The following is a 230,686-nucleotide window of genomic DNA, read 5'->3' as shown; positions in this document are numbered from 1 at the left end:
GGAGCGGTATTTATGACGAATGAAAAGAATGTACAGCCGTTAAGATCGGCAGAAGAAATCGCGGATATGCGTTGGGCTTTATCGAGATATGCAAAGGCTAGAGACGTATTTATGTTTAACTTCGGAATAAATACTGGCTTACGAGTAAGCGATATTGTACCGCTTCAAGTATCGGATATTAGAGGTAAGACGCATCTAACGATTAAGGAACAGAAAACAGCGAAGTCAAAGCGCTTTGCTATTCCGAAGGCTTTGCGCCAGGAGATAGAGGAGTATACACGCGGTATGGATAGCGGAGAATACCTGTTTGCTAGTCGTAAGGGAAACGGTTATATATCGACTACACAGGCTTATAGAGCGCTACAGAAGGCTGCTGACGCTTTAGGCCGTAATGATATTGGAACGCACACAATGCGGAAAACATTCGGTTATCATCATTACAAGCGGAATAAAGATGTGGCGATGTTACAGCAGTTATTTAACCACGCTGCTCCGTCTATTACGTTAAGGTATATCGGTATTACTAACGATGAAATAGACGCAACGTTAGAAGATTTCAGCTTATAACTAAACGAAGTAATGCGATCAGCTACCGGAGTTGGTCGCCTTTTTTGTGTTCAAATCCGCTGACTCCCAAGCGCCATATTCTGTACGGTCGCATCTGCTGTCCGAGAATCGTAAGCACCAAATTGAAAACACGCCGATTTTCTAACGTCTACCCAGGACGTACCTTAACGTAAAACTGACGCAGCATATATAAAATTTCCGCTACAATTTTTCGGAACTCGCCGGATAGCCTCCGCAGAATCGACCTGAGACGCATCGAGAATTAGATAGGCGGGTAGTATTCCGTCTCGAATCGTTTAAACTGCGTTAATTTTACGTTGGGACAATTGAGCGTTTTTTGCATAATAACGCGTTGAGTCACTGTAAAAAGTCGGATAGTATTATCGGAGTTGAGGCGTTATACTTTGTCCGTAGAGGAGTGTTATAACGATGACATATGCAGAAGTCGGTTTAAAATTAAGCTTAACGGGTGATGCGGTAGAAAGCGATGTAAGATACATACGGAAGTTTTTACCTGGTTTTGCGGAAGGTGGCGAATTAAAGGTGCGCGAATTAGCTTACTACGTTTGCTATCGCGGTGAGTTTACGGACGATAATGTGAAGAATAAACGTGAGCAAGGAATAAGAGCGATGCAACAGGCGATCAAGCAAGATATAATGGAGAATCTACCGTATGAAAATATGACGTTTTATATTTAACGGATAATTCGTCTTTACAACCGTTTCCATATAACGTATGATGGAGCGTAAGAAGGTCGACTATGCAATGTACGACTAATGAACGGAGCTTGTCCGGTAGTACGCTTATATCACCGTCTCAAATGACGCTACATAGAGCGATACAACCATACGATACAATAACGATTGTCTGGACGTGGGTTCGACTCCCACCGTCTCCATTCATGAATTTTCTAGAGTTGTCTAGAGTTGTCAAAACCCTTGTAAATCAAGGGTTTTTTCTTTTTTTGTTGTATTGAGTTTTCTGGGATTTTTATCGTAATCTGGCTAAAAATCTGGCTACTTTTTGGTCAAGATTCTGAGTTTAAGTACGCCACAAATTTATTAATTGTATCGTTTTTTGCACGTTTTGATAGGTGCGTATATATGTTGAGCGTTGTTTGCACATCTGTGTGACCTAATCGTTCTTGTACTTCTTTGACACTTGCACCCGCTTCGAAAAGTAAAGAGCAATGCACATGACGAAATGAGTGAACATGTGTATATGGCAAGCTGTAATTATCAATGATTTTCATGAGCCACTTTCTAGGAACTGTTTGCTGCAATAAACCATTTTGTTCGTTTGTAAAAATCAATTGGCTTTTGTCACTTACATTTGTAAATTTGCCTAGCTGAATCTTTTTCCATTCAGATAAGATGCCGCATGTTTCATCATCGATTAAAAGCTGGCGTGAAGTATCGGTTTTCGTTGATTTAATATAGAGCTTGTTATTTTTACCTCTCGAAAGAGCTTTTGTAATGAACAATTCCTTTGTATCGAAATTTAAATCCGCCCAGGTTAATGCAAGTGCCTCACCTTTACGGATACCTGAAAATGAAAGCAGATAGAAAAATGCGGTGATTTGAGCGTTACCATATTGCTTTAAACATTGTAGAAAGTAAATTAGCTGCTCCTTTGAATAGTAGTTAACCTCAGTATCTAATACAGTAGAAGCTTTGGTTTTTGGAAGATCCACTAGCTTGAAGGGATTAGAACTGATGTACTCACGCTTAATTGCAAAATCTATCACTTTAGATGCGTATGTTTTAACCATTCGAAACCTTTTTAGTTTCAAGGAACAGTCATCAACAAAGCTTTGGCAGATTGCTACACTCAGCTTCTCTATTCGGTAGTGACCTATTGCAGGTAAAATATGATGCTTGAAAATGCCAAGGGTTTTGACAAAGGTACTTTCTTCAACAGTTCTTTCGTAGTGCTGAATCCAGACATTATATATATCCTCGTATGTTTCAGTTTTAGGCTTCTTATATTCTCCATTGCTAACTTCAACTCTTAATTGTGCCAATGCTAGATTAGCTTCTTTTTTCGTTAGAAAACCACGTCTAGTAACGTGAATTTGTTTGCCTGTTTCGTTATCCATTCCTAAATAAAGTTTAAACATGTAGTAAGTTTTTCCATCTTTTTTAGTGTACGATTTAATATTGTCTTTCATTGAGATGCCTCCTAGAACCATACAGGGAAACTAGGGTACAGTTAATGCTGCGATTAACTATATTGTAAGTATAGCTTATAAAAAATGGTTTCCCAATAAATCAGCTACCTTTATTTTAGTAGCATTAAATGAAATAATTGTGATAGCAAAAAGGCTATATAAAGGATGTGATGATTTTGGAGACACAAAAGATAAATCTTTATGTGGATGATTTAAGAGATTGTCCGAATGGTTTTGTCGTGGCAAGAACTTTTCAAGAAGCAATTCACTTAATTGAAAATCACGAAGTAGAAATACTTTCTCTTGATCATGATTTAGGAGAAGACCTACATGGTAATCTATTGCCAACAGGTTATGACTTAGTAAAATATATTTGTGAAAAAGGGTTACGGGCAAATAAAATATATATTCATACGGACAACCCTGTTGGTAGAGAGAATATGTATCAAACGTTGCATGGGGCAAAGCGAAGAGGTTTTATTGATTCAGATATTGAAATTTATCACTATCCAATAACTGAAAATAAATATACAGAATGAGGTAATACTAAACAATTCGTAAATGTTATTGCGTGCTCAATAGCAATCAAATAAGGTATTACTTATTGAGACAACCTGTTAAAAATTGAGTAAGAAAGAGTGCCAAAATACAAATGTACTTTGGCACGGATTGAGATTCAATTAACAATCATTTATACAATTTGATTAATTTACTTTACTAGTATATTGCCTAATTCAGGGATGCAATGAATATACGTATCTATTGTAGTTGTTATGTCTGTGTGACCTAAGAAATGCTGAATGAATTTAACATCATTCGTTTGATAATAGATACGGGTAGCACAAGAGTGACGTAAGCCATGAATTGAAACAAGCCTTAGCCCATGCTGAGTTTGGAACTCTTTTAACCAGGTATTTAACTTGCTGTTAATATAAAAAGTATTTTTATTGTTTGGGAAGATAAACTGCTTTTCGCCTTGATGCTCAAGATTTTGCAACTTTAATTGCTCTGCTTGGAGCTCCTGCCATTTAAATAATGCTTTCAAAGTTTCATTATCAATATCAAGCGTTCTACCATAACAGTTCTTCGGAATTTTGATATAAGGCTTATTCAATTCGTCCGAACCAATGGTTTTATGAATACGGATTGTTTTGTTTTGAAAATCAATATCTTGCCATTGCAGTGCAAGAAGCTCACTCTTGCGTAAGCCTAAATTTATAAGCAAGAGAAAACTTGCGATTTTTGAGATGTCATCTGTTGCTATCAACTTTTGAATAAACTCGTCCGATTCATCTGGGGTATAAAATAATTTTTCAATTTGTTGATTACCTTTCATACGTCGATCCTTCTTTACCCATAAACGCAAAACCCAAAGATCAACAGGATTATTTGAAATGATGCCGTATTCTACCGCATGTTGTAAGCATTTATTTAGTTCGTTTGCTACCTTTAATGGTCTGATTAATTTTATTTTCCATACTTCAAATGACTGTAAAGTATCTTGAAAGGAAATATCTTTAACCTTTAAAGCTCCATAAAACGGAAGAATATGGTTTTTAAACATACCTTTAATTTCCCCTGAAGTACTTTTTTCGATGGTACAATTTTGAAGGTGTTTTTCATAAATAGCATGATAGAATTGCTCAAATGAAAGGTTTGGGTTGTCAGTATCATTTCGTTGTAACATTTCTGCTTGCTTTTGAGTATAAAAAGCTTTTTCTTCAGTTTTTGATTTAAAACCACGCTTTGTAATGTCGATTTGATTTTTTTTATCTTTAACAGTTTTGTTCATTGTTGTCATTAAAATGATCTCCTTTTATGTTTTCAATTTTTTATTCTTATACATTGATTAAAAAGTGATTGATTTTCGTTTTTGAGAATCGCTCGCTTCGACAAAGTTAACTATCGTTATGCCACTAATCAATAAGCATTTATCAAAGATTTGTTCAATGTTATTATCAAGGACAAATTCAAGCTCTGTTACAATGTTTTTTTCAAGATTTTGTGTAGTTAAGTTTTCCATTTGATTGTTCCTCCGTAATAGATAGTAAGTGTTCTTAAGCGATGAAGATTGCTAAAGTGTTAATACTCAACTCTACAAATTTGCAGAAGAGATTATTCAAAAAAAGGTGTCGGATACATCGGATCAGCGATTATGAAGTATGCAGCATGCTGAAGTATTAATACGACATGCTATGCATTTGTAGAAAAGGTAATTCAGAAAAAAGTGTCGGATACATCGAATCAGCTATTCATCAGCTTTCTAAGTCGAACAAACGCTAAAGTTAAAATAATTAAAATTGTTTACTTCTGAACATTTAAATTAGGTAGCTATGTTGTATAATTGGAAATTTTAGATTCGAAGAGAGGGGGACTATGGAAAATTGTTCGTTATGTAATTTAGTGTTCTAACAGACAAAAATATCATCTTAAATAATGGGGATTGTATATTTCTATAATTAGATTTTGCACGCATAAATTCTATAAAGGGTGTGTAGTTGGAAGGAGCATGCATCATAGTACCTAAAATACATAGTGAGAAAGCATTTGATTTATCGGCAGAAGAATATACACTTCTCTTGTTGACTTGGAATAAAGATTTATTAAAAGCAGCTATAAATGATGATTTTTAACGTTAAGGAATCGGCTGTATATGCAAGATTTTATTCAAAATATGTTCCGGTGCAATTTCTTTTGAATAGCATTGAAAGCTTTGTTGTATCTAAGTTCAAACGATAGTGCATAACTAGGTCTATATGAATGAAATACAGAAAAAGGGTAAAGAAAAATAACCTTCACCCTTTTGCCAAAATTAAATTTTCTTGATTATAAATTCATAATCATTTGAATCTAAAGAGCTTCTTCCAGACAGTTCAAGTACTTCTGCTCCTGTCATAAAATTATTGATTACTTCAGATAAAGCATCTTGAGCATCATCTTTACTGTGATATATTTCTTCATCAACTTCTTCAAGACTGCCGTCAAATTTATCTTTCATAAATATTTTATAAGTCATGCTACACTACACCTCCTTCAAAACTCATATTACATTTACGACTAAGAATTCTAAAAGTTCCAATAACTACTTATAAATGTTAAAAAATTCAATGAAGTGTGTAGAATGATAATAAGAACACATTATGAAGGGAGCGATTCTTTTGCAAGCACAGCAAATTAAGCACGATTTAGCAGTAGCACTACAAGACGAATTCAATACACATAAGCTGTACAAGCATGTGGCTCAGACGATACGAACGCTACTAGACGCTCAGCTAGATGAAAAACAATACGTAGAATGCCATTTTAATGACTACATGGTGAAGGCTGGGGTATTAGAGCGTTCCGAAAATAAAGAACTCTCTATTATTGTTCTTGTATTTCGAGAAAATATTAACGGTGAAATATTGATTCAATTAAATATCGTTGGAAATTGGTTAATCCTGTACAATCAGCTTTCAAATGCAATAATTGAGATTATTGATTGGCGTAAAATAGAGTAGATGCAGCATATTGCATCTCTTTTTTTGCTCAAAATGGCTAGGGGTGATTTACATTATGAATAAATACGAAGGGTGTATGCTGCTGTTTAAGCAATAGTATAAAGTTACTTTCTAAACAATTAAAAACATGTCTTATGGTGTAATAGAGAATATCGTGGTACATCATTTTTATAATATAATAGAAGAAACATTATATTATGGAGGCGACGGTATTATGAAAGAAGAAACAAGAGACGTATTATTATATATCGCATCAGGCTTTTATTCGAGTATGCAACAAACCGCCAGATGCCTAGCTTACTTTTTTATCGTTTTCTATGTTCCGTATGTGCTCGCTCATTGGGTGATGGTAATATATGCACAGGTTGATCCGCTACAATTCATGCACGTATATGCTTATACAGTGACGCTGGCATTTCCATTAATGATGATCGTAACGCATTACATTCCAATGGAGCTAAATTTTGAAACGATGCAATTTGAGGTCGTTGACTAAATGGCTCTCAGTTGAATCGAGAATTAACTTTAAAAACAAACTTATCCATCTGAATTCATCTCATGCTTATTGGTCTTATAAGATCGGTAAGCCTTTTTTTATGATTAAATACTTTCCCTCTTCAATTTACATGTGTATTACTCGTTCGGACATTAGTATTGTAGAATCGTGAGGTGTATAGCTGTTGGTAAGGGCGAAGCAATGATGATAGCTATACGTTTTTCAACACTTATCGTATTTGTAATGGCATTGTCATTTGCTTTTACAAAAAAAATAAACCGCCCTCTCCGCCAAAGTTGAGTAGTGGTTTACTTTTTTTACTTTTTGCTCGCTAATCGCCTTTGAATCGATTCTGCTTGTTGCTAAGATTGCTTAGTGTACCACCACTAAACAGTCTTATTTGTAATCTCTACACACTGAATTATAGCGTAATTTTCGAATATTCTCAATACAGTTTGAATTGAATTATTAATTTTGATGTTCTCAATCATGTATGATTTAGCCCTAGTAAAAGGTATGTTAAGTAACATTTTTACTATGCCTTTTAAAAGTGAATTATGCCCGCAAAGAATCCGTGTAAAGCCTACCAGTAAACTTGCTGTCTCGATAATCTTATCTACCAGAATGATCTAGTATTTCGGTTGCGATATGGTTCACATTTTAATTATGAAATAAATGTCTATAAAACCATCGTTTAATAGACAACTTGAAGACGGAGCATAAATTAACGTTTAGGTTCTCTTTTTTTATGGAATTCGTCTATAAACTCGTCTATTATTGATGGTATATAAAACGTATAAATTTATAGAAATGAGGGGTTAACTTTGACTAGAATTATTGGATATTGTCGTGTAAGTACTGAAGAACAGAATTTAGATATGCAGGAACGAGCAATTCAAAATTATGCAGACCAAAAAAGGTTAGAGCTTGTTTTATATGTAGAGAAAGTATCGAGTCGTAAGAATGAGCGAACAGAATTAATCAATGCAATGAAAGCAGCTACAAAAGGAGACTTGTTCGTTGTGTATAAGCTAGACCGCTTGGCACGAAGTACAAAAGAATTGTATGAGCTAACAGACCGATTAAAAGAAAAAGAAGTAGATTTCGTATCGGTACATGATTCATTTGATACTTCAACGCCTACTGGAAAAGCTATGTTTGGAATGCTAGCTGTATTTGCAGAGTTTGAGCGGGATATTATCCAACAAAGAACAAAAGCAGGTTTAGATGCTGCTCGAAAACGTGGTCGTGTTGGTGGCAGACCTGCAATTGATGATAAAGTTAAAAAGCATGTAAGAGCATTGTTTGAAGCGGGAGAAAGTGCTACAGATATTGCTAAAGAATATGGAATTGGAAGAGCGACGGTTTATAAGATTATTAATGAAGGGAGTGCATAATATAATTAAGCTTTTATAGATGTTTTTTTACAAATAGAGGGATTTAAGTGGTAAAATATACAGAAGTAAAATATTAGTAAATGTGAAAAATAGATAATATTGAAGTGTCTGGAATTCAGAAAAATGAAAAGATAACTTTAGAGTTATTAGGTAGCCCGGAGAGTGAATAATAGCTTATTAAATAGTCTTTTAAATAACACTAATGATGGTACGGTTGGTATTGATGTTACTGAAGCCGAGTTATTAAACGCGTTTACTTAGGGCAAGGTTGTAAACAAGTTGACTACCTGTAAATTAAAAGTACCTAAAATTGTATTTTTGAGTTAAAGTATTTTTTGATCCTAGAGGGATTTGCTAACTTTACTATAATTGTTAATATATTAACTTTTGGAGGCGTTATTATGGATTTATCAGATTTAAAAAGAGAACTGAATCTAGGTGATTTGGAATTTGAAAACTTGATTTCTAATTTAGGGTTAAAGGGATTAGAACAAATAGATGAATCTTTTGCTAAAGGTATAATAGAATCTTTTTTAAAAAAGAAACATTACCCTAATAAAAGTTCAGTAGAAGCTATCAAAATCTATGGTTTATTTAATAAATATGACTATCATTTAAACTTTGATTCAAGCATAAATATTTTTGTCGGTGAAAATGGGCATGGGAAAACAACGATAATTAAAATTATTGTAGCTGCTTTGAAAAACGATATTAATACATTGAATCAGCTACCATTTGAAAAAATAGATATATATTATTTTGATGAAGTTGTTACTATTGAAAATACCCGTAAGGAAAAAAACAAGAAAAAACATTTCGAATATTCGGATTACGACTTAGAGAAATATTCTAATTATTTTATAGACTTTACAAAGTTAGATGAAAGTCTACTTAGGTTAAAGGGTATTTATTTGGCTTCAAAAAGTTTTAATAGAAATGAGTTAGTAATGTTAAATGAGTTTTTTTATGAATTGAAACATTTATATGTAAATGAAAGAATTACAAAAATGCATTTTTATAGATGTATGGATAATTTATTAGAAAACCTAGAGAATGAGAAAGATAAGGAAATTAATGAAGAGGTAAAATATCTACCGACGTTTAGACGTGTAGAAGCTGAAATTAAGGAATTATATAATGAAGATTTTGAAGTTGAGAAACATATTAAAGGAGGTTCATTAAAATTTGGTTTAAGTGATGTTGAAGAGAAAATCCAAGAACTTGTATTCAAACTTAAAGAACAGGCACATGAATTAAATGGGGAGTTAGCAAAAGAAGTATTAACAGACTTATTAGAGAACAGACCATTAGAAATTTCAGATTCTGAAAGAGAGAAAATTACCTACAATAAGATAAGTATTGTTACTGGAAGAATTGGAAAAGAAAAAATGAAAAGTGTAGAAAAATTATATAATTATTTTAACGTTCAAAATTCGATAGATTTAGAAAACAAGGGTTTTCTTGAGTATTATTTATATAAATTAGTACGTATACACGAAAAACAAAGTGTGATTGATGAAAAAATAAAAAAATTTATTGGAATTTGTAATAAATATTTAATTAATAAAGAGATTATTTTTGAGGAAACTACCCCTAAAGTTATAGTAGTAGATAAAGAAGATTCCACGTTAATAAAATTTAATGAGTTATCTTCTGGGGAGAAACAAATTTTATCAATTTTTTCCGAATTGTATTTAGAAGATAATAAGCCAATGATTTATATTATTGATGAACCGGAATTATCATTATCAATTCCTTGGCAAAAATACATTCTTGAAGATATATATAATTCGGGAAGAGTAAATCTTTTAATAGCTACAACACATTCGCCATTTATTTTCAAAAATAAATTTAGTGAATTTGCCAAAGACTTAAGTAAATTTAGAGTAAGAAGAAAAGGAAATTAAAGGAGTGATTTAATGATTGTGGATAATTTTAGAGGAACTACAACTTTAAATCCTCCTGATACAAATGATTATGTATCAACGATGGAAAGCGAAGTTGATGATTCAGTTGCGGTAATTTTTCAAGAAGCAGTACAAGCAAAAAATATGCATGGTATAGATAATACTTTATTTTGTTTTTATGAAGGTAATGATGATTTTAAATTTTATCCTAATAAAATTGAATCAATTCTATATGAGAAGAATATAGATAAGGGAATATATTCTAAGGGTTGTGGTTGTAGAGATAATGTAATAGATATTTGCACTAAACTTGCATTAGATTCTGAAGGAATAATTAATTCTTCTATGTTTTTTGTTGATAGGGATTTTCATAAATCTTCATCATTAGGAGAACGTATTTATATAACACCTTGTTATTCTATTGAAAATTTATATGCAGAAACAAAAGTATTAGAATTATTTTTGCAGAATCATATTCGGATTGGTTCAAGGTCTATTGGAAAGGAGTTTGATGACTATCGAGTATTATTGCATCATTTTGAAACAAAGTTAAATAAAGTATTAAATGATTTGTTATTAGTTAATGCTTGGTATTCGTTTCAAATTAACAACAAAATTCCGAAAACAAGGGAACCTAAGTTATATAAACTGAAGGAATTAAAATCAATAAAGAATAAATTAGGTAAAGAATTTAAAGACATAACAATAGAGGATTTAAAATCTATAACACCAGGTTTTATTGAAGTTAATGAAGAAAAATTAGAGATAGAAAAAGAATATATTAAGCAAGATATTATAAAAAATTCTAGAGGTAAATATGTCGAAGAGATTCTTGTTGAGATATATAGTTACATATTAAATGAATCTAATGAACCGAGATATTTGAATATTTCTAAAAGGTCTATATCAATAAATATTGGAATGAAAAATTTTAAATCAACATTAATAGGGCAAATAATTACCCCACATTGTTTAAATAACTATATTATAGGGAGAATTATAGAAGTATAATTCATTTTGAGTATCGACGGTATGACTTCTGACTGGGCACATATCCCATACGATGTACTAGAAAATATATCTCAGTACGTATGGTCAACGAAGTAAACCGCGTACTGTAAGACATCACTTCTAAGCCACCAGCAAGTATTGAGTGGGGATAATTAATAAAAAAGCAAAAAGCCTGGTAGAGACTTGTCTGATAAGATTTCCACCAAGCTTTTTTATGATTAATGTATAAATAAAAGGGTTAGTTTTAAGTATTTCTACATTATTGCGAATACCTGTAAAAAAAAAGAGAAAGAAAAAGTGCCAAAATACAACTGTACTTTGGCACGAATTGAGATTCAACTAATAATCATTTATGCAGTACGATTAAAACGTTTTACTAATATACTGCCTATTTCGGGAATGCAATGAATATACGTATCTACCGTTGTTGCCATGTCTGTGTGACCTAAGAAATGTTGAACGAATTTTATATCTTTCGTTTGATAATAGATACGAGTAGCACAACTGTGACGTAAGCCGTGAATTGAAACAAGTTTTAGTCCGTGTTGGATTTGGAACTTTTTTAACCAGGTATTTAACTTGCTGTTAGTATAAAAAGTATTTTTATTGTTTGGGAAGATAAACTGCTTATCACCTTGATGCTCAAGACTTTGCCACTTTAATTGTTCTGCTTGGAGCTCCTGCCATTTTAATAGTGCTTGGAAAGTTTCCTCATCAATATCAAGTGTTCTTACTAAAAAGTTCTTCGTAGCTTTAATATAAGGCTTATTCAATTCGTCCATACCAACTGCTTGATGAATATGGATTGTTTTATTTTGAAAATCAATATCTTGCCATTGTAGTGCAAGAAGCTCTCCTTTGCGTAAGCCTAAATTTACAAGCAAGAGGAAACTTGCAATTTTTGAAATATCATCTGTTGTTTTTAGCTTTTGAATAAATAAATCAATTTCATCTAATGTATAGAACAATTTATCACCTTGTGCATTGACTCTCTTTCTTTCTTCTTTTTTTTCCCACGATCGTAAACCATCAAGTTTAACGGGATTTTTCGGAATGTAATCGTTATAGGCAGCCTGTTCTAAGCATTTATTTAGTTCGATTGCTACTTTTGATGGTTTTTGTAATTTTTCTTTCCATACTTCAAAAGATCGCAAAGTATCTTGGTAAGAAATATTTTTAAGCTTTAAATCTCCGTAAAAAGGTAGGATGTGGTTTTTGAAAATCCCTTTAATTTTCCCTAAAGTACTTTTTTCGAGGGAACAATTATGAAGGTATTCTTCATAGTGAGAATGATAGAATTGCTCAAAAGTAAGGTTTGGATTATCAGTATCATTTCGTTGTAGCATTTCCGCTTGCTTTTGAGCATAAAAAGCTTTTGCTTCAGTTTTTGTTTTAAAGCCACGTTTTGTAATGTCGATTTGCTTTTTCGTATAAGGATCGATACCCCCATACATTTTCACCATATAATGAGTAACGCCTCTTTTCATATATTCTTTAACTGCTTTGTCCATTGTTGTCATTAGAATGATCTCCTTTTGTGTTTTGTATTATTTTTTATGCTTGTATATTTTTTAAAAAGTGATTGATTTCCGTTCTGGAGAATCGCTTGCTGCGACCAATTGAAATACCTTTAAGACCTTGATCAATAAGTTTTTGTAAGCTTTTATAGGAAATATCAATATAGTCGCAAGTTTCCTGAACGTTCAGCCACTCTTTAGCTGTATGTTCATTTTGCTGTCCAATTGTTTCATCAAGTTTTTTTTTAAAGATTTGTTCAAGGTTTTTATCAAGAGTAAATCCAAGCTTTTTTCCAAGGTAAGAATCAAGCTTTGAATCGAGGATTAATTCAATATTTTTTTCAATGACTTTTTCAAGGCTTTGTGTAATTAAGCTTTCAATTTTTTCTTCGATTGATTTTTCAATAGTTTGTTCCATTTGTTTGTTCCTCCGTAATAGATAGTAAGTGTTATTAAGTCAGTAAAGAATTGCTATGACACTCTACAAACTTGCAGAAATGAATATTCATAAAAAAGTGTCGAATACATCTGAAAGTCGGTTATAAGATGTGAAGTCAGCTGAAGTATAGCTACGACACTCTACAAACTTGCAGAAATGAATATTCATAAAAAAGTGTCGAACACGTCTGAAAGTCGGTTATAAGATGTGAAGCCAGCTGAAGTATAGCTACGACACTCTATACACTTGCAGAAATGAATATTCATGAAAAAGTGTCGAACACATCTGAAAGTCGGTTATAAGATGTGAAGCCAGCTGAAGTATAGCTACGACACTCTACAAACTTGCAGAAATGAATATTCATAAAAAAGTGTCGAACACGTCTGAAAGTCGGTTATAAGATGTGAAGCCAGCTGAAGTATAGCTACGACACTCTACAAACTGGGAGAAACGAATATTCAAAAAAAAGTGTCGGATACATAGAATCAGCTATTTATAAGCCTTCTAAGTCGGACAAATACTAAAGTTAAGAGAAATAAAATTGTATACATCTGAACATTTGAATTAATTTCATCTTCCATACAAAAAGATGTTCGATACCATACATCGAAAAAAAGACTGCACTAGGAAATTAAAACTTTCCTAATACAGCCTTTAATCTACTTATTTATGTTGTTAGTTTGTAACGATACTATTGTAAAGGTCACGATAGTATTTTGTTACTTCAGGATATTTAGCTGGAATTTTCCGCATATCTGCCTCAAAGTTTATTTGAGCGACATATGATTACGGTCTTAAATGTCTGTCATTTATATTTCCGAACCAAATAAAAAAACTGAAATTGTAGCAAAAATATATTAACAATGGTAGTACGGACCATGGCATAGTCTGTACTACCATTTTTTATTATGGATGAGAAATATAAAATTTAGAACACATCCTACACCTACACTGGCTAGCTACTATAAACCAAAAAGCTATAAGTTAGGAAGGAATTGTGGTGAAACAGCAGGGCAACATACACCGTACCAACTTTGCACAGTAGTAACATTTACAGCACGCATACTACTTTTGCCGTTAAGTGCACTCAATTTAAAGACAATAATTTCAAATAATTAAGGGCAAAAGTGCATTCGGATCAGCAGATAGATTTGAGGTCTAAATGCCTTTTTCTTTTTAATTGACAGTGTTTTGGTTTTCCATGACACGTGCTATTAAACGAAATAGCATAAGTGTACTCGGAGCGAGAGTAATCCGTAAAGCTCGCTTGTAGTAATACGACAACAGGTAGGTTTACGCACGGACGTATGTACAGCAATACCTGCCTCTAGTTCGAAGGGGAAACGAGGGCGTGCACACATATAGGAATTTGTTGTACACAGTTGTCGCATTTTAGACACAAATTGGACATTCCAGTCATAAAGTCAACTAAATTAAAAACCAATGATTTCAAACAAATAGGGGTTATAAGAGCATTCAGATCAGTAGCTACATTTGAGGTTTAAATGCTTTTTTTATTAACAGTGTTTTGATATTTCATGGTACGTGCTAGTAAACGAAATGTTATATAAACAGGCATGGAGCGAGAGCAATCCGCCAACAAGTAGGCATACGTACGTACGAATGTAGATCAATACCTGCCTCTAGTTCGAAGGGGAAAACGAGTGCGTGCACACATATAGGAATTTGTTGTACACAGTTGTCACATTTTAGACACAAATAAGGCATTTCAGTCGTAAAGTCAACTACATTAAAAGCCAATAATTACAAATGAATTGAGGATATAAGAACGCTTGAACTAGCAGCTACATTTGAGATTTAAATACAAATTACCTTTTAATTAATAGTGTTTTGATTTTATACTGGCAAATAGTTATATAACATTTATACAACTTATATCGAAAAAGCATAGGGTGCTTCTCATATATTAATGCCACATTTATATGGAAAGTGATATAAGTTATACAACATTTATATAATTTTTATACAACATATATATAACTTATATCGAAAAGTCATAGGGTGCTTCTTGGATATTGGTGCCGCATTTATATGAAAAAGGACATAAGTTATACAACATTTATATAACTTATATACAACTGTTATATAAGTTTAAAGGAAATTTAAAAGGAAGAGAATGACCGAAAAAACTATAATTAGATTCTTCCAATGAAAAAGCTCATACAGAGCAAAATAATGCAAAAGTTATATAACATTTATATAACTTATATATAACTGTTATATAAGTTTAAAGAAATTTTATGAGGAAGAGAATGACTGAGAAAACTATAATTAGATTCTTCCAATGAAAAGCTTGTACAGAGCAAAATAATGCAAAAGTTATATAACATTTATACAACTTATATCGAAAAAGCCATAGAGGCTTCTTGAATATTCAAGCTATATTTATAAAAATAGAGGGATGATTGTTGGAAGGAAATGACTAGGAAAACTATTGAATAATTATTCCGGTAAAAATGGGTTAATTAGCGATGGAAGAATTCGACTAAAAAAACTATTATTTGATTCCTCCAAGGGTTTTAGTCTAATTAGAGCTTAAAATTCGAAAAAAAAGATAAAAAAATTTCGAAAAAAAGTTGAAAAAAATATTCCATTTTTTTATTAGGAATCCTTTAGTATCAAGGGTTGAATGGCATAATTGCTTCGGCAATATCCCCCTAACCAATCGCTTACACGGAGGGGGAATAGTGCTATTGAAGTCTGTTAATCTCAATAGTGATAGAAACGTTACAGTTTCAAATGATTTGGATAATTTATGGGTGAAGACTAATTCTCCGTAATCACAATTGATAAATGTAAAAGAGCTGGTAGCCACAAACTTTTGTAATAAAGCTAAACGAGCAGATGAAAGTAGAAAGGGCATCTATGACTATTTCAGAAGTTTTGTATCTGGTAGATATTCCTATTGCTGCTTTGTTATTATTAAAGTAGTAATTGGTTTCATAGTGACCTAATACACACTACATAGGAATCAATTTCTTGTAAAAGTTGAATACCTGTTTTACTGGGGAAAATTAGAAGTAGGTGAAAAAATGCCAGCAATCGAAATCCTATCTTTGCCGTTTAAACAAGATAGTATTAATCAAATAAGCAACACAGAACAATATTTAAATTACCCTGTCATTTATGTGTTGAACGGGAATAAAGAGGCTTATATTGGAGAAACTGTATATTTTAAAAATCGAATGAAAGCACATTTAAAATCTCGTAAAAATATTGTTCAAATCAATCTCATCAAGCATGATGAATTTAATCGATCCGCAACTTTCCATTTAGAAACGAAGCTTATAAATTACTTCCTTGGTGATGAAAAATATACATTGCAAAACAAAAGTAAAACGGCTAGTGATTTTACGCACAACTATTACAACAAACCGTACTACGATCAACAATTATTTAAAGAACTATGGCAGAAATTATATGAACAAAAGCTTGTTAATCATGAGCTTCATACGATTGAAAACAAAGACATTTTTAAATTATCTCCTTTCAAAGAATTGTCCATAGAACAACTTGAATTAAAAGAAAAAGTACTCGAATTTTGTGAGAAACAAGTACAAGCAACTACAACCGAATATGGCAGCCTGTTAGTGATAGAAGGTGAAGCTGGTGTAGGAAAAAGTGTAGTTTTAAGTTCGATTTTCAACACAATACAGGAACGAGCCGAAGAAGCATCTTCACCACTATATAAGACCGAAAACTATTTAGTTGTAAACCATGAGGAAATGTTTAAGACCTATAAAGGAATTGCGAAGCAGGTAAAGCATCTAAAGGGGAAAAATTTTGCCAAACCTACACCATTAATAAACACCCTTCAAAAAGAACAGAAAAAAGCAGACATTATTTTTGTTGATGAAGCTCACTTATTGCTAACAAAGCCAGATACTTATAATAATTTTCATGGAAATAATCATCTTGAGGAACTTTTAAAGCTGGCAAAAGTAGTCGTTATTATTTATGACCAAGATCAAGTACTTAAGTTGAAAAGCCTATGGGGGGCTGCTACATTAGAGCAACTAAAAAAGTTAAGCACATACCAGGAGGAATATCAGTTATCAAGCCAGTTCCGTATGCAGGCAAATGATGAGGTAATTAATTGGATTAATGCATTTAAACGTAAGCAAGTGCTCCCATTACCTCATGATGAGAACTATGAATTTAAAGTGTTTGAAACGATGAAAGCTATGCACGAAAAAATTAAGAATCAAAATCATCAATTTGGATTAAGCCGTGTCGTTTCAACATTTGATTATCTACATAAAAAAGATGGTGGCACATATTATGTGAACGAATCAAATGGAGAATACAAAATGCCTTGGAACACAACAAGTACGAAATACACCTGGGCTGAGAAACCTGAAACAGTGCATGAAGCTGGATCCATTTATACAATTCAAGGCTTTGATTTAAATTATGTTGGTGTCGTGCTTGGTCCCTCTGTTCAATACGATACTGCTAAAGATGAAATCGTAATTGATACGAGTAAGTATATGGACAAAGGTGCTTATACAGGCACAGAAGGCATTGCCAATGTAAATGAAGCAAAAGAAAAAATCGTCTTAAATTCCATCAATATTTTAATGAAGCGGGGTATTAAAGGGCTTTATATTTATGCGAGTGATGAAGCGTTGAGAGAGAAATTATTGTCTTATTAAAAAATAACGTTATTGATGATTGAGGACACTGAAAAAGTCGATGGCTATTTAAAAAACTGTTTATTTTAATAAATTGATAAATTTCATTTTCTATATAAATAATTGGAGGTAAGGTGTTATTAATGAACAGGAACATCAAAGATTTTACTATTGGAGTGCTAGCTTCTTTATCAGCTACATTTTTAACAACATATGCTGTTAACATTATATTATTTGATAAAGCTATTAATCTTACCGGACTTGTTAATTTAATTCTTGACTATAAGTTTTTATTCTATTGGATGCTATTTTTGATCTTTATAATAATAATTCGCTGGTTTATTAGAAAGCAAATATTTAATTTACAAACTCCATTTCCTATGGTTATAGGTTTTGGAGGACATTATGAATTAGAGTTTGAGGGAGAATCTTATGGATTTAAGTGGAGAGTCTATGCGAATCCAAAACGTAGAAGTAATTATACGGATGAGATATTGGATATCAATGTAGGTAAAGTGGAAGGTCCATATTGTAAAAATGATTACAGAAAGATGCAAAATACAAGAACCTATTTTGGAAGATATAAATATAAATGTCCAAAATGCGGTTATAAAAAAATTCTTTTAAAGGATTCATGGACATTAAAATGTGATATTGAAGATGATCTCGAAGCAGAGTATAGGGAGAAATTAAAGTTGAATAAACAAAACATTAGATATTAGCATACTAATGTGGATTTATAAAATAATTTTAAGGAGCTGTTCGAAATGGGGAGTTTTCTAACAGAAATTAAACAGAAAAGAACTATTGAAGAATTAGTAGAGTATATAAAAAGTGTCTACGAAAATGATACTTCATCATATTTGCCTGCTTTAATAAGTGAAGGTAGTTTCATTGGTACTGAAGAAAGTGATTTCTATTTAAAAGTAGTGTTAAAACATAAAGCATTAGATATTAATAAGACTTGGTTAAAAGGGAATCTGCAATTTTATTTAAATCAAGATGAAGATATTTATAATTCTTTAGATCTTTATAAAATATTTGTTCATAATTTAATTGTGTATAGAAACTTTAAGGAAACCAGCGTTTATGAAATTAATCCTAATTTGACTTCGAATGAAAATTATTCTGAATTGGGGGTTAAGGATTTAAAATATGTTGATGCTATTTATATATCAGGCATGCAACAAAATGAAGTACAAAATGTAATTCAGTATGAAAAAAAAGGTTCAGATGAATATCTTAAAGTTAGTAAAAAATTCCTTGCAGATTATGTAGTCCATGAAGATTCTGAATGGACTACGGTATATGAATTGGTTATTGAGTTTGAATATAGGAATAAAACTAACACTTTTGAACAGTTAGATTATCAGAATAACGAAAGTGCATTTATAGACGTATCTACATCTTCCGGGGATATAATGATATTAGGGAGTATAAAAGTACCGTTTATAAAAGAGAATAGGAAAGAAAGAGCTATTAAAGTAATAGATTTAAATAATCATATCTTACGAAATCATAATCCTAAAAATTACAATGGAGATACTGATGAAGGATTTGTAGTTTTTTCGAAAGAAGCATACGAAGCTTTAATGGAGAGTTACTATTTTTATGGGATAGAAATTATTGATAGACAGGATATTACTAAATCAATATTAGTAGATTATTTCCCAGATAAAATTGTCTTTTTTGAAGCAGAATATAATAAACTCCCTGATAAAATTAAAGATAAAATCGACATATATAATCAAAAAGTTTTGTATGACCTTAATGATATTATTAGTAAAGCTATGTTTGAAATGCAATTAAATGCATCTTGGGGTTGGGAAAAGTATTTGGAACCAGATAAATTATTAGCAAGCTTATTTAGAGAGCGGTACTTCAATATTTCAACTGATCGAAATTTAAGTTTTACGTATCCTAACGATTTGGTGGAATTTAGGGAATTTATTAATATGATTGAAGAAATTTCTAAGATTAGGTTAGATAGATTCAATCAACAATCAGCTGAAGTTATAGCGTTAACAAAAATTAGAGATAAAGCTTATATAGATGAACTTACAAATGCATCAATTATTAATTTATATTTAAAATATTGTTATGCAGTTAATAAGGAATTGAGGGAGGAATAATGGATATTAAAATATACGTTGGTCCTAATGGTTCTGGGAAAACTACAGCATTAAAAAAAATATTTAAAGATAATCCAGCTGCCTTATATATAAACGAAGAAGGTCAACCACAGTTTAACCAAAGTAAAATGAAGGTTAGACTCGATTTTGCTGCTTTAAAATACATTTACAATAACGAATTAGAACGAGGTAGTACTAATTCTAAAAATGCTGAAACCGAAGCAATTTCTCCTAAATTAAATGCATTTATTAAATTACTAAGTAACTTAGTTGAGAAAAACAAATACATGAATGAGAAGCCATCTAAAGGTCAAGAGAAATTTACTAATATTTTAACGATATTATCCGAGTACAATTTAAATAATTTGAATTATATATGTTTTGATGAACCAGAGAATTTTTTAGATGAGGATCATATTAAATTAGTTTGTCGTTTATTTAGAGAATTAGCGAATGCAGATATAAAAATTCGTATTGCTACACATAGTGTCCGTTTGCTTTCAGAAATTAATGTTAATATAAAAGACTTGTGTATTTTAAATCGAACAATAACAGGTGTAGAAACTATTAATTTAACATTAGAAAGATTGAGAAGTATTATGGAAGATACAGCTCGTAAGACTTTAAGTTTTGAAAACAGAAACTATACTATTAGAAATAATATAAAAACAAAATTAAATGCTTATGAAAATGAACTGTTTTTTCAAGCTTTAGTTACTCAAACACTGTATAACGATGAGTTTTATAGATGCTTATTTAATAAATTTATTATATTAGTTGAAGGGAAATCAGAAATTTTGGCTTTTAATTCAATTAAAAATAGATTTGAGAGTTCAACCGAGTTTTATACTCCACACGGAAAAGTATATATGCCTTTTTTTGTTGAAGTATTTAAAACATTAAAAAAAGATCTACTGGTTATTATTGATGGTGATGAGGGGAGCCAAGATGGATTAGTACTAGCTTTGACAGATTACTTTAAGGAGAAATCACTAAGTAGTGAAATTAAGTTAAAAGTACATAATCCAGATTTTGAAACTGTTTATAACATACCGAGTGATGAGATATTAACAGGAATTGGGATTTCCCGTAGTGCTAATGAATTTAAACCTATAGTCTCAATGATATATTTTAATGAAGTATCAAATCGTGATAATCTATACAATGAGATTTATGAAGTATTAAACCCTTTAAAAACCGTTTATGATTTTGAATAAATATAAATTTATTTATTAAAATGAATATTTTAAAAGTGTAGTAATAAAAAAGATTTCTGAACCAGTCAGCCAACGAGAGGGGAAATGGATTTAAATTCAATCTATTCAGCCTATGTAAATTCCAGCGAGAATAGCGGTCATAAAATCCTATTCTCAATCTACATTAATTTCCTATCCTACATCGTAAATGGTGTAGGATTTTTTGCTTATTTTCTCCCAAGTAATTTCCTTGATTCCACTAATCTATTAATCTTCTTCAATCCTTCCGTTTGCCCTCTCTTAAATTGTTAGCTAAGTAACATCGAAGATAGATTTGGTGTAAATGAATTTGACATTCAATTTAAATCTTAATTGGCAATGGTACATACTCAATTCTTTGTAATATTATTCATACGACTTATTGTTGGTTTATATTGGTAAATCTTATTGTAATGCTTATTTGGTAAGAGGTTTCCTTGAATCGAACCTCTTGCATAAAGCATAAATATCCGTATTTTTATGCATATCCGCATTATCGTTTATAGCATTTTTTAGTTGACAAGCATAGTGTGGAAAATGTTTTTTGAATAGTTTCTCTCGGAAATTTGTAGAATGAAAAGTCACTTGAAATATGAGCAGTTAAGAGACGTAAATAAGCGGGGAATATGGCGTAAGTAAGAAACGGAAATGCGTTGATATAACTACGTTAAATTGAAAATCTCCGCTTCAAAAGAGGAGAGAAAATATGATTCATACAGCAGAGTTTTCATTACAACTAGATTACGAACATATAAATTTTAGAAAGGATCACTATGGTAAAGAACCGATAAATGAAATTTTACACAGGCATATGATGAAAGGGATAAGTAGTGTGGAATACTCAAATAACTTTAATGCATCTTGTAAGATGGTAATAGATGTTCCTTTGATTTTAAATAAAGGGAATGTAGAAGAAAGTGATTATGAGCAAGTTGAGCGTTATATTAAAGGAGCATTGAGCATCGTTTATGGGGATGAGCAGCTATTCGAGCAACATAATCTTAGTAGAGTGGATTATCGATTTGATATTGAGGTTTCCGATGAAAATATTAGGAACATTTATTTTGAATTATTCAGGAAGTTAAAAATGAAAAAGGCTCACTTGGAAAAAAAGATTTATTTCACTTCACAATATCATCAATGTAAAAGCATTCATACTATCTTCTATGATAAGGAACAAGAGCGTAGAGATAAAAATGAACATGTTGAAATGTGGGAAAGAGGGATGATGAGGTTTGAGGTGTGTGTTAAAAAAGATCATTTGAAGTACAAAAAATATAAAAAAGGAGAGCCGCGGTTTTTAAAGGATTATTTTAAAAAAGAAAAATACGTCAACTATATGAGCAAGTACATTTTGAACATTTGCCCTACTGGTGATTTTTATTCTTATCCTAGTTTAGAGGCAATGATTGCTGCAATGGATTTATCAATTAGAGAAAAATCAGAAATGAAAAAATTTGCAAAATATGTTTCTAAAGGAAATTTAGATACACCTACTAAGCATTATTCAGATAGCACATATCGAAAATATCTGAAGCTGTTCAATGAGCATGGAATAAATCCGATTACGATTCCACCTAAGTACAAGCTGGATTATTTAGAGAGCTTAGTAAAGCAGGCAGCCTTGTAAATAGGAGAAATTTCTTCAGTGAAAAGCAAAATATCATTGCCTAGTTTGAACTAAGCAATGGTATTTTTGTTTTTGATTGTACGAACCTACTACTCACATAATTCAAACGTTTATAAATCTTGTTTTGATAGAGATATTTTAGAAAATAGTTAGAATTATATCTGTGCCCAATTCCATTTGACACCTATTTACTGATATTGAAAACAACCGCCTAAGCTGTTTCATTTGGAATGTGATCTAATATCGAATTTATCCTATTAATAATTCTATTTGGTTCATCAGATCTGAAAATGACAGTTTTAACATACCTCCTTTTTCCATAAGAACCTTTCATTAAAACTGGTTCTTTTAAAAAGAGTTCGTACTGTGGAGTGTCTATATTTAACAATGAATAGTACGTTTCTTTAGGTATTTTATCCCCAAATCCAACTTGTTTAGCATCTTTTATACTTTCTATATTACTAATATCCAATTCAATACTACTCTGATATCCAAGACGTATAGTGAGCTTATCTCGATTGATAACATGCGGCAAAAATCTTGAAGAATTATAAAGTCCCACCATATAAAACAAAGCATAGATATTTAATACTGTAAAGACCCATGCAGCAATGTCACTCCATAATTGAATAAGCAAATGAAATAACACTGATTCTATTGCAATAAGAAATGAAAATACGATTACTATTGTCTTTATCTGTGAAGTTTTATGATAAGTAAAAACTTCATTCTCCTTTATGTATGGTTTCTTGAACCAAACCAATATTCCGTAATAGAAAACTCCAATTTCTGTTAGGACTGCTTCCAATACGAAACCGCTTCCTAATTTAGGTTCAAGCGACATTTTTGTTACTTCAAGAAAGTTATAGCTTTCATTTGAATTAATTCTCTTATAACTGATAATGCTTTTAACTATACTATATATAACTAAAACAATGACAGAAATTTCTACGAACGGTATAAGCCATACTAATATTTTGTTTAAAAAATCTCTTTGGAAAGGAGGAATAATAAAATAGGTAGCCCCTAAGCATAAAATAAATGATAAATATATGAATAATTTTGGCAAAGTTCTAGGTCGTATCAACAACAAGTAAATACTCAACGGGCATAAAATAACTAAAACCAGCGTTATTACTATTACGACCAGATCACTAATATTATTCAAACGCAACATAAAATAGCTACCTATCATTGTTACAGTAAGTACAGCAAGTAACATTGATAATTTCAACCGTTTACTATTCATTAACTCCACTCCCTTTAATTGTCTGCTTTTGACATATTATTTTTCTCATTTAATATTTCCGCAGCTTCCCCAATATAATCTTGAAATCCTTTTGACATGAATGAAAAATAGTATAATGAACTTTCTTCTATCTCTAGCTTTTTTATGTATTCTTGATACTTTGGTTCTATAATTTTACGTAGAATCGCATTTAATTGTGTAATTAAATGCTGAACTTCTGAAGTGAATGGTGGATTTCCATTTTCATAAAATACTTGTAACTTATTTACAATGTTAAGTAGGTCACGTTCAGTTTTCAGTTTATCCTCTTTGGACATATGTCGCATGAATGCTTGTTCAATAATTGGATCAGAAAGTTGATTAGATAGCCAATTCTCTTGATTTTTCTCATTTTGAATCGAATGAATGATGACTAGAAGTAGATCGCTTTCAACCTCTTCGGTTTGAGTAATTTGTTCTACTCTAGAAATCGTACCAATAATAGAATCAATTTCGTCTCTCTTTTTCTTAAGTAATTCTTTCTGTTCATATAATGAGTCATGTAAACTAATTGTTGAGTTTTTAGATAGATATTCAATTATCTCCTTCAAAGAAAAACCTAAATATTTGAGTGTTAAGATTTTTTGCATTTTAAATATGTCTTCATTACTGTAGAGTCTATGCCCGTTTTTGGAATAGCTAGTTGGAATTAGTACTCCTTTTCGATCGTAGTAATGAAGGGTTCGTTCTGTGACACCAGTCAAGCTTGCAAATACTTTTACTGTATACAATTTTTCATTCAACTATATTCACGCTCCTCATTCATTACTAAATTTTACATCATGACGTTACGTCATAGGCAAGCTTATATATTAAAATTTCTTTTAAAAGGTACTCCTCATATTATATAGCAGCAGGTGTTGTAACTTTTTTGCAAAATATTTTATGAAATTAGTTTCTAAAGGAAACTTAGATACACCTGCTAAACATTGTTCAGATAGCACATATCGAAGTATCTGAAGCTGTTCAATGAGCATGGAATAAATCCGATTACGATTCCATCTAAGTACAAGCTAGATTATTTAGAAAACTTAGTGAAGCAGGCTGCCTTGTAAATTGGAGAAATTGCTTCAGTGAAAAGTAAAATACCATTGCCTAGTATTTACTAAGCAATGGTATTTTTTATTTGCCAATAGCTTGGTCCTTTGTAATGTTCAACAGATCGAGTGCCGTTGAAAGAATGATTTTTTTCATGTCTGTACTTATTAATTCACCATTATAAAAGACATCTTGCTCCAGCAAAAGCGATTGCAATTCCAATTTATCAGCTACTACTTTCATATTCACAAGTCCTTTCGAATTGTTATAAAGACACCATTTTTATTTGTTTGTTTACTGTAAGCAGGGGGTTATGGGAATATTCCTTAGAAATAAAGGAAAAAAGTATACTTGTCTAATACATATTTTATTAGGATAATTTTTGAGAGTTAAGAGAATGAGCACCATTCTAATTTTTATAAAGCAGATGAAAGATTGTTGAAATTCATTCTTCTGCATTTTGGAAAATTTGTAACTAAAATTCCTAATGATATGAGAAAATAGAGTTGTTGACAAAGCAAGAGCTAGTTCTAAGGGAATCTGTTTTCTTTTTTCTGTTCGATTTCTAACTTCTGAAGAACTAGAGGTAGTTGCTTTAAATAATTGGGACACAATAGGTAGGTTACAATGAATTCTTTATTGCATAAAAGGGCAAATAGCTGGTGTGACATTGAAAGGTGTAGAAAAGCTAATTAAATTTAATGGTTATAGAAAGCCATGGTAGTAAATCAATTAATTGAGGATTACACAATTCTATAATACATCCAGATTGATAAGGACTAAGATGGCATAATTATTTCTTTGGAGGTTGTTTCGTTGTATAAGAAAATAGGTAGTTTTAATTTTAGTACATATTCGTTTATACCTGAAATTGATGATTTAGTAAATAGTTTTGCATCTAAGGCTTTAGATGAATTAAAATATTCTATTTATGTGCAGTTTATATTACAAAATAATGAATTTGAATTTTCGCAAGTAGAGAAAAACTTAGTTAGAGATGTAGTTTGTGAAAACCTAGTTTTTGGATTAGATATTCCAAGTGAGATGGCATTAATGGTTTTATCTCAAATATTCAATATTGAAATTGAGGAGTTACTTAGAGTACCTTTTACCGAGTTGGAGAAAAGTCGTAGCAAGAAAGTCAAAATTTTATTTGAAGATTTTCAATTTAAGGATGCAGCTTATGAATCTATAAGTAGTATAAGTTTTCCTCAAAGTGAGGTTACCGAAACTTACCCGAAGTACTATAAGCTTTATAGAGCTAGAAACTGTATCCTAAAGAAATTTAATCAAAGGTATTATTCGCATAAAACTTTAACTAAATTAGTTCAAAATATATACGAAGAATTTAAACAGGGCTTATATACGATATGTTTGAGTAAAAATCATAAAAAGTTATCTTTAAATAGTTTAGATAATATACTTAACAAAGTAATAAGCGAGTATATTAATCAAATATTAAATAGTGCTAAATTAGGAAAAACAATGGAAGAAGGAGAGCAATCAGCATATAAAATTAATTCACTACTTAATACAGCAGATATTAAATCGAAAGTATTTAATGCGTATCACTTCCAATTCAAAACTAATTTTAGCGATACTTTAAAGTTTGAATCATATGTTAGTTTAGCTGAAGAATTAATTAAAATAATAGAAACTTATTTAAAAGATCTACCATTAAAAATTGAAAAAATCCACGTTGAAAGATTTAGTGACTATAGAATGATTGTTTTAGGCGAGATCTTCAGAAGTTCTAATAATGCCCCTGTATTGATAGGTGAATGTATAGATGGATACCATGAAAAGCTGAAATCAGAGACGGTAAAAAAAGTATTAGAGGAAAACTTATCAATAAGTGAATTTGAAATTGCATTAAGAGTTCAAAATATAGCAATTGATGAAAAAATTTATAAAGAATCATTTCTTGAAGATGTAGAAGCACTGTCTCATACGATGTTTTTAAGTTGGCAATCTGAAATTCACGATGCGTTAGGAGGGTTTCAAAAGCCAACGTTCGTTGATATTCCTAATAATGAAAAAGAAAACTCAGCTTGGTTTATTGTAAAAGGGGTTTCTTGCGGAAATAAAGATACAGATTTAGCTTACTCCATAGGTAAGGATAAATTAACAAGATATTTAGAGCTTTTATATTATTTTGTTTCTCCAGAAGATGAGTATGATTTTAAAATAGCGGACCCTTATGTAATCTATAATAAAACATCAGGTAATCTTTTATTTGGTAGGAAAGAATCGGGTTATAAAAGGGTAAAGAAAATAGATGATTTTTCAAATGAGCTATTATTGTTTTTAAATGAACTTTCAACGTCACAACAAAAGATAAGTAATAATGTTGAAAATTGTATTAAAATGTACTATGAGTTTATTAATACTGAAGATATTTTTGCTAAAGCAAAATTATTAGTTTCTATTTTAGAGGAAATTTTTGCTGAAAGAGAAAGTGAAAAAATTTCATTGTATAGTTCCATTATAATAGCTGGTACAAATTATTCTTCTGAGGCTGAAAAAATAACTTTCAAAAATATGAGAGAAATTTTATATTGGGATTTGATTGAGTTTATAGAGGCAGCGAGAAGTAAGTCACATCCGCTACTATTAGAAGAAACGATAGATAGATTTAAAGTGTTTACCAAAAATATTTTAGGGACGTATATTTACAATATCCCATGGAAAGATAAAAAAGAGTATGCTATAAAAGATATTTTACTTTGGATATTACACATCAATCCAGCAGATGAGTACATTTATCATGGAGGTGCTCAAAATGACTAATACATTAAGTATTTCTAATGTTGAGCCTCTAGAAGTGAGGGAATATTTCGATAATTTTATTGGGGAAACTATCAAAATTTATAATCAAAAAGATAAGTTAATCGGCAAAGGTAGATTATCAATAGACTTTCACGCATTTAATGTTGGATTGTATACGCAAAGTGGGAATCCTAAACTAAGTATAACTATTAAAGAACTAGATGTGAAAGCTTTGAATGATAACTATAAGCTTTTCTCTATAGTGAATTTAAATAGTAATTATTATAAATTAGAGATATCTAGAATTGATTTAGAAAATAGTGATGGCAAGTTAAAAGGAAAAGCTGAGTTAAATAAAATTAGAATTTCTTTAACCACACTAGATGATTATGAACACTTTAGAACATACACACAATCAATAAATTGGGGAAAAATCAAACTACCAGATGAGTTTGCTGGAAAAGATAAAGTCGATGAAGCTGGGGCATTTGAAGCACTATGTTTAGATATTATTAAGGAATGGGGCGGGAAAAACCTTGAGATTATAGGTAAAGGAGCTGATAGAGCTAGAGATGGATGTTTCTATGTAGACGCACATGCATGGATACCTATAATAACGGATTATTCCAATAGATGGGTACTTCAATGTAAGTACTCCAAAGACTATAATAACCTACTAATAAGTGAGATTTATGATGAAATAACAAAGGTTTTAATGCATAAACCAGATTATTTTCTGCTAATGACAAATAGAAAAATAACTAATGATTTTTTGGATTGGTTCAATGCTTTAAAAGATACTAAATATCATATTCCATTTAAATGTATTCTCATTAATAAAACACAAATTGAACAGGTATTAGCTGAACCTGGAATGTCACATTTAAAAAGAAAATATTTTGGATAAGATGAATTTTAAATCTATTTTATTGATCCAGAGTATTTATATGATTCTCAACCTTTTGTTGTTTGGAAGAATGTTAATTGTAAAAAGACCTATTAGAACATATGGACAATGCAACAAATTTTGAGCATAGATTGTTGAGTATATTCATTAAGCAATAAAAAGGAGCTAGCTTCCCTGTATGGTGATTTATAATACGGTGTTAACACGTCTGGCTATAATCTGGCTAATAATAATTAGAAGTGCTTGGAAACGTTGATGTGACTAGGTTTATAAGCAATCAGTTCAAATTCCCACCGTCTCCATATATAAAGTTTAGTAATTGTCAAAATCCTTTTAAAGGGATTTTGACTTTTTTTATTTTCAGAAACCGAAAAGGTACAGATACACCAACATCCTGGTAATGTTATTTCCAGAATAAAACTAATGAGTTGAGTCAAAACTATGAGCAAGTATGACTGTACCTGATGCAACAATCTTGTAATAACATGGAGGCTATAAAATGAGCTCAGATAAAGACGACTTTTTGGATTCAATTGACCCTATAGAGAGAAGTAACTTGATAAAGGTTTTGAACGGTATCTTTGAAAAGCTTGATCGACAATTCATGGATGAGTTAGTAGATATGGAAGGCTTTTTTTATGAGGAAGATGACGAGACTATAAATTTTGAAAGTCAAAAAAATACCATGACATTAGAATATATTAACAAGTGCGAGATACCTGAAGAAAGTGATCCTGAAGAGAATGTGTTTGATTTATCACGCAAAATAGTTCACTTTATCTTTAGAAATGGCATCATTGAAGATATGCATGCTGGTAAATATGGTTATGATGAGTATTCCAAGATACCTGAAAATACACCATTAGAAGTCATTAGCCAACTGTCTAATAAAGATATGATGGCTTTAAATAAGTACATGATGGACCGAGTAGGTTATATTCTTCAACTAATACAAAATGCGGAGTATACGAAGCTTCATTATATATTGGATCAAGAAAAATATAACGGAAGTGACTGGGATCGTCCGGATATAGAAAAAATAGAGAAGGATACGGAAGACTTAATGCTCATCGAGTTTTCTCGACATAAGGATATAGATAATTAAACCCGAGTATATCTTGATTTTATCAGGATGTACTTTTTTGCTTTAATTACAGTGGTGGCCTTTAATGGGAATGCTTACCCAATAGCATTATAATTATAAAAAAGATTATTCAGTCAGGTGGTGTATTACATGATCACAGTGTTTGAAATGGAAAATGAGTTAAAGAATGAAATTGATCATTTAATAGGTTTTCGGCAACAAACCGCTAAATATGCTTTAGAAGTACTACATTCTATGCAAGATTTATCGCTTCTAGAAAATCGAAGCCAGATTTATACACGAGCAGTGAGTGTATTAGAAAATGTTAGCATTCATCAAATAGAGGATGTAGCTAAGATGCTTAATGTTATTTTTTCGAATTTAAATCTTTATCATAACTTGCCTGATGAAATAAGAAGGGATTTAGATGAGCGTAAACATAAACGAACAAAAATCACTTTGACACGAGTAGAAGATTGAAAATGAAGCATCACTGAGATTTTGGTGATTTTTTATTAAGCTTCCTTTATTCGACCAATATAAAGAGCATTTAGGCGAAACACGCGGAAATGGTCGTGGGGATAAAAATCTATTTGAAACGCGATAATGTGCAGGGATTTGTAGCTGCTGTATCCATGTTTCGAATGAGCCTCTTATAATGTTCTATTGTTAGTTATTTCATTTGTTAGTTGAATAGCATTTTCCGTATATATTTGATTATTAAGAGCGTGCGCTATTTTCTCGCGAACCACAATGAATTGTGGGACGTTATATATTTCAGACAAAGCTTTAGCAATTTCGGAAATATATCTATAATGAAACTAAAAATGAAAGAATTAGGTGAATACAATATGATAAGACGACCGCTAATTATTGACACAGATCCAGGTATTGATGATGCAATGATGCTAACAGTAGCATTTGCTAATAAGGATATTTTTGATATTCGTTTAGTAACGACTGCATCTGGAAATATTCCGCAAAGTAAGGCGAATTACAATGCACATGCATTTTTAAATTATATTGGAGAAGACGTGACGATTGCACGAGGGCTTGAGCAGCCGATGTTCCGTAAGCTTGAAGTAGCAGAGGAGATTCATGGTGCATTTGGTTTTGGTAAAGTAGAGTTTCCGAAAGTGGAAGTACCGACTAATGTCCGTCCAGCAGTTGCAGCTATGCGTGAAACGATTTTAGCGAGTGAGGAGAAGGTAACGATTGTTGCGACAGGTCCCTTAACAAATGTCGGAGCATTGTTACTCGCTCACCCAGAAGTAAAGGATAACATTGAAACGATTTCATGGATGGGTGGCGCAGCTCAAGGTGGCAATAAAACAGCCGTTGCCGAATTTAACGCCTATGTAGATCCACATGCCGCTCAAATTGTGATGCAATCAGGTGTACCGATGAGCATGTGCGGGTTAGATGTGACGCACAAAGCATTCGTCACACAAACTGAAGCGAAGAAAATTCTAGACATCGGTACAGAGTTTGCGCAAAAGACTTATGATCTTGTGACGTACTATTTGGACGTAGCGAAACCAACACCTTTTAGTGAGCCACATTACGCCGATGTGCTCCGCTTCCATGACGTCTCTGCCATCATGTATTTACTGCATCCTGAGTTTTTCAAAGGAACAGACTACTATGTAGAAATGTCGACAGAGGGTATGACAACAGGTGCGACAGTCGTAGATTTACACAATTCAACAGGCAATAAACCAAACGTGCATGTATTGCATGATGTTGATCGCGAAGCATTTGTTAACGTATTTATGGATGCCGTCCGGACGATTTCAGATCGACTATCATAAGAGCCACTAATCTTTTCAACGGTATCGGATAAATTATATGCGAAAACGAAAAACGTTGTTAAAAGCAGTATTTTCATCTTAGGTCCAGTATTAGCGGTAAGTGGTATTTTCTATTTTGTTGGAACATTGATGTCATCAGATGTACTAGCTATTGCGTTTCTATCGCTAGTATTTAGTTTAGGATGTCTGACACTTGGTTTGGGTCCTGCCATTTTAGTGATTTTGAGACAAAAAAGACATCGGTAAAGTACAAGGATGGTTTCTAATCTTCAAAGATCATTATTCATTTTAGAGGCGGTATGAAGCATAAATCTATATACAAATATCGTTCCCAAGTTAAGTTGTGGACGCAGAAAATCAATCTTCAACAATCAGGCGCGATTCTTCAATAAGAAGATCGCGTTTTTCCGTTATAGGGCCATATTGTGGAGCAACATTTTTTTCTTGGGGAGTGTTAGAAAATATTTAGATTTATAACGATAAAAGAATGGCAATACAAGTTTTTATGCAAATTAAAGATTATACCCAACTAGTATAAAATCCTTTATATCAAGAGTTTCAGCTGACTGTATAAAATATCGTATAAATAATGTGATACAAAAAAAGTCGAGAACGCTGTTAAATTAACGTTTTCGACTTTTGTAAACTGCCCAAACTTTGATTTGGGACCGTTATTAGGTTTAGTTATGTGTACGTTATAAAAACTTGTTACTAAAATACTCATGAAAGAAAAGAAGATTTATTTAACTTCAATTACAAAGACATAACCCGAACTTCCCTTTTCCCAATTTGCAGAAACACTATAAATATAAACACCCTTTTCTTTTGGCACTACTAGTACATTGTCATTTAATGGGGCATTTTCCGTTTCCCCGTTACTAAGCCATAAAGATGCATTCAACGTATTTTCTAGAGGTTTACGATTAAATTCTATTTTTAATTTAGCTTCAGGTGATACAATAACAGGTTTAAGTTCGTGATGTTTAATAATATCTGGTGGCGAAATCATATCAACACATTGTGCATTAATAAGCCCACGCCAACAATAAGAACCTTGTGCCACTTTTACAGTATTATTTTCAATAGTTATGGTTGGTTTAGGTGGTTTAAGGTTAGATCCAAAATAAATACCACCTACTAGCACAACTACAGCTAATAAAGAAATTAATATCTTTTTCATACATTTCCCCCCTCGTAAACATAGACGTGTAGAATTCCCCTAATGTTACACATATCGCTTTGGGCTGTTATTGTAAGCTGATCATAACCTTATAATGGCATTCGTTATTCCACAAACGGGCGCGATTCTTCAATAAGAAGATCGCGTTTTTCTGTTATAGGGCCATATTGTGGAATAACAATCTTTTATAAAAGGTTACCAAAAGACGGTTTGGGAAGGTTATACTTCAATTAACGAACTAACTGAAACAAAAAATGGGGGAAATTCATTGCATCTAATAGAAATAATTGAATTAATGATAGTCGGTGGAATTTTACTTGTTATCCTATTAGTTTCTTTTATTTTAAAAGGGAAATGGAGAAAAATTATTCAGGGATTGGCTATTTTATTTTTGGTGTCTTTCGGCATCTTTTATTACGTACGTCCATATTGGATTGATATGCAAATCGAAAAAAAAGTTGGTTATATACAGATACATTTGGAAGAACAGTACCCTGGGGAAACGTGGAAATATCAGATAGCACCTCATCGTGAGGATGGCTATGAATCTTCGAATCCATATTATATAGGTGTAATATTTGATACTGAACCACATGTGGAATATAAATATTTCGCTCGTAATAATGGTGATGTTATCCAACAAGGGTGGTATTCATCTAGATCACAAAGTGATCTATTACATGAAGAATAATTACTGTTTATTTTGAAGCCCATTGCTTTAGTTTAACGAGACATACTAATTAAGATCTTCCACAATCGGGCCATTTAATTGAATAACACTTCTAAACTAAAAATGGTGTTTTATGTTAATGTTGTTGTGAGTTTGTGAAACAATGTATTTAAGCTAACGGGGCAGATTAGTTTAAAAGAGATAATTAGTATATGCCATAAGATAATAACCAAAACTCAATACTTTACTAATCATTCTAAATAGTGTAATGTGCTTTGTAGAACGTTCGGTCTAAAAAGGCTTTTAGAGATTTTTATTCGTTAGGGAGAAGGAATTAAATTGGCCAGAAATAAAGAATTTGATGAGCAGGTAGTTCTAAAAAAAGCGATGGAACTTTTTTGGAAGCAAGGATATGAAAAAACATCTATGCAAGATTTAGTTAACCACATGGGGATCCATCGAAGAAGTATCTATGATACATTTGGTGACAAGTACTCGTTATTCTTAGCTTCTTTAAAATTTTATGAAGTGTTTGTTGCAGAAGAATTAACTAAAATTATAAGCAATTCTTCAACAGTGAAGATAGCTATTAAAAATATTTTTGAGTATGTAGTCAATTTAGCTGAATTTGAAATCTATCCAGCAGGTTGTTTTGCAGTTAATACGGCTGTAGAGTTGGCTTTATTAGATAAAGATATACAACATTTAACTACTAAAATGTTTAACGATACAGAAGAGTTGCTCAATAAACTTTTAAAAGAGGGGCAAAACAAAGGCGAAATTAAAAATGATTTAAATACTCTAGTTACCGCTCAATTTCTGCATAATAACCTTATTGGTTTAAGAGTATTAGTTAAAACCAATTATACAAAAAAGGAATTAGAAAGCATTATTGATTTAATTTTGAAAGTGTTAGAATAGCTTTCTTTTTTCTTTCCCTATTCGAGAACGTTCATTCTAAAAAAGATTAAATAAAGGAGAATTTATATGACAACATTTAAAATTCCAACAGAATCAACGTTTATTGAGGCGAATGAAACACGTTTTGCATATAGAAAATTTGGTGCAGCATCAGGTATACCTGTCGTTTTCCTTGTTCATTTTAGAGGGACAATGGAGAATTGGGATCCTAACATGCTCGCTCCAATTGCACAAAAAAGACCAGTGATTCTTTTTGATAATAAAGGGGTTGGAGAGACTAACGGTCAAACACCAGAATCGATAACTGAAATGGCACAAGACGCTGCTTCATTTATTAAAGCACTGGGTCTTAACCAAGTAGACATTCTAGGTTTCTCAATTGGAGGAATGGTAGCGCAAGAATTAGCCTTACAGGAAGGGCATCTCATTCGCCGTATTATTATAGCTGGATCGTCTCCAGAAGCTGGAGTAAATCCAGATTCGGTAATATTTGAGAGAATGACTAATCACGGTGGCACTGAAAACGATAATTTAAATGATTTCATGTTCTTCTTCTATCGTTCAACTGAAACAAGTAAAGCTGCTGGAATGGAGTCTCTCCAACGAATTATGAACCAGAAACAGTTTGATAGCTCTGCTCAAGTACAAGCAGCACAACTAAAAGCCATAGTAAAATGGGCCCAACCTAAGACGGATCATAATTACGATTGGTTGAAAAACATTCCTCATCCTGTACTTGTGACCAACGGGATTGAAGATATAATGGTACCAACAAAAAATAGTTATATTCTAGCTGAACATTTACCAAATACTCAGTTGATTATTTATCCAGATTCTGGTCACGGTCACCTGTTTCAGTTCCCAGAATTATTTGCTGAGAATGTTAATTCATTTTTAGATAATACATCGTTATAAGGGTTATAACAAACAAAAAAGGAGATTGATTATGAGTAAACTATTTGAAGAAGTGCGTATTGGAAATATTAATATAAAGAATCGTATTGGTATGGCACCTATGACAAGAAGTCGTGCATTAGAAGATGGTACACCTAGTAATTTAGCAGTTGAATATTATGGTCAACGTGCGTCTGTTGGCTTAATTATAAGTGAAGGTACTCAACCTTCTGATGATGGACAAGGGTATACAAATACACCAGGCATTTATACGAAAGCACATATCGAAGGGTGGAAAAAAGTAACATCTAAAGTTCATAGCAAAGGTGGGAAAATATTCATTCAACTGATGCATGTAGGGCGTGTATCACATCCAGATAACACACCACATCATCGTCAGGCCGTTGCTCCTTCAGCCATTGCTCCTAATGTGGAAATTTTCACTGCACAAGGCATGAAGCAAATTCCTACTCCTAGAGAGTTAACAGAAGAAGAAATTAAAGATGTAATTAATGATTTTCGATTGGCAGCAAGAGCAGCCATTGAAGCTGGTGCCGATGGTGTCGAAATTCACGGGGCTAACGGTTACCTTATTCAACAATTCATAAGTGAAAACTCTAATCATCGCCAAGATGCGTATGGTGGTTCAATAGAAAATAGATCTCGATTTGCTATTGAAGTAGCTAAAGCGGTTGTTGAAGAAATCGGAGCCGAACGCGTGGGTATTCGTTTTTCACCTCAAGGTACATTAAACGGTATAGAAGAGGGAGAAACTAGTATCGAAATGTATCATTATCTAATCGCGGAGTTGAATAAGCTCAAGCTCGCCTATCTTCACATCATGCACTTTGGAAATGAACCATTGCTACAAGAAATTCGAAAGCTTTGGTCACAAGCACTTCTCATTAACCGAGCAGGACGCCCTTTAGATAAATTAACAGTAGACTTGGATAATGAAGTGGCTGACGTTGTTACTGTAGGGACTTGGTTAATCGCAAACCCAGATTTTGTGGAGCGTTTAAAAGTCAATGCGCAATTAAACGAACCTGACCGAAATACAATGTATGCAGGTGGTGAGCAAGGATATACAGATTACCCGTTTTTGATTGAAGAACATAATTAAAAATCAGCAATAATATTAAATTAAACTTCCCCTAAACATGTTTAGTGGAAGTTATTATTCCTTAAAAGATGAAAAGGAATGAGAGAATCGCTAAAACCTAAGGAATAAAGAAGTAAGTTAGCGTTAATTTTATTCAGCTGAAAAGGAGTTTTATGATGAGAGCATTTGTAATAGAAGCATACAAGAAAGAGCCAGCTTTTATTGATCGACCAGTACCTAATGTAGGCAGTAATGAAGTATTAGTTAGGATACATGCAGCGAGTATAAACCCACTTGATACAAAAATACGTAAGGGCGAATTGAAGCTACTGCTGCATTATGATATGCCATTGACATTAGGAAACGATTTTGCGGGGACGATTATTGAAGTGGGAAAAGATGTAACAAAATTCAATGTAGGCGATGAAGTTTATGGTCGTCCCCGTTCTAACAAAATTGGCACATTTGCAGAGTACCTATCAGTTCATGAACATGATATTGCTATAAAACCTAAAAATCTTAGCTTTGAAGAAGCTGCATCTATCCCTTTGGTTGGATTAACTGCTTACCAGGCGCTCTATGACATATTAAAGGTTAAAAATAATCAAAAAATCTTAATTCATGCTGGCTCTGGTGGTGTAGGAACTTTCGCTATACAACTTGCAAAAGAAATGGGAGCCTATGTTGCAACTACAGCTAGTGAGGGAAGCAATTTAGCAAAATCACTTGGTGCGGATGAAGTTATTAATTATAAAATAGAAAAGTTTGAAGAAGTTATAAAGAATTATGATGCAGTAATTGATAGTATTGGGGGAGCAACATTAGAGAAGTCATTTCTGACAGTAAAAAAAGGAGGGAAGATTGTTTCAATTGCAGGTACCCCAAATGGTCGTTTTGCAAAAAAAATGGGGCTGGGGTATTTTAAAAAAATGTTATTCTCATTAGCAAGTACTAAGTTAACTAGTTTAGAAAAAAAGCACGATGTGGAATACACTTTTCTTTTTATGAAACATAGCGGACAACAGTTACAAGTATTATCAGAACTTTTGGAGTCAGGGAAGATTAAACCAACAATTGATCGAATTTTTAGGTTTGAAGAAGCTACAAAAGCAATAAATTATGTGGAAACTGGAAAAGCGAAAGGGAAAGTAGTATTAACTATTGTAGAATAATAGTAAGGAAGAGATTACTTTGCTTTAAAGAAAGGCAATCTAAGAACCATAGCCAAACAAAATGATTAGATGTAAGTAAAATTATATAAGTTGTTTCGTAATATAATATTGTCTATTAAGCTTAAAGGTAGCTTTAGTTCGAAAACAATCTTCCACAATCGGGCGCGTTTATCGAGAAACGCGTCTTTTTGTATGTTACATTAATCGAATAAGAAGAATGTCAATATTATCAAAAAGAACGACAAAAAGAAGAACGTAAGTTTTATAATAGTACTAACTAACACTGGAGGTGTAATATTTGAGGCCTGAACTAAAAAGGAAATTGGATGTACAAGAATTTCAAAGTTTTTATTGGTTAAAAGAGGAATTACAAACTTTTTGTAGAAAGAACGGGATGAGTGCCTCTGGTTCTAAAATTGAAATTACGGATAGAATAGCAGCATTTCTTCAAACAGGAGAAATACAAAAGCCACTGAAAAAAAGAAAGTCTCCTACAAATGAAGCAATATTAACAGATTTAAATTTAGATACAGTAATAACGGAAAATCACCGTTGTAGTCAAACTGTAAGGGCCTTCTTCAAGTCAGAAATCCCCAAATTTCATTTTTCTACTTATATTCAAAATTATTTTAGAGAAAATGTAGGAAAGACATATCGTGATGTTGTAAATGCATGGTATGAAGAGCAGGAAAGAAAAAAAGACCCGTTGTTTAAGAAACAAATAGGCTCACAATTTGAATACAATCAGTTTATCCGAGACTATTTCGCAGATCCCAAAAACAAAGGGAATCATCGAGAAGATGCAATTAAAGCTTGGTATGAAATAAAAAAACTACCGGGTAGCAACAAATACAAAGGCTAAATTACATATGTTGTTATGATATAGCTATTAAACAATCTGGCGCGATTCTTCAATAAGAAAATCGCGTTTTTCCGTTATAGGGCCAGCTTTAAAGAGTCATTTGGGAACGTTGTTTTATATAGTCGTATATAAATTGAAAAGTATTAGTTGTACATTAGAACATTAAAAATTGTTCCAATGGTATAAAGTGAGACAACGCCTAAAAACAATACTGTATATTTCTTTTCCACATAAGTCCCAAAAGCAATTCTACAAACAGTAATACTCCCAATTAATAAAATTAGACTCGCCGAAATAGGTAAAACAATCGCGTCAAAACTTTTGCCGAATTCAATAGCTGCTATTAATAGAGATACTAGGATTAATAATAATAATTTTTTCATAACAGTTTCACACCAGACTTAAAATATTCTATATGAAAATATAACATAAGTAATAAAGTTACCAAAGCGATGTTTGGGAATGTTTTTTGAAATTTATGTAATGATAACCACATAAATGACTATTCCTAAAACCCCTAACAAAATAAATACAGCACTTTTCATAAGATTCAATTTCCCTATTTTCCAGCCTACGATAATTGACGTAAACCAGCCGATAAATACCATCGTTACACCGATATGCAACACCAATGCAATAGCTAAAAAAATCCCCGAAAAAGACAATAAATAACCTATAACTAGTAATCCTACACAAAAAAGTGCTAAAGGTTGTTTAAACACACTTTTAACTTTCTGTTGTTCTTCCTTATCCATTTTAAAGTATGCATTTCTAAGAAGGATAATCGGTAAAACCCATATTAAAATAACTAATAAAATCTGCATCATTTCTCATCCCCCAACTTATCAATTCTGCAAATCATTCGTTAATTAAAGTATAACCTTCTCAAAATCGTATTTGGGAACTTCTTTGTATGTAAGGTAGTAAACATTACGAATGACGATCCCTTATTCAACAATCGGGCGCTTTCCTTGAATAAGGAAGGGGGTCCTTTTCAGTTAAAGGTTACTTTTATCCAGTAAATTTTAACGTTATAATCGCTTGTATAAATATAAAGATCTTTGGAGGGCTGTATGGATAAAACAAGTTTATATGCATACATTAGTTTTACTGGTAAGGATGATGTTGATGATTTTCCTGTAGAAGTAGTAACAGCGATGTTAGGTGTAAAGCCAACAAGAATATTGCGAATGGGTGAAAGAATAAATGATGTACGTACACGTTCATTTACATCGTGGCAATATGAATCTGAAACATTAGAAACACTTGATGTAGATGATGTTTTACTTCCTATTTTAAATGTTTTCCAGGAAAAAACAGATTCAATTAACCGTATAAAAAAAGAATTGAAATTGAATGTAAAAGTTGCATTAGTGATAACAATGATAGATGGTTTTACACCTGGTTTAGTAATCTACCCTGAATTTAGTAAATTTGCTTCCGATATCAATGCATTTATTGATATTGATATGTATGTATACCCGTTTAGTGAATCTGAAGAATAACAACTCATTTTTATGAATACTATATAAATTTTATCTCAATAACGTTTCCAAATAAAAGTTTGGAGGATACACAATCAATCTTCAACAAACCAGCTAATAGTTGTCAATAATTTTCATTAAAAATAATAAAAATATCATGTTATACTAAATTTGTGCATGCCAAATAACCGTCCAAATTTTTGATTTGGAAAGTTTAGGTTTGCTTGGTTAAATTGTTAAATCAAGATATGTCTTGGAAAGAAGTTTTGTTTTTTAATAGTGCATAAATCCAATGTAAGAGTTTGTTTGCACAAGCTATTACAGCTACTCTAAATGGTTTTCCTTCTTCACGTTTTTTATCATAAAACGCCCGTAGTTTCTTATTACGAGGAAGGATTTCATCTGTAGTTTTCTGTTTTCGACAATCACGAATTGCACATTTAACAGCCATATACAAAGCTTGCCGTAGTCTGCTAGAGCCTCTTTTTGTTATTCGGTTGTAAGTGCCTTTGAATGTACCTGATTCAAAGATACTTGGATCAAGACCGGCAAATGCGACTAGTTTCTTAGGGTGATTAAACCTTTCAATTTCCCCAATTTCAGATATAATCGTGGCAGCGATTTTTTCTCCGATACCAGGAATAGATTGGATAATCTTCGATTCTTCAATACTTTTGGCCAAAGCATCTATCTCATTTTCAAGTAGGGATAGGTGTTTTTTGTATTCAAAGATCATGTTAATATACATATCTAAACTTAGGGCAAGGCTAGAATATAAAGCCTGTTGAAATGGATTTTGAGCTGCTGCAGTCATTAGCTTTTCAGCCTGTTGATTTGCCCATTGTAGAGAACGAGAATTACAGAATTCTTTTATTTTAGTTGTTAATACTTCGTTATTGGCGCTCAATATATCTTCTGAAGTAGGATAAGTCTGTAGTATTTTTAAAGAAACATTCGAATATAAGTCGCCAAAAACATTACTATATTCAGGGAATACTTGATCTAAGACTGCCTGGAATTGTAGTTTAGTTTGTACAAACATGCCTGTAATATTATCGTGCTGTCTCGTAAGATGACGTAAGTTCGCAAGTTGGATGCCACGCTTTTTATAAGGCTCTAAATCCTCTTTATAATACAGCTCGCAGAGATGATTGGCATCAACGATATCTGTTTTTACCTTTCGTAAACTAGAACTTTTCGTCTTATAAGAGATGAGTGGATTTACGATAATGATTAAATAACCTTTGTCTTCAAAATATTGAACAACTGGTGTGTGATAATGGCCTGTAGACTCCATAACTAGGGGAGGGCGCTCTCCTGAAATATCTTCTACTTCTTTAATAAAATCTAATAAACTAGCTAACCCATCAAGATCATGTTTTACTTTAAAGCTTTTCTTGTAGGGCTTCTTTCTTTCCAAATAAGCTTGAACCTGACTTTCACCTTTAGCTACATCCAGGCCAATGACTGGATTCATTATAATTCCTCCTTCAAAATGATAATTGCCGGTAACCCCTAAATCCTCTTTGTAGTGTCATAGCTTCGCTTGTTATACGAGATCACTGTCCCAACCAGCCTCAAACATGTTTCTACAAGTAGGGGGTGAACTGTTTTGCGGACGAGGTCTTAGCCCCACGGGCGCGAACGTTCTACCTCGGCTACCGTTATCATATATCGATATAAAAAATGGTCAACCAGAAATATTTTCTGGCTGACCTAATAATACGATCGGGCGCGATTCTTCAATAAGAAGATCGCATTTTTCCGCTAAAGGGTGCGTTCCTTGAATAAAGGAAATGCTCTTTTTCGTTAAAGGACCAATAGAATGTAACAAACAGTGCTTTTAAAAATTATCGGAATATGAAATCGGCATCCAATGCTGAATACAATGGATGCCTTTTTTTATGAAATGTTACCAAGCAAGGGTTTAGTCCTCTACGAAGACTGACTTCTTTATTTTTTATTTTTAAACCCATATTTATTTACATAAAAAAACAATATCAAATTTGAAATAGAGAAAAGAGAAGCTATAAAGATAGAAAGACCACCTAAACCCCTAACATAAAGCGCTATTGCTACTATAGCTAATAATGTTCCTAGTATAAGAAACATATACTTACTTTCTAAAAAGTTGTTTATAGATTTTAATAAACGCATACTCACACCTACCATTTTTTTAATAAATTTCAAAAAAATATAATATTTCTAAAAAATTGTAAAATTATATATATTTTTGTTATAAAACTAAGATACACTATTTTTATCAATCTAAAGTCTTTAATGATATTTTCCACTACTTAGTAAACTTAACTATATTATAATTTATAAAACAAAGGAAATGGAGGTTGCGTATGAATGCTAAAGTTAAGAGTAAAAAAATGATAGCAAGTATATTTGCTTTGTTTATTGTTGCCCTATTTGTGGCTTTCTTTATTTTTAACAGCAATACATTAGCCAGCGATGAAGTTTTTAATGATATAGACTTTGAATCAGAACACGTTACTGTTGACGGTTATAAATTGGATCGTGAGACAGAAGAGATTTTTGTAGAACTTAAGCTGTCGGAGGATGATAAAACAGCAATTCTAGAAGCTTTTAAGAATTCTAAGTTTGAAATATTATCTAGTTCAGATTCATATGTGGATGGAAATTATTTTATCAATATTGCATTGAATAAGCGTTATGAGTTAGAACTTAATCCAACTCAAAAAAATTTAATATTTGTCTATGAAGATGACAATGATAGCGATCATAAGTATTATAAAATCTCAAATGATAGTGGTTTATTTGAGCTTTTAGAAACAATAACAAAAGAATCTCTTAATCAATAATCGTTAAATTTTAGAAGCTAGGGCACAAATAAAAATTAGAGGATTAATTTAACAGCAATTAATTCTGATTTATAGCTAAAAAATTATAATGGCATTAAAGTGTTGACACTCTCTTCAACAATCGGGCGCTTTAGTTGAATAATGATTAGATGGTCTTCTTTATTTACACATTGTAACGGTGATCAATTAGTTTCTTTGATAAGAAACGTTTAGCAAATTACTAAAAAAATATAGAGGGATTTTAGTGACAAGAAGCAAACTCTTATAGTTAAAACAATTATATTGGAGTGATCACATTGTTAAATTTTTTTGAATATAACTGGCAGGTAAGAGACGAATGGTTTGATTGGTGTTACCAGCTATCGATTGAGGAATTGAAAAAGGAAAGAACTGGTGGAGTAGGGAGTATATTATATACTCTTTTTCACATTATTGATGTTGAATACAGTTGGCTTCGTGGTATTCAAGGCAAAGAAGACATAGTAGTTGAATTTGCTGATTATGATACGCCTGAAAAGGTTAAAGCTCTTTCTGATAGATTGCGAAATGAAATAGCAGAATTTCTAAGTAAAGATATAGATGAATTTAAAAATAAAGTTGTATATGTACCTTGGGATGAAAATAAATATACCGTTGAGGAAATATTACACCATATAATTGCCCATGAAATTCACCACATTGGTCAACTCTCTATTTGGTCAAGAGAATTAGAACTCAACCCCGTACCTGCTAACTTTATTGGAAGAAGGTTTAATTCTATTCATTCTTATTAACTAAAGGAGTCTTTTGTTGAAAAACGATATTCCACAATCGGTCGCAATTCTTGAAATAGGAATTGTGCGTTCTTTATGCTTTAATTTTTTCACCTCTTACCAAAAACAACCCCCGACACTCCACATGTCAAGGGCTGTTCCATTCATTCCTTATTCCTTCACCTGCACAAAAACAAATAACTCCGCATAGCGTTGATTGCGATGGGATTGAGCATATTGTACGATGATTTGCAGCTTCGCGCGGTCATTTTCTGCGATTAAAGTAGCTTCCTCTACAGATAATTCGCTGTAATTACTTGTAAAGAGGGTGTCTAGTTCCTCCAACGACCATGCTAAAAGCTCTTGCTCGTCTTTCATTAACACGAGCTGATCCTTCTGTAAACGGAGCTGCATATTGTTTGTTAACTCAAAGCGTCTGTGCGGTGGATTTTGTGAAGCGGATACTTGAACAAAATAATCGTAATGATCAATTGCAGTAATAATCGGTTCATCCCCATTTAAGTTAACCGTATAATAGACTTCATTCATGTAATCTTTATACTGTGGCGAGAAACCAAAGATTTTTTCGAAACGTTGATCCGGCAGCCACGCAATGTCATAATCCATGCGCTGTAAATAATCAAATTTCTCCGTAATGAATTGCTTATCCTCATTAGAAATTTCCGGATTCGGCTGAACTTCTCCATCGTACATATTGAGCGATTGTAAACGCTCCAGTAGCAGATTCTCCTGATTGTTTTTACTAATCGTAAAGGCATCAACAGGCGGGATGACAGAAAGTAAACTAAACCCGATAAAAATCGGTGCAACAAGCCATTGCTTTTTTGGAATAAATGTCAGGATCAGTGCGATGATGATGGCAAATAAACCGAATAAAATAACAAAATATCGGCCATGTGTAATGCCAGTCTCTCCGATTTTCATGATGGAGACAACGAGCTGATAAAGCACAATGATAAGTAATACTTTCGGGAAAATAAGTCGGAACCATTTCGTTAACCCATTATTAAGTCGGTAGCTTAAAAAGTAGACGACGAGTACAGTTGACGCGAAATACACTAATAATGGTTCGAGTAAATTTTCTGACCAATCGGTGAAATGCAGTGCGATATAAATTACTAAAATCACAGCATACACCATTGTCAGCGGTACAATTACGTACGAAAGCAACACCTCAAGAATATGGGCAGGTTCCTCTTTCTTCATTGTCAAGGACAGGAAGAATAATGGCGTAAACAAACCAAATACAATAGCCGCGATATACTCGATGATATTTGAATTAATCGAAAACAGTAAATAATTGATCGCTGCATAGATGAGCATTAATCCAACAAAGATGATAATGGAGAAGAAGGCTGTGATGAGTATGCTTTTGAAAATATGGAAAAAACGAGCACTGAAGTTTTCCTTTCCGCACCATATAAAGCCCATCATGAGCGCACTGACAACAACGCCTGTTTGAATCGCTAATACAAGATCATTGGAGCTGCTAATCCAGAAGAAAAGCCCTGTAAAAAAAATTGCGATGCTATACGTTATGACATGTTTGGCAAATAAGTCAGCTACAGATGCAGCAAATACAGCAACAACAAGCGTTGCCAGCCATTTTTCGTAATTTGCCACAGTACCGCTAATTTCTGCTACATTCACGAAGAATAAGACGACTAAGAGCACAGTAGCTAGTGGAAATGCTTTGATTGCCTCGGTTATTGCTGCAAATTGTTGAAAGATTCGATTAAACCTCATCAAAGATACCCCCTTTATGTCTTCATTATATGCTTTTATTTTAGATGCTCAAGCTAATCATTTTCATTGAATTGACAAATTAATAGATTTATTAGTGTGAACTTTCAGAAAACTCATTGCATTTTACCAATGAGTATGTTAAATTACTATTCAACGTTTGAAGTATAAACTTCAAAAAATGAATCGTGAAGGAGTGACTTCTTTTGGGTGTTAAAGCAAGCACGATTACCGAGCGGATTGAGGCGCATTTTGATCAGCTTTCGAAAGCGCAGAAAAAGGTAGCTCAATTTGTCTTGAAAAATCCAACGTATGTTGGGGTGCATTCGGCTAGTGAAGTAGGTATTAGTGCAGGAACAAGTGAAACAACGGTAATCCGATTTTGCTACGCGATTGGCTTGGCGGGTTATGCACAGCTCCAAAAGGAAGTCACGATGTTCGTTTTTGGAAAGAATACGAATAGTACGTTAGGCAATTATGTGGCATCAAAGGAAGCATTATTTCATGAACCACAGCTTGCAGAAAAGGTCATGGGACAGGTAAGTAATCAAATTATTAATATTGCCCAGCAAATCGACCCTGACCAATTCCGAGATGTTACAAGACGCATGCATCAAGCATCGACGATCTATTTAATCGGTGCGGGTGCTTCACAATTTGCAGGACAGTGGCTGAAGTTCACATTAAATATTTTACGTCCGAATGTACAAGTCGTTGAGTCACATACAGGTGCGCTGATTCGCACATTGCAGGAGATGGATGAGGATGCATTGGTCATCGTCGTATCGTTGCATCGTTATTATAAGGAATCGATTGCATTAGCGAAAATGTTTCATGAGCAGGGGGCCTATACGGTGGCGATGACGGATTCCAATGTGGCACCGATTATCCCTTATGCAGATACTACCTTTGTGTTACAGCAAACGGAGCTTTCGACGATTGATATGATGCCGGCACTGATTGCTTTTATGAATACACTCGTCGTGGGCATGGTGTCGCATGATCAGGCGTATTATGAGCAACAACGCGAAAAGTTTGATGATTTTCAAAATAGTTTTTTAGCAGATCGATGGAGTTGAGTGGTATGGAGAAAAGTTTAAACGAAATATTTGAGCATTTACATCATCATCCTGAAGTAAGCTGGCAGGAGGTCGAAACGACGCAATTTATTGCAGAGCAGCTCACACAAGCAGGACTGACACCCGTATTATTCGAAGGAATGACGGGCTTGTATGTAGATATTGGTCCAGGTATTCCGAAAGTCGGCTTCCGCACAGATATCGACGCCTTATGGCAGGAAGTGGATGGAGTCTTTAAGGCCAATCACTCCTGTGGGCATGATGGACATATGACGATGGCTCTCGGTGTAGCATTTGCCTTGCAAAAAATGAATCTATCGAGTGCGGTACGGATTATATTCCAACCAGCAGAAGAAAAAGCAGCTGGTGCGAAGGCGATTGCGGAGCGCGGCGTCGTCGATCCGTTGCAGTTTTTGTTTGGCACACATGTACGCCCGCTTGTGGAACTGGCAGAAGGTTATCATGCACCAGCGCTCTATCATGGGGCAGCAAAACTCATTAACGGCACCATTACTGGTATCGAAGCACATGGCGCAAGACCAGAGCAGGGAATAAACGTAATTGAAGTAGCAGCCGCACTAGTAGATGTGCTAAAACGAATATGGATCAAACCTGAGGAAAGCGCCTCAATAAAAATGACCCAAATTCAAGCGGGCGGTGTATCGACAAATATCATTCCAGGCACCGCGACATTTAGTTTAGATGTGCGTGCACAGACGAATGACACGATGGATGCACTCACAACTGGCTTACAAAAGGCCATTGATGCTGTCAGTACATTGTACGGAGCAGCTATTACGACAACGATTGGTGCTCATATTGCGGCAGCACAGGTCGATGAAGAAGCAAAAGCTATTATGCGACAGGCGATTATTGAAACGGTAGGAACCGCGTATTGCGCACCGGATATCGTGACACCGGGAGGCGAGGATTTTCATTTTTATGCGTATACGAAGCCGCATTTGAAAACGACGATGCTCGGCTTAGGCTGTGGCGTCACGCCGGGTTTACATCATCCGCAAATGACCTTTAATCAAAATCAGCTTGAGACAGGAGTAGAAATAATTAAACGGGCATTACTTGGCGCGTTACAGCATTTAGAAAGAAGCGATCAGATATGATTTTAATAAAAGAACTAACGACACTAGAGGAAATGCAACAGGTGCAAGTGCTGGAGCAGCAAATTTGGCAAACATCCCCTCTGCCGACACATCAAACATTAACAGCGGTCAAGCATGGTGGCATTATGGTAGGGGCCTATGAAGGCGAAAAACTAATCGGCTTTAGCTACGGCTTTGCGGCACTCAACAATGGCAAAACCTATTTATGCTCGCATATGCTTGGCATTGATGAAGCCTATCGTTCTCAAAAAGTTGGCGAAAAGTTGAAAGATGCGCAGCGAGAAATCGCCATTCAAAAAGGCTATGACCTGATGGTATGGACATTTGATCCACTGGAAACACGCAATGGGTACTTAAACTTAACGAAGCTGAACGGCATTTGTGATATGTACCTGGAAAACTGCTACGGCGAAATGCTGGATGGCTTTAATAAAGGGTTACCATCAGATCGTTTTGAAGTACATTGGCATTTAACGTCTGATTATGTAGCGCAGTCTATCCAACCTAATATCGAAAATCCGGAACCGCTTGGCGAAATGGTTTGGGAGCAGGACAATTTATGCAGGATCAAGTTACATAAAGTAGATTTCACGAAGCCTGTTTATGTGTTACCTGTTCCAAAAGATTTCCAACAATTAAAGGCGTCGAGTCAGCTGCATGCGATGCACTGGCGATTAGCTGTGCGAGAAACTTGCCAGGCATTATTTGCTGCCGGCTACGCAGCTGTTCGCTTGCAGCAGCAGGAAACGTGGAATGAATATATTTTTGTACGAAAAGACACATTAGCACTTGGAGGCAGCAAACATGAAAATTACCGAAATTACAATTAGACATTTACAAATGAAGCTAAAGGCACCTTTCACAACAAGCTTTGGTACCTTCACAAATAGAGATTTTTTATTACTTGAAGCAAAAGATGAACAAGGTACAATTGGCTGGGGTGAATCTGTAGCTTTCCACTCACCATGGTATAACGAAGAAACGTTAAAAACGAACTGGCATATGCTGGAGGATTATTTGATTCCGTTAATCTTAAATAAAGAGATCAGCCATCCAGATGAAGTAAGTGCTATTTTTGAGCCAATCCGTAAAAATAATATGGCCAAATCAACAATTGAAGGCGCAATTTGGGATATTTATGCCCAACAAACGAATCAAACACTAGCAGCTGCACTTGGCGGTACAAAGGATCAAATCGAAGTAGGAATTAGTATTGGAATCCAAAAATCGATCGATGATTTAGTCGCTTTAGTAGATGAATATGTGCGGGACGGTTATAAGCGGATCAAAGTAAAAATCAAGCCAGGCTGGGATGTGGAAGTGATGCGTACACTCCGTGAAAAATTCCCGGATGTGGCGATTATGGCAGATGCCAACTCTGCTTACCGTCTGGAAGATGCGGCTCTTTTAAAGCAACTTGATGAATTTAACTTAACAATGGTGGAACAGCCGTTAGCTTCGGATGATATTATCGATCATGCAACACTACAAAAACAAATGACAACACCAATTTGCTTGGATGAGAGCATTCACTCATTAGAGGACGCACGTAAAGCAATCGAAATCGGTGCGACAAAAATTATTAATATTAAAATCGGCCGTGTTGGCGGCTTAACAGAAGCGAAGAAAATTCATGACTATTGCGAATCAAAGGGCATTCCGGTATGGTGTGGCGGCATGCTGGAGTCGGGTGTGGGGCGTGCACATAATGTAGCACTGACAACTTTATCGAACTTTATTCTACCAGGGGATACAGCGAGCTCGAATCGCTACTGGGAAAAGGATATTATCGAGCCTGAGGTAGTGGCGGAAAATGGTTATATCCAGGTTCCGCAAACAGCTGGCATCGGCTATACGATCAATCGTGAAACAGTGGAATCTTATACGGTCGAAAAGAAAACATATAACTAATCCAAATAACTCCTTAAGCACGAATGTTTGTGCTTAAGGAAATTTATGGGCTATTTTATCAGAAAATTCAAACAATAAGAAGGTGCATTATGAAAAGAAGTTTACAAATAGGAGGTGCTTTCGTCGGTTTAATTGTCGGCGCGGGCTTTGCCTCTGGTCAGGAAATTATGCAGTATTTTACAAGTTTCGGTACACTGGGGCTAGTTGGGGGAATTCTCGCTTCTTTAGCGTTTGCCTTTTTAGGTATGACGTTAGCACAACTAGGATCGGAAATGCAGGTTGCTTCCCATAAAGGGGTTATTTATCAAATTAGTGGTCGTTATTTAGGCTTCATTTTAGACTTCCTGATTACGTTCTTCTTATTTGGGGTAGCGGTCGTGATGTTTGCAGGTTCTGGCTCTACATTCAATCAAATGTTTGGCATTGATCCTATGGTCGGCAGCATTATCATGGTTGGTTTAACGATTGCGACATTATTATTAAATGTGAAAAACATCATTAATATAATTGCGAGTGTAACTCCGTATTTAATGGGGGTTATCTTTGTTATATTAATCTATTCGATCTTTACGATGGATCTTTCATGGTCACAAGCAGATAACTTAGCGAAGGAGCAGCCGGCAGCGGCAGGGAATTGGTTTATTGGCGCATTATTGTATGTTTCTTATAATATCGCTGCGGGTGCTGCGCTGTTAATCGTCATGGGTGGTACAGAGAAAGATAGTAAAGTAGCAGGGCGCGGCGGTATTTTTGGCGGGATTATGCTAGGTCTATTAATTATTCTGATTAATGTCGCGATGTTCGTAAAAATCGACGTGGTAGCAGGGGTAGATATGCCAACATTAGAGCTGGCCAATCAAATTCATCCAGCGGTAGGTGTTCTCATGTCAATCGCACTCTTAGGAATGATGTACAATACGGCAGTCGGTATGTTCTATGCCTTTACCGTACGCTTCTTTGCACCGGAATCAAAGTCATTCAAGCCAGCTGTCATCGTCGTTGGTTTGGCAGGATTTGCTGCAAGCCTAGTTGGCTTCACAAGTTTAGTAGGGAAAGTTTACTCAACGATGGGCTATTTAGGGTTTGCTTTAATTCTTGTCGTGATTGTTGCATGGATTCGACGAAAAAAGTTGAAACAATCGGAAACTATACCTTTTAAACAACTTTCGAATAGGGAAGTGTCCTAGACTTTAGTTAGTTATAACGAAATGCTTTAGATTAATATATACACATTACAAAAAGCTCTAATTGCTGTGATATCAGCGTTTAGAGCTTTTCTGATTGAATAATATTTATGTAATATAAAAACATATAAAGCGCCATCTGAAATTTTTAAGTCTACTAGCCCTTATAGTATGTATCCAAATTAGTGTAGCAGATTGGGCGGAATCGGTCTTATTTGTATAAAATTTAATCTAAAAACCAACAAAAAATCCAAACAAAAAAGGAGTAGCAACTACTCCTTTTCTTAAACTATTTTACAGGAATATTAGTTTCTAGGATCTACATAATCCGGATAATCAGAAATGATTGCGTCAACGCCCATTTCGAATAGGAAGTCTGCAGCTTCTTGACTACGAACCGTCCACGAACCAATTTGCATTCCAAGAGAGTGAACTTGATTCACTAATTCTTCCGTCACAATTCCATAACTTGGGTTAAACCAATCCGCATAAGTTGAAAATTCCTGTAAAGCTTCTAATGTTGTATCTGCTCGGTTAGAAGTTAATACACCGATTGGAACTTTAGGAAGAAGCTGATCCATTTTTTTTATTGATTCAAAGTTAAAAGATTGAATAATGATTTTTTCATTTTGTGGTTTATGGAGATTTCGTTCTATTAATGCTGCTGCTACTTGTTCTTCAATACCAGGGTAAAGCTCTGGAGCCTTTAATTCTATTAAAATTCCAATTTTCCCATGGTAATGATCTAGAATTTCTTCAAATGTTGGGATTGGTTCTCCTGCAAATTGTTCCCCTTTCCAACTACCTGCATCAAGACTTCTAAGCTGTTCAAATGTTAAATCCCCAACTTTTCCCGTTCCATCTGTTGTACGATCTACCGTTGTATCATGAATCAATACTAATTCACCATCTTTACTTCGTTGAACATCGATTTCAATATAATCGGCTTTCATATCAACTGCTAGATCAAAAGCGGCAATCGTATTTTCAGGTGAATAAGCTGTTGCACCACGGTGTGCTACATTACTCACTTGTTTTCTTTCACCTACTGTTGGTTCTTCTGCAAATGATTGACTGAATGGGCTTAATAATAACGATAAGGCCATACCTGTTCCCACTAATAATTTTTTGCTCATTTCTCCATCTCCTATCTAAAATATGATTCAAATTTATTTTAGAAAAGGAATGTTAATAGAATATATAGATAGATGTATAGCTTAATAAAGATTATGTTAACGAAATTCGCTCTTTTTCCTTACGATTTTTTACAAAACTAGTAATAGAATAGTAATGGAATTGTATTCTCTACTGCTTTATTTTACCTACTATACGTACCTGTTTTATTTAAATGTATGGAGATCCAGCAAATAGTCGCTTAGACCCGTTCCCATAAGTAAATGAGGTTTTTATTTAATGTGCACCTACTATAGTTTCCGTTTTATCTTCTAATCTGGGTATAATACTTATATGAAGTCAGGAAGTGTATTCAATGGATTTTAATGAAGTAATCCATACGGGAGAGTCTAAGTATGTAAAAGTTGGATGGAAGCTAAAAAGAAGGAACTTATGAATACCTTAACGAGTGAAGCAGTAGGGTTCGCAAATACAAACGGTAGGAATATCTAAATGTAAAGTGGTGAATGGAAAGGAGCAGACTACAATCAATGAACAACAAAAATAAAACGGTTGTCCGTTCGATGGATATATTAAATTTATTTATAGAGAATACGGAATTAACCTTTCAAGAAATTATTAATCTATCGGGGATTCCGAAATCTTCGGTCTATCGAATGCTCAGGTCATTAGAGGAAATGGAGTTCCTGGAAAAGGGAAGCGATTCGAAATACCGACTTGGACTTTTGTTTCTCAAATTTGGTCAGCTGGTTTTAGGCAGGATTGATTTACGTAAGGTTGCTTATCCATTTATGCATGAATTACATAATGATGTGAAGGAAGCCATTAACTTAATTGTTAAAGATGGAGATGAAGCCATCTATATTGAGAAAATAGACACAAAACAAAAGGTGCGTTTGTATACGTCAATCGGAAGGAAAAGTCCGCTTTATGCCGGTGCCTGTTCACGTGCAATCTTGTCCTTTTTACCGGATTCAGAAGTGGAGACATATCTTGAATCAATCAATCCAAAATCGTTTGCAAACGGGACAATTACTGAAAAAGATAAAATTTATGAAACGATTAAACAAGCGAGAATCGATGGCTATACAATCAGTCATTCTGAATTGGAAAACCATACAGCGGCCATTGCTGCTCCGATTTTTAATCACAACGGAGAAGTTATTGCGGGAATCAGTATCGCAGGGATCGAAGCGAATTATCAGGATGAGAACATTGAGATCTATGCAAAGAAGGTAAAAAAAATTGCTGAGGATATTTCAATGCAATTAGGCTATAGCAAATAACATAAACGAGGCGGTCTCTGCATCAATTGGATGTGAGATCGCCTCGTTTTGCTTCTAAATACACTTATGTATCAATTTTCATATACTCTTATTGATGAAGTGCTTTAAACTGAATACCCATTGCTAATTTACGCAGCAACTCCTCTTGTTTGATTAATTCTAATTCTGCTTGTTCAAGGGAAAACTTCTTGAACTGAATGTTCGTGTTTGGCTGCATCTGTGCTAAACAAGGGAGGTCAACGGAAATGACTTGACCGATTTTTGGATAACCTCCTGTCGTTTGTCGATCAACCATCAGAATAATAGGCTGACCGTTTGAAGGCACTTGAATCGTACCGTACGTGACTCCTTCAGATAACAACTCAAATTCCTCTGATAGGCTGAGTGGTTCGCCATCCAATCGATAGCCCATTCGATCAGCTTGTGTCGTTAATTTATAGGGCTTCGAGAAAAAAGCTTGTTGGCTTTCAATATCGAAACGCTCGAACTCAGCACCATGTAAAACCCTGATTGTTTGTGTTTTATCGAATGATATAAACTCTGTATAGTCGACAGACCAATTAAAGTGAGTCGTCATTTTTTCGAGCTGATGAACAAATGCCTGACTGAGTGGATTGAAGTCTCCGCTGTCCAATACATCTCCTTTTTGTAATGCTCTGCCTTGAAGTCCTCCAATAGCTGCGCGCAAATAAGTGCTTTTACTTCCCATAACTTCAGGGACCACGATTCCGCCAGCGAATGCCACGTAGGCCCTGCATCCATTTATTGCTGACTTAAATTGTAAAACAGAACCTTTCCGAATCAGGACAGGTCTCCACATTGGAGCTTTTTCTCCGTCAATTGTAGGCTGCAGGTCTCCTCCTGTAATGGCAACTAACTCATCAGTGTCAAATTGGAGCGTTGTCCCTAAAAGTGTGATTTCAAGTGCTCCTTCACCTTCGTTATTTCCGACAAGTAAATTTGCAATCCTGAGAGAAATCGGATCCATTGCACCACTTACGATGACTCCAAATTTTTGTGAACCGAATCTCCCTAAATCTTGAATCGTAGTCAATAATCCAGGATGAAGTACTTTAATGCTCATTGTTTCATCTCCTTATAGACAGCATACTCTTCAAGCGTTATCGGTACATAGCGGATTCTATCTCCGGCCTGTAACAGAGTTGGCGGTGAAAGTTCCGGAAGAAACAAATCAAGTGGCGTCCTGCCGATAATTTGCCATCCTCCAGGAGTTTCTAACGGGTAGATGCCTGTTTGTTTGCCAGCAATTCCTACTGAACCCGGTGTGATGGCTAGACGTGGTGAATCCTTACGTGGTGTTGCGATTCTTTCATCCATCCCGCCCATAAACGGAAACCCAGGAGCAAAGCCAATCATATAAACTAAGTACTCGTTTGACGAATGAATTTCAATCACATCTTCAACAGAAAGTCCGTGATAACTTGCTACATATTCCAAATCCGGACCAAACTCTCCTCCGTACACGACTGGGATTGTGATTAGCCGTTGTTCGGAAGTTTCACTTGTTTCTAATTGATCCAGCAGCGATAAAATCATTGCACTTACTTTCTTATAGGGACTTGATGATTCTTTATGCGTGTTGGACAAAAAGACGGCAACAGGATTGTAATAAATTGTCAGGCTATTATAAGAAGGCACAGATTCAATCAATCCTGTAAACGGTTCTTTTTCTAATAGATTGGAAAGATTTTTAACTTTCTCATGGATGGCAAGGCTGATTCCGTCACCTAACTGAATGACGAGCGCAGAATCCCCTAAGGGCCTTATGTTTGCATTAATTTTCTGATAGGCCATTATAAACAGCTCCTCAAGGTTTCGAATTTCGGTATTTATGTTTTTCAAAACGGATATTTCTAACATTATAATTTGTTTTCAATTTTAAAATCAAGTATGTATGTTAAGAATATTGCGTTATTTACAATTTTCGAATAATTTTGCAAATAATATATTCAAGTGAAAATTTTTGTGCTAGAATTTGTTTTAGTTTTAAAACTACTGTTCCGAAATTCGGGAACTTCGAAAATACTTACTAATTATTAAACGATTATCAATGGAGGGGAGAAATATGTTTCAAGTAGATTTGAATTGTGATTTAGGGGAGAGTTTTGGTCGCTATAAACTTGGGGAGCAGGAAGAAATTTTGAAATACGTTACATCTGCAAATATTGCCTGCGGTTTTCATGGCGGAGATCCGAGTGTGATGAGAGAAACAGTGAAGATGGCCATTTCCAATGGTGTCAAAATTGGTGCGCATCCTGGTTTGCCGGATTTGAACGGATTCGGGCGAAGAGAAATGGCGATTACTCCTCAAGAAGGATATGACATGGTCGTCTATCAAATTGGTGCATTGCAAGGATTTTTAATGACATTTAATGAAAAAATGCAGCATGTAAAACCCCACGGTGCTCTGTACAATATGGCGGCAAAGGATCCAAAACTTGCCGAAGCCATTGCACAAGCAGTATATGATGTATCCCCATCATTGATATTATTTGGGCTTTCCGGCAGTGAATTGACGAAGGCGGGAGAAAAGATTGGTTTACGAACGGCACACGAAGTATTTGCAGACCGGACGTATCAAGCAGACGGGTCTTTAACTTCTCGATCACAAAAGAATGCGATGATTACAGATCAAGAGCAATCTGTAGCGCAAATAGTGAAAATGGTGACAAAAGGAGTCGTAGTTTCTGAGCAAAAAACAGAAGTTCCGCTGCGAGCAGATACTATTTGTATTCACGGTGATGGTGCACATGCATTCGCCTTTGCAAAATATATAAACGAAACATTGACTAAGAACAATATTACTGTAGATGCAATCTGTAATTTGGAGGTTTAATATGAAAAATCCTAAAACTGACGCGACACAAAAAGATGTCAACGTTACCGGGAAAAAGAAGGTAAGTAGAAGTGTTTTACTTGGAGCAGCCTTTTTAATGGCCACATCATCGATTGGACCGGGCTTTTTGACACAGACTACTGTATTTACACAGCAATTGGCTGCTAGCTTTGCCTTTGTTATTTTAATTTCATTATTACTAGACATCTTTTCTCAAATGAATATTTGGAGAATCATTGCCGTTTCCGGATTGCGTGGACAAGAAATTGCCAACAAGGTGTTACCTGGGCTGGGCGTTGTTTTGGCAATACTTATCGTAATTGGCGGTTTGGCATTTAATATCGGAAACGTAGCAGGTGCAGGCTTGGGTCTGAATGCCATGCTTGGCTGGGATCCGATTACAGGTGCTGTTGTCAGTGCGATTTTAGCAATTTTTATATTTGTTGTGAAAGAAGCAGGTAAAGCGATGGATAAATTCGCACAAATTGCAGGGGTTGTAATGATTCTCCTCATGCTGTACGTGGCATTTACTACATCGCCGCCGGTTGGAGAGGCGATTGTGAATACGTTTAAACCGGAGCAAATCAGTATATTCGCTATTGTTACGCTTGTTGGTGGAACGGTAGGGGGATATATTACATTTGCAGGCGGACACCGTCTATTAGATGCAGGTATTAAAGGTGTTGAATCATTGCCGGAAGTTACGAAAAGCTCTGTTACAGGAATTCTTGTTACCGGTGTTATGCGTGTAGCATTATTCTTGGCTGTACTTGGAGTAGTATCAAAAGGACTAGCGATCGATCCAGCGAATCCGCCAGCTTCTGTATTCCAGCTAGCTGCAGGTGACATTGGTTATCGTATGTTTGGTGTAATTATGTGGGCTGCGGCAGTAACATCTGTTGTAGGTGCTGCATATACGTCGGTTTCATTTATCCGAACGTTTCACCCTCTCATTGAGAAGTTTCAAAATTGGGTTATCATTGCGTTTATCGTTATTTCAACAGTAACGTTTGCTTTTGTTGGAAAGCCGGTAACAATCTTGCTTATTGTAGGAGCGTTGAATGCCTTTATTTTGCCAATCGGTTTAGGTACGTTATTAATTGCTGCACATAAGAAAAATATTGTTGGTACATATAAACATCCGATATGGTTGACGGTTACGGGCGCTTTTGTCGTGGTAATCATGGGTGTTTTAAGTGTCGTGACTTTGATTGAACAAGTACCATTGGTTTTTAAATAAAGGAATAAGAATACAAATTCGGGAGGGGTTTTATGGTGAACTATGGAATGTTAGAGCCGAAAGAAATAAGAGAGTTGATAAGAAATCAAGAGATTACTGGACCGACTGCAGGAATGTCAAAAGGTAATACACAAGCGAACTTGGTTATTTTAAAAAAGGAACATGCCTTTGACTTTTTGCTTTTCTGTCAGCGGAATCCGAAGTCATGCCCTTTACTGGACGTGACGGAGCCTGGTTCATATATTCCTGCTATGATTGCCGAAAATGCAGATATCCGTAAAGACATCCCGAAATATCGTATTTACCGAAATGGTGTATTTACAGAAGAAGTGGCAGATATTACGGAGTACTGGGAAGACGATATGGTTGGCTTCTTGATCGGTTGTAGCTTTACATTTGAAACCCCACTTCTTGAGAGCGGTATTCCGATTAGACATATCGAGGAAAACTGCAATGTTCCGATGTACAAAACGAACATTATGAGTAACAAAGCAGGTATGTTCGAGGGGCCGACAGTCGTTAGTATGCGACCAATGACGCCAGAGGATGCCATCCGTGCAGTCCAGATTACGTCACGTTTCCCGGCAGTACACGGTGCGCCAATACATATTGGGGATCCTAGCCAAATTGGCATCAAGGATATTACAAAACCTGATTTTGGAGATGCTGTCCCATTTAAACCAGGGGAGGTTCCGGTATTTTGGGCTTGTGGTGTGACACCTCAAGCTGTTGCGATGGAAAGTAAGCCTTCGATTATGATTACTCATGCACCAGGACATATGTTCATCAGTGATATAAAGGATGAAGCATTCAGTGTGTTATAGATGTATGTGGAATCATACTTTCATAGTAAGATAGATTGTAAAGGTAGGGTGTGGTAATACTCTTACTAATGTGAGGCGATGCAACCGTGCATCGTCTCTTTGAACTTTGTAGTGATTATTGGGACATGCTTTTTGTCGATGAAAGGGGATTTAGATAGTGTTTAAAAAATCGACTGCTGCACTTATTGCCCTCATCTTGATCTGGGGCGCGAGCTGGCCAATCAATAAATTAGCTGTACCCTACTCACCGCCATTACTTTATGCCGGACAACGTGCACTTTTAGGAGGCATCCTGCTGACAATTATCATTTGGAAGACTAGGAAAAGAGTCAATTGGCGGGAAAACTGGAAAAAGTATTGTATTGGGGCTTTTTTTAATACGATTCTTTTTTTCGGACTTCAGACGGCAGGATTGCTCTATTTACCGAGTGGCTTGTTTTCCGTTCTTGTCTATTTTCAACCGATCTTACTTGGCCTTTTCGCTTGGCTATTACTCGGTGAATATTTATCACCTGTCAAAATCCTCGGTTTATTTCTAGGATTTGTAGGGGTAGTGGTCGTTAGTGTGGATGGTCTGACAGTCCATGTTTCAGCAATCGGCGTTACGCTCGGGTTACTAACTGCTGTAAGCTGGGCGTTCGGAGTAATTTACGTAAAGAAAATAAGCAAAGAAGTAGATGCGTATTGGATGGTAGCACTTCAATGTATCATTGGCGGGGTTTTTCTTTTAGGTACCGGATCGGTGTTTGAAAGCTGGTCTGCCATCGAATGGAATCGGAATTATCTATCAGGGCTCGGCTTTGGTGCGACCATTGGCATACCGTTAGCTTACATCCTTTACTACAATTTAGTTAACGCTGGTGAGGCAAGCAAAGTTGGTTCCTATACGTTTCTCATTCCGATTGTCGCTGTTCTTCTCGGAGTACTATTCTTAGGAGAAACGGTGACCTATTCGCTGGTTATCGGGATGCTGTTAGTAGCCATAAGCATTTATTTTGTAAATTTCCAGCACAAAACGAAAAACAAAAGTATCAGTAATGATTAAAGAATTGTGCACTGATACCTCCTGGATCCTCATGATTCAAAGAGAGGGTATGGTTTAGCGTTTACAGCTAATGGAGTATATCTTGATTTTATCAGGATATACTTTTTTGCTTTAATTACAGTAGCTATGGCAATCTAAAGGAGAACGTAGAGAGGGGTGCTTTATGTATGATTTTAAAAAGAGGCGTAACAGGCTTTAGTGCAGATGATTTATCACTTGAGCGTGATTGGGTAGCACATACTGCTGAATTTAAAAAATATTGCTACGCATATGTTCAGCAATTAAATGGTAGCATTTTGGCTTTTTATGAACCTGATATTAATCTGGGGTATGCCCATGCTCATGTAAAAATCGATGGGGAAGAGTTATATATTTTTCATAATAATATGTATGATTATATAGCCTTCACTAGCAATTGTGATATTAGAGGCTTAAACTTTACTGATCATAAATTATTGGGCGCCTTGTTTGCTAATCGCTATATAGTATTAACTGCATCACAATTAGCAGAGCCCTTAGTATATCAAACAAAAGGCAGTGGTATTGTTCTGATGAATGAAAATGAACTTAATGATGTTGAGCTCCGTTTTATGAATCATTTCAGATCACAGACGGTAGGAGATTTAGTGTTTAATTATTGGGATTAGTAAAGTATAATCTCGGCGTTATAGATTTCGCTAACCAGTGGAAAACTGGTTAAAAACAAAAAATCCCCCAACACTTTCTAAAATGAAGGGGGACACTACGTTGACCCGGATTCTAAGGAAAACTGAGTTGTCATAAGGGACCTTTATTATGCTTTATATCCTTTATTGATAATCGTTTATGAATCCTCGATTAGTAAGAGGGAAAGGTCGAGAATTTTTTATACCTTAGTTCAAACAATTTTTATCTATTCAAAAAGCTTGAGAACATGGAGAACATGTCTCAAGCTTCTTTTTATTTTTTACATATCCCAAATCAGAATCAATAATGAACCGAATATAGTTATAGCTGCGAGAATGACACCGTACAGGATATTTGTATAAATGGCTGAGCCATCTTTTGATTCACCAGCATGCATGAAGACAACGAGCTGTAAGAATGCCTGAATGAAGGCAGTTATTAAAAGTATTGTCATGCCACCAGCGAATGTCATATCTGTAAAGTAAACTATCATTGCGACTACTGTTAGTGCCAATGAAAAGACGAAGCCCATCACCTGTTTTACAGGGAATAATTCCTTCATATTACATCATTCCTTTCAGATAGATGAAGCTGAAGATAAAGATCCAAACAACATCTAAGAAATGCCAGTAAAGTGAGAAGATAAATGATTTATTTGCTGTTTCAGGTGTTAACCCACGTTTTTTTACCTGTAGAATAATGAATAATCCCCAGAATAAACCTAACGTTACGTGAGCACCATGTGTACCTAATGTTGTTAACAGTGCAGCTGTAAAGGCACTAGTTTGATATGTTGCTTCAACATGGTAATAATGAATAAATTCATAAATCTCCACGCCCAGGAACACTAACCCAAGTAGTAGGGTAATTCCAAAGAAAGTTAGCATCGCATTTTTACGACCAAGTCTCATCGCATGAACACCGAGACCTATTGTGAAACTACTTGTTAGCAAAACAAATGTCTCAATTAATACGGGTGTAATTTCAAAAATTTCAGCAGGTGTTGGACCGCTACCAGTTCTACCTTCTAGTACGAAGTAAGCCGTGAATAGGGTAGCGAACAGCATAATTTCAGCACCAAGGAAAATCCAGAAGCCTAAAATATTTAACTGATTTTGATCAGTACTATACTCGAGCGGTTGTGCGTGATTAAGCTTCATTACCTTGCACCTCCTCATATTGTGCTTCTATTTCTTTAATTTCTTTTACATGAATATGGCGTCCATGATCTTTTTCGAATGAACGAAGAGCCATACAAACGAAAATTCCGATTAATGCAATCACAGCAGGGGCCCATAATGAAAAGATGAATGAGAATCCAGCAACGAAGAAAATGATTCCCATAATGAATGGAACGCCGCTGTTATTTGGCATATGAATATCTTTTAGTACACCTTTAAATAATTGATGCTCTTTTTTCTTTGCATCCCAGAATGCTTCACTTGATGTAACATAAGGTAATCTTGCAAAATTATATTCTGGAATCGGTGTATGAGTAGCCCATTCTAATGAGCGAGCATCCCATGGGTCACTACCGATGTTTCGCGGTGAGTTTTTGTAACTATAGTAAATTGTATAAACGAGTGTTAAGAACCCAATTGCCATCAATGCAGCACCAACGAAAGAAACCATGTTTAATGGTCCAAAGCCAGTTGCTTCTGAGTAAGTGTATATACGACGTGCTTGACCGTCTAATCCAGTGATATACATTGGGAAGAAAGAAAGTACAAAACCTACTGTAAGTAACCAGAAAGTTAACTTACCAATTTTCTCATTTAACATGTAACCGAAGAATTTCGGCCAATAATAAGTTAATCCGGCCAGCATAGCAAATACGACACCAGGAATAATAGTGTTGTGGAAGTGAGCTACCAAGAACATTGTATTATGATATTGATAGTCCGCGGCTGACATGGCAAGCATAACACCTGTAACCCCACCAACTGTAAATAATGGGATAAATCCTATAGAATACAGCATTGGTACAGTAAAACGAATTTTCCCTTTCCACATCGTAAATAACCAGTTAAAGATTTTAACACCAGTTGGAACAGCAATCGCCATTGTTGTAATAGAGAAGATACTGTTAGTGAAAGCACCTTGACCCATTGTAAAGAAGTGGTGAGTCCATACTAAGAATGATAGTAAGGAGATCAACACCATTGAACCAACCATCGATTTATAACCATACAGGTTTCTGCCCGAGAACGTTGAAATAATTTCACTGTAAAGACCGAAAGCAGGCAAGATTAAAATGTAAACCTCTGGGTGTCCCCAAACCCAGAAGAAGTTTGCCCAAAGCATATCCATACCACCATTTGTAGAGGTAAAGAAGTTTGTGTCGAATAAACGATCAGTTGTCCCCATTAACAAAGCAATTGTTAATACTGGGAATGCGAACACGATGATTACATTGGCAATAAAAACAGACCAAGTAAACATTGGCATTTTCATTAATGTCATACCGGGTGCTCTCATTTTTAAAATTGTCGTCATCATATTGATTCCTGTCATTAGGGAACCAATCCCGGAAATTTGAAGAGCTAACATGTAATAGTTAGTTCCCACTGATGAACTGAACTCATTTCCGGCAAGAGGGAAGTAGGAAGTCCAACCTGCATCTGGTGATCCACCGATAACGAATGAAATGTTAAATAACATTGCGCCTGCAAAGAATAACCAGAAGCTGAGTGCGTTTAAACGGGGGAATGCGACGTCGCGTGCACCAATTTGTAATGGTACGACTAAGTTCATAAAGGCAAAGATAAATGGCATTGCCATGAACATGATCATTACAATCCCGTGTGTTGAAAAGATTTCATTGTAATGTTGTGCATCTAAAATTTTCATCTCTGGTGAAGAGAGCTGAGCACGCATTAAAACCGCATCAGCACCACCACGGAAAAGCATAATCAGGGCAGAAAAAAGGTACAAAAGACCAATTTTTTTATGGTCAACCGTTGTCAACCATTCACGCCATAAATAACCCCATTTTCTAAAATAAGTGATTCCAATAACAATCCCAATCGATACTAAAGCAATTGCAACCATTGATGCATAAATCATTGGACTAGGATGAGGTATGGCGAAACGTTCAAAGAATTCCATCTTTATTCTCCTCTCTAGATTAAAAGAGTAATCTTTGAATCTAGTTTTTCTATTTTAACTAATGACCACTGTGGTCAGATTCTTCATTTGATTCATTGTGTGACTGTTCATCATGTTCAGCTTCATCTGTAACTGAATCGTGATTATGTTCAGGTGCAGGACTGAATTCTAGATGTGTACCTGTAAAGGTCATTTGTCCTAAATGACCAGGCTCTAATAATTTATTAAAAGTGCTTTCTGTTAAAGGTTTAGCAGTTTCATAAACTTCTTTAACCCATTCATCGAATTCCTGCTGAGACATTGCTGTGACATTGAATATATTTTCTGCGAAACCTTTACCACTAAAGTTAGCATTTCGTCCAATATATTCTCCCGGAACGTCAGCTGCTAAGTGTAAAGTTGTGACCATGTCGGCCATCGCATATTTTTGTCCGCCAAGCTGTGGAATCCAGAAACTTGTAATCGGACCATAAGAGTAAAGTCTAAACTCAAGAGGTCGATCCGTTGGAATATATAAGTAGTTTACTGTTTCAATTCCTTGCTCCGGATAGCTAAAGTGCCATTTCCAGTCTGAAGTAGAAGCATATACAACTAATGGTTCCTTATCTTCATAACCTGTTGGTGCAGATTCTACAATATAGTTACTTTGAACAGAAACAAATGATAGATAGGCTACAATTAGTATTGGAATCCCTATGCAAATCACTTCTACCCAAATATTTGCCTCGACATGAGGTGGTTCATAATCATATGGTTGTTTTGATGCGCGATACTTGACCAAGATATACACTAAAATAACAAGAACAACTATGACAACAACTGCCATGATTCCAATAGATAACATGATATCACTTGCTTGTCTTGCAGCCATTGGTCCTTTCGGATCCAGAACCGTTAATGGTTCACAACCAACAAGAAAAACAGTAAGCAAGATCATTGATACTAAAAATGGCCATTTAATTTTCATACAGAAAATCCTTCCCTTACTGTTAAGTAAAATTAATTGAAACGTTACAAATAAAAATTGAATAAGTGAGAATGAAATTCCCCAACCTTTTCCATAGGCAATATCCTTTCACGTAATCTTGGTATTTCATAGGCTAATAATTGGTTTATGCGTTACAAGATACACAACTCGTAATCATATTAGTTGCGCTAAATTTGAAAGGCAAGAAAATACAAAATCTATCACAAAATGTTCTAAAACGAGGAAATAAATTTTTTACTCATTTTTTAAATTCCATTGCATAATAATCAGCGCCACTAATGGTTTTGTTCGAGAATTGAGCTGTTGAAAGCAGCTTTGAAAAGAATGTGGTTGGCTAAAAATACTATGGAATGGATGGTTATTTTTGAGTGCAAATGAAATAGAATATAGTAATTTTATATAAATCACTAATTAGGGAAATACGGAAATAAGGAGTGTTACAGATGGATTGGAGACCGGACAGAACAGCGAAAAAAGCAATATATAAACAACTTGCAGAATATATTGAAAGTGGAATAGCAGATGGTACATTTCCACCCGATAAACCGTTGCCATCTGAAAGATATTTAGCAAAGGAACTGAATGTTAACAGGAGTACGGTAGTTGCCGCTTATGATGAATTGGAAGCAAATGGACTCATTGAAAGAAATAGAGGAAGCGGAACTACGATTAGTAAAGATATTTGGGGTCTAGCCAAGAAACGTATTCCTAGCTGGAATAGATATATCGAGGCAGGGTCTTTTTTGCCCAATCTACCAGTTACGCAACGAATAAGAAATGAAACGGTAGATCATAAATTAATTAATTTAGCTAGCGGAGAACTGTCACAGGACCTTTTTCCAATGAATTTTTTAAGAGAAATTACTTCAACAAGATCCTTCATTGGTAGCTTGGGATATGATCATCCTCAAGGGAGCGCTATTTTAAGGAATACTCTTACAGAACATGTAAATAAGTATCGGGGAATTGAAACAAATCCTTCTTCGATTCTGATTACATCCGGGGCACAACAAGCGTTACATTTAGTCGTACAGTGTTTGTTAAAGCCCGGAGACGCAGTTGCAATAGAAGATCCTTCTTATACGTATAATCTCCCAATTTTTAAATCTGCAGGTTTAAAAGTATATTATTTGCCTGTAGATCAGGACGGTATAAATCCCGAATATTTACTGTCGTTGTATAAAAAGCATCGAATTAGAATGATTTTTTTAAATCCTGATTATCATAATCCTACAGGATCTCAGCTAAATGAAACACAACGAAAAGCGATTTTGGAAATATCCTCTGAACATGGAATCCCTGTAGTAGAAGATGATCCTTATAGTTTAACATCATTTACTGGAAATAAGATTCCTACACTAAAGTCAATGGATGTTCACGGGAATGTCTTATATATTAGCTCTTTGTCAAAAATTGTTGCTTCGGGGTTAAGGATTGGCTGGATTATAGGGCCAAAATCAGTAATTGAGAGATTATCTGATGCCAAGCAACAAATAGACTTTGGCCATTCTAGCTTTACACAATGGATTGCAAACGATTTTATGGAATCCTCGAATTTTCAGTCTCATATTGAAAAATTGAGGAAAGAATTAGAAAAACGGAGAAATCAAATAGTTACAAGTCTTAATTTTTATTTAAAGGATCAGGTAGAATTCTCTATTCCAGAGGGCGGTATTCACATATGGGTTAAACTCAAAAAAGACTACAATGAAATGCAATTACTAGAGGAATCCATTAAAAGAGGTGTAATCTATGTTCCCGGTTCAACAATGGGTTCTAAAAAAGGATATGTACGCTTTACATTCGCTAGGGAAGATGAAAAATCGATTGCCGAGGGAATTAAACGGTTTGCTGAAGCATGTCAATTTCTTTAAACAACTATAATCATAATACTTCAAAAGAATCATGAATTGTTCATGATTCTTTTGTTATTAAATGGTAAATGGATGGCTGAAAAAACATCGGATTGGATGGTCATTAAAGGATGGGAACTCTTTAAGATGGTTGTAGGCTAATTTTATGGTTTTAAAAATGTATTACTTTTTCACAACTTTTAAGAGAAACAAATTTAGAAAAAGGGTTATAGGAAGAGGGATATACAACTACACATTCAAACATTAACAATTCTTCACAGGAATATAAGAAATCAGTTGGATATTTACAGATAACTCTGTCTTACAACCTGAAATCCCTTCATTGGCTCTAACTTCACGTGATGCATTATATGTGAGTAGATTTTGAAGAATCCGAGAAAAGAATCATTGCAGAATTTGTAAAAGTATATCCCCCTGATATTCCGATACTTATACCGTACGAAACAATTACGAAAGCTAATTTGAAGTATACACTTAAAATATCAAGCAGTGCTTCCTGTATAAGGAAAATAAGGCATTAAGTTTAAAAAAAAACGTGTAATTAAAGAAAGTTAGCAAAAAACTAAAATTGAAAAGGCTGATAAATAGATGGACTTTGCAAAATTAATCGATCATACGTTACTTTCACCTACTACTACAGAAGTAGAAATAGTGAATTTATGTAAAGAAGCCAAACAATATGGCTTTGCATCTGTATGTGTAAATCCTGTATGGGTAAGATTATCTTCAGAACTTTTGCGTGATTCAGATGTGAATGTTTGTACGGTTATAGGATTTCCCTTAGGCGGAAACACCCCGGAAACAAAGGCATTTGAGACTGTAAATGCAATTGAAAATGGGGCAACTGAAATAGATACAGTTATTAATATCGGTGCACTGAAAAATAAAAACGATTCACTTGTTGAACATGATATTCGCGCAGTTGTTAATGCAGCAAGTGGAAAAGCCTTAGTAAAAGTTATTATTGAGGCTTGTTTATTAACAAATGAAGAAAAAGAAAGAGCATGTAGATTGGCTGTAAGAGCTGGTGCAGACTATGTCAAAACTTCAACGGGATTTTCCTTGCATGGTGCTACTGTTAAAGATGTTGCGATAATGAGAAAAGCAGTTGGACCAAATGTTGGCATTAAAGCATCAGGAGGAGTAGGTAATAAAGAGGATATAAAATTAATGGTTGAAGCAGGTGCTTCTAGAATAGGGACGAGTTCTGCTGTGAAGATATTTGGAAGAAAGATGTGTACTTTTTAAAATACAAAATTATATATCGAGAAATATTCCAAGGAGTGAATAGATATGACATGGACGGCTGTTTTGATTCTAATTGTAGGAATACTTATTAAAATGTTAACAAGTCCACCAAGTGCGGTTGTAGCATGGGTTGTGAGTAAATATTCACTGCATCCAAAACTAGATTCAAAGGATATTACTGTAACCTTTAACGGAAAGAGCGTTGGAGAAGAAGAAAAAATAAGATTTACTAATTATTTTAATGAAGCAAATTTTTTAGAGAGACATCATATCTTCCCGGGAAGTGAAGATTTATTTCTAAATCCTGATAGTAATGTTGTTCCCTTTGTCATCAAAGCAAAGAGTAGAAACAAAGAAATAAATTTCTTTGTTTACACATACGATGAGCACATTGATGTAGTCAAGCAGTGGAAGAAGAAAATAGCTTCTTACAGTCTTAGCTCTGAAAATCTGCAAGAGTTTACTGTTTCAAGTAGTAAAAGCTGAGGATAACTTCAAATGACATTGCCTACTACTGATGGTTTTTTCAATAAAATTGTAGTGTCGGTACTCTTAATGTATTAAACGTCTTCGACTATAATCATTGTTTGGAACGGGTGTATTGGTACCAAAGAGGGTTGCCGGCAAACTACTTTTTTATTGTACCAATTAGGCAAGATCATTAGGGGAAAATACAAAGTATAGAATTAAAGGAGGATTTCTGATGCCAAATTGGTTGCATAATACGCTATTTGTTCTTTTATTAATAGTAAGTTTTGGATGTGTTTCTAGTGGAATTGAATGGAAAACTCACAAGAAGACTGTCGAGAAATAATTAGAGATCTTTTATAAAAATGTTTGATTTAATTCGCTCCCCGAAGGTTTTAACAACATTTGAAGATATTATTTCTAAATATTTCCTTGGAACGGTATTCTCGTTTTTTATTATTATATTAATCCAGTGCAGGAAAATATAAGAACAAGCAAAATCCTCATCATTAACAAAAGATGGGGATTTTTCTTTATATCATGTTTCGTTGTTTTGGACAGTTACAAGCTAAGGCGGTGGCTGAGACAAAAGAGTAATAGCGCCCCCTGATAAATCAGGCGGGCGCTATTTTACATCATCGAGGGTTATTAGCTTCCATCCCTGAAACAACATCGTTACAAGGTTTGTAATCTCTTCATTGTCTTAGATAACGCACTTGTATAAACCGTTCTTATATAAGGGGTTGTAATCTGTTTATAGAAAAAATCTGTCCAAAATAATTATAATTAATAAAGGAGGAGGGGGAGTAAGGTAAAGTTGTTCTCAATTTGCATACAATAATTTGCCTCTTAAATCATGAAGTTGTATATTTAACTTGTTAGTAACAAAAATTTATTAACGATACTGGGAACAATCACGTGAGGTTTGTGATTTTTCTGAGAAGGAGAAATTGTATTGAAATTAAAAGACAAGGTAGTGATCATTACAGGTGGTGCTGGCGGTATTGGCGCTGGTATAGGTCGTGCAATGGCGAAAGAGGGAGCAATTGTTGTGGCAGTTGATCTCAATCCGGAAGCCGGCGCAAACGTATTAGCGGATTTACAGCAACACTCACCGCAATCTAGCTTTATTGAATTTGATTTAACAAAGCATGATCAACTAAAAAATGTCGTGGAACAGGTTGTCGAGAAATATGGCCGTTTAGATGTGTTAGTGAATAATGCACATGCTTCCAAACAAGTACCATTCCTTGAAACAACTCCAGAACATTTAGCATTGTCAATGGATACAGGCTTCTATCCTACATGGTATTTAATGCAGGCTGCTATTCCACATTTAAAGAAAACGCGCGGGAATATTATTAACTTTGCTTCAGGTGCCGGGTTAAAAGGGCATAAAACACAAGCTGCCTATGCTGCAGCGAAAGAAGCGATTCGCGGTATTACGCGTGTCGTAGCAAATGAATTTGGTGCAGATGGTATTACAGCGAACCTGATTTCACCAATCGCCAATTCAGAAGGTGTACAAGCTTGGGCCAAAGCACAGCCGGAATATTATGAAGGTGTGCTTGCAGGTATTCCGATGGGTAAATTCGGTGATCCGGAACAAGATATCGGACGTGCTGCTGTCTTTTTAGCTTCAGAAGACTCTAAATATATAACAGGTCAAACATTGATGGTTGATGGCGGCTCGATTATGCTCCATTAACATCGTACATTAAATAAATACAGCGAAACGGGTATAGGGGTGGCCCCCTGATATCTCTATAAAACATGCAAAAGGCGCTTTCTTATTAAGAAGGCGTCTTTTTTGCTCGATATAGTAATACAGGTAAATGCAGTTTTATTTCTCAAATGGAATACTCAATAAATCTGGAACTGTGACAAATTCATAGCCTTGCTCTTGGAGTCTTGGAATAATTTGTTGAAGTGATATGATTGTATTCGTTCGATCCCCAGTCGATTCTGCACCATCATGCATGAGAATAATCGCACCTGGATGAATGTTGTCTACTACTCGCGAAGCAATAACTTCTGGCGGATCTTCTTGCCAATCCAACGAATCAATATCCCAGGCAATTACGTTATAGTTCATTTTCCCAAGCTTCTCGACTAATTCATTGTATAGGAAGCCATATGGTGGTCTAAATAATTTTGTCCGGTAACCAATAATTTCGTTAAGGGCATCTTCCGTTCTCGTTACTTCCCTCTCAAGCGTTCCGAGGTCAGCTTCTTCGACCAGGTTAGGGTGGGCGTAGGTATGATTTCCGATTACATGCCCCTCGTTTTGCATTCGCTTGACAATTTCAGGGTTAGCAACGGCTTTAGAACCTAAAACGAAAAATGTTGCTGGGACATTGTACTGTTTTAATACATCTAATACATCATTTGAAAACCGAGGATCAGGACCATCATCAAAAGTTAAAGCAATTCGTTTTTGATCTGTAGGACCTTGTAAGAAAAACATTTCTGGATACCGTTGTTGTAGAATTCTTAGGTCAACAGGCTGCTCAGGATTCCGCACGGAAATCTTAGTTACTCCTATATGGTCAGATAAATCTTGTTCCGCATTAACCTGTAAGTCAGCTTTCAACCATTGCCTTGCACCATCTGCCAAGTGTCCCTCGTTCGCATAAACGCTCATGATAATTGTTATAGGCAAACAAAATATAAACCCCGTAACCAACAACCATTTGACTATTCGTTCTTTCATCCATTCACCTCCTTTTTATATTGATGCCCCTTTTAGAGAGGGCTATCCTAACTTAAATGTGTTTATATTTCTCATAATTGTTTAAAAGTAATTTCGAATGTTAGATCCGTTTTCATTCCTAACCTTAGGAGTCCAGAGGAAAAAGCTTGTCCGATTATAAATGATTGTAATCGTCAAATAGCCTCAACACTAATGGAGGTGGGGGCTTGTTGTAGATTTCCTTCAACATTTAGGCTTCTTTCTATGAGAAGTTTCAGTTATTGTCACTTTAAATAAAAAGATGAACCATCAATGATTTCAACATCTTCACGAAGTTTTATTTCCTGCATCAAATGAAATAACGCGTTATCTTTCTTTTTTGCCTCAATCATACAATGTATTTCCGGTACTGTTCCTTTGATTTCATTTAAAAATCTGAAAAACATGTCTTCGTCCACATAATCAGAATGATGGCGGAATTCTCTCTCACTTTTAGGACTTGAAATATGCATTTTTATTGGCAACGGTGAATCCTTCCAAGTAGCGACAATTCGGTCCCACTTATTATCCCATTTTTCATCATAATGATGAGCGAGATGGTGATGATAATCAAATACAAGAGGTATTTCTAATTTTTCACACAAATATAGCGTATCATCCACTGTAAAAGAAGTATCGTCATTTTCAAGGATAATCATTTTTTGAATTGCTCTTGGAACATCCATCCAATTATCAACGAATTGCTCCAGAGAATTCTCGGTTTCTTTATAGTTGCCACCAACATGAAGAACACATCGGTGTGTCGGATCGATTTTCATTCCCTTTAACAAAAAATAATGCATTTTTAACGTTTTTAAAGAGTTTTTGACTACCTCTGTTTTAGGTGAATTCAAAACGACAAAATGATCAGGATGAAAATCAATTCGTATATTATGTTTTGCTGCGTACTCACCAATTTCAGTTAACTTCTCTAATAAGGGTTTTATATAATTCCAATCAGGCAGTTCTTCATGGTTAGCTAGAGGAATCAATCGAGAGGTTAACCGATAGAAATGAATGTCCTTAAAGACATTATGTTTTAATAGCCTAAATGTATTATCTAAATTTTTTAGTGCAATCCGCTCTAATTTTCGTACGGCAGCTTCACGATCCTTAATTTTTTGAAATTGAGTAAATGTCATCGTTTGAGACGGAGAAGCATTTTTTAGCTCCATACTCATCGCAACATATCCTAATCGTACAATCGTCATTAACCCACCTCAACTGTAGTATGTATGGTAGTAGACAAATTTATTATCCAATACTGTATTCCGATTAAAATCAATCGCATTTTTTCCTTTTTTTCTTTCTAATCAGATGAAGAGTGCCTTTTAATAAATTTAATAACTATTTTTGAGAATAAGAAGAAATAATTCAATTTCTAATGAAAAAACCGCCTTTCAGATATATGAAGGCCGTTTTTTCCTTTATGAGCAGTTCTTTAATATAAAGTTGGAGTTGGGGGAGAACAATGGTAGGAAACAATATCACTTAAAGCAATCGAATATTGATTCCATCTTCCACCGAAAAATCTAAAACCATAAACTCTTGATTCTCCGACAGCTGTTAAGTAAAACCAAAAGTTGTCATTGTTCCTAAGCCACATATACGTGAAGCGGTATAAACAATTTTGAATCCCTCTAGTATTTTGGCCATAATGCATTTGTTCCATATTTCGCATCAGTCAAGATACACTCCTTTGAAATTTAGACATATAACCAGTTTATGCTTAGGGAAAAAGCTACAGGGGATACTTGCCCTGAATAGTTATGTAAGATGTTAAGCAACACTGCTTAAGCAAGAAGTACATTTAATCATTACTACAAATTGATTGTTGATCTTTAACGCTATATTCGTTAAAAGTAGACGTTGCAGATTAAACGCTAGTGGGGAAGAATAAAAAAATCCGAAAATTGGAATCCGCTTAAAAGACCAAATCTTATGTGGATTTGGTCTTTTAAAAAGAACGATATAAAAACGGCCTATTACTAAAGACTGTCAGCAAGTATTTTAATTATTAGATGCCTCAACATAATACTTGTTGCCAAGATTATAAAGATCCATTAGCATCCCGGTTTATGCCCCCTGCAATAGTGCCACGCTTTCTTGAATAGGCATATTCCAAACCAAATAAAAGTTAGGAAGCCAATTAACGCAATTAGAATATTTAAAATATTTCCAAGAGCTCCACCTAGTCCGATTAATGTTAAAAAATCAGTAATGAACCCTAATAATGCTAGTAGCAGCCATATGACACCTGTGAGAAATCCAAGGAAAATTCCCACAATACTATTTTGATTATTCATAGAAACACCTCCTTCCATAGTTATTCATTATTACAGTATGTAAATGAAGGCAATATGGTTAGGTTACTAAATTAAGACTTAAGGCTTATTACAGTCATATTTTTCATTTTATTGCCATATTGTTGGGCAAAGGTATAGGGTTCTAAGAATAATTGAAACTGAAGAATTATACTTAAAGAGGACAGTTACTATAGCTATGTAAACAAGGTAGTAAATTATAGTTTTTCAAGGGGCGCAACAACCCAAAAAATAAGTACGGGGGATAAAAATATGAAACAATTAGGAACACTCTACTTCTTCTGTGGAAAAATGGGTGCAGGAAAATCAACTAAATCTAAACAATTGGCTATAGAAAAACAAGCGGTACTGTTATCTGAGGATGAATGGCTCTCATCTCTTTATCCCAATCAAATATCAACATTTGAGGACTATCTAAAATTCTCAGCCCAGTTCAAGCCAATGGTAAAAAAACTTGTCCAAAATCTATTAAGTGTTGGGACTAATGTAGTGATGGATTTTCCAGGTAACACTCAAAAACAGCGAAAGTGGTTTTTGGATATAGTATTGGAAATCAATGCAAACCACCAACTAATTTACCTGAATTTAAATAACGAGCAATGCTTACGGCAGATTGCACAACGACGTAAGGAACAACCCGAAAGAGCAGCTTTTGATACAGAAGAGACGTTTCTTTATGTTACTAAATTTTTTGAAGCACCAAAAGCTTCCGAAGGGTTAAATATTATAGAGGAATAACAGGAATTTCAATAAGCTTTAATAGTACTGAAACAGCCAATAAAAAACCATCCAATTCTCAACAGCTGTCGCTTGATTGGAATTAGGTTAATACATCAAAAAGGCTTAGAGATAAAAACTCTAGGCCTTTTTTTATTGAAGAATTGGCGTACTTAGGCGATCTTCAGCTTAAGGAGGATCATTTCCGAAGCGAAAGATGCATTGTGAGTCCGGTATTGTACCGGGCGCATTTTTAATTCATGCATTTGAACCCCATAAATTAATAAAAGCCCCTGACAAAATAAGGGGCGGTTGTGAAATCTAGAACATCATCGTTACCTGTCCTTCTTATCCTGATACATGTACGCATCCGCTTCCTGAATAAGTTTCTGAAAGCTTTTTCCGTGCTGAGGATAAATGGCATAGCCGACGGAAGCCTCAACATCCGGGAAGTTCTCCACGCTTTCCAGTGTAATCGCTCGTTGGAGTTCTGTTACGTAATCGTCGGCTGATTTTTCTTTCATATTGTCAACGAGAACAACGAATTCATCGCCACCCCATCTTGCAACTAAATCATGTTTCCCAACAAATTTGTTTAATGCTGCGGCAACTTGCACGAGCAGTTCATCGCCTTTATGATGACCGTATTCATCGTTTACTTCCTTAAATTTATTGAGGTCCAGCATGATGACCCCTAATGATTGTTTCTTTATATCGCATATCTTTGCAGCCTGGTAAAAGTATTGCTCTACGATTCGCCGGTTATATGTACCGGTTAACGGGTCTCTTTCTGACAGGTACTTGGCCTTATCAAATTGCTTACCACCCCACCAGGCAATACTCAAAAAAATAGCCGTTAATATAAAAAATGTCCAATTAAAAGGCAAGGCCAAATACTGATGATAGTAGAAATAACGGATGATGTTAAATAAGAGCACAATTCCAACTGCCAATAGTCTTCCCCTGTAAGGCATCTTATCACCTTTTTTATCTTTATTTTAAAAAGTAATTTTATACCAATAATAGGGTTTTGCAAAGTAAAAGGAGGGGAACTTTCTAACTAGATACAATATAGGAAATAACTGTATTTTTATAAAAGAATTCGCATATAGCTACTAGCCCATTTCAGTTTGCCTGGAATTTTTGAAGTTTCCAAGAAGTTGATTAAATATGAAACTAATTTCAAATATTTCCGTCAGTACAGCACACTACTGATTTAAAGGTTTTTTACGTTCGTAGTTGCAGTAATTTGTAGAGGCATGTGAAACCCCAAACTATTAAATGAAAAGAAAGGAAGCGAGGAAATGAAGAATAGACTAGTTGTACTGCTGAGTGTACTTTTACTGGTGGGTAGCCTGCCTTTATCTGGCACAGTTGCCGCAAGTACAAAGAAATTTACGGACGTTCCATCATCAAAGCATTTTGCCGAAGCAGTCTATGATTTGGCGGAGCGTAATATTATCGGAGGCTATCCGGATGGTACGTTCAAACCCGGTAACACCATTTCGAGAGGACAGGCAGCTGCGATTATTGCGAAAATGATCAAACTAGATATGTCCTCCGTGAAAAATCCGGGATTTAAAGATGTCACAACAGCGAACGGCTACTATAAAGCGATTGCAGCGCTGGCGGAAAAAGGCATTATCAGCGGCTATGGAGACGGTCGTTACGGGCCGAACGATCCTATTAAGCGGGGACAGATGGCTTCAATCCTTGTTAAAGCGTTCGATCTGCCGCGCTATAACGACACTAACAATTCTATCAACAATCCTTTTAAAGATGTAGAAGTTTATAGTTACCCACCATCTCATGGCGTTAATATTCTAATTCTCTACAAGCTTGGCATCGTGAGTGGAACATCTCCCGATAAATTCAGCCCGAATGCTTTTATCACAAGGGGACAAGCAGCCAAAATGTTGAAAGTAACTGAAGAAATGAAACCACCGATGATTACACTTAAGGCTAGTGACATTGGTTTGGATAATATTGGATATATAAAGACTGATCAGAAGGATACGAGAGTGTTTGACGGAATTTTAGTGAAAGGTAAAGAGCTACCGAAAGGCGATGGAGAAGGTAGTATTCAGTTCGTTCCATTAAAGGAGGGGATTGGCACACTAGTTGTAACTGGTTCTAAGTCAGACAGTACGGTCTTTAAAAAATATTATGTGCATATTCAAAAAGAAAATGGTGAGCTGAAACTGACACTGGAGGAAACAGATGATCATTTGCCGACAACAGTAAGCTTATTGCTTTTACTTGGTAAGGGGGAATTGCCTAGTGATGCGGTTCAAAACATATCTCTTTCCACGATGGATGGGGTGCAGTTGTCTGACAATATCGAGTTTGAATATTGCATGTATAATGATTCTGTTTGTTTTGATATCGATCAGCCTGGCCAGTATATCGCCACTGTTCTTTTTTCTGATGGGGAAGAAGTACGGTACGGAATCGAAGTGAAAGCACACGATTCTGATTTTTACTATGGCATCAGGACAGTGAGAGAAAACATTTCTGATGTATATGATATGGGGGCTGACTACAACATAGGCAAGCATATAATCCAGACGAAAGATGCAGAACAGATTGCCACAATTACGAGAGATCCAGGTACTAATCTGTTTCGTGCCCACGCTACAGGTCAGAAAGAAGGCGAAGTTTTTATTGGTTTCGAACATAAGGTAACCGAAAAATATTGTGATGAAACATGGTGTTACTTAAACGACTGGATAGGTATTCATGTAATAGTAGAGCGAATCGGTTCCATTTCGAGCGTTAGAATATACAGGACACCTCCTTACTGATCAGGCCAAAATAAAACTATAAAGAACACTACTCAAAATATGGAGAAAGAAAGTTTAAAAGGACTAGCAAATTCCTCATCTGCTAGTCTTTTTTAGTTAAATCAAGGCAAGTGCTATGTGAAATCATCACCTAATTCTATTTAAAATCCTCACTCGGTACGTCTTAAACATGATATATACCATGATGTAAATGAAAATCGAGGAGATAACTATATTGCACATGGCACCTGTTAGAAATATGAATCCACTGGAATGAGAACTCACAATACCTGTATATGTATGTTCAATTGCATCTATGTACTCTACTTCATCGAGTTCATCGACTTTTGTATTTCGATCGAGTAGTAAACTTCCGACCTTATAATTTAAAAAGAAAAGCAGCGGCCAAATAAACGTTCCCAGGACACCGCCGACAAGTGCGGAAACGGTATTCGCCTTTAGGAACTGTGCCATCCCGACGGAAAGAACGGGGCCGAGTCCGAATGTAGGAAGCCAGCTAGGGATAAACCCAATTGTTACCCCTGATGCAACTTGATGTGGACCAGATTTAAGCCGAAATAGACGGATTAAATTATATTTAATGACGCGTGTTATTTTCATAGATGTCTATCCTCTCCAAGTACTTCATCGCAAATGTAACAATCAATACCGATGCGTCTCCTATAGACAGATTATACCGAACATAAGAAAATTCTTATGCTATTGTATTAAATGAATAAAATGTTTTATGAGGAGTAGATTGTAAATTATACATTATCTGTCTAAGTCGAACATTACAAGCAAAAGTGCCCCCTGAAAAATCAGGAGGGCACTTTTGGCTAACATTTAATAAAACAGTTGCATAGAGGCATAAGCGGGTAGTGTACTGGATCTATGCTTTTTTCTAATTTTCGTTTCCGTCACAGTAAGAAGCGATAACAGCAGCCATTGCTTTGGCGCTTATAACGAGGCTTTCTTCATTAATATCAAATTTAGGATGATGATGCGGATATGCTTCCCCTGACGCTGGCATCGCACCGACATAGAAGAAACAGCCCGGTACTTTTTCAAGATAATAGGCAAAATCCTCTGAAGGCGGCAGTGGCGGTGTTTCTAAAACGGCCTCCACTTCAGGAATGGCTGCCAGCTCCAAAGCCTGACGTACATGTTCCGTTACTACAGGATGATTATTCAGAACAGGGTAGTCGTTGAGGTAATCTAGATGACATGTGACGCCAAATGATTTTTCCAATCCTTCTGTAAAGGCACGAACTTCAGATTCTACTATTTCCCGGGTTTGAGAGGTCATTGTACGAACATCGCCTTCGATTGTCACGGAATCCTTTATCACGTTAAAGGTACCTTTCCCATCCAAATTACCGATCGTAACGGATGCTGTATCAAATGGGTTAATGCGGCGGCTGACGATGGTTTGCAGATTCATGACGAATGAACTTGCGGCAATAATTGCATCATTTGCCAGATGTGGCGAGGAACCATGTCCACCTTTACCTTGAACGACGAGTTTAAAATAGGATCTGCCTGTTTGCGTGTTGCCGCTTCTATAATAAATATGACCTGTCTTCATGTTGCTCATAACATGGATTCCGATGATGGCATCAACGCCATCAAGAACACCAGCATTAATCATACCGATTGCGCCACCTGGGGGAGCTTCTTCTGCGGGTTGATGAATTACTTTAATCGTACCTTTTAATTCATTTTTAAACTCCGCCAACGTTTGCGCCAAAACGAGCATATAGGCTGTATGACCGTCATGCCCACATGCATGCATGACTCCTTCATTTTTTGAAGCGAAAGGCAGACCGGTTTCTTCCTGGATCGGCAACGCATCGAAATCAGCGCGAATGGCAATTGTTTTTCCCGGTTTTGCCCCTTGAATCGTTACAACGACACCACGTTCACCCCCAAAGTTTGTTTCAACTGAATCGACTGGAACGTCTTCATAAAAATCCTGAATATACTTGGCTGTCTGCTCTTCTTGAAAGGAAAGCTCCGGATGTTCATGGAGATACCGGCGGATTTCAATAATGCGCTCCTTTTTTTCATCTAATCTTTTCATTAAATTGTCTAATAACATTTGATAATCTCCCTATTTATAAAATGGATATGGCTGATCAATGCATGTCCATTCGGTATTTAAATCGTTTCTAAGTTTTGAGATTCCTGCTTTCTTCCGCCCGAAGCAGGACGATTCGGTTTTAGACCGGCTGCAGCGATGATTCCTAAAACGGCACAGGCAATGATGTACATAAATGCAGAGGCATAGATTCCATCAAATACTTCAATTAAATAGCCCATAACCATTGGTGCGAGGAATGCTCCGATCATTCCGCCAAGATTAATCATTCCAAAAGTAGACCCAATCACGTTTTTCGAGAATAATTTATGCGGAAGGCTGAAGATGATCGCTACAATTGGTCCGTGGAAAAGCATACAGATGGATTGGTAAATAATAACGAGAGTGACTGACGGCGCATTGAATAATAAATAAAGAGATCCGATCATGATGATAAAGCTTATAATCGCAAGGTATTTCTCTTTTCCCATTAATAAAGATTTAATCAGCTGCCCGCCGACGATAACTCCTATAGCCCCAGCCAGCGCCGGAATGGATGTCAGCATCCCCATCGACATCAAATCAAGGCCTCTAACATCTACAAGATATGGCGGCATCCATGAGATAAGCCCCCAAATGACCGTACTTACGCCAAACCACATAATGGCCAACTGCCAGCTTGTAGGAATTTTTAACACATCTTTGAATGATGCTTTTTGGACTGTTTCTTCCTCAACTAGTTCTACCTGCATATTTTGCGGACTTAAATAATACCAGAGTAGGGCTGCAACAAAGAGACCTAAAATTCCAATCGCGAAAAAGAGGTTTTGCCAGCCGATCCATACAAGTAACGGGGTGGCGATTAAAGGAGCAATCACACCTCCAAGTGAATTCGATGACATCATGATCGTTTGGGCACTTGTCCGTTCTTTCTTTGGAAAGACATCTGCTATCGCTTTTGAACTTGCAGCAGGATATCCGCCTTCACCAAGACCGAACATGAAACGAATAATGATCATCGACATTAAAGACCAGGCCATTCCGGTAAAAACGGTAAATAAAGACCATAAAACAATGGAGATCACAATGACCTTTCTGGAACCGAATTTATCGGCAAGCCACCCCCCAGGTAATTGCATTAATGCATAACCTGCAAAAAAACTACTCAGTACAACACCCATTACAGACGGACTAAGATTAAAGTCTTTTGCAATTTCCACAATTCCAACATTCATTGCCATTCTGTCAAGATAGGATAAACACCATCCTAAAAATAGCAGTGAAAGTATTATGTGCCTCTTTTTATTAGGAACTTGTTCATTTTTCATAAATAACCTCCCCCTGAAATTTACTCATCCAATGTGAATGTAGCTATATGAATATAAGAAAACGATTGGAATAAACAATTTTTCGAGTATAATAATTGTTTAATCAAGAAAAAGTAAGCGTTTTCTATATTCAATATTTATTGAATATTATATAATTTCAGAAATGTCATGCACATGTGCAGACAAACAAAGTTATGGAGAGAAAGTTGTTGAATTCAACAAGGGGGAGAATGAATGGAACAAAATGAGGCGTTGCTCAAACAATTAAGTAGGGAAAATCAAAAAGCCCAAAATCATGTGGTGAATCTAATGGAAAGCTTTCGCGCAATTAATTCGACACTTGAATTGGATGAAGTACTTAAAAAAATTATGCACTCTGCATTGAAGATTGTCGAAACAGCAGAGGCTGGTTATATACAAATGTATGATGCGATCTCGGATAAGCTGCTCGTAAAGACATATGTAGGTTTTAATGAAAACATTAAATTTTTTAAAGTTAACATAGGTGAGTCCATTACAGGAAAGGTGTTCAGGGATGGCGATATAAGGTTAATTACCTCAACGGAAGAAATTTATAATAGTATGGCAAATTTAAGTGAGGAGAATCTTGAGTTCATTACGAAGGCTCACCAAAATAGCCCTACTATTAAATCCATTTTGTCTGTTCCTGTAGCACTTGGAACAAAAACGATGGGGGTTATGACATTTCACTGTTTTGATGTAGAAGATGGCCTAAGTGAAACGGATTTGCTTCTTCTGCAAAGTTTCGCTTCCCAAGCAGCAACGGCGCTATATAATGCACAGCTTCACACAGAAGTTCAAAATAGCCTGGATGAAGTTACCCATTTATCAAAAAAGCTCAAAGAAACGAATGCGATGCTAGAGAAACGTACAGAAATTCATACGCACCTCACGAAGTTATCTGTTCAGAATAAAGGACTGGAAGCAATTATCCTGGAAATGAATAAGTTAATGGAGAGAAAGCTTGTCTATGCGGATTACCTTGAAGGAAATTACGTCCCGCAGCATATTCAACATATCGCTACCATTCTGGACGATATATTCTTACTCTTTGCTAATAAAACTGAGGCTAGTTATGTATCAACGTATGATTCAGTTCAAATTGATTGCTATATTTATCCGATTCGGTCAGGCTCTGTTTTTTTAGGGTGTCTGATTGTAGAAGGGAACACCCCTCTATCACAACCCGATCAGTTGATTATTGAGCAAGGAGCTCTGACTCTCTCGCTTGAAATTATGAAGCTTAGATCCCAGACTGAAATTTTGTACAAGAAAACCTATGAAACCTACCATCGTTTTTTGGAAATTAGAAATCTCCAGCAGGCTGAGCTTGTTGCGCAGGAGTTAGGAATTCATCATGATCATTTTCTCCAAATTGCTTTAATTGAGCTAGATGGAAATGCGGATTTGCTTTCACTTGAAAATGATGCACTGCTTCTTCTAGCACATCTAAAAGAGAAGTTACGTTTAGAGAACAGTCTTCTGTTTAGCTACAATAATAAAATTACCGTTCTATCCTTTACCCGAGATTCAGCTGGAGAAGGCATGATTACCAACATATTAAATAACGGTATGAATTGGTGGAATGAGCGGTTTACAGTAGTAGCCCGGGGAGGAATAAGCACGGGACAATACTCTCCCGGCCAAGCTAAAGATTATCATATGAAAGCGGAAAAGGCTCTTCTTCATTTGAAAAAACAAAAGGAAAAAGGCCTTCTGCATTACCGGGATATTGGCATTAGTACGCTTTTTTTACATCATCCTGCTGAAGAAATTAACTCATTTCTAAGTGAAACGTTTTCTGTATTGTGGAATAACAATGAAACAAACGATGAACTTCTCCATACGCTTTTCACGTATATACAAAACAACCGTTCCATGGCAACGACGGCAAAGGAACTCCATATTCATACAAATACGCTCTATCACCGTATAAAAAAAGTTGAAGACCTATTAAAAATTGACTTCAACCATTACGAAGATCATCTAAAAGTACTGTTGGCTGTGTATCTTTATAATACCTTTATGGCGGATTGACCACCATTCGAAAGAGGCTTAAAACTTATATTTTCTATAATTCAGATAAAAATTGGCGATTCATTTTGTGGAAAAAAGGGTAATGGTAAGAAGCCGATTAATTAAAAAGCTTATCAAAGGGTGACATCACGATACTAAACAGAAAAGGGGATAAGAACTATGTTACAATTATTTTTCAACGACGATCATTTAATTTCGATTACAGGGGATCAGGAAATTTTATCGAGAGTACCAGAAAACTATAAGCATTTCGATTTAATTAAAATTAGAAGTGAATTGGTCACTACAGAGCATCTAGTAGAGGCGTTCGAGTTTGCTTTACGTAAAACGGATGCAGGGGCAGTACATGCAGCAGCCTATTACGCTAAATTAAAAAATATGTACGTTCAAAAAAAGCGAGCTCTCACTAATAATTAACATGAAGATGTGAGCTTGTTAAAAGAATATTCTCTTCTACATATGAGCATCACCATAAAATACGAAATGGAAAGCATGGGAAACATGGCACAACTGACGTGCCATGCTATCGCCAGGCTTTTTTTGTGTGCAAATTTGTTTTGGGGGAAATACAATCCCCTAGGAAAAAGCTTATCACCCAAAATACCCCTTAAATATACAAAATTACTATATAAATATAAAGAAAAATCTAAAAATTTGCATAACTCATTGCTATCTCCTTTATATTTTGCTATTCTTTTAAACATTAAACTTCTAGGGGGTCGCATATGGAAAGTAAAGTTGGTAAGAAAAAATTGGTTGATAGGTTTTTAGACGGAATTGAACGAGCGGGAAATAAACTTCCGGACCCAGTTACGTTATTCGTTATTTTAGCATTTTTTGTTCTTGCCCTATCACTGATTCTATCAAAACTTGGGGTTTCTGCCGTTAAGCCAGGAACTGACGAGACGATCGAAGTGATCAATCTATTGAATCGTGAAGGACTCATTCAAATTGTTACAAACATGGTCAGTAACTTTACTGGATTCGCGCCACTTGGCATCGTAGTTGTGACAATGATCGGTATTGGGGTAGCTGAAAACAGTGGCTTAATATCAGCATTAATGAAAAAGACCGTTTTAAGTGCTCCTAAAAAAATCATCTTGCCTGTTATTTTATTTACAGGTCTTGTCGGGAATGTTGCCGCTGACGCAGCCTTCATTATTTTACCTCCAATTGCCGCCATGATTTTCATGAGTGTTGGACGAAATCCGCTAGTTGGGTTAATTGCTACCTATGCAGCCATTGCCGGAGGATTCAGTGCAAATATTATTATTTCGTCTTTAGACGTATTATTACTGGGCATTACCCAAACATCGGCCCAATTGGTTGATCCTACATATACCGGACTTGCAACAATGAACTACTACTTCCTGATCGTTTCGACATTTGTATTAGTTGTTGTCGCAACTTGGGTAACAGGTAAATTCGTAGAACCTCGCTTTGGTAAGTACGGCGGGAAAATAGAAGTGGCTGAACCACTGACAGCTTTAGAAAATAAAGGGCTTCGCTGGGCAGGGATTGTCACATTAGCATACGTCATTTTAATGGCAATTTTAGTTGTACCGGAATCAGGGCTACTAAGAAATCCTGAAAATAACGGCTTTTTAAATTCTCCGTTTATGACGGGCATTGTGCCGATTATGCTGTTCTTCTTCTTATTACCAGGCTTAGCATACGGTATCGTTACGAAAAAAGTAAAATCGGACCGCGATGTAGCGGAACAAATGTTTAAATCAATCGGTGACCTATCTTCATTCATCGTATTGGCATTCGTAGCAGCACAAATGATTGCCTACTTTGGCTGGAGTAACATTGGACCGATCTTGGCCATTAAAGGCGCGGAGTTTTTACAAAATATGAACTTTACCGGCGCACCGATGTTTATCGGCTTTATTATTATTTGTGCTTTCATCAACTTACTGATCGCAAGTGCCTCGGCAAAATGGGCTTTACTGGCGCCAATCTTCGTACCGATGTTCATGTACTTAAACTACTCACCAGCTGTTACACAAATGGCGTACCGTGTAGGGGATTCCATTACGAACCCGATTACACCGATGCTTGCATACTTTGCAATTTTACTGGCATTTGCTAGACGCTACGACAAAAATATCGGAATTGGTACGTTAATCTCAGCGTTATTGCCTTACTCAATATTCTTCGCGATTATGTGGATTATTTTATTTGCAATCTGGTTCTTGCTTGGCCTGCCATTAGGACCTGGCGATGGCATTTACTTAAAATAATAGTCAGGATACACGAATATCATTTGAAAAACAGACAACTTAGAAAATGGGGATGGAAAACATGACGAATATTTTTGACATACTGGAACAGCATTTTGATGAAATGGTAGCGATCCGTCGTTACTTGCACGAAAACCCGGAGCTTTCACATGAAGAGGTGGAGACGCCAAAATATATTGCGGCATACCATCGTGCCCTTGGACATGAAGTGCGTGAAGGGGTAGGCGGTCGTGGCGTAGTGGCAACATTACGTGGGGGGCAACCTGGTAAGACGGTGGCATTACGTGCAGATTTTGACGCACTGGCAATTCAGGAGCAAAATGATGTCCCTTATAAATCGAAGGTAGATGGCCGAATGCATGCATGCGGTCATGACGGGCATACGGCGTCACTCCTTGTATTGGCAAAGGCACTGAACAAAATTCAAGACGAGATTCAGGGGAATGTGGTGTTCATCCACCAATTCGGTGAAGAAATTGCGCCGGGTGGAGCGATTGCGATGATTGAAGATGGCTGCTTGGACGGAGTAGATGTCATTTTTGGCCAGCATTTATGGGCACCGGTAGAGCATGGGAAAATTGCTGTTTGTGAAGGTCCGTTAATGGCTGCAGCAGATGGATTTTACATTACGATTAAAGGTAAGGGCGGACACGGGGCAAAACCACAGGAAACGAAAGACTCGATTTACATCGGCTCACAATTTGTCGTGAACGCCCAACAGCTTTTAGGCAGACGTATTAGTCCTGTGAAACCGGCAGTTATTTCGGTTTGTCACTTTGAAGCGTTAAACCCATTTAACGTCATTGCCGATTCCGTAAAAATCAAAGGAACGGCACGTGTATTTGATGAAGAAACGCGTGAACTGATTGAACGTGAACTGGAAGATGTCCTGAAGGCGGCATGCTTGGTGATGAAGGCTGATTACGAATACGATTATGTGCGCGGATATTCAGCTGTCATTAATGATCGGGAAACAACAAGATTCTTCATCGAGCAGGCAAGACAAACGCCGGGTGTTGAGGAAGTGGTCATTTGCGAACCGGAAATGGGCGGAGAGGACTTTGCCTACTATTTAGAAAAGGTACCGGGAACATTTTATTTCACGGGTGCACGTGATCCTGAGAAAGAAGAAGCGTATCCGCACCACCATCCGAAGTTCGATATCGACGAGCGCGCACTTCTCGTTGCAGCAAACACACTTGCCAAGGCGACGTTGGAGTATTTGAAGCAGCATGCTGTGAGTAGTGTTATATAAGGATAGTTAAGGACATAACATATTTCTGTTGTTATGTCTTTTCTTTGGGTTTTAAAGGGGAAAAGAGGGATAACAGGATATTGTTAATATCAAATTCTAAAGTTTAACCAAGCATGGATAGGCGTTACACGTCATGAACGCAATATAAAGCCTCTTCATATAATGAAATCGTGTGCAACTTTTTACAGAATTGCGCGGCTAAATCAACGTTTCGGATTTTTACTTTCGAATGATACATTACATTTTTTTATAAAAATGTAAAAAGATGTTTACAAATAATCTGGGGATGGGTATACTTACACAATAATCAAAAAATTCTAAGGAGGTCGAAGAAAATGATCGTTATCAATAAATTAATGTCACTATTAGTTACAATTTCAGCGAAAACGAAAATCACACATTCGACCAGATTGGAATGGATTGCTTAAATTTTTTTATTAATTAAGTATGCCCATACCGTAGGGAGAAGTGTGCCCCTGCGGTATTTTTGTGCCTTTTTTTACCGCAGGGAGAGTCTCTCTGCGGTTTTTTCCATTTTCAGGGCATTTTAAGGAGGTGATAATCCATGATATTAAACTTTTTTACCCTTTCGATAGCTATTACAAAACGTGAGCGTGAGATCTCTCGTGAGAAAGCACTTCATGAAGAAAAAGTAAAAAAAATCTTTGAACAGAACCGAAGAAAAGTAGAAGATTACGTTCGTCAACGCCATTATTAATTTTGTTAATTTAAAACAATGAAAGGTGGGAATTGAAATGATTTATATGATTAAAAGAAGGTGTGCAGTTTTATGGTGGGAGAATGACTCCACTTAGCTAAAAAAGGACGTAATATAAAGTGTAGATTTTAATAACTACGTCTAGTGATGGGGCTGTGCGAAAAGTAAAATCATTTCATTCAGCCCATATCAAGGTGTTATTTAGCCGCGTTTATCGCGGGGCGGCCGGAGTATAGAAACGAATGCTAAAATCCATTTGGGACCAGTATCGTGCCGGCCTCCAGCATCCTTGATTTAGGAGATAATTTGATTGTTGCATCAACAGTGTGAAGGCATAAAATCGTACATATTCTTAATATGGTAAATCCTTCTGAAGATCCCCTTTAAACACAGCTTTTGATGCAATTTTTCCATTACTGTTATATAAATAGCGTTTTCCACAAAATCTTATGATATACATAAAAACTATATAATTAGAATCCCAATAAAAATGCGTAATTGTTAATTTGTGATATGCTCCCCATTAGGTAGACAGATAAAAAATAAAATCTGTTTGTCGAATGGGGGCATTTTTTTGTCTAATAAAACATTTTCAATAGATACTAAGATTTTGGCTCTTAAATATTTAGAGGAAGGTCGTTACTCGGTAAGAGAAATTTGTCGCATGTTTAATGTGAATGTAGCTAGATTATACGAATGGCGAGCTAAATATCAATTTGGGGGCACAAGCGCATTACTTCGTCCTGCGAAAAATAAAATTTACCCTCAAGAGTTGAAAAGAAATGCCATTGAAGATTACTTAACAGGTAAGTATTCAAAGCACGAGATTATGGCCAAATATGGAATCAGTGGTCAAAATGTATTCAACAGGTGGTTAAAAAAATATAATAGTCATAGTGATTTAAAAGACTCGAATAAAAGGGTGAGCCAAACTATGACTAAGGGAAGAAACACTACTCTAGAAGAACGAATTGAAATTGCGAAAACTTGTATAAAGAATCAAAAGGATTATAAAACAACGGCAACTCAACATAATGTGACTTACCAACAAGTTTACCAGTGGGTACGGAAGTTTGAAGTTGGTGGCGAAGAATCTCTTGAAGATCGCCGTGGGCGAATGAAATCAGCGGATGAACGTACACCAGAAGATAAATTACGGTTAAAAATCCAACAAATAGAACGTGAAAATGAAAGATTACGTGCTGAAAATTTACTTTTAAAAAAGTTAGAGGAAATCGAAAGGAGGCTTCGTTAAGTAAAATTCGTACGCAGAGTCATTATTTAGCTATTCAAGAATTAGCAGAAAAAGAAAAATTTCCGATTCTATTACTTTGTAAATTAGCTAACGTATCACGAGCAGCTTATTATAAATGGTTAAACCGCCAGCCAACATCGCAAGAATTGGAAAACAGACAGTTAGTAGCATCCATTAATCATTTATATAAACAAGTAAATGGTATTTACGGCTATCGTAGAATCACTATGACAATCAATCGTCAGCGCGAAAAAGAAGGCTTAAATAAAGTAAATAAAAAACGTATTTATCGACTGATGCAGATTTCCGATTTACAGGCAGTTATTCGATGTCGTCCAAAAAAGTACCGTAAGGTAACACCAGATTACACAGCTGAGAACGTATTAGCACGCGAATTTACGGCCAAAAAGCCAAATCAAAAATGGTGTACAGACGTAACTGAATTCCAGTATGGAAATGGTAAAAAGGCTTATTTAAGTGCGATTATTGATCTATATGACAAGTCTATTGTCAGTTACAAATTAGGACATTTAAATAATAATGATTTAGTTTTCAAGACCGTTAAACCAGCTATACGCCAGTTAAATCAAAAGGAGTTTCCTATCCTACATAGTGATCGAGGATATCAATATACATCAAAAGAATTCAAGCGAATCATAGAGAAAGCAAATCTGACACACAGTATGTCGAGAGTCGGCCGCTGTATTGATAATGGACCGATAGAAGCGTTTTGGGGGACTCTAAAAGTAGAGAAGTATTATTTACATAAGTTTGAGACGTACGAAGAGTTAAAACATGCGATTGATACATATATAAAATTCTATAACAACGAACGATATCAAGAAACATTAAACGGCTTGAGTCCTAAAGAGTTCAGGTCTCAAGCCGCTTAAAGCATTTTTATTATTTCCACTGTCTACTTGACAGGGAGCAGTTCATTTGACAATGTTTACGCATTTTTAATTTGCTTGCAAACTATTATTTGGAAAAATTTTTTCTAATTTTGGTTGGATAGGTTTAATAGTTAATTTTATTGTGTATTTACATAATATATGTATTTTGTAAATTATTGTATCAACTTTATATATAACAAATTATAAAAATGAGGAGTGCTTTCCAATGAAAAATATTTTCGAAAAAGTAAATATCCGCAAAAATGTCGAAACACTTAGAACTGCAATGATAAAGTCTGGTATGGAAAATGGGCTAAATCATCCTATTACAATAAAATTAAGTCAAAACTTAGATAAGTTACTGAATGAATATAGTTTAAATTTCAGCAATTAAATTAATGCCTAGCAATCGCTAGCGTACTTAACACCAGATGTTCACAAATAAGTTAAACAGACACGAATGCTGTGAAACCTACAACGTTCGTGTCTTTTTAGTGATGGAATAACTTAATTATCATAATTAAGTTCCTAACCTTCTTTATATAGAGAGAAATTTCATCAATAAAGAATCGCGCCCTTGAAGTTGCATAAGGGTGGGATTAGATTTATACATTTACAATGTTAAGCTAGATGTTTTCAGAAGACGCTTTGGGGGCGTTCTTATTCAACTTAAGGAAAATATTTTCTAACAATAAATGGTATTATAGAGGCACTAATAATTTATATGGGACAGCTATTAACTTCGAAATAGAGTAAGAGGGGGATACCGAAATGGAATATCGTATTGAGAATCTTGATTTTGATTTGAAAATTATAGGAAAAGGTAAAGTTGTCAAAACAAACAGAGCCTTTAAAACAATACCCACCCTTTGGAGTGGCTCTAAAAAAGATGGATTTATGCAACAATTAATTGAACTATCTTGGGAAGAACCCAAATGCACACTTGAAAGCTTATTGGGCGTTTGCGGAAAAGAGGCAGCTATAATGGACGATGAATTTACGTACTTTATGGGTGTCCGATATGATGGAGAGGTCCCAAATGATATGGAAACGTTCTTTATTACGCACAGTACGTGGGCTGTATTTCCAGGTATAGGGAACGCTTGGAAGCGATTATACACCGAATGGGTTCCGAATTCTGGATATGAACTTGCAGATATACCTTGTATCGAATGTTATTATCCACCAAAGCACAAACCTAGAAACGAACTTTGGGTTCCTATAATTCCTAAATAAATACTTATTATAAAATATACAAATATTAACCTAATAACGTTACCAAATGAAACTTTGATTACTTTATTAGAAAAAGACCTTAAATATCGCGCTTAGGAAAGGTGGCTTTTTATTGGAAATCAAAGAAATAATACTTAATATCTTAAATGAAATTAAAAATGGAACTACACCTATTCATACAGCTTACAATTTATATGGAAAAAGCACTTTCCTTATTAAAAGAAAGCATAGACACTTGCGTTCCTAACATTTTTTTGAAAATTCTAGCCCCCATGCAAGCAACCGCTGTTTAACTTTGCTTATTCACGGGAACTAAAAGCACAAGAGTATTGGGGGAATTACAATGAAAAAAGTTCCGAAGAAATGGAACAGCTGGAGTCGCAGAAAAAAAGTGATAAGCGTTCTTATACTTCTTTTGATTTTGCTGTATATAGGAGTAATGTTATGGCATACATATAAACCGTTGCCGGAAGGTATTTCCTATGAAGGAGACTTGCATAGAACAGACAATATTGAAATGCTGACGGATTTAACTTATGCGCAAGACCAGGAAGGGACCAATCGGATACATGAGAATCAGATATTTGATGAAGTTTATACATTGATTGATGAAGCCGAACAGTTTGTGGTGGTGGATTTCTTTTTGATGGACGGGTATTTCGATGAAAAAGAAGATTTCCCGCCAATTGCGGATACCCTCTCTGACAAGCTTGCCGAGAAAAAGAAAAACAATCCCGATATGCCGGTTGTTTTCATTACCGATCCGTTGAATAAGGGCTATGGCTCCTATGAAACGAAGTGGTTCAAGAAGATGCGTGAAGCCGGGGTAGAAATTATTTACACCGACTTAGAACCGTTGCGGGATTCCACGCCAATTTATTCAGGCTTATACCGATTATTTTTTCAATGGTTCGACCACGATGGTAAGGGATGGATTGCCAACGCCATGTCAAGCAAAGCTCCAAAAATGACCGCATCATCCTATTTGGAACTGCTCAACGTGAAAGCCAACCACCGTAAAGCGGCCGTTTCGGAAAAGGAAGCGATTATCACATCTTCAAACCCGCATGATGCAAGTGGCTTCCACGGAAATCTTGCTTTGAAAGTAACGGGGCCCATCATAAACGATATTCTGAAGGCAGAAGAAGCGGTGTCGCTCATGTCGGATGGTCCAAAATTGCCGAGGGCTGATATTCCCGAGCAAGATGACGGTCAGTATGGTGTACAATATTTGACCGAGAAGAAAATATTGGACGCCTTGCTTGAAGACCTAGAAGCAACAAAAGAAGGAGATAAAATTTGGATTGGCATGTTCTTTATTGCCCAGCGCGACATTGTCAACTCGTTAACAGATGCAGTAAACCGGGGCGTGGAGGTGAATATGATTCTAGACCCAAATGAAAACTCATTCGGCCAGGAAAAGTCAGGTCTGCCGAATCGACCGGTTGTGAACGAACTGCTTGAGGATACAAATGAAAAAATCAACATTCGCTGGTACAACACCGTAGTCGGCCAATACCATACAAAAGTCATCTGGATTCAAACAGCGGAACAAACAATCATTTCAAGCGGTTCTTCCAACTATACAGAACGAACATTGGAGAATTACAACCTGGAAAATAACGTACGTATCCTCTCTCCAAATGATAGCGCGCTCGTCTTGGATATGGAACGATATTTTGAACGGCTTTGGAACAATGAAGATGCCCTCTACACGCTTGATGTGGAAGAATTTCAGGATAACCTCTCCTGGTGGCAGCGCTGGATTTACACGGCTCAGAAAGTAGCCAAAGTAACCACTTATTAATCGAAAAAGGAGATGCCTCAATTTGAATGTGGCATTTCCTTTTTATTTTGGCTTTCTTACATTTCCAATGGATACTTTCTGAATGAATTGATTTACTTAAAGATAATCTACAGTGTAAAAAATTAGTATCAACCCAACTATGGACATTATCCATGATAAAGCTGAATTTGAACTACTTGATATTTTTTGCTGGAGATTAACTAATGCGGAATTTCCCCACCTTCCGAACAACTTATAACATAATAAGATAAGAATAGCAGGCAGAATCATAATGATATTATATGCAGCTATAATTGGCAGCCAATAATAATAAGGTAAGTTATTTGTCGTCAGCAAACCAATTGCGGCGAAGTATGGTAAAGCAGTCCCTGACTCAATTAGAAAAGTAATAAGACCAATAAATACAATTGACAATAAACTCTGAGTTTTAGGTTTTAGCATAGTGCCTTTTTTATTTTTATTAGTAGGTACAAAAAAGCTAGCCACAAATAAGATTATTCCTATTATAAGGAGCAACCAGCTAATTATTTTGTTTTGGAAAAGGTCTGAAAACATCTCCAAAATATAATTTAAGGATAACATCATTATTATTCCCAATGAGAAGTACAATATCGCTACAGTCAATAAATATGAAAATAATCTTGATGTTAACCTTTGATTATCTGTTAGAATAAGATACAGCGTAACACCAATGATAGTAGGGCTTAAAGTATCTAATAGAGCAAAACCACCTATATAAATGAATATATCTACTCCCATCTCGTCCTCCTCATTGAAATAATATGTTACTCCATATTGATATAATATTCATAAGCTTTTTCCAAAAAGTTAAGCACTTCTTGATCAATAGGATAAAGGTTGTATTCCTCTGATTTTTCTGGTGACATTCTAATAGCCCAAAGTTTATCTAAAAATGCACCCTCTTCATTGAAATCTTCATCTTTTTTTTCATTCATTCTTTTAATAATATTTTGCACACGTGAATTGCGATAACCAAGGTGCATATACTTTTTTAATTGACCTATTAGAGCAATCCATTCCAAAGAATCAGGGTCACTGCTTGCCATATTAGGAAGCCTTTTCAGCACTTCAGCATTTTCTATATTAAATTCATCTTGGTTATCCGTTAAAACACGCTTAGAATCCCTCGTATATAAACTCATGATTTTTTTTATCCTAAATTCTTCACCATCAACTGCTATACCATTTATTAGTTCTCTTAAACTAAGTTCTATCTCTGAGAGACGCTCCTTTTCACTCATTACATAAGAAAGTTGTTTCATCAGACTCTTAGACCAATCCCATTCTTCCGACTCTAGCATATTTTTAATCTCACTTAATTGAAATCCTATGTTTTTTAAAAATTGTATTTGTTGTAATTTCTTTAATTCAGTATGTGAGTATAACCTATGGCCTCCTTGTGTTTTTGACGAAGGTTTTAACAGATTTAATTTGTCATAATATCTTAAAGTTCTAACCGTTACACCGCTGATCTTCTTAAATTCGTTAATATGAAACAATTTAAACGCACTTCCTTACTCTCGCTTCGTATTATTAATGAATACAGTTTTAAATAAGTAGCCTATCCCTAAACCAATTAGAACTCCGGGAAAAGCATTATCAAAAAGTAAACCTACTCCTGCCCCAATAATAACGCAAGCATAGATAATAACATCCTCTTTTTTCAAAAGAAAAGTCCTCCTTCAAATTTATTGACAGTAAACGTTCTACTAACAGTATAAAAGATGACGCAGGGTCACTTTCAACCAATTTTTATTTTTCACTACATAAAGTTTGTAAGTGACCATACGTCATTTTATATAATTCTAGTCAGGAGGTTGTAATATGTTAAAATCAATAAGCTTAAAATTGTTATTCGTATTATTTATACTTACAGGCTGTTCAACAGGGGAGGAGGATATAGTTGTTAGTAAAGAATCTATAAACGATGTTGAGGAAATAATAATAAATTTTGCGAGTACTGATGTTAATTTCTTTCCAAGCGAATCGGATGAATTCGAAACATTTCTAACTGTTTACGATAATGGACCGGGCGTCATATTAGATAAGTCATCCAAACGATTATCAATTGATGTAGACAATGATATTACACGATTATTTAATCTTAGAAAAAAGCCGACTTTAGAAGTTAGGATCCCTTCCGAATTCAATGGAAAAGTAATTTTGGATGGCTCTTCTGGAAATATATACGGGGAGGATCTTGCTCAAAATGAAATTGATATACGAGCAAGCAGTGGTAATATTAAACTTCATTTTTTAAAATTTAGTAATGATGTAGAATTAGCTACCACAAGCGGTAATGTATCCGTAATAATTGATGAAAAACAACCCAACTTATATTTAGATATCCGTACCAATAGTGGAAGGCAATCAATAAATCTAACGCTAAATAAAACTTCACAAACTAAGAAGGGATTACAAGGTTCATTAGGAAACGGTAAGAATAAGATGGAGATTGAAACAAAATCAGGAAATATAAATTTAAATTAATTGAATCAATTTCATAAATCATCATTTCAAAATGTAGACTGTTCCCGTCCAATAAAGCTAGTATTTAAAGCAATTTCTTGTAGGGAAGCAGGAGCACTCAAGCTTAAAACTAAAAAGTAAAGTAATGTTATAAAATATAAATTTTGGAGGTATTTAAATGAGTTCTTGTTCATTTATCGCAACAAATTTTGAAATGCCTGAAATAGAATCCAAAGCAAAGTATATGACGGTCAAAGAAGCGATTGAATTGAAAATAAAACCGCATGAATTGGTGCCCTGGGAGAAGATGGACCCGAATAGTCAAATATTATTTGTTGAAAATGAAGAAGATTTAAATGAGTTGGTTATTAACGAAGGCAGTTACTATGATGTAAGTGAATATACGGGCTATCCATTCATTTATGAAGTGAATTTTGGCTATTCAGAATTAAGAGTAAAGCAATTATTGGATTACTTAAAAGATAATATTAGAGAAGGACAGGTCATCGAACTATGGCGAGTATGGATTGGTCATGAAGACAATGCACTTAATATACCGTATAGTAGGCTAAATTATAGCGAATTATCTCTCGATCATCTGTTACAAATGTATAATTGGAACCATGAAAACTATAAAGAGCAATATTGTATAGTATTAGAAAAATAAAATCTATTTATTCTATGTCTATACTAACCTATCCAAATAACCGTTCCCAAATGAAAATTAGGGGACTAACACCTTCCATTTAATTGAGTGGGGGGTGTTATAAAGGTTTGTGGTATAAATGAGTAAAAGCCGGGGAAATTCCCCGGCTTTTTTTATTATCAAAGTAAAAAGATTTATTAGCAGCAGCAATCGGATTTACTTGAATAAATTTAGTTATTTTTATACACCCATTGCTTTAATGAGGGTTGAAGTTTGTGAAGCAAAATACCCACCATTTTTCCAATACCATAGGCAGCAATGAACGTACCTATACCAATTGCGCCAAAGGATTGAATAAATAGTAAACAAATCACAAGTGAAAGAACGACGTTTAGCATGTCACTAGTAATTTTTGCTTTACTAAATGGTATCTTCCATGTGTTCGCAATGACATATGTAAGTGAATCATATGGCATCGTCGGTAAATTTGCTGTGAAATATAACAGTAAAGCTAAGGCAACAAGTATTAAGCTTATTGCTAAATACACAATAATAAGTACAATTGAAGTTGCTTCAGGTAAGCCATTTGTTAACCAAATCGTGAAATCCATAAAAAAACCGAATAAAAAGGAAATAATTAATTGTATGAAAAAGTTCTTCCACCGTATTTCTTTTAAAATGATTGCTTGTAAAATTATAAAAACAAAATTAGCTAATACGGTTGTAATACCAACTGACAAAGGTGTAGTTAAAGCAAGTGCATAAGGTAAAGAGGTTACAGGAGAAACACCGATACCTGCCAAAATTGAAAAGGTAGCACCAAGTGAAAGTAGAAATAAACCAATTATGTAAATGCTAATTCTTTTTGTAATTGTGATTGTATGATTCATATTTCCCCTCCTACAAGTAGTATACTCTTTGAAATTTTAAATTAAAAATATATAATTAATAATAAAGATATATATTTTATATATGAGGTGGTTAAGTGGATTTACGTCAATTACGCTATTTTAAAGAAATAGTTGATCAGGGAAGCATTTCAAAGGCTGCCGAAGTATTACATATGGCACAGCCACCATTAAGTATGTTATTAAAACAAATTGAAACACGCTATGGTACACCATTAATTAAGCGATATCGTCAAAAATGGGAGATTACTGAAGCTGGACAAATGCTATATAATCATGCAACTCATATGCTTCAGCAAATGGAAATGTTTGACGTGAAAATGGATTATATGATGCAAGGTGAAGTGGGGCAATTACGTTTAGGGGTTTCTTCAAGCTGTATACATTTAGTAGGAGATGTCATACGGCAATTTTCGCAAAGCTACCCTAAAGTAGAATTACAAATTTTCAAAGGGGATTCCGAGAAATTAGAACAAATGTTATTTAATAATGAAATAGATATAGCTGTTATTTTAGCACCGGAAAATAGTGAACAGTACGAAGAATTTCCCTTAACACCTAGTCCTTTTGCATTGGCTGTACCAAAGAATTGGTCGAATCAGATTGATCTAGATGTGGTATCGATCCAAAACTTAATGAAGTTCCCGTTTATTTCGTTAGAAGCGATGGAAGGGTATTCGATGTTAGAAAATATTATATATTATCTTAAAGAAAAGAACATTTCCTTAAATATTGTTGCTAAGTGTAAAGATATTACGATTGCCCAGTATTTAGTTGCTAAAGAAGTAGGAATCAGTATATTACCTAAAATTCAGCTAGGGTACGTGGATGGAATTCATTTTGTTGATTTACCTGAATTAGAAATTGCGATTCAGCCGAAATTATTTTACAAGCAAGAAGCCACATTCTCTCCTATTTGCAGGAACTTTATTGCTTTATTTAAATCAAATACATGAGATTAATTACCGTCTCAAAGTAGTTCAGTTATTGTTCATTTATATTGAAATAAAAGAAAGAGGTTGGGACATAACCCAGAAATGCCATTTTTCTGAGAGAAAAATGGCATTTTTTTGGTGAGCGTTAAAAATTGATTTCCATTCCGGGACGCTTTCCGCGGGCGTGAGGCCAACAGGATGTTGGTCACAAAAGCATTGCCACAGGACGTGGCGTTCTTAGCTTTTGTTCCTAGTCTCAGGCGTCACGCTATTCCCACAGGAAGCTTGCTTGTAGCGAAAGGCATAGCCGTCAGCTAATGTTTTCACAGTGCGAAAGGTGAAACCGTCAGCACGAACACTCGCCCTCCATTCCAATCAATTTTATAAAATATCCGTTTCTTAATAAGGTTTTTCTCCTTAGTTAATGAAATTTCTACTTCTGTCTCAACCTCTTTTTTATTTTGTTCTTATGATCGGTCGTTTAACAATATACAATTTAATAAATGATAATGGCTGCAACAATTACCGCTATTAGAGCAAATATATTTGCAAATGTCATTGTAATGAATTGGTACTTAAAATTGTTTTTATGTGTTAATCCTGTAAGTGCTAATAGTGATAAAACTACACCAGTGTGCGGCATAATCGTTAATGCAGAAGATGCAATTGCTCCAACACGGTGCATTGCTTCCGGACTCACACCCATAGCTAAATAAGTTTCCGCAAACACTTCCATTACAATACCTAATGCTCCGGATGATGATCCTGTTATTCCTGATAGTGCACCGGCTGCAACCGATAAGCTAACAAGCGGGTCACCAGGTATACCTAATATTAAATCGGAAATAAATTTGAAGCCTGGTGCTGTAGTTACAACAATCCCAAATGCTACTGCTGAAGAAGTAAGGAAAATTGGATTAATTGAACTTTGCCCCCCCGCATTCAATACTGCCTTTTGAGAAGGAATATACTTGTGGTAACAAATAACACATGAAATTACTGCTACTCCTAAGCCGATTAAAATTGTGTTTGGAATTTCCAATGCACTCCCTGTCAAATTCACTACCATAAGGAGCAAAATCGGGATAATACTCAGAATAAATGAAGGAGTCTTCTCTTTTAGCTCATGTTTGGATTGATCATCAGCGTTAAATTGGGCATATGTTTCCCCATTTGCAAGACTCTTATTTAATGTATAGTTCATATACCATAATCCGAACGTTATGGCTACTACTGAACCGATAATCCCTAAAAGAGGTGCTGCAGTCAAAGTTGTCCCCAAATATGGGATGGGTACAACATTTTGAATCGAAGGCGTTCCCGGTAACATTGTCATTGTGAAAGTACCAATTCCAATGTAAACAGGGATGACAATTAGATTCCAAGCAATATTTAATTGTTTAAATAAAGGTCTTGCTAGTGGGATAATCACGAATAACACTACAAATAAACTTATTCCACCGAATGTGAGAATCGAACTAATTAAGAAAATTGCAACTAATACAGAAAACGGCTTTTCTGTTCCTGTAATCGATAATACTTTTTGTGCAATGGATTGAGCAGCTCCACTCTGTTCCATATACTTGGCCAAAATGGAACCAAGTAAAAACACCGCAAAAAAGTTCACAACAAATCCGGTCAGACCTGTCATATATGAAGTTTCTTTACCAATTAGAGAAGAGAAGAAGTCCATTTGGTTCGTTAAAATTACGATAATTGATGCTAACGGGGCAATATAAATAATGTTATATCCTTTCATTGCCATCAATATGATAAAGATAATCGCTATGACTATGCCTAAAGGTCCGATCATTTCCATAATATTTACTCCTTTTATTAGAAAACATTTCACTTGAAAATTTTAAAATGTCATCATATTAATTAAATAATTCCTAAGAGATTATGTCATAATTAGGACTCTTTTACTCATACTAATTCCATTATTCGCTCTATAACTAATTGGTTATCGCCCAATTTCAAAAAAAAAAAGAGAACGGTTCCCACATGGGAAATTCGTTCTCTTTTTGCTGGCGCTAACTAAATTACTTCATAATATTTTAAAATTGAAGATATCTTTTCTTCGCAAACTTTAAAAAAGCAGATGCTGCGGGAGACAAAACAACATCTTTTTTATAACTAATGACAACGCTATTTTTATAAACTGGATTACCTAACGTATATAAGTTGGATTCAATCTTTAGTTGATCTCTTGTAATAATACATTCGGGAATAATTGTCATTCCTATTCCTTTATTTGCAAGACGAAATGCATTCTCAATATTATTCGTTTCTAGAGTTATTGTTGGGCTTATGGCATAGTGATCAAAAATATTATCCGTTAAACGACGTAATCCTAACCCTGGTTTTAATAAGATAAACTTTTGATGATTTAGTTTTGAAGGAGGAAATGGTATATGTTTTATTTCTTTATTATTTTCTTCATAGAATATATGGCCCTTTGGAATAACTAGGTAAATGTTTTCTTCATATAACTTCTCGTAAACAAGCCCCGTATTTTTGATTGGCAACATACTAATACAAATATCAATTTTATTTTGTAAGGTTAGCGCTTCCATTTCATTGGCAGTACCTTCCTCTAATTGAATTTCTATTCCTGGATATTTTTCCATAAACTCTGGGAGAAAATCATAAAGCATATGTGAAGCCAATATTGGATTAATACCAAGAACTATCCTACCTTTTTTTAATTCATTTAAGGCTTCGATATCACGCATCATCACTTCATGCATTTCATGAATCTCCTGCATATACGAAATATAAAGCTCTCCTGCATACGTAAGAACAAGCGGTGTTACTTGCCGATTTAAAAGTTCTACACCTAGTTTACTTTCTAAATTTTTTATATAAGTACTTAAATAAGGCTGAGATACAAACAAAGCATTCGCCGCGTGCGATATATTGCCATATTCTTGGATTGCCAGTAAATACTCTAAAGATAAATCTTCCTTCATACGTTATCCCCTCCCGAAAGATTGAAGAGTAATTATAGCACGATTTTTTAGTTGAACAGAAATCGTCCATTTGTAATATGCTCAGTATTTTCCTATAACTGTTTAGTTATAGGGGAAATAGCCTTAATAGTATTTTAAAAACGGACATATTTCATACATAATTTAAGTTGTGTTAAATACTTGACATACAGAAAATCAAATAGGAGGCAAACAACATGGGTACCTTAGGTATTATTGTTGCAATCATATTCATTATTTTTTTAGCTATGAAAGGTTACAGCATTGTATTTATTGCACCAATAGCGTCAATTATCGTCATTGTTACAAATGGCATGGATTTCTTTCCGTCGCTTATTGGTTCTGAAGTTTCATTTATGACAGGGCTTACAGGATTTATCGTTAACTTCTTTGCTATCTTTTTACTTGGGTCAATTCTAGCCCAATATATTGAAAAGAGTGGGGCAGCCCAAGCAATTGCACAAAAAGTACTATCTATTACGGGGACAGATAAACCATTCCCTGTGTTAATCGCTATTTTCTTAATCAGCTCCATTTTAACTTTTGGAGGCATTAGTTTATTCGTTGTATTATTCGTTGTCATTCCATTAGCCAAACCTTTATTTAAACAATTAAATATCGCATGGAACTTAATTGTTATTCCTGTATTTTTAGGGATCGGTACATTTACGATGACAATGTTGCCGGGAACACCTTCGATTCAAAACGTTGTACCAACAAATTACTTAGGAACAACTGTTACAGCGGCACCTTTAATGGGAATCGTCGCTACTATAATCGCAATCATTGCAGGTATCTTCTATATGCGTTATGCATTGAACAAAAGTTTAGCTAAGAATGAAAAGTTTGAAGCAGAAGAAGATGCTCAAGAACTGACACTTAAAGAAAACATTCCTTCTTTCTTCTTAAGTATTTTACCAATTTTAATTTTAATCGTTATTATTTTTGCTGGTAGTGCCATGAAAGTACAGAATATCGTACTAATCGGTTTAGCGGTTGGCGTAATTGTGTCAGCAATCGTATTCCACCGCTTTATGCCATCACATAAACAAGCAGTTAGCTTAGGAGCAATTGGTGCGATTACACCAATCTTCTTTACTGCTGCATCAGTTGGTTTTGGTGTTGTAATAACATTAGCACCAGGTTTCGGAGCAATTTCAGATTTCATCTTAAATATTCCCGGAAATCCGTTAATTAGTTTAACAATTGCATCATCTGCTTTAGGAGCAATCACTGGTTCAGCTAGCGGGGGGTTAGGGATTACAATGGAAGCGTTCGCAAATCCTTATTTAGAAATGGGTGTAAACCCGGATGCAATGCACCGTATGTCTGCAATCAGTTCAGCTGTATTTACTGGTTTACCACATGCTGGAGCAGTTTTATCAACATTTGCTTTAACGAAATTAACACATGAAAAAGCATTCAAATACTCATTCATTACAATGACAATTCCAAACCTTTTAGCATTAATTGCCGCATTACTAATTGGTATTTTCTTGTACTAATCAAACCATTGGAGAAGGTGAGAGTACCTCTCCAATACTACTTAAACTACAATTATCACTTTTGGAGGTATATAGATTATGAAAACAACAAATCGTACAGTACTTGTTACAGGTGCCGCTCAAGGGATCGGATATGCAATTGCACAAGAATTTATCGCAAACGGTGACTATGTGGCAATTTTCGATTTAAATGAAGAAGCTGCAGTTGCTGCTGCTGAAAAATTAGGAAACGCAAAAGGTTACAAAGTGAACGTTGCTGACGAAACTTCAGTTAAAACTGCTATCGACGCTGTAATTGCTGAGCGCGGATCAGTAGACGTAGTGGTAAACAACGCTGGTTTACAATTTATCAGTAAAACAGAAGATTTCCCGGTAGAAAAATGGGATCTATTAAATGATGTTATCTTAAAAGGTACATTCTTAATGACAAAACACTCTTTAAAATCAATGCAAGCTCAAAACTACGGTCGTATCATCAACATCGTATCTGCTCACGGTCGTATTCCGGATGCTTACAAATCAGCTTACTGTGCTGCTAAAGCAGGACAAACTGGTTTCTCTAAAGTAGTCGCATTAGAAAACGCTACAAACGGAATTACTGTTAACTGTATCGAGCCAGGTCCAGTACGTACAGAATTAATCGAAAGACAATTACCTGTTTTAGCAGAAAAGGATGGAACTTCTGTAGAAGAAGCATTAGGCCATCACATCTTGGGTAAACAATGGATCAAGCGTTTACTTGAACCATCTGAAATCGGGAAAACTGCTGTATTCTTAGCTTCTGAAGGTGCTGGAGCCATTACAGGTGAATCAATTCCTGTCACTGGTGGTATGTAATTCCTTTTAGTTGATCATTTAAATATCATATAGGTATTAAAAAACAGACGATGTAGAAAATTCTATATCGTCTGTTTTGATTTATGCAATTAAAATTAAATTAAGCATCAGCTTAACAGTGTGCATGAACTTTTTATCTCTGCCTATGACTTTTTGTATTTATTTATTTGGAATCTGCATTTTTGTAGGCTTCTTTCAGTAACGGTAAAACAGTTCTGAAATTCAGGAGTAAATCATCCATTGTTTTTATCGGTTTGATAAAGTCTATTTCATAAACGCCCCATCTATCTACTTCTGGCTCTATACAAACGGATATCGAAGGTTCTTTTGCTAGTCCCCATATTATGCCTGCTCTACTGCCATCTGGAGCTTGAACAAATCCATCTCCAGAAATGCAAGCCTCTCCATTTTCATAATAAAAATGGTTAGTAATTTCACCATAAATAAAACCATCTGTTTCGGTTTCTTTAACAAGTTTAAAATCATTATAACAACGGTATTTCATATAACTTCACCCCTCTAGAAGAAATCTTATCTCATCTGGTGATTGGAATCAAAATATGCAATACTTCACAGCGTCGTTTGAAACCATACGGATGGCATCTGAATTATAAATTTACAGCGTTAAAGATGTTCCCAACTATGATTTTGGGACTATAATTGGTTTGGATAGAAATTACCAAATTGAATCTACTTTATTCAACATTCGAACATTGTTAATTAAAGTAATAAATTGAGGGGGAGTTTTGTGAAATTATTTTTAGCAATTTTATTCGCTGGATTTTTAGGTATATTAGTTTTTCTAGGTCCATTAGGAATTTACATCTTATGTGCAATTATTATCGGTGTTATTTTTAGGTCATTTATTTTAATTAATGAAATTCATAAACAAGTAGTTCCAGCCAATAACAATGACAAAGTAAAACAAGCGGTCGAGAGGTATATAAAAGAAAGAGATCAATTGGATTAGAATTAATATTCCTAAACACTGCATTAGTAACTTTATTTAAGCAAGTTCAGTTATACTTTTCTAAACAGAGGTGGTTAAGTTGAAAAAATGGAAGTTTGTGATTATAGGGGTTATCGGAATTAGCATAATTGTATTTATGTACAAGCAACATCAAACAATTCTTGAATATCGACAGATTCCTTACTATTCTTTAGAATTATTGGCTTCTCCAATTGGAAAAGTAATCGAACTTCATGAGAACGATGACAATTATGAAGATGACGAACGAAAGGAAATGCTCGAGGATTTAAATGTTATGTTTTCTACGATTTTTAATCGAGCAGGTGTTGGACTCACAACGGAACAAAAGATATTTGATAAGTATTACGGTGAATACAATGATGCAAGAGCAGATTTTGCTGTTATTTTAGAAAAATATATGGCAGCAGAAACACCTGAACAGCATGAACAAGCATATAAAGCGCTAAAAGAAGTGTATGATGAATATCAACTATTTCTAGAGCAAGCAGCAGAGGATTTAATGCTACCTGACCCTACACTTCAGTAAATGTGATGATTTCTTTATGCACCTTTCATTGTTTCTGAGTACATTAAAAAGCTACAAACCTTGTTATATTTATCAAAACCTAAATTTAAAAAGATAGAGAAATTAGAGGGCTCTACATATTAGATATATTTCATATGTAGACCCCTTTCTTCTACTAAAGCACCAGTTAGTATAATAAGAATAGAGACGTTTATGCAACAATCGGCACGATTGCTGAATATTAGTAGCTTAAGCTTATTATTAGAAATAAAACACTCGCTATCATTGAGATAATAAAAGCTATTGTCTTATATTTTAATTCCTTAAATGCTGGATCTATATAAAAATAAAAAATAATTCCTAAGCCAAATAGTATCACCATAAAAAACACTCTACTTAGTGTAGTGGGTTGTATTGTAATTGCTTCTGGAATTGAGGCTAATGTGAATATTAATATTAACGGAGTAGTAAGAAAAAAGTACGCCGCTAACATTTTGATATAAGACCATTTCTTGTTCACTAAATTCTTTCTCCTTTTAAATATTTCTTCATACGAATTCCATTAATATTCTACATTAATAATTTCTAATGTTCTTTAACAATATAAATCAATGAAGGACAACGTGAAAGTATCCAGAGAGGTATTTGGTAACATGGCATAAAAGACTTTTATTCCACAATCTGGCCCTTTAATTAAAAGTGACGCGATCCTTATTAAAGAATCGCGCCGATTTTGGAAATTCGTTTTAAGTAAGTCCCCTAAAGGAAAATCCAGACTTTTATTTTGTTTAAAAACTTATTATGCAATGAATTTTGCAAACCAAGCAACATAATGTGCTCCTGGAATAAATAGAATTTGAGCAAATAATGTCCCCAAAAGCCTTGAACTCATCATCATAACAGAGGCTCTTTTCAATTCAGAATAATTTCCTTTTTTATTTATTACATCATCAGCTAATATAGAGATTTTAGGATCAATAAATATAATTAATAGCATTGTAGCTATACCATTTATTAAACCGGATGCCATGATTGCAGTTGTTTTGTATTCAGGTACTAACAAACTCGCATACAAAGCTGACAAAACTCCAATTGTATAAACAGCAGTAATGATAATATTAATTATAAATAATTTTAGAGGAATATCTCTTATACCTATTCCTCGTAAATAGGAAAGGCTTGGTTTGCGTATATGCTTGAATCCACGACGTATATACTCAATTGTAAAACCTTTTTTCAATAAAGCGGGGATTGAACCTCTTTCATTAGCTAAATGAATAATGGCTCTAGAAAAAATGGCTACAAAAGTCGGCAAACATATAATGCCTAGTAATGTACCTAGTGAAGCTGAACCTATAAGGAATCGGAATTGATTCTCGACAAATTGTAAAGCATTATCGGCAGGAGCCTTATCTATCAGGCTCCCTGTAAATGGTTGCTGCATCATATTAGAGAGTCTTGAAACCATAACCATTACATTAAAAAGTGACAATGCTGACGCTAATAAACGAACACGAGCTCCAGAAAGTCGCACTGCATACGCTAATGTTTCAATTGAGTGAATGATTAATATAAATAAGGCAATCATTATGAGTTTACCTGTTATAAGTTCTATTGCTCACACCTACCAAATGCTTATTTTTACATTTCGACGTTTAAATTGTAAACTAGTTTCATCGAATTCATACAAATCTATACAAAATAACATTCCCAAACAACGCTTTTGGGGACATTTTTAACTCAATTTATGGTAAAATAATACAAATTAATAATGAGGTATTAACGTTTAAAGAAGGGGGAGGAGTAGATTATAAAGAAAAAGGAAAAATTAAAAATATGGTCAATAATTTTAGTGATATTACTACTACTTGCTGGATTAATTTTATTTTTTTTAGGACATTATAGTATAGCTTTTATATTACTTGGGATTTTTGCATTAATTTTAACTGCTATTAGTAATTGGTTACAAACGGAAAATGAAGTTTACGCTCATGAAAAAACTATAAGAATCATAATAAGTAAAGCTGATGAAAAGTTTATAGTCAGCAATGAATTATAATTATACAAAATAAAATTAAATAACGTTTCCCAATAAAAGTATAGGGACACATTAAAAGGCACGAACGTAGTTAAAACAACGTTTCGCGCCTTTTTGTATGAACATTAGGTTAGATTATGCAATATTTTATACAGTTGATGCAAACCCTGGATGGAACGGTGTTTATACTTGCTGGGCGTGTCTTTAATTTGCATAAAAACTTGTATAGTATATTTCTTATCGTTTTAAATCTGCAGCTTTTCTGACGCTACCCCATGGAAAATGTTATTCAATAATATGGCCTTTAACTGAAGAAGACGCCATTCCTTCTTAATTGGCCCTTTAGCTTAAGAAGGCGCAATTCCTTTTTCAAGAAGGTATTGCACCCGTTTGTTGAAGATCGTGTCCTTTGGAAGTTTATTGTTAAGGTATGTATAATTTTTCAATAAAAATTGTTGACCTTAACTTAATAATATTGAGTCCCCAATGGCAAATAATATACATACAAATGAAAAAGAGATGTATGCAACACTAATACTAATTAAAACAGTATGCTTTTTTACAGATTGTTCAGGATGATGTATTACAATTTTTAACAAGTTAATAATGTTGATACAAAGCACTACGGAGAAAAGTGGAATTCCCATTATTGATAAAGCTACAAACAAATCTAACAAAACTAAGCTCCTTCTCATCTTTTAAAACAATTTTACCAAATTATGAAATTTAATAAAACGGTAAAGATCCCAAAGTGTCGTTTGGTAATTTTCATAAAGGAAGTTATTCAACAATCTGGCCCTATAACGGAAAAACGCGATCTTCTTATTGAAGAATCACGCCAGTTTGTTGAAGTTTGGTTTTCTGTGTCCCAAAACTTTTATTTTGGAATGTAGTGAAACACTTCTAAATAATAGAGCAGCGACAAGACTATTGTGAGAGATAATCTGATTTATTCTACTACAATAGCTGATATAATAGGGACTCCCATGGAACCTAGTCCCTCATATGTACCGTAAACTGTTATCTCAGCACCATATTTTGTGTCAGCTAATGCGTAATCATCAATTCCATACATACCTGGATTTTCACCTTCTGTTGTAAGTACAAATTCAAATTCGAGACTTTCTTCTGTAACTATTCTAGATACAATACCTTTAGAGAAAACCTTAGTACCTACTTCGACTTTATTTTCGTTAACATCAACAATATCTAATTCGATTGCTTCATTTTTTAATTCTGCCTGTGGTGATTCAACTTCAATTAGTTCTGTGGCTGGTTTTGCTTCTTCGCAAGCTGTAAGTAGTATTACTGATAATGCCCCTAAATATAATAACTTTTTCATATGTAAACCCTGCCTTTCTAATTCTATTTTAGGGTAATATTTTCTAGTTGTATACAAATGAACCGTTTTTTGTAACTGACTTTCTATACACTACTGCACTTGCGCCTTCTAAACAAATCAATGCGATATTTTCACTCCTATTTAAATGGCCCTATAATTGAATAAAGACTTTTCTTATTCAAGGATTTTACCCCTGACGTAATACTTTCTGGAACATCTTTGGTTGATGTTTTTCAAAACCTGTTATTAGCCCTTCTCCAAAAATAGTTATGGTTTTTTCCCAAGGGTGTCCTAAATATCCCCATTCAAAATCCTTATGAATAAAGAAATAATAATCTCCATTTGGGAAGACTGGTACCTTCAATTCATCGAATTCATCTTTTTCAAATTCCAAACTTGGATTTATCCAATAACATTCATGTTGCCAATCCAAAGCATAAAGATAATCATCTCGTGATGTATTTTCTTTAAATACAAGTAGTGCTTTTTCTTCCAAGTCATCATAAGCTCCTAAATCATGAGAATCTTCTAAATAAATGGAAATATCGTAGGTGATGAAAGGAGTAGGTACTTCAAAAGATGGGAAATTGGAGGTACTTGGTTTAAAGTTCAAAACTTCACACATTTTATTCCACACTTTTTCATACTCTGCTTCGGATAATTCAAGCCAAATTTCCATTTAAATACTCTCCTTAACATTCCTTTTTGTAGTCTCCATTATAACATTTCTTGTTAACCTTACTCGCTTACTATGTTATTCAACAATATGGCACTATAACGAAAAAGCGCAATTTTCTTATTGAAGAATCGCGCCCAATTTGACTTATCAAAATAAATTCAAAAAATGTTGAAACTATTTCTCGTTTTTTCCGTCCGTACAGGGCATTACAAAATAAAGGAGATTTAACGATGAAGAAAATAATTATGTTCATTAGTGAGCTTACACTGGCATGTAGCATGACTTTAGGTGTTGCAGCAAACACAAAGCACTGATAGTGAAGCAGATGAATAAATTCGCAGGAAATAAACCGCCATATGGATGAATTGATCGGTTAGTTTTTCATTGTATTTTATTTATTATCCCGTGTGAAAAACGATCAGTGTAAAGATTTTAAGCCCGCTCCTTAATTAGGAAGTAAGTATTTGTCGATTGGAACGAATGCAACATATGAAAACAAGAATCAAGAGGAATAGGTTATGAATACGATAAGAAAAGCAAATGTCGAGGACGCAGCGACACTGACAGATATAGCTTTTAAAGCAAAAGGCTATTGGGGTTATTCAGATGATTTTATGAATGCATGGAAAGATGCTTTAATAATTACAGTAGAAGATATTCAGTCAAAAGTTATTTATCTGCTTGAAGAAGATAAGGCTATTAAAGGGTTCTATTGTTTGTGCATAGAAACGCAAGAATTAGAAAGCTTATTTGTAGCCCCTACATACATTGGACAAGGCTTAGGGAAAGTTTTATGGGGAAATATTTTACTGAAGGCAACAGAAAATGGATTAAGTAGCTTCCATTTTAATAGTGATCCAAACGCGTATGAATTTTATTTGAAAATGGGTGCAAAAAGAATAATTTATGTTGAATCAACAGTTATTCCAGGGAGAATATATCCTCTTATGGAATATACGCTTACACATCTTCAAACAAAATAATGTTTCCAAATCAAAGTATGGGAACACCTTAAAAAGGCGCGAACGTTGTTAAATCAACGTTTCGCGCCTATTTGTAACATTGGGTATGCAGCATTTTTTACATTTTCTGACGCTACCCCATGGAAAATGGTATTCAATAATAGCGTCCTTTAATGGAATAACAAGTTAAACTAACACTTATATTTTAATAGCTTTTTAGATAAATGGAAATATAATGCTAAGTATCAAATAAACAATTATAATAATAAGCGCAAAGGGGAACTTTTTTTGAAAGGCTTCAATTTGTAAAGGTGTTAATGCATCTTTTTTTAATAGTTTATGGTAATTCCTTAGATTAATTAATATTACAAAAACCAGAATACTAATAATAAAGTAAATAATTGTAAATAGAACAATAAATATTTTGATTCCTCCTAAACTACCCCTTAACCAATTAAAAATAAAATGGTTGCTAATTATTTTAACGTTTTTAATCAGTTTGATTCCAGATAATGGCCCTATAACGGAAAAACGCGATCTTCAAATTGAAGAATCTCGTCCGTTAGTTGAACAAAACAAAGTCTGTGTTGACCTAAATCCACCCAATATTAACAGTATCATCATGAAAGAATTCTATAACATATTTCTGCGTAGGACAATAAAGATATAAATCATTTCCTAACCAGACAATATCTTCAATATTACTTAATAATTCTTCAGTCAATTTAGTTTTTACACATGGATGATTATCGTATCCCCAAAAGATATATATAGGAATTGAAGTATCAAATCCTTTAGAAATTAGAAGGGAAGGAATGCTTTTAATTCCTTGGTCATTTAATTCAACTCGGTTAACAATAGCATTTTCCCAGTCAATTCTGTTCCAAAAAGCAATCGGGAAATTTTCAGAGAAATCTTCTACAATTGAATTGGTGGTATTAGAATCCAGAATTTCAAATAATTCCATTTCGCCGAACACTTCTTGAAGCAGAATCTTTACTTCATTCTCTTTTTGGATCGCTTGTTGAATTATTTCTTTTTGTTTACGTTCCTCTACAATTTCATTTAATCTCTTCTGTCTTTCTTCTTTGTTCACTCTAATTTTCAACTCCTTCCCTATATATTATTTATCGAACTAAACTGTCCTGATATTTTAAGGATATTTATTCATAATCTCAATTAAATACTAACATAAATATTCAATTTTCTTATTGAGTGTTATTCAACAATCTGGCCCTTTAGCTGAAGAAAACTCACTTCCTATTCAAGAAATGCGTCCGATTGTGGAATAAGGGATCGTCATATTTGTGTGGTTTCCTACCTTTATACAAAGAAGTTTCCAAATACAATTTGGGTACGGGGGACTTTATTTCTTTCATCGATTAGTTTCAAAAATGAAAATGGATTATAATTCAAATAAATCTTATTTGGAGTTAGAAAATGAAAAATAAAAAAACAAAGAAAGACAGGACAACTTTTTTAAAGAGTTATTAGGGCAGCTTACCAGTTCAATATTATTTGAAGTGGCTTGGAACATTTTAATGTTTATTCCTAGAATGATTATTCGTTTAATAAAAAACATTTTATGAGTGAGTGAGTTAGGGACTTTAAGCTAATAAACTGTTATAAACATTCCTTAAACACCCCTTTATGGAGATTTTGGATATAATGTGAAGTGTTACATCTAACGGACAGTTTAGTAGAAGAACATGTTTATTTGAAACGGACTATTAGTAATTTCGTCTATACAGTTAAGGAGGGGTAATTTGAAGAGTTATCATTTTAGTATTCTTCTTGTCCTATCACTATTGCTTTCTGCTTGTAATACTGGAATTGAGCCAAGTGAGCATCTAGGAGAAATATATAGTGTTGCATTGGACTCTATAATGGAACAGGATGAAGCATTAAGTAGTGATATGGAATATATAGCTATCGATATGAGTAATTTCGAGGACGCGGCTGAAAGGGATAAAGAAGAAATTTTAAGCTACTTTAAGGAAAAGTATAAAGTTGAAGTAATGGACGCTACTCTTGAACAACTGAAAGAAAAGGGATTATACAATTCAGATACGATGGGTTTGGATGGTGTACTTCTTAGAATAGAAAAAGTTGATTTTAAGTTCAACAATGAAATCTTTTTTGAGGGTTCCAAGTATCGTTCAGGTTTAGGGGCAGTTGGAGTAGAAGTAAAAGTTCATTATAAAGATAATAAATGGGAATCCAAAGAAGTGAAAATGACTTGGATTAGTTAATTATTATGGTGTTAACAGGTACTTCATAAACGATGGCTAGAGTACTCATAGACAAAGGGTATCTGTTAATCCTTGATTTACTTATGTTCGGAATGTCTGATTTTTAAATATTAGACATTTAAAACGATAATAGAAATAAAGTTCTTAAACACCGCTTTGATAACGTTTCTTTCGAAATTAATCTATGTTAATATTAGTTTTAAAATTTTTCTATTAAGGAGCATTTTGTGGAGTCTTTAACTTTATTAATTTATGGAATAAATATCCCACCTCATAAGCATTTACACAAATTAGCAAACAAATTTATTAATCGATTTATGAAAGTAAGACAAACAATAGATTTTACTGACGAGCATTATTACGAGGTTATAGTGGAAGAGCAATCTCTTATTTCGGCTCAAAGAAACTATATAACTGCTCCAATTATTCCTGTTCATAAAACCTACTTACAAAACCTTTTAAAAGTTTATAGCGATTTAAATGCTACTGTGACTTTATGTACGGAAGAACACGAACATCCATTAGTTTGTTTTAAGGATATTGAGTATGAAGGATATTGCTACTATGAATTAAACTCTGATAAAAAAATCTTATTTTTTGGAGTACTTGATACAAAATACGTTATTTCACTTCCTAAACAATCTAATTCAGAGAAACTGATGTTAGAATATATAAAAACTTATTTCGAAACATTACATAACTAATACATCTCAATACAAAGTAGTACGTTTTCAAAGAAAGTTTGGGAAACTAAAAAAATCCACAATCGCTTTTAAATCAGTGTTTGTGGATTTTTTGGTGGAACTTTGTTTATGCGGTTTTTTATGTAAGTCGCATAAAACATTGATATTTAGTAGTAGGAATTTGATAATCCCTTCTATGAAAGTCCGTAATGTTCTAAAAGTTCTTCATAGATGCTCCCAAGATGCTCCCAAATACGATTTTGGAATCAGGTTTGAAAGGTTACAAAAAGACGGAATATAATTTGTTATAATTTATAATAAATACAAAATAAGGGGGTAGTAGCTATGGAGACATTAGTTCCTTTATCATTAATAGGTATTCCACTTTTCTCGATAATCCTTTGCATCAGCATTATTAACTTGCTAAAAATTATAATCCATACTCCAGAACAATCTGTGAAAAAACATACTTTTTTAATTAGTATCAGCGTTGCGTACATATTATTTTCATTTTTGTGTATATTAATCGCCATTGCCGATTCAATTGTGTGGGCATCTCAATAAACGTCCCTAAATGCCGATTTGGGAACTATCTGTACATAAGCATCAGTTTATTAAAAAAAAAGGAAATGTACATTTTGAATAGAATAGATAGGAAAGTAGTTATTTCTATTAGCATTATAAATCAATTATTCAACGTTGAATGGAGGAAGTATAATGGAATCTAGTATAATTCAAAGAATTGGACAAATAGCAGTCCCAATAAAAAATGTGGAAAGAGCAATTGAATTTTATAAAGAAGTACTTGAGTTACCACTTCTTTTCAATACAGAAAATATGGCATTTTTTGATTGTAACGGGCAACGACTTCTTCTTTCACTACCTGAAAAAAATGAATTTGCAAATTCAAGTTCAGTTATCTATTTTCAGGTAGAAGATATAAAAAAGTCAGTTGAAAAATTCATTGAAAAGGGGGTTTCCTTTATTGACCAACCTCATGTCGTTGCAAAAATGGGAAATACAGAAACATGGATGACATTCTTTAAAGATACTGAAGGAAATACACATGCTCTAATGTGTGAAGTACAAATTTAATTTGTAATAAATTCAGAGCCAATTTGCAGGATTAGATGTTAACCTGCTTTTTATATAATATTTACAAATTATAACATTTCAACCTTTTCAAAAATCTCTTTATAAAGAATATCTAACTCTTTTTTTTCGTTTAAATAGAAATACCAAGCATCCTCTCTGTTAGCATTTATATCGGAAAGATATATTGTCGTATGAGAGCCGTTTTTTAAAGATTCCCATCGAGCTGATTCGTATGTAAGCCCACCATTTGTAAATGGAAGATTCCTCTTTTCAGAATCAAAAAAGATAAAGGGGGTTTTTGTGCTAGTATACACTTCGACAAAGCAATCATTTGAAGCTTCTTCAAACATCAATGGTGTAATCATAATTGCATCATAATTTGTTGAAATCTGTACTGTATCTTCGCTAAGTTCTTTTAATGAAATTGATTCAAAATGAATTTTTTCATTATTTAGTTCTGGCAGATCCCCAATTACAGCGATTTTTAAAGGTTCCCCATCATATTTAACTTCCTCTTTTGAACATGCGCTTAGATTTAGTATGAATAGAATTGATATAATACTTAAAATCATATGTAATTTCATCATAACGCCCCCAATAATTTATGTAATAATATTACCATTTAAGGGTGATTTTATGTAGTGAGGATGGAGATGATAAATGAAAAAGGGGATTGTTGTATTCATTTTACTATTTATTATTGGGATCCCTATTTATATCATCTATGATTTTATCGAGGTGGAGTTAGATGAATTACCGAAAGGAGAACTTTTATCCGAGCATTCATCTCCAAATCATGATTACATAGCTAAAGCGTATTTGATTGATGAGGGGGGAGCAACGGTAAGAGCTGCGATAAGAGTAGAAATTGATTTTGGAAATGACTTAAAAACGATTTATTGGAATTATGATGAAAGTACAGTAAATATTAAATGGTTGGATCACGAAACAATCGAAATAAATAACCATAAATTAAACATCTTTAACGATAATTATCATTGGAAAAAAGACCCTGACTGGGAAGCAAACAGGGGTAAGTATTAGAAATTTGTTTAAGTAAAGAAGGCTTTTGTGTAACCAACCTTATTGAAATGTCTCCAACACCGCTTACGGAACTTTTATATGTATCCAATCTTTTCTAAAATCTTTTGGGTAGTATAATTTAATTCTGGTAAAGAATCTAATGGGAAGTAAGCCAGCTCCAAACTTTCTTCGTCTTTTTTTATATTTCCGGTTACCTTGCTAGCCTTAAAGATTACAGTGGCATTGTAAATCTCATCCCCATGAGGAAATTTATAATAAAACTCCTTACCAGAAGCTACTCCTAAAATTTCTAAATGATTGGTAATAAGCCCTGTTTCTTCATACAATTCTTTTTTAGCTGTCTCTTCAAAACTATCGCCCAACTCCATCCCGCCCCCGGGAATTCCCCAATCTTTTGTGTCTGAACGTAATTGTAGTAGTAATTCATTCTCCTTACTCATCACAATGATTGCTGATCCAGGAGCTATAATTGGCCTTGTTCCAATCATACTTCTAAGTGATTTAATATAGTTCATCATTTTCTCCTTTTGAATAGAATCTACTCTTCCTTCTATTTAAAATCTCATTAGTTCATTATCTTATACGACTTATTGGTCCTATACGAATATAGATACATTTCTTGATAAAGATATGCGCACAATTGTTGGAGATTTTTTTAAGATGATAATAGTTGTTCAATAACTTCTTGATCTTCAGGGTATGTATAAATTAACTTTGAAATTTCATTACTATTCATCCATGAAATTTCTTCGATTTCTTCGTCTGGATCTTTATATTGAATATCACCACCAGTAATTTCACATAAAAAATATTGTGTTGTTACCTTATATTCTTTGATAATTGTCTTTTTTGTATGTAACGCTTTAACAATCTTAACTTCATAACCAGTTTCTTCTGCAACTTCGCGTATGCAGGCTTCCTCTACAGTTTCGCCATCTTCTACTCCCCCTGAAGGTATGCTCCAACTATTTGAATCTATTGTACGTATCATTAATACACGATTGTCTCTAATTATAATAGCTGAGGCACCATTCCAAAGCTTGTATTGCATAATCTCAACCTCCTATATTTTGTTATTTATTGTTGATTATAACACTATTTTTTTAACATCAGATATATTATGAAATGGTACCAATCGATTCTTTGATAATGAATTTAATGTTATAATATTTACCTTAAATGCCAAATTGGAGGGTATATATGAAAAGTTTTGGGAAGCGTAATTATGATTTGAATTATTCGAAAAGAACTGGAGCATATGCTGTTATTCAAAATGACCATCGACAATTTTTATGTGTAGAAGATATGGACGGAAATTTATTTTTGGTTGGGGGAGGCATAGAAGAAAAAGAATCTCCTGACCTTGCATTATTAAGAGAAAGTATTGAAGAAACAGGTCATGAAATCCAAATCGGTGAAGTTATAGGTAAAGCCGAAAGACATTGGGTTTCTGAAAAATATCCCAAAGATTCTCAACATAATATTGGAATACTTTACGTTTGTGAGCTACTAGAAAAGGTAGCAGAACCGGTTGAAAAAGAAAAAATGCGTTGGGTGGAGTTCAATTATCTAGAAAAGCATCTTTTTCATGAACATCATTTATACTTAATAAAACAGTATTTAAATATTGCCTACTTAATATAAAACTTTCGTAAAACGTTTCCCAATGCCCTTGAATCACATTGTACTTCTAAGCTTTTATTACTTGTTTTCGAATACCGTTATTTCTTTAGCTTTGAATGTTAGCCTTTCAGAAACAGCGCTTAATGTTATGGGCTCTTCCATATATACTGAAACCTCATTATTTTTAGCTAATTCCTCAAATGTTAATGCATCGCCAGCTTGAGTTTTAATCATCGTTTCGTCGGTTATTTTAATAGCACAAGAATAACCGATATCATCTTTGCTCTTATCTAATTTTCTAACTAAATCTGAACATCCAATATTGATGTGATCTGCTTCAATAGATTTTATTTCACCGTAAATTGAATGTGTTTCATTTGAACAAGCAGTTAACAAAATGAGACTTATTATTAAAATGAATTGCTTCATACCTAAGCACCTCCATATATTTAATACTTCGGAATACGTATTGTTATTATCCTTCATTTTGATTGCTGTTTTGATAAATGCTACATGATGTATTTAGTACGGGGAACGATAGGGGAGATAATAGGAAAATAAAAAAAACAGTGGGAAGCCTCTCTCACTGTTTATTCATCATAACTCAACCAATATAAAACATTGGTCATCATTATTATAGTTACTATAGATCGTTTCCTTGTTTTCGAGTGCGCTCTGTATGATCTCTTTTGTCTGTGCTAATGGACTGGAGATGGATTCGTTCAATAAATGATTTAAAGTGTTTAACTCAAATGCTTCCGAAACCCCATCAGTATACAAAAGAATTCTTGTCCCGCGTTCATAGTGCAATGTTCTCGATTTAAAAAGTATATTTTTAAATGTTCCTAATGGCGGATTGGTTGCACCTAGCTCATGCTGTGCACCATTTTCTTCCTGAAGGATGGCAGGAGGGTGGCCTCCATTAATATATTCAATCGTCTGTGTGCTAATATCGATATTTAAATAGATTGCTGTACAGTAATGCCATGCATCCTGGTTGTTTTGAAATAAATCGTGCAAGTATTGGTCCAGCTCCTGCAATACGCTTTCAGGCGCTGCTTCCCGTGATATTAACTTCTGGAACATCGATTGAAGCGACATCGTAATTAAGGCCGATGAAATCCCATGCCCCATAACATCCAATAAAATAATCGCGTATTTTTGTGGTGTTACTTGATAAAATCCAAAAATATCGCCTGATAATGCTTTGGAAGCACGGTAATAAGAGAGAATCTCAATATTGTCATTGGTGATGTCTTTCGTTAATGCGGTTTCCTGAATTTTTTTGGCAATCTGTAAATCGCGTTCAGTTTCGCGCATGATTTTCGTGTTGATTTGATTAGCCTGCAGGAGATCCTGTTGCTTTCTTTCCAATTTTAAAAGGGCATTCTCTTTTTCTAAAAATGCATCTTCCGTCATTTTCCGGGCATTTATAAGCGCATCTTCCAATGCACTGCGATTACGAATCGGAAAGATGACACAGGTTAACTGATGATTATCCTGGAAAAATGCATTTAATAATATAGGAATTTCCTCTTTCATTACGGTATGTAATGTCAGGAACATTTCCTCTACAGCATGCTTCACTTTAATCAGTGGGACTAAATAAAGCTGGCAAAAAATCTGAGAGGAAGGTGACAATAGCATATTAAAATGCTTTCCCATAAAGTGCTCAGATGATGGATAGTCCAGCCAACTTAGCAATGTCTTATTTATCGTAAGAATTTCACCTTCTGAAGATAAAGTGATAAAACCGCACGGAGCGTTTTCTATAAGTTCATTCATTTAAATTTTCCCACGCCCTCACCGATAAGGGGCATAGAATGCTCCAATAAGTAATTTTTAATCATTTGAATTGTTTCCTCTGGGTCGCTCATATGTGGACAGTGACCGATTGCATCCATATAGGCAATCGTACTGTTAGGCATATTCGCATGTAAGTACTCGCCAACTACCCTTGGCGCAATGACGTCTTCCGAGCATTGCAAAATAAGGGAAGGTACCGTAGCTTTCGTAATATCTTGACGATTATCAGTAAAAAAACAAGCTTTTGCAAAAGTATTGGCAAATAAAGGATCGGTTGAACAGAAGCGATCTTCCAAATCTTTTGCCACATCTGCATTTGCTGTGTTGTTCAATAATGTAATCGAGAAAGCATTGGCCCAACCGATATAATTTTTTTCCATCAAGTCCATTAAGCTGAGCAAGTCTTTCATTTCAAAACCCCCGTAATACTCAGGGGGGTCATTTATATAACTTGGTGATGGAGCGATCATGATCAGTTGTGAGAAATACTCCGGTTTCGCTAACGAAGCCAATAAACCGATCATGCTGCTTACCGAGTGGCCGACAAAAATAGCTTCCTTTAAATCGAGCGTCTCACAAATATCTAAAAGATCTTGCACATAACCTGCCAGTTCACCATATTTAATAAGGTCAAAAGCGGTAATATCTGAATTTCCAAACCCGACATAATCAAATAAAATCACTTGATAATCTTCTTCAAAAGCAGGAAAAACATCATTCCATACCGTTTGGTCGCAACCAAATCCCGCAGCGAATATTAAAGGTTTTTTACCGTTACCTCGAATATGTACGTTATTACGTTTAAACGTATTTTGAATCATGAAATAGCCCTCCCTTCAAATGGTCACTTATAACATATTGATTTATATATGTTTAAACATTTTTAAACATCATGTTAACATCCTATTTAACAATCATTCTGTATGAAATTAGGATATAAGTAAAGGAATATGACTATTTTATAGTAGTAATCTATGAATTTATATTTTGTGAACTTCATTTGAAAATAGAAGTAGTGAGAGATATTTAACGAAAATAAACAATGTGTTCAATCTTGTACATTGCTTCATCCACCCATCCATCTTACAATTTAATCATAGAAATGAACAATGTGTTCAATTTTGAGGAGGAAGCAAACAATGAGTAAATTATCAAAACTATTAATGGCAATTGCTAGTATTATATTAATCGGATTTTTAGGGAAAGCACTTATTTTAGATGAAGCGGTGAAAGGATATTTAGTAACATTCTTTTTTGTTGGATCAGGGTTGGCGTTATTACGTTTAATGATTAATGCGATGATTGGTAAAATGAAAGGAAAGCATATTTTGGTAAAAATCGGATTCTTCGCTGTACTTTTAGGTCTTGGTATACCGTTCCAAAGCTGGTTCCGTACAGAAGTCATTTTCTCCATGAGTAAAGCGTTTATTGTTCCTAGTATTTCAGTGATGGTCGCTAGTGTTGTGTTGATGACAATTGTATATGGCATCATTGGCAAACGTATTCAAGCAGCGCGTATTGAAAAAATGCAATTAAATTAACGCGCATAAAGCTGGGTGCAAATTCAAGTCGTTAAAGGACAGGAAGAAATTTCCGTATCTTGGTACGAAAGCCCCTAATTCTACAATTATTATATCAATAAAATATCCATTTATTTTTTATAATGTGCTACATTATAAGGAAAAAGTGTTAAGTAAGAGAGGGTAAACCAATAATGGGTTCGCAATTGACCATGTATATTACGCTTGTTTGTACGTCAGGCGTATTGAATTTGTACTTATGTCTTTATGCCTTTAGCAAACGTCATAAATATACGAATATCGCAAATTATTTTATTTTCTATACAGCTGCCATTAGCATTTACTGTTTTGCTTCGGCTATGACTTTAATATCAACGACGCTTGAACAAATCAGTTTTTGGAACACCATTCTCTACATCGGGATGCCTACGTCAGCAACATTAGGCTTATTGTATGTCATGAGCTATTTAGGATTTAAGCTGTCGTTTAGAAGAAGCATGCTCATACTTCTTATTCCGTTTATTACAATTATTATGGTAGCGACAAATCACTGGCATCATCTTCATTATCGCGTATTTGAGTTGGACCCGAATTTAGGAGCACCTTTCGTTTACCAGGAAATTGGCATATGGTATATGGTGCACGGTGTTTACACATTTGCCAGCATGTTTGTCGCCTTTTTACTGTTGCTCTCTCATTGGAAGGAAACGGGGAAGGCATACCGTCCACAATTGATCGCGTTAATGTTTGGTCAGCTAGTTCCGACGCTGACGGCTTTTCTTTATTTGAACGGACTCACACCGGCAGGAGTTGATCCGGTACCGATGATTTTATGGCTTTCTTCATTATTATATTTATGGGCGATTAACTCATCTCGGCTGTTTCGGATTATGCCGATTGCGAAAGATACGATCTATAATAGTATCAATGATGGAGCCATCGTACTGGATGAATCGAACCGTCTCATCGAGTTCAATCAAGCATCAAAAGCGATGATGCCGAATTTGAACAAATCGATGTTCGGCAATAACTTTGTGAAGTTTTGGAAGGAGCAGACTGGGGAGGCTCTGCCATTCAAATTAGTTACCGATGGAATCGCCACCCAAGAAATAAAGTTATGTTCTGAAGGGATGGAACGGATTTATCAAGTCAGGATTACTTCATTAGATCAAGCAAGAAATAGAAAAGGGTTGTTGTTAGTTTTTACGGATATTACCGAGATCAAAAGGCTGCAGGAAAAATTGGAGCAGCAGGCATATAATGATGAGCTGACTAAGATTTATAACCGGCGCGCATTTATACAGCAATGTGAACAGGATTTTGAGGCAGCTAGAGAAACAGGTTTGCCATTTACGGTTCTCTTGATGGATATCGATTATTTTAAACGAGTGAATGATACGTATGGGCATCATGTTGGGGACCAACTGCTCGTACATGTCGTGAAGGTTTGCCAAACACAATTGCAGGAAGGGCATTTCTTTGCTCGTTATGGCGGGGAAGAATTCGTCATTGCACTGAAGGGATATAAAGAAGCTGAGGGTATAACAATAGCCGACCGACTTCGGGGTGCCGTTGAAAAGGCACCACTCATGACGGAAGCGGGTAATCTTTCGGCTACGTTAAGTATCGGTGTTGCGGAAGTGAAAGACTGGACAGAAGAGACACTGTATAAGCTGTTGCATAAAGCAGATACCGCTTTATATGCGGCGAAGGAAGAAGGACGTAACCGTGTGAAAGTGTATGGAACGAGTAAGGAAATACTTAATTGATTTGAGTGAAACCGGCATGGAGAAATTCATGCTGGTTTTTTTATTTGTTGAAAGGCGCGGCGAGTTTTATGAGCCGGATTCCATACTACCTGGTGTTAGGAGAATATGTTAGCATAGTAAAATAATAACTAAATTGGAGAGCGGTTATGGCACAAGAGAATTCAAAGGCGATTACTATATGTTTTAGCTTAATCATAGCTCAAATTATTTGTGCAGGTTTTTTGTTAAAAAATATCCAGCTTACTATTAATGCGACTTCAATCGTTGCTAAGTGGTTAGCGGTGATTTCTTTTATTCTGATTTCGTTTTTGTTTATCGTCTCGTTATGCGCAACAATCAAACATTTTAAAAGAACAGACTCGCTGGATCGTCATACATAAACAATTTAAATCAGGGGGATTGTGATGATTGGTTATATTCTATCAGGGTTTTTGTTAATCTTTGCGATTAGGAAATTTTATAAATATAGGGCGACTTTTAAACAGCTGTCAAAAAAGGAATGGCTACAATTTGGTTCAGGTTTTTTATTGGCATGGGCTGGAGCTGTTTTCATCATTATAGGTGGATCAAACATAACGGATATGATTGAAATCACATGGTTAAAAAACCTTTTGGAAATTGGAGTGATTTTGATTGGCTTGGCTTTGGCAGGAATCATTATGAATAAAATCTTGCCGAATAAAATAAAGGAATTTTATTCGGGAGATCAGTGAAACGGGGATAATTAAAATGGATGAAATGATCGGATTTGCAGTAGTTGGAATCATTATTGCATGTTTAATTTATGCTTTAATTAAACAAATTAAAGAGACAAAGCATAGTGGAAACGGCGTTGGCAGTGCGCTGTTCCGTAAACAAATGGCAAGAAAAAATAAAGTGATGACAGCTTCGTTATTTGGAATTCTAGTATTTTACACATTAAATATTGTGAGCATTTTAAATATCGCTTCAACGATTCCAGTTTCAAACAACTTTACTGGCCTCGGGACATGGGTGAGTTTTTTGGTTTACCTTTATGCAAGGATATTAATGAAACCAAAGCAGGTTGATCATAGTAGAAATTTATATAATTAAGCTTTTAAGAAGTAGGAGAGTGCTGCGATGAGAAAACGCTTTTCCAATTTAGATCAAAATGATCGGCTCGGGACATTTAAAGATGTGCTGAAGTGGCAGCGGTCAAAGCAAAAGAAAGTCGTCGATTATGAAGTACCGCAGTGTGAAGAAAAGCAGATTGCGTTTCTAAAAAATAACCGTACGGAGCAGTCTGTTACGTGGATTGGCCACTCAACCTTTTTAGTCCAAAAAGAAGGGCTCAATATCTTAACAGACCCGGTTTGGGCATTTTGGATGGGTGTGGCGAAACGGTTAACCGAGCCGGGATTACGGTTAGATGAGCTGCCAGAAATTGATATCGTACTTATATCGCACGCACATTATGATCACCTGAACATACCGACGCTAAAAAAGCTGAAAAAACGAAATCCCAATCTCCTATTGATCATTCCAGAAGGGCTCGGTTATTTAATGAAGCGTCACAAGCTGCACCATTTTATCGAACTTTCATGGTACGAAAAGCATGAGGCAGGACCGCTTGAAATTCATTTCGTTCCCGCTCAGCATTGGACAAGACGCATGCTTTGGGATACGAATACATCGCATTGGGGCGGATTTGTACTGCAAACGGCGTCAGATGCGCAAAGCATTTATTACGCTGGAGACAGCGGGTATTTTCCGGGATTCAAAGATATTGGCGAACGCTTCAACATACATACAGCGCTAATGCCAATCGGTGCATATGATCCGGAATGGTTTATGCATGCATCCCACGTGACACCGGAAGAAGCAATCCAGGCGTTTTGTGATGTCGGAGCAAAAGTATTCATCCCGATGCATTACGGTGCGTATATGCTGGCAGATGAGACGCCAAAGGAAGCGATAGACCGGCTGCATTTTCATTGGCAAGATGCGAATTTAGAAAATGAACAATTAAAATCGTTAGCGATCGGGGAGACCTTTCGAATGTAATTGGTGGTTTGTTAAACGCTTTGAAAGATTATCATCAGCGCAGAACAGCAGAATTCAAATTTGTGATTTTCATATTCGGAAAAAGGATTATTGCCGTGTTTTGTATGTTGAGGCAGGCAAAACGAAATTGAAAAGGAAGAAATGGCCCTCAATGAAAAGATTGATCCAGCATTTCCAGAAGGAGATGGCACGACAAAATTCACCCTCTAAACTATCTTTACTTGTTAAAGTTAAAAAACCTTGCCTTAACAAAATAATTAAGGCAAGGTTTTTATGGAATCTCTTATTTCTTATGACACTTTTTATTTACTAATAATATAAAACATTTACTTTATTACACTTGATACATTTTTCATGATATTGATTTCCTTTAAAATGATGATCACAATTTTGCTGGATTTCTTTTAAACTTTTCTCCAAAACAGCAAGGTGAGTTTTGAGCTGATTAATTTCCTCTTCAATTTTTCCGACCTTCATCCTAATGCCCCCTTAAGAAAGTTACTGATATATGTTACCACCAGATTGCTTAAACTGTTCAGCTTTTTCTTTCATACCTATTTCAATAGCTTCCTTCGTATCAAGTTCTTTTTCTTTTGCAAAATTACGAATATCTTGAGAGATTCTCATACTGCAAAATTTAGGTCCACACATAGAACAGAAATGTGCTGTCTTTGCACCTTCAGCAGGTAAAGTTTCATCATGATATTCGATTGCACGTTCAGGATCTAAAGATAAATTAAACTGATCTCTCCAACGGAATTCAAAACGAGCTTTTGATAAGGCATCATCTCTTTTATGTGCTCCTGGATGCCCTTTTGCCAAATCAGCAGCATGTGCAGCAATTTTATAAGTGACAACCCCTACACGAACATCATCTCTATTCGGTAAACCTAAATGTTCTTTTGGCGTTACATAACAAAGCATCGCTGTCCCATACCAACCAATCATTGCAGCTCCAATAGCAGATGTAATGTGATCATAGCCAGGAGCTATATCAGTTGTAAGAGGGCCTAAAGTATAGAAAGGAGCTTCCTTACAAACTTCCAGTTGTTTGTCCATGTTTTCTTTTATAAGGTGCATTGGCACGTGTCCCGGTCCTTCAACCATAACCTGTACATCATGCTCCCAAGCAATTTTTGTTAGTTCTCCAAGAGTTTCTAATTCCGCAAATTGAGCTTCATCATTGGCATCTGCAATGGAACCAGGACGTAAGCCATCCCCTAAAGAGAATGAAACATCATAAGTTTTCATGATTTCACAGATTTCTTCAAAGTGAGTATATAAAAAATTTTCTTTATGGTGGTGAAGACACCATTGCGCCATAATAGATCCACCTCGGGATACAATACCTGTTAAACGTTTTGCTGTTAACGGAACATACCGTAAAAGAACACCAGCATGAATGGTGAAGTAATCCACCCCTTGTTCGGCTTGTTCAATCAATGTATCACGGTAAACCTCCCATGTTAGGTCTTCAGCAACACCATTTACTTTTTCTAGTGCTTGATAAATAGGTACGGTACCGACAGGAACAGCCGAATTTCGAATAATCCATTCCCGTGTTGTGTGAATGTTTTTACCTGTTGATAGGTCCATAATATTATCAGCACCCCAACGTGTTGCCCATGTCATTTTTTCAACCTCTTCTTCGATGGAAGATGAAACAGCAGAATTGCCAATATTCGCGTTAATTTTTACATGAAAGTTACGACCTATTATCATGGGCTCTGATTCTGGATGGTTGATATTAGAAGGAATAATCGCTCGACCCTTTGCAACTTCATCCCGTACGAATTCAGGTTTCATATTTTCTCTAATTGCGATAAATTCCATTTCAGGCGTGATAATTCCTTTTCGTGCATAATGAAGTTGTGTAATATTTTTCCCTTTTTTAGCCCGTAACGGTTTCCGCTTTAAACCAGGAAACACGTTATGATTAGTACGAGGATCGTTTTTATCTTTATAACCATTATCCTCAGGCTTAATTTCACGACCATCATATTCCTCCACATCGCCACGTTCTTGAATCCATGTACTGCGAAGGGCAGGGAGACCTTTTGTAATATCGACAGAATAATCAGGGTCTGTATAAGGTCCGCTGGTGTCATACACACGTACTGGAGGATTTTCCTCTTCTCCAAACGTACCAGTTGTCGGGCTTAACACGATTTCACGCATTGGAACCTTAATGTCAGGTCTAGAGCCTGTTACATATACTTTATTGCTACCTGAAAAGTTAGACATAATGGAAATACTTTGTTCGTTTAATGAAGATGGTGACATTGACATAATAAATCTCTCCTTTTTTGAATATAAGGACAAGAGATAGAGCACAACAGTGAGGAGCTTAAAAAAGCTTATGAAGTACATAAAAAAGCCGGTGTCCAATAAATGGTCGGACCCGGCTAATATGTATACAGAAGTAGTATTACTATAATACGATGCTAACTTCCCCACGCTGGTATGATCCAGATCAGGTCCCAAGAGTCAAGAAACTTCAACGTGTTTCATTCTCAGCCCAACTTATTGGACTCCCCTAGTTATTTCTATTCAATTTTATATTAGTATACATGAAACTTCATTGAGATAAAAGGGAAAATTCAGAAAAGTATTTATTAGATGAATTACCTTACCGGATATTGATATCGTACTCATTTCGCATGCACATTACCAACCTCTGCATTTCTCGACGTTAAGAATATTAAAGAAACAAAACCCGAACGTATTATTATTTCTGATGAGTCAACATTTTCAGGAGGTGGACTTTTTTTATATTTAAGGAATTCTGAATCAGAAAGCGTTTTAATTCCTGCTTATTGAAAATCATCCTTGACGAAAAAAGCCATTCGTCATAAAGTAATGTTAAATTCATCAAGCATTAGGTGCCCGTTAAGGGAGAATAGGGAATAAAGTGAAAAGCTTTAGCGTAATCCCAACACTGTATAGAGGAGTTGCATAGCAAAACCCACTGGATTTACATTCTGGGAAGGGGCTATGAAATTGTGAATCTGAGCCAGGAGACCTGCCTAAGTATGCTTACTATTTATAGACACTGGATATGTCTGTAGTTTATTTGTTATCGAATAAACTGCAGGCTATTTTTATTGTCAAAAATACATTTAGATAGGGGAAACGAAACATGCAATTATTACAGCAAACAATTGATCAGATTCAAGGAATCGACCGAAAAATGGAAGAAAAAGCACGTACGTACATAGACTCTTTAGCCAAACCACCACAAAGCCTAGGGAAGCTCGAATCACTAGCTCTGCAAATCGCCACAATTACGGGTGACCTTGCGCCTAGAATCGATAATAAAGCGGTGATCGTCATGGCTGCGGATCACGGGGTGTATGAGGAGGGCGTAACGCCAAATCCGCAAAGTACAACGGTTTTCCAAACATTATCATTTCCGAAAGGGACGACAGGGATGTGTACGATTGCGAAAATTTCGAATGCACAAGTCATTCCGGTAGATATCGGTGTAAAAGAAGATTTACCTCAAGATGCTGGGGTAATCATTAAAAAGGTCAAATACGGGACAGACAATATGGCGAAAGGTCCAGCAATGACCCGAGAAGAAGCGATTCAAGCGATTGAAGTAGGAATTGAAGTCGCAACAGAAGCGATCCAAAATGGTATCAATCTCATTGGTACCGGGGAAATGGGTATCGGGAATACGACACCGAGTGCTGCGGTGCTTTCAGTGCTTCACGGCTGTGATCCGCTGGCAGTAACGGGCTTTGGAGCTGGTGTCGGAGCTGGCGGTATCGAATATAAAGCCGAAGTCATTCGAAAAGCGATTACCTTGAACGAGCCAAACGCCGAAGATCCGATTGATGTTGTAGCAAAAGTAGGCGGACTGGAAATTTGCGGGATGGCCGGAATCTTCCTTGCAGCTGCAGCAAATCGTGTACCGGTCGTTGTTGACGGGTACATTTCAACGGTTTCCGCATTAATCGCCTCTAAGTTAAATCCGAATGTGAAAGCGTATTTGATTCCGTCACATTTATCGGAAGAGCCGGGTGCAAAAATTGCAGCTGAGCTTCTAGGATTAGAGCCAATGCTGCATATGAATATGAGACTTGGAGAAGGTTCGGGTGCTGCACTAGCATTCCCGATTCTAGATGCAGCATGTTCGATGATTACAAATATGGTGACGTTGGAGGAAGCGGCAGCGCTTTTAGTAGCCAAGTAGAAAAATCTTCAAGACATGAAATTCGTAAAATAAAATTACGTAAACGGGCTACATTTAAAGTGACAGGAACTTTTAATGTCGCCTTTTTTATGAATTCGGTATTCCATAGAAATAAATGGAGTTTTTCAGTCTATTCCATTTGTTTTACCAGTAAAGTACCAAATAAGCGGAACTATTTTGTTTTATTGAGTAAGTAAAGAAATCATAAAGAAAAGCCCTATCCAATCCGCTGAAAATGTTATGTGCGACCAAAACATTCGGGGAATGAATAGAACTTGATTTAATTTTACAGAAAATTCAGTGAAATGCAAGCAATTGTCCTGTCATTTGCATTCCCTCCGTAATATCCTATATTAACTAAATGTAAAAACGTATTCGAATTGTTAATAATAACTAAAAAAGTGCTTTTTGAATGAAACTTGGAATAAAGTAACCGGTAAATAGGGTAAGGAAAAGTAAGGCCAATAAAAAGGAGAGGCGGGAGGGGCATTAAGAGAAACGGGGTGATCACTATTTCTCCGTATGTGAAAGGTCGTTTTTGAATATATTCGAAAAGGATGAGGATAATATGAATCAAATTTTCAAAAAAGATGAGTTTATTATTATTCCTTTTTATAAAGGGCGCAAGCAGGAATTTATGGTCGTCAATACGAAGAAGGAATTTAAAAATGGACATACGCACTTAAAGTCATTTAAGATGGCCAAGTATTTGATCAATCTTGCGCGTTGCCAAAAAATCAATTCCGGATTAAGACCATATTTATTAACAAGCCTTACAAGAATATCGGCAGACCGTGAATATATTCAAAAATTAGAAGAGCTTCTAGCCGTGAAAAGAAGTAAAGGGTCAAAAGCTTCCTATTATAATAAAGCAATCTAATTGTACGTAATCACGTCAATAAAAATAGATAGACCGCTTTTTCAAGAAATTGAAAGAGCGGTTTTTTGCATGGAACTTTTTTTGGGGTGGAACTCATCACCTGAGAGCTTACAATGTAACTAAATCATTTTTAATAATGCTTCTTCGCCAATCATACCTTCTTCAATACCGTACGCTCTTGCTTCGTATGTCACGGATTCTAGTGGCGCTTTAAGTAAGTCATCGATCGTTCGAACACCTACTGCACGACCCGCAATGATTTTGCGATCGGACAACTTTTCATTTAACAGACCAACATCGAGTGCACCGCACATAATGTAGCCATGCTCATTCGAAATTGTCAGCAATGTTGTTTTAGGTAATTGAACCGTTACCGCAGTAAATAAATGACCCTGAAGATCAATCGTTTCCGTATAGACGATAACCTTCTCCCCCTTTCATATAAATCATATGAAACAATTAGAAATTGGTACTTGTTTTTGGGGAAATTATGCAGCTTACTTCAAAAGAGCGACTGCTTTGTTACGCTTTTCTCAATTTACTTTCTACAATAAGGTACTAAGTTCTACTTTCGGAGCGAACTGTTCAACTTTCAAGCTTGTATCTTCTACTTATCCCGAAGCCTTCTACTTTAGAGCCGTTTTGTTCCACTTTCACCAGTCCTCGTTCTATATTCATGACGCAGAGTTCTACTTTTGCGTCAGTCCTTTCTACTTTTAAGCCGGAACTTTCTACTTTCCCGGCCTTTAATTACATGCGGTGATAATAATACTTACAATCTCTTACAATTAATTCATATGAACTTAATATTCCACCCTTACACTAAGAAAAAATGTAAAGGTGGAATGTTGTCTATGTCTAAGAAATTACTAGCTGCGGCTCTTCTTGGAGCGGCGGTCACTACGCCTGCTATTGTCGCAGAAGCTACGTTAAGTTTAGATGCACGTTATGATTCCGGTGTTCAAAATGAAGACGGTGGTACCACCGAAATTGTTGTGTATAACCCGCACACCCATGCAACGTATATCGTAAATGGCGAAACGAAGAAAATCGAAGCAATCTCACTCAACTATACAAAAGATGAGGCCATGACGTTAAAGCCTTTCCTTTCGATCGATATCGCCAAAACAATTGCCAGATTCGACCAAACATTTGAATACGGTGATTTAACAAGCATTACGGTACACCCGAAAGAAAATGTAATTGCGGTGTCGGTACAGGCAAAAGGCTACAATACTGCCGGTTATGCTGTTGTACTAACGGGGGATGGCAAGCTTCTTGGCGCGACAAAAGTAGGCATTCAGCCGGACAATATTACATTCACAACGGACGGGACGAAGCTTTTAACAGCAAATGAGGGGGAGCCGCGTGAAGGCTATGGTTCGGAAATTGTTGACCCGAAAGGCAGCATTTCTGTTATTAATACAGCAAACGGCTTTGACGCATTAACAGCAGAAACGCTTTTCTTTGAAGCATTCGATACAGCAGAAAAACGTGCTGAGCTCGTTGCGGACAATGTCATTTTAAAGAAAAATACAAAGCCTTCTAAAGATCTGGAGCCGGAATACATAGCAGTTAATGAAGCGAGCACAATGGCGTATGTCGCGTTACAGGAAAACAATGCCGTTGCCACAATTGACTTAACATCAAATGAAGTGGTGTCTGTGAAAGGGCTTGGCTTCAAAGACCACAGCAAGCCCGGCAATGAAATCGACTTAATGAAAGACGGCAAAATTGAGATTAAAAATGAAAACTACTTCGGTATCTATATGCCCGATGGAATGGCAACAGTGACGATTAACGGCAAAGATTATCTCGTCACGGCCAATGAAGGCGATGGACGCGAATGGGGTGAGGAAGACAGCGAAAACTTCCATTTGAATGAAATCGAAACAGACGAAGAAATTGTGACATATGATACGTCTGGCTACGACGGTTTTGTAGAAGGGCAGGACTATATTTTCGGTGCACGTTCATTTACTATCTTTGATGCTGAGACAATGGATGTCGTGTTCGATAGCGGCAGTGATTTTGAAACGATGACAGCACAGCACCATCCCGAACATTTCAACGCAAGTAATACGAACGTGAAACTTGATAATCGCAGCGGTAAAAAAGGACCCGAGCCGGAAGATGTAAAGATCGGCAAAGTAGGTGATGAAATCTTTGCCTACATCGGACTCGAGCGCATCGGTGGTGTCATGATGTACAACATCACAAATCCAGCAAGCGCAAAATTTGTAGACTATTTGAACTTACGGGATTTTTCGGATGACATCGCAGGAGATGTTTCCCCAGAAGGAATGGCCGTCATTACGAAGGAAGACAAGCCGCAGCTAATCGTCGGCCATGAAGTGAGTGGAACGGTAACGGTGTTGAATGTATTGGACAATCCGATCGCATTTAAAGACGTTGAAAATCATCCGGATAAAGATGCTATTGCAAACGTAACAAAGCGCGGTTTATTTAAAGGGGTAAATGAGACAACATTCGTGCCAAACAAGCCGTTTAGCCGTTCACATGCCGCATTGGTGCTGCACCGTTTGGCGGGTACACCGGCAAGTAACATTACGAATTTCAATGATGTAAAAGCATCTGCAACAGAAGATGCTGTTTCATGGGCAGTGGCAAATCAGTTCATCAGTCCATTAAACAACAAAGTATTCGGCGCAGCAAAACCTATTACGCGTGAAGAATTCGCCGTAGCGGTCTACAAAGCGTTGAAGGCGGCTGGACAGATCACAGCAGCTGAAGCGCCTGTCTATACGGACGAAGTGGATATTTCCGCTTATGCGAAGGAAGCCGTTGCCTCACTGAAAGCAGCCGGCATTATGACAGGAACGAACAATGGGTTTCACCCGAAGCAATCGTTGACACGTGCACAGGCGGCTGTTGTTTTGGATAAATTGCTGAAATAAGATTAAGTTTTATTCTATCTATCAAGCTCGCTGCGACGAAAACGCAGCGAGCTTACTTTTTTAACGTTGCATGAGATCCAGAGTTCACAGAATTCTTGAAATATACTTTCTTCTGACAAGTGCAATGATTTATACTAAAAATAACAACTACGAATGAACATGGGGAATGTAAATGAAAAAAATAATCGCTGCTTTTATGATGTTAGGAGTCATTTTTATAATGAACGATGCACAGGCACAGCAAAATAATACAAAATCAACTTGGCTTTGGCATACCCATACGATTACAGATGAGCAAACAATCCAGTTTCTAATAGAAAAAGAAGTAACGACCGTTTATTTGCAGATTGATCCAGCAATACCGAATGATATGTACGCAGCCTTTATTAACAGGATGCGCGAAGCAAATATTGAAGTGCAGGCACTGGATGGCGGTTCTTATTGGAATACAGCAAATTTTGATGCGTTCTGGGCGTGGATCAGTCAATACCATCAGGAATATCCTGCATCGAAATTTACAGCAGTCCATTTAGATGTAGAGCCTTATTTATCTGCATTATGGGAACAGAATCGAAACCTTGCAGTCAGTCAGTATCAAGAATTAATACAACACGCCCTCTATAAAGTACGCTGTACAGAACTAAGGTTAGAGGCGGATATCCCATTCTGGTATGATGAAGTGCTATATTATAACCAATTTGGTGAAGGGAACTTGGCAGAGTGGATGATTGCGAATACAGACGGCGTCTCCATCATGGCCTATCGCAATACAGTTGCCGCACTAAAGAGCATTACAAAAAATGAAATGAGTTATGCAAAGAAGTATCAAACTCCGGTTGTTATTGGTGTTGAAACAATGCCTTTCCCATACGAGCCATATATAACATTTGCCGCTGAAGGTGAAATCAAGATGAATCAAGTACTCGATCAAGTGGCAAGCCATTATGCTAAAAACCGTTATTATAGCGGGGTAGGTATACACTATGTGCAAAGCTGGCAAGGGTTGAGAGAGTAGTATTTGAGATAGAGTGCCATACAACAAATAACAAAGGACAATCCAAGGAGTTTGGGTTGTCCTTTGTTTATTTTTAAATCTTTACGAAAAGCCATTTAAATAATGCTGTAATGCACTCGCACCACTTTCTTGGAGAGACTGATCTTCTGGGAAGGTACACCAATGATAAATGACGCCCATTGCGAGTTGGGTAAAGGCGAGTTTTAATTGTTTAAGTGATAACGCAGGTTTTGATGGGCTTGCTTCAATAACCTCGGTAATTAATGCTTCAAATAACATAAATAATTTACGGTTAGGATTCCTGAAATATAAATGAGCTTCAGATTCTAAAGAAGTAGAGTAAACTACGGATAAAAACTCACGCCCAAACGTTTCTTCTAAATAAATAAATACGTTCTCTAAAAAGAGCTGTAATCGCCTTTTTGGTGATAATTGTATTGGTAGATCATTATACAATTGTTCATAATACTTATCTGCCAAGGCAAAGTGCTCATTTAAAATTTCAGCCTTTGACTTAAAGTGATGGTAAAACGAACCTTTGGATGAATTACAGGCTTGTACAATTTCATCGACACTGACATTTTTATATCCTTTTTCTTTAAACAACTGCATGGCAATCCTTATGATGAATTCCCTTTTATTTTCTGTTTTATGTATTTTATTTTCTCTTTTAATCAATTAAATCACCCTTTATACATTTACTTCTCTTTTATTCTATTGTAAAATTAGACTGCAGTCTAGTTAATAAGATGAGGGGGGTTAAAATTGAAAAACAAAGTCATCCAAAATCTTTCAGAACTAAGTGGGTTATTCAAGGACAATCAGGTTATTTTAGCAGGGGGATTCGGATTGTCAGGCGCACCATTAACAATTATTGATCAAATGGCTGAAACCGATGTGAAGGGATTGCATGTAGTTAGCAATAATTTAGGGGATCATGGGATCGGTTTACACAAACTGTTTTTACAAGGGAAGATTGAAAAGGCAATTGGTTCATTTTTTACAATGAACAGAGAGGCAGTTATTGCTTGGTCGGAAGGTAAGCTAGATATTGAACTTTTACCACAGGGTACATTAGCGGAGGCCATTCGTTGTGGAGGCGCGGGAATTGGTGGCTTCTATACGAAAACGGCTGTAGGCACCGAGTTGGCAATCAATAAAGAAGAGCGAGTTATAGATGGAGAAACGTATATTTTTGAAAAAGCAATCAAGGGCGATGTGGCAATAATTCGTGCAAAAGCAGCCGATCGATTAGGAAATCTAATTTATCATACAACTGCCAGAAACTTTAATCCTATGATGGCAACTGCTGCTGAAACGGTCATCGTGGAGGTTGATGAAATTTTAGAGGTAGGCGAATTAGATCCTGAAGCAATTGTTACACCACATGTTTATGTAGATTATATTGTGCAGTCTAACTATGTGAAAGAGGGGGATCGCTATGTCAGCGTTTGATCCACGTACAGTTATCGCTAAACGTATTGCGCAGGAGTTGCAAGATGGTCAAATCGTGAATTTGGGCATCGGAATTCCTACGTTAGTGACTTCTTACATTGAAGGAAAAGATGTCTATCTACAATCAGAGAATGGTTTATTAGGAATGGGACCACCACCATCAGAAAATCAGATTGATGCAGATTTAATATCTGCAGGAAAAGAACCTGTTACGATTACAAAAGATGCATCGTTTTTCAGTAGTGCCGATTCTTTTGCGATGATCCGAGGGGGCCATATCGATGTAGCTGTATTAGGAATTTTACAGGTGAATCGTTTTGGTGAAATTGCCAATTGGTCTGTACCGGGGCAACCGATTTTAGGTGTAGGTGGAGCAATGGATTTAGTAGTAGGTGCCAAAAAGGTAATTGCAGCCGCAACTTTGTTTACAAAAGATGGCGAGCCAAAAATTGTAGAAAGCTTAACTTATCCGAGAAGCGGTATACGCAGGATAGAGATGCTTGTAACTGAATACGCGGTATTTGAATTTGAGGACGAAAAAGTAATTGTAAAGGAATTGTTAGGTGACCTTACGATTGAACAATTGCAAGACCGGTTAAAAATTCAATTAGATATGGGGGTAAAGCTATGAATGAAAGCGCTTTAGCGAAACAGACGACGAAAAAAACGATGACTCGTATTTTACCGTTTATTTTAATCCTGTATATCATTGCCTACTTAGATCGTGTAAATTTAGGGTTTGCTGCGTTAGAAATGAACGCTGATTTAGCATTAACTGCTGAAGTCTTTGGGTTATTATCGGGTATCTTCTTTATCGGTTACTTCTTCTTTGAAGTTCCTAGTAATATGATTATGCATAAAGTAGGGGCAAGAATTTGGATTGCGCGTATAATGCTTTCTTGGGGAATCATTGTTATTCTGACTGGATTTGCGCAATCAGCTACACATCTTTACATTTTACGCTTTTTACTAGGTGTTGCGGAAGCCGGATTCTTTCCTGGTATTATTTTATATTTAACCTATTGGTTCCGCGAACGCGAGCGTGGTAAAGCAACAGCAGTTTTATTATTAGCCTTGCCGATTGGAGGATTAATCGGTGCTCCATTATCAGCCTGGATTATTGATAACGTTGCTTGGGCAAGTTTAGAAGGCTGGCGCTGGATGTTTATTTTGGAAGGGATTCCAGCATTAGTTTTAGGTGTGATTACATTAGTTTATTTAACAGATCGTCCAAGTAAAGCGAAATGGCTGACACAGGAAGAAATAAATTGGTTGGAAGGCGAATTAAATGTAGAGCGACAAAAGGCATTAAGGCTCAATAAGCCGTCTAAACTAGCAATGTTAAAGGATGCAACGGTTTGGAAATTAGCACTTTTCTATTTTGCCGGCTATACAGGTGTATATGGTCTATCGTTCTGGGTACCAACAATCATTAAATCACTCTCTGCAGTCACGACAACGAATATGGAAATTGGTTGGATGGCTATGTTACCATCGTTAGTCGGTATTCCTGCCATTATCTTTACCGGGCTTAACGCTGACCGGACAGGAAAGCATAAACAGCATCTAGTAGTATGTTTGCTTATTGCTACAGTTGGTTTCGTAGGTTGTGCACTCGCTACGACTCTATGGCCAATGGTTGCCATGTTGTCACTAGCTTCAGCAGGACTATACGGCTTCACGGGCAGTTTCTTTGCTTATTTAACATTCTTCTTCACCGAGTCAACAGCACCAGTAGGAATTGCACTTGTTAACTCATTTGCAGCACTTGGTGGATTCGTAGGTCCAACAATTTTAGGTATGTTTGTTTTAGAAACAGGTATGTTTGCATTAGCAATTATTTTAGTTGTCGGTATCCTAATTTTATTAACAATGCCGAAAGCGAATATCGAAATTGAAGCAGAAGGTAATAAAGAAGTACGTGTAACAACATCGGGGAAACGATTAACTTAGTATAATTTCTAAAGACTGATTATTCTGTCTTCTAAGCGCGAAATGCTGCTCAGTAAATTATTTCTGGGCAGCATTACTTTTTGTTTGGCTGTTTTCGTAAAGATTGTTGCTCTTCAATTGTTAATATGTTTTATTTTCTAACCTTACATTTCCTCAAAATAATCCAAATCAATTCGTTTAATAGTAAAAGTTTGTTCGTTAGATACACCAACGTTAAATTCAAATAATAAATCTGTTAATCGCTGGCCATCAATTAAGATTAGCGATTTGTCGATACCTTCTGCGTAATCAAAGGCTTCTTTTGTAAAGCGAGAAGTTGTAATGAAGATTCCTTTATTCGCTTTAAACCCAACAAGGCTGCCAACAAATGCTTGGATGTCAGGGCGTGATACCGGGTTGCTCCAGCGTTTGCCTTGTAAATAAATTTTATCCAAACCGAGAATGTCTTCTTTAATAACCCCGTCAATTCCGCCATCACCGGATTTTCCGACAGCTTTACCTGCATCTGCAACGGAACCGCCATAACCCATTGCGACAACTAAATCGACAATTAACTGCTCGAAGAATTGGGGAGAGTTGTTCATAATTTTTTCGAGTATATCCTCTTGGACGGCCTGTTTAATGAGGGAGTAATTTTCAGTTAGAAGTTCTAGAGGTGTTTTTGATGTATCGGTATTTGCTGCTTCATTTTGATTATCAGCACTTGAAGAAGACCCTTTTTTGAAAGCTAGATATTCAGGAAACTGTTTTAATACTGAATCATTAATATATGTAATGGTAGGATCGTTAATAATAGATAAGCCTCTATCCGTTATTCTAAACACTGTTCTTCGTGGACTTTCTATTAGTCCGGCATTCTTCAAGTAAGTTCTAGCCCAACCAAAACGGTTGCCAAATAAACTTTTCTTACCACTAGGAATCATTTCTTCCAAATCTTCTTTTGTTAAATTGAAATGTTGAATAAGTGATTCATTTAGTTCGCTTAATGTATGTTCTTGTCTGTCTTTTAAACAGCCAAGAAGAGGATACATAAATTTTTCATATGTAGGGATGGCCATTGTTACACTCCTTAATATTAGTTGATAAGATTTTTGACTTTCATGAGCTAATGATTCACCGCTCGTTGGTCCGAATATAGCTTCCTGTTCTTCTGATTCGCTCCATTTCTTACTCAAAGGAACAGTCTAATTTGCATGCTTATAGACAGCCCTATAAGTTCATAGTGTTTCTTTATTCAAGGGAATGGTTGAATTGAATTGGAATAGTTTTATAAATTCATCAAGGTTAGATGTAATGAGTCTTAAATTACTCATCATCAACCTCTACCAAATAAATCCCTTGCTCAAATCCACCACGCTTTTCTTTCTTAGCAACCCGAATTTTTTCAAGATCTTCAAAAGTGGCTTCATGAATAGGGAGGGCAGCATGGATTAGTTCCAAAATGTCAGCTAGTTCCTCTAAGGCTTCTTGATTATTAGTAGTCTTTTGATATTCATGCACCTCCTCTTCAAGTTTCTTCTTAATTTCTGTCAAATATTCAGAAGATTGTAGGATACGTGTAGTGAATTTACTACCAGATTTTTCAATGATTTGTGGTATTAAGTCGCGTACTAGTTTGTTGTAAACAGGCATTGGAGATCCCCCTTTTTACTTTTGGCATTGTCATAGCCATTCTATTTATTATAATGTCCCTTTAAAAAATCCAAAAATAATTTAACATGTCTTAATTTCTCCACATACGGGTTATAAAATAAACTCGTCTCTCTATAATAAATATCTTCTCCAAAATCGTTCAATGAAATTTTAAAGAATTCTTCTCCTTCTATACTGATTTCGGGCAATACGGCAATTCCGAGATTATATTTCACCATCTCTTTACATGTCGCAGCCTGGTCGGTTTCAATACTGGGACGGATAGGTTGCTGAAAATAAGTACGCCACCATTTATCAATCATAAGACTTAACGAAATATCCGTTTTATAAGTGATAAACGGTAAGTTTGGAATATCCTCTTTTATAAATGGTGTTTTCGATACGACAAATAATTCTTCTGTAAAAAGTGTATGCTTTTTGGCATTCAATGCATAATCACCGCGAATAATTGCTAAATGTATCTCCTCCGCATTCAGTGACTCTTTGATTTCACTGCTCCATCCAGTTTTTAGTTGGATATAAATATTCGGATAAAGTTGTTTAAATTCATCCAATATTTTGGGTAGGTGATATAAGGAGAATAAACCGGAAGCACCAATAGAAATGGTACCTCTTGTATCTACAGTTAGGTTGGCTAACTGATCTACTAATAATCTTTCATTATATATGACCTGTTTCGCATATTCATATAAAATTTGACCTTCTTCAGTGAAATCGATCCCTTTTGAACCCCGCACAATTAATTCAATCTTATATTTCTTTTCGAGTTGTTTAATACGGTAAGTGAGGGCGGGTTGAGATGTATAAAGGTTACTAGCAGTATGGGTAATATTTTTAGTTTTGTATAAATCAATTAATAATTGTGCGTCGTTTATGTTCATCGGTAATCCTCCTACTTCGTTGAAATAAAAAAATTTTATCGGTATCGCTTAAAACTCTCTATTTTATTTATTTGAATATATCATATATTCTGAAAATGGGGATAGTAAAACGCTTTCAAACTAATAAGAACGGGGGAGGTATATGATAGCTAGCTTAGGCTTTATAATGATAATCCTATTTACGTATCTCATTATGAGCAATCGTTTATCACCAATCGTAGCATTAATAACAGTTCCGATTCTATTTGCCATATTTGCGGGATTTGCTTCAACTCTTGGCGACATGATGCTTGATGGGATGAAACAAGTATCGTCAACGGCAGCGTTATTATTATTCGCTATTTTGTATTTTGGGGTAATGATTGATGCTGGATTATTTGATCCTTTTATTCATCGTCTTTTAACGGTTGTCAAAGGGGATCCGGTAAAAATTGCAATGGGAACGGCTGTATTGGCACTGGCTGTTGCATTGGATGGAGATGGTACTACAACGTACATGATTACCGTTTCAGCATTACTGTCTCTCTACTTAAAGATAGGAATGAATCCTTTAATTTTGGCAACTATCGCAATGCTTTCTTTAAGTGTGATGAGTGGGATGACGCCTTGGGGAGGACCGGCAACTAGAGCAATTGTTGCAACTGGTGTAGATCCGTCTGAATTTTTTGTGCCTTTAATTCCTTTAATGGTAATAGGGGCGATATGGGTACTGCTCGTAGCTTATTTGTTAGGGAAAAAGGAACGCAAGCGTGTGGGAGTTCATGAGCTTTCAATCGACCATGTTATGCAAACAGGTGTAGAAAGTGCAGGCAAGCCTTCACCGATTCGCTGGTGGACAAACCTGTTGCTAACGGTTGCTGTGATGGTCATCCTCGTAAAAGGAATTTGGCCGCCATCTGCTATTTTTATCTTTGGCTTTGCCATTGCGTTAATGATCAATTTCCCTAAAAATACCGTACAAAAAGAGATTATTATGAAGCATGCAGGGAATGCACTGATCGTAACAGCACTTGTATTTGCCGCAGGAATTTTTACGGGTATCTTATCAGGAACAGGCATGGTAACAGCGATGTCCAATGCGCTAATCTCCTTGATTCCGGATTCTTTAGGCTCACAATTACCATTGATTGTCGGGATTACGAGCATGGCCTTTACGTTTGTCATGTCAAATGATGCTTATTATTTTGGTGTTCTACCGGTCTTAGCAGAAACAGCTACATCATTCGGGGTTGATCCAATTGAGATAGCACGTGCCTCTGTACTCGGTCAACCAGTGCATCTATTAAGTCCATTAGTGGCTTCGACCTTTTTGTTAGTCGGGATGATTTCAAAAGAGTTAGGGGAATATCAAAAATATGCGTTTCTATGGTGCTTTTTAACATCTATTGTCCTTATTATTGCTGCGGTCATTACAGGAGCAATTAGTGTTTAAACTGAAGGAAAAGAATTTTATACGCACAATTTCCCCTATTGTTACAGTAATAATGGTCGCAATTGTTGGTGTCACCATTTTTCAATTAATCAACTTCCCGATGCCTTGGATGTTAGGCTCTTTATTTGGTGTATTGTTCACACAACTGCTTTGGAAACTTCCGATGAAGTGGCCGGTCGTCATGCGAAATATCGGATTACTTATAGTAGGAACTGCGATTGGCCAACTTTTCACTTTTGATATTTTAGTAGCCATGCAAGATACACTGCTTTTTATGTTGCTCCTTAACATCGTGTTAAGTGCATTTTGCCTTGCATTAGCATATGCATTGCAAAAGTGGGCGCATATACCACTTGCAACAGCTTTAACAGCTAGTATTCCAGGTGGTTTGTCTCAATTAGTTGTATTTGCAGAAGAGCAGGAAGATATTGACGTCGCAGTTGTAACGTTCTTTCATGTCATTCGGGTACTTTTCGTAGTCGGGTTAATACCGATTATAGTTTCCTTAACAGGGAAAGTTCCGGAGACAATCGAAACAGGCTCAACTAATTTATTGCATAACGGCCTCTTAATTTTACTTGGCTTTATATTGTTACCGGTTGGGAAGAAATTAAAATTGCCCGTACCGCATTTTTTAACACCTGTCATTATTGGGTTACTATTAAGTCTATTGAAGGTAGAAATAGCGCCGATAGACAGTAATTTATTGCATATCGCACAGCTTTGTATCGGTGCGTATATCGGGTTACTATTACATCCCAAATCTTTACGTTTACCAAAACGTGTATTAATCGGTGGAATCAGCAGTGCAGTATTACTATTAATCATTACTTTTTTTATTGCGGAAGGAATGGTGCTGCTTTTTGAAATGGATTTTGCGACAAGCTACTTAAGTACTGCTCCGGGCGGTATGGATCAAATGGGACTAATCGCAACTGCTTTACAGGCCGATGCAACCCAGGTGACCCTATTTCAGTTATTTCGAATGTTGTTTATTTATATAATCATTTTACCGATATTAAAATGGAGATTACTAAAGGGATAAAAAAATTTTATGGTTATTTCTAAAAAATGAATATTTCATTTATTTCAATATATTTTTTATAGTAAAGCTAACAAATAGAAAAGGGGATATGTCAGATGTCACAATATGATGTAGTAATTGTAGGTGCAGGAAATGCAGCGTTATGTGCAGCGATTTCTGCAAAAGAACAAGGAAGTTCAGTACTTGTACTGGAAAAAGGACCGTTCGAGAAACGCGGAGGGAATTCATTCTTTACAGACGGTGCCATTCGCGTAGCCTATCAAAATTTAGAAGCTGTTACAAAAATAGTTGATTTAGATCAGGAAACGATTAATAAAATCGATATGCCCGTTTATTCGGCGCAAGACTTTTATGATGACATTATGCGTGTTTCAAAAAATCAAAGTAAACCGGAACTGATTCGTCAGCTAGTGGATCAGTCATTACCAACGATTGAATGGATGAAAAAACAAGGCGTAGAATTTGAATTGAACTATGCGAATCAGTCTTTTGAAAAAGAAGGGAAGATACAATTCTGGGGCGGTCTGCCAGTTAAAACGGTGGAAAAAGGGATCGGCTTAATGCGAAGCTTATTCAATCGCTGTGAAGAATTAGGGATTGATGTATGGTATGAAAGTGCAGCGAAGAAGATTGTAACGGAGAACAGTACAGTTGCGGGAATCGAAGTTCAAACAAAAGATGGACTTAAAACGGTTAAATGTGAAAGCGTTGTGCTGGCATGTGGCAGTATTGAAGCGAACAAGAAGAAACGTGCGGAAGCATTAGGGGAAGAGTGGAACGAGGCGTTAGTTCGAGGTACTGAATTTAACACTGGCGATGGAATCGATATGGCGGTATCAATCGGTGCGCAAACATTCGGTCAAGTAAATGGCTGTCATGCGATTGGGACAGATGCCAATGCACCACGAGTTGGAGATTTCCAAAAACCAGGTGATATTTTCAAGAAACACTCGTATCCGTATAGTGTGATGGTGAACGTGGAAGGGAACCGTTTTGTAGATGAAGGGGCGGATTTCCGTAACTACACATATGCAAAATACGGTAAAGAAATATTGAAGCAACCAAATAATATTGCTTATCAAATTTATGATGCAAAGGTTCGTCCAATATTACGCGCGGAGTATAATTTAGAAGAGGCGACAGTCGTTGAAGCATCTTCACTAGAAGCGCTTGCAGACCAGCTGGATATTAATAAGGAGCAATTCTTACAAACAATTAATGAGTTTAATGCAGCTGTTCAAGAAGGGGAATTTAATCCTTCTGACAAAGACGGAAAATGTACAAAAGGGATTACGCCTCCGAAGTCTAACTGGGCACAAACAATAAGTGAAGGGCCTTTCTATGCTTATCCGGTTACTTGTGGTATTACATTCTCATTCTGGGGATTAGCGACAACTCCAGAAGGTGAAGTATTAAATACGAAAAATGAACCAATTGAAGGTTTATATGCTGCCGGTGAAATGATTGGTGGAATTTTCTATGAAAATTACCCGGGTGGATCCGGGTTAATGTCTGGTTCAGTATTTGGTAAACTGGCTGGTGCAGCAGCTTCACACCATGCCCAAAAAGTTAAATAAAATATATGCGTATTTTTAACACAAGGTAATCGCTACCTTGTGTTTTTTTTTCAATAAAAAAGAGCTCCCACCTCTAATAGTGGGAGCATGACAGACGCTTCGTTAGAAAATATTGTTTATGGGTAGAGCAAAGTTTTTACAGCAGAGTTAGCAAGGTTATTATGAGATGATTGTTCTAGTTTTTCCAATACATAAAATGTAGAAGGCATGTATGGTTCGGCTTGTTGTTTTAGTAAGATCGATTTCATGGATAAAATAAAACTGATTTTCTCTTGTTCAGTAAGCTGATTCCATAGCTCTGTGTTCATCTGTTGATGGTCATTATAGGGCATTGAATACAGATTCCAGTCACTATATTGGCTTTGCGCATTGTCGGTTTCATATAGTGTCGATAAATAAGCATCTACGTAAAAATCGGCATTTTCTAGTTCGTTTTTATAAATTGCGCTACTTAATTGTACAAGCATGGTTTGAGCTTGTTGATGCAGTTTGCTATCCAAATCCGCATATGCTAAATCACTTTGTAACAGTTGAACCTTTAACAATTCATTTTCAAGATTATATTCACTGTCATTATCATACATGGATACATAATTAGTTTGTAAGTATTGATTTATGGATTGAATGACATCATTGTCTTCCTTTTCATAACTTGCTTGTGGCGTAGTTATAAAACCGAATAAAATTATTGCTAATCCAAAGAAACTGAAGAGACCGTACTTTGAAATTTGAGCAATCTTCACCACTTTCAACTCCTTGTTTTATTGTAGGGCAATCTAAACATCCTTTAAAATACTTGTTGGTATTATTTTATTCTTTTAGTTGGGCAAATACAAATTTTATTAGTTCCTTTACTTATTATAAACAAGTTAATTATTTGGATAATCTAAAAGTTCTCTCACGTTTATTATTATACTGTTTGCAAATGCATACTTTTACATAAATTATTCCATGGACTCATACCATTTAATGTTGAGGAGGGATATTAAAATGGATGAGCATAATGACCGAAAGAACAGTAAAGACGAACAATTAGACATATTTCGAACAGATGATAAAGGAAAAGAACTTACAACGAATCAAGGGTTAAAAGTGTCAGAGGATGAATTCTCATTAAAAGCGGGCGTGAGAGGGCCAACTTTACTCGAGGATTTTCATTTTCGTGAAAAATTAACCCATTTTGACCATGAGCGAATCCCAGAACGTGTTGTCCATGCACGCGGTTTCGGTGTTCACGGTGAATTTCAGTTATACAAAAGCATGGAAAAGTATACGCGGGCGAAATTCCTTCAGGATACTTCTAGAAAGACGCCTGTATTTGTTCGATTTTCTACTGTCAATGGTTCCCGTGGTTCTGCCGATACCGTTCGCGATGCGAGAGGATTTGCAACCAAATTCTATACCGAGGAAGGGAATTATGATTTAGTTGGCAACAATATTCCGGTATTTTTCATTCAAGATGCCATCAAATTCCCGGATCTTGTACATGCATTTAAGCCGGAGCCTGATAATGACATACCGCAAGCTTCTACTGCACATGATACGTTTTGGGATTTTGTCGCGAATAACCAGGAATCTGCCCATATGATCATGTGGATCATGTCAGACCGCGCCATCCCACGCAGTTTCCGCATGATGGAAGGGTTTGGTGTGCATACATTTCGTCTCGTCAATGAGGAAGGAAAAGCACATTTCGTAAAATTCCATTGGAAGCCTTTATTGGGAACACATTCTTTAGTATGGGATGAAGCCCGTAAATTGGCGGGCATCGATCCAGATTTTCACCGGAATGACTTATGGGGTGCGATTGAAAACGGCTTTTTCCCTGAATTCGAACTAGGTGTTCAGATTCTCGCTGAAGAGGACGAATTCAGCCTCGGGTTCGACATCCTGGACGCCACAAAGATTTGGCCAGAAGAAGACATTCCAGTAAATATTATTGGAAAGATGACGTTAAATCGGAATGTAGATAATTTCTTTGCGGAAACAGAACAGGTTGCTTTCCATTTAGGGAATGTCGTACCGGGAATCGATTTTACAAATGATCCATTATTACAAGGTCGGCTATTTTCATATTTAGATACACAATTACTCCGTCTGGGCGGACCTAACTTCCATGAGATTCCGATTAACAGACCGGTTGTCCCCTTCCATAACAATCAGCGGGAAGGCTTCCATCGCCAGACGATTAATTTAGGGAAAGTAAGTTATCACCGAAACTCCTTGGCCGGTAACACTCCGTCACCTGTAAGTCCGGACAAAGGCGGATATGCCACTTATCAGGAAAGAGTGGACGGTGTGAAAATCCGAGCTCGAAGCGAAAGTTTTGCCGATCATTTTTCACAAGCGACACTTTTCTGGAACAGTATGAGCCCACCTGAAAAAATGCATATCATTGAAGCGTTCAGTTTTGAACTAAGTAAAGTGAAAAGTGAGTCAGTGAAACAACAGGTAGTGGATATGTTCGCCAATGTAGATATGGAATTGGCAACCGCCTTTGCAATAAATATCGGAGCACATCCTCCTGCACGGGGCGGTTCAGCTGTAACAAAGTCCTCCCCGGCACTCAGCCAGGAAAATACAGTGAAATCAGTACAAACAAGAAAAGTCGCAATCATTTTGACAGAGGGATTCAATGGTCCGGAAGTTAATTACGTGCTCTACCGATTGATTAACGAAGGCATTATTCCGGAAATTATTAGCGAACATATTGGGATGGTACACGGAACAGAAGGAGTGGTCGTAAAAGCTGAACACACCTTCCTAACTGCAAAATCTGTGCTGTTTGATGCTGTTTATATGGTTAGAGGAAGTAACACAAACGTCATGTTTAACAAGGATGCAGCCTACTTCATAGATGAAGCCTATTCACATTACAAGCCAATTGGTGCGACGGGCGCGGGAATTGAATGGCTGCGCGTCAATCAGATTTTAGGGCAGCCGGGTGTAATAACAGGAACAGATATGCAAGATTTCGTAACTCAATTCATTGAAGCGGTAGCAGCCCAACGGTTCTGGTATCGGGAATTAGCATAAGTATTAAAAACACGTAAAACCTTACTCACAAAAGGTTTTACGTGTTTTTTTGAGGTAATCTCATCCTAATAATTGTTAAACAAGATCATTCTACATGGTAAACTAGTAAAAATGATGACTTGAAAGGGGGGACTTTCATGATCAATCGCTTAAAACAATCACTAACAGCCCATCTTATCATGACAATCAGCGGAATCATTTTTACGATTTGTGTGCTGTTTTTACTGCTGATCAATCATTACTTGGATGAATCGATACTGGATGAGATGGGGGAAAAGGCATTGACGAGTGCGTACTTGATTGCTGATCGGCCGGATGTCGTCGCCGCATTTTCTAAGGAAGATCCGTCTTCCATTCTTCAGCCGATTGCAGAGGATATACGGAAGCAGACCGGGGCGAGTTTCGTCGTGATAGGGAATAAGCAGGGTATTCGCTATACGCATCCTAACACCGAAAAGATTGGGAAGTCGATGGTCGGCGGGGATAATGATTCAGCGCTGATTAACAAAGAGTCCATTGTTTCCGTAACGACGGGTTCAATGGGGGAATCGGTTCGCGGGAAAGTACCGGTTCTGGTTGACGGCAATGTTGTCGGGGTTGTTTCAGTTGGATTTTTGACAAAAGATCTTCAGGGAACAATCGATACTGCATTTTTCGGTTGGCTTCAAATCACGCTCCTTCTGGCGGTTTTCGGCATTGTCTGTGCGGTGCTAATCTCGCTTTATGTTAAGGAACAGCTGCTCGGTATGCAGCCGGCACAAATTGCGAAGCTTTATTCGGCCTATCATACAATACTAGAGGAAACAACGGATGGTGTGATCTTAACGACATTGAACAATGAAGTGGTGATTGCCAATTCACGTGCGAAGGAACTCATCTCATCCCTGACAGAAGGGATATCATTACATACACTGCTTCCGGAACGGCTATTTAAAGAAGAGGTCATCAAGGCCCTGGAAATTCCGTTGCAGCAGCAGGAAATGATTTTTTCGAAAACGCTTTTGAAACATGAAAAGCAGCTCGGCTATTTATATATTTTGCGTGCCAAGCTTGAGTATGAAACAGTGATTAATGAGCTGACATTGGTGAAGCAGCAGGCGCGTATGCAGCGGGCAAAAACACATGAATTTGCGAATAAGCTGCACGTTATCCTTGGCTTGTTGAAGCAATCCCATATTGAAGAAGCGATTGCATTTATCAGGCAGGAACAGCAGGATACAACGAAACAGCAGCAGGCACTTGCAACACAGCCTTCAATATTGCTGCAGGCATTACTTGAAGGGAAAATATCAGAAGCGAAAGAGCGCGGTATTACCATTTCGATTGAAACCGAGGATGTATTAATCGATTATAATGATGAAGAAGTGGACGCATTATTAACATCGCTAGGGAATGTCCTTCAAAATGCGATAGATGAATTGGATCAAACAACTATACCGGATAAGCAAATTAAGCTGTTTATACAGCAGTATCGTCATGAGCTCATAATAGAGGTGCATGATAATGGCCCGGGCATCGATGAAGAAACGGCAAATAAGATTTTCACTCTCGGATTTACGACAAAGGATGGCTATGATCGCGGTTATGGACTGGCAATCAGTGAACAGGCACTTGAAAAAGTGGGCGGCTCACTGCTGATCGAAGAAAGTGACTTAGGCGGGGCCTGCTTTTTAATCATTTTACAAAGGAAGTGATTCAATGGATATTTGGCTACTGGAAGACGATTTTCGGATTGCGGCGATTCATGCCGATTATATAAAAACAATTCAGCGGGATGCACAAGTACAGCAATTTTTAACGGGGGCCTCATTAAAAGAAGCACTCTTACATAAAACACCGCCAGCTGTTCTGTTGATGGATTTATATATTCCGGATGTCACAGGCTATGAACTTGTTGCGTATGTACGCATGCATTTTCCGGAAATCCGCATCATCATGGTAACGGCTGCAACCGAGCGTGCGCATGTGGAAGCTTTATATGCATACGGAGTATTCGATTATATTGTGAAGCCGTTTGATGAAGAGCGATTGCAAAAAGCATTTCAGCAGCTTCATCTGACACAGTCGGCATTACAAAAGAAAACACATTTTACACAGCAAGACCTGGATACGCTGTTTTACCGGAAAAATCATTCGACGACGACTGAAAAGGCACTGCCGAAAGGAATCGATACCTTTACACTCGAACAGGTCATTCACTTATTTAAGGAGCAAAAGTACACAACATTAACGGCGACACAGTTGAGTGAAGTAATCGGCACGAGTCGCTCTACAGCACGCCGCTATTTGGAGTACTTAGTGGAAATGAATATTCTGGAGACGAAGCTGCTTTACGGAACAGTCGGGCGTCCGGAACGTAATTATGTCCTCCGTGAAACTTATGAACAAAATTAGCTTTATTGTTTTTATTAAATAAATGAGCACATTCTTCCTCCTAACATAGAATTGTCATAAAATTATAAGAATTCTAAGCAATGGGGGTTGTTGAATGTTAAGTATCATTGGTATTATTACAATTTTAGTTATCGTCGCGCTGTTAATTAGCGGACGTGTATCACCAATTGTCGCGATGGTTATTCCGCCTATAGTGGCGATGTTTGTTGCGGGCTATTCGTTTGATGATTTAGGGGTATTTTTCGATGAAGGAATTAGTTCTGTAATCAGTGTTGCCATCATGTTTATTTTCGCGATTATTTTCTTCGGGATTATGCAGGATGTCGGGTTATTCGAACCCATTATCAATAAAATGGTAGCGCTGTCAAAAGGGAATGTCGTGCTTGTTGCGATCGTAACGGTAGTTATTGCAGTTATCGCGCAGCTGGACGGTTCCGGTGCTTCCACGTTCTTAATTTCAATCACGGCATTATTGCCGCTTTATGTTCGACTTGGCATGAACCCGTACTTACTTTTACTATTAGTCGGCGGTTCTGCGGCGATTATCAATATGATTCCATGGGGTGGTCCATTAGGGCGTGTTGCTTCCGTTCTTGAAACAGATGTAACAGAGCTATGGCATCCGTTAATTAAAATTCAGGTCATCGGCGTTGTGCTCATGCTGCTACTAGCTGTCTTTATGGGCTTCCGTGAAAAACGTCTGATTGCGAAACGAGCGCAAACAGGACAAACATTAAAGTTTGATTTGAGCAACAGTATTTTAAATGCTGAAACGGATGAAACATTGAAACGTCCAAAGCTCATTTGGGCAAACGCAATTTTAGCAATTGTTGTTCTTGCTGTGTTAATGTCAGGCCTTTTACCAGCGGGCTTAGCGTTCCTGATCGGTGTCGCAATCGCTTTACCATTAAACTACCGTACACCGAAAGAACAGATGGGACGAATTCAGGCACATGCATCAAACGCACTGACGATGGCTTCGATCATCATTGCAGCCGGACTGTTTTTAGGAATTTTAAACGGGACAGGCATGTTGACAGCCATTGCAAATAATGCCGTAAATATTTTGCCAAGCTTTTTAGCTCAGTATTTACATATTATTATCGGGGTGCTTGGTGTACCGTTTGACTTGCTGTTAAGTACGGACGCCTACTACTTCGCGTTGTTCCCGGTAGTTGATCAGATCGGTTTAACATATGGCATCGATTCATTATCGACAGCATATGCGATGATCATCGGTAACATCGTCGGCACATTCGTTTCACCACTTGCACCAGCAGTATGGTTGGCACTAGGTCTATCAGGCCTGGAGATGGGCAAACACTTAAAGTTCTCATTCTTCTGGATGTGGGGATTGAGTATTACCCTACTGATCATTGCGGTTTTAATTGGTGTGGTACAAGTATAGATTGATAGATTTAATGAAGCTTCTTTTATTAGGAGCTTCATTTTTTTATTGGTTATAAAAAAAGGAGAGAACAGCATATATGGCTAATTACATAGAATAGGACTTTTTAAGGGGGAAGAATATGTTAGTTCTCGGTTTATTGACATACATAATGATTTTAGTAATTTTAGTAAATGTGAATTTGTACGTAGCACTTGGCTTTATCTTTGTAACATCCGTTGTTGCTAAAGCCTATTTACCACAGCTGAAAGGATATGTAGGTGAGCAGCGTATCCGTAAATTGCTGGAAAGTCTAGGGGAGGAAGTGAAGATTTACAATGATCTGTATGTCCCGAAAAAGAATGGGGAAATGACGCAGGTCGATCATGTTTTACTTTCGCCGAAAGGTATTTTTGTAATCGAAACGAAAAATTATACGGGCTGGATTTTTGGTAGTGAAAGTCAAAAAAATTGGACGCAAACAATTTATAAGAACAAATCGCGTTTCTATAATCCAATCATGCAAAATAACACACATGTTAAAGCATTGCAGCACTATTTAAATATGGACGTTCCGTTGCATTCAATTATCGTTTTTTCGAACGCGGCAACATTTAAATTTAAAGAACCTTTTCAACAAGCGCATGTTATTCAAACAAAACATTTAAAAAGAACAATTAACCAATTTACCTCGCAGGAAATCTCAAGCGAACAACTTAGCAGAATTTCGCAGATGCTGCATGCACTTATTCCTAAAACTAAACAGCAAAAGAAGGAGGTTAAAAAGCAGCATCTGGAACATGTGAAAGAGATGGCCAAACCAGCAAAGAAAAGAGTAAGTAAAGTGAAAGTCGAGCCCGTTACTGCAGGGATGGTTATTGTTGAGCCTATTAGTATTGCTTCAGATCATACTTGCCCGAAATGCGGCAGTAACTTGGTAATGCGCAATGGTAAGCGCGGAGCATTTTATGGCTGTCAGGGCTTTCCGAAGTGTCGATTTACGAGGGATTTATAAAATATTAGAAGATTTTTCGTTATTTTAGAACATCCGTGTGCTTTATTAGAACTTCCACTACACATATTTGAACATCGGACAGACTTATTAGAAGATCGTACATATATATTAGAAAATCATACTTTTATTAGAACAAATTTTAATATATTAGAACATTGAGCAGTGATATTAGAACTTCTTCATGCGCTCTAACGAAAGCGAGAAATCCTGAAAATATGAAGGATGAAGATTTGAAACTGACTGTCGATGAAGAGAATATGGCGCGGCTGACAGTAAGGTAAATCGGTACCCGGTATACAAATCATATTGTGTACCGGGCATTTAATATTTATAGCGCTTAAATTAATCGTATATAACATTTTTCCCTTCTTCACTTAATTTCTTTAAAGATGCCAGCATATGATTGATGACTTCATCGGAATGGCGCTCCCAACAACCTAATTCGGCGACTATTTTCAAAGGAGATTTCGAACGATATGAGCGTGTTGGGTTTCCTGGGAATCTTTTGTCCGTAACGTTCGGGTCATTTTCGAATTCACCTAATGGTTCAACAATATAAATTCGCTCTTTTGCAGTGGATCTTGCCAATTCGGCACCCCATTTTGCAGCTTCTAATGTTGCGGTAAAGTAAATATAGTTCGATTTCTTATCCTGATAATTGGATAAGTTAAGAGGCTCCAATAAATCCCCGATATTTAGTTCTGCTTTCGTACCATGAAAAAAAGGACCCCGATCGAGGACATCTGTTTGATCTTTCATAGGACACACCCCTTTCTTTTTGTATATATCAGTATATTACGGAAATAGAAAAAGAGTAGTCTAAAAATATTTTGCCTGAAATGGTATACTAATAGTAGAGAGAATGAAGATCGACATACATATAGTACAAAGGACTAGTTTACATAGGGGAGTGACCGAGATGGAAACTGTATATTTTGCAGGCGGCTGTTTATGGGGTGTACAGGCATTTATGAAAACATTGCCTGGTGTAACACATACTGAAGCGGGAAGAGCAAACGGAGCTACAACCACTCTGGACGGCGATTATGATGGGTATGCCGAGTGTATCAAAACCGAATTTGATCCGAATGTTGTGTCAATGCGCGAATTAATGGGGTACTTTTTTGAAATTATCGATCCGTACAGTGTGAACAAACAAGGCGAGGATGTTGGCGAGAAATACCGAACAGGTGTGTACAGCGAAAACGAAGCACACTTGATTGAAGCAAAAGCATTTATTACTGCAAGACCGGATGCTGACCGGATTGTTGTGGAAGTGCTGCCGCTCACTAACTATGTGAGAAGTGCGGAAGAGCATCAGGACCGGTTAACAAGATGTCCGGATGATTACTGCCATATTCCTGAAGCGTTATTAACGAAATACAAATGAAAAAGTGAACCTTCCAGTCAAGTTTGAGATGGAAGGTTCATTTTTATTATTCGTATCACCATTTTAGCGATTGAATCTTTTTTGCTCATTTAATCGTAAAGGTATTAACTAGAGGAGGTATTTAGAATGAAACAGCTCTTTATTAAACAAAAGGTTTTCAGTCTTAGCGGCAAATTTACGGTGAAGGATCAGCATGAAAATGATGTATATTTTGTAGAAGGAAGTTTTATGCAAATACCGAAAACGTACTCGATTATGGATACAGCAAGAAATGAAGTGGCGCTAATTACAAAAAAGGTGCTCAGCTTGCTGCCTAAGTTTTATGTGGAAGTCGATGGACGAGAGGTATTGACAATCCAGAAGGAGCTCTCGCTTTTCAAGGCACGCTATTCGGTGGATGCAGTAGGGGTGGAAATCGAGGGGAATTGGTGGGATATGCAATTTGCAGTAAAACAGCATGGGGAAACCATCGGCCAAGTAAGCAAGGAATGGTTTACTTGGGGGGATAGCTACAAGGTAGAAGTACTGAAGGAAGACATGGAAAAAATCATCATTGCTATTGTAATTGCAATCGATTGTGTGAAAGCCGATCAGGATGCAGCGGCGTCTGTTTAAAGCAAGAAAAAGAGAGACAAAATCCGAGTGATCTAAGATTTTGTCTCTCTATTTAATCTATCAGCTACATGAAAATTAGTATGCAGTCCAACCAGCATCAGCAGCAATGACTTGTCCGTTGATGAAGCTTGAATCATCAGAACCTAGGAATAATGCTAGCTTAGCGATTTCCTCCGGTTGACCAGCGCGCGGCATTGTGCCAAGACCTGTTTGCTGACGAGCAGCACCAAACTCGGAAATGCCTGTCATCGAAGCTTGAATATTTGTCATTACGCCACCTGGTGCAATTCCGTTGCAACGGATACCAGAATTAGCGTACATATAACCTGTGTTTTTCGTTAAACCAGCTACTGCGTGCTTAGAAGCAGTATAAGCTGCACCAGCGCGAGCACCGCGTAAGCCGCCAGCTGAAATGTTGTTCACGATAACACCATGACCTTGTTCAAGGAAGATGTTTGTTGCGATACGCATTGCACGCATCACACCCATAGTATTGACTGAGAAAAGACGATCCCACTTCTCATCTGAAATTTCACCGACTGGCTCCATGCCGTCCATGATTCCAGCGTTGTTTACTAAAATATCTAATTGACCGTATGCTGCTTTTGTTTCTTCAAACATACGCTCGATGTCAGTTAATTCTGCTACGTTAGCCTGATTGGCGATTGCTTGTCCGCCAGCTGCCACGATTGCATCCGCTACCGTTTTCGCACCTTCACCGTTATAATCTGAAACGACAACTTTTGCACCTTCTTTTGCATAAAGTTCAGCGATTGCTTTCCCCATACCAGAAGCTGCACCAGTTACGATTGCTACTTTGCCTTGTAATTTCATTTGAATTCATCCTCCTGAAATATCATATTGCACATTTGTACAATAAAAGTATATTACACAAAATAAAGCGTTTTCAATCAGCAAAAAACCTTCATGTTGTACGATATCCAACATATTTGATAGAATTGTACAGTAAAGGAGGTCATCATGAATAAAAACGATCTTCGTGTTATCAAAACGAAAAAAACAATACATAAAGCATTACTGTTATTATTGAAGAAAAAGTCATTGCCTCAAATTAAAATTACTGAGCTTTGTAAAGAAGCAACGATTAACCGGGGTACATTTTATTTTCATTATCAAAGTGTTGACGATGTGTTACAGGAATTATTCGAGGAAATTATGAGGGATTTACATATTTCTTATGATGAGCCATTTAAAGAAGGACTGGAATTAACCGTCAACGGTCTCAACTTAAACCCAAATTCAGTAAAGATTTTCGACCACGTAAAAAAATACGAGGACTTTTACAAAATTGTATTATCTGAAGATGTATCGATGAAATATTATTACATGCTTTTTGATGAAATCTGCAAGCTGATGAATGAGACCGATTATTTAAAGCATGAACATCAGTTAAATAAATATCTGCATGCCTATAATGCAAATGCCATCATCGGATTACTCATTCAATGGTATTTGAACAACTTTGAAGACTCTGTAGATATGATGAACAACCGCCTCGTGGAAATTGTGAAGTTTCGGCAGTCGCTAAAGTGAAAATTTCTAATCGCTGGAAAGTGGAGTAGTTGACTATTACATTTTCTAGTTTTTTTATGCTTTATTGACGTGCCTAAACTAGTTCCATCACATTCTTAACAAGTAATTAAATAATTTAACGATTTTGCTTCAAAAATTAACGGAATATTAATAATTTTATGATAATATAAAGGGGAGTTGGTTGGCGTTTGCTGATTGAACTTAAATTGCATAACTAGGAGGAGAAAAATGGTTAAAAATCGAAATGTATGTCTACTATTTTCTTGGATACTTATTGTTTTCATTTTAATTCAGCCTCTTCAATCTACTGTTACAAATGCAGCAGCTGGGGACGGGTCGTGGTCGACACCTTACTCCGTATCTCAGGCAATCAGCAATCAAAACAACTCCACAAAAACAGTTCAAGGTTATGTGGTGGGACAACCTACATCAACAACGACCGTCCTTACAGGCAGTTTTCCAAATGACTATGCATTGGCTATAGCGGACAATGCGAACGAAACGAATACCGCTAACATGATCTATGTACAAATTCCAACTTCTTTCCGCTCTTCTTACGGATTAAAATCAAATCCTTCATTAATGGGGGAAAGCGTGAAAATCACGGGCGCCTTGTCAGCATACTTTTCTCACCCTGGATTAAAAAATAGTACAGCTTTTGAAGTAATGGGGGGAAGTCCTGCCGATCCTGAGCCGACTCCGACACCAAATCCTTCAACGGGTGCCTATTATGATGCAGCTATAGGGAAAACTGGTGCAGCTTTAAAATCGGCTTTGCATAATATTATAGATGACCATACCGAAATTTCGTATTCCAATGTATGGACAGCTCTTCGCGAAACAGATGAAGATCCGAACAATTCGAATAACGTCATTCTTCTTTATACAGGCCGCTCCCAAAGCAAATTTACAAACGGCGGGAACGTGAATGACTGGAACCGTGAGCATGTTTGGGCAAAATCGCACGGTGGTTTTGGCACATCGATGGGTGCAGGAACAGACTTGCATCATTTGCGTCCAACCGATGTCAGTGTCAACGGTACGCGAAGCAATCTTGACTTTGACAATGGCGGGAACGAGCATTCAGAAGCATCCGGCAACTACTATGATTCTGATTCATGGGAGCCAAGAGACAGCGTAAAAGGTGATGTTGCCCGTATGCTGTTTTATATGGCGGTTCGCTATGAAGGAGACAGCGGGGAACTTGATTTGGAATTAAATAATCAGGTCAACAACGGCACAGCTCCTTATCACGGGAAGCTTTCGGTACTGCTCCAATGGCATAAACAAGACCCGGTCGACAATTTTGAACGTACAAGAAATGAAATTATTTATACCGATTACCAGCATAACCGTAATCCATTTATCGATCATCCTGAGTGGGCATCCGCTATTTGGGAATAAAATATGAAAAAATACTCTCCTTTAAGCAAAGGGGAGTATTTTTGTGCTTCCTGTTATATAATTTATGGAAGGGAGTGTTATAAATGGGCGAAATAGACATAAGCAAAGAGGCGATCGAAAAGGATTTGGCACTGATTAAAACATGTTTAAGACTCATAAATCAAGCAGTAGTTTTAAGGAAACGCAGCGGCGAAACATTTACCCCTTCGGAAAATGAAGAGTTACATAGAGTAATATCCAAAATTGATAAAGATTTAAACGAACTTAAAATGAACATAAATTATGATACAAGCAAATAAAGGGACAGGTAACTATATTCTATAATAGGCGTTTTTAAAACAGTCGCATATGATAATACGATGATTCTGTGAAGGGAATGAAATAAATGTATTATCAATCTTATGGGTATCCATATCAAGCGCCATATTATGTGAATTCTTCGCCGTATAATTATGTTGGAACCCCGACTTACTGGACATACCCATATGGGGCTGTTTCTATAAATCAATTAAATCCCTCTCCTGTTTCCGGTGGTAATAATGGAATGATGTTAAAGGATTATGGAGCGACCCCATTTGTCATCAATATTAACGAGGCATCGAAGCAAAACAATACGTATCGTACGGCTTTATGGACTGGCAAACATTTGCAGCTCACATTAATGAGTCTGGAGCCGGGAGAAGATGTTGGACTGGAGATGCATCCGAATGTCGATCAATTTTTACGGATAGAGCAAGGGCAAGGGGTAACTCAAATGGGCAAAAATAAAGATCAATTAGACTTTAGAAGAAATGTCCAGGATGACTTTGCCATTTTTATCCCTGCCGGAACATGGCATAACTTAACGAATACCGGCAATGTCCCACTAAAACTATATTCTATCTACGCTCCGCCGAACCATCCATTCGGAACGGTTCACCCTACGAAAGCTGCAGCAATGGCTATGAAAGAAGGCGGAGGTCACAGCAATGAATTCCCTGTTATTTCTGGGAAGACGCCGGATGAATGGATACGGCATACCGAATATTTAGTGAAAGAAGGATTAGAAGATTTTCAAAGAGGGATAAACACTACTCATATTCTTCAGGAATTTATTCTTATGGGCGTTCTAGTAGGAAAAGGATACTCCCCGGAAGAAGCATATGAGACAGTGGAGGAGTGGGAACGATCCGGGAAGTCTAAACTTCTGCAGCAAAGCAAAAATATGTAGTGAAGCGTTAAGGAACCTGAATGATCTCTTTTGCCTTAACTAACATAACCAACTATAATGAAACGATAGATGGTTATTAAAGGAGATTTTTAATGAATACACGAATGAATCCACGATATAAAATTACACGTCATGATCAGGAAGGGAATCCTACGCTCAGCTTACAGGAATGCCAAAACTTCTTTGCGACAAAATCGGATTTCGTATACCGAGATTTCTATAGTGTCACACAAGACGGTGTCAATATGAAAATTAACGGCCACTTCTTCATGTGGCAATATGAAGGCCAGGAAATACCATTCCGTTTTTACGAAAGCGAGTTATATGTTGCGGCGGCACATCGGGCAGTTATGGATAAAACGAAGGAAGTAGCGCGCGGCTTGGAAGCGAATTATATTGAAGGATAATTATTAGGGGATGGGAGATTATTTCTCTCATCTCCTATTTTTTTGGGGCGATTACACTGGATGAGTGAAAGAAGGATTTACTCTCATTAAAGAGAATTAGTTTCTAATAGGAATTTTAATACCGATTAGGAGGATGAGTGGGAATGAATCAACATCAGTTTAGTAGCGAAAACATGTTCATAACGGATTATTTGAAAGCACAAGTGGAACAAACACCTGAAGCAATTGCGGTGGCATTTAATAACGATGAAATCTCATATGAGGCTTTTTACAAAAAGGTTGAACTTGTTTCAGCATTCTTACAAAGTAAAGGCATGAAAAAAGGAGATATCGTTGCCTCTATGTTGCTAAACTCCGATTTGTTTATGGCGGTGTATTATGGTGTTCAGCTTGCAGGATGTACATTACTTCCAATCAATACGAAGTTGGCACCAGATGAACTGACGTATATTTTCAATCATTCAGAAGCAAAAGGATTAATCTATGATGAGCGTCTTGAAGGATCGTTGCAGCAGGTGGAATATGAATTTGAATGGACACAAACACGGACTGAAATGCAAGCAGAGGCTAGTGATAGGGAGCTTCAACCAGTTGAAAACAAAGCAAACGACACGGCATTGGTACTTTATACGTCTGGTACAACAGGGCGTCCCAAAGGTGTCATGCTAACCCACCGTAATGTCATCAGTGCTGTGCAACAATGGTCGGAACGTATCGCCTATCAAAAGTCAGACCGTGTCTACATTTCGATTCCATTATTCCATTGTGCAGGCTTACATGTAATCGCCGTATCAACGATTTATTGTGGCGCGACATTAGTAATCGATGAAATGTTCATACCGGATCGTACTATTCCTACTATCCTTGAGAAAAAGATTACCGTGTTTTCAGGTGTTCCGACAATGTATGCATTATTACTAAGTAAATGTGATTTTGCGAATCAGGCATTTCCTAATGTAAGGAAAATGGTGTACGGTTCAGCACCAATGCCGCATGAAATTATTAAAAATCTTAAAGAAGCCTTTCCCAAAGTGGAGTTCCATAATTTATACGGTCAAACTGAAAGTAGCCCTGGTGCAACGGAATTGCCAGATGAAGCAGTGCTCACTAAAGCAGGGTCAGTCGGTAAAGCCCTACCGAATACACAGCTGAAAATTGTGGATGCAAACGGTGTAGACCTGCCTGTTGGAGAAATCGGCGAGATTTGCATTAAAGGTGAGCAAATTATGAAGGGTTATTTAAAAAATGATGAGGAAACGATGCAAGTAATTAAAAATGGCTGGCTTTATTCAGGTGATTTAGGCCGGCTCGATGAAGATGGTTACTTATATATTGTAGATCGTAAGAAAGATTTAATAATCCGGGGCGGGGAAAACATTTATCCGATTGAGGTCGAGAATGTATTGTATCAAATTCCGCAAGTAATCGATGCGGCTGTTATTGGCATACCAGATCCGATTTATGGTGAAATTCCTAAAGCCATTGTTGTCCTAGCAGAAGAAGGCGCGATTACAGAGCAGGAAATTATTGACCATGCACGGAGTAAATTAGCGAAATATAAAGTTCCGCACATAGTGGAAATTGTAAAAGAAATGCCTCGTAATCCATCAGGGAAAATTTTGAAACATGTGCTAAGAGCAAAAGAAAAGGAGCACATTATTTAAGACGTTAATATAATTTCGATATGGGGAAACAGAAATGAGAAACTAGGCAATCATTGAGTTTCTCTTTTTTTTATGCAGACCATTATAATAAAGTAAGTTTAAGGACGTATCTTGATAAGAAAGAAAGAAGGTTTTACAAATGAATTTATTAATTTTAGGCGGAACAGGTCGAGTTGGAAGTCATTTAGTTATGAATGCGCTTCAGGATGGCCATCATGTGACAGCTCTCGTTCGGACACCGGACAAAATTGAAAATCATCATGAAAATTTAACAGTTATTCAAGGAAATGTGCTGAAGAAAGAAGATGTTGAGCGGGCGATGCATGGAGTGGATGTAGTGTTAAGTGCACTGAATACAGATGGGGGAACGACTTTAACCGAAAGTATGCCGCTAGTTATTGATGCAATGAAAAAGGAAGGCATCAAACGTATTATTACAATCGGTACTGCCGGCATCCTGCAAAGTCGGGTCAGCCCGGAACTGCTGCGCTATCAGTCAAGCGAATCAAAAAGAAAGTTAACCCGAGCTGCAGAAGAACACCATAAAGTGTATGACATGCTGCAACAGTCCGGCCTTGATTGGACAGTTGTCTGCCCTACCTATTTGCCGGACGGGGAAAAGCTCGGGAAATACCGTACAGAACACAATTTTCTACCGGAAGACGGCAGCCAAATTTCAGTTCCGGATACAGCTGATTTTGCCTACAGCTTACTGCAAAGCAGCGATTATATAAAAGCGCGTGTGGGGATCGCTTATTAATTGCTCCCTAACTTTGCCGAAATTATTTTGAAAATCCCGATGCCTGTAAGCTTTAGAGTCATTTTTTCATTATGTGATAGATGCTTCTCAACGAAAATGGACAGGTTATCGATTTTGATTTCGTTATAATTATGCGCATCTTTCGGCTTACCTAAGTGGGTCATTAATTCCTGGACAGGCGGGGCGCAGCAGGCGTTCACCGAAATGGTTTTTACGGAAACCGGCTTGCCTTTTGACTGCATCCATTTTTTCGTATTTGTATCGAGTTCGATTTGCATGAAAGGTTCCTCGCTTTCGTAGAGCGTGTGGTTGGAAGAAGTTCTAATATCACCGCTCAATGTTCTAATAAGCTAAAAAATGTGCTAATAAAAGTATGATTTTCTAATATATATGTACAAACTTCTAATAAGTGTGCCCAATGTTCAAATATGTGCTGCGAAAGTTCTAATAAGGCACGAAAATGTTCTAATATAACGGAAAATCTTCTAATATCCTTCTTGCTTCTACCATATCATAAATCACAAATGATAAAAGAAACAAAAAAAACGAACGATTCTGATTCTCCACGAAAGGAGCCTACAAAATCGTTCGTTTTCGTCTTTCCCAATAATCAAGACGACAAAATATTTTCTGCTAAAACCCGTTGTACGCATAAATATTTGTAGCTTTGTTAAACTTCTTTTGAATAGGGACGCTATTGCCGGAAATCCAGATTTTCAATTCTGCATCCAAATCGAACGTTCCGGCCGTTTCAATCGAGAAATTTGTAATGCTTTTGTAGGGAATAGACAAATATTCAGTTTTCTTACCAGTCATCCCCTGCTTATCAACGAGAATCAAGCGTTTGTTTGTAAAGATAAACGTATCTCTTATGACTTTATAAGCATGTTTGACCACTTCATTACTCGTGATGATTTCTTCCATTTCCTTTTGAACGTCTTCTGCCTTCAACTCACTGGCATTCCCCATCAAACCGTCAAAAATACCCAATATGTTTCACCCCAACCATTTAGTTTTCTAATCTCTGCTATTTTTTACATTGTTTCTAAAGATATACTTGCCACCGAATAAAATCATTCCAAAACAGTAAAACTTTTTGACTGGTGAAAGAAGAGCCGCTACTTTTCTATTAAAAAAATATAGTAATTTTCCATCTAAATGCGTAAAAATATTAGAATTGGGTATTAAAGCTTTATAACAAAGTTAAGGAGGGATTCTAAATGAATCATGTTAAGGCCTTGGTTATTAAATTTGTGATGATTGCGGCGGTTTTAGGTATTATTCTTGCAGGGATTTTTAATTTCGCATTTAGCGACACGTTAGTAATCAGTTTAGTGTTAACACTTTTAGCTTATGTTGTAGGGGACTTAGGAATTTTCCGAAATACGGGTGCTCGTACAGAGCAGGATAAAAGAAATATTATCGCCACATTGTCGGATGTCCTGTTAGCAGCTATTGTTATTTACTTTATGGGACTAAGCTTTGCTGAAAATAGTGAAAGTATTGTAGCAGCTGCCGTTGTTTCAGCAGTAGTCATCGGTTTAGGGGAATGGTTCTTCCATAAATACATTGATAAACAAGTATTTGAAGCGGCAGATGCCCCAAGAAATACGCAAAGAGACTATTAATATAGTTTTTAATATACGAAAAGAAGAAATTAGGCGCATTCTTTTAATAGGAGCGCCTTTTTTGCGTTGGAAAGATTGTTTTTATCGCAGTTGCATTATATGGTAAACCTTATAACATACGAGACATTTTAAGAGAAAGAAGAGGTTAAAAACATGACATTGCAACAATTAAAATATGTAATCGAAGTAGCAAGGAGTCAATCGATCAATAAAGCGGCACAAAGTCTGTTTATTAGTCAACCAAGTCTGTCCAATGCACTAAAAGAGCTGGAGGAAGAACTCGGAATCACGATTTTTCTGCGTTCGAACAAGGGGATTATCATTACAGCTGAAGGCTCGGAGTTTTTAGGATATGCCCGGCAAGTTGTTGAGCAGGCGGAACTTTTAGAAAGTCTCTATACGAATACAACGTCTCCACAAAAGTTTTTTGGTGTATCTGCCCAGCATTATGCATTTGCGGTAAGTGCATTTGTCCGATTATTAAAAGACTATGATATCGAAAAATACGAGTTCAGTTTACGAGAAACCAAAACCTATGAAATTATTGAGGATGTCAAAAACTTACGGAGCGAAATCGGCATTTTATATGTCAATGAATTCAATAAAAAAGTAATCAGCAAGTTTTTAGGAGAAGGCAATTTACAGTTTCATGAGCTATTTACAGCAAAGCCGCACATATTTATTAGCTCGACAAACCCGCTATCCAAAAAGGAGTATGTCACTTTATCGGACCTGGATCCTTACCCGTACCTTTCATATGAGCAGGGGGATTATAATTCGTTCTATTTCTCGGAGGAGATTTTAAGCACGCTTTCCAGACCGAAAAATATTAAGGTTACCGATCGTGCCACATTATTTAACTTACTGATCGGGTTAAATGGCTATACGATTTCCACAGGGGTGATCAGTCATAAATTAAACAGTAAAGACATTATAGCCGTTCCTTTAAAGGTGGACGAACAAATTCATGTAGGGTATATAACTCATAAAAATGTTACAAATAGTACAATGGCGAATACGTATATACAGTATTTAAAAGAATCTGTTGAACAAGAAATCGTTCACTTATAGTTTAAGACTATAACAAGGAATAGGATTTAGGTGTTACGTAATAACAATTTTCCCATGCTACACTAGCTTTACGTTAAGAAAACCAAAGGGAAAGTGGGAGATTGTATATGACGAAAACACTAATAAAAGCACCATTTAGAGCGGATCATGTTGGGAGTTTATTAAGACCGGAGCGAATCCACAAAGCAAGAAAGGATTTCAACGGAGGCAATATTTCGGAACAGGAATTACATGCCATCGAGACAGAGGAAATTAAGAAAATTGTTGATAAGCAAATTGAAGTAGGCCTTCAAGCAGTAACGGACGGAGAATTCCGCCGCAGATTTTGGCATACAGATTTCCTTGAACATTTAAATGGAGTCGAGGGGTATGTTCCGGATTCAGGGTTCTCATTCAAAGGCGAAGAAACCGAAAGATATGATGTGCGGGTAATCGGTAAAATTTCGTTTAACCCGGATCATCCACATATTAAAGATTTTATCGAATTTAAAGAAATAGTCGGAGACCGAGCTGTTGCCAAACAAACGATTCCAAGCCCAAACCAGCTATTTAATGCGGGTATTCGCAATTTGGATATTTACCCGGATCTTGAAGAATACTCAAAGGATATTATCAGCACATACCGTGATGCCATCAAAGCCTTTTATGATGCAGGCTGCCGTTATTTGCAGCTCGATGATGTATACATTGCCGGACTGAATGCTCCTGAAATTCCATTCAATGATAGCGGGTATTCCCGTGAAGAGTTAATAGATTTAGCTCTTCGTGTTGCAAATGGAGTGTTAGAGGATAAGCCGGAAGATTTAATCATCACGACGCATCTTTGCCGTGGCAACTATCGCTCAAAGTGGGCGTTCGAGGGAAGCTATGCTAAAATTGCGCCAACATTGTTTGCAAAAGAAAAAGTAAACGGATTTTTCCTGGAATATGATGATGATCGTTCGGGTGATTTCGGACCGTTGAATTACATTCCGAATGGTGGACCACAAGTAGTACTAGGCGTATTCACTTCCAAACATGGTGAATTAGAAGTGAAGGAAAATATTAAAGCTCGTATTGAAGAAGCAACAAAATATGTGCCGTTGGAGCAATTATGTATTAGTCCACAATGTGGATTCGCTTCAACTCATCATGGAAATATCCTGACTGAGGATGAGCAATGGGCGAAACTGAAGTATATTGTCGATATTTCAAAAGAGATTTGGGGATAATTTGAATACAGTTGGCGCCGTGAGAAGGGGCCGGCTGTTTCTACAAAAAAAAGAACACGAAAATCATTTCGTGTTCTCTTTTGCTAATTATTTTCTTGTTTCAGTAGTTTCCCACATATCCTTCAGCCAAGCGTCAAATTGTGCGCCTTTTTCGCCTTCGTATGTGTTGTAAATATCGATACGCATTTTTTCAAGTTTTACTTTGAAATCTTCATACGTGTGATCTGCTGGTAAGCTTTTCTTAATACGTTTGAAAATTTTGCGAAGGTCTTTGAACAATTCGCCTTTAGGTGCTTCCGATGGTTCCACTTGCTGACCCATTTTCTTTAATTGTTTCGCTGCCGCATCGCGCACTTTCGTTACTAGATCGGCTTTCGCTACATATTGCAAAATTGTGATCGATTCATCGGCTTTAATTTTCGCTAATTCCTGTACCGCATCTAAACGTGCTTCCCAATCTGCTGTACGGTTTACAGCTTTCTTTAATTCACTGAAATTTTCAGGTAATTGTTGTGTTGATTCTTGATTTTGTTGACTCATTATTTTGTCTCCTTTGTCATTGCCTTACTAGCAATGATCCGCTCCATCAATTATAGCATGAAAGTGAAGCAATTACTCGTCGCAATAGAAGTACAGATTCGATTGCCGTGAGGATGTTCTAATAAAGCTCTACATTGTTCTAATATCCCGAAAAATCTTCTAATAAAAGTGAGATGTTCTAATATAAATCATATTTTTGCTAATAAGTGCTCCAACTATTCAAATAAACCTAACCGATGTTCTAATATCCCGCGTAACTCTTCTAATATATCCCCAAACCTTTCTAATAAAATCCCGCACCGTTTCCAAGCAACCTGAAAAACAACGCTCCCACCCAAAAAAGCGCACACCTATCCTAGATTTTCTAATAAATCCCGCCGATGTCTAATATCCTGCGCAACTCTTCTAATATCCGCCCCAAACGTTCTAATAGATCCCGCACCAAATCCGAGCAACCTGAAAAACTCCACACCAACTCCAAAAAGGACAACCCCAAGCACGAAATTCCAAGCGATTTCAGTTACACTTTTACTAAGCAATTTATAAAGGAGGAAATCAGATGTTCCAAAACAAAACAGTCGTCATTACAGGTGCGGCGCAAGGTATCGGTCGTTCAGTCGCAACCCATTTCGCAAAGGCCGGTGCCAATGTGGTCATCGCGGATATTGAGCACGACTTAGGTGTCCAGCTGGCAGGGGAGCTTCAAACAGAAGGGTATTCCGCCATTTTTATAGAGACAGATGTGCGCAGTGAAGAGAATGTTCGCCAAACAATGGAGATGGCAGCAAGCCGTTTTGGCGGGCTTCATATTTTGATCAATAATGCGGGGAAAGCGAAATGGATTTCACCGCTGGAATTATCGCTCGAAGACTGGGATGACATCATCCAGACGAATTTGCGCAGCGTCTTTTTATGTTCACGTGAAGCGGCAAAACTTATGAAAAGCGGCGGGGCGATCATCAATCTTGCTTCAACCCGTGCAGTCATGTCCGAACCAAATTCTGAAGGCTATGCGGCATCAAAAGGCGGTATCCTTGCACTGACACATGCGTTGGCAAGTTCTTTCAGTGAGCTGAATATTACGGTAAACAGCATTTCGCCAGGATGGATTGAAACAGGAGATTACGATGCACTCAGACCTACCGACCACGCCCAGCATTTTTCAAACCGTGTCGGCAAACCGGATGATATTGCCCGTGCCTGTCTGTATTTAGCTAACCCGGAAAATGATTTTATTACAGGGACGGATCTGACAATCGATGGCGGGATGACGAAGAAAATGATTTATGAAGAATAATAGTAAGACAGTAAAATTACATGAAAGTGTCAATTTTCCATTTAGGAAAATTGGCACTTTTTTATGTATTTAACCCATTTTCCCGTCCGTATTAATTAAAAGTTCTAAATTTAATTATTGTTCAGAAAATAAAGATTGTTTTTGCTGTTACTCTGTTATAATATAAAGCTTATAAAAAAACTAGGAATTAATAATGGAGGCAATTTGAATGAAGAAATTAATATCAATCGTTACATTATCGGCGCTCGTTTTAGCAGCATGTGGTGGCGACAAATCAGATGAAAACGGAAGCGAGGCAAAGAATAAATTAGAGGAAATCCAGGCAGATGGAAAAATTCAAATCGGTCTTGAAGGAACATTCCCTCCGTTCAGCTTCCATGATGAATCAGGTGCATTAACAGGCTTTGAATATGAGATTGCCGATCAAATCGCAAAAGACCTAGGTGTTGAAGCAGAATATGTTGAAACAAAATGGGATTCATTGATCGCAGGATTGGATACAGATAAATACGATTTTGTTATTAACAACGTATCGATTACAGATGAGCGTAAAGAAAAGTACGATTTCTCCATTCCATATATGAAATCGGAAGCGGTAGTAGCCGTGCACACAGATAATACAGAAATTAAAGAGCCGGCAGACATGAAAGGCAAAAAATCTTCACAAACAATTACAAGTAACTTTGCCCGCGATGCAGAAGCGCTTGGTGCAGAAGTTGTTGCTACAAATGATTTAATGAGTTCAATTGAGCTAGTAGTACAGGGACGTGCAGATGGAACAATCCATGACCGCGTGACATTCCTGACATACTTGCAGGAGCAGCCTGACACGAAGTTGAAAGTGCTGGACGGTGCGATCAATTCAACTGATATCGCATTAATCTTAAATAAAGAAAACGATGAGTTCCGTGAGAAGTTAAATGAAATTATTAAAGAGCGTACAGAAGACGGTACATTCGAAGCAATTTCAGAAAAATATTTTGGTGAAAATGTTATTTCAAACAACTAATGGGAAGGTCGTTTCGACGGCCTCCTTTTTTACATAGCTTACACTACAGAAAGGAGTGCTAGTGGATGAGTAGAGAAATGGATATTTTACTTAGCTCGATCTGGCCGATTTTAAAAGCAGGACTTCTTGTTACCATTCCGCTATCGCTCATTGCTTTTGCCATTGCATTAGTCATTGCAGTTGTGACGGCATTAGCGAGAATCTCGAATTACCGGGTTTTACGATGGATATTCGGTGCTTACGTATGGGTGTTTCGCGGAACACCATTATTAGTGCAATTATTTATAGTGTTCTTCGGTCTACCGAAACTGGGGATTACCCTTGATGCGTGGACAGCGGCAATTATTACATTCTCTCTGAATACGGGTGCATATGCTTCTGAATCGATCCGAGCTTCAATTTTGGCCATTCCAAAAGGGCAATGGGAGGCAGCAGAATCACTCGGTATGACGTATTGGCAGATGATGCGACGTGTCATTGCACCGCAAACGGTTCGTATTTCATTGCCGCCAGTAGCCAATGATTTTATCGATATGGTAAAAGGGACATCTTTAGTAGCCAGTATCACACTTGCGGATCTATTCATGGTCGGACAGCAAATTACAGCAAGGACGTATGAGCCACTTATGATTTATTCGCTTTGTGCAGTTATATATTTAATCTTTATTAGTGTGTTGATGGTCATTCAAGGCCGACTGGAAAAATACGCCTCAAAATATATATAAGTCGGGTAACGTGAAGCGCTAGAAGGGAGGGCTTATTATCGTACAATTTCAGCAGATGTCGAAGTTCTTTGGCGAGAATGAGGCATTGAAAAATATTAATTTAACATTTCATGAAGGCGAAACAACGGTTATTTTAGGTCCATCCGGTTCAGGAAAATCAACGCTGCTGCGCTGTATCAATCTGCTGGAGCGACCTGAAAAAGGCGTTCTGACTGTCGGGAACCAGACAGTTGAACTGAACAAGCCGATCTCTCAGAAAAACTTGCTTTCGATTCGTCAAAATACGGCGATGGTATTCCAAAGCTTCAATCTTTTCCCGCATATGAAAGTGCTTGAAAATGTGATGGAAGGGCCAGTTACCGTTTTGAAGCAGGACAAAGAAATTGCAAGACAAAAGGCACAGCAATTATTGGAGAAGGTTGGCCTGAGTCATAAAACAGACCAGTATCCTTCGCAATTATCCGGCGGGCAACAACAGCGTGTTGCCATCGCAAGAGCATTGGCAATGGAGCCGCAGTTTTTACTGTTCGATGAGCCGACAAGTGCACTGGACCCAGAACTAGAAGGAGAAGTGCTGAAGGTGCTGAAGGATTTGGCGGAGGAAGGCAAGTCGATGATTATCGTGACGCATAACCTGAATTTCGCGCGCGAAGTGGCAGACCGGATTCTATTTCTGGAAAACGGTGAAATCAGCTATGACGGCGTAACCGAAAACTTCTTTACAACAAACAATAATGAACGGATTCAACAATTTATAAAATCGATGCAGTTTATCTAATCTAGGGGGATTTAACATGACAACAGAGAAAACAAATGTAGAGAGCTTTGATTTAGACCATACGAAAGTAGTAGCACCATACGTACGACTTGCCGGTACGAAAACAGGAGCAAAAGGCGACGTCGTAACAAAGTACGATATCCGATTCAAGCAGCCGAACAAAGCGCATATGGAAATGCCGTCACTACACTCATTAGAGCATTTAATGGCTGACCGTATCCGTAATCATAGTGAAGACGTCGTAGATTTATCGCCAATGGGCTGTCAAACAGGCTTTTACTTGGCATTACTGAACTACAATGACTATGACGGCGTATTAACGATTATTGAAAATACGCTGAAGGATGTATTGAAGGCGGAATCGGTACCCGCATGTAATGAAGTACAATGCGGCTGGGCAGCAAGTCACAGCCTGGAAGGTGCAAAAGCATTGGCTGAGGAATTTTTAGCTGGCCGCGCTGAGTGGCATATTGTTTTTGGGGAATAATTGATGAATCACCGGATGGAGATTATGACCACCCGGTGTTTTGTTTTTCGGCAAGGAATTTCTAATAAAGTGCTGTGATGTTCTAATAGATCTGTCATCATCAGCAATAGTTTAAACGGAGTTGGCACAGAGAATTACAGCTAATTATTGCGGAATTTAAATATTAAACAGGCATCTACGAGTTGGAGATGCCTTTTAAACTGTAGGGAGAAAAGTTCGCGTAAAAGGATAAAATAAGCTACATTGAAGTGGTGCAAATGAACTTAATTTTAGTGGGAAAGAGGAAGATAACGATGAAAAGCGCAAAACCATTTTTAATGTTTCAAGGCGGCGTTGCAGAAGAAGCGATGAACTTCTATACATCACTTATCGATGATGCGGAAATTACAAGCATTGTCCGCTACGGGGCAAATGAAGGCGGAGACGAAGGAAAAGTCATGCAAGCCACTTTTTCGATAAAAGGTCAGGAATTTATGTGCATTGACAGTAATATTAAGCATGAATTTGACTTCACACCGTCATTCTCTATTTTTATAACGTGTGATACGGAAGAAGAAACCGACCATCTTTATGAAAAATTGCTTGAAGGCGGGCATCCGCTAATGCCAATCGGTAATTACGGTTTCAGTAAGAAGTTCGGCTGGGTAAATGACCGTTACGGAGTATCTTGGCAGATTAATTTACCTTAATAAAATGTGCCGGGTGTCTGAATGGATACCCGGCGTTTCATTTTCTAATAAAGGTCTGAGTTGTTCTAATATATTTTAAAATCTTCTAATAAAAGTGAGATTTTCTAATATAATTGTACATTGTGCTAATAAGTCTTTAATATGTTCAAATATCGTTCACAGAAGTTCTAATAACCCCCTGCAATCTTCTAATATCCATCATAAATCTTCTAATAAAAACGGCAGGCTAGCGCAAAATGGACGCGCACATTATTTAGGAATAAGCCCGTTTTACCAAAATCCCAAACTGTTCTTATATCATGCGCAGAAGTTCTAATATCCCGCCAAGAAGTTCTAATATCGACACAAAAATTTCTAATAAAAACCTTCCATTCACCCGGCATTCTGATAAAGCATCCCGCCAAACGCCCGGTTTCTCACCATAATCTTCAGCAAGCCATAGCCTAAAAGCGCACCCGCAAACGAACTCATCATAAATGCCGGGACAAAACCGAACAGCGCCGCTTCGTGACCTAAAAATAAAATGGCGATCGGGTAAGTAGCCATCGCACCGAGCAACCCGGTCCCGATTACTTCACCTACTGCCGCAAACGCTAACTTCTTCGTTTTCGCAAATAGAAACGCAGCCAAAAAGGCACCGATCATACTCCCCGGATAAGCAAATATACTGCCTGTCCCCATTAAGTTTCTCAATGTCGATGTAAGGAATGCCTGTAATACCGCATACCATGGACCGAGCAACACCGCCGATACAACATTGGCAAAATGCTGAATTGGAAAAATTTTGGCAAAACCTAAAGGGATGTACACAAAACTGCTGAGAATCGTTGTAAGTGCAGCGATAATCGCTGAATACGTAAGCTTCCTCGTTTTATTCATTTCTACCATCCTTTACAATAAATTTTTGCAACAAAAAAACCACTTTCAACTAAAGAAAGTGGTATCGCAGCCTAAAACAAATAAAAAGGGATCGACACTACTTTCCTACGCTAGTATTACCTAGATCAGGTGCAAAGGGTTCTTCTCAGCCAAACAGGCGCCCCTAGTAGTTTTCATATTCAATTATAAGCAGATTACCTGCTTCCAATATTAGGTTAATTTCACAGTTATCATAACACGGCCGTTTCATTATGCAAATGTATTTTTGAAATTTGATTCCTTTGACCGAGAAAAACTACTGCTCATACCCGCCGCCGTAGTTGCCAGGCTGGACTTGCTGCCATGGGTTTGGTGGACCGATGAAGGTATTCGGCCGTACCGGTGCAACTGCCTGCGTCCACAAATTTTCGTTCATCCCATATGTGTGGGCCATAATATTTGCTGGTGTCAGCTTGAGGAGGTCGGAACCTAAAATGACTTCAGGTGTCGGTGCGTTGAAAATGGCGAGCAGATGCGTGTTGTTTTGCGTGGCGACTTCGTAATGCCACCACCCATGAGGGACGTTTGCGACCTGGCCGGGGGTAATCGGAAAATGCATCAGCTGTTTCGTAAACGGATTCAAAATCGAAACAACCGCACTTCCCGCAATACAATAAACAAGTTCCGCCGCATTTTGGTGGTAGTGCGGTTCAATGACATTATTGGCACTCAAATAAATATCAAGCAGCGATATATTATCCAGTGTATTTAACTGGTTGACGCCCATTACATTAATAAAATTTTGCTGGTCTTTTACGAACATGATATTATCCCCTTTAAGTAGACAATGTTAAAAAACCTACAGTACGCTGTAGGTAAACATTTTACTTAAAGGGGATTTTTTTGTGTCGAGAAAAAATAATATTTATTCAAACGAGTTGAAGTTAGAGATTGTACAAGCTTATTTAACAGGCAATGAAAGTATGCAAAAAATTGCGGATCGATATGAGATTCGTAATGTTTCTCAAGTAAAAGCTTGGGTGAAGAAATATAAAGAAGTCGGATCCATCGAAGCTTTTAATCGTATCGCATCTACAGGTTCTGGTGCGAAAGGTGAGAAGAATCCTTTAAAAGGAAAACGGGTCCACTTTAAAAATGTAGAAGAAGAACGTGATTACTATAAGGCACAGGTCGAATACTTAAAAAAGCAGTATCCAAATCTGTAAATGGAGGAATGCCTACTTATTCAGATCGTTATCAAATTATTGAAGAAATGAAAGATCGCTATCCCATTACATGGCTTACTAAAATGGCAAAATTGGAACGTTCAGGCTACTATAAGTGGCTTAAAAATGGCAAAGTATCGTTACGCAAACATAATGATATTGTTTTAAAGGAGCAAATTTTAGCGATTCATCAAACGCACAAAATGTATGGATATCCACGCATGAAAATCGCTCTACGGGACAAAGGCTTTCTTGTGAATCATAAGAAAGTCTATCGACTAATGAGTGAGTTGGGTATTCAATCGATTATCCGTAAAAAGCGTCGCGTATGGGGCAACCGTCTCTCACGTGTATTTGATAATGTGTTGGAGCGTCAATTTAAAGAACGTGTAGAAAATGAGGTGCTCGTAACAGATATTACGTATCTGCCAACGAAAAATGGATTTCTCTACTTGTCAGCTGTACAGGATTTATATAACAACGAAATTGTCGCTTGGCGTATTAGCAAGCGTAATGATTTAGAATTAGTCATGGATACCCTCCAGGAATTGACCGCAAAAAGAAATGTGTATCGAAGCATCATTCACTCAGATCAAGGCTACCAATACACATCCATAAAGTATCATCAAACAGTAGAGCAGCTTGGCATGATTGGCAGTCATTCTCGCAAAGGAAACTGCCATGACAACGCTTGTATTGAGTCCTTTTTCTCGCACTTTAAAAGCGAGTGCTTGTATCTGTTACATGATTATTCAGAGGAAACGGTAAGACAAGCTGTTGAGCAATATATCTACTTTTATAATTACCAGCGCTTCCAAAAACGACTCAACCATCTGGCACCGATAGAATATCGTCACCAGATGGCTGCTTAGTCTTTTTATAGGCTGTCTACTTGACAGGGGTAAGTCCAACAACGGGTTTTTATTAAGGTCGAATGTAAACTGGGGTTGCACTGATGTATAATCTTGATTCGGATTCAATAGTTCACCTCTTTTTTATTGTAGTTACAGTATGCAATAATTTACCGGTGTGTGCCTATTGTCGATAGTAGCCATCCATCTAAAAATACACATACAACGCATTGATTAATGTGAAAATTAAAATAAACAGGGTGGCACCACATACAATAATTTCTGCAAAGTGGACGAACATGACTCTTTCATAACTTAACTCGGCTTTACGAAAACCAAAGAAATCTCCATGACTGATAATATAAATAAACGTACTCACGACCATTAAGGAAGACATTAAAAATGAAATTGTTGGCAAAGAAGTAACGTAGCGCGAGTTGCCTCCTGTTTCCATATAGAGCGGAATATCCAATCTCTTACTTAACACAAAACTTCCAATGACCAGGATGTAGATAATAAGCGAAATATTAAACGGATGTTTGCGGTAATCGATCAGATCAAGCATCTTTTTTGTCTTCCCTTTATACTCCCAGCCTGTATTTTCTTCTACTCTGTCACCTTTCAGCATGTAAATAATACCGGCTATTACAAGCCCTGAAAATAAATACCATTCCAGCATCGTAAAAAACAGCGTCCAGCTATAAAACGGTGCGATCACAAGTGGGAGAATAACGAGTCCAAACAACCATTTATTAACTGGCTGATTAGCAGTAAGCCATTCGTTTAGAGCATGCCGTTTATCTTTTGTATGTGTTTTTTCCTGTTCCCGGTAACTGAAGATTTGATTCATTACAAAAGTGCATCCTACCAGTACTAACCCGATTCCGAAAGTAAGATAAGAAGCTTTCGGATAAATCACGACCCCATCATAATTAAGGATGATCCAGTTCCCGCATATCGCAGTGATCAATATCCCGGTAAGCATCATATATGAAGATAAGTTACTCATCCGTACACCTCCAATTCTTCTATTCTACGTCGATTGGCTGGAAATAGTTTCAAATAAAACAGGAGGCATGTATTTAGTTCTAATAACGACCGGCAATGGTCTAATAAACCTAAAAATGTTCTAATATAATTGCGATTTTCTAATATATCACTCAGTTGTTCTAAAAACCATCTGACATCTTCAAATAAAGCACTCCGATGTTCTAATATACCGCTGACATTTTCTAATAACCCCTCCAACTATTCTAATAAAATCCAAAACAAAAAAGCGATTGCACAATATAACCGTCTACTACTGTGCAGTCGCTTTTTTCATAATAAGCTGCAGTATTTCATTGGCACAAATCGCATCGGCATCGGCTGTATGATGCTTTAGTAGCGGAATGTTATACGTTTCGGCGATGACATTTAAATTATTCCTCGGGCTGTCCAAATATTTCCGCGCAAGCAATACAGTGCAGGCAGCCGGATTTGTTGGGCGAATGCCATTTCGGAAAAACTCCAGTGCGAGAAAGCTGTACCAGTCAAACCCGATATGATGACTGACGATCGGCAAATCACCTAAAAAAGCTTTAAACTTATGAATGACAGGGGAGATCGTTTGCTCATTTTTCACACGTTCATTAGTAATCCCATGAATATGCGAATTTTTGATTGGTTTTTCCGGATTCACAAACCGGTGAAAGAGGTCCACCGTTTCACCATGGCGAACTTTTAACGCAGCAATTTCTACGATTTTATCGCCCCTAGCAGCAGAGCCTCCCGTCGTTTCAATATCGACGACGACATATTCGGGTGCGTGATCCAGCAGTTCTACCATCTCCACAACCTTTAAGCGCGGACTGTACGTTGTCATAAACTTTCTCAAATACTGCGCGGCAAGCTTCGTATTGTAATAGTCGCCATAACGCGTCTGGGCAATATAGCCGTGCTGTTCCAGTTCATCAATTGCCTCTAACGGATAGCTTGCGGCCAATGCTTCCCGTTTCGCAAAGCTGACAATCGAGCACGTAATCATGATTCGGATGTGCAGCCGTTCAATGTTCATAAACTTCACCTCTTAATTGGAACGTTTGTTCTGTAATTGAACCATATATGAAGTAAATAATAAATAATAAATAAAAAGCTGACCACTACACTTATACTGCACGTTTTATGTAGAGCTTTTTTTCTGTAAATATCACAAACAAGCGGTTGTTAAACAAAAATTTTCTGATTTATGCCATTTTTATGGAATTAGACGTTAGGAAAGTTTTAGTAGCAGGTTTATAACGGTGTTCCGTATGAACAGAAAATAATTTAATATTCGCAGGAAAATCGAACAAATTTCATAATCTTTTGTACAGTAATTCAATATTCCTATCGATTCCATTTCCAAGAGTGTATTTCTTACAAAATATTTGCACAATGAAGCCTTCTCTACTGGTCAGTAATGAATTGATAAGACTACATGATAGAGTAGAGCAAGTTCACCTTCCTTCCTTTATTTGGATTTTAATGCCGTAGTTTTCCTTATAAAATTTTGAGAAATACCTAATTTCACCTCTTTAAATCAGCACTAAACCGAAACTTAGGTCTTTCTATGGGAAAGTTTGAATGTCTCTTGACGTTGTAAAATGTTAGGCCTATCATTGCTAATAGAATCAATTGATAATGATTATCATTATTGATTGTTGATTCTAATAAGAAATCAAGCTGTTTTTACATAACTGTAAACGAGAAAGGAAGTGTTGAAGTGAACTTTCAGGAGTTAAGAGGGAAAGTGGCACTTGTGACAGGTGGAGCCCAGGGAATTGGCGCAAGCCTTGTCAAAAGCTTGGCTACATTAGGAGTAAAAGTTGCTGTAATCGATTATAACGAGGAAAAATTGAGAAGCCATGTGAATGGTTTAATAGAGCAGGACCACGAAGTTTTCGCCTTTCCTGCAGATGTCGGAGATAGTAACGCCATTGATGCAGTTGTAGAGAAAGTGGAAAACGAAATTGGACCAATCGAAATGCTCGTCAATGTAGCAGGTGCATTGGCTACAGGACCGGTCGAATCATGTACTGACCGTGACTGGGCAAGGATTTTTTCAATTAATACGACAGGTGTGTTTTATGTTTCAAGAGCGGTAAGCCGTTATATGGTTCAAAGAAAAGCAGGTTCAATTGTAACAGTAGGATCCAATGCCGCTAGTGTACCAAGAATTTTTATGGCGGCCTATGCAGCATCAAAGGCGGCAACGGTCATGTTTACAAAATGTCTCGGTTTAGAGCTGGCAGAGCATAATATACGCTGCAATATCGTTTCACCAGGGTCGACGGATACGGACATGCAACGTTCGATGTGGTCCGATGATCATGGCGCTGAAGTAATGATTAAAGGAATGACTGAAACGTATAAAGTAGGGATTCCGCTGAAAAAGATTGCACAACCGGACAATATTGTCGACGCTATTCTGTTTTTCCTGTCCAATCAGTCAAGTCATATTACGATGAGCAATCTTGTCGTGGATGGCGGCGCGACATTGGGAGCCAACTAAGTCTGTCTTTTGAATTCAGAATAGTGAAACGAAAAGGAGCGGTAATATGGTAAGCAAACAAAAAGTAGTAATCGAACATGAACTTTTAGATGAGTATGAAGTTGGTGACTTTTTCATTGAAACACCAAAAAGAACGATATTAGGCAAAGGTGTATACATGCATGTGCCAACGGGTGAACCACATCAAAACCAGATGGAAGGATTGTCCGATAGGGTGGCGAGCGTGCTGAAGAAGGCTAAAGAACAAGGACATCTACGATCAGTCGTAACGGGCGCGGTACCATTTGATTACTATAAAAAAGCATGTTTACTTGTTCCGGAATCTATCCAAATCGCACCATCATTGCAGCAGGAGGAAAGGGCAGTGTCCGGTTCAGCATCAGTTACTGTCAATCGGCTCGTATCCAATCCATCACCAGAGCACTATAAGCTAGGTGTCATGCAAGGCATTGAAAGAATAAGAAGCGGCGAACTCGATAAAATTGTGCTGTCACGTTCACTGGAAGTAAGTCTCAATGAGCCGATCGACCTCCCGCAACTGTTACGTAATCTTGCGTATCAAAACAAACATGGATATACGTTTGCAGCACCGATTGAATACGGAAATCAAAAGGCTTCGCTCATCGGGGCTAGTCCGGAGCTGCTTGTTTCAAGACAAGGGATGTACGCCATCGCGAATCCATTGGCAGGTTCAAGACCTAGAAGTGAAGATCCGGTAGAGAACCAAAGACGTGAAGAGGAACTGCTTTCTTCTCCAAAGGATTTACATGAGCATGCGGTCGTAGTGGAAGCAGTCGTTAAGGGATTGCGTCCATTACTAAAAACGATCGAAGTCCCGGAAAAACCGTCAGTCGTGTATACGGAAACGATGATGCATCTTTCGACTGTCATTAAAGGAGAGCTCCTGAAAGCGGATATCTCATCGTTGGATTTAGCCATTGCCCTGCAGCCTACACCAGCTGTTTGTGGCGCACCAACGGAAAAGGCAAGACAGGCAATCACAGAAATTGAACCGTTTGACCGAGGCTTCTTTACAGGCACAATCGGTTGGTGTGATGCTGAAGGCGACGGGGAATGGGTTGTGACGATTCGCTGCGCAGAGGCAAAAGGCGATTCATTACGATTATTTGCGGGAGCAGGCGTTGTGAGTGAATCGAAGCCTGAAGAAGAATTGGCTGAGACGGGTGCGAAATTCCAGACAATGCTTCGCGCAATGGGCATCGATACAGAGCAGCTGAAGGATATTTAACGACTATTTATATGAAATACAACAGGGTTCACCAACAAAGAAAAAGGAGTGATTTAGATGGCTATTCCAGCGATCTCATCATATAAAATGCCGAAAGAAAGCAATCTTCCAAAAAATAAAGTAGGTTGGAAAGTCGATCCGAACAAGTCTGTCCTACTCATTCATGATATGCAGCAATATTTTATCGATTATTATGAGAAGGATTCGTCATTAGTTCGTGAAATGATCGCCAATATAAAAGTAATTAGAAAACAATGCGATGAACTTGGCATTCCGGTTGTCTATACGGCACAATCAGGCAATCAAAACCCAGAAGAACGCGCATTACTGACTGATTTTTGGGGGACGGGACTAAAAGACGATCCGAACATTACAAAAGTAATCGATGAATTGGCGCCAGGCAAGGCCGATATCGTATTGAAAAAATGGCGCTACAGTGCATTTAAGAAATCGAATTTACTGGAAATGATGAACGAACAAGGCCGAGATCAGTTAATCATTTGTGGGGTTTACGCCCATATCGGTTGCCTCATGACTGCTGGAGAAGCTTTCATGTCGGACATTAAGCCGTTTTTCATTGCCGATGCAGTAGCTGATTTTACACAACCTGAGCATGAAATGGCGATCAACTATGTAGCAGGTCGCTGTGGGGCAGTTTATTCTACAGCACAAATTATGGACCAGCTAAAGCGTGAGGCATCTGCAGAAGCAGAGCTCGTATAAGAATGAACAGGTGGTGAAAATTTTCACCGCCTGTTTTTTGCGTTTAAATGGAAGCAAGTTTTTTTGAAGAATAAACAGGGAATTGGTTACCGACAATGTTTTTAGACAAAAGGAGATGAAGTAGATGACAAATTCGGTGCCAAAGGAAGAAGGAATTGACCACAGCCTGAATCTTCTGAGAGAAGGCTATTTGTATATTTTAAATAGAAGACAAAGCTTTCATTCCGATCTGTTCGAAACACGATTGCTTGGAAAAAAGGCGGTCTGTATGGGCGGAAAGGAAGCGGCCGACCTTTTTTACGATAACAGTAAGTTTAAAAGGGCAGGTGTTGCACCAAACCGTGTTGCCGAAACATTATTCGGCAAAAAGGGTGTACAGACACTGGATGGAGATGCCCATAAGCACCGGAAAAAGATGTTTATGTCCATTATGTCCCAGGATCGACTTAAAAAAATGAATGAAATTGCCGCGAAGCAGTGGGATACAGCTTTAACTAAATGGCAGCAGATGGACGACGTTGTTCTTTACGAGGAAGCGCTGGAAATTATGTGCCGTACTGCCTGTGAGTGGGCGGGGGTACCGGTGGAAGAAAAGGACATGAAAAAGCTCGCAGACGATTTAAGAGCGATGTTTGAATCGGCAACTGCAATTGGACCATCGCACTGGGCTGGCAGACATGCACGAAACCGGGTGGAAAAGTGGATAGGGAACCTCATCGACCAAGTGCGCGACGGGAAACTGAATCCCGAAGAAGGCACAGCACTGTATACATTTTCATGGCATCGTGATTTGGAAGGGAAACTTCTTGATCAGGAGGTCGCTTCTGTAGAAGTAATCAATATATTAAGGCCGATTGTAGCGATTGCGGTCTATATTACTTTTTCAGCATTGGCTGCCCATCATTATCCGGAAGAGCGGAAGAAACTTCAATCCGGCAACGAGAAAAATGCACAGATGTTTGTGCAGGAAGTGCGCCGTTTTTATCCATTCTTCCCTTTTGCCGCTGCGGAAGTAAAAGCAGATTTTACATGGAAGGATTATACGTTTGAAAAGGGTACATTAACTTTATTGGATTTATACGGAACGAATCATGATACGAATATTTGGGGGAATCCCGAAGTATTTCAGCCGAGCCGTTTTGAAAACTGGGATGGCAGTCCGTTCAGCTTTATTCCGCAAGGTGGGGGCGATTACTATTTAGGGCATCGCTGTGCAGGGGAATGGGTGACGATTGAGATGATGAAAGTGAGTCTAGATTTTCTGGTTAATCAAATGACGTACGATGTCCCGGAACAGGATTTAAGCTACAGCAAAGTTAGCATCCCAAGTTTGCCTAAAAGCAAAGTGATGATTAATAATGTTCAGCGAGTATTAAGATGAATTGATTAAGCCTGTAACCTTTTACTTGGTTACAGGCTTTTAAATGCTAATTCGTTAACTCAATTTTTCGCATATGTCGCAATCTTTTTCGTGAAAAATGTTTCAATTTGTGCCCACTGAGCGTGCGTTACGGTCTCCAAGGAATCCTCCAAACAGACAGCTGCACTGTAACCAGGTGCAAGGAAAAAAGGAATGGTACGGGCTGTTACACGTGAGGCGGGATGATGAATCGTTCCATCTTGCCGAATCGTTGCCTCCATTAAAGAATCGTGTAAACCAAACCCTTTATATTTCCCGTAACTTTCCTTAGCAGTCCAGAGGGCATAGAAAGCTTCCTGTTCAAGAAGCTTATACAGATGATTCTCCTCTTCACTCCACAATGTTTGAAAGAGGGAGAAGTCCCTTGTTACCTGCTGTTCCACATCAATTCCAACCGGAAAATCACTAATGGCACATGCCACATAATTTCCGGAATGGGAGAGATTGAAGTGAAGGTCTTGTCCTAATTGGTATTTACCGTTTGAATCTTTGGTAAAGCGAACTTCCGATAATTCCTTTTTGTAAGTCGTCACCAACATCATCTTCGTTAGTAAATGAGCACAAACCGTTCGCAACTGATCTTCCGTTTTCCGCATGCGTCCAACCCGCTCCACCACGTCGCTTTCCAAAAAGGGAAGATAACGTTGCCAATCAGTAGGCATCTCGTTGATTTTGCAATAGGCAATGGTTGTCATGCTTTTTCTTCCTTTAGAATAGTTTCCTGTTCTTTCGCAAATAAAGAACAGCAGAGTCCTGCCAGAAGCAGAACAACCGTAGCAACGAGGGCGTACTGATAAGAGAGGTTCTCTGAAAAGTAACGACCAGACACGGTAATTGTCGTCGCTACAAGTGCAATTCCTACTGCAGCTCCAACGCGGTTAAGCATATTATATAGCGTTGTCGCCTTGCTCATCTGACTTTTCGCTACATGATGAAAGGCGGAAAGTTGCGAACCGATTACACTATGGCCTAAACATATCCCAATAGCAAACATCAATCCGCGTAACAGCCAAGGATTTGCTGAAGGACCAAGGATGGCGATACTGCAGAAAATTATTACTGTACCGATCAAACCGAGACGTACTGTATACAGCATGCCGAAATGCTTGGATGTTCGAGGCAGTAATTTGGATGCGACCATCAGTCCAAGTGCCTCGGTAAACGTAATGAGTGAGCTTTCCAGAGCAGAAGCTGAGTACGCGTACTGATACATGAGGGGGAACAGATACAGCATCCCCATCAAGGCGCCCATGGAACACATCGCGACAAGACTTGATGAAAGGAAAAGCGGTTGTTCATACAGACGCACATCCAGCAGAGGCTCTTTTATTTTTCGTTCATATACATAAAAACGGCTTAATAAAAATACGCCGACAATCGCACAAAAGACGACCGTAATGGAAACACCGTCTGATGCAATAAGGCTCAGTGTCAGCATTAACAGCGGCAACCCGAGTGCAATGAGCATATAGCCTCTCGTATCAAACGGTGCTTTAAAAATCTCAAATTCCGTTAATGCAAAAAGTCCGATCAGGACGATGATGATACCAAACGGAATATTAATGAAGAACGCCCAGTTCCATGATAAATACTCCGAAAACAGTCCGCCCACTAAGGGGCCAATCGCCGGTGCAAAGGCGATTGGCAATACTAATGAACGCGACAGATTTTGTCTTTCCGGTGGAGAAAATGTCCGAAACAGCAGTGTCATGCTGACCGGTGTAATGATTCCTCCTGCCAGTCCCTGCAGCACGCGCGCTAAAATAAGGGCCTGCAAGCTTCCCGCCAATCCGCAAAGAAGAGAGGCGAGTGTAAATAGACTGACAGAGAGTACATACATTCTTTTTACGCCGAACCGATTGCTTAAATAGCCGGCAGCAGGCAATGCAACAGCAATGCTGACAAGGTAGCCGATATTAATTCCGTTCGTTGCCCCCGGCGTTACACCGAATTCAACGGCAATCGTAGGAAGTAGCACATTGACAATCGTTCCGTCGATTGAAACCATGAACATCGCCACTACATAGAGGGCGAGGATGACTGCTCGCTGTGCATTCATCCTAAAACACTACGCAGACTTTTAGGTCTCATATCCAGCCAATTTTCTTCTATATAGAGTTGGCATAATGGTTTTAACGCAGAGCCATATACGACCTCCCATCCGGCAGGGACAGGGATGACTGCTGGCCATACTGAGTGCTGTTCTTCCGCATTTCGCAAAACATAGTATTCACGATCATCTTGTTCAAAAGGGTTAGACATACATTTTTTTCTCCTTTACTAAGTACTTGATTAATGTTTGGCCGATTTCATTCAATGGTATGGACTGACACATATCTTTATGGCGACAGGCAATATCAATCTGTGTAAGCTCTCCTTTGATATATGGTTTCCACGAAGTAACATCAACGTCCGGGATCCAATCTGGCACAAGTGTAGATTTATAAAATAAAGCATCGCCATCATACGTTTGGGGCTGATGATTTTTCAGTAACTGAATCGAGTTTTTATACACTTCTTTTAAGCGCAGAAAGGTCGACTCATCTAATGTTGCAATCGCGCTGCCCTCTGCTTTTAGAGCATTCATTACATATTCCTGTGTCACTTCATCTTCTATGTCAGGTTCATACCCGGCTAGGGCAAGAAGTGCGACAAGTGCCTCCTGTTCTTCCGTCAGCTCCACTGGCGGGGTGAATGTGAACGGGTAGGCATCCATAATGCATAGAAGCGACAGTTCTTCTCCTTGGCGTTCCAGCTGGACAGCCATTTCCTGTACGACATTTCCGCCAAGTGACCATCCGAGTAGACGATAAGGTCCTTTTGGCTGAATTTCTTTGATGGCTTCAATATAGCCGAGCACCATTTCAGTTAAAGAACCCGGAAGTTCACAGTCTTCGGCAATCCCTTTTGCTTGAATGCCGTATAGGGCAAATTCCGGCGGCAGATTTTTTAGCAGTCCTGCATAGCACCAACTTAATCCCCCTGCAGGATGGACAGCAAAAATTGGTTGCTCTCCGCTGCGTAACGGCAGTACGGTGTTCAATGCTTGAGATTCTTTCCCTTTTTGCAGAATATGTGCGAGTCCGGATACAGTAGGTGCTTCAAATAAATGCCCGATTGCCAGCTCTTTACCGAATGCCTCGCGAATGCGTCCGATCAGCTGTACGGCTAATAACGAGTGGCCGCCAAGTTCGAAAAAGCTGTCCTCTGTGCCGACCTGTGGCAGATTCAGTACTTCGCAGAACAGTTCACAAAGCAATGTTTCCTGCGGTGTTTTCGGCAATACAAGTTCCTGCAATGTAATGACAGGAGCAGGGAGCTGCTTCGTATCCAGTTTTCCGTTGGCGGTAAGCGGCATCTGCTCCAGGCAAGTGCAGCTTGAAGGGACCATATAGGCCGGCAGCGAACGGGAAACAAATTCTTTCAACATTTGCTCTGTTACGTCCGTGCTTTGCTCCGGAACATAGTAGGCAGCCAAGCGGACATCTTCTTTTCGATCCTCTCTCGCAATGACAGCTGCCTGTGCGATTTGCGGATGTTTCAGAATCACTTGTTCAATCTCGCCAAGCTCAATGCGGAAACCGCGTATTTTCACTTGGTGGTCAATGCGTCCGATATAGTCCAGTTCGCCGTTTTTCGTCCAGCGAGCCAGATCGCCTGTACGGTACATCCGGTTTCCCGGAGCTCCATACGGGTTGGCGATAAAACGTTCTGCCGTTAAGGTAGCGCGGTTTAAATAGCCTTGTGCCAAGCCTTCTCCAGAAACATATATTTCGCCGACAACACCGGGAGGAACAGGTTTTAACTGCCCATCAAGGACATAAATATTTAAATCAGGAATCGCCGTGCCGATCAGACTATTCGCCTGTGACTGGCTCAGTTCTTCATTTAAACTTAAGTAGCTGACATGGACAGTTGTTTCGGTAATGCCGTACATATTCACAAGGGTAGGTGCATCTGACGGATGTCGGTCATACCATTCCTGTAAACGCGTCAGGTTAAGTGCCTCCCCACCAAACACAATGTAGCGAAGTGCCAGTTGTTCGGACAGTTCGGCATGCTCTTTATCAACGGTCATGAGCTGATAGAAGGCAGATGGTGTCTGGTTCAGCACCGTAATTTTCTTGTCTGCAAGCAATGCTAAAAAGTCGATTGGCGAGCGGCTGACATTGTACGGGATAATTACGAGCTCCCCACCGTATAACAGGGCTCCCCAAATTTCCCATACGGAAAAATCAAAGGCATAGGAATGGAACAGCGACCAGCGATCTTTTTCGTTAAAATGAAACCATTCATCTGTTGCATCAAGTAAGCGGATAACGTTCTGGTTCGGAATAACTACACCCTTTGGTCGGCCTGTTGAACCGGAAGTATAGATAACATAAGCCGGATTAAATGGATGATTGTTATGATTCGTATTTTTAACAGGGAATGAAGTAAGTGAAACCTCCTCCATTACAAGCACTTCCATAGCTTCCATCGCTTCTACAGACGGCTTCAAGTCTTCTGTAGTGATTAAACAGCTCGGGTTTGAATCGTTTAAAATGTAGTCAATTCGGTCTTGCGGATAAACCGGATCAATCGGCACATAGGCAGCGCCGGTTTTTAAAACGGCTAAAATACTGACAATCATATCGGTTGAACGCCGCATTAACAGTGCGACAAATGTTTCGGATGTAACGCCTTTTTCCAGTAAAAGATGTGCTAACTGGTTCGCTTTACGGTTCAAATCGGTATAAGTAACCTCTTCGTTTTCGTCACTGACAGCAATTCGTTCGGGATGCATTTCCACAATCGCTTCAAATTGTTCGGCAATCGTTTTTTGATCGCTTACATGGCCTTTCGGATTCCAGTCAAGCAGGATTTTTTCCTGTTCCTGTTCCAACAGCACATCCAATTCTGAAATGGCAGGATTGTTTAGCGCCTGCTGCAGGACAATTACATAGCGTTCCATAAGAGCGACAACTGTTTTTGCTTCATATAAATCCGTTCGGTATTCCACCTGCACTTCGATGCCATTAGGCTGCTCGGCTAAATATTCCTCACGCATCTCAATATTCAAATCGAATTTTGGCTGCCCAACCGTATGCAGCTGAATGTCGGCATTTTGGCCTTCCATTACAAGTGATGGCTGAGGCGTATTCTGTAAGGTAAACATAATCTGGAAAATCGGGTGCTGTGAAGGGACACGAGTCGGTTTTAATGCTTCGACAATATGGTCAAAAGGAACATATTGGTGCTCCATTGCCTCAATCGATGTTTGTTTTACGCGTTCCATTAATTTTGTGAAACGAGGGTCCCCGGAAGTATCCGTCCGTATCGCCACCGTATTGATGAACATACCGACATTTGCCAGCAGTTCTTCCTGATCACGGCCCGCCATTGGACTACCGAGAATCAGATCTTCCCCTGCACCGAGCTTTGTCATGAGGGCTAAGAATCCGCTTTGTAGCACCATGTAAAGAGTTGCCTGTTCATCTTTGGCAAGCTGCTGCAATTGTCCGTGAAGCGCGGAATCGATTGTAAACGTCAATGTTTCGCTAGTTGGTTTCACCTGCAATTGACGCTTTCCATCCCGGACAAGCTCAATTTCATCCGGAACATGCTTCAGTTTTTCCTTCCAATAAGTAATGTTGTCGTCTGTATAAACACCGTGCGTTTGCTGCCAAACCGCAAAGTCATGGTATTGAATCGTTAACGGCTCTAACTCATGACCTTCATAGGCAAGCTGCAGATCTTCAGTGAATGTTGCAAGTGACCAGCCATCAGCACTAATATGGTGGAATACAACGACCAATGTGTTCGTATTAATGAGCGTTACACGAAAGCCGGGTTCATGTTTCAAATCAAACGCATAGCGAGTGCACGCATTAATTTGAGCCGGCACCTCTTCAGGGCTCACTTCCTCAATCAGCACTTTCGGTGTATCCTCAACGATTTTCTGATAGGGCACTCCATCCACTGCAGGATAAACCGTACGTAAAATGGCATGTTTTTCTACCACTTTACCAATGGCTTTAATCAGTTTTAATACATCTATCGGCTGATCAAATGTATAAACAAGCGGAATATTATAAGAAGCACTTGATTCCTCCAGCTGCTGGATAAACCATAAACTGCGCTGTGCATGCGATAAAGGAATTTTTTTAACTTGCTGTCTGTCGATTACAACGAGCGTTTTTTTCTTTGCTTTGTCCACTGCTTGTGCCAGCTCTTTTACAGTAGGCTGATTGAAAATGACGGAGATCGATAAATCGATAGCAAATGTTTTCCGTAATGCCAATAGCAGCTCGGTTGCGAGCAGGGAATGCCCTCCTAGCTGGAAGAAGTTTTCATCAATTCCCACTGAATTGAGATTCAAAATATTTTCAAAGAACGTACAAATCGTTTCTTCGGTACGCGTTGTCGGTTTCGCTTTTGCAATAATCGAAACATGAGGCTGCGGCAGCTCTTTCCGGTCGACTTTTCCATTATTCGTTAATGGGAAGGCCTCCATGAAAACAAAATGAGCAGGTACCATATAATCCGGCAAACGTTCTCCTAGCTGCAGTCTGCATTGTTCCTCTGTTTCATTTCCAACAACATAGGCAACGATTCGTTTATGACCCGGCTGATCTTCACGGATCATCACAACGGCTTGTTCAATTGAAGTGATTTCTTCAAGGGCATTTTCGATTTCGCCTAATTCAATACGGAAGCCACGAATTTTGACTTGGTGGTCGGCCCGGCTAACATAATGAAGGCTGCCATCCTCCTGCCACACAACTAAATCTCCTGTCCGGTACATGCGTTTTCCGGATGCAAATGGATGTGCAACAAAACGCTCTGCCGTTAAGGTTGGACGATTATGATAACAGCGCGCCAGTCCGTCACCAGCAATATACAATTCTCCAACGACACCTATCGGAACGGGCTGCAGCATGGTATCGAGCACATAAATGTCTGTCCGGTCGATTGCATTACCTAATGAAGGAGTATCTTGTGGACGAATTTCCGTGCAAGTTGACCAGATTGTTGTTTCGGTAGGTCCATACATATTGTGAACGGTTGCTCCTGCTTCCAGTAGTGCCTGCGCAAGGCTTTTTGAAAGGGCTTCACCACCGACAAGTACAGTAAGTCCTTTCAGCGCGTCTTTTGCGTACTGTACAATCATCTGCCAAACAGTCGGTGTAGCCTGCATGATGGAAACGTTTTGCTGCTGGATCAGCGACTGCATCACAACCGGATCTTGTACTTGTTCTTTTGTCGCCAGATGAATAGATGCCCCGTACAGCAACGGTAAATAAAGCTCCAATGCCGAAATATCGAAAGAAATCGTTGTAATCGCCAGTAAATTGTCCTTTTCAGATAATGTAAATTGATGCTGCATTGCTTGTAAAAAGTTAACCAAGCTTGGCATTTCAACAACAACACCTTTTGGATTTCCGGTAGATCCAGACGTATAAATCATATAAGCTGTTTGTCCAATACAAGTGGCAATCGGTTCATAAATTTGCTTCGAAGGGTGTAATGTCACAATCGGTGTTCCTTTTGCAATAAATGAAACCTCACCATTTACGAGCACAATTTTAGGACGAGCATCTTCAATCATATAAAGTAGCCGTTCTGCCGGATAAGTAGGATCCATCGGAATATAGGCAGCACCAACCTTGAAGCAGGCAAGCATCGCTGCGACCATTTCAATCGAACGGTCCATGCAAATTCCGACAAAGTCTTCGAGCCCAATGTCATGCGCTTTCAGCTGATGCGCAATTCGACCGACAAGCAGATCCAGTTCTGCATAGGAAATAGATGTATCATTCATCTGAACAGCGGTCGCACCAGGCATATGCTCCATCTGTTTTTTGAATAATTCATACACCGTAGCATTTTTCAGCTCAATGGCAGGACCTTGTTTTGCCTCAAATATTGCCGCTTCTTCTTGCAATAGCATTGGCAAGTTGAACAGCGGTGTGTCAGCTTGATCTACCAATAACTCAAGCAATTGTAGGAAACGTGCGGCATGACGTTCCACTTCTGTCTGTTCATAAAGATCCGAATTGGCTACAAGATCAAACTGCATTCCATTTGGCGTGCTGTAGAAATTAAATGAAATATCTTCAACAGGCCCTGTCACAACTTTCTTGTTCTCTACCTCGACATTTCCGAACAGATAGTTTTCATAGAACGGCATGAAATTAATTTCCGGACCATACAGCTGGTCATCGGATGTCAGCCGCAAATCACGGCGCAGCTGTTCTTGACGGTACAACTGATGCTGCTTCATCTCCGTCATGAAGCTTTTTACGTTTATACAAAGCTGTTCAAAAGTTTCCTCAGTCGTGAACGTTGCACGCAAAGGCAAAACATTTACTCGTGTACTTGGTACGGACAATGACTTATGACCAAAACGGTTCATCAACGGAATGCCGACAATCACATCCTCTGCCTGTGACATCCGTTTTGTGTAGGCAATAACTGCTGCAGTAACGACTTCCTGTATGTTGACATGCAGCTGCTTACTGTATGTTTCTAATTTCGCCCATGTAGCGGCAGAAAGGGAAGAGGGGTACAAAATAATCTGTCCCATACGACCACTCTTTTTTTTGCTGAGCGAAATGACTTCGGTTCCTTGCATTTTGGATAACCAGTAGGCAGCGTCCGCCTTTGCCTTATCGGAAGTTCTGTACTGTACTTCCTGCTCGACCATCTGAATATAGTCACCAAACTGCTTTGTAAATGATTCATGATGAAGCATAGCCGAATAGCGCTCGGAAATTTGCTGGAACAGTAACCGGAAACTATACGCATCACTGACAAGATGGTGAATGCGCAAATAAAGGAAATGTTCTTCGGCAGACACAGAAAATAAAATGGCGCGTACAAAGTTATCCTTTGCTAAATGAAGCAATGTTCCGACATCTTCCTGCATATGTTGAAACGCTTCAGCCATTGAACAACTAATATGTTGAGAATGAAATTGAACCGAAGAAGGGATCGTCTGGAAAATTGAGCCTTCTTCCTCCGAACATTGGATATGTAGTCCAACCGCGCTCTCGATTGTGGCATCAACTGCCTGTAACAGCAGGGTGGAGTCGATCGGAGCCTGAATATGTAAGTACTCCGCTGTATTGTATAAAGGGCTTTCCGTTAAATGGTGGGCATACCAAATCCCTGCGGCAGCTTCAGTTAAAGGGAAACGTAATTCAGTCATTCGACTCAACCTCCGTAATCTGCCATCGATTGTTTGATCAGACGATGCCACCCGTAGATTGTTGGCTCATCGGCAAGCTGTATGAATGTAAGTGCAAAGCCTTTTTGACGGAGTTCTTCAACAATTGTCATCATTGTGATAGAATCGATCCCGACATCCAGTAAATAATCTTCATCCGAAATCGTATCAATCGGTTCTGTCACATATTGAGCAACAAGTTCGCGCAGCTGTTCCATTGTAAAATCAGTTTGAATTGCCATATTATCAACCTTCTTTTCTTAATATTCAGTATTTTAATGTTGCAGTTGCTGTTCAAGTAAAAGGCGTAAATCCTTTTTCGAAACTTTACCTAGATGGGTCAATGGAAATTGCTCTACAAATAAGATTTCATCCGGAATTTTATAAGTAGCCAGCCCACGTTCACGCAAAAATGACTTTAGCTGGCGTTTCGTTACATCCGCATTTCTTAGAATAATGAAGGCACAGCTTTTTTCACCCATAAAATAATCAGGCATCCCGACAATTGCCGCATCATGGACAGCAGGGTGGGCAAGCAGCATATTTTCCACTTCTTCCGCCGCGATTTTTTCCCCGCCGCGGTTTATTTGATCTTTTGCTCGGCCTTCTACGATTAAATAACCATCTTTCGTGCATCGGACAATATCACCAGTCCGGTAAAAACCATCTTTTGTGAACGCTTTTTCATTATGTTCAGGCGCTTTATAGTACCCTTGGATCGTATATGGCCCACGCGTCAACAGATGTCCTGTCTCGCCAATTGGCAATTCCTGGTCTTCGTTATCCACGATTTTCACCTCGTCATAAGGGGACATGGGGCGACCTTGTGTATAGATGACAATTTCATCAGGATCATCCAATCGTGTGTAATTGACCAAACCTTCCGCCATTCCAAATACTTGCTGCAGTTGACAATCAAATACAGGACGCACACGTTTCGCTGCTTCAGCACTGAATTTCGAGCCGCCAACAAGCATGACTTCCAAGCTCGATAAATCATCCTTATGATTCGGCTTCACATCCAGCCAATGCAGGGCAAGGGACGGAACAAGCGGTACCATTGTCACACGGTGCTTTTCAATAAGCGGGAATGCAACATCCGGACTAGGCGAAGAACTTAAAACGATTTTACCGCCAGCATAAAGGGCTCCCAATATACCTGGGGAACTCATCGGATAATTATGAGAAACCGGTAGAACAACCAAAAATACTGTATCTTCTGTCACCTGGCATTGTTCAACACTCAGCCTGATCGTGTACATATATTCATCATGCGTTCTCGGAATCAGCTTGGAAATTCCTGTACTCCCGCCAGATAGCTGCAAGAATGCTACTTCGCTCCCTCTAACCTCAGGAAACTCAGTAGATTGTGTACTGAATAGTGAATCAAATGACACAAACTCCTGCGCCTCGCCAAGAACGATGACATGCTCCAGCGAATGAACTGCGTGCTGAACTTCTCGCGCAAGACCACGGTAGTCAAAGCCCCCAAAATGATCCATTACGATATAAGCCTTCGCTTCCGCAAATTCGCAGAAGTAGCGAATCTCATTGGAACGGTGAGAGGGAAGTGAAAAGACAGGCAGTGCACCTATCTTAAATAGGGCAAATACAATTTCAACATAACCCACCACATTCGGAAGCTGTACAACGACACGATCTTCTTTCTGAATCCCAAGCAGTAAAAGACCGGTTGCCAACTGGTCCACACGCTCATTAAGCTGTGCATATGTAAGTGATCGTTTATCATCTATAACTGCCACATTGTCAGCAAATTGACGAGCACGGTCTTCGAGCATCTGGCCGAAAGTTAAACCTACCCAACAACCAGTCTCTCGATAAAATTCAGCTCGATCAGCAGGCCACGGTGTAAAACCTTTCAACATGGGTTGAAACCTCCTTTAATAAACATTCAATTATCAACAAATCAACTAATGATATTGATAATCATTATCAGTATGTTGTAACGGTTATGCTACGCCTTAAACCATTACTCGTCAACAATTGATGGACAATTTGATTCAATTAGACCAATTGCTCTGGTTCTTTCGACTTTTTTTATATTAATTAACATGGACTTAAAGAGGGATCTGTAAAATACAGGAGGATAGTTACCTAATAATTAGGAAAGTGTGTCATTAGCAAAATGAACTGTAACCTTTTTGTAACTCTTTCCATAGAAGTTGGCTATATAATAAACTTATTCTAATTGATAGTGTGTTGAGAAAGTAAGGGGTGCGTATGCACATGAGAAAAAGCATTGGGTGGTTAATAATTTTAATGATCACATTGCTTGCTGGATGCGATCTTGTAAAATCCCCAAATGATTTAATTATTTCACCAGAGCAGCAAGACGAACAGAAAAGGAAACTGGAACAACAGCTAAAGATATTGTTGCCACCCTCCAGTGAACTCGTCACACCGGTGCAAAGCGACAAAAATCAGTCCATTTTTATCGAGGATCTGGATGGTGACGGACAGCAAGAAGCCATTGTTTTATACAGAAATCCACAACAGAAATCGCAAGTTCATGTTGTTGTTTTACAAGAAGAAGATAATGAATGGCGGGAAGCGACGAAGGTTGAATCAAATGGGCAGGCAATCGATTATTTTGGACTTCATGACTTAGATAAAGACGGTGTAATGGAAGTAGTACTCGGTTTAGGAGAAAGTGAGTTTGAAACGAAAAAACAGATGATTATTTATGTATGGCAGGACAGAAGCTTGAAAAAGACGGTCGAACGCAGTTATGAAGGGCTTGATATTTCAAATTATAATACTGATGAAAGATTGGAACTTCTTCTTGTGGATGGTGAAAGAAGAGCGTCGTATACCGCCGAATTATTTCACTATGAATTAGGGGATTTAGTATCCCTATCTGCAGTTACTTTAAACAGCTATGCATTTCATCAGCGAATGAAGAGCGGAAAATTAAATGATGGGAATCACGCATTATTTATTGATAGTGCAATTGGTGTGAACTCCATGATCACTGAAATTATTGCTTTTGACGGTTCAGCCCTGATAAAGGTAGGCGGTGAACAAGGGGATCTCCCATTTAAATCGCTGTCTCTATATAGTACAGATCTTAATGAAGACGGCATAATTGAAGTCGGTGAAACGTATTTGCCGGAAGGATGGGTAGAAGCAGATTCAACTGAAACCCCATATCTCGTGCGCTATGTCACCTATTCAATCAACGGTACTTCTAAAAAAGTAACAGAACGGGCTACCAACCTTGAACATACTTTTTATATAGATATTCCGGAAAAATGGCACGGGAAAGTGACCATTAAGTCGATAGAAAACGGAATCCAACTTGTATCACTTGCAAACAATGATCTGCTGTATGAAGTGAAATGGACGAATAACGAAGCACATGATTCTGCTCATACAATATTAGAAGAAACGAAAGACACGATTTATTATTCTACGATAGAAGAACACCCGGATTTTCCTGTTGAAGTATTTCATTTGGAACAATACGAGTTTTAAGCGAGGGCAAATATGACAAACATCCTAGTTGTTGAAGATGAACTATCCATTCGCAGTTTTGTCTCATTAAGTTTGAGAAAGAAAGGCTATGAAGTGATGGAAGCCGAATCAGGCGAACAGGCATTAGAATTATTTCGAAATAAGAATTTTGATGTGGTTTTGCTCGATTTAATGTTGCCGGGAATCGATGGATTTACGGTCTGCCAGGAGATTAGGAAAGTGAATCAAAAGGTAGGCATCATCATGATTACGGCCAAAACACAAGTGAAGGATAAAATAGAGGGCCTTGTGATAGGGGCAGATGATTATTTATGTAAACCATTTAGTCTGCAGGAATTGGAAGTGAGAATTTTTTCGCTTTTGCGGAGGATGAATGTCGCTGACGAAGCAGCATCCCAAATGACTGATATGCTGATTTCCGGGGACTTCAAGATGGATTTAAAAAATAACAAGTTTTACAGTTTTGATGAAGTAGTGAAGTTGACACCGACTGAATTTTCTCTGCTGCATTTTCTAATGGGACATCCAAACAAATTGTTTACAAGAGATGAGTTATTGGATGCTGTATGGGGCGAAAATTATGTAGGCGAATTAAAAGTAGTGGATGTCAATATTAGACGAATTCGTCAGAAAATCGAAAAAGATCCTTCCTCCCCAATGTATTTATGTACTGAATGGGGACGCGGATACCTATGGAAGGTTAACGAATGAAACGTAAAGTCATTCTTTATTTCATGATTATCATTATTTTGACGTTAACCCTTGTGATGACAGTGTTTTGGGGTGCATTGACAAAGTATTATTACCAAGGAATCGCCAATACGTTTCAACAACATGTTGAAGCGATCCATCCTAGGTGGGCAAATGAAATCGAGCTTACTTCCGACAGGATAAAAGATTTCGGTGACTTCGTTATAAAAAGCTATGAGTATGACGGTGCGGAATTGCAGCTGTTGAATCGTGACGGTGAAATGATCCAGTCATCTACAGGGTTTTATGAAGACATCAGCTATACAGTGGATCCGAATCTCTTTTCTTCCTATAGCCCTTATTATGAAAAGGAGGAGCTTGAACGGACAGAAGAGAAAGTTTTGGCTATGTATATCCCGTTGCTGTTGGACGACAAAGTGATAGGCGTACTTCGTTATACTACGTCATTAACAGAGACCAATCTTCTCATACAAAGCCTGTTAGGATACGGAATCTTGCTATGTTTTGGAGTTGCGGCAATTGTCTTTCTCGTAGCCCTTCAGCTTGCCCAGTCTATTGTAAAGCCCTTTAATAAAATCATTCAATTTACAGAGACAATGGCGAAAGGACAATTCGAAAAAAGAATCAAGGAAGATTATCCGGCTGAATTAGGCGAAATGTCAAAAACACTGAATTATATGGCGGATGAGATTGTCAAAACGGACCAGTTAAAAAATGATTTTATCTCCTCGATTTCTCATGAGCTTCGGACACCGTTGACAGGAATAAAAGGGTGGGCTGAAATGCTGGAGTCACCGGAAGGGTTAACGGAAAAAGAAATCAACTTTGGTTTACGGATGATTAACAGTGAATCCGATCGCCTTATAAAATTGGTGGAGGATCTTCTGAATTTCTCAAGATATGAGTCAAACCGCATTGAGCTACACCCGACAAAGTTTGCCTATGCGACACTGATTGAAGAAGTGACATTACAGTTGCAAAGTAAAGCAAATGAAAAGAATATCCGCATGAATCTGAACAGTACCCCAGTTTCTATTTACGCCGATGAAGATAAAATCCGGCAAGTTTTATTGAATACACTCGAAAATGCGATTAAATTTTCGCCTCATAACAGCGTAATAGTTATTAAGCAATACGAATCGAACGGGAAGGCAATTTGTATAATTCGGGATGAAGGAATTGGAATAAAGGAAGAACAGCTACAGCATATTATGAATTCTTTTTATAAAGCTGATGTGAAATCCGTTGGTGCCGGACTTGGATTAGCGATTTCCCGTACGATTATTTTAAAGCACGGCGGGACAATCGAGGTGAATAGTGTATACGGAAAAGGTACAGAAGTTTTTATTGAATTGCCCTTAAATAGTAGCCTGTAATAGAGAGAGGGGAAACAACATGAAGAAATTATTAGGAATGTTTACCGTTTGCTTATTGTTAGTTGGCTGCGGTACCGAAAGCGAGGAACAACTAAAAGACAAAGTCATTGTAGCGTTGGAAAATGAAGAATATGATAAAGCGTTAATATTAATAGAGCAAAATTCAGGGGATAGCCAAATCGACGAAGAAACAAAAAATTTATACGCACAGCTTCTGGAATTTAAAGAAGTAGAGGAAGCAAGAAGCCATGCTGATTGGGATGGCGTTTTAGAAAAAGCTCATACTCTACTGGAAAATCCTGAATTGGAAACCAATTTAAAAACCAAGCTGGAGAACATGATTGAAGAAGCCGAACTGGAAATTAATAAAAGCATTAGAGAGAACTTTGAACAAAATTCCGCAAATGGTGACGAAGAAGGAAATCCTCCACCTGGAGAACCCGAAGATACACCTGTCAGCTTGAAGGAAAAGTACCTCGCTAAATTAGCGGAGGTAGAAAAAAGTGTGAAAGAGTTTGATGAAATTTTCGATCAAGGAATACAAGTAGAAATGACAGCAGCAGAAGGAGAAATATTCTCGAAATGGGATATGCTATTAAATGAAATCTACGCAGATCTAAAGAAAACCTTGCCACCTAATGACATGAGCAAACTAAGAGAAGAGCAGCATGACTGGCTGGAATATCGCGACGAAAAGGCAAAAGAGGCCGCCTTACAATATAAAGGCGGATCGATGGAAACTTTACAGTATGTAAGCACACAAGCCCAGTTAACAAAAGAAAGATGCTATGAATTAGTCGAATTGTATATGAAATAGATAAGGAACAAGAGGCTGTAGGGTTAATTCCTTACAGTCTTTTTTATAGAGGGTGCCAGGTTCCTCCTAGATGTTCTAATAAATCTTAAATTGTTCTAATATCACAAAAAAGGTTCTAATAAAAACCGGAAGTTCTAATATAATAGCCAAATGTTCGAATAACCCCGTCAGAAGTGCAAATAAACCACTCCAATCTTCTAATAAGCAGCCGCCATTTTCTAATATCCGTACCAACTGTTCTAATAAAACATCCTCGCCAACATGAGACATCTGTTGGAAAAAAATATATAGTAAAAACAAAAGGGGGGAGAAGAGAAATGAGAATTTTTGATGCGCATTTTCATATTATCGATTATCAATTTCCGATTATCGAAAGTCAGGGCTATATGCCGCCAAGATATGACGTTGCAGCATATAGCGAAGAAACAAAAGATTTATCGGTTCAAAGCGGGGCAATTGTTTCAGGGTCATTTCAAGGATTTGATCAAACGTATTTACTTGATTCGCTAAAGCAGCTTGGTCCGGCATTTTGCGGCGTGACACAATTGCCGTATACAGTGTCAGACGAAGAAATCGAAGCATTGCATAAAAATGGTGTGAGGGCATTGCGTTTTAACATTAAACGCGGTGGCTCGGAAGATTTATCGAAGCTCGATTATTTTGCGAGACGTGTGCATGAACTAGTCGGCTGGCATAGCGAGCTGTATATCGATGCGAAAGAATTGCCTGAAATTGCTGCAACGATTGAGAAATTACCGGCTATTTCGATCGATCATCTAGGGTTATCGGAAGAAGGGCTGCCGCATTTACTGAAGCTGGTCGATAAAGGGGTACGTGTGAAAGCGACCGGTTTTGGCCGAGTAGAATTAGATGTAAAAAAAGCACTGCCGGAAATTTACAGCATTAACCCGGATGCACTTATGTTCGGGACGGACTTGCCGTCCACCCGGGCAAAACGACCATTTGAAATTGCGGACATTACGCTGATCCAGCAACTTTTTGATGAACAAGCCAGCGATAAAATCTTCTATACGAATGCGTCGGCTTGGTATTTTGGTAAATAATAAAATTTAGCGAAGAATCCAATGAGCAAAGCCGAAATAATTATATAAAAATAGTAACAGCCTTTGTAATGATGTTTAAAAATAGCATAATATGGGTAATTTCTCTTCAATGTATTTAAAGAGGTGAACATATGAAAGGGAAATATTTTTCGAATACTGTATTTACAGTTTCAGCAGTATTTATATTAATCTGTGTTATTTTTGGAAGCATCGCACCAGAAGCCTTCAGTAATGTTGCTACATATTTATTTGGTTTAACAACCGACTATTTTGGCTGGTTTTACTTGCTCTCCGTTTTTATTATTATTGTATTTCTTTTCGTGCTGGCTATTTCCAAGTACGGGAAAATCCGTTTAGGAGGAAAAGATGCACAACCGGAATTTAAATTCCATACATGGATTGCGCTATTATTTGCAGGGGGCCTTGGAATTGGGTTAGTTTTCTGGGGTGTGGCCGAGCCGATGAGTCATTACTTTAAAACGCCATTTAATGATGTCCAGGCGCAAACAACGGATGCGGCCCGTCTTGCAATGGGCTATGCCTTTTTCCACTGGGGGATTAGCCAATGGTCCGTATTTGCGATCATTGGGTTAGTTATGGCCTATATGCAATTCAACAAAAAAAGAGATTTGTTAATATCTACGGCGTTAGAGCCTGTCACAGGAACAAATCAGGGCATTAAAAATACAGTTGATATATTGGCTGTTATTGCTACAGTAATGGGTGTTGCTACGTCAATCGGATTAGGTGTTCTGCAAACGAATGGTGGTTTAAATGCCGTCTTTAATACACCGATTTCCATTTGGGTCCAGTTAGCAATTATAGGGGTAGTTTTCATTGGATATATGGCATCTTCTATAAGCGGTCTACAAAAGGGGATTCGTATATTGAGTAATGTAAACATGTACTTGGCCTTGATTTTACTAGTATTTGTTTTTGTTACAGGCCCTACAGTTTTCATATTGGAAAGTTTCGTTTTAGCAATCAGTGATTATATTACGAATTTCGTACAGTATAGCCTACGTTTGCAGCCGTATGCAGGGGGAACGTGGGTGAAGGATTGGACAATTTTCTATTGGGCGTGGGCGATTGCCTGGTCACCTTTTGTCGGATCGTTCGTAGCACGTGTATCGAAAGGGCGTACAATCCGTGAATTTATCGTCGGCGTTTTAATCATTCCGCCGGTTATCTCTTGTTTCTGGATTGCGGTATTTGGCGGTTCAGCACTTTACTTTGATTTGAACAAAGGCACAACAATCGCCGAAGCAGTTGATACTGATCTGACTGTCGCCTTGTTCCTTATGCTGGAACAGCTTCCGTTAACAACGATTGCCTCGATTTTAGGGATTGTTTTAATTGTTATTTTCCTTATTACATCAGGAGATACAGCTACATTTATTATGGCAAGTATGACGGATAAAGGGACAATGAACCCTCATAATCGATTAAAAGTAATATGGGGTGTATTAATCGCTGCGATTGCAAGTGTACTATTGTTTTCAGGCGGGCTCGAAGCATTGCAAACAGCTTCCCTCATATCAGCCCTTCCTTTTACTGTCGTCATGCTCTTACTCATTGTATCCTTCTTTAAAATGATCCGACATGAAGTCATTCCTATTACGAAGCGGGATGTCCGTCGTCATAAACGAATTATGGAACATATCGAAAAAACCGAAAATAATACAAACAAATAGATAAAGACCGGACAATCACCGTTATGTAGTTCAAAATAATAGCTTTTATTAAAATAAAGTTTAATTACAAATAAGGCGGGTAATTGTTAGGGGAACGCCAAAACACAATCTAGGAGGAATTACAAAATGAGTGAAATGAATAACATTAACAAAAAACTTGAAGAATTATCTCCTGAAAAAAAAGATCAGATTTTAGAAAGTTTTTCAACGTTCAAAAGTTATTTGAACGACCAGCTTGCTAAAGGTGAACGATTAGGTTTGAGCGATGATATGTTGGCAAAAGGTGCCAAGTTTGTAGCGGATCATTTAGCTAAAAACGAAGAACCTCGAAACAGTGAAGAAAAAGTGCTGCAAGAATTATGGAAAGTAGCAGATGAAAATGAAAAGAAAGCATTGGCAAGTGTGCTAGTTAAAATGGTACAAGCAGATTAACACGTTGGATTAAGTTAGTAGAATCCAATCATACTAAGAAACGCAAAAGCTGATTTGCAGCTTTTGCGTTTTTTATGTTTACTACACTTTAAATAGATTGATTTGTTCTTGAACTCCGACAGCGCCTTCACTCAATGATTGGGCGACCTCGTTAATCTCCTGCATTGTAGCAGTTTGTTCTTCAACTGCTGATAGGACAATGCCAATCTCACCGGCAGCGCTGTTAGCTGCATGAGCCATTTCAGCAATAGACGCTGCAACTTCCTCGGTACTTGCGGAAATTTGTTCGGACGATGCAGAAACTTCCTGAATTTGAGCAGTCATCTCTGTAATCGACCCGACAATATGATTAAATGAAACTTGCGCATTTTGTAAGTAGACAACACCTTGATCGACATTTTGAGCTGTTGTATTGACGCTTTCTTCAACTTCTCTCGTATCTTTTTGAATTGTCGATGTAAGGCCGGCAATTTGTGATGCCGAGCTCTTCGATTGCTCTGCCAGTTTGCGCACTTCGTCAGCGACAACGGCAAACCCTTTCCCATGTTCTCCTGCACGGGCTGCTTCAATTGCTGCATTTAGAGCAAGCAAGTTTGTCTGATCTGTAATATCCGTAATCACTTTTGTAATGTTCTCGATTTCGGCAGATTGTCTGCTCAGCTGTTTAATTTTTTCTTTTGTTTCATAAGAAGATTGCTGAATAACCGACATTTGCTGTTCGGCTGTCTGTAATGTATGACCACCTTCTCCTGCAATTGTCTGCATATCCATCGCATGAGAGTTCAATACTTGCGCGGCTTCAGCGATTCGGCTTACACCTTGAGCTGTCTCATCCATAGCAACAGCACAATCATTACCGATTGCTGCAGAATTACTACCGCTTTCTGAAACGGTTTCCACACGTTTTGCAATGTCAGCAGAAGCAGCCGACACTTCATCGGTACTGCTCGCCAGCTGTTCTGAAGCAGCTGTTGTACTTGAAACGTTCAACGATACATTACTGATTAAGCTGGAAAGACTGGCTTTCATTGCATTAAAGGCAGCCGCAAGTTCGCCAATCTCATCTTTTGTTTTCACATGAACATCTTCTTCTCGTAAATCACCGTTCGCAATCACATGTGCCGCATTTGTTAATCTGTGTAAAGGGCGAGTAATGTTGAGTGTAATAAAGATGGCTAAGCATGATGCAAGTAAAATACCAATAACGGAAATGGTAATCATGAGTGTTTTACTGATTTTTGCACTTGCTGTTGTTTCGTCGCTTGTTGTATGCATTTGTTCCTTTTGAACATCAACAATGCTGTTGATTGTTTGCTGAATCGAGCGGTTAGCAGGTACCGCGAATTCAAATAGCATATTATTAGCTTTTTCAAATTCATCGTTATCTATATAGTCAATAACTTGAGAAACATAGTCATTATATAAAGCTTGATTTTCTTTTAAAGTATTAATTTGTTCCTGCATATCAGCAGTTCTAAATAATCCTTCGATTTCACCGATTTTTTCTGCAATTGTTTCTCTTTGAGTAGTAAGGTTTTCTAAATCAGCTGAATCCTGACGTAAAACATAAGAGCGGATATACAGCCCTTGTAATGATGTCGCATTTTGGATTTCCGATAGTTCCGTTACTTTATATACTCGATCTTCAATGAGGAACGAATAATCCTCATCGATTTCAGTCATTTTAATGACAGAAAAAATTGAAAGAAAAATAAGAATTACAATAACGATACCAAAACTACCGAACAGTTTCTTTCCAATATTCATATTTATTTTCCTCCGAATGTCATAGTTAAAATATATCTATAACTTCGGTTTAAATTCAAAGTACTTAAGACTTACTTTTAAAAAGAGGGAATACTTATTTAGTCTTAAATTAAAGTTTTGGCATTAAGTAATATTTCTATTGTTTTAAGTAGGATATTTCGTCATATTCCAGTTTAATGTATGGAATTAAGTTTCTGGGGTGCATTTTCTAATATATTGCCGGGTTGTTCTAATATAGCGAAAAATGTTCTAATAAAAGCTGGATTTTCTAATATAAGTGCCCGTTGTTCTAATAAGTATCCGAGATGTTCAAATAAAGTCAGTGAATGTTCTGATATCACGGTGCAATCTTCTAATATCGGATGCAACTCTTCTAATAAAACACCAAACCGTAAACCACATACCGTAAAACAAGGAAAACTACCTCAGCCAAAAGCCCATCTATTGAAAACTTCTAATAAACTTTGTCGATGTTCTAATAACCCATCGCAATCTTCTAATATCATGCGCAACTCTTCTAATAAAATAGCAAACCATATCCCGCAAACCGGTACATAAGCAAACATCTCGCACCAGAAGTCCATTAAAAGAAAACTTCTAATAAATTTAACCAGAATCCCAATAATAAAACCACCTAACCCCATAAGAAAAACCGAAACCCTATAAAAGGATTTCGGCATACAATTAAGTTCTAAACTTCGCCACAATACCTTGCAGCTCTTCGGCAAGATGGGCAAGGGAACCTGCTGCGGTATTTACTTCTGACATCGAGGCAAGCTGCTCTTCTGAAGCGGATGCGACCGACACGGCATTATCGGCCGTAGTTTCGGAGACTGCCGCCATTTGCAGTGATTGCTCTGATACAGCTGCCATTTTCGAATGAATACTATCAGACACAGCTGTAATCTCGGTTACCTGGTTTTGTACTTGACCGATAATAGCCATAATTTCATCAAATGTTGCCTTCGTATCATACGAAATTGTGATCCCCGCATTGACGCGATCCTTCACTTGCTGAATAGATGCAACGGTTGTCGTCGTATCATTTTCAATCTCAACGGCAATTCGCGAAATATCGGATACCGACTGCTTCGTCTGCTCGGACAGTTTTTTCACTTCATCCGCGACAACAGCAAAGCCTTTACCAGCTTCACCCGCACGCGCTGCTTCGATTGCAGCATTCAAGGCAAGCAGGTTCGTCTGATCGGAAATATCCTGTACAAGCTTTAGTATATTGACGATCTCAGTCGTACGGCTAGCAAGAAGTGTTAAAGAATCAGCTGTTTCATCGACTGTTGATTGAATGAGATTCATTTGAGATACAGTGTTTTCAACATATACCGAACCTTTTTCAATTTTTTCATTTGTTGAATTAGACAATGTTGTTGCCTGATTCGCCTGATTCGCAATTTCCTCAGCTTCTTCTAATACTTTTTGTGCAAAGGAGGCAGAGGCGTTCGACATTTCTTTTTGCTTGTCCGCTGCATCCGATACATTTTGAATGGAAGTGGAAATCAGTTCTGTGCCAAGCATTGTTTCATCGGCACTGGCCATCAGTTCCTCGGCAGATGCTGCAACCTGATCTGAACTGTCCGAAACATGTGTAATGATTTCCTTTAAGTTGCCGGTCATTTGGCGGAATGAAACCTGCAGTTCGCCAACTTCATCGTCAGACTCTTTATCCTCAAACTGCACATTTAAATTCCCTGCAGCAATTTCTTTTGCACCTGCAGTTAATCGACTGATGCGGCCAACAATTCTGTTTGTAAAATACAGGGCCGATACAACGCTTACAATAATCAGTGCGATCGCTGAAATAATGGAAATCCATGTAATGGCATTAATTTTATTGCCAAGCTCTTGCTGCATTGCGGTATAGTTTGCACTGACATCACGTTTCAACTCGATGACATCATTGACAATTCCTCGTGTACGCTGGGATTGGCGCTTAATTTCCGCCACATTTGTTTCCTGTAGGGAAGCTGTAGTCGCTTCAGCAATTTTAGTGAATTTTTCTTCAAATTGTGCACTAATCTGACGTTGGCGATCTGTTGAAAAACTGCTTTGCAGACTATTGTAAATTTCTTCTGTTCGTGCTAAATCTGTTTCAATATTATACTTGTTGTTTTCAGACACATTGATCGAATAGACGCTCAATGATTTCTGCAGGCTTTGTACCGAGCTGTTTAATTCCTCAACAGCAACCAAGGAATCCACCACTTCTTCCGTTGATGCATTCAGGCTCATAAGCTGACTAATATTATAAGCGATAATACAGACAGCTAATATTAGCGGTAACAATGCCAATATTAATATTTTTTGTTTTAATTTCACTGTTGTACGACCCTTTCTTCTACTTAATCGTCAGTTGCCCGTCCGCAAGCTCCTGCTGTAGGTTTTCAATTTGCTTTTGTTCCTGTGCAGTTAAATTCACGACACGGATTGGTGCTAGACTTACACCATTTTCTTTAATGCCAAGCACTTTATCTTTTTCCGAAAGGGTCCCCGTTTCCGAAACTTCTTTAATTGCCTGATAAACAGCTGTATCTACCCGTTTCAGCATGGAAGAAACAATCGTATCTTCTGCAAGGAAAAACTGATCGCTGTCCACACCGAATGCATATACACCGGCTTTCTGTGCCGCTAAAATGGAGCCAACACCTGTAAAGCCTGCAGCGGGATAAATAAAGTCCGCGCCTTGTTCAATCATATCCTGTGCAATGGAGGCACCAAGCTGATCATCACCGAAATTCCCCGCATAAACGGATAGCATTTCTGTATCAGGATTTACTTGTTTGGCACCTGCTTTAAAACCGGTTTCAAAACGTTCGATTACCTCATTTTCAACACCACCGATAAATCCGATTGTATTGCTGTCTGATTTCATCGCAGCGAGTGCACCGAGTAAGTAGGAACCTTCATCTTCTTTAAATGTTATGTTATGAACATTCGGCAAGTCCGACACAGCATCGATCAATAAAAACTGCTCGTCCGGATTGGCAGCGGCAACGGCCTCCATATCCTCCTGGACCGTAAACCCGATTCCAATGATCAGATCCTGACCTTCCTCAACGAGCTCTTCCAGCCCTTGCTTATATGTACCGGTAAATTCAAGTTCACGGTAATCAAATGTTATATTTAATTCATCGCGTGCTTTTTCGAGACCTTCAAAAGCAATATCTGAAAACGACTGATCACCAAGTCCTGCATCTGACAGCATGACCCCAATTTTCACCCGCTCCTTTTTCTCTTCCTCTGACTTCTGTGAGCAGGCAGAGAGCACGACTACAACGAGAAGACTCATCAAAAACAACCATCTTCTTTTCATTTCATCAGTCCTTTACTTTAAATACATTATGTAGAGGTTCGACCTCCAACATTTTCAATTTTAACGTATACTTGTCATTTAATAAATGAAATAAAAAAAATATGCAGAAAATTAATAATTTTTGGGAGATTATGGGTAATCGAAATTTTATTAGAAGATAACTTGGGGATATTAGAAAAAATCCAAGCGTTATTAGAAAATCGTAAAGTCATATTAGAACACCTCAAATTAGATGAGTACTTCTCCAACTATAAAAAGAAAATTCTGAAACTTTAGTTGACACAATCTGGAAGCATGCAGTATAGTGTAGTAATTAAAAAGGGGGAAACTTTATGAAAGGGTTCATTTATACTCAACAGCAGTTTGCACAATTACATCTTCATACTAAGTAGTCTTGCTATCTTTATTAAATTTTTAATAATGAATAGGAAGACTTTTTCGCATTGAATCGTATAATAAAGCCGTTTTGGAGCTTTATCATTATACGATTTTTTTATTTCTCAAAAACAGGAGGATTCGTATGAAAAAAATGGACTATCAAAATGTAAAAGGAACACAGGATTACTTGCCGGCTCAGGAAGTTGTAAGACGCAACATTCGGCGCACTTTAGAAGATACGTTTATGTTGTACGGTTGTAAGCCATTGGAGACGCCGATATTAAACTATACAGAGTTAATGGCTTCCAAATATGCAGGCGGGGCTGAAATATTAAAGGAAATGTACACATTAACCGATCGAGGAGAACGCGATTTAGCGCTTCGTTATGATTTGACGATACCTTTTGCGAAAGTAATTGCGATGAATCCACAGCTTTCAATGCCATTTAAGCGCTATGAAATCGGAAAAGTCTTTCGGGATGGACCGATTAAAGCAGGGAGATTTAGAGAATTTACTCAATGCGATGTGGATGTAGTCGGTATCGAGTCACAGTCTGCAGAAGCTGAACTGATGGTGATGACAATCGATGCTTTTAACAAGCTAAATATTGAGATGTTGATTCAATTCAATAATCGCAAGCTATTGGCAGGGTTATTGCAATACTTTAAAGTTCCTCAACTAAAAATAAATAGCGTCATTCTCATACTGGACAAAATGGAGAAAATAGACCAAGTTACTTTACTGAAAGAACTGGAAGAACAGAACCTTTCACCTTCAACGATTAAGTTAATTAAGCAATTTTTAAATGCCAATCCGACAATTGCCTATTTTGAGAAGTACCGAGAGGAAAATGAATTAATTAAACAAGGCTATGAAGAATTAATCGAGCTGCAGGATTATTTACAAGTTTTAAATGTTGGTGAAAGTTGTGTGTTTAACCCATTTCTAGCTCGAGGTCTGGAGATATATACAGGTTCCATTTATGAGCTATTTCTAAAAGATGGTGCAATTAAATCAAGTATTGGAGGCGGTGGCCGTTACGATAATGCAATTGGAGGATTGATCGGTTCAGAGGAAGAGTTTTCGACTGTAGGTATCTCATTTGGTTTGGATGTTATTTATACAGCGATGGAGCAAAGAGAAAATAGTGCAGATCAGGCGTTGGTGGATATTTTTATTATTCCATTAAATACGGAAAAGGAAGCACTGCGTTTAGCATGGCAATTACGTCAGCAGGGAAATCGTGTAGAAGTTGAACTGAGTGGTAAGAAATTGCGGAAAGCAATGGAAAAGGCAAACCGTGAAAATATCCGGAAAGTAATCATTTTAGGAGAAAATGAAATTCACACAAAACGATATGAGATGAAAGATATGCAAACAGGAGAAGTGGAGCAATTTGAAATACTGTAATATAGAAGGGAAGAGATGGGATGAATATTCGAAAAGCAAATAGAGACGATGCACCGGGGATTGCAAAAGTGCATGTTGATAGTTGGAGAACTACATATAAAGGCATTATTCCCCAAAGCTTTTTAGATGAATTAAGCTATGAACAACGTACAAAACTGTGGGAAAATAATATTTCAGATCAAACAAATACGATTTTTGTAGCAGAAAATGAAAATATAATTATAGGCTTTGTTACCGGGGGCACACGTAGTACAAATAAAGAAGTTGGAGCAAGTGATTTAACTTCGATTTATTTACTTGAAGAATGGCATGGCCAAAGCGTTGGGAAAAAGCTATTAAATCAAATCATGACTTCCTTATTAGAACAAGGCTATCAAAAAGTATATGTGGATGTATTAGCAGACAATAAAACAAAACAGTTTTACCAATATTATGGGGCTGAGTATGTCAAAACTGTACAATTAAGTATAGCAGGTAAGACATTAGAGGAAGAGATTTATATATGGAACAGTGTAGAAAAAGTAATCCAACAATCAAAATAAAACAATTTACATTTTTTGTCTAAATTCAAATAATTTTATTGAATAATCGTAATATTATGTTATTATTTTACAGTATGCTATAGCTAAAAACCTAGCAATTCTCTAAATATTAGGATAATAGAAATAAAAAATTAGGAAGTAAAACATGCTACATTCCTTAATAGACATGATATAATAATTGTTATCAGACATTTCAGTTAAAAGGGAGGGGGCAAGTATGGAATTTAATCAAAGAACGAAAAAGAACGTATTATTGCTTTGGTTAGCTACTGGGCTACCCCTCATGTACGGCTTATATTTTCTGTTTCCAAATCAGCCGATCGACTGGGAAATTTTTGTGTATTTATCGATATTCGCGCTCATCACAACAGCAATTCCATTTCAAATAGGAAATACGACGATTATTCTTTCACAATGGGTCACATTGGCAGCCTTTTTGCTGTACGGCGTAGGGGCGGAAATGCTGATTGTCCAATTAAGTATTTTACCGATTATTTACCAGATGAGAAACCATAAAGATGCGTTTTACCGAATCATCTTTACTTCTTGGATGTTTGCCTATACGTCGTTTTTCGCTGCAGGCATTGTTCATTTAGCGGGGTTTGAAGTAGGGAATTCGAATTTAACGCATTTACTGCTTTACGGAACGGTATTTGTCGGGTTCCATTTGTTTATCAACCATACGATTTTATATGTACGCGATCGCTTTACAGGTGAAAACGAAAAGTTTTTCAGTGAACATATATTATGGGATTACGGCAGCGCAACCATTACGATCCCGTTTGCCATTACATTAGTCATCCTGATTAATGATATAGGTGCACCAGCAATTTTCCTGCTCGGTATTCCTTTTTTTGCGATAACATTTGTTGCAAAAATGTACAATATTTCGGAACGGGTCAACTATTCACTCAGTAAAGCAAGCGAGTTTGGTCATGAGTTGGCAGACAGGTTAAGTGCACAGCAAATTATTGAACTGTTTATGCACCGGGTGAGTCAGCTCTTTGCACATGATGCAATGTATCTTGTCGATAATATTCAAGGAAAATATGTGATTTTGCGTGCAAGAGTAGATGGAAAAGATATCGAAATTCAGGCTGATTCAGATTCAATCCGCGATTCATTTATTCATATTTGCTTCCAAACAGAAGACAAAAAGGTATTCTCTAGTGCAAAAGAGTGGGAAGAAGATGCGCCGGATTTCCTCCCGCTTGATATGAATAGTGTCATGATTGTTCCAATACACCGTAACCAAAAAACGGAAGGAACATTAATTTTAACGGCACGCAAAAAGAATGCATTTGAAAAGTATCAGATGGATATCGTTCACTTACTGTCGACGTATTTTGCCGTGTCTCTGGAAAAAGCGAAATACTTAAGCGCGGCAGTTGAGAAAAGTGAGACATGTGCATTAACAGGTCTATATAATTATCATTATTTAGATAAGATGCTATTAGTAGAGCAAGAGCGGATTAAGGCGAATCCTCATCTTCAGTTTTCATTATTAATGATGGATATTGATTATTTTAAACGGATTAATGATACGTATGGCCATCATGCGGGAAATATCATCCTTCAAAATTTTGCTAAGCTACTAGAAAACTTTGTTCCGGAAGAAGCGGTTTTAGCTAGGTATGGTGGAGAGGAATTTGTCATGCTTTTACCGCATAGGACGAAGGATGAGGCAGTCCAATTAGGTGAAGAAATTCGTCAATGTGTAGAAGTAACACCATTTTTAATTGAATCCGATTTAGCCGAAGCCGGTCAGAAAGAGCTGGTGTTTATTACAGTGAGTATCGGTGTTTCAAATGTCCCGGATGACACGGATGAAACGAAAGGGCTTTTACGCAATGCCGACCGTGCACTGTATATCGGAGCAAAACAGGCAGGGCGCAATAAAGTAGCAGAGTATTCACGTTAAGAGAACTCCTTAGTTAACGCTATGGAGTTCTTTTATTGTTATGGAGCAGAGAAAACCACCAGTTCAACTGGTGGTTTTTATTTATTTTCAGCCTAAAATTTATTAATTACACGATTACAAATCATACTAATTTCATATGAATTAATGTATGATGGGAGTATAGTTTTTAAAGTTGAAAAATTCTGTGTAAAAGCATAAGCATGAATATTGGAGGAATGGCAGATGGCAAAAATCTATGTAATCCATGAAAATGATGATTGGACGCGTCACTTAGTAAATCGTTTAGAAGAATTAAACTTACCATATGAATCATGGCATTTGGACGAGGGGATTGTTAACTTAACAGAGGCTCCTCCAGAAGGTGTATTTTATAATCGAATGAGTGCCTCTTCACATACCCGTAATCACCGTTACGCACCTGAACTGACAGGAGCAGTGCTGGACTGGCTGGAATTCCACGGAAGAAAAGTGTTGAATGGCAGTAATGCATTGCGTTTAGAGTTAAGTAAAGTGAAGCAGTATACAGCACTGGAAAAGCACGGAATCAAAACACCGAAAACAATTGCTGCCGTTGGGAAACAGCAAGTTGTTGAAGCTGCAAAAGCATTGAATATCGTACCGTTTATTACGAAGCATAATCGTGCAGGCAAAGGATTAGGTGTTCAGCTATTTTATTCGATCGCTGCATTGGAAGAGCATTTAGCGAAGCCGGATTATGAAGAGCCTGTAGATGGCATTGTGCTGATTCAGGAATACATCGAGTCACCTGAATCTTATATTACACGTGTTGAATTTATTGGCGGCGAGTATTTTTACTCTGTACAAGTGGACACATCCGAAGGGTTCGAGCTTTGTCCGGCAGATGTATGCCAAATTGGCGATCTGTTCTGTCCTGTAGGGGAAGAGCCGAAAGAGCAGCGTGCAAAATTCGAAATTGTCGAAAATAACGAAACAAAGCTGCTTGAAAACTATGCGAATTTCCTGAAAGACAGCGGAATTGATGTAGCAGGCATTGAATTCATCCGCAATGCAAAAGGCGAAGTATTTACGTATGATGTCAATACAAATACGAACTATAATTCGGATGCAGAGGCAAAAGAAGAAAAGTACGCAATGCTGCAGCTTGCTAAGTTTTTAGGGCAGGAACTGGAAAAAGTGACAGCTCAAAAAGTGAAATAAAATGAGAAGTCCAATGAAGGGGGAGCGCTACACTGCACTTTCTTCATTGGACTTTTTTATTTATGCTTCTTATGCTGCTTCATTCGTTTGACTAAGAAACCGCCTTTAAACGACTTCGGTTCATAAGAAATTATAAAGGCTGACGGCTCATGATGCTGAACAAGCATAAATAGTTCCTTTTCACGATTCCGTTTCGTTAAAATTTCGTATTTGTATCGTTGACTATCCCGGCCTTCACCAACGTATGTCGTTACCGCAAACCCTTCATTTCGCATAACTTGTATCAGCTCTTCGTTGCGGATTTGTGTATTAATCGTTACATATATATAGCCAATCGCAAGCTTTTGCTCGATGCGCGTCCCGATAATGATCCCTAGACCAAACCCGACTGCATACACGACCATTGCAAGAAAACCTTGATCGCCGCTGAAAACAAGAGACAGACCAAACACATAGATGAGCATTTCAACAATTCCGATCAGTGATGCGAGCGTTGTAATATTTTTAACTAAAAAAATTGTCCGCAGAGTAAATAAAGGAACATAGAGCAGTTGTAATAATAGAATAAGCAAAATTTCTTTCATCAAATCGAATCCTTTTCTTTAAATTATGCTCATCATAATATGGGTACTCTTGTAAATGCAATAGATAAGATTATATGGAGAGGCATGAACCAAAATATTATTCATCCTATCCTTTTCCTATGTTCCCTTTAAAGAATACTTTATGCAATATTTCTCAAAAAAAACATAACTTATATGTTTACCCATCTCTCTTTTGTGGGAAACATATATGAGGATAATTATATAAATTGTTCGGTATAAAGTACTGTTCGTTCATGCAGAAAAAGAGACAGGTAGAAGCTTTCAGAACAAGCCTATCGTTTACTTAATATTATACATAGTACAAAGTTAATGAGACTTATAGACTGAAATATCGACAAAAAAGCCTCTTCATTTCATTTACCTGTCGTTTTCTGTATAATTAGGTGTAACGGGCAATGAATTATGCTTTATCTAAAAAAGTAGAGAGAAGTTGATGTAATGACCATTCTTGTTGTAGACGATAACCAAGTTAACCTCTTTGTTATTGAAAAAATATTGAAAAGTGATGGTTATGAGAAGTTTGTTTCCGTACAATCTGCAAAAGAAATGTTTGACTACCTAGATCCATCCAATGCCCCTAAGTGCTATGACGTTAATGTTATTTTATTGGATGTTATGATGCCGGAGATGGATGGAATTGAAGCTTGTCGTATATTAAAACAAAATCCACAATGGAAAGATATCCAGGTGATTTTCGTTACCGCTCTTGAAGATAAGTCGAAGCTGTCGGAAGCCTTGGACGTTGGCGGCATTGATTACATAACGAAACCTATTAATCGAATAGAATTATTAGCCCGTATACGTGTAGGGAAACGGTTGAAATCAGAACTGGACTGGCATACAAATCAGGAAAAGATTATTCAAAGTGAGTTGGATCTGGCAGCCCGTGTCCAACAAAGTCTATTAAGTCCGCCTGTTCATGAACCGGATATCTCGATTACGGCTTCTTACTTACCTTCATCGAATTTGGCCGGAGACTTGTACTATTGGGACAAGCTTGATGAAGATCGCTATGCTGTCATGTTATTGGATATGATGGGGCATGGTGTGTCCGCATCGCTTGTTTGTATGTATATTTCATCTGTTTTGCGTGAGGCAATTAAGAAGCTGACAGACCCTAAGCGTGTTATTTCAGAATTGAATCGTTATATGAATTTACTGCAAAATGAAAAAGAAAATATATTGTACTATTTCACTGGTGTGTATTTTATTATCGATACGAAGCAAAAGACCGTGGAATACGTAAATGCAGGGCATCCGAAAGGATATGCACTAGTAGACGGGGAAAAGACAGTACCGATTACGTCGACGAGCTATGCGGTAGGATTTGTGGAAGATATCAAAATTGAAAAAGCAGTTATACCATATAATTCTTCTATCCAAATTGTCCTCTTTACAGATGGTGTTCTGGAAGCAATGGGTCCGTGTGATCTGGAATCTGAAAAAGAGCTATGTAAAATTGCGAGTAGACACTGGTCGACGGACATTTCACCGATTGACTACTTATTGAAGGGTGAACTGCAACATAATCAGCCGGATGATATGTGTGTATTATTATTGCGCGCCAATAGTTAAGGAAACTAGATTAATTAATAAGTCTTTAAATATAAAAACTCAATTTTTCTGTGAGAGAAAAATTGAGTTTTTGCTATGGAGAAATAATTTAATACGAAATAAAAAATGGCACATCCGTAAAAGATGTGCCATTTTTATTTCGATTCCTATATATTGAGTAACTAAAAGTACTTACTACAACCTCTTTTGATAGATTCGCTCTGTTGCGTTAATGGTACGGTATTTGGAAACGAGCGGCGTAAATTGCAATGTTTCTTTATCGCCTAAACCCAAATATCCGTTTATTGCTAAGCTATCGTAAAAGAGATGGTGTACTTCATGCTGCAGATCCGGTGTAAAATAGATGAGCACATTACGGCAAATGATAATATCAAATTCCTGAAACGATTTATCCGTTGCCAGATTATGCTGGGCAAACATGATGTTTTCGCTTAAGTATGGATGAAAAGAAGCAAAGCTGTCATCCGTTTTATAATACTGGGAAAAGCTTTCTCTTCCGCCTGCTAAAATATAATTTTTCGTATAGGCTTGCATTTTATGAAGAGGGAAGGCCCCAAGCTGTGCTTTTTCCAGCACATCTTCATTCATGTCAGTCGCATACATCATCGTGCGGTCCAGCAAGCCTTCCTCCTGCAGCAGAATGGCCATGGAATAAACTTCTTCACCCGTTGCGCAGCCTGCATGCCATACCCGGATTTTATCAAGCTGCTTCAACTTAGGAACGATTTCTTCCCGGAATGCCCTAAAGAAAGAGGGGTCCCGGAACATTTCTGTCACATTAATCGAGAAATCATTCAGTAATACTTTTAGTAACTCTTTATCGTAAATAATCGATTCGGTTAATTGTGATATTGATGAAAAATTGTTAATCCGCATCCGATGTTCTATCCGTCGTAATATTGATTGTTGATTATACTTTCGGAAATCAAATCCTGATAATGAGTATACCGCTTCCAATAATAAGCGGACTTCTAACTTCTTTCTATACATTTCGTAAACGTTCCCCACTTGTGAGCCATACCGTTAGTACGGAGAATAGTTGTTCCAAGTTTAAAGGCTTACTAATATAATCGGAAGCCCCTGCTTCAAATGCACGATCTTGGTCTTGCTTCATCGCTTTTGCTGTTAATGCAATAATCGGCAGCTCATGTAATTGTAAATCTTTGCGGATACGCTCCATTGTTTCATATCCGTCCATTTCAGGCATCATAATATCCATCAATACAGCATCAACACGTGTCGCCGTCTGTAAAATGTTCAGACATTCTACGCCGTTTGATGCCTCTAGAATATGAACACCTTTATGTTCCAATGCCTGGCGCAATGCGTAAATATTACGGTAATCATCATCAACAATCAAAATATGCTTTTCATCAAATATTGACTTCGATACACCCATTGCCGGAGCAGCATCTGTATAAACAGCCTCCTGTACAGCAATGTTCGTTTGGGCAGCATTTCCATCAGGTAAGCTTGGCAAGTAAACAGTAAATGTACTACCTTGACCTTCAGTACTTGATAAAGTAATCCAGCCGCCAAGAAGTTTTGTTACTTCACGGCAGATTGATAAGCCTAATCCCGTTCCGCCATATTTACGAACAGTAGCACCGTCCGCTTGCTGGAACGACTCAAATACAATATTTTGCTTGTTTTTCGGAATACCGATACCGGTATCTGTCACACTCACCGTAATCCATGTGTCGCTTAACTGTCTCATGGCCGGTGTAATACGTGCTCGATCCACTTTAACTGTTACCGAACCTTCCTCTGTAAACTTCAACGCATTGGAAAGCAGGTTATTTAATACTTGATGGAATCGTTTCACATCGGTATGGAAGATTTCCGCAAGATCATTTGCGACATCCACCGATAATTCCAGACCTTTTTGATTGGCTATCGGCATAAATAAATTTTGAATATGCTGTGGTATTTCATATACATCCATCTCTCTGAACCATAAATCCATTTTTCCGGCTTCCACTTTTGATAAGTCGAGAATGTCATTAATCAGGTTCAGTAAATCTTCACCTGAATCATGGATGACTTTTGCATATTCGAGCTCATCATCAGATAGATGGTTTTCATGGTTTTCCGCGAGCATTTCAGACAAGATTAAAATACTGTTAAGCGGTGTTCGCAATTCATGCGACATATTCGCCAGGAACTCGGATTTGTAATTCGAACTTTGGCGAAGCTGTTCTGCACTTTGTCTCAGCTCAACCTGTACTTTTTCCAGCTCATGTGTTTTCTGTTCCGCGTCACGTGTACGTTCTTCTAAACGTTCATTAATTGTTGTTAGTTCTTCTGTTTGCATTTTCAGTTCTTCAGATTGTGTTTGTAGCTCTTCTGACTGAACTTGCAATTCTTCCGTCATCGCCTGTGATTCATTTAAAAGACGAATGACTTCCATACGACCGATGATGCTGTTAATCGTTACGCCTAAATGTACAACGACTTCTTTAATTAGGTCACGATGCAGTTGGCTATATGGTTTTAGTGAAGCTAATTCAAAAACAGCTACGACTTCCTGCCCGAAAAATACTGGCACAATAATACCATTTGAAATTGGAATATTACCAAGTGCTGTTTCTAAGTAGTGGAAGCTATTATCTTTATTATCATAGCTTAAAATCCGTTTTTCCTTCACACTCTGTCCAATGAAGCCTTGTCCAACTTCAAAACTTTCACGTCCGACATTGTCGCCAGTTTCCGCAAAGGCAGCAATCTTATTGAATTTGTTTTTATTGCGGATATCTTGAATATAAAATGCGCCATATACCGAATGTGTACGTGTCGTCAACGAGTTCAGCAGTACTTCACCTAATTCATCGAGTGTATCGACACCTTGGTAGGCTGTTACAACCTCGGCCAAGTTTGTTTGGAACCATTGACGGTTCTCCAATGTGGTTAGAAGTGAATTTGTTGCCAGTACGAGATCTTTCACTTCATCGTTCGTCTTAGCAGTAATTCGCTTCCGTAATTTCCCGTCTGATGCATTCATATCTTGGATAGCATCGGTTACTTCGTTAATCGACCCTGCGATATTACGAGAAATAATTGTGAAGATGATAATTGTAGCCGTCGCGATTAATGTTAAAATTCCAAAAAGGCTATATGTTAACGCCGTATTTTGGTCATTAAGCTCCGCAACTTTTACTTGAATTGCGTCTGTTTCAAAAGTACGGAATGCAGTGAACTTTTGCTGTAAATCACTGATTGCCACACTGCTTTGCATTCCATCAAACGTCGAAAGTACTTCTTCATTATTATTAGCAAGTATCGCATTCAATAAAGGCTGTCCAATATTATTGATCCAATCTTCGATACCGCTGTGTATCACTTCCAACTGCTCTTGGCCACTTGAAAAGTCCTGTACAATTGTGCTTAGTTCTTCATAAGAAGCTTCCCATGTTGCGAGTTCTTCATTAAATTTATCAAGATGAGTTTCGTCATCTGTAATTAAATAACGTTGTAAGGAGGATTCCATATTAAGAATTTGACGTTCTAGATTATTTGACATCATGCGCATTTGGGAATCATATTTAATGACGCCGTTTCGTTCTGATTGTAAACTTGTTATTTGGTTATTTAAGACAAGCGCCGAAACGATTAAACATATTATGAGAATAATATACCCACTCGTTATTTTGAAGCCAATGCCCCATTTACGTTTTTTATTCATTGTGTGTTCCTACCCTGCCTTTATATAAAATTTCTATCATCTAAGTATACTATAATTTAGTAGACTGTACGAATATGATGATTGAAAAAGTTCACAGAATGATGATTTTTAATTAATAAGAATCTTTTAATTCGTATCAATCTTTCCGTATACTCCGCCGCCGCCTCCTGTAATGGCAATTTGTCCTTTTCTTGATAAATCGATGAGGACTGCAAGTTTTTCAGGAATGACGCTTTTTAGTTCCTCAAATGATGCTTCATGTAAAATATTCATCTCGGTGCCGAATGCATCCAACATCTTTTCGATTGTTTTAGCGCCAATACCCGGAATAAAATCGAGCGGAACTTGGTGAATATACGGAGGTCTGCTGATTTCGAGCTGCGGGTTATCCGTTAATTCCACAATTCTTTTTGCAACGCCTTTGATCAACTGCTCCTTTCCGCAATGAGGGCAGCGGCTATGACCTTCCTCTATTAATTGTTCGCCGCAGTTGGCACATACCGTTTCGTGATACTTGCCAAGTAGGGGATTGAGTCCGTAATTAGCTATGATTTGTCTGCCTTCCATCTTATGGAGCGCTTTTCTCAGCTCTTCAAAATTAACATCCTGTACCCGGATTTTCTGATATTCACGGGCAAGCTTTCCTAAAGAATGCGCATCCGAATTTGTTACAAAGCTATATGGGGCCAATTCACTAATCCCTTTGACCATCATCGTATCAGAACTTAATCCGAGTTCAATTCCATCAATGAGATTTGGATCAAATACTTCCGTTAAACTACTTTTAACCCCTCTGCCGAAAAGGCTTTTAAACGGGGTAAATACGTGCGCCGGAATAAAAAGGCCGCCAAGTTCATGGACTTTTTGCTGCAAAGTGTGTCCATCACATCGTGTACGCTGTGTGCTTAGATGGATGTTCTTCTGGTGAAGCTGGAGCCAATTTGAAAACTGTTTCATCTTAGTAAGTGTCGGTATATAGCAAAGAACATGGATTGGCCCATGGCAGTTGGCATCGTAAATCTCAATTTCCGTTCCTAAAATGAGCGTCGTCTTTTTATAACGAATTCCGCCTTCAGCTAATTCTGTTGCTTTTTGTTCTAGAAGAAGATGTTCCACTTCTTCGATTACTTCTGGGGAATGACAATCAATAATGCCGATTAAATCCAATCCTTTTCTCGAAGTAGCAGTCTCCAAAATATTTGTAAGCGTCAAGTTTTTGCTTCCTGTTATTTTTACTGCCCGACCTTTATAAGTACGACCAATATGTATATGTAAATCCGCATAAATTTCCTGCCACATTATGCACACATCCTTAAAAGAGTTGTTTTATAAATAATACCCGAAATTCGAAGTTTATTTTCAACGTGGGAAAGATTATTTATATTAAATAACTCAGACACTGGTCACGACATTCGAAAGCAGCCGAAAGCAAAAAGGAAGGGGGCAAAACCCAAAAACACCCTTTTTTTCTATAAGAAAAAGGGTGTTTTTACTATGCTTAAAAATATACGTTTTTTAATAAGAGATTTTACTTATCTAACGAAATTTCTAATTATGTTGCAACTTCTTTAAACTCTTTTCTGTTAGTCAACTGCTTCGGACAGTGTCGCTTTAGTTGCGGTAACATTTTCTGGAGACACGTTTTGCATATTTACATATGAGCGTTTATCCGAAACGAATGTTAAAGCAATCGCAGCAATTAAACCCGGAATGGCAAATGCGATGAAGTTCATTTCAATCGGCAATGCAATTGATAATAGGAAGCCGCCTAGAAGGGGACCCATCATGCCGCCCATACGCCCAATCCCGGATGCCATCCCTAATGCAGTGGAACGGATATTTGGCGGGTAGTACTGTGAAACGTATGCTTGTACAATATTTTGAGCACCGATTGTTGCAGCACCAGCGACAGCAACTAACACATAAATGTAAAATGTATTACCGCCAAACCCTAGAAGTGTTAAAGCGATGGCACCAGAGGCATACATCGGAACAAGCATTTTCTTTGAACCGTATTTATCACATAACCGGGCAATAATAATCGTACCGACCATTGCACCACCTTGAAGTGTAATGAGGAAGCCTAAGCTCGAGTTCAACCCATAGCCCGCTTCAATCATGAGCTTTGGCAACCATGTGTTTAATCCATAAACCATTAGAAGACATGAGAAAAACGCTGTCCAAAACATGACCGTACTTAAACCACGTTTATTATTAAATAATCCGACAACAGGAACTTTGGAATTATCAACCGGAATATGTTCGAGCTCTTCCGTTCCGTCAAATGTTATATTCGGATCTACTTTTCGTAAATTTTTGAATAACTCTTCTGTCTTTCCCCTTCTAGCAAGGTAAACTGCTGATTCCGGCAGCTTTTTATACATCAGTGGTAATAATAGCAATGGAATTCCGGCCACCCAAAAAATCGACTCCCAGCCTAAGCTTGGCATAATTAAGATACCTAAAATAGGGGCTAACATCCCGCCGACAGAATAGCCGCATAATACGATGGAAACGACCATACTGCGCATTTTTTTAGGTGAATAATCTGTCAATAATGCGATGACATTCGGCATAATACCACCGAGGCCCAACCCAGCGAAAAAGCGGAAAATGGAAAATAACAATACATTTGTTGTAAAGCCACATAGGACTGTAAATAAGCTAAATAATACGATCGAAATCGCGGTAACTTTTTTTCGGCCAATACGGTCTGCTAAAATTCCTAAAATGATCGCACCAAACATCATACCGAACAAACCATAACTGCCAATTGCTCCGGCTTGAACTGTCGTCAATCCCCATTCTTCGATTAGTACAGGGACAACTGTACCATAGACCACTAAATCATACCCATCAAATAAAATAATGAGAAAACACCATGCCAATAAGCTGAAATGAAAGCGGTTAAATTTACTGTCTGCAATAACCTGTGCTACGTTAATCTTCTTCATATGCATTCCCCCTAAAAGTCCCCAATCCCCATTGAACCGACTTAAATTATTAATATAGTGAACAAAGTTCATAATATTTATAGATAATAATATTCTGAATTAAGGTAATTTTCAATGTTTATTATTAAAAAAGTTTAAAAAAGTTAAAAAAACATCAAATTGTCTAGTTTATATAAATTTTTCGTTAAAATGCACAAAAGGGTAAGAGAATAACTGTACAATTATTTAATTTCTTTTAGGAGATATTTGTTAGCGTATGTAAAAAAAGAGGGGTTAAATTAATATGTCCTGCTGACAGGGGAAATTCACTCAGCAGGACCGTTTATTTACTCATCATTTCAATTAAACAATAGATTTTATTGCTTGCCATTTTTCCATTACGACATCTACATCAAACGTACTAATGATTCGATAATTTTCGTCATCTAAAATGCGGTAATGCTTGCTTAAAAGATTTTGCTGAAGTCGGTGGTGTTTAAATTCGTCGATGTTCTTCCACCAAACATAACCGCCCATTGTTTTTTCACGTGGGGTAATGATGACATTATGTGCGGTAAGTTCAATGACTTCCATCGGGTCGCCGCCAATACGGTTTTGTAATGTTTCGCTATGACGGAAGAGGGCACAGATCGCAATCGTCGTTGTCCAGTTTGCATAAGTACGCTCTTTCTCGATCTGTACGAGCGTCTTTTTCGAAATGCCTAAAATTTCGGCCATTTTATCTTGCGTGTAATTATTTTCCGTTCGGATAAGTTTCAAACTTTCCGATGTTATTTGAATGATAAAATCTCGATCCATCGAATCACCTCGTGTAATAATACACTAAATATAACATAATACTATTTTCATTACGATGGATAGAAATGAAAAAAAGTAGCCTAAGCAAAATCACCTAGACTACATTCAATGAACAATTATTCTTCTTTTTCTTTTCCGAGTAGCTTGTTTGAAATGACCAGTCCGATTGCACCGATTATGATGAATGAAATCGAACGGATTAGAATGTCGAGTTCGGATAAGTCAAAGAATATCATCTTAATAATTCCGAAAAACAATAAGCCAATACCGACCATCTTCAGATTACTATAATTTCGTCTCGCTGCAAGGAACAGTGCGAGACAAGCGAAGATGAAAATGAACACGGTATTCAGAATAACCGCCGAACTCCAATTGATGAGATCATGGAAATTCATGAAGTTCGTTATACTGAAGATCCAAATAATCGAAATAATCATACTGGCAATTGTCAGCTGCTCTGTATAACGGCTGAAAAACGTTTTGTAGTTTTTATAAATCCACCCTTGTTCCCAAGAATCTGCAATAATTGCCCACAGGATGGCAAAATATAAAATGCGAACGATAAGGGCAACAATAACGGTGCGATCATCAACCCATACTGTAGAAAGTAAAACAAGTCCCGCAATTCCGTAAACTCCGGCAGCAAGCCATGGGAGTAGTTGACCGGCAATATCACGTTTGACAATCAAAACTGCAGCAAAGGCAAATGCAATCACACTAAAAGCTAAAAACGTTGTATAATGCTGCGGCATATACGCCCAGTCCAGTTTCCAAATATAAAGAAGACCGACTAAATACAATAGAGGAGGGTAGATATCTTCAAGTTTGAAAAGTCTCTTCTTCTCTTCAACCGGTGTACCTTTATACAGAAGCAGCACTTTATAAAGACCGATTAGCATCGCGATGACAAGAACAATGTTTAAATGCTTCAGTGAGAAAAATGGCTCCACTTCATAAAACATTAAAACGAAAAAGGCGAGTACAGTAAACGTAATGCCCTTAATCCATTTCATAAATAATATCGCATGCTTTACCGCAACAACCAGTCCGCCAAAAGTTACGACAATCATCAGTAGCAGCGTCATTTCACTTGAAATATTAATCTGTGTAATAATATTCAGCAGTACAATTGCTGATAATGTCCCGAACATATCGATCAACAGTCGATCCGCCCGCTTAAATACGATGTATAATGCACCAGCTACAATCGTTAAGAACAAAATAAGAGCGATTAGTAATGGAGTCTGTTCACGAGAAAGAATGCCGTTTACCAGTGACAACACAATGACAGTAAAGGTAAATAGTAAACTAGCATGGACTTTACTATTACTAGAATACAACCGTAAGAAACTTACGAGAAATAGACTGAAAACGGCAATGATCGCAAATGCAAAAAATACGAGTCGTTCATCGTGGAATATCGAAACAACCGCCAGTGCTAAAACTGAAAAAACGGTCCCGATATAAAGTGCTTTTCGCTGTGTATGCTTCCAAATAACGATTTGTAGAACTGCGAACAGTAGCACGATGAAAATGCCGATAATGATTCCGCTGAATTGCATGTATTCGAGTAAATAAGGCAGTAATAATGACGTAAAGACAACGAGTACTGTCAATGCTTCATTTCCTTTAATAAAGCTGATGAATACCCCATAAACAATGTAAAGCAGTGCAAAAATCAGAGCCACATATAAACTAAGCACATCATATAAAATGGCCCCTGCAGCAGTAGTTAAAATCCCGACAATGAAGGCACCACCATACAGTGATAACGCGACAACCCGCGATCCTTTTTGTTTTTTCTCCATATAGTAGGCACATGCGCCAAGACCGATTGATAATACAAACCCGGCAATAATTTTGACGCTATCGGATAAGAAGCCGTAATCACTAACGAGTTTCAAACCCCAAAGGACACCGAGCACTAAAATGACCGTAAAAATTCGCGGTAATGCCCGAGTAAACAATTCTTCCAGGGACCGCTTTTCCGTTTCTGGAATGGGGTCTTCCTTAGGAACAGCAACCGTATTCGGTACAGATAGTTTTTCTCGTACAACAGGTTTTACCGTTTCTGTTTTAACAGGTACAACTTGCTCAACTTTCGCATGCTGCTTTAAATGCTGGACTTCTGTTTTTAATAAGCGTAATTCCTGTTCCAAAGCCGCAATCCGCTCCAGCATCTCTGAATCTCTTTCCACAAGATCACCTCTTTCAATAAAAGTAATGATACTCTATTAGTGTAATTTTACACTTTTATGCTGTGGAAGTAAATCGTTTTCGGAAAATTCATTTACTGTAAAGTTAATCTCTAAATAAAGGACGAGGAAATAGAACAAAAACTATTTATGAGAATGTCATGCATATTATTTATCTTTTAAACCTATAATTAAGTAATATAGAAATTAGTAAAATTAGTAGGGGGTAATATGAGCAATTTAATTATTTTTTCCATCATTTTTCTAATTGTCCTAGTAATTTTTATAAAGCTGTTTCGTTCCTTTACCGCACAATTATATATACGGAGCAGAATACGAAAAGGAATCCAACAGAATTTTAAACAAATTAAACTGGCAAAAGGCAATAAGCAACAGCTTTTTGACGTATACAAAAGTGTTTATAATAACGCGACATCGAAACCAAATCGATTATTTGCCTCCAGAGACAGAGATAAATTTGAACTGAAAGCAAATACGGAATTAAATCGTATGACAAGAAACCCTTTTACAAAATTGTACGCAAGCCTATTAACCTATTCAAAAGGTTTGTTTACATGTCTTTTTCTTATTGCGACAATTCTTTCAGGCGGCATTTTGAAGGAGGAAGTAAAAGCCTCTTCATTGACATTGCCGACAGTTGACGAAAACATTCAATTAAAACTGAATGTTAACTTCGAGGATAAAATCGATCAGATCGTGACCAGCTTTATGCAAGGAGAAAATAAACTGCAAAGCTTCAATTTTCAGGATTTGGCGAATAAGAAAGTTGTTCCGGTTTATGACGTAAAAGATTTACCGCAGGCAGTGACAAATGTGGAGCAGTTAGGGCAGGCAATCGCACATCATATGTCACAGTTTGAAAATCAGTTTACGGTGTACTATGAAGGGGATGTCTCCGATTTTGAAACGACAATAGATGAAGTATTTGCATGGCTTGAAGTAAATGAACCGTATTTATGGGCGGTCATGGGCGAGTTTTCAACACGTGCAAAATATTATGGCAATAAAGTTGAGTGGCATGCAACGGTTAACTATGATTTAACAGCAGAACAAAACGCCATAGTGCTTGGGAAAATCGATCAGATTATAAGTACAATTCCGGAGAACGCAACGGAATCCGATAAAGTGAAATTTGTGAATGATTATTTAGTCGTGCATACTGAGTACAACCTGAACAGTAAAGCAAATCCGCATACCCCTTATTCTGTTTTAATGAATGGGGAAGGTGTCTGTGAAGGATATGCATTAGCCGCGTTATTAATGTTTGAAGCGCTCGGTATCGAAGCAAAATATGTTGTCGGTAATGCAGGCGGACCACATGCCTGGAATTTGGTGAAATTGGATGGACAGTGGTATCACCTCGATACTACTTGGAATGACCCGGTTCCCGATCAGGGAGATCGAGTCCATTATCAGTATTTTTTAATTAGCGATGAAAAAATTTCAGATGACCATGAATGGATTAAATCCGATTATCCTAAAACGGCTGTAAATGATTACCTGTAAAAAATAATATTGACAAAAAAATGTATTAACCACATAATACACTTATTAGGTGTATGAAGTGCTTAATACATTTTTTTATGCATACTGTATTAAGTAGTTAGTACAGATTACGATTTGACGGATTTTTTTGCAAATAGTGTACTAAGTGAGTAATACACGAAAGGAGCTGAACAAGGTGGAAGTGAAATTCAATAACCGGGATCCTGTATACGTGCAGGTTATCCGTCATTTTAAGGAACAAATTGCAAAAGGTTCGTTTGCGCCAGGGCATGTCATCCCATCTAGACGGGAGTTGGCCAATCAGCTCAAAATCAACCCGAATACAGTGCAGCGTGCCTATAAGGAAATGGAGGAGCAGAAATTGATTTATACAGAAGGAAACATGCCAAGTTGCATTACGAAAGATGAAGCGGTACTAAAAAGTGTACGTGAAGAATTAATCAGTGAAGCGGTGCAAGTATTTATCAGTTCGATAAAATCAATCAATGCGCCACTTCCCGAAATAATGGAGCTCGTACAAAAACAGTATGAGGAGGCGGAGCAGCGTGATTGAAGTAAAAAATGTCTCTAAAAAATATAAAAGAAAGCAAGTATTGAAAGATATGAGCTTTACTGCAGAAAAAGGGCAAATTACATGCCTGATCGGAATTAACGGTGCAGGAAAAACGACCATTATGAAATCAATCATGGCGCTCACTCCGATTGACCGTGGCGAAATTTTAATCGATGGCAAAAAAATCAGCAAAGATGCGTACGAAAAAATTACGTATATTCCAGACCGTCTGACAATGTCGCCAAATTATACAATTGCAGAAAGCTTCGAGTTTATGGCCGATTTTTATAAGGTGTGGAATGAACAGCGGGCAACAGAACTTCTCGCCTTTTTTCAACTGGATCCGAGCGATAAAATTTCAAGCTTGTCAAAAGGGAACACGGCAAAAGTCAATTTACTGCTTGGCTTGGCATTGGATGTAGACTACATACTAATGGATGAGCCATTTTCAGGAATCGATATCTTTTCTAGGGAACAGATCGCGAATGTCTTTACGAGTCATTTAATCGAAAACCGAGGCGTCATTATTACAACACATGAAATTAATGATATTGAGCATTTAATCGATAAGGCGGTGCTTATTGGAGACGGCCGTGTATTAATAGAAATGGATGTAGAACAAATGCGGGAAACAGAAGGCAAATCCGTAGTAGATGTAATGCGGGAGGTGTATGTCGGATGAATCATTATATAAAGCTCGTCAATTTTGAAGTGAAACGATTTAGTAAACTCTTTCTAGCTTTAATAATTGCGGTAGTAGCAGCCCAAATTTTCGGGGCCATTATCACGTCTTTACATTATGTAAGTAATGCGGAAACAACGATGCTGCGTGACCAAATGACAGTAAGCGACTATATACAAAACTATGGTGCATATTCACTGCAGAACTTTTTATTTTCGGAATACTTCATACTATCCGTTGTATTTGCAGCAGCTTTACTTATGATTTATGTATTTTTTATTTGGTACCGTGACTGGTTAGGGAAATCATCGGTTATTTATCGTTTGCTCATGCTTCCTACAGCACGCAGAAATGTGTATTTTGCCAAATTAACAACAATTTTGCTTTTTGTTTTCGGTTTAACAGGAATGCAAATCATCTTACTGGAAGTTGTGAAACAAATTACTCAACAAATAGTACCTGACCAATTGTGGCAGGCTGACAGTGTAATTTATATTTATTCTACTGACATACTGAATTTATTGTATCCACAATCACCGTTATTATTTGTTTTCTATTATGTAATTGGCATTACAGCTGTTGCCGTAATTTTTACCTCTATATTATTTGAACGCAGCTATCATCTTAAAGGGATTTTCCTGGCATTAATCTATAGTGTCATTTCAGTAGTCCTTGTAATGGTTCCAGTAATCATTCAAACGATTACCGATTATTTTTATATGAATGAAATTTATTTACTAGTGACTGGGTTCAGTATTTTAACTACTGCCCTTGCGATTTATTTAGCAGATTATTTATTAAAACGAAAGATTAATGTGTAGAGGAGGGGAATTACATGAAAAAATATTGGCAACTTCTTTTAATTGCCGGAATCATCGTTGTAACATTTACTGTGCACTATATACAAGTAGTGAACGCAAAAGACAAAGAGTATGATTTTACGTTCGAAAAAATTTCAGGTGATGATAAATATATAGATTCATTGATGTTCGAAACAAGCGTTGAGTATGGGATAGGATACAATTTACTTCTTATTAGTAAAGATGAATCCACATTAATTGAATCTATTCATAACCGTACAGTGCCGATAAGGTTTCAAAGACTTATAGATGAACATAAAAGCTTTATGCGCGGTAAAGCATTTATTGAAAATAACTATTTTGAGGACGATACGAAGCTAATTTATATGAATGAACCTGAGGAAGGCTGGAAGATAAAAGAAGGGGACACCTATAGTTATGAAGTTGATATACTGGATAAAGTGAAGGATGAAAAAACTTCATTTACTATCGAGTCACAACTGAAAAATAGATATAACTGGGTTTTTTATAATGACATTACGGTTGTTGATAATGAGCTTAAACTTATTGTAAAACAAATGGATAATGACGGAAGCGAAAAAATGTATCAAGTAATTATTGATTTGAAAAAGCAGCAGCTTCTGAGTGAAACTTTACTTGAAGAAGCAACAATGGATGAAACGACAAGAAGAAGTATTGATTCCTACAATTCTTATTCAAATTTAGGTTATGAAAAATACCACGTCTATTCTATAAATTCTTTTGATTTGAAAAGTCCTGAACAAGATATTTTTTCACGTCAGTTCAGCGCATTAAATACGGAAACGAATGAAATAACAGATATTCAGTTACCGGAAGGTTTAGATCAGAACATGCAAAGTATTGAAGTGGATGATAATTATTTAGTTATCGCCTATTCAACAAAAGAGGAAATAGTCATTTACAGATATAATATCGGACAGCAGCGATGGCTTGAACCGATTACTGTACCGTATTCTGAAAAAGTGTTAATTCCTGAACTTAATAGCACGGCTACACTAAACGGAAAATTCTACGTCATGACAGAAGTGAATAGCGATTTTATACTCAAGATTTTTGATATTGAACAAGGTACATTATTATATGAAGGAAAACTTATCAATAATAATGTGGAACAAAAATATTATATTCACATAACTGATGTTTATGAATTAGAAAAGTAACTGAAAAGATTTAAAACTCAATGAATTTGGCTACCAACAGATTTTTGGAGTATATAATAGAAAGATGCTTAATCGAGGAATGTGCGGAAAAACTTTTAGCTATTATTAATGCATTATCTTCAATTCAATTATTCCATTCAATGGGTAAAGAAAAGAAATAAGCTTAAATGCACATAACCAATCCTGCTATCTTTAAGGGTAGCGGGATTTTTTTATCTTCTGATCGTTTTTAACATTTTTTATCGATTGCATCTCTCAAAGAATATTATAGTCTTAAACAAATGATTGACTGAATATTCACATTTATTTACACTGAGGAAAATGAGGCGACATAGAGAGACAGCTAGAACTAGACAAAGGAGAGGGTATGTTGTGTTTAAATGGAAGAGCAAAGAGCAGTTAAGGCAATTATTATGTGAACTTGTACAAGTAAAAAGTGTTTCAGGTTCACAGGCAGAAAAGGAATTCCCTGATATTGTAGTGAATAAACTGTCGGAGCTGGCCTATTTCAAAGAAAACCCTGGCCATTTAAATCGAACATATTTGAGTGACGGGCGCAGTTTTATTAGCGCATTGGTCAAAAAATCTCCAGATACTAAAAAAACAATTGTATTAATTAGTCACTTTGATGTAGTGGATGTGCAGGACTACGGAAAATGGAAACAATATGCTTTTGATCCTGAGAAGCTAACGGAACAATTTTACTCGATCAAAGACGACTTGCCTGAAGCAGTGCAAGTTGATATGGAGAGCGGAAACTGGCTATTCGGCAGAGGGACAATGGATATGAAATGCGGGCTTGCCTTGCATATGTCCATTGTTGAACAAGCGACGTTCGGAGAGTACGACGGCAACATTCTTTTATTGACCGTTCCTGATGAGGAAGTAAACTCTGAAGGGATGCGAGCAGCGGTTCCAAAACTTGTACAACTTCTGGAAGAGCATAATCTTGAGTATACAACAATTTTAAATTCAGAGCCGATGTTCAGCAATTTTCCTGGCGATAAAAATAATTACTTCTATACCGGATCTATCGGAAAAGCATTGCCGGGCTTTTTATGCTACGGGAAGGAAGCCCATGTCGGGGAACCTTTTGGTGGATTGAATGCAAATTATATGGCATCGGTAATCACAGCTGAAATGGAATTAAATACGGACTTTTGTGAAAAAGTGGACGAGGAAATTACACCGCCACCAACAAATTTAATATACCGTGACTTGAAAACGGAGTATTCCACACAAATTTCACACCGGGCTGTGACGCTGTTTAATTTATTTTTATTTGAAAGAAGCATGACAGACGTTGTTTCATTGCTCCAGCAAAAAGCGATCAAAGCGGCAAATGAAATTGAACAGTCCTATATGAACAAAGCTACAAAGTACTCACAGCATACGGAATTTACACCGCAGCAATTAAAAGTGAAGGTCATGACGTATGAGGAAATTTATGAATATGCGCTGGAGAAATACGGTGAGGAAAAAGTTGAAGGGCTTCTATCAAATCGGGACAGCGAAAAAGATGATCGGAAACGAACAATTGATCTAGTCGATCAATTAGCTGCGTTATGTAATGAGCTGGCACCGATGATTGTCATTTTCTTTGCGCCGCCATTTTATCCTGCAATCAGTTCGGGCAAAAATGGACTCATCAGCAACCTTGTAAATGAGTTGAAGCAATACACGCATGAAACTTTTAATATGGAGTTTACTATTCAAAACTACTTTGCCGGAATATCGGATTTAAGCTATGTAGGACTAAACTATGAAAACAGTTCGATTGCGTCGCTTATAAACAATATGCCGGTTTGGGATAAAGGCTACTCGCTGCCGATCGGGGATATGAAAAAGCTGAATGTACCGGTGCTGAACATCGGTCCGGTAGGGAGAGACCCGCATAAATGGACGGAACGGCTGGACGCGGATTTTGCATTTGAAACATTAGTCGGTCTACTGGATTTGACGATCGAAAAGTTATTCGCAGCGCATTACGAGGTGAATGAACAAATCGTGAGCAAATAATATTCTGCCTTTAACATTTTAACGTTAGATTTATGTTACAGTGGGAATACTAACCGCCATATAGAGCGGAGTTGGAGGCTTATTATGACAAATACAGTAGACGAACTATTAGAATCGCTCGTGGCAGCGACAATAAATAATGAAGTGAAGTGGAGTAAAGGTACGGAAGCGCTGGAAGATGTTTTGGAAGAAGTATACGGCAACACGGAAAAGCTTTATTTCTTCTTTGATGAAGAAGAAGGTTCAAACATCGTATTAGCAACGTATCAATATTACGAAGGTGAAGTAGAAGCCGATGAATTTTTAAAAGAAGGCATGAGCCTATTTGTCATCGATGCAGATGATTTTGAGATTTTAAATGAAGTAACAGATGAAGATGCAGACGATGCAAAGTTATTTCCTGCTTTAATGGAAGCGATTGAAGAAGCGAAGTAAACTTTAAAGATAAAACGGGTGTGGACAGTGTTTTTATATGGTTCACACCCTTATTTTTTATTTATACGAGCTCAAACACTATGCCTTCAGGATAAATGCCAATATAGGTCTCTTCATCATTTAAATAGGCAATTTCCGCTCCATCAATTACTTGATGTTCGGTTAGTATTGTTAAGATTGATCTCAGTGCTAATCCTAAATCTACAACGAGGCAGAACGTAATGCCGGCACCATACCCGATTTCGGAGCCATAAAGCTCGCCGTTTCCAGTTTCGTGCAAAATATCATCTAATAAATCCTCCACGAACAGGCTTCTTTCTTCCGCTTCTTCAAACTGCTCTTCCTGTTCATAACGGTATTGAACAGCAATTTTAATTAAAGAACCGGGATCTACATATTCATAACCTTGATTGACCTTCTCTGCTGCCAGTTTTTCCATGGCGCGTTTAGAACTTTGAAAAAATCCTAACGGCAGTTCCTCCTCCTGACCTTGCTCACCTAATGTCCCGGATAATATATGAATCTGCTTATTCATTTTCCAGGCTTGCCAAAATTGTGTGTCGCCGTTCATTTTCTTTAATAATCGAATCATTTTCCATCCTCCATATCCTATCTAAAATCTCATACCCATTAAACTATGTAACTAGACAACAGAAAGTTAAAAAAAGGAATCTTTTTTTCTCGCACTTTTTTTTAATAGAACAATTGAACACGATTTCAGAAAAACTCAACCCGATATTGGAAAGTCTGGAGGTGATATTAGAACAAACCGATTCCTTATTAGAACAACTGGAGAATAAATTTGAAAATCGCAACTTTATTAGAACAAATAAAATGATTTTAGAACTTCTGTAACTATAGAATACCCGGCCAAACTCTAGTGCACCCCGGCGCAAATCCCGGGCAACATAATTCAGCCCAACAAAAAACGCCCGGTAACTACTCAACCAAGGCGTTCCACTCAACCAATCAATAACCGCTATTCAACAATTTAAACCCTTTCACCGCTAACGGCACTTCACCAAAGGGCTTTTGATCAAATTGTTCTTCGATATAAATTTCCGCCAGCATCTGCTCGCGTTCACCGGCCGATTCAGCATGCTTTACTGCGACAACTGCTTCGTATAGACGAGCAAGCTGTTGCATCAGCGGTTTTGCTTCGAGCGTTTGCATTGCCGGATCTAGTGTGACAAACACTGCAAAACGCTGCTCCACGACAGAGGCAAGCTGCTGCAAATACGGATGGCTCGTTTGCTGTAGTTCATGAAGGAACGTAATATGCGCATTTTTTTGCACAAGGCGAATGAGCTCGTGTGCCAATATGTTCGCAGTTCCTTCCCAAACGGTTAATACCTGGGCATCCCGAAGTAAACGGGGGAGTACGAAATCCTCGATATAGCCATTGCCGCCATGTAGCTCAATTGCTTCATGGGTAAATTCAATCGCCCATTCTGCCGTTTCCTTTTTTACTAACGCAATTAACAGGCGGACGATTTGCTGTTCGTCTTCAGATGCATTACCGCCGATAACCTCATCATAGCGCGATACTAAATCAAATAACGCGACAAGTGATGCATGCCATTTTGCGTGCAATGCGCCTAATGAATGCTGCACCATCGGAAACTCGGCAACGGTCTGTCCAAAAGAGATACGTCCGTTTGTATAATGGACTGCTTCATCAAGGGCACGTTTCATAATGCCAACCGATGCTGCAGCATTGCAAATACGTGATAAGTTCAGTGCTTCGAGCATATAGTAAATCCCTTTAGACGGATCCCCGACAACATATGCTTTCGCACCGTTAAATTCAACTTCACCTGATGGTACCGCTTTTACGCCAAGCTTATCTTTCAAACGGCGGATTGTAATGTGATTAAGCTCACCATTGTCTTCACGCCACGGTACAGCAAACAATGTTAAGCCTTTCGAGCCTTGCTTGGAATTGGTCGTTTGGCGTGCAAGTACCATTGCCACTCCGCACATACCCGCATTCGACGCAAAGTACTTTTCACCGTATAAACGCCATTCCCCTTGATCCAATCGCGCTTCCACTACATTCGCACCGACATCAGATCCACCTTGACGTTCTGTTAAAAACGTAGCCCCTTCAAATAACTCCGTATCCCTTGTTGCACAGATGTGCGGCATAAACTTTTGTTTCAGCTCTTCTGATGCATAGTGCTCCAATAAATACGCAGTCGCCATCGTCAATGTAACAGGACAGTAAAAGCCGGGCTCAGTTTGCGACAATAAATAACCTTGTGCAAAGCTGTATACATAATTGCCTTTATGACCTAATTCCGGAATGTCTTTATGCACATAGCCGACAATTCCTGTTGCATAAGTTTCGGCAACCGTTTGTTTATAACCTTCGTTTACAATGACTTCACTTACTTCATCGCCGTATGCATTATAGCGGCGTAATCTCGGTTCACCTTCACGGTCTGTCACTTTGGCACGGGCATCAATTGGTCCTGCACAAAGCGCACCGAATGCTGTCAGCTGCTCATCGGCATAACGGTAAAAAGACGGAGAAAGCTTTTGCTGTAGTAGCTGATGCAATGTTTGATCAAACTCATAAAAATTTTGGTTTTTTTCATGTTTATTGGCTAACACTTGCATTTGCTTCACCTCTTAGCTGTTGTTTTAATATTTTCCCGGAAGCATTGCGCGGAAGTGCTTCAACTTGTTCATAAATTTTCGGTATTTTAAACGCGGCAAGTCTATTTTCTAAATGCTCTCGAATTTCCTGCTCGGAAACAGGGACTTTCGCACAGTAAACCGCTTTTACTGTTTCCCCCCATTCAGGATGCGGCACGCCGAACACCGCTACTTCAAAAATAGCGTCATGCTGCAGTAGTTGATCTTCAATTTCTTTCGGATAAATATTGACGCCGCCGGAAATAATTACATCTTTTTTACGGTCAACAATGTAAATATAGCCTTCCTCGTCAATGCGGGCTAAATCGCCTGAACGTACCCAGCCATCGATGAAAATATTCTTAGTTTCATCCGGGTTTTTATAGTACTCTTTCATATTACCTTCACCATATAAAATGATTTCACCAATTTCACCTGGAGCAACATTTTCATTGAGTGAATTAATAACACGCAGCTCTGTTCCAAATGGTGCACGCTTTCCGATACTGCCTGCTTTATGAGGATGGTCGGCTGCGTGTAGAATCGATCCGCTCGGACCCGCTTCCGTTAAACCGTACACACATACTAAATTGTCGGTATTGAACTGCTGTTGAATATAGACGACTTCTTTTTCAGACAGCGGTGCCCCTCCGTAAACCCACCATTCCATTGACGAAAGGTCCGCGTTTGCGATGCGCGGTGAGCCAGCAGTTAAAAGATAGGCAACAGGTGCCCCGAAGAAATGTGTCGTTTTGTATTTTTCTACTGTATCTATTAATAAGTCAGGCGTAAACGTTGGTGTGAGTACAGCGGTAGCCCCGACTAAAACAGCTGTAACTAAAAATAAATTCAATGGAGCAGAATGAGTTAACGGCATCATAATCAGCATTCGGCTTTCAGGTTTTACTTCCATTTCAATGGCAATCATATGTGATACAGCAAGTACATTGCGGTTTGTCAGTAAAACACCTTTTGGATTGCCGGTTGTGCCCGAAGTATAAAGTAAAGTAGAAAGATCATCTTCCACTAAATTACAGCAAACAACCTCATTACCTTCAGCCTCGAATTGATTGAAGCTTTGCCAATCATGAATGACAGGACCTGTTTTTACTTTCAGACCGTTGAACATAATCGTAGCAGCCTGTTCGAAAATCAGCTCATGTACAAAGATCGCCTTTGCATCACTATGATTGAGCACATATTCAATTTCACGCGTGACAAACTTGGCATTGATCGGGACTACAACTGCACCAATACGCTGAATGGCAAAGTAAAGTGCGACAAACTCTTTCACGTTCGGCATGAAAATCCCGACTTTATCACCTTTAACAATTCCGTTTGCGCGCAATGAGCCGGCGATTTTATTTACTTGTTCATCCAATTGTTGATACGTCGTTTCCTGACCGAGACTAATGACAGCAATTTGATTCGGATACTTTCTTGCATGACGAGCTAACAGATTAGAAATATTCATGATTGGTCCTCCAATAATAGAATTAGTTTTTCCCGAAAAATAGCTTCCGTCCTTTCGATATCTTGACGGATTTCATACAATTCTTGAATCTTCTGGTCAATTTCCTTTAACTTTTGCTGACCGTATTCGATTGTACGCTCCAACTGTTTAATACCAGTACGATCAAGGTCAAAAAGTAAAATCATTTCCTTGATTTCTTCCATAGAAAAGCCATACTTTTTTCCGCGGATAATTAACTTAATCTTTGCCTCCTCTCGTTTGGAATAGTGGCGCATTCCATTATGAGGTCGTGTCGGTTTCAAAATCCCGAGTTCTTCATAGTAGCGCAATGTTCTCGTTGTGAGTGCGTATTCTTTAGCGATCGTTTTAATGGATTTCATATAAGGCACCCCCATTGGCAAAAGTATACCATTTACGTTAACGTCAATTTAAAGAGAAATAAAGAATAAAAGAGAAAAAATGTTTATTAAAGACAGGAATGGGTTTTTGCTTTAGAAAGGTGTCCTTTAAATATAAATAATATTTACTAACTACTAGGCAAAATTGGGTAAATTTAAAATTCTGAATATTTAGTATTGATAATATAATATTCTACTTGTAAACTTGTCATACAAGCTTAAAACTTTTCATAAACGGGGGGAATGAAATGAAAAAGTCTCTTATATTATTTTTGGTAGCGCTAACATTAGTGTTGTCAGGGTGTATTGAACGACGTGAATTCATAACAATTGCAACTGCATCAGCAGGGGGAACTTATTATCCAATTGGGGTTGGACTAGGAAATTTATGGACTGAAATCTTAGTTGAAGACAATGTTAAGGGGACAGGTCAATCATCAGCAGGATCAGTAGAAAATATCCAGCTATTAAAAAATGAAGAAGCAAAAGTAGCGATCCTTCAAGGGTTGATAGGTGCGCAGGCATATGAAGGGCGTGGAGGAAACTTTGAAGGACGACCTTATAAGGATTTACGTTCAATCTCCATGCTTTGGTCAAATGTTGAGCACTTCGTATTAATGGATAAGGAAATAGACACAGGAACGATTTCAGATATTGACGGGAAATCATTCTCTGTAGGCCCGCAAGCATCCGGAACGGAGCAATCAACAATCGTTATTATGGAAGGACTTGGTTTAACGAAAAAAGACATCACGCCCGAATATTTAGGGTATGATGACACCATTTCAGCGATGCGCGACGGGCGATTAGATGGAGGATCTTTACCGGCAGGTGTACCGGTTTCATCAATAATGGATATGGCTGCGTCAGGTGTTAAAGCATCTGTTCTTGATGTCACAGATGAACAGCTTGATAGCATTAACAGTATTTTTAATACATGGTTCCGTTTTGTTATTCCGGCAGGTACGTACACTGGAATTGATAAAGAAATTAACACGATTGCTCAGCCAAACTTTTTAGCAACAACAGCAGAAATGGATGCGGATCTTGTTTATAAGTTAACGAAGGCGATTTATGAAAATTTAGATAAAGTACATCAAATCCATAATTCAGCGACTGAAATTCAATTAGAATCGGCATTAAATGGTCTTCCAACACCACTTCATATCGGAGCATACAAATATTTTGTGGAGGCTGGCTTAGACATACCGGAACATTTAGTTCCACCTGAAGCAGCAGAAGGTCAACAATAAGAATCCATTATGGGGGTGTAATGATGATTTTTAAGAAAAAAGTAGAAGAGTTCGATGTAGCAGAGACACTAGAAAACGATAAAGAAGCTGGTGGAGCAATACGTACGTTTACAGGTAAGACTGGCTTTATTATTTC

At 37.2% G+C, this 230,686-nt stretch carries 212 protein-coding genes, 5 pseudogenes and 3 riboswitches (1 of these 220 cut by a window edge); of the genes and pseudogenes, 134 read left to right on the top strand and 83 right to left on the bottom strand.

What is annotated here, in order from left to right; translation table 11 throughout:
• Window positions 1–12: 12 nt before the first annotated feature.
• Window positions 13–567, top strand: a complete 555-nt coding sequence (locus MHH44_RS17365; RefSeq protein ID WP_340799196.1) for a site-specific integrase — start codon at window positions 13–15, stop codon at window positions 565–567.
• 429 nt (window positions 568–996) lie between these two features.
• Entirely contained in the window at window positions 997–1,266 is a 270-nt protein-coding gene (locus MHH44_RS17360) for a hypothetical protein (protein ID WP_340799195.1), read from the top strand.
• Window positions 1,267–1,595: 329 nt separating this feature from the next.
• Here the strand turns inward: MHH44_RS17360 and MHH44_RS17355 are convergent, their stop codons facing one another.
• Complete coding sequence (locus MHH44_RS17355; protein ID WP_340799194.1) at window positions 1,596–2,738, bottom strand: site-specific integrase; 1,143 nt, start codon at window positions 2,736–2,738, stop codon at window positions 1,596–1,598.
• Between the two features lie 176 nt (window positions 2,739–2,914).
• Here MHH44_RS17355 and MHH44_RS17350 point away from each other — a divergent pair, with 176 nt between their 5' ends.
• The gene (locus tag MHH44_RS17350) at window positions 2,915–3,277 is read left to right on the top strand and encodes a cyclic-phosphate processing receiver domain-containing protein (protein ID WP_340799193.1); all 363 of its coding nucleotides are present in this window, start codon (window positions 2,915–2,917) and stop codon (window positions 3,275–3,277) included.
• A 170-nt stretch (window positions 3,278–3,447) separates the two neighbouring features.
• On the opposite strand, the gene MHH44_RS17345 is transcribed toward MHH44_RS17350, so the two are convergent.
• The 3 genes from MHH44_RS17345 to MHH44_RS17335 form a co-directional block, all read right to left on the bottom strand.
• Window positions 3,448–4,539, bottom strand: a complete 1,092-nt coding sequence (locus MHH44_RS17345) for a site-specific integrase (RefSeq protein ID WP_340799191.1) — start codon at window positions 4,537–4,539, stop codon at window positions 3,448–3,450.
• 48 nt (window positions 4,540–4,587) lie between these two features.
• Entirely contained in the window at window positions 4,588–4,761 is a 174-nt protein-coding gene (locus MHH44_RS17340) for a hypothetical protein (RefSeq protein ID WP_191699616.1), read from the bottom strand.
• A 789-nt stretch (window positions 4,762–5,550) separates the two neighbouring features.
• A complete protein-coding gene (locus tag MHH44_RS17335; RefSeq protein WP_340799190.1) occupies window positions 5,551–5,754 on the bottom strand; it encodes a hypothetical protein in 204 nt (67 codons plus the stop codon).
• A 142-nt stretch (window positions 5,755–5,896) separates the two neighbouring features.
• On the opposite strand from MHH44_RS17335, the gene MHH44_RS17330 reads away from it, so the two are divergent.
• From MHH44_RS17330 to MHH44_RS21225, 6 genes and pseudogenes are all read left to right on the top strand, one after another.
• Window positions 5,897–6,238 (top strand): hypothetical protein, encoded by a 342-nt coding sequence (locus tag MHH44_RS17330; protein ID WP_191699618.1) that lies wholly within the window; start codon window positions 5,897–5,899, stop codon window positions 6,236–6,238.
• A gap of 214 nt (window positions 6,239–6,452) precedes the next feature.
• The gene (locus tag MHH44_RS17325; protein WP_191699619.1) at window positions 6,453–6,734 is read left to right on the top strand and encodes a hypothetical protein; all 282 of its coding nucleotides are present in this window, start codon (window positions 6,453–6,455) and stop codon (window positions 6,732–6,734) included.
• Between the two features lie 824 nt (window positions 6,735–7,558).
• The gene (locus MHH44_RS17320; protein ID WP_340799189.1) at window positions 7,559–8,131 is read left to right on the top strand and encodes a recombinase family protein; all 573 of its coding nucleotides are present in this window, start codon (window positions 7,559–7,561) and stop codon (window positions 8,129–8,131) included.
• A 401-nt stretch (window positions 8,132–8,532) separates the two neighbouring features.
• Window positions 8,533–10,038, top strand: coding sequence for an AAA family ATPase (locus tag MHH44_RS17315; protein WP_340799188.1), 1,506 nt, complete (start codon window positions 8,533–8,535; stop codon window positions 10,036–10,038).
• 12 nt (window positions 10,039–10,050) lie between these two features.
• Window positions 10,051–11,049 (top strand): DUF4435 domain-containing protein, encoded by a 999-nt coding sequence (locus tag MHH44_RS17310; protein WP_340799186.1) that lies wholly within the window; start codon window positions 10,051–10,053, stop codon window positions 11,047–11,049.
• A gap of 3 nt (window positions 11,050–11,052) precedes the next feature.
• Window positions 11,053–11,159, top strand: a pseudogene (locus MHH44_RS21225) (GMP synthase (glutamine-hydrolyzing)); the annotation flags it as partial.
• A gap of 240 nt (window positions 11,160–11,399) precedes the next feature.
• Here the strand turns inward: MHH44_RS21225 and MHH44_RS17305 are convergent.
• Both MHH44_RS17305 and MHH44_RS17300 read right to left on the bottom strand, forming a co-directional pair.
• Window positions 11,400–12,569 carry a tyrosine-type recombinase/integrase gene (locus tag MHH44_RS17305; protein ID WP_340799185.1) on the bottom strand — a complete coding sequence of 390 codons (1,170 nt, stop codon included), beginning with the start codon at window positions 12,567–12,569 and terminating at the stop codon, window positions 11,400–11,402.
• A gap of 34 nt (window positions 12,570–12,603) precedes the next feature.
• On the bottom strand, window positions 12,604–12,984 hold the full coding sequence (locus MHH44_RS17300) for a helix-turn-helix domain-containing protein (protein WP_340799184.1): 381 nt from the start codon (window positions 12,982–12,984) through the stop codon (window positions 12,604–12,606).
• 3,074 nt (window positions 12,985–16,058) lie between these two features.
• Here MHH44_RS17300 and MHH44_RS17295 point away from each other — a divergent pair.
• From MHH44_RS17295 to MHH44_RS17275, 5 genes are all read left to right on the top strand, one after another.
• Window positions 16,059–17,681: a DUF2075 domain-containing protein gene (locus MHH44_RS17295; RefSeq protein WP_340799183.1), complete on the top strand. Its 1,623-nt coding sequence runs from the start codon at window positions 16,059–16,061 to the stop codon at window positions 17,679–17,681.
• A 122-nt stretch (window positions 17,682–17,803) separates the two neighbouring features.
• On the top strand, window positions 17,804–18,382 hold the full coding sequence (locus MHH44_RS17290) for a hypothetical protein (protein WP_340799182.1): 579 nt from the start codon (window positions 17,804–17,806) through the stop codon (window positions 18,380–18,382).
• A gap of 45 nt (window positions 18,383–18,427) precedes the next feature.
• On the top strand, window positions 18,428–19,792 hold the full coding sequence (locus MHH44_RS17285; protein WP_340799181.1) for a hypothetical protein: 1,365 nt from the start codon (window positions 18,428–18,430) through the stop codon (window positions 19,790–19,792).
• Complete coding sequence (locus MHH44_RS17280) at window positions 19,792–21,009, top strand: TOPRIM nucleotidyl transferase/hydrolase domain-containing protein (RefSeq protein WP_340799180.1); 1,218 nt, start codon at window positions 19,792–19,794, stop codon at window positions 21,007–21,009. Before MHH44_RS17285 ends, MHH44_RS17280 begins: the two co-directional genes overlap by 1 nt.
• Before the next feature lie 724 nt (window positions 21,010–21,733).
• Complete coding sequence (locus MHH44_RS17275; RefSeq protein WP_340799179.1) at window positions 21,734–22,657, top strand: hypothetical protein; 924 nt, start codon at window positions 21,734–21,736, stop codon at window positions 22,655–22,657.
• A 211-nt stretch (window positions 22,658–22,868) separates the two neighbouring features.
• Here MHH44_RS17275 and MHH44_RS17270 read toward each other — a convergent pair whose 3' ends face one another.
• The 3 genes from MHH44_RS17270 to MHH44_RS17260 form a co-directional block, all read right to left on the bottom strand.
• Window positions 22,869–23,906: a hypothetical protein gene (locus MHH44_RS17270; RefSeq protein WP_340799178.1), complete on the bottom strand. Its 1,038-nt coding sequence runs from the start codon at window positions 23,904–23,906 to the stop codon at window positions 22,869–22,871.
• 14 nt (window positions 23,907–23,920) lie between these two features.
• A complete protein-coding gene (locus MHH44_RS17265) occupies window positions 23,921–24,688 on the bottom strand; it encodes a MerR family transcriptional regulator (RefSeq protein WP_340799177.1) in 768 nt (255 codons plus the stop codon).
• Window positions 24,689–25,067: 379 nt separating this feature from the next.
• Window positions 25,068–25,226: a hypothetical protein gene (locus MHH44_RS17260; protein ID WP_340799176.1), complete on the bottom strand. Its 159-nt coding sequence runs from the start codon at window positions 25,224–25,226 to the stop codon at window positions 25,068–25,070.
• A 573-nt stretch (window positions 25,227–25,799) separates the two neighbouring features.
• Between MHH44_RS17260 and MHH44_RS17255 the strand changes: the two genes are divergently transcribed.
• From MHH44_RS17255 to MHH44_RS17235, 5 genes are all read left to right on the top strand, one after another.
• A complete protein-coding gene (locus MHH44_RS17255) occupies window positions 25,800–27,773 on the top strand; it encodes a hypothetical protein (protein WP_340799174.1) in 1,974 nt (657 codons plus the stop codon).
• Window positions 27,766–28,659 (top strand): hypothetical protein, encoded by an 894-nt coding sequence (locus MHH44_RS17250; RefSeq protein WP_340799173.1) that lies wholly within the window; start codon window positions 27,766–27,768, stop codon window positions 28,657–28,659. The genes MHH44_RS17255 and MHH44_RS17250 overlap by 8 nt, the downstream gene beginning before the upstream one ends.
• Before the next feature lie 499 nt (window positions 28,660–29,158).
• Window positions 29,159–29,764, top strand: a complete 606-nt coding sequence (locus MHH44_RS17245; RefSeq protein ID WP_340799172.1) for a hypothetical protein — start codon at window positions 29,159–29,161, stop codon at window positions 29,762–29,764.
• Window positions 29,765–29,893: 129 nt separating this feature from the next.
• Window positions 29,894–30,223: a hypothetical protein gene (locus MHH44_RS17240; protein ID WP_340799171.1), complete on the top strand. Its 330-nt coding sequence runs from the start codon at window positions 29,894–29,896 to the stop codon at window positions 30,221–30,223.
• 371 nt (window positions 30,224–30,594) lie between these two features.
• Window positions 30,595–31,554, top strand: coding sequence for a nucleoside hydrolase (locus MHH44_RS17235; protein WP_340799170.1), 960 nt, complete (start codon window positions 30,595–30,597; stop codon window positions 31,552–31,554).
• A 739-nt stretch (window positions 31,555–32,293) separates the two neighbouring features.
• Here the strand turns inward: MHH44_RS17235 and MHH44_RS17230 are convergent.
• Window positions 32,294–32,734, bottom strand: coding sequence for a hypothetical protein (locus tag MHH44_RS17230; RefSeq protein WP_008405454.1), 441 nt, complete (start codon window positions 32,732–32,734; stop codon window positions 32,294–32,296).
• Between the two features lie 268 nt (window positions 32,735–33,002).
• Between MHH44_RS17230 and MHH44_RS17225 the strand changes: the two genes are divergently transcribed.
• From MHH44_RS17225 to MHH44_RS17200, 6 genes are all read left to right on the top strand, one after another.
• Window positions 33,003–33,425: a hypothetical protein gene (locus tag MHH44_RS17225; RefSeq protein WP_340799169.1), complete on the top strand. Its 423-nt coding sequence runs from the start codon at window positions 33,003–33,005 to the stop codon at window positions 33,423–33,425.
• A 318-nt stretch (window positions 33,426–33,743) separates the two neighbouring features.
• Entirely contained in the window at window positions 33,744–34,325 is a 582-nt protein-coding gene (locus MHH44_RS17220; RefSeq protein WP_340799168.1) for a TetR/AcrR family transcriptional regulator, read from the top strand.
• A 66-nt stretch (window positions 34,326–34,391) separates the two neighbouring features.
• The gene (locus MHH44_RS17215; RefSeq protein ID WP_340799167.1) at window positions 34,392–35,240 is read left to right on the top strand and encodes an alpha/beta fold hydrolase; all 849 of its coding nucleotides are present in this window, start codon (window positions 34,392–34,394) and stop codon (window positions 35,238–35,240) included.
• Window positions 35,241–35,271: 31 nt separating this feature from the next.
• A complete protein-coding gene (locus tag MHH44_RS17210; protein WP_340799166.1) occupies window positions 35,272–36,342 on the top strand; it encodes an alkene reductase in 1,071 nt (356 codons plus the stop codon).
• A 155-nt stretch (window positions 36,343–36,497) separates the two neighbouring features.
• Window positions 36,498–37,493, top strand: a complete 996-nt coding sequence (locus MHH44_RS17205) for an NADP-dependent oxidoreductase (protein WP_008405445.1) — start codon at window positions 36,498–36,500, stop codon at window positions 37,491–37,493.
• Window positions 37,494–37,791: 298 nt separating this feature from the next.
• Window positions 37,792–38,355, top strand: a complete 564-nt coding sequence (locus tag MHH44_RS17200; RefSeq protein ID WP_340799165.1) for a DUF6434 domain-containing protein — start codon at window positions 37,792–37,794, stop codon at window positions 38,353–38,355.
• Window positions 38,356–38,498: 143 nt separating this feature from the next.
• Here the strand turns inward: MHH44_RS17200 and MHH44_RS17195 are convergent, their stop codons facing one another.
• Window positions 38,499–38,738: a hypothetical protein gene (locus MHH44_RS17195; RefSeq protein WP_340799163.1), complete on the bottom strand. Its 240-nt coding sequence runs from the start codon at window positions 38,736–38,738 to the stop codon at window positions 38,499–38,501.
• Window positions 38,739–38,831: 93 nt separating this feature from the next.
• Window positions 38,832–39,182, bottom strand: a complete 351-nt coding sequence (locus MHH44_RS17190) for a Fe3+-siderophore ABC transporter permease (protein WP_340799162.1) — start codon at window positions 39,180–39,182, stop codon at window positions 38,832–38,834.
• A 246-nt stretch (window positions 39,183–39,428) separates the two neighbouring features.
• On the opposite strand from MHH44_RS17190, the gene MHH44_RS17185 reads away from it, so the two are divergent.
• Complete coding sequence (locus MHH44_RS17185; RefSeq protein ID WP_008405437.1) at window positions 39,429–39,860, top strand: DUF4279 domain-containing protein; 432 nt, start codon at window positions 39,429–39,431, stop codon at window positions 39,858–39,860.
• A gap of 220 nt (window positions 39,861–40,080) precedes the next feature.
• On the opposite strand, the gene MHH44_RS17180 is transcribed toward MHH44_RS17185, so the two are convergent.
• Complete coding sequence (locus tag MHH44_RS17180; RefSeq protein WP_061550132.1) at window positions 40,081–41,316, bottom strand: IS110 family transposase; 1,236 nt, start codon at window positions 41,314–41,316, stop codon at window positions 40,081–40,083.
• 476 nt (window positions 41,317–41,792) lie between these two features.
• A complete protein-coding gene (locus MHH44_RS17175) occupies window positions 41,793–41,996 on the bottom strand; it encodes a hypothetical protein (protein WP_008405435.1) in 204 nt (67 codons plus the stop codon).
• Between the two features lie 194 nt (window positions 41,997–42,190).
• On the opposite strand from MHH44_RS17175, the gene MHH44_RS17170 reads away from it, so the two are divergent.
• Together MHH44_RS17170 and MHH44_RS17165 are read left to right on the top strand one after the other, a co-directional pair.
• On the top strand, window positions 42,191–42,670 hold the full coding sequence (locus MHH44_RS17170) for a hypothetical protein (RefSeq protein ID WP_340799161.1): 480 nt from the start codon (window positions 42,191–42,193) through the stop codon (window positions 42,668–42,670).
• Window positions 42,671–42,966: 296 nt separating this feature from the next.
• On the top strand, window positions 42,967–43,443 hold the full coding sequence (locus MHH44_RS17165; RefSeq protein ID WP_340799160.1) for a DinB family protein: 477 nt from the start codon (window positions 42,967–42,969) through the stop codon (window positions 43,441–43,443).
• Window positions 43,444–43,593: 150 nt separating this feature from the next.
• On the opposite strand, the gene MHH44_RS17160 is transcribed toward MHH44_RS17165, so the two are convergent.
• A complete protein-coding gene (locus MHH44_RS17160) occupies window positions 43,594–45,189 on the bottom strand; it encodes a DUF4153 domain-containing protein (protein WP_340799159.1) in 1,596 nt (531 codons plus the stop codon).
• A gap of 203 nt (window positions 45,190–45,392) precedes the next feature.
• Here MHH44_RS17160 and MHH44_RS17155 point away from each other — a divergent pair, with 203 nt between their 5' ends.
• The 5 genes from MHH44_RS17155 to MHH44_RS17135 all read left to right on the top strand — a co-directional run bounded on the left by MHH44_RS17155 (window position 45,393) and on the right by MHH44_RS17135 (window position 50,484).
• A complete protein-coding gene (locus MHH44_RS17155) occupies window positions 45,393–46,265 on the top strand; it encodes a MurR/RpiR family transcriptional regulator (RefSeq protein ID WP_340799158.1) in 873 nt (290 codons plus the stop codon).
• Window positions 46,266–46,270: 5 nt separating this feature from the next.
• Window positions 46,271–47,386 (top strand): amidohydrolase, encoded by a 1,116-nt coding sequence (locus tag MHH44_RS17150; RefSeq protein WP_340799157.1) that lies wholly within the window; start codon window positions 46,271–46,273, stop codon window positions 47,384–47,386.
• Complete coding sequence (locus tag MHH44_RS17145; protein WP_340799156.1) at window positions 47,383–48,216, top strand: GNAT family N-acetyltransferase; 834 nt, start codon at window positions 47,383–47,385, stop codon at window positions 48,214–48,216. Before MHH44_RS17150 ends, MHH44_RS17145 begins: the two co-directional genes overlap by 4 nt.
• Window positions 48,191–49,297: an o-succinylbenzoate synthase gene (gene menC, locus MHH44_RS17140; protein WP_340799155.1), complete on the top strand. Its 1,107-nt coding sequence runs from the start codon at window positions 48,191–48,193 to the stop codon at window positions 49,295–49,297. The genes MHH44_RS17145 and menC overlap by 26 nt, the downstream gene beginning before the upstream one ends.
• 89 nt (window positions 49,298–49,386) lie before the next feature.
• On the top strand, window positions 49,387–50,484 hold the full coding sequence (locus MHH44_RS17135; RefSeq protein ID WP_340799154.1) for a YkvI family membrane protein: 1,098 nt from the start codon (window positions 49,387–49,389) through the stop codon (window positions 50,482–50,484).
• A 302-nt stretch (window positions 50,485–50,786) separates the two neighbouring features.
• Here MHH44_RS17135 and MHH44_RS17130 read toward each other — a convergent pair whose 3' ends face one another.
• Window positions 50,787–51,617 carry a glycerophosphodiester phosphodiesterase gene (locus MHH44_RS17130; protein ID WP_340799153.1) on the bottom strand — a complete coding sequence of 277 codons (831 nt, stop codon included), beginning with the start codon at window positions 51,615–51,617 and terminating at the stop codon, window positions 50,787–50,789.
• A 528-nt stretch (window positions 51,618–52,145) separates the two neighbouring features.
• Between MHH44_RS17130 and MHH44_RS17125 the strand changes: the two genes are divergently transcribed.
• Window positions 52,146–52,901 carry an IclR family transcriptional regulator gene (locus MHH44_RS17125; RefSeq protein ID WP_340799152.1) on the top strand — a complete coding sequence of 252 codons (756 nt, stop codon included), beginning with the start codon at window positions 52,146–52,148 and terminating at the stop codon, window positions 52,899–52,901.
• A gap of 88 nt (window positions 52,902–52,989) precedes the next feature.
• Here the strand turns inward: MHH44_RS17125 and MHH44_RS17120 are convergent, their stop codons facing one another.
• Together MHH44_RS17120 and pxpB are read right to left on the bottom strand one after the other, a co-directional pair.
• Window positions 52,990–53,985 (bottom strand): 5-oxoprolinase subunit C family protein, encoded by a 996-nt coding sequence (locus MHH44_RS17120; RefSeq protein WP_340799151.1) that lies wholly within the window; start codon window positions 53,983–53,985, stop codon window positions 52,990–52,992.
• The gene (pxpB, locus tag MHH44_RS17115) at window positions 53,982–54,716 is read right to left on the bottom strand and encodes a 5-oxoprolinase subunit PxpB (protein ID WP_340799150.1); all 735 of its coding nucleotides are present in this window, start codon (window positions 54,714–54,716) and stop codon (window positions 53,982–53,984) included. Before pxpB ends, MHH44_RS17120 begins: the two co-directional genes overlap by 4 nt.
• Window positions 54,717–54,987: 271 nt before the next feature.
• Between pxpB and MHH44_RS17110 the strand changes: the two genes are divergently transcribed.
• The 5 genes from MHH44_RS17110 (at window position 54,988) to MHH44_RS17090 (ending at window position 59,514) form a co-directional block, all read left to right on the top strand.
• Window positions 54,988–55,758 (top strand): LamB/YcsF family protein, encoded by a 771-nt coding sequence (locus tag MHH44_RS17110; protein ID WP_340799149.1) that lies wholly within the window; start codon window positions 54,988–54,990, stop codon window positions 55,756–55,758.
• Window position 55,759: 1 nt separating this feature from the next.
• Window positions 55,760–56,998, top strand: a complete 1,239-nt coding sequence (locus MHH44_RS17105) for an NRAMP family divalent metal transporter (protein WP_340799148.1) — start codon at window positions 55,760–55,762, stop codon at window positions 56,996–56,998.
• 32 nt (window positions 56,999–57,030) lie between these two features.
• Complete coding sequence (locus MHH44_RS17100) at window positions 57,031–57,822, top strand: putative hydro-lyase (RefSeq protein WP_340799146.1); 792 nt, start codon at window positions 57,031–57,033, stop codon at window positions 57,820–57,822.
• A 157-nt stretch (window positions 57,823–57,979) separates the two neighbouring features.
• On the top strand, window positions 57,980–58,867 hold the full coding sequence (locus tag MHH44_RS17095; RefSeq protein WP_445683045.1) for a DMT family transporter: 888 nt from the start codon (window positions 57,980–57,982) through the stop codon (window positions 58,865–58,867).
• 167 nt (window positions 58,868–59,034) lie between these two features.
• Window positions 59,035–59,514 carry a hypothetical protein gene (locus MHH44_RS17090; protein ID WP_340799145.1) on the top strand — a complete coding sequence of 160 codons (480 nt, stop codon included), beginning with the start codon at window positions 59,035–59,037 and terminating at the stop codon, window positions 59,512–59,514.
• A 299-nt stretch (window positions 59,515–59,813) separates the two neighbouring features.
• On the opposite strand, the gene qoxD is transcribed toward MHH44_RS17090, so the two are convergent.
• From qoxD to qoxA, 4 genes are read right to left on the bottom strand one after another with little or no spacing between them, the layout of a single operon-like run.
• Window positions 59,814–60,095 carry a cytochrome aa3 quinol oxidase subunit IV gene (gene qoxD, locus MHH44_RS17085; RefSeq protein ID WP_340799144.1) on the bottom strand — a complete coding sequence of 94 codons (282 nt, stop codon included), beginning with the start codon at window positions 60,093–60,095 and terminating at the stop codon, window positions 59,814–59,816.
• A 1-nt stretch (window position 60,096) separates the two neighbouring features.
• Entirely contained in the window at window positions 60,097–60,693 is a 597-nt protein-coding gene (gene qoxC / locus MHH44_RS17080) for a cytochrome aa3 quinol oxidase subunit III (RefSeq protein WP_008405414.1), read from the bottom strand.
• On the bottom strand, window positions 60,683–62,641 hold the full coding sequence (qoxB, locus tag MHH44_RS17075; RefSeq protein ID WP_340799143.1) for a cytochrome aa3 quinol oxidase subunit I: 1,959 nt from the start codon (window positions 62,639–62,641) through the stop codon (window positions 60,683–60,685). The genes qoxC and qoxB overlap by 11 nt, the downstream gene beginning before the upstream one ends.
• A 58-nt stretch (window positions 62,642–62,699) precedes the next feature.
• Complete coding sequence (qoxA, locus tag MHH44_RS17070; protein WP_340799142.1) at window positions 62,700–63,608, bottom strand: cytochrome aa3 quinol oxidase subunit II; 909 nt, start codon at window positions 63,606–63,608, stop codon at window positions 62,700–62,702.
• A 464-nt stretch (window positions 63,609–64,072) separates the two neighbouring features.
• On the opposite strand from qoxA, the gene pdxR reads away from it, so the two are divergent.
• The 5 genes and pseudogenes from pdxR (at window position 64,073) to MHH44_RS17045 (ending at window position 68,927) form a co-directional block, all read left to right on the top strand.
• A complete protein-coding gene (gene pdxR, locus MHH44_RS17065; RefSeq protein ID WP_008405411.1) occupies window positions 64,073–65,503 on the top strand; it encodes a MocR-like pyridoxine biosynthesis transcription factor PdxR in 1,431 nt (476 codons plus the stop codon).
• A 298-nt stretch (window positions 65,504–65,801) separates the two neighbouring features.
• Window positions 65,802–65,982 (top strand): annotated as a pseudogene (locus tag MHH44_RS21220) (Orn/Lys/Arg family decarboxylase); the annotation flags it as partial.
• A 109-nt stretch (window positions 65,983–66,091) separates the two neighbouring features.
• The gene (gene deoC, locus MHH44_RS17055; RefSeq protein WP_008405410.1) at window positions 66,092–66,751 is read left to right on the top strand and encodes a deoxyribose-phosphate aldolase; all 660 of its coding nucleotides are present in this window, start codon (window positions 66,092–66,094) and stop codon (window positions 66,749–66,751) included.
• Window positions 66,752–66,796: 45 nt separating this feature from the next.
• Window positions 66,797–67,237, top strand: a complete 441-nt coding sequence (locus tag MHH44_RS17050; protein ID WP_008405409.1) for a YfmQ family protein — start codon at window positions 66,797–66,799, stop codon at window positions 67,235–67,237.
• 937 nt (window positions 67,238–68,174) lie between these two features.
• Complete coding sequence (locus tag MHH44_RS17045; RefSeq protein ID WP_340799141.1) at window positions 68,175–68,927, top strand: SDR family NAD(P)-dependent oxidoreductase; 753 nt, start codon at window positions 68,175–68,177, stop codon at window positions 68,925–68,927.
• 135 nt (window positions 68,928–69,062) lie between these two features.
• Here MHH44_RS17045 and MHH44_RS17040 read toward each other — a convergent pair whose 3' ends face one another.
• From MHH44_RS17040 to MHH44_RS17030, 3 genes are all read right to left on the bottom strand, one after another.
• Window positions 69,063–69,932 carry a polysaccharide deacetylase family protein gene (locus MHH44_RS17040; RefSeq protein WP_340799140.1) on the bottom strand — a complete coding sequence of 290 codons (870 nt, stop codon included), beginning with the start codon at window positions 69,930–69,932 and terminating at the stop codon, window positions 69,063–69,065.
• Window positions 69,933–70,195: 263 nt separating this feature from the next.
• Window positions 70,196–71,161: a UV DNA damage repair endonuclease UvsE gene (gene uvsE / locus MHH44_RS17035; protein WP_340799139.1), complete on the bottom strand. Its 966-nt coding sequence runs from the start codon at window positions 71,159–71,161 to the stop codon at window positions 70,196–70,198.
• Window positions 71,162–72,013: 852 nt separating this feature from the next.
• Window positions 72,014–72,256 carry a hypothetical protein gene (locus MHH44_RS17030; RefSeq protein ID WP_008405405.1) on the bottom strand — a complete coding sequence of 81 codons (243 nt, stop codon included), beginning with the start codon at window positions 72,254–72,256 and terminating at the stop codon, window positions 72,014–72,016.
• A 270-nt stretch (window positions 72,257–72,526) separates the two neighbouring features.
• On the opposite strand from MHH44_RS17030, the gene MHH44_RS17025 reads away from it, so the two are divergent.
• Window positions 72,527–73,012 (top strand): AAA family ATPase, encoded by a 486-nt coding sequence (locus MHH44_RS17025; RefSeq protein ID WP_340799138.1) that lies wholly within the window; start codon window positions 72,527–72,529, stop codon window positions 73,010–73,012.
• A gap of 314 nt (window positions 73,013–73,326) precedes the next feature.
• Here the strand turns inward: MHH44_RS17025 and MHH44_RS17020 are convergent, their stop codons facing one another.
• Complete coding sequence (locus tag MHH44_RS17020) at window positions 73,327–73,944, bottom strand: GGDEF domain-containing protein (protein WP_340799137.1); 618 nt, start codon at window positions 73,942–73,944, stop codon at window positions 73,327–73,329.
• 393 nt (window positions 73,945–74,337) lie between these two features.
• On the opposite strand from MHH44_RS17020, the gene MHH44_RS17015 reads away from it, so the two are divergent.
• Window positions 74,338–75,795 (top strand): S-layer homology domain-containing protein, encoded by a 1,458-nt coding sequence (locus MHH44_RS17015; RefSeq protein ID WP_238541471.1) that lies wholly within the window; start codon window positions 74,338–74,340, stop codon window positions 75,793–75,795.
• Window positions 75,796–75,921: 126 nt separating this feature from the next.
• On the opposite strand, the gene MHH44_RS17010 is transcribed toward MHH44_RS17015, so the two are convergent.
• From MHH44_RS17010 to MHH44_RS17000, 3 genes are all read right to left on the bottom strand, one after another.
• Window positions 75,922–76,395, bottom strand: coding sequence for a DUF2062 domain-containing protein (locus MHH44_RS17010; protein ID WP_340799136.1), 474 nt, complete (start codon window positions 76,393–76,395; stop codon window positions 75,922–75,924).
• A 283-nt stretch (window positions 76,396–76,678) separates the two neighbouring features.
• Window positions 76,679–77,875 carry a M20 family metallopeptidase gene (locus MHH44_RS17005; RefSeq protein ID WP_340799135.1) on the bottom strand — a complete coding sequence of 399 codons (1,197 nt, stop codon included), beginning with the start codon at window positions 77,873–77,875 and terminating at the stop codon, window positions 76,679–76,681.
• A 59-nt stretch (window positions 77,876–77,934) separates the two neighbouring features.
• Entirely contained in the window at window positions 77,935–79,182 is a 1,248-nt protein-coding gene (locus MHH44_RS17000) for an MFS transporter (protein WP_340799134.1), read from the bottom strand.
• Between the two features lie 234 nt (window positions 79,183–79,416).
• Between MHH44_RS17000 and MHH44_RS16995 the strand changes: the two genes are divergently transcribed.
• From MHH44_RS16995 to MHH44_RS16955, 9 genes and pseudogenes are all read left to right on the top strand, one after another.
• Entirely contained in the window at window positions 79,417–81,240 is a 1,824-nt protein-coding gene (locus MHH44_RS16995) for a helix-turn-helix domain-containing protein (protein WP_340799133.1), read from the top strand.
• A gap of 159 nt (window positions 81,241–81,399) precedes the next feature.
• The gene (locus MHH44_RS16990) at window positions 81,400–81,657 is read left to right on the top strand and encodes a hypothetical protein (protein ID WP_008405397.1); all 258 of its coding nucleotides are present in this window, start codon (window positions 81,400–81,402) and stop codon (window positions 81,655–81,657) included.
• 308 nt (window positions 81,658–81,965) lie between these two features.
• Complete coding sequence (locus tag MHH44_RS16985; protein WP_340799132.1) at window positions 81,966–83,486, top strand: AbgT family transporter; 1,521 nt, start codon at window positions 81,966–81,968, stop codon at window positions 83,484–83,486.
• Between the two features lie 61 nt (window positions 83,487–83,547).
• Window positions 83,548–84,741 (top strand): M20 metallopeptidase family protein, encoded by a 1,194-nt coding sequence (locus MHH44_RS16980; RefSeq protein ID WP_008405395.1) that lies wholly within the window; start codon window positions 83,548–83,550, stop codon window positions 84,739–84,741.
• Between the two features lie 565 nt (window positions 84,742–85,306).
• Complete coding sequence (locus tag MHH44_RS16975) at window positions 85,307–85,459, top strand: YrzI family small protein (protein ID WP_008405393.1); 153 nt, start codon at window positions 85,307–85,309, stop codon at window positions 85,457–85,459.
• A gap of 574 nt (window positions 85,460–86,033) precedes the next feature.
• A protein-coding gene (locus tag MHH44_RS16970; protein WP_340797534.1) for an IS3 family transposase occupies window positions 86,034–87,607 on the top strand; the annotation gives its coding sequence in 2 pieces (ribosomal slippage) (window positions 86,034–86,673 and window positions 86,673–87,607; 1,575 coding nt in all).
• Between the two features lie 226 nt (window positions 87,608–87,833).
• Window positions 87,834–88,001 carry an aspartyl-phosphate phosphatase Spo0E family protein gene (locus MHH44_RS16965; RefSeq protein WP_014822866.1) on the top strand — a complete coding sequence of 56 codons (168 nt, stop codon included), beginning with the start codon at window positions 87,834–87,836 and terminating at the stop codon, window positions 87,999–88,001.
• 362 nt (window positions 88,002–88,363) lie between these two features.
• Window positions 88,364–88,843 (top strand): annotated as a pseudogene (locus tag MHH44_RS16960) (GyrI-like domain-containing protein); the annotation flags it as partial.
• A gap of 343 nt (window positions 88,844–89,186) precedes the next feature.
• Window positions 89,187–90,650 (top strand): phospholipase D family protein, encoded by a 1,464-nt coding sequence (locus MHH44_RS16955; protein WP_340799131.1) that lies wholly within the window; start codon window positions 89,187–89,189, stop codon window positions 90,648–90,650.
• 96 nt (window positions 90,651–90,746) lie between these two features.
• Here MHH44_RS16955 and MHH44_RS16950 read toward each other — a convergent pair whose 3' ends face one another.
• The 3 genes from MHH44_RS16950 to MHH44_RS16940 are packed head-to-tail and all read right to left on the bottom strand — an operon-like array spanning window position 90,747 to window position 92,338.
• The gene (locus MHH44_RS16950; RefSeq protein ID WP_014822869.1) at window positions 90,747–91,409 is read right to left on the bottom strand and encodes a GAP family protein; all 663 of its coding nucleotides are present in this window, start codon (window positions 91,407–91,409) and stop codon (window positions 90,747–90,749) included.
• A 26-nt stretch (window positions 91,410–91,435) separates the two neighbouring features.
• Entirely contained in the window at window positions 91,436–92,170 is a 735-nt protein-coding gene (locus tag MHH44_RS16945; RefSeq protein WP_340799130.1) for a MerR family transcriptional regulator, read from the bottom strand.
• A 15-nt stretch (window positions 92,171–92,185) separates the two neighbouring features.
• On the bottom strand, window positions 92,186–92,338 hold the full coding sequence (locus MHH44_RS16940; protein ID WP_339263047.1) for a hypothetical protein: 153 nt from the start codon (window positions 92,336–92,338) through the stop codon (window positions 92,186–92,188).
• Window positions 92,339–92,495: 157 nt separating this feature from the next.
• Here MHH44_RS16940 and MHH44_RS16935 point away from each other — a divergent pair, with 157 nt between their 5' ends.
• Both MHH44_RS16935 and MHH44_RS16930 read left to right on the top strand, forming a co-directional pair.
• The gene (locus tag MHH44_RS16935) at window positions 92,496–93,161 is read left to right on the top strand and encodes a DUF4097 family beta strand repeat-containing protein (RefSeq protein ID WP_340799129.1); all 666 of its coding nucleotides are present in this window, start codon (window positions 92,496–92,498) and stop codon (window positions 93,159–93,161) included.
• Window positions 93,162–93,318: 157 nt separating this feature from the next.
• The gene (locus tag MHH44_RS16930; RefSeq protein ID WP_340799128.1) at window positions 93,319–93,807 is read left to right on the top strand and encodes a magnesium transporter; all 489 of its coding nucleotides are present in this window, start codon (window positions 93,319–93,321) and stop codon (window positions 93,805–93,807) included.
• Between the two features lie 209 nt (window positions 93,808–94,016).
• On the opposite strand, the gene MHH44_RS16925 is transcribed toward MHH44_RS16930, so the two are convergent.
• The gene (locus MHH44_RS16925) at window positions 94,017–94,676 is read right to left on the bottom strand and encodes a YczE/YyaS/YitT family protein (protein WP_340799127.1); all 660 of its coding nucleotides are present in this window, start codon (window positions 94,674–94,676) and stop codon (window positions 94,017–94,019) included.
• Window positions 94,677–94,771: 95 nt separating this feature from the next.
• Between MHH44_RS16925 and MHH44_RS16920 the strand changes: the two genes are divergently transcribed.
• The gene (locus MHH44_RS16920) at window positions 94,772–95,650 is read left to right on the top strand and encodes a LysR family transcriptional regulator (RefSeq protein WP_340799126.1); all 879 of its coding nucleotides are present in this window, start codon (window positions 94,772–94,774) and stop codon (window positions 95,648–95,650) included.
• Between the two features lie 475 nt (window positions 95,651–96,125).
• Here the strand turns inward: MHH44_RS16920 and MHH44_RS16915 are convergent, their stop codons facing one another.
• Complete coding sequence (locus MHH44_RS16915; protein WP_340799125.1) at window positions 96,126–97,448, bottom strand: GntP family permease; 1,323 nt, start codon at window positions 97,446–97,448, stop codon at window positions 96,126–96,128.
• A gap of 238 nt (window positions 97,449–97,686) precedes the next feature.
• Window positions 97,687–98,601 carry a LysR family transcriptional regulator gene (locus MHH44_RS16910; RefSeq protein WP_340799124.1) on the bottom strand — a complete coding sequence of 305 codons (915 nt, stop codon included), beginning with the start codon at window positions 98,599–98,601 and terminating at the stop codon, window positions 97,687–97,689.
• 215 nt (window positions 98,602–98,816) lie between these two features.
• Between MHH44_RS16910 and MHH44_RS16905 the strand changes: the two genes are divergently transcribed.
• Window positions 98,817–100,124, top strand: a complete 1,308-nt coding sequence (locus MHH44_RS16905; protein WP_340799123.1) for a GntP family permease — start codon at window positions 98,817–98,819, stop codon at window positions 100,122–100,124.
• A gap of 78 nt (window positions 100,125–100,202) precedes the next feature.
• Window positions 100,203–100,961 carry an SDR family oxidoreductase gene (locus MHH44_RS16900; RefSeq protein ID WP_008405375.1) on the top strand — a complete coding sequence of 253 codons (759 nt, stop codon included), beginning with the start codon at window positions 100,203–100,205 and terminating at the stop codon, window positions 100,959–100,961.
• A gap of 163 nt (window positions 100,962–101,124) precedes the next feature.
• Here MHH44_RS16900 and MHH44_RS16895 read toward each other — a convergent pair whose 3' ends face one another.
• Window positions 101,125–101,466: a 3-deoxy-8-phosphooctulonate synthase gene (locus tag MHH44_RS16895; RefSeq protein ID WP_340799122.1), complete on the bottom strand. Its 342-nt coding sequence runs from the start codon at window positions 101,464–101,466 to the stop codon at window positions 101,125–101,127.
• A 243-nt stretch (window positions 101,467–101,709) separates the two neighbouring features.
• Here MHH44_RS16895 and MHH44_RS16890 point away from each other — a divergent pair, with 243 nt between their 5' ends.
• Both MHH44_RS16890 and MHH44_RS16885 read left to right on the top strand, forming a co-directional pair.
• A complete protein-coding gene (locus tag MHH44_RS16890) occupies window positions 101,710–101,931 on the top strand; it encodes a hypothetical protein (protein ID WP_008405373.1) in 222 nt (73 codons plus the stop codon).
• A 79-nt stretch (window positions 101,932–102,010) separates the two neighbouring features.
• Entirely contained in the window at window positions 102,011–102,478 is a 468-nt protein-coding gene (locus tag MHH44_RS16885; RefSeq protein ID WP_340799121.1) for a hypothetical protein, read from the top strand.
• A 778-nt stretch (window positions 102,479–103,256) separates the two neighbouring features.
• Here the strand turns inward: MHH44_RS16885 and MHH44_RS16880 are convergent.
• The 3 genes from MHH44_RS16880 to MHH44_RS16870 all read right to left on the bottom strand — a co-directional run bounded on the left by MHH44_RS16880 (window position 103,257) and on the right by MHH44_RS16870 (window position 106,516).
• On the bottom strand, window positions 103,257–104,045 hold the full coding sequence (locus tag MHH44_RS16880; protein ID WP_340799120.1) for a lipid II flippase Amj family protein: 789 nt from the start codon (window positions 104,043–104,045) through the stop codon (window positions 103,257–103,259).
• 1,399 nt (window positions 104,046–105,444) lie between these two features.
• Window positions 105,445–105,837, bottom strand: a complete 393-nt coding sequence (locus tag MHH44_RS16875; protein ID WP_340799119.1) for a hypothetical protein — start codon at window positions 105,835–105,837, stop codon at window positions 105,445–105,447.
• 187 nt (window positions 105,838–106,024) lie between these two features.
• Window positions 106,025–106,516 carry a DUF2716 domain-containing protein gene (locus MHH44_RS16870; protein WP_340799118.1) on the bottom strand — a complete coding sequence of 164 codons (492 nt, stop codon included), beginning with the start codon at window positions 106,514–106,516 and terminating at the stop codon, window positions 106,025–106,027.
• Between the two features lie 518 nt (window positions 106,517–107,034).
• Between MHH44_RS16870 and MHH44_RS16865 the strand changes: the two genes are divergently transcribed.
• A complete protein-coding gene (locus MHH44_RS16865; protein ID WP_065216824.1) occupies window positions 107,035–107,499 on the top strand; it encodes a GNAT family N-acetyltransferase in 465 nt (154 codons plus the stop codon).
• A gap of 571 nt (window positions 107,500–108,070) precedes the next feature.
• Here MHH44_RS16865 and MHH44_RS16860 read toward each other — a convergent pair.
• Window positions 108,071–108,574: a CDI toxin immunity protein gene (locus MHH44_RS16860; protein WP_065216825.1), complete on the bottom strand. Its 504-nt coding sequence runs from the start codon at window positions 108,572–108,574 to the stop codon at window positions 108,071–108,073.
• Between the two features lie 670 nt (window positions 108,575–109,244).
• On the opposite strand from MHH44_RS16860, the gene MHH44_RS16855 reads away from it, so the two are divergent.
• The 3 genes from MHH44_RS16855 to MHH44_RS16845 all read left to right on the top strand — a co-directional run bounded on the left by MHH44_RS16855 (window position 109,245) and on the right by MHH44_RS16845 (window position 111,508).
• Window positions 109,245–109,730 carry a peptide ABC transporter substrate-binding protein gene (locus MHH44_RS16855; RefSeq protein ID WP_340799117.1) on the top strand — a complete coding sequence of 162 codons (486 nt, stop codon included), beginning with the start codon at window positions 109,245–109,247 and terminating at the stop codon, window positions 109,728–109,730.
• A 227-nt stretch (window positions 109,731–109,957) separates the two neighbouring features.
• Complete coding sequence (locus MHH44_RS16850) at window positions 109,958–110,434, top strand: hypothetical protein (protein ID WP_340799116.1); 477 nt, start codon at window positions 109,958–109,960, stop codon at window positions 110,432–110,434.
• Between the two features lie 696 nt (window positions 110,435–111,130).
• Window positions 111,131–111,508, top strand: coding sequence for a VOC family protein (locus MHH44_RS16845; protein WP_340799115.1), 378 nt, complete (start codon window positions 111,131–111,133; stop codon window positions 111,506–111,508).
• 68 nt (window positions 111,509–111,576) lie between these two features.
• Here the strand turns inward: MHH44_RS16845 and MHH44_RS16840 are convergent, their stop codons facing one another.
• Window positions 111,577–112,092 carry an amino acid oxidase gene (locus MHH44_RS16840; protein WP_340799114.1) on the bottom strand — a complete coding sequence of 172 codons (516 nt, stop codon included), beginning with the start codon at window positions 112,090–112,092 and terminating at the stop codon, window positions 111,577–111,579.
• 76 nt (window positions 112,093–112,168) lie between these two features.
• On the opposite strand from MHH44_RS16840, the gene MHH44_RS16835 reads away from it, so the two are divergent.
• Window positions 112,169–112,552 (top strand): DUF5412 family protein, encoded by a 384-nt coding sequence (locus tag MHH44_RS16835; protein WP_008405349.1) that lies wholly within the window; start codon window positions 112,169–112,171, stop codon window positions 112,550–112,552.
• A gap of 74 nt (window positions 112,553–112,626) precedes the next feature.
• On the opposite strand, the gene MHH44_RS16830 is transcribed toward MHH44_RS16835, so the two are convergent.
• On the bottom strand, window positions 112,627–113,067 hold the full coding sequence (locus MHH44_RS16830) for an NUDIX hydrolase (protein ID WP_008405347.1): 441 nt from the start codon (window positions 113,065–113,067) through the stop codon (window positions 112,627–112,629).
• Between the two features lie 140 nt (window positions 113,068–113,207).
• The gene (locus MHH44_RS16825) at window positions 113,208–113,603 is read right to left on the bottom strand and encodes an NUDIX hydrolase (protein WP_340799113.1); all 396 of its coding nucleotides are present in this window, start codon (window positions 113,601–113,603) and stop codon (window positions 113,208–113,210) included.
• 149 nt (window positions 113,604–113,752) lie between these two features.
• Here MHH44_RS16825 and MHH44_RS16820 point away from each other — a divergent pair, with 149 nt between their 5' ends.
• Window positions 113,753–114,196, top strand: coding sequence for an NUDIX hydrolase (locus tag MHH44_RS16820; protein WP_008405343.1), 444 nt, complete (start codon window positions 113,753–113,755; stop codon window positions 114,194–114,196).
• A 57-nt stretch (window positions 114,197–114,253) separates the two neighbouring features.
• On the opposite strand, the gene MHH44_RS16815 is transcribed toward MHH44_RS16820, so the two are convergent.
• From MHH44_RS16815 to MHH44_RS16805, 3 genes are all read right to left on the bottom strand, one after another.
• A complete protein-coding gene (locus MHH44_RS16815; RefSeq protein WP_340799112.1) occupies window positions 114,254–114,604 on the bottom strand; it encodes a hypothetical protein in 351 nt (116 codons plus the stop codon).
• Window positions 114,605–114,772: 168 nt separating this feature from the next.
• A complete protein-coding gene (locus MHH44_RS16810) occupies window positions 114,773–115,960 on the bottom strand; it encodes a SpoIIE family protein phosphatase (protein WP_340799111.1) in 1,188 nt (395 codons plus the stop codon).
• Window positions 115,957–116,802, bottom strand: a complete 846-nt coding sequence (locus MHH44_RS16805) for an alpha/beta fold hydrolase (protein ID WP_340799110.1) — start codon at window positions 116,800–116,802, stop codon at window positions 115,957–115,959. Before MHH44_RS16805 ends, MHH44_RS16810 begins: the two co-directional genes overlap by 4 nt.
• Window positions 116,803–117,120: 318 nt before the next feature.
• Between MHH44_RS16805 and MHH44_RS16800 the strand changes: the two genes are divergently transcribed.
• The 6 genes from MHH44_RS16800 (at window position 117,121) to MHH44_RS16775 (ending at window position 121,295) form a co-directional block, all read left to right on the top strand.
• On the top strand, window positions 117,121–117,522 hold the full coding sequence (locus MHH44_RS16800; RefSeq protein ID WP_340799109.1) for an MFS transporter permease: 402 nt from the start codon (window positions 117,121–117,123) through the stop codon (window positions 117,520–117,522).
• A gap of 173 nt (window positions 117,523–117,695) precedes the next feature.
• A complete protein-coding gene (locus MHH44_RS16795; protein WP_340799108.1) occupies window positions 117,696–119,270 on the top strand; it encodes a histidine kinase N-terminal 7TM domain-containing diguanylate cyclase in 1,575 nt (524 codons plus the stop codon).
• Between the two features lie 146 nt (window positions 119,271–119,416).
• Complete coding sequence (locus MHH44_RS16790; protein ID WP_340799107.1) at window positions 119,417–119,650, top strand: hypothetical protein; 234 nt, start codon at window positions 119,417–119,419, stop codon at window positions 119,648–119,650.
• A gap of 24 nt (window positions 119,651–119,674) precedes the next feature.
• Entirely contained in the window at window positions 119,675–119,983 is a 309-nt protein-coding gene (locus MHH44_RS16785; RefSeq protein ID WP_340799106.1) for a hypothetical protein, read from the top strand.
• A 16-nt stretch (window positions 119,984–119,999) separates the two neighbouring features.
• Window positions 120,000–120,344, top strand: coding sequence for a 4-aminobutyrate aminotransferase (locus MHH44_RS16780; protein WP_087617730.1), 345 nt, complete (start codon window positions 120,000–120,002; stop codon window positions 120,342–120,344).
• A 27-nt stretch (window positions 120,345–120,371) separates the two neighbouring features.
• Window positions 120,372–121,295, top strand: coding sequence for an MBL fold metallo-hydrolase (locus MHH44_RS16775; protein ID WP_340799105.1), 924 nt, complete (start codon window positions 120,372–120,374; stop codon window positions 121,293–121,295).
• 309 nt (window positions 121,296–121,604) lie between these two features.
• Here the strand turns inward: MHH44_RS16775 and MHH44_RS16770 are convergent, their stop codons facing one another.
• The gene (locus tag MHH44_RS16770) at window positions 121,605–121,772 is read right to left on the bottom strand and encodes a serine protease (RefSeq protein WP_065216839.1); all 168 of its coding nucleotides are present in this window, start codon (window positions 121,770–121,772) and stop codon (window positions 121,605–121,607) included.
• 21 nt (window positions 121,773–121,793) lie between these two features.
• Window positions 121,794–123,578: a phosphomethylpyrimidine synthase ThiC gene (gene thiC / locus MHH44_RS16765; protein ID WP_340799527.1), complete on the bottom strand. Its 1,785-nt coding sequence runs from the start codon at window positions 123,576–123,578 to the stop codon at window positions 121,794–121,796.
• 150 nt (window positions 123,579–123,728) lie between these two features.
• Window positions 123,729–123,843, bottom strand: a riboswitch (TPP riboswitch).
• Between the two features lie 315 nt (window positions 123,844–124,158).
• A riboswitch (cobalamin riboswitch) is annotated at window positions 124,159–124,339 on the top strand.
• Window positions 124,340–124,434: 95 nt separating this feature from the next.
• On the opposite strand from thiC, the gene cobT reads away from it, so the two are divergent.
• Together cobT and MHH44_RS16755 are read left to right on the top strand one after the other, a co-directional pair.
• Window positions 124,435–125,493 (top strand): nicotinate-nucleotide--dimethylbenzimidazole phosphoribosyltransferase, encoded by a 1,059-nt coding sequence (gene cobT / locus MHH44_RS16760; RefSeq protein ID WP_340799104.1) that lies wholly within the window; start codon window positions 124,435–124,437, stop codon window positions 125,491–125,493.
• Between the two features lie 568 nt (window positions 125,494–126,061).
• Window positions 126,062–126,373, top strand: coding sequence for a hypothetical protein (locus tag MHH44_RS16755; protein WP_008405307.1), 312 nt, complete (start codon window positions 126,062–126,064; stop codon window positions 126,371–126,373).
• A gap of 119 nt (window positions 126,374–126,492) precedes the next feature.
• Here the strand turns inward: MHH44_RS16755 and MHH44_RS16750 are convergent, their stop codons facing one another.
• The gene (locus MHH44_RS16750; protein ID WP_039966734.1) at window positions 126,493–126,795 is read right to left on the bottom strand and encodes a YunC family protein; all 303 of its coding nucleotides are present in this window, start codon (window positions 126,793–126,795) and stop codon (window positions 126,493–126,495) included.
• 432 nt (window positions 126,796–127,227) lie between these two features.
• Between MHH44_RS16750 and MHH44_RS16745 the strand changes: the two genes are divergently transcribed.
• Together MHH44_RS16745 and MHH44_RS16740 are read left to right on the top strand one after the other, a co-directional pair.
• Window positions 127,228–129,291 carry a choice-of-anchor I family protein gene (locus MHH44_RS16745; RefSeq protein WP_340799103.1) on the top strand — a complete coding sequence of 688 codons (2,064 nt, stop codon included), beginning with the start codon at window positions 127,228–127,230 and terminating at the stop codon, window positions 129,289–129,291.
• Window positions 129,292–129,463: 172 nt separating this feature from the next.
• Window positions 129,464–130,306, top strand: a complete 843-nt coding sequence (locus MHH44_RS16740) for a hypothetical protein (RefSeq protein ID WP_340799102.1) — start codon at window positions 129,464–129,466, stop codon at window positions 130,304–130,306.
• 81 nt (window positions 130,307–130,387) lie between these two features.
• Here MHH44_RS16740 and MHH44_RS16735 read toward each other — a convergent pair whose 3' ends face one another.
• Entirely contained in the window at window positions 130,388–130,984 is a 597-nt protein-coding gene (locus MHH44_RS16735; protein ID WP_039966730.1) for a TetR/AcrR family transcriptional regulator, read from the bottom strand.
• An 87-nt stretch (window positions 130,985–131,071) separates the two neighbouring features.
• Between MHH44_RS16735 and MHH44_RS16730 the strand changes: the two genes are divergently transcribed.
• The 3 genes from MHH44_RS16730 to MHH44_RS16720 are packed head-to-tail and all read left to right on the top strand — an operon-like array spanning window position 131,072 to window position 133,714.
• On the top strand, window positions 131,072–131,761 hold the full coding sequence (locus MHH44_RS16730; RefSeq protein ID WP_008405297.1) for a CoA transferase subunit A: 690 nt from the start codon (window positions 131,072–131,074) through the stop codon (window positions 131,759–131,761).
• Window positions 131,748–132,392, top strand: a complete 645-nt coding sequence (locus tag MHH44_RS16725) for a 3-oxoacid CoA-transferase subunit B (protein ID WP_340799101.1) — start codon at window positions 131,748–131,750, stop codon at window positions 132,390–132,392. The genes MHH44_RS16730 and MHH44_RS16725 overlap by 14 nt, the downstream gene beginning before the upstream one ends.
• Window positions 132,389–133,714: an MFS transporter gene (locus MHH44_RS16720; RefSeq protein WP_008405295.1), complete on the top strand. Its 1,326-nt coding sequence runs from the start codon at window positions 132,389–132,391 to the stop codon at window positions 133,712–133,714. Before MHH44_RS16725 ends, MHH44_RS16720 begins: the two co-directional genes overlap by 4 nt.
• Window positions 133,715–133,857: 143 nt before the next feature.
• Here MHH44_RS16720 and MHH44_RS16715 read toward each other — a convergent pair whose 3' ends face one another.
• The 3 genes from MHH44_RS16715 to MHH44_RS16705 all read right to left on the bottom strand — a co-directional run bounded on the left by MHH44_RS16715 (window position 133,858) and on the right by MHH44_RS16705 (window position 136,248).
• On the bottom strand, window positions 133,858–134,889 hold the full coding sequence (locus MHH44_RS16715; RefSeq protein WP_340799100.1) for a restriction endonuclease: 1,032 nt from the start codon (window positions 134,887–134,889) through the stop codon (window positions 133,858–133,860).
• 130 nt (window positions 134,890–135,019) lie between these two features.
• The gene (locus MHH44_RS16710) at window positions 135,020–135,346 is read right to left on the bottom strand and encodes a nucleoside triphosphate pyrophosphohydrolase (protein WP_340799099.1); all 327 of its coding nucleotides are present in this window, start codon (window positions 135,344–135,346) and stop codon (window positions 135,020–135,022) included.
• 41 nt (window positions 135,347–135,387) lie between these two features.
• A complete protein-coding gene (locus MHH44_RS16705; protein WP_008405293.1) occupies window positions 135,388–136,248 on the bottom strand; it encodes a LysR family transcriptional regulator in 861 nt (286 codons plus the stop codon).
• 142 nt (window positions 136,249–136,390) lie between these two features.
• Here MHH44_RS16705 and MHH44_RS16700 point away from each other — a divergent pair, with 142 nt between their 5' ends.
• The 3 genes from MHH44_RS16700 (at window position 136,391) to tcuA (ending at window position 140,302) form a co-directional block, all read left to right on the top strand.
• A complete protein-coding gene (locus MHH44_RS16700) occupies window positions 136,391–137,680 on the top strand; it encodes a CitMHS family transporter (protein WP_340799098.1) in 1,290 nt (429 codons plus the stop codon).
• Window positions 137,673–138,725: an AbrB family transcriptional regulator gene (locus MHH44_RS16695; protein WP_340799097.1), complete on the top strand. Its 1,053-nt coding sequence runs from the start codon at window positions 137,673–137,675 to the stop codon at window positions 138,723–138,725. The genes MHH44_RS16700 and MHH44_RS16695 overlap by 8 nt, the downstream gene beginning before the upstream one ends.
• 95 nt (window positions 138,726–138,820) lie before the next feature.
• Window positions 138,821–140,302, top strand: coding sequence for an FAD-dependent tricarballylate dehydrogenase TcuA (tcuA, locus tag MHH44_RS16690; protein ID WP_340799095.1), 1,482 nt, complete (start codon window positions 138,821–138,823; stop codon window positions 140,300–140,302).
• A 116-nt stretch (window positions 140,303–140,418) separates the two neighbouring features.
• Here the strand turns inward: tcuA and MHH44_RS16685 are convergent, their stop codons facing one another.
• Window positions 140,419–141,045, bottom strand: coding sequence for a D-alanine--D-alanine ligase (locus MHH44_RS16685; protein WP_340799094.1), 627 nt, complete (start codon window positions 141,043–141,045; stop codon window positions 140,419–140,421).
• 247 nt (window positions 141,046–141,292) lie between these two features.
• Here MHH44_RS16685 and MHH44_RS16680 point away from each other — a divergent pair, with 247 nt between their 5' ends.
• The 5 genes from MHH44_RS16680 (at window position 141,293) to MHH44_RS16660 (ending at window position 148,134) form a co-directional block, all read left to right on the top strand.
• A complete protein-coding gene (locus MHH44_RS16680; protein WP_340799092.1) occupies window positions 141,293–143,338 on the top strand; it encodes a catalase in 2,046 nt (681 codons plus the stop codon).
• 137 nt (window positions 143,339–143,475) lie between these two features.
• Entirely contained in the window at window positions 143,476–145,032 is a 1,557-nt protein-coding gene (locus MHH44_RS16675) for an ATP-binding protein (RefSeq protein WP_340799091.1), read from the top strand.
• Between the two features lie 4 nt (window positions 145,033–145,036).
• Window positions 145,037–145,732, top strand: coding sequence for a response regulator (locus MHH44_RS16670; RefSeq protein ID WP_340799090.1), 696 nt, complete (start codon window positions 145,037–145,039; stop codon window positions 145,730–145,732).
• 94 nt (window positions 145,733–145,826) lie between these two features.
• On the top strand, window positions 145,827–147,140 hold the full coding sequence (locus MHH44_RS16665) for a CitMHS family transporter (RefSeq protein WP_087617705.1): 1,314 nt from the start codon (window positions 145,827–145,829) through the stop codon (window positions 147,138–147,140).
• A 121-nt stretch (window positions 147,141–147,261) separates the two neighbouring features.
• Complete coding sequence (locus MHH44_RS16660) at window positions 147,262–148,134, top strand: nuclease-related domain-containing protein (protein ID WP_340799089.1); 873 nt, start codon at window positions 147,262–147,264, stop codon at window positions 148,132–148,134.
• 342 nt (window positions 148,135–148,476) lie between these two features.
• Here MHH44_RS16660 and arr read toward each other — a convergent pair whose 3' ends face one another.
• On the bottom strand, window positions 148,477–148,893 hold the full coding sequence (arr, locus tag MHH44_RS16655; RefSeq protein ID WP_340799088.1) for an NAD(+)--rifampin ADP-ribosyltransferase: 417 nt from the start codon (window positions 148,891–148,893) through the stop codon (window positions 148,477–148,479).
• A gap of 160 nt (window positions 148,894–149,053) precedes the next feature.
• Here arr and MHH44_RS16650 point away from each other — a divergent pair, with 160 nt between their 5' ends.
• Together MHH44_RS16650 and MHH44_RS16645 are read left to right on the top strand one after the other, a co-directional pair.
• Window positions 149,054–149,524 (top strand): peptide-methionine (S)-S-oxide reductase, encoded by a 471-nt coding sequence (locus MHH44_RS16650; RefSeq protein ID WP_340799087.1) that lies wholly within the window; start codon window positions 149,054–149,056, stop codon window positions 149,522–149,524.
• Window positions 149,525–149,650: 126 nt separating this feature from the next.
• Complete coding sequence (locus MHH44_RS16645) at window positions 149,651–150,139, top strand: LURP-one-related/scramblase family protein (RefSeq protein WP_340799086.1); 489 nt, start codon at window positions 149,651–149,653, stop codon at window positions 150,137–150,139.
• A gap of 75 nt (window positions 150,140–150,214) precedes the next feature.
• Here MHH44_RS16645 and MHH44_RS16640 read toward each other — a convergent pair whose 3' ends face one another.
• Window positions 150,215–150,973 (bottom strand): SDR family oxidoreductase, encoded by a 759-nt coding sequence (locus tag MHH44_RS16640; RefSeq protein WP_008405276.1) that lies wholly within the window; start codon window positions 150,971–150,973, stop codon window positions 150,215–150,217.
• Window positions 150,974–151,120: 147 nt separating this feature from the next.
• On the opposite strand from MHH44_RS16640, the gene MHH44_RS16635 reads away from it, so the two are divergent.
• The 7 genes from MHH44_RS16635 to MHH44_RS16605 all read left to right on the top strand — a co-directional run bounded on the left by MHH44_RS16635 (window position 151,121) and on the right by MHH44_RS16605 (window position 157,138).
• A complete protein-coding gene (locus MHH44_RS16635) occupies window positions 151,121–151,693 on the top strand; it encodes a TetR/AcrR family transcriptional regulator (RefSeq protein ID WP_340799084.1) in 573 nt (190 codons plus the stop codon).
• A 228-nt stretch (window positions 151,694–151,921) separates the two neighbouring features.
• Complete coding sequence (locus tag MHH44_RS16630) at window positions 151,922–153,097, top strand: endonuclease (protein WP_340799083.1); 1,176 nt, start codon at window positions 151,922–151,924, stop codon at window positions 153,095–153,097.
• Between the two features lie 83 nt (window positions 153,098–153,180).
• Window positions 153,181–153,396, top strand: a complete 216-nt coding sequence (locus tag MHH44_RS16625; protein ID WP_008405270.1) for a hypothetical protein — start codon at window positions 153,181–153,183, stop codon at window positions 153,394–153,396.
• An 86-nt stretch (window positions 153,397–153,482) separates the two neighbouring features.
• On the top strand, window positions 153,483–154,307 hold the full coding sequence (locus tag MHH44_RS16620) for a cupin domain-containing protein (protein WP_008405269.1): 825 nt from the start codon (window positions 153,483–153,485) through the stop codon (window positions 154,305–154,307).
• A 92-nt stretch (window positions 154,308–154,399) separates the two neighbouring features.
• Entirely contained in the window at window positions 154,400–154,714 is a 315-nt protein-coding gene (locus MHH44_RS16615) for a hypothetical protein (RefSeq protein ID WP_008405267.1), read from the top strand.
• A gap of 143 nt (window positions 154,715–154,857) precedes the next feature.
• The gene (locus MHH44_RS16610) at window positions 154,858–156,378 is read left to right on the top strand and encodes a class I adenylate-forming enzyme family protein (protein ID WP_340799082.1); all 1,521 of its coding nucleotides are present in this window, start codon (window positions 154,858–154,860) and stop codon (window positions 156,376–156,378) included.
• A 139-nt stretch (window positions 156,379–156,517) separates the two neighbouring features.
• A complete protein-coding gene (locus MHH44_RS16605; protein WP_340799081.1) occupies window positions 156,518–157,138 on the top strand; it encodes an NAD(P)-dependent oxidoreductase in 621 nt (206 codons plus the stop codon).
• On the opposite strand, the gene MHH44_RS16600 is transcribed toward MHH44_RS16605, so the two are convergent.
• Window positions 157,135–157,416: a CC/Se motif family (seleno)protein gene (locus MHH44_RS16600; protein ID WP_340799080.1), complete on the bottom strand. Its 282-nt coding sequence runs from the start codon at window positions 157,414–157,416 to the stop codon at window positions 157,135–157,137. The genes MHH44_RS16605 and MHH44_RS16600 overlap by 4 nt on opposite strands.
• Before the next feature lie 332 nt (window positions 157,417–157,748).
• Window positions 157,749–158,128: pseudogene (locus MHH44_RS16595) on the bottom strand (PH domain-containing protein).
• Window positions 158,129–158,358: 230 nt separating this feature from the next.
• Between MHH44_RS16595 and MHH44_RS16590 the strand changes: the two are divergent.
• The 3 genes from MHH44_RS16590 to MHH44_RS16580 all read left to right on the top strand — a co-directional run bounded on the left by MHH44_RS16590 (window position 158,359) and on the right by MHH44_RS16580 (window position 161,048).
• Window positions 158,359–158,766 carry a DUF2512 family protein gene (locus tag MHH44_RS16590; RefSeq protein ID WP_340799079.1) on the top strand — a complete coding sequence of 136 codons (408 nt, stop codon included), beginning with the start codon at window positions 158,359–158,361 and terminating at the stop codon, window positions 158,764–158,766.
• 153 nt (window positions 158,767–158,919) lie between these two features.
• Complete coding sequence (locus tag MHH44_RS16585; RefSeq protein WP_340799078.1) at window positions 158,920–159,837, top strand: LysR family transcriptional regulator; 918 nt, start codon at window positions 158,920–158,922, stop codon at window positions 159,835–159,837.
• Window positions 159,838–159,944: 107 nt separating this feature from the next.
• Window positions 159,945–161,048 carry a 5-methyltetrahydropteroyltriglutamate--homocysteine S-methyltransferase gene (locus MHH44_RS16580; protein WP_340799076.1) on the top strand — a complete coding sequence of 368 codons (1,104 nt, stop codon included), beginning with the start codon at window positions 159,945–159,947 and terminating at the stop codon, window positions 161,046–161,048.
• 87 nt (window positions 161,049–161,135) lie between these two features.
• Here the strand turns inward: MHH44_RS16580 and MHH44_RS16575 are convergent, their stop codons facing one another.
• The gene (locus tag MHH44_RS16575; protein ID WP_340799075.1) at window positions 161,136–161,588 is read right to left on the bottom strand and encodes a HEAT repeat domain-containing protein; all 453 of its coding nucleotides are present in this window, start codon (window positions 161,586–161,588) and stop codon (window positions 161,136–161,138) included.
• A gap of 559 nt (window positions 161,589–162,147) precedes the next feature.
• On the opposite strand from MHH44_RS16575, the gene MHH44_RS16570 reads away from it, so the two are divergent.
• From MHH44_RS16570 to MHH44_RS16545, 6 genes are all read left to right on the top strand, one after another.
• Window positions 162,148–162,885, top strand: a complete 738-nt coding sequence (locus MHH44_RS16570) for an SDR family NAD(P)-dependent oxidoreductase (protein WP_340799074.1) — start codon at window positions 162,148–162,150, stop codon at window positions 162,883–162,885.
• Between the two features lie 208 nt (window positions 162,886–163,093).
• The gene (locus MHH44_RS16565; RefSeq protein WP_340799072.1) at window positions 163,094–163,894 is read left to right on the top strand and encodes a transporter substrate-binding domain-containing protein; all 801 of its coding nucleotides are present in this window, start codon (window positions 163,094–163,096) and stop codon (window positions 163,892–163,894) included.
• Between the two features lie 65 nt (window positions 163,895–163,959).
• Entirely contained in the window at window positions 163,960–164,619 is a 660-nt protein-coding gene (locus MHH44_RS16560) for an amino acid ABC transporter permease (RefSeq protein ID WP_061550148.1), read from the top strand.
• Window positions 164,620–164,656: 37 nt separating this feature from the next.
• Entirely contained in the window at window positions 164,657–165,397 is a 741-nt protein-coding gene (locus MHH44_RS16555) for an amino acid ABC transporter ATP-binding protein (RefSeq protein WP_340799526.1), read from the top strand.
• Between the two features lie 16 nt (window positions 165,398–165,413).
• Window positions 165,414–165,884, top strand: coding sequence for an S-ribosylhomocysteine lyase (locus MHH44_RS16550; RefSeq protein ID WP_340799071.1), 471 nt, complete (start codon window positions 165,414–165,416; stop codon window positions 165,882–165,884).
• Window positions 165,885–166,177: 293 nt separating this feature from the next.
• A complete protein-coding gene (locus MHH44_RS16545) occupies window positions 166,178–166,573 on the top strand; it encodes a VOC family protein (protein WP_008406148.1) in 396 nt (131 codons plus the stop codon).
• Window positions 166,574–166,945: 372 nt separating this feature from the next.
• Here MHH44_RS16545 and thiW read toward each other — a convergent pair whose 3' ends face one another.
• Together thiW and MHH44_RS16535 are read right to left on the bottom strand one after the other, a co-directional pair.
• Window positions 166,946–167,452, bottom strand: a complete 507-nt coding sequence (thiW, locus tag MHH44_RS16540; RefSeq protein WP_340799070.1) for an energy coupling factor transporter S component ThiW — start codon at window positions 167,450–167,452, stop codon at window positions 166,946–166,948.
• A gap of 85 nt (window positions 167,453–167,537) precedes the next feature.
• A riboswitch (TPP riboswitch) is annotated at window positions 167,538–167,627 on the bottom strand.
• A 120-nt stretch (window positions 167,628–167,747) separates the two neighbouring features.
• On the bottom strand, window positions 167,748–168,254 hold the full coding sequence (locus MHH44_RS16535) for a cupin domain-containing protein (protein ID WP_445683044.1): 507 nt from the start codon (window positions 168,252–168,254) through the stop codon (window positions 167,748–167,750).
• An 82-nt stretch (window positions 168,255–168,336) separates the two neighbouring features.
• Between MHH44_RS16535 and MHH44_RS16530 the strand changes: the two genes are divergently transcribed.
• Window positions 168,337–168,657, top strand: a complete 321-nt coding sequence (locus MHH44_RS16530; RefSeq protein ID WP_340798589.1) for a transposase — start codon at window positions 168,337–168,339, stop codon at window positions 168,655–168,657.
• Window positions 168,658–168,665: 8 nt separating this feature from the next.
• A complete protein-coding gene (locus MHH44_RS16525) occupies window positions 168,666–169,529 on the top strand; it encodes an IS3 family transposase (protein ID WP_340797581.1) in 864 nt (287 codons plus the stop codon).
• Window positions 169,530–169,716: 187 nt separating this feature from the next.
• Here the strand turns inward: MHH44_RS16525 and MHH44_RS16520 are convergent, their stop codons facing one another.
• Together MHH44_RS16520 and MHH44_RS16515 are read right to left on the bottom strand one after the other, a co-directional pair.
• Entirely contained in the window at window positions 169,717–170,517 is an 801-nt protein-coding gene (locus MHH44_RS16520; protein WP_340799069.1) for a nucleotidyltransferase, read from the bottom strand.
• Between the two features lie 291 nt (window positions 170,518–170,808).
• Window positions 170,809–171,564, bottom strand: coding sequence for a 3'-5' exonuclease (locus MHH44_RS16515; RefSeq protein ID WP_340799068.1), 756 nt, complete (start codon window positions 171,562–171,564; stop codon window positions 170,809–170,811).
• 687 nt (window positions 171,565–172,251) lie between these two features.
• On the opposite strand from MHH44_RS16515, the gene MHH44_RS16510 reads away from it, so the two are divergent.
• The 4 genes and pseudogenes from MHH44_RS16510 to MHH44_RS16495 all read left to right on the top strand — a co-directional run bounded on the left by MHH44_RS16510 (window position 172,252) and on the right by MHH44_RS16495 (window position 176,393).
• Window positions 172,252–173,040 carry a 2,3-dihydro-2,3-dihydroxybenzoate dehydrogenase gene (locus MHH44_RS16510; RefSeq protein WP_008406137.1) on the top strand — a complete coding sequence of 263 codons (789 nt, stop codon included), beginning with the start codon at window positions 172,252–172,254 and terminating at the stop codon, window positions 173,038–173,040.
• Window positions 173,041–173,086: 46 nt separating this feature from the next.
• Window positions 173,087–174,289, top strand: coding sequence for an isochorismate synthase DhbC (dhbC, locus tag MHH44_RS16505; protein ID WP_008406136.1), 1,203 nt, complete (start codon window positions 173,087–173,089; stop codon window positions 174,287–174,289).
• 57 nt (window positions 174,290–174,346) lie between these two features.
• Window positions 174,347–175,003, top strand: a pseudogene (locus tag MHH44_RS16500) (isochorismatase family protein); the annotation flags it as partial.
• 133 nt (window positions 175,004–175,136) lie between these two features.
• A complete protein-coding gene (locus tag MHH44_RS16495) occupies window positions 175,137–176,393 on the top strand; it encodes a cytochrome P450 (RefSeq protein WP_340799067.1) in 1,257 nt (418 codons plus the stop codon).
• A 59-nt stretch (window positions 176,394–176,452) separates the two neighbouring features.
• Here the strand turns inward: MHH44_RS16495 and MHH44_RS16490 are convergent, their stop codons facing one another.
• Genes MHH44_RS16490 through MHH44_RS16465 form a run of 6 tightly spaced genes read right to left on the bottom strand, consistent with a single transcriptional unit; the run spans window position 176,453 to window position 187,529 of the window.
• Window positions 176,453–177,127: a 4'-phosphopantetheinyl transferase family protein gene (locus tag MHH44_RS16490; protein WP_340799066.1), complete on the bottom strand. Its 675-nt coding sequence runs from the start codon at window positions 177,125–177,127 to the stop codon at window positions 176,453–176,455.
• Window positions 177,124–178,491 carry a DHA2 family efflux MFS transporter permease subunit gene (locus MHH44_RS16485; protein ID WP_340799065.1) on the bottom strand — a complete coding sequence of 456 codons (1,368 nt, stop codon included), beginning with the start codon at window positions 178,489–178,491 and terminating at the stop codon, window positions 177,124–177,126. The genes MHH44_RS16490 and MHH44_RS16485 overlap by 4 nt, the downstream gene beginning before the upstream one ends.
• A complete protein-coding gene (locus MHH44_RS16480) occupies window positions 178,488–178,694 on the bottom strand; it encodes an MbtH family protein (RefSeq protein ID WP_008406130.1) in 207 nt (68 codons plus the stop codon). Before MHH44_RS16480 ends, MHH44_RS16485 begins: the two co-directional genes overlap by 4 nt.
• Window positions 178,687–185,625 (bottom strand): amino acid adenylation domain-containing protein, encoded by a 6,939-nt coding sequence (locus MHH44_RS16475; protein ID WP_340799064.1) that lies wholly within the window; start codon window positions 185,623–185,625, stop codon window positions 178,687–178,689. Before MHH44_RS16475 ends, MHH44_RS16480 begins: the two co-directional genes overlap by 8 nt.
• Before the next feature lie 5 nt (window positions 185,626–185,630).
• The gene (locus tag MHH44_RS16470) at window positions 185,631–185,885 is read right to left on the bottom strand and encodes a phosphopantetheine-binding protein (protein WP_340735536.1); all 255 of its coding nucleotides are present in this window, start codon (window positions 185,883–185,885) and stop codon (window positions 185,631–185,633) included.
• 33 nt (window positions 185,886–185,918) lie between these two features.
• Window positions 185,919–187,529: a (2,3-dihydroxybenzoyl)adenylate synthase gene (locus tag MHH44_RS16465; protein WP_340799063.1), complete on the bottom strand. Its 1,611-nt coding sequence runs from the start codon at window positions 187,527–187,529 to the stop codon at window positions 185,919–185,921.
• 361 nt (window positions 187,530–187,890) lie between these two features.
• Here MHH44_RS16465 and MHH44_RS16460 point away from each other — a divergent pair, with 361 nt between their 5' ends.
• The 7 genes from MHH44_RS16460 to MHH44_RS16430 all read left to right on the top strand — a co-directional run bounded on the left by MHH44_RS16460 (window position 187,891) and on the right by MHH44_RS16430 (window position 195,232).
• A complete protein-coding gene (locus MHH44_RS16460; RefSeq protein WP_340799062.1) occupies window positions 187,891–189,138 on the top strand; it encodes an FG-GAP repeat domain-containing protein in 1,248 nt (415 codons plus the stop codon).
• A 12-nt stretch (window positions 189,139–189,150) separates the two neighbouring features.
• Entirely contained in the window at window positions 189,151–189,849 is a 699-nt protein-coding gene (locus tag MHH44_RS16455) for a response regulator transcription factor (protein WP_008406124.1), read from the top strand.
• Complete coding sequence (locus MHH44_RS16450) at window positions 189,846–191,225, top strand: sensor histidine kinase (RefSeq protein WP_340799061.1); 1,380 nt, start codon at window positions 189,846–189,848, stop codon at window positions 191,223–191,225. The genes MHH44_RS16455 and MHH44_RS16450 overlap by 4 nt, the downstream gene beginning before the upstream one ends.
• Window positions 191,226–191,244: 19 nt before the next feature.
• On the top strand, window positions 191,245–192,042 hold the full coding sequence (locus MHH44_RS16445; RefSeq protein WP_340799060.1) for a lysozyme inhibitor LprI family protein: 798 nt from the start codon (window positions 191,245–191,247) through the stop codon (window positions 192,040–192,042).
• Window positions 192,043–192,359: 317 nt separating this feature from the next.
• Complete coding sequence (locus MHH44_RS16440) at window positions 192,360–193,106, top strand: amidohydrolase family protein (RefSeq protein ID WP_340799059.1); 747 nt, start codon at window positions 192,360–192,362, stop codon at window positions 193,104–193,106.
• 131 nt (window positions 193,107–193,237) lie between these two features.
• Window positions 193,238–194,800 carry a BCCT family transporter gene (locus MHH44_RS16435; RefSeq protein ID WP_340799058.1) on the top strand — a complete coding sequence of 521 codons (1,563 nt, stop codon included), beginning with the start codon at window positions 193,238–193,240 and terminating at the stop codon, window positions 194,798–194,800.
• Window positions 194,801–194,926: 126 nt separating this feature from the next.
• Window positions 194,927–195,232, top strand: a complete 306-nt coding sequence (locus MHH44_RS16430; protein WP_008406077.1) for a DUF3243 domain-containing protein — start codon at window positions 194,927–194,929, stop codon at window positions 195,230–195,232.
• Window positions 195,233–195,313: 81 nt separating this feature from the next.
• On the opposite strand, the gene MHH44_RS16425 is transcribed toward MHH44_RS16430, so the two are convergent.
• The 3 genes from MHH44_RS16425 to MHH44_RS16415 form a co-directional block, all read right to left on the bottom strand.
• Window positions 195,314–196,999, bottom strand: a complete 1,686-nt coding sequence (locus MHH44_RS16425; protein ID WP_340799057.1) for a methyl-accepting chemotaxis protein — start codon at window positions 196,997–196,999, stop codon at window positions 195,314–195,316.
• A gap of 684 nt (window positions 197,000–197,683) precedes the next feature.
• Window positions 197,684–199,333 (bottom strand): methyl-accepting chemotaxis protein, encoded by a 1,650-nt coding sequence (locus tag MHH44_RS16420; RefSeq protein ID WP_340799056.1) that lies wholly within the window; start codon window positions 199,331–199,333, stop codon window positions 197,684–197,686.
• 19 nt (window positions 199,334–199,352) lie between these two features.
• Window positions 199,353–200,327, bottom strand: a complete 975-nt coding sequence (locus MHH44_RS16415) for a BMP family lipoprotein (RefSeq protein ID WP_041865698.1) — start codon at window positions 200,325–200,327, stop codon at window positions 199,353–199,355.
• A 520-nt stretch (window positions 200,328–200,847) separates the two neighbouring features.
• Between MHH44_RS16415 and MHH44_RS16410 the strand changes: the two genes are divergently transcribed.
• The 4 genes from MHH44_RS16410 to MHH44_RS16395 all read left to right on the top strand — a co-directional run bounded on the left by MHH44_RS16410 (window position 200,848) and on the right by MHH44_RS16395 (window position 205,758).
• Entirely contained in the window at window positions 200,848–202,116 is a 1,269-nt protein-coding gene (locus MHH44_RS16410) for a histidine--tRNA ligase (protein WP_340799055.1), read from the top strand.
• A gap of 20 nt (window positions 202,117–202,136) precedes the next feature.
• Window positions 202,137–202,658, top strand: coding sequence for a GNAT family N-acetyltransferase (locus MHH44_RS16405; protein ID WP_340799054.1), 522 nt, complete (start codon window positions 202,137–202,139; stop codon window positions 202,656–202,658).
• A gap of 217 nt (window positions 202,659–202,875) precedes the next feature.
• Window positions 202,876–204,579 carry a sensor domain-containing diguanylate cyclase gene (locus MHH44_RS16400; protein WP_008406064.1) on the top strand — a complete coding sequence of 568 codons (1,704 nt, stop codon included), beginning with the start codon at window positions 202,876–202,878 and terminating at the stop codon, window positions 204,577–204,579.
• Window positions 204,580–204,801: 222 nt separating this feature from the next.
• Window positions 204,802–205,758 carry an ATP-grasp domain-containing protein gene (locus MHH44_RS16395; protein ID WP_340799053.1) on the top strand — a complete coding sequence of 319 codons (957 nt, stop codon included), beginning with the start codon at window positions 204,802–204,804 and terminating at the stop codon, window positions 205,756–205,758.
• A gap of 56 nt (window positions 205,759–205,814) precedes the next feature.
• Here MHH44_RS16395 and MHH44_RS16390 read toward each other — a convergent pair whose 3' ends face one another.
• Window positions 205,815–206,342, bottom strand: a complete 528-nt coding sequence (locus tag MHH44_RS16390; protein ID WP_008406062.1) for a DUF2179 domain-containing protein — start codon at window positions 206,340–206,342, stop codon at window positions 205,815–205,817.
• 459 nt (window positions 206,343–206,801) lie between these two features.
• Here MHH44_RS16390 and MHH44_RS16385 point away from each other — a divergent pair, with 459 nt between their 5' ends.
• On the top strand, window positions 206,802–207,938 hold the full coding sequence (locus tag MHH44_RS16385; RefSeq protein WP_008406060.1) for a SpoIIE family protein phosphatase: 1,137 nt from the start codon (window positions 206,802–206,804) through the stop codon (window positions 207,936–207,938).
• Window positions 207,939–208,112: 174 nt separating this feature from the next.
• Here the strand turns inward: MHH44_RS16385 and MHH44_RS16380 are convergent, their stop codons facing one another.
• The 6 genes from MHH44_RS16380 to MHH44_RS16355 form a co-directional block, all read right to left on the bottom strand.
• Entirely contained in the window at window positions 208,113–208,928 is an 816-nt protein-coding gene (locus MHH44_RS16380) for a CheR family methyltransferase (RefSeq protein WP_008406059.1), read from the bottom strand.
• Window positions 208,921–211,620, bottom strand: a complete 2,700-nt coding sequence (locus MHH44_RS16375; protein WP_340799052.1) for an ATP-binding protein — start codon at window positions 211,618–211,620, stop codon at window positions 208,921–208,923. Before MHH44_RS16375 ends, MHH44_RS16380 begins: the two co-directional genes overlap by 8 nt.
• A gap of 126 nt (window positions 211,621–211,746) precedes the next feature.
• Window positions 211,747–212,919 (bottom strand): endonuclease Q family protein, encoded by a 1,173-nt coding sequence (locus MHH44_RS16370; protein ID WP_340799051.1) that lies wholly within the window; start codon window positions 212,917–212,919, stop codon window positions 211,747–211,749.
• Window positions 212,920–213,203: 284 nt separating this feature from the next.
• A complete protein-coding gene (locus tag MHH44_RS16365; RefSeq protein WP_340799050.1) occupies window positions 213,204–214,574 on the bottom strand; it encodes an MFS transporter in 1,371 nt (456 codons plus the stop codon).
• A gap of 342 nt (window positions 214,575–214,916) precedes the next feature.
• Window positions 214,917–215,372 carry a helix-turn-helix transcriptional regulator gene (locus MHH44_RS16360; RefSeq protein ID WP_340799049.1) on the bottom strand — a complete coding sequence of 152 codons (456 nt, stop codon included), beginning with the start codon at window positions 215,370–215,372 and terminating at the stop codon, window positions 214,917–214,919.
• Between the two features lie 116 nt (window positions 215,373–215,488).
• Window positions 215,489–217,570, bottom strand: a complete 2,082-nt coding sequence (locus MHH44_RS16355) for a DUF2339 domain-containing protein (RefSeq protein WP_340799048.1) — start codon at window positions 217,568–217,570, stop codon at window positions 215,489–215,491.
• A gap of 228 nt (window positions 217,571–217,798) precedes the next feature.
• Here MHH44_RS16355 and MHH44_RS16350 point away from each other — a divergent pair, with 228 nt between their 5' ends.
• The 7 genes from MHH44_RS16350 to MHH44_RS16320 all read left to right on the top strand — a co-directional run bounded on the left by MHH44_RS16350 (window position 217,799) and on the right by MHH44_RS16320 (window position 224,785).
• Window positions 217,799–219,094: a transglutaminase domain-containing protein gene (locus MHH44_RS16350; protein ID WP_340799047.1), complete on the top strand. Its 1,296-nt coding sequence runs from the start codon at window positions 217,799–217,801 to the stop codon at window positions 219,092–219,094.
• Window positions 219,095–219,269: 175 nt separating this feature from the next.
• Complete coding sequence (locus tag MHH44_RS16345; RefSeq protein ID WP_340799046.1) at window positions 219,270–219,647, top strand: GntR family transcriptional regulator; 378 nt, start codon at window positions 219,270–219,272, stop codon at window positions 219,645–219,647.
• Window positions 219,640–220,329, top strand: a complete 690-nt coding sequence (locus tag MHH44_RS16340; RefSeq protein ID WP_340799045.1) for an ABC transporter ATP-binding protein — start codon at window positions 219,640–219,642, stop codon at window positions 220,327–220,329. Before MHH44_RS16345 ends, MHH44_RS16340 begins: the two co-directional genes overlap by 8 nt.
• Entirely contained in the window at window positions 220,326–221,150 is an 825-nt protein-coding gene (locus MHH44_RS16335; RefSeq protein WP_340799044.1) for a hypothetical protein, read from the top strand. Before MHH44_RS16340 ends, MHH44_RS16335 begins: the two co-directional genes overlap by 4 nt.
• 14 nt (window positions 221,151–221,164) lie before the next feature.
• Complete coding sequence (locus tag MHH44_RS16330) at window positions 221,165–222,331, top strand: hypothetical protein (RefSeq protein ID WP_340799043.1); 1,167 nt, start codon at window positions 221,165–221,167, stop codon at window positions 222,329–222,331.
• 372 nt (window positions 222,332–222,703) lie between these two features.
• Complete coding sequence (locus MHH44_RS16325) at window positions 222,704–224,350, top strand: M20/M25/M40 family metallo-hydrolase (protein ID WP_340799042.1); 1,647 nt, start codon at window positions 222,704–222,706, stop codon at window positions 224,348–224,350.
• An 84-nt stretch (window positions 224,351–224,434) separates the two neighbouring features.
• Entirely contained in the window at window positions 224,435–224,785 is a 351-nt protein-coding gene (locus MHH44_RS16320; protein WP_008406042.1) for a hypothetical protein, read from the top strand.
• A gap of 61 nt (window positions 224,786–224,846) precedes the next feature.
• Here the strand turns inward: MHH44_RS16320 and MHH44_RS16315 are convergent, their stop codons facing one another.
• From MHH44_RS16315 to MHH44_RS16300, 4 genes are all read right to left on the bottom strand, one after another.
• Window positions 224,847–225,377 carry a hypothetical protein gene (locus MHH44_RS16315; RefSeq protein ID WP_340799041.1) on the bottom strand — a complete coding sequence of 177 codons (531 nt, stop codon included), beginning with the start codon at window positions 225,375–225,377 and terminating at the stop codon, window positions 224,847–224,849.
• A gap of 377 nt (window positions 225,378–225,754) precedes the next feature.
• Window positions 225,755–227,407 (bottom strand): acyl-CoA dehydrogenase family protein, encoded by a 1,653-nt coding sequence (locus MHH44_RS16310; RefSeq protein WP_340799040.1) that lies wholly within the window; start codon window positions 227,405–227,407, stop codon window positions 225,755–225,757.
• Window positions 227,388–228,899 carry a class I adenylate-forming enzyme family protein gene (locus tag MHH44_RS16305; protein WP_340799039.1) on the bottom strand — a complete coding sequence of 504 codons (1,512 nt, stop codon included), beginning with the start codon at window positions 228,897–228,899 and terminating at the stop codon, window positions 227,388–227,390. The genes MHH44_RS16310 and MHH44_RS16305 overlap by 20 nt, the downstream gene beginning before the upstream one ends.
• A complete protein-coding gene (locus tag MHH44_RS16300) occupies window positions 228,896–229,279 on the bottom strand; it encodes a MerR family transcriptional regulator (protein WP_065216902.1) in 384 nt (127 codons plus the stop codon). Before MHH44_RS16300 ends, MHH44_RS16305 begins: the two co-directional genes overlap by 4 nt.
• A 266-nt stretch (window positions 229,280–229,545) precedes the next feature.
• On the opposite strand from MHH44_RS16300, the gene MHH44_RS16295 reads away from it, so the two are divergent.
• Complete coding sequence (locus MHH44_RS16295; RefSeq protein WP_008406034.1) at window positions 229,546–230,550, top strand: TAXI family TRAP transporter solute-binding subunit; 1,005 nt, start codon at window positions 229,546–229,548, stop codon at window positions 230,548–230,550.
• Window positions 230,551–230,573: 23 nt separating this feature from the next.
• Window positions 230,574–230,686 carry the beginning of a TRAP transporter permease gene (locus tag MHH44_RS16290; RefSeq protein ID WP_340799036.1) on the top strand. It continues 1,873 nt past the right edge of the window, so the window shows 113 of its 1,986 coding nt (coding positions 1–113); the start codon lies at window positions 230,574–230,576; the stop codon falls past the right edge of the window.

This window comes from Solibacillus sp. FSL K6-1126 (genome assembly GCF_038003445.1).
Classification (GTDB): Bacteria; Bacillota; Bacilli; order Bacillales_A; family Planococcaceae; genus Solibacillus; species Solibacillus silvestris.
The sequence above is the reverse complement of the archived record's forward strand: the minus strand, read 5'-3'. Positions and strand labels throughout refer to the sequence as shown.

Excerpts from the sequence above, each read along its gene's own strand:
- MHH44_RS16770 (WP_065216839.1), bottom strand. The coding sequence starts at position 121,772 with ATGAAGGTCGGAAAAATTGAAGAGGAAATTAATCAGCTCAAAACTCAC.
- MHH44_RS16395 (WP_340799053.1), top strand. The coding sequence starts at position 204,802 with ATGGCAAAAATCTATGTAATCCATGAAAATGATGATTGGACGCGTCAC.
- MHH44_RS16925 (WP_340799127.1), bottom strand. The coding sequence starts at position 94,676 with ATGAATCATACAATCACAATTACAAAAAGAATTAGCATTTACATAATT.
- MHH44_RS16305 (WP_340799039.1), bottom strand. The coding sequence starts at position 228,899 with ATGAATATTTCTAATCTGTTAGCTCGTCATGCAAGAAAGTATCCGAAT.
- MHH44_RS16480 (WP_008406130.1), bottom strand. The coding sequence starts at position 178,694 with ATGTCTAACCCTTTTGAACAAGATGATCGTGAATACTATGTTTTGCGA.
- MHH44_RS16830 (WP_008405347.1), bottom strand. The coding sequence starts at position 113,067 with ATGAACTATATTAAATCACTTAGAAGTATGATTGGAACAAGGCCAATT.
- MHH44_RS17050 (WP_008405409.1), top strand. The coding sequence starts at position 66,797 with ATGACATGGACGGCTGTTTTGATTCTAATTGTAGGAATACTTATTAAA.
- arr (WP_340799088.1), bottom strand. The coding sequence starts at position 148,893 with ATGAAAGATCAAACAGATGTCCTCGATCGGGGTCCTTTTTTTCATGGT.
- MHH44_RS16440 (WP_340799059.1), top strand. The coding sequence starts at position 192,360 with ATGAGAATTTTTGATGCGCATTTTCATATTATCGATTATCAATTTCCG.
- MHH44_RS16450 (WP_340799061.1), top strand. The coding sequence starts at position 189,846 with ATGAAACGTAAAGTCATTCTTTATTTCATGATTATCATTATTTTGACG.
- MHH44_RS16605 (WP_340799081.1), top strand. The coding sequence starts at position 156,518 with ATGAATTTATTAATTTTAGGCGGAACAGGTCGAGTTGGAAGTCATTTA.
- MHH44_RS16370 (WP_340799051.1), bottom strand. The coding sequence starts at position 212,919 with ATGTGGCAGGAAATTTATGCGGATTTACATATACATATTGGTCGTACT.
- MHH44_RS16455 (WP_008406124.1), top strand. The coding sequence starts at position 189,151 with ATGACAAACATCCTAGTTGTTGAAGATGAACTATCCATTCGCAGTTTT.
- MHH44_RS16525 (WP_340797581.1), top strand. The coding sequence starts at position 168,666 with ATGCCTACTTATTCAGATCGTTATCAAATTATTGAAGAAATGAAAGAT.
- MHH44_RS16755 (WP_008405307.1), top strand. The coding sequence starts at position 126,062 with ATGAATCAAATTTTCAAAAAAGATGAGTTTATTATTATTCCTTTTTAT.
- MHH44_RS16995 (WP_340799133.1), top strand. The coding sequence starts at position 79,417 with ATGGAACAAAATGAGGCGTTGCTCAAACAATTAAGTAGGGAAAATCAA.
- MHH44_RS17240 (WP_340799171.1), top strand. The coding sequence starts at position 29,894 with ATGATCACAGTGTTTGAAATGGAAAATGAGTTAAAGAATGAAATTGAT.
- MHH44_RS16645 (WP_340799086.1), top strand. The coding sequence starts at position 149,651 with ATGAAACAGCTCTTTATTAAACAAAAGGTTTTCAGTCTTAGCGGCAAA.
- MHH44_RS16310 (WP_340799040.1), bottom strand. The coding sequence starts at position 227,407 with ATGCAAGTGTTAGCCAATAAACATGAAAAAAACCAAAATTTTTATGAG.
- MHH44_RS16400 (WP_008406064.1), top strand. The coding sequence starts at position 202,876 with ATGGAATTTAATCAAAGAACGAAAAAGAACGTATTATTGCTTTGGTTA.
- MHH44_RS17250 (WP_340799173.1), top strand. The coding sequence starts at position 27,766 with ATGACTAATACATTAAGTATTTCTAATGTTGAGCCTCTAGAAGTGAGG.
- MHH44_RS16545 (WP_008406148.1), top strand. The coding sequence starts at position 166,178 with ATGAAAAGCGCAAAACCATTTTTAATGTTTCAAGGCGGCGTTGCAGAA.
- pxpB (WP_340799150.1), bottom strand. The coding sequence starts at position 54,716 with ATGGCCTATCAGAAAATTAATGCAAACATAAGGCCCTTAGGGGATTCT.
- MHH44_RS16825 (WP_340799113.1), bottom strand. The coding sequence starts at position 113,603 with ATGCAATACAAGCTTTGGAATGGTGCCTCAGCTATTATAATTAGAGAC.
- MHH44_RS16495 (WP_340799067.1), top strand. The coding sequence starts at position 175,137 with ATGACAAATTCGGTGCCAAAGGAAGAAGGAATTGACCACAGCCTGAAT.
- MHH44_RS17270 (WP_340799178.1), bottom strand. The coding sequence starts at position 23,906 with ATGAATAGTAAACGGTTGAAATTATCAATGTTACTTGCTGTACTTACT.
- MHH44_RS16965 (WP_014822866.1), top strand. The coding sequence starts at position 87,834 with ATGAAAAATATTTTCGAAAAAGTAAATATCCGCAAAAATGTCGAAACA.
- MHH44_RS17310 (WP_340799186.1), top strand. The coding sequence starts at position 10,051 with ATGATTGTGGATAATTTTAGAGGAACTACAACTTTAAATCCTCCTGAT.
- MHH44_RS17315 (WP_340799188.1), top strand. The coding sequence starts at position 8,533 with ATGGATTTATCAGATTTAAAAAGAGAACTGAATCTAGGTGATTTGGAA.
- MHH44_RS16805 (WP_340799110.1), bottom strand. The coding sequence starts at position 116,802 with ATGATTCAAAATACGTTTAAACGTAATAACGTACATATTCGAGGTAAC.
- MHH44_RS17135 (WP_340799154.1), top strand. The coding sequence starts at position 49,387 with ATGAAAAGAAGTTTACAAATAGGAGGTGCTTTCGTCGGTTTAATTGTC.
- MHH44_RS17010 (WP_340799136.1), bottom strand. The coding sequence starts at position 76,395 with ATGAAAATAACACGCGTCATTAAATATAATTTAATCCGTCTATTTCGG.
- MHH44_RS16410 (WP_340799055.1), top strand. The coding sequence starts at position 200,848 with ATGAAAAAAATGGACTATCAAAATGTAAAAGGAACACAGGATTACTTG.
- MHH44_RS16790 (WP_340799107.1), top strand. The coding sequence starts at position 119,417 with ATGGCACAAGAGAATTCAAAGGCGATTACTATATGTTTTAGCTTAATC.
- MHH44_RS16785 (WP_340799106.1), top strand. The coding sequence starts at position 119,675 with ATGATTGGTTATATTCTATCAGGGTTTTTGTTAATCTTTGCGATTAGG.
- MHH44_RS16740 (WP_340799102.1), top strand. The coding sequence starts at position 129,464 with ATGAAAAAAATAATCGCTGCTTTTATGATGTTAGGAGTCATTTTTATA.
- qoxA (WP_340799142.1), bottom strand. The coding sequence starts at position 63,608 with ATGAAAATTAAATGGCCATTTTTAGTATCAATGATCTTGCTTACTGTT.
- MHH44_RS16680 (WP_340799092.1), top strand. The coding sequence starts at position 141,293 with ATGGATGAGCATAATGACCGAAAGAACAGTAAAGACGAACAATTAGAC.
- MHH44_RS16665 (WP_087617705.1), top strand. The coding sequence starts at position 145,827 with ATGTTAAGTATCATTGGTATTATTACAATTTTAGTTATCGTCGCGCTG.
- MHH44_RS16615 (WP_008405267.1), top strand. The coding sequence starts at position 154,400 with ATGAATACACGAATGAATCCACGATATAAAATTACACGTCATGATCAG.
- MHH44_RS16350 (WP_340799047.1), top strand. The coding sequence starts at position 217,799 with ATGAGCAATTTAATTATTTTTTCCATCATTTTTCTAATTGTCCTAGTA.
- menC (WP_340799155.1), top strand. The coding sequence starts at position 48,191 with ATGAAAATTACCGAAATTACAATTAGACATTTACAAATGAAGCTAAAG.
- MHH44_RS17365 (WP_340799196.1), top strand. The coding sequence starts at position 13 with ATGACGAATGAAAAGAATGTACAGCCGTTAAGATCGGCAGAAGAAATC.
- MHH44_RS17340 (WP_191699616.1), bottom strand. The coding sequence starts at position 4,761 with ATGGAAAACTTAACTACACAAAATCTTGAAAAAAACATTGTAACAGAG.
- MHH44_RS16705 (WP_008405293.1), bottom strand. The coding sequence starts at position 136,248 with ATGAACATAAACGACGCACAATTATTAATTGATTTATACAAAACTAAA.
- MHH44_RS17275 (WP_340799179.1), top strand. The coding sequence starts at position 21,734 with ATGATTCATACAGCAGAGTTTTCATTACAACTAGATTACGAACATATA.
- MHH44_RS16490 (WP_340799066.1), bottom strand. The coding sequence starts at position 177,127 with ATGACAACCATTGCCTATTGCAAAATCAACGAGATGCCTACTGATTGG.
- MHH44_RS16390 (WP_008406062.1), bottom strand. The coding sequence starts at position 206,342 with ATGAAAGAAATTTTGCTTATTCTATTATTACAACTGCTCTATGTTCCT.
- MHH44_RS17190 (WP_340799162.1), bottom strand. The coding sequence starts at position 39,182 with ATGATGCAGATTTTATTAGTTATTTTAATATGGGTTTTACCGATTATC.
- MHH44_RS16935 (WP_340799129.1), top strand. The coding sequence starts at position 92,496 with ATGTTAAAATCAATAAGCTTAAAATTGTTATTCGTATTATTTATACTT.
- MHH44_RS17360 (WP_340799195.1), top strand. The coding sequence starts at position 997 with ATGACATATGCAGAAGTCGGTTTAAAATTAAGCTTAACGGGTGATGCG.
- MHH44_RS16550 (WP_340799071.1), top strand. The coding sequence starts at position 165,414 with ATGACAACAGAGAAAACAAATGTAGAGAGCTTTGATTTAGACCATACG.
- MHH44_RS17160 (WP_340799159.1), bottom strand. The coding sequence starts at position 45,189 with ATGAGGTTTAATCGAATCTTTCAACAATTTGCAGCAATAACCGAGGCA.
- MHH44_RS17120 (WP_340799151.1), bottom strand. The coding sequence starts at position 53,985 with ATGAGCATTAAAGTACTTCATCCTGGATTATTGACTACGATTCAAGAT.
- MHH44_RS16895 (WP_340799122.1), bottom strand. The coding sequence starts at position 101,466 with ATGAAATACCGTTGTTATAATGATTTTAAACTTGTTAAAGAAACCGAA.
- MHH44_RS16950 (WP_014822869.1), bottom strand. The coding sequence starts at position 91,409 with ATGGGAGTAGATATATTCATTTATATAGGTGGTTTTGCTCTATTAGAT.
- MHH44_RS16910 (WP_340799124.1), bottom strand. The coding sequence starts at position 98,601 with ATGAAGGAAGATTTATCTTTAGAGTATTTACTGGCAATCCAAGAATAT.
- MHH44_RS16415 (WP_041865698.1), bottom strand. The coding sequence starts at position 200,327 with ATGAAAAGAAGATGGTTGTTTTTGATGAGTCTTCTCGTTGTAGTCGTG.
- MHH44_RS16600 (WP_340799080.1), bottom strand. The coding sequence starts at position 157,416 with ATGCAAATCGAACTCGATACAAATACGAAAAAATGGATGCAGTCAAAA.
- MHH44_RS16900 (WP_008405375.1), top strand. The coding sequence starts at position 100,203 with ATGAAAACAACAAATCGTACAGTACTTGTTACAGGTGCCGCTCAAGGG.
- MHH44_RS17260 (WP_340799176.1), bottom strand. The coding sequence starts at position 25,226 with ATGAAAGTAGTAGCTGATAAATTGGAATTGCAATCGCTTTTGCTGGAG.
- MHH44_RS16590 (WP_340799079.1), top strand. The coding sequence starts at position 158,359 with ATGAATCATGTTAAGGCCTTGGTTATTAAATTTGTGATGATTGCGGCG.
- MHH44_RS16845 (WP_340799115.1), top strand. The coding sequence starts at position 111,131 with ATGGAATCTAGTATAATTCAAAGAATTGGACAAATAGCAGTCCCAATA.
- MHH44_RS16985 (WP_340799132.1), top strand. The coding sequence starts at position 81,966 with ATGGAAAGTAAAGTTGGTAAGAAAAAATTGGTTGATAGGTTTTTAGAC.
- MHH44_RS16865 (WP_065216824.1), top strand. The coding sequence starts at position 107,035 with ATGAATACGATAAGAAAAGCAAATGTCGAGGACGCAGCGACACTGACA.
- MHH44_RS17145 (WP_340799156.1), top strand. The coding sequence starts at position 47,383 with ATGATTTTAATAAAAGAACTAACGACACTAGAGGAAATGCAACAGGTG.
- thiW (WP_340799070.1), bottom strand. The coding sequence starts at position 167,452 with ATGAATAAAACGAGGAAGCTTACGTATTCAGCGATTATCGCTGCACTT.
- qoxB (WP_340799143.1), bottom strand. The coding sequence starts at position 62,641 with ATGGAATTCTTTGAACGTTTCGCCATACCTCATCCTAGTCCAATGATT.
- qoxD (WP_340799144.1), bottom strand. The coding sequence starts at position 60,095 with ATGAAGGAATTATTCCCTGTAAAACAGGTGATGGGCTTCGTCTTTTCA.
- MHH44_RS17335 (WP_340799190.1), bottom strand. The coding sequence starts at position 5,754 with ATGACTTATAAAATATTTATGAAAGATAAATTTGACGGCAGTCTTGAA.
- MHH44_RS16660 (WP_340799089.1), top strand. The coding sequence starts at position 147,262 with ATGTTAGTTCTCGGTTTATTGACATACATAATGATTTTAGTAATTTTA.
- MHH44_RS17345 (WP_340799191.1), bottom strand. The coding sequence starts at position 4,539 with ATGACAACAATGAACAAAACTGTTAAAGATAAAAAAAATCAAATCGAC.
- MHH44_RS16820 (WP_008405343.1), top strand. The coding sequence starts at position 113,753 with ATGAAAAGTTTTGGGAAGCGTAATTATGATTTGAATTATTCGAAAAGA.
- pdxR (WP_008405411.1), top strand. The coding sequence starts at position 64,073 with ATGGATTGGAGACCGGACAGAACAGCGAAAAAAGCAATATATAAACAA.
- MHH44_RS16775 (WP_340799105.1), top strand. The coding sequence starts at position 120,372 with ATGAGAAAACGCTTTTCCAATTTAGATCAAAATGATCGGCTCGGGACA.
- MHH44_RS17280 (WP_340799180.1), top strand. The coding sequence starts at position 19,792 with ATGGATATTAAAATATACGTTGGTCCTAATGGTTCTGGGAAAACTACA.
- MHH44_RS16485 (WP_340799065.1), bottom strand. The coding sequence starts at position 178,491 with ATGAATGCACAGCGAGCAGTCATCCTCGCCCTCTATGTAGTGGCGATG.
- MHH44_RS16840 (WP_340799114.1), bottom strand. The coding sequence starts at position 112,092 with ATGAAATTACATATGATTTTAAGTATTATATCAATTCTATTCATACTA.
- MHH44_RS16630 (WP_340799083.1), top strand. The coding sequence starts at position 151,922 with ATGGTTAAAAATCGAAATGTATGTCTACTATTTTCTTGGATACTTATT.
- MHH44_RS16880 (WP_340799120.1), bottom strand. The coding sequence starts at position 104,045 with ATGATTGCCTTATTTATATTAATCATTCACTCAATTGAAACATTAGCG.
- MHH44_RS16380 (WP_008406059.1), bottom strand. The coding sequence starts at position 208,928 with ATGTATAGAAAGAAGTTAGAAGTCCGCTTATTATTGGAAGCGGTATAC.
- uvsE (WP_340799139.1), bottom strand. The coding sequence starts at position 71,161 with ATGACGATTGTACGATTAGGATATGTTGCGATGAGTATGGAGCTAAAA.
- MHH44_RS16625 (WP_008405270.1), top strand. The coding sequence starts at position 153,181 with ATGGGCGAAATAGACATAAGCAAAGAGGCGATCGAAAAGGATTTGGCA.
- MHH44_RS17230 (WP_008405454.1), bottom strand. The coding sequence starts at position 32,734 with ATGAAAAAGATATTAATTTCTTTATTAGCTGTAGTTGTGCTAGTAGGT.
- MHH44_RS17290 (WP_340799182.1), top strand. The coding sequence starts at position 17,804 with ATGAACAGGAACATCAAAGATTTTACTATTGGAGTGCTAGCTTCTTTA.
- MHH44_RS16560 (WP_061550148.1), top strand. The coding sequence starts at position 163,960 with ATGAGTAGAGAAATGGATATTTTACTTAGCTCGATCTGGCCGATTTTA.
- MHH44_RS16335 (WP_340799044.1), top strand. The coding sequence starts at position 220,326 with ATGAATCATTATATAAAGCTCGTCAATTTTGAAGTGAAACGATTTAGT.
- MHH44_RS16955 (WP_340799131.1), top strand. The coding sequence starts at position 89,187 with ATGAAAAAAGTTCCGAAGAAATGGAACAGCTGGAGTCGCAGAAAAAAA.
- tcuA (WP_340799095.1), top strand. The coding sequence starts at position 138,821 with ATGTCACAATATGATGTAGTAATTGTAGGTGCAGGAAATGCAGCGTTA.
- MHH44_RS16725 (WP_340799101.1), top strand. The coding sequence starts at position 131,748 with ATGTCAGCGTTTGATCCACGTACAGTTATCGCTAAACGTATTGCGCAG.
- MHH44_RS16425 (WP_340799057.1), bottom strand. The coding sequence starts at position 196,999 with ATGAATATTGGAAAGAAACTGTTCGGTAGTTTTGGTATCGTTATTGTA.
- MHH44_RS16565 (WP_340799072.1), top strand. The coding sequence starts at position 163,094 with ATGAAGAAATTAATATCAATCGTTACATTATCGGCGCTCGTTTTAGCA.
- dhbC (WP_008406136.1), top strand. The coding sequence starts at position 173,087 with ATGGTAAGCAAACAAAAAGTAGTAATCGAACATGAACTTTTAGATGAG.
- MHH44_RS16990 (WP_008405397.1), top strand. The coding sequence starts at position 81,400 with ATGTTACAATTATTTTTCAACGACGATCATTTAATTTCGATTACAGGG.
- MHH44_RS16710 (WP_340799099.1), bottom strand. The coding sequence starts at position 135,346 with ATGCCTGTTTACAACAAACTAGTACGCGACTTAATACCACAAATCATT.
- MHH44_RS16385 (WP_008406060.1), top strand. The coding sequence starts at position 206,802 with ATGACCATTCTTGTTGTAGACGATAACCAAGTTAACCTCTTTGTTATT.
- MHH44_RS17205 (WP_008405445.1), top strand. The coding sequence starts at position 36,498 with ATGAGAGCATTTGTAATAGAAGCATACAAGAAAGAGCCAGCTTTTATT.
- MHH44_RS17175 (WP_008405435.1), bottom strand. The coding sequence starts at position 41,996 with ATGCGTTTATTAAAATCTATAAACAACTTTTTAGAAAGTAAGTATATG.
- MHH44_RS17040 (WP_340799140.1), bottom strand. The coding sequence starts at position 69,932 with ATGAAAGAACGAATAGTCAAATGGTTGTTGGTTACGGGGTTTATATTT.
- MHH44_RS17130 (WP_340799153.1), bottom strand. The coding sequence starts at position 51,617 with ATGAGCAAAAAATTATTAGTGGGAACAGGTATGGCCTTATCGTTATTA.
- MHH44_RS16930 (WP_340799128.1), top strand. The coding sequence starts at position 93,319 with ATGAGTTCTTGTTCATTTATCGCAACAAATTTTGAAATGCCTGAAATA.
- MHH44_RS16535 (WP_445683044.1), bottom strand. The coding sequence starts at position 168,254 with ATGTTCGTAAAAGACCAGCAAAATTTTATTAATGTAATGGGCGTCAAC.
- MHH44_RS16570 (WP_340799074.1), top strand. The coding sequence starts at position 162,148 with ATGTTCCAAAACAAAACAGTCGTCATTACAGGTGCGGCGCAAGGTATC.
- MHH44_RS16745 (WP_340799103.1), top strand. The coding sequence starts at position 127,228 with ATGTCTAAGAAATTACTAGCTGCGGCTCTTCTTGGAGCGGCGGTCACT.
- MHH44_RS16650 (WP_340799087.1), top strand. The coding sequence starts at position 149,054 with ATGGAAACTGTATATTTTGCAGGCGGCTGTTTATGGGGTGTACAGGCA.
- cobT (WP_340799104.1), top strand. The coding sequence starts at position 124,435 with ATGCAATTATTACAGCAAACAATTGATCAGATTCAAGGAATCGACCGA.
- MHH44_RS17215 (WP_340799167.1), top strand. The coding sequence starts at position 34,392 with ATGACAACATTTAAAATTCCAACAGAATCAACGTTTATTGAGGCGAAT.
- MHH44_RS16575 (WP_340799075.1), bottom strand. The coding sequence starts at position 161,588 with ATGAGTCAACAAAATCAAGAATCAACACAACAATTACCTGAAAATTTC.
- MHH44_RS16635 (WP_340799084.1), top strand. The coding sequence starts at position 151,121 with ATGAATAAAAACGATCTTCGTGTTATCAAAACGAAAAAAACAATACAT.
- MHH44_RS16520 (WP_340799069.1), bottom strand. The coding sequence starts at position 170,517 with ATGAGTAACTTATCTTCATATATGATGCTTACCGGGATATTGATCACT.
- MHH44_RS16675 (WP_340799091.1), top strand. The coding sequence starts at position 143,476 with ATGATCAATCGCTTAAAACAATCACTAACAGCCCATCTTATCATGACA.
- MHH44_RS17090 (WP_340799145.1), top strand. The coding sequence starts at position 59,035 with ATGATTTTAAAAAGAGGCGTAACAGGCTTTAGTGCAGATGATTTATCA.
- MHH44_RS17355 (WP_340799194.1), bottom strand. The coding sequence starts at position 2,738 with ATGAAAGACAATATTAAATCGTACACTAAAAAAGATGGAAAAACTTAC.
- MHH44_RS16580 (WP_340799076.1), top strand. The coding sequence starts at position 159,945 with ATGACGAAAACACTAATAAAAGCACCATTTAGAGCGGATCATGTTGGG.
- MHH44_RS16405 (WP_340799054.1), top strand. The coding sequence starts at position 202,137 with ATGAATATTCGAAAAGCAAATAGAGACGATGCACCGGGGATTGCAAAA.
- MHH44_RS16875 (WP_340799119.1), bottom strand. The coding sequence starts at position 105,837 with ATGAAAAAGTTATTATATTTAGGGGCATTATCAGTAATACTACTTACA.
- MHH44_RS16430 (WP_008406077.1), top strand. The coding sequence starts at position 194,927 with ATGAGTGAAATGAATAACATTAACAAAAAACTTGAAGAATTATCTCCT.
- MHH44_RS16780 (WP_087617730.1), top strand. The coding sequence starts at position 120,000 with ATGGATGAAATGATCGGATTTGCAGTAGTTGGAATCATTATTGCATGT.
- MHH44_RS16670 (WP_340799090.1), top strand. The coding sequence starts at position 145,037 with ATGGATATTTGGCTACTGGAAGACGATTTTCGGATTGCGGCGATTCAT.
- MHH44_RS17295 (WP_340799183.1), top strand. The coding sequence starts at position 16,059 with ATGCCAGCAATCGAAATCCTATCTTTGCCGTTTAAACAAGATAGTATT.
- MHH44_RS16810 (WP_340799111.1), bottom strand. The coding sequence starts at position 115,960 with ATGAATGAACTTATAGAAAACGCTCCGTGCGGTTTTATCACTTTATCT.
- MHH44_RS17170 (WP_340799161.1), top strand. The coding sequence starts at position 42,191 with ATGAATGCTAAAGTTAAGAGTAAAAAAATGATAGCAAGTATATTTGCT.
- MHH44_RS16640 (WP_008405276.1), bottom strand. The coding sequence starts at position 150,973 with ATGAAATTACAAGGCAAAGTAGCAATCGTAACTGGTGCAGCTTCTGGT.
- MHH44_RS16815 (WP_340799112.1), bottom strand. The coding sequence starts at position 114,604 with ATGAAGCAATTCATTTTAATAATAAGTCTCATTTTGTTAACTGCTTGT.
- MHH44_RS17030 (WP_008405405.1), bottom strand. The coding sequence starts at position 72,256 with ATGAATAATCAAAATAGTATTGTGGGAATTTTCCTTGGATTTCTCACA.
- MHH44_RS16475 (WP_340799064.1), bottom strand. The coding sequence starts at position 185,625 with ATGACTGAATTACGTTTCCCTTTAACTGAAGCTGCCGCAGGGATTTGG.
- MHH44_RS17100 (WP_340799146.1), top strand. The coding sequence starts at position 57,031 with ATGGTGAACTATGGAATGTTAGAGCCGAAAGAAATAAGAGAGTTGATA.
- MHH44_RS16315 (WP_340799041.1), bottom strand. The coding sequence starts at position 225,377 with ATGATTCGATTATTAAAGAAAATGAACGGCGACACACAATTTTGGCAA.
- MHH44_RS17005 (WP_340799135.1), bottom strand. The coding sequence starts at position 77,875 with ATGTTATTAGACAATTTAATGAAAAGATTAGATGAAAAAAAGGAGCGC.
- MHH44_RS16795 (WP_340799108.1), top strand. The coding sequence starts at position 117,696 with ATGGGTTCGCAATTGACCATGTATATTACGCTTGTTTGTACGTCAGGC.
- MHH44_RS16980 (WP_008405395.1), top strand. The coding sequence starts at position 83,548 with ATGACGAATATTTTTGACATACTGGAACAGCATTTTGATGAAATGGTA.
- MHH44_RS17000 (WP_340799134.1), bottom strand. The coding sequence starts at position 79,182 with ATGAAAAATGAACAAGTTCCTAATAAAAAGAGGCACATAATACTTTCA.
- MHH44_RS16435 (WP_340799058.1), top strand. The coding sequence starts at position 193,238 with ATGAAAGGGAAATATTTTTCGAATACTGTATTTACAGTTTCAGCAGTA.
- MHH44_RS16915 (WP_340799125.1), bottom strand. The coding sequence starts at position 97,448 with ATGGAAATGATCGGACCTTTAGGCATAGTCATAGCGATTATCTTTATC.
- MHH44_RS16365 (WP_340799050.1), bottom strand. The coding sequence starts at position 214,574 with ATGAAGAAGATTAACGTAGCACAGGTTATTGCAGACAGTAAATTTAAC.
- MHH44_RS16610 (WP_340799082.1), top strand. The coding sequence starts at position 154,858 with ATGAATCAACATCAGTTTAGTAGCGAAAACATGTTCATAACGGATTAT.
- MHH44_RS17245 (WP_340799172.1), top strand. The coding sequence starts at position 29,159 with ATGAGCTCAGATAAAGACGACTTTTTGGATTCAATTGACCCTATAGAG.
- MHH44_RS16470 (WP_340735536.1), bottom strand. The coding sequence starts at position 185,885 with ATGGCAATTCAAACTGATTTTACAATGGAACAGCTGCGCGAACTTGTT.
- MHH44_RS16905 (WP_340799123.1), top strand. The coding sequence starts at position 98,817 with ATGGGTACCTTAGGTATTATTGTTGCAATCATATTCATTATTTTTTTA.
- MHH44_RS16460 (WP_340799062.1), top strand. The coding sequence starts at position 187,891 with ATGAGAAAAAGCATTGGGTGGTTAATAATTTTAATGATCACATTGCTT.
- MHH44_RS16330 (WP_340799043.1), top strand. The coding sequence starts at position 221,165 with ATGAAAAAATATTGGCAACTTCTTTTAATTGCCGGAATCATCGTTGTA.
- MHH44_RS17180 (WP_061550132.1), bottom strand. The coding sequence starts at position 41,316 with ATGAATCCAGTCATTGGCCTGGATGTAGCTAAAGGTGAAAGTCAGGTT.
- MHH44_RS16620 (WP_008405269.1), top strand. The coding sequence starts at position 153,483 with ATGTATTATCAATCTTATGGGTATCCATATCAAGCGCCATATTATGTG.
- MHH44_RS16300 (WP_065216902.1), bottom strand. The coding sequence starts at position 229,279 with ATGAAATCCATTAAAACGATCGCTAAAGAATACGCACTCACAACGAGA.
- MHH44_RS17105 (WP_340799148.1), top strand. The coding sequence starts at position 55,760 with ATGAAAAATCCTAAAACTGACGCGACACAAAAAGATGTCAACGTTACC.
- MHH44_RS16515 (WP_340799068.1), bottom strand. The coding sequence starts at position 171,564 with ATGAACATTGAACGGCTGCACATCCGAATCATGATTACGTGCTCGATT.
- MHH44_RS16720 (WP_008405295.1), top strand. The coding sequence starts at position 132,389 with ATGAATGAAAGCGCTTTAGCGAAACAGACGACGAAAAAAACGATGACT.
- MHH44_RS17210 (WP_340799166.1), top strand. The coding sequence starts at position 35,272 with ATGAGTAAACTATTTGAAGAAGTGCGTATTGGAAATATTAATATAAAG.
- MHH44_RS17235 (WP_340799170.1), top strand. The coding sequence starts at position 30,595 with ATGATAAGACGACCGCTAATTATTGACACAGATCCAGGTATTGATGAT.
- deoC (WP_008405410.1), top strand. The coding sequence starts at position 66,092 with ATGGACTTTGCAAAATTAATCGATCATACGTTACTTTCACCTACTACT.
- MHH44_RS17305 (WP_340799185.1), bottom strand. The coding sequence starts at position 12,569 with ATGACAACAATGGACAAAGCAGTTAAAGAATATATGAAAAGAGGCGTT.
- MHH44_RS16295 (WP_008406034.1), top strand. The coding sequence starts at position 229,546 with ATGAAAAAGTCTCTTATATTATTTTTGGTAGCGCTAACATTAGTGTTG.
- MHH44_RS17125 (WP_340799152.1), top strand. The coding sequence starts at position 52,146 with ATGAACAACAAAAATAAAACGGTTGTCCGTTCGATGGATATATTAAAT.
- MHH44_RS17025 (WP_340799138.1), top strand. The coding sequence starts at position 72,527 with ATGAAACAATTAGGAACACTCTACTTCTTCTGTGGAAAAATGGGTGCA.
- MHH44_RS16585 (WP_340799078.1), top strand. The coding sequence starts at position 158,920 with ATGACATTGCAACAATTAAAATATGTAATCGAAGTAGCAAGGAGTCAA.
- MHH44_RS17300 (WP_340799184.1), bottom strand. The coding sequence starts at position 12,984 with ATGGAACAAACTATTGAAAAATCAATCGAAGAAAAAATTGAAAGCTTA.
- MHH44_RS16700 (WP_340799098.1), top strand. The coding sequence starts at position 136,391 with ATGATAGCTAGCTTAGGCTTTATAATGATAATCCTATTTACGTATCTC.
- MHH44_RS16375 (WP_340799052.1), bottom strand. The coding sequence starts at position 211,620 with ATGAATAAAAAACGTAAATGGGGCATTGGCTTCAAAATAACGAGTGGG.
- MHH44_RS16465 (WP_340799063.1), bottom strand. The coding sequence starts at position 187,529 with ATGTTGAAAGGTTTTACACCGTGGCCTGCTGATCGAGCTGAATTTTAT.
- MHH44_RS17325 (WP_191699619.1), top strand. The coding sequence starts at position 6,453 with ATGAAAGAAGAAACAAGAGACGTATTATTATATATCGCATCAGGCTTT.
- MHH44_RS16445 (WP_340799060.1), top strand. The coding sequence starts at position 191,245 with ATGAAGAAATTATTAGGAATGTTTACCGTTTGCTTATTGTTAGTTGGC.
- MHH44_RS17195 (WP_340799163.1), bottom strand. The coding sequence starts at position 38,738 with ATGAAAAAATTATTATTATTAATCCTAGTATCTCTATTAATAGCAGCT.
- MHH44_RS16800 (WP_340799109.1), top strand. The coding sequence starts at position 117,121 with ATGAGTAAATTATCAAAACTATTAATGGCAATTGCTAGTATTATATTA.
- MHH44_RS17110 (WP_340799149.1), top strand. The coding sequence starts at position 54,988 with ATGTTTCAAGTAGATTTGAATTGTGATTTAGGGGAGAGTTTTGGTCGC.
- thiC (WP_340799527.1), bottom strand. The coding sequence starts at position 123,578 with ATGTCACCATCTTCATTAAACGAACAAAGTATTTCCATTATGTCTAAC.
- MHH44_RS17285 (WP_340799181.1), top strand. The coding sequence starts at position 18,428 with ATGGGGAGTTTTCTAACAGAAATTAAACAGAAAAGAACTATTGAAGAA.
- MHH44_RS17150 (WP_340799157.1), top strand. The coding sequence starts at position 46,271 with ATGGAGAAAAGTTTAAACGAAATATTTGAGCATTTACATCATCATCCT.
- MHH44_RS16870 (WP_340799118.1), bottom strand. The coding sequence starts at position 106,516 with ATGGAAATTTGGCTTGAATTATCCGAAGCAGAGTATGAAAAAGTGTGG.
- MHH44_RS16975 (WP_008405393.1), top strand. The coding sequence starts at position 85,307 with ATGATATTAAACTTTTTTACCCTTTCGATAGCTATTACAAAACGTGAG.
- MHH44_RS16360 (WP_340799049.1), bottom strand. The coding sequence starts at position 215,372 with ATGGATCGAGATTTTATCATTCAAATAACATCGGAAAGTTTGAAACTT.
- qoxC (WP_008405414.1), bottom strand. The coding sequence starts at position 60,693 with ATGAAGCTTAATCACGCACAACCGCTCGAGTATAGTACTGATCAAAAT.
- MHH44_RS16320 (WP_008406042.1), top strand. The coding sequence starts at position 224,435 with ATGACAAATACAGTAGACGAACTATTAGAATCGCTCGTGGCAGCGACA.
- MHH44_RS16835 (WP_008405349.1), top strand. The coding sequence starts at position 112,169 with ATGAAAAAGGGGATTGTTGTATTCATTTTACTATTTATTATTGGGATC.
- MHH44_RS17185 (WP_008405437.1), top strand. The coding sequence starts at position 39,429 with ATGGATAAAACAAGTTTATATGCATACATTAGTTTTACTGGTAAGGAT.